Here is a 227,246-nt window from a genome sequence, read left to right on the forward strand (position 1 = left end):
CACGGCTGAAATCGGAATCTACGAAGTTGTTCTTGCGCTTGCCATGGTGCTCGGAACGGTGACCATCCTATTTTCAAAATCAAGACTTACAGCGATTATTGCACTCGGTTCTGTCGGATACAGTTTAGCGTTATTCTTTGTGCTGTTCCGCGCACCTGATCTCGCACTGACCCAGCTTGTCATTGAAACGGTTTCTGTTGCTCTCTTCCTGCTTTGCTTCTATTTCCTTCCGAAATTTAAAAAGCGGGAGAAAAAGCTCAGCTTCAGACTGGTTAATTTCCTGATTTCGCTTGGTGTTGGCCTGACTGTCACACTGGTGGCTATTTCTGCAAACAGCAGCAGAGCAGGAGAAACGATTTCAACCTACTTTATTGAAAACAGCTACAAGCTTGCCGGCGGAAAAAACATGGTCAATGTTATCCTGGTGGATTTCCGCGGGTTCGATACGCTGTTTGAAATAACCGTTCTCTGTATTGCTGCACTTGGAATTTATGGAATGGTCAAACTTCGCATGGCAAAGGGGGAAGAAGGATGAATTCAAAAATAAAGACAAATGATGTGATCCTTCAGACCATAACGAAAGTCGTATTTTTCATCATTGTCATCTTTTCGATTTACCTCTTTTTCGCAGGTCACTATACGCCCGGAGGAGGTTTCGTCGGAGGACTCATGACGTCCTCCGCGATTGTCCTTCTTCTGCTTGCGTACGATGTAAAAACAGTTGTGGGCATACTCCCTGTAAACTATATTCACATGGCGGCGGCGGGACTTCTGATTGCTGTTCTCACAGGTGTCGGCTCTTTCTTTTTCGGCGTGCCGTTTTTGTCCCATACGTTCGGGCATGTTCAGCTCCCTCTTCTGGGAGATACGGAGCTTGCCACTGCCGTTCTGTTTGACCTTGGAGTGTACCTCGTCGTTATCGGGGTGACTCTGACCATTATTCAGACGATTGGAGAGACGGAATAATGGAAATTTTAATGTCGATCGTCGCTGGTATTTTGTTTATGGCTGCAACGTATTTAATGCTTTCAAAAAGTCTGCTGCGGATTATTATCGGCACAGGTCTTCTTAGCCACGGCGCCCACCTTCTGATCCTGACGATGGGCGGGCTGAAAAAAGGAGCAGCTCCTTTGCTCGGCGAAGAGGCATCCTCCTATGTCGATCCGCTGCCGCAGGCATTGATATTGACTGCAATTGTCATCAGTTTCGGTGTTACTTCCTTTTTCCTTACAATGGCGTACAGAGCCTATCAGGAGCTTGGAAGCGATAATATGGATCAGTTAAGGGGAAATGATCATAATGAATAATATCGTGATGCTGCCTCTGATTGTTCCATTATTGGCAGGCATTCTTTTAATCTTTTTCAACAAATATATCACCATACAAAAGTGGCTGAGCGTGATTGCTTCCGTTTCGGCAGTAGTCATCTCCGCTCTGCTAGTCCAGGAAGTCAGAACGAACGGAATTCTGACAGTTGAAATTGGCAGCTGGGCTCCGCCTTACGGAATTGTTTTTGTTGCGGACATGTTCGCAAGCCTTCTGGTCCTTGCGACAAGCATTATTGGACTCACTTCCATCCTGTTCGCTTTCAGAACAATTGGACCTGAGAGAGAACGCTTCTATTTTTACTCAGCGGTGCAGTTTCTTTTAACCGGAGTTACAGGCGCCTTTTTGACTGGAGACATTTTCAATCTGTTTGTTTTCTTTGAGGTTATGCTAATGAGCTCCTATGTTCTGATTGTGCTCGGAGGAACAAAGCCGCAGCTTAGAGAATCAATTAAATATATTCTGGTTAACATTGTTTCATCTGCTTTGTTTGTCATTACGGTGGCTTACCTTTATGCGGTGACAGGAACGCTTAACATGGCGGACCTCGGGCAGAAAATGGCAGAGAACGGACAGACAGGGCTGCTGACAGTCATTGCGATTCTGTTTTTAGTCGTTTTTGGAATGAAAGGCGCCATCTTCCCGCTCTACTTCTGGATGCCTGGGTCCTATAAAGCACCTCCGGCTGCCGTTACCGCTCTGTTTGGAGCTCTTTTGACGAAGGTAGGCGTCTATTCGATCACAAGAGTTTATACACTCATTTTCATTCATGATACAGGCTATACACACCAAATTCTGGCCTGGCTTTCTGTCCTTACGATTCTGTTTGGGGTAATTGGAGCCATTGCCTATTGGGACGTAGATAAAATTGTCATTTACAATATTATTGTTGCCGTCGGCGTTATCTTGTTTGGTGTAGCTGTCTTCAATTCTCCGGGAATCGAAGGGGCCGTCTATTATTTAATTCACGACATGATTATCAAAGGCGCACTCTTTATGCTTGCAGGTGTCATGATTGTTATTACCGGCACGAGCGACCTGAGGAAGATGGGCGGACTGCTGAAACATCATCCCCTCCTTGGGTGGCTGTTCTTCATCGGGGCTATTTCCCTGGCAGGTATTCCTCCGCTGAGCGGATTTATCGGAAAGCTGAAAATTGTCCAGGGCGGATTTGAGGCCGGAGAATATGTCTTTGCTTTATTTGTTCTTCTGTCCAGTCTGCTTGTTCTCTACTCCATCATGAAGATTTTCATTCATGGATTCTGGGGCGAAGTAAAGCTTTCCAAAGAAGAAGAGAAAGGGTCCACGAAAGGACTCCTCTATCCAATTGCCATCCTGATTGCTCTGTCCGCTGCATTCGGACTCGGTACAGAAGCTGCTGCACCTTATATCACTCAAGCTGCAGAAACGCTGCTTGATCCGTCAATCTATATTCAAGCCGTGCTGAAGGAGTAGATGATATGGCCTTTCAAATTTTGCTGAATTTTTTCGTAGCGTTTCTCTGGATGTTTTTAAAAGGGCAATATGCAGCACAGGACTTTTTCAACGGCTATTTCTTCGGTCTGCTTATGATTTTTGCGCTGCGGCGCTTTTTTTCCCGCCGTTTCTACTTATGGAACGTCGGTGCGGTTTTAAAGCTGATCTACATTTTCAACCGTGAGCTGATTATGTCCAACCTTGCTGTTTTAAAAGTGGTGCTAGCACCGAAAATAAATGCCCGACCCGGCATTTTCAAGCTTGAAACAGAGCTGAAAAAGGACTGGGAAATTACCATTCTTGCAAATTTAATCACGCTGACTCCCGGAACACTCGTTGTAGAGATTTCAGAGGATAACCGCTTCCTTTATATCCATGCAATGGATCTTGGGGATGCGGAAGAAGCAAGAAACGATATTAAGAATACGTTTGAAAAAGCGATACAGGAGGTGAGCCGCTGATGCTTGATATGGTGCTCAGAATATCCCTGCTCATCATTGCCGTTTCAACCATTCTGTATTTGTACAGGCTGATTAAAGGGCCGTCTGTGCCTGACAGGGTCATCGCCCTTGATGCAATCGGCATTAACCTGATCGGCATTACGGCAATCATCTCTGTCATGCTGCGTACAAATGCCTTCCTGGAAGTCATTCTGCTGCTCGGCATTTTGACCTTCATAGGCACTGTGGCTTTTGCCAAGTTCCTTGAGAAGGGAGAGATCATCGAAAATGACCGCAATCGTCATCGCTAAGTTCATTACAGGCTATTTTGTGCTTCAGGGTGCTCTTTTAAGCCTGATAGCGGCATACGGTGTAGTACGTCTGCCTGATGCCTATACACGCAATCATGCGGCATCAAAAAGCGCCACACTTGGCGTTATCAGCATTCTTCTTGGCGTGTTTTTCTACTTCTGGCTGATTGAAGGCCATATGAATGCCCGGATCATTCTCGGGATTATCTTTGTCTTTATGACAGCACCTGTTGCAGGCCACCTCATTATGCGGGCAGCCTACAATACGAACGTGCCGCTATGGGAAAAAAGCGTTCAGGATGATCTGGAAGCAGACAGAAAAAAAGAAGGGGTTAAAGGATGAGAAGCTCTCATCCTTTTTCTATAGGGATACACGATGAAGTATGCTGAAGACCTGCGGAAACTCTTTCAGGAGCATGCCGACGCGGAAAAAGCTCTCATCATGTCAGCTTATATGCGCGGCCAATTTCAATTCTTTGGAATCAGGTCTCCTGAGAGGAAAGAACTGACGAAACAGTTTCTTAAAAAACACGGAAACCCAGCCTCGCTTGAGAATGCCGTTTTTAAGCTTTGGGCATTGGAAGAGAGAGAACTCCAGTATGCAGCCGTGGATATTTTGGAGCGCAATAAAAAGCAGCTCGGTGAAAAAGACATGCCGTGGCTTAAAACCGCAATCACGTCTGCACCATGGTGGGATACAGTGGATCTGATTGCATCAAACATCATCGGTCCCCTTGTAAAGAAAGAGCCTTCCTTACGTGCAAGATACTTAGATGAATGGGCCGAATCGGAAAACATCTGGCTGGTCAGAACCGCTATTTTGCATCAGCTGAAATATAAAACAAATACAGACGAAAAATGGCTCTATCATGTGATTGCACAGAACGCATCTTCGAAAGAATTTTTCATTCAAAAAGCAGTCGGATGGGCGCTCAGAGAATATTCAAAAACAGCTCCCGAATCCGTAAAGGCTTTTGCGGAGAACCAACCACTTGCCCCGCTCAGCAGGCGCGAAGGACTGAAATATGTGCAGTAATATAAAATGAGTACTCAGCAGCATAATAACAAAAAACAGAGCCCTTCTATAAAAGGCTCTGTTTTTTCATATATTCATCCCTCAGCATGGAGCACACTGCAGCATCACAGAATACTCCTTTTTCATAGGCGGCCTGTCTCAAAACGCCTTCAAAGATGAAGCCGGCTTTTTCAAGGCAGGATTTTGATGCGAGATTGTCAGGATCATAAAATGCTTCAATGCGGTTTACATTCATTTCGTTGAATCCAAAGGCAATAACAGGTTTAAGCACTTCGCTCATCACGCCTTTTCTCCAGTGGGCAGGATGGAGCTCAAAGCCGATTTCAGCTTTATAATGTTCTTTGTCCCAGTTGTGAAAGCCGCAGCTTCCTATAATGGTATCGGTTGCTGTTTCTGCGATGCCCCATCTGTACCCCTCATTTTTACTGAATCTCTCAGCCCAGCGGCTGATGATTTCCAGCGCCTGATCAAGGTCTGTAAAGCTTTCCAAATCATAAAACCTTGTGACTTCGTCCATTGAAAAATACGAAAATACAGCTTCTGCATCCCGTTCTTCAAGTTTTCTTAATGTAAAACGGTCCGTGAACAAAACCGGAAACTCTGCCGGTGTTTTCATCTCTTTTTCCCCTTTGCCTGCCGCTTATGCTTTCTTTTTTAACACAGCCATCGTGCATCTTGAAATGCAGATCAGGCTCTCTCTTTCATCGACTATTTTAATTTCCCACACCATCGTTGTTTTCCCTCTGTGAACAGGAATAGCGTGTGCAGTCACTGTGCCGTCCTGCTTGCCTCTGATGTGGTTTGCATTAATCTCAAGTCCTACACACATTTCCGTTTCCTGATCGATCAAGTGATAAGCTCCAATGCTCGCAACGGTTTCCGCAAGCGCGACAGAAGCCCCGCCATGCAGGATGCCAAATGGCTGTCTTGTCCGTTCATCCACCGGCATGGTTGCCACAACTCCGTCATTTGTAATGCTTTTAATGTCGATTCCAAGCGAGTTAAGCAAAGTATTTTCAACGTTGTATTCCATTCTGATTCCTCCTCTATTTCTTCACCAGAAGCTGATCGTCGCCAGGGCGCGGATTGCCTCTGCCATCGCGGTTGTTTGTTATGGCATACATATCGTTGCCTGCAGCCAGCACATCACGCATCCTTCCGAATCCTTCTATTTCATTTGCTGCTTTACGGGAATTTATATCCACTCTTTTTACAGCATTTCCGGATAATGCGGCCACGTACAAGCGGCCATCCTTATAGTCGATGCCGGAAGGTGCCCATGTCTCGTTGCCGGTATGGAAAAACGGTGTTTCCATTCCCTCCTGCTGCTCGTCCCCTTCAATCACGGGCCATCCATAGTTTCTGCCTGGCATAATGCGGTTAATTTCATCGTGAGCAGACTGCCCGTGCTCTGTGCTGAACATCTCCCCGTCATCGCTCCATGCGAGCCCCTGCGGATTTCTGTGTCCATATGAGTACACATAGGAGTCCGGGAACGGATTGTCAGAAGGTATTGCGCCGTCCAGTTCCAGTCTTAAAATCTTCCCTGCAAGTGATTTTCTGTCCTGAGCAAGCTCCGGAGTTAAAGCATCACCAGCTGTTGCGTACAGCTTGTCGTCGGGGCCGATTTTCAGCCTGCCGCCATTGTGAAAGCGGGCACCGGGAATGTCTTCGAGCAGCACACGCACCTCTTCCCATCCCCCATTTCGCTCCTCAACGACAACAATCCTGTTCTTAATGCTTCCGCCATCCTTATATGTATGATACGCATAGGCTTGTCTGCTTTGTTCAAAGTCCGGGGCAAGCTGCAGCCCGAGAAATCCGCCTTCCCCTTCAAGGTGTACTTTTTTCTCAAAAGAAACATCCTGAACGTCTTTTTTGCCGGCTGTACTGTCCCATTTGACAATCTTCCCTTTTCGTTCGCTCAAATAAAAAGTCCCGCTGTGTTCATTAATTGACCACGGAACATCCATCTCTTTCAAGACACTTTCAGCTCCCTCTTGCTGAACAACAGCTTCTGACTCTGGACTTTCCTGATCTGACTGACATCCGGCAATAAAAATCAGCGCACCAACTGCAAACCATTTTCTCAGAACGATCACCTCTGATTTCCATTTACCTCTAGTTTAACTGAAAAGAAACAATCATTCACGCGTCACCCTTGTTCTATTTGCGAAGAGCTGCCAAAGCAAAGCAAAAATAAATCGCCATTAAACCAAGAATCGGTAAAACCGCCGCCACATCCATGCTGCAATCCCCCTAATTGAAAGCGCTTACTGACGCCCGTATTCGTAATTAAGGTCAATCATAGCGGATGGATGTGATGGAAATATTGAGAAAAAGTATAAAGTTTGTAAACTTGCTACTGATAGGAGAAAACAACCTCGAGTTCTGCAGTTACCTCAATTTGTCTGGCAAAAATCGGTGTCTGCCCGGCAGATTGCACTCCCAGACTTAATTCTTTGGAAAGAGGCGAAAACCCTCTTGATTCTTCTGTTATTTTTACAGGTGTACGGTTTAAATTCAGCCGATACGACAGTGCGATGGCTTCTGCCTTTTCTAAAGCCTGCTTTGCTGCAAGATCAAGAACCTGATTGATCCATTTCTGCTGATCAGAAAGAAAAAACTGCAGCGAATCAGACCGGTTGGCTCCATTTGCGAAGGCTGCATCATAAATGCTGCCGACTGTGTCTAAGTCCCTTGTTCTGACAGAGAGTGTGTTAACCGCTTCATAGCCCTTCAGGACAGGCTCAGACCCTGCACTGTAATCGTATTGCGGGAACACGGTATAGGATATCGTTTCAATTTGTTTTTCATCAATTCCCATAGCCGCAAGTGCCCTGATAAGCTGATTGACCCGCCGCTTGTTTTCTTCTTGTGCGGCCGTTACATCCTTATCCATTGTTACAACGGCAAGCTGCAGCACTGCTGTATCAGGCGCCGTTTCCACCTTCCCCATCCCTCTTACAGACAGGGTGCTTCCGCCTTTTGCTTTTCTTTCTACCGCCTTTAAGGCATGACGATATGCAGGATTGTAAGGCTGTCCGTACATTGGATACATATTGATTCTCCTCTCAGCATGCTCTTATTCTGTTAAACTATATGCTGAGAAAAAACGAGATAAGCAAAAAGTGTGCAGATTCAATCTGCACACTAATCAATAATTCCTTCGGATTTGGATATTAGAACGGCTTCTGTTCTTGACCCGACATTTAATTTATTGAAAATGGAGGTGAGACTATATTCGATCGAGCGCTTGCTCAAGTGCAGCTTATCGGCAATTTCCTGGTTGGTTAAACCGCGTTCAACCTCCTGGAGAATGGCTTTTTCCCTTTCATTCAGCGTCTCGGTCTCTGAATGAGACGAACTGCTTTTATTTTTTTGCTGAAGAATGAGGGATTTTAAATAGGAATATGGGACAACAATATCCCCTGAAAGGGCATGCCGGATGGAAGAAAGAATTTTCTCTTTCGTTTCTGTTTTGCTGATCGCCCCGTGAATCCCAAGCCGGATGGCTTCTTCAAAATAATCCTCTACATCATAGCCTGTATATAAAATAATTTTGCAATCCTCTGAGTGTTTAATAATCTCAGTGGAAAGCTCCATGCCGTTTATATCTCCCAGATTCATATCCATAAGAATTACATCATACTCCTGAAAATTCAGGTGCTGAATCACATCTTTGGAATAAGGGGGATTCAGGTACGAAACCTTCACTTCTGAATCGGTTTCAAGTATGGCCTTTGTTCCTTCACGCACTGCCGGATGATCGTCCACAACTAAAATATGCAACATTGTATCAACCTCTCTGTCCACTGCCTCTGCTTACTATTCTATAAAAAAGACCTGGCATGTGCCAAGTCTGAGATGCAACTTAAATCTCTACGACAACTTTAAACCCATTGCCCTTAGACGTCTCAATAGAGTGGGTTCCATTCAGCGCTTTAACTCGTTCAGCAATTCCAGAGAGCCCCATACTCTGATGATTGGTGTACAATTCGTTCTGATCAAAGCCAATTCCATCATCCTCATAATGCAGAACAATTTTATCCTTGATGCAGACAAGCATAATCAGCACATGCATAGCATTAGAATGCTTGCCGGCATTGGTAAGAAGCTCCTGGACAATGCGGTACAAGTTCAGCTGGGTATCAATATCAATCGATTTTGTGAAGTTGCCTGCATTGAGCCTGACATCAAACGGAGCCGTTTCATTGTACTGGGCAGCAAGCTTCTGAAGCGCCTTAACGAGGCCCAGATCATACAGCAGCTGCGGCCGGAGCTCCTGGCAGGTTTCACGGGTTGTTTTAATAATATTCGTCATCGAACTGTTCATATCCTGAAGCTGGTCAGTAAACACAGCCGGGGCGGCTTCAAGCTCAGCCAGAGCCAGCTCACACTGGCGCTTCAGTGAAATCAAATCTTGAAGAACAGAATCATGCAGATCCTTGGCGAGATTAGAGCGCTGCTTTTCCTCGATGGAAAAGAGCACCTTTGTCAGCCAGGCCGGATTGCTGCCTTCACTTTTAATTTTCTGGAGATGGCTCATCAGTTCTTCAATCTTAAGGAAGTTTTCAAGAGATATATTCGTATAGAAAGAAAGAGTCTTCAGCCATGAAATTTCATCCCTGTTGAGCTTTGGCGTATTGAGCATGGACAGGCAGACCATCACAAAACTGCGCTCGTCTGTCTCCCCCACATTAATCACAAAACCCCTGTCCACTTCAACGATTTTCCCGATCTCATGAGATGCTTTCCTTATCTCTTTTTCATACAGGAGATAATCGGATCCTTTCATCTGAATATCAACCGAAACAATATCCCCATCTTTATTTACTTCCACATAGCTTGCCCTGCTGACAAGCAGGACATCTGTAATAACCTCTTTCAGCTCGCTGATGACCTGATCCAGCTTGCTCGCTTTACGGATGCTTTGCGTATATTTAAAGATACTGTCCTGATAGTTGTACTTCTCCGAAAAACGCTTAAACCGGAAGCGGAAATCGAGAATTTCTTTGATGTAGAAGACAACTACAAAGAGCAGATAAATCATTATTGACAAACGTATTGGATAGAAGCTCGGGCTGCTGTCCTTATTTACTAGAACCAGACCAACTCCTATAAATGTAGGAATCACTGCAAGCAATGCATAATATTTTACTCTTCCTAAGATAAACTCGATATCATAAATCTTTGTGGCTAAAAATTGATACACTAGTGAAAATGGAATTAACAGCAAAAAGGCTGCTAAGAAAGTAGGCGGGAAGATTTGCTTATTTAAAACAATATAAGGTATTGTATACAGAAGCAAAAAAGGTGAAAATGCTATTACATTCGTAATAATAAGAACTTTCACCAGATATTTCTGATCTGAATATTTTACTCTTTGAAGCCCAAATAGTTTAAGCCCAAAAGTTAAAATAAATAAAAGCAAAAAGGAAGTTAAGTTAATAGATTTAACTAATGAATAAAAGCTTAATGGGTAACTTAAGTTATAAATAATCCTTACAGTTTCAACAAGAAGATTAAAAAGAATAAGAGAGTAGCCGAAGTAAACAAATTTTACAGAAAAAAGAGCCTTGCCCATTTCCTTAAAATACTGGTATATAAAATGCAAATAAAAAACCGGCGTAAGCAAAAACAAGCTGAGATTAAAGTATCTGCTCATTATATCTCCTCTTGCAGAACTTCCGCCGCTCAAGTAAGCCATTGCAATTGTAATTAAAAACGCATTTAATATTAATGCAGAAAACAAATTAAGCTTTCTGTTGGATTTATAAATAAAGTAACTGCAAAATAAGCAAAGTAAATAAACCGTTAAAGGTACAACAACAACAAACATATTCTGATAATTAAAAATGGAGTCAGATACAACATATTCTTTTACTTCATTCCCTTTTAGCAGCTTAAGAGTCTCTACTTGTTCAAGCAGACCGCTGTTCGTGGAAGGAGAATGGAGAATCGGATTTTCCCCATTAATTTCAGTAACAATGTCTCCTGGACGAATACTGACATTATCCGCCCAAGATTTAGGTTCAATTGCTGTTATTTCAAGCTTATCGTCACTGATTATTTGTACGTTTGCTCCAACATAAGGAATTTTAATATTTATATAAGAAAAGTAAAGCGCCAAGATGCCACTTAAAATCACAATCAACAGATAGCTCTTGTTAAGATTTTTAATCATAAAATCTTCCTTCTACGTTTTTAGAACCAGAACATGTTTGTTGTTCTACCCATGTTCACTAGCCCCTCAACTAATCCTAACACTTCATCTACATTTTTCACACCCAGTAAGCTTGCTTCTCCGTTTACTACTTTTTCAACGATTTCAGGGTTTTCCACTAAAAAATTGACGATTTCCTGCATGAATTAATCTCTCCTTTTATTTTCTGATTGATTTATGATCAAATGAGACTTAAGAAGCTCAATTTGATGCTGCGGCAAGGGCAGTTCGGCAAGTAAAGTTGAAGCTTTTTGAAGAGCAATTTGTTTGATGACATTGAGGTAGTGGACGACGCCAGATTGAAACAATTTCGATTTGAATGCTGCTGCATCCCCGTATTGCTCCTCATATGACTTGCCTTCTGCGATAAAACGGCTCAGTTCTTTTGAATGCTCATTAAACCCCCTGTTTATGTAGAGGAGAGCCAAAGATTTTTTCTTTGATGACAAATCATTTTTGTGCAGATGAAATAAGTCACGGTAATCGTTCTCAATTTGGGCAGCCAGTCCTATTTGATAAGAATATTTTTCGACAATTGCCTGCTCTTCTCCAGTTGCGAGCATAGCTCCGCTTACAGATGCGAGAGCAACGAGGGAACCTGACTTTTTCTCGATCATGGAGGTGCATTCTTCTTCGGTTTCAACCCTATTCTCCAAATCGGCGTGCTGTCCTTCCATTGCATGAAGGGCTAATCGGTGAAACGCGCTGATGATCGTTCCTTTATAAGGGCTTTGCAGTTCATCAGCCATTTTCAGACTTACCGTATAGAGGGCGGTGGCAGCGTTAAGCGCAACCGAAGAATCAATCTTCATCCATGGTTCTTCAAAATTGTCTAGGTCTTCGAGATCATCCAGAATGTCAAATGAAAGAGCTAAAAGCTCAACTGCACCCGACAGCTGAACAACTTCGTCCTCTTTCCCTCCAAAAGCTGTATAGTGCAGGTTTGTCAATTGGGCAAAAGGGAAGGTCTTTTTCGCTTCTATGAACGAAAGGAGAAGGTGCAGCAATGTTTTGTTCTCAATATGAGATGTTACTGCAGTGTTTAAACGGTGAATCAGAGATTTATAGTCCAAATGTAATCACCCCTTCGAAATTATATTACAATATTCGCGACAAATTGAGTAGCTTAAAAACAATCTTTTTACATAAATATAAAACATTTAACATTAAATTCCATTTAATGGGTAAAAAAAAGACCCGGCTGCATTCAGCCAAGTCTTATGACACGTTTATAAAGGAGTATTTATCATACTTATCAATGCTTTTATTGATCATTCTCAGCGACTGCTTCGTTTCTTGAATTTCTTTTTCAAGACGTTTCAATAATTGAGTAATCTCTTCAATGTTGTGCTTTTTCATCGTTTCCACACTCCTCTGTAAAAGATCAAATTCTGCATGGTGAACGAAACACTTGTTTTGATCTTTCCTTACTTTAAATTTTAAAGGATGTGAAAAGGATTTTCACCGAAAATAATGCGAAAGAATCAGTGCGTGATACCGCAACTTGCGCTGGTAGTCTTTTTTGTTCATGGTCCAATCTGATTCGTAAAAAAGGGCAGAAAAAAGCCCCATATGAATGGGGTGATTTATTTTACAGTATTTATTGACTGCAGATGATAGGACTCTGCTTCCCGAAGGGCCATTTTTGTCAGTTCTTCTCTCTTTTCGATTGGTCCGCTAAATTCCAAGGTGTAATCAAGAATTCCCTGTTCTGAGAGCAAACACTCCATTTTAACCTTACTGTCACCGATAACCACCGAAAACACCGCAACCGTTTTATCATCCAGCACATATACGGATGGCTGCACACGCATGAGAGAGCAGAACCTCCTTTAAAATAAAATGAACATTACCTTATTTCGACATTCACTTGGTAAATCCTTCATTTTCCATTTAAAAAGTCGGTTCATATTCCTCTGCGGCTCTTATCCCAAGAGATGTGATATAAACGCTGCTGCCCGCAAATCAGATTTTGAATTTTTTCACAAGCTCCTGCAGATGATTTGCTGCTTCACTCAATTCTTCAGCTGAACTTGCCACTGTTGAAATCGCTCTTAACTGTTCATCTGTAGAAGCGCTGACCTCTTCTGATGCGGCCGCAGATTCTTCTGTAACGGCAGCAATACTCTCAATAGCAGCTGCGGCTTGGTTTTTCTGTATAGTCATGCCTTCCATTTCTCCGGCGACAGCCGAAATGAACTGTGATAACTCACTCATCAAAACAACGATATTCTGAAATGCCTCTCCCGATTGATGAACCGCTTGCTGCTGTTCCAGATTCATTTCTTTCGTTCTGCCCATGGCATCTACCGCTCGCTTAGACTCATTTTGAATGCCTGCAATTGTAATGGAGATTTTGTCAGTTGCAGCAGCTGACTGTTCTGCAAGCTTTCTCACTTCTTCAGCGACAACCGCAAATCCCCTGCCGCTCTCTCCCGCTCTTGCGGCTTCTATGCTTGCGTTTAAAGCAAGCAGATTGGTCTGGTCTGAAATAGCAGATATGACCGTAACCACTACTTCAATCTGTTTTACTTTCTCAGTCAGATCTGAAAGCACCTCTTCTACAGCGGAAAGCTCTGCAGTCGACTCTGCTGATTTTAATTGCAGGACGTTCAGTTTTTCAATACCAGCAAAGCTTGCTTCTTCCGACTTTGAATTCAGGGACTGGATAATGGTCACTGTTTCATTGACCATGTTTATTTTCTCAGCAAGATCGCTCATGCGTTCATTCATCTTTTCAGCATCTGCTGTCTGTGCAGAAGCACCTCTTGCAACATCTTCCATAGCACCGGCTACTTGTTCACTCGCAGCCATCGTTTCTTCAGACACTGCGCTTAAATTCTCGGCTGATGCAGTCATAGCTGCAGCAGAACTGGATACTTCGCCAATCATGCTGCGCATGTGGATGACCATGCGGTTAAAGTGATTTGCAAGTACTGCAACCTCATCTTTTCCTGATATGGAAACTTCTTCCGTTAAATCCCCGCCTGCCACTGCTTCGGCACTCTGTGCAATCATTTTTATAGGCCGGGCAATCGATCTGGATACAAAGTACCCGCTGACAACTGCAGCAAGCAGGGCACCCGCTGTTATGATTGTGCTTGTGAGAGAAACCGCATCTGCTGTTTCCATCAAGTCATCGTGCTTGTAGACTGCCCCTATCTTCCAGTTCAGTGCAGGTATGGTTTCAAAGTAAAGCATCCGCTTGTCTGATTCAAAGGTATAGTCAACAAGTCCTTTCTCTTTTTCTAATACATCTTTCATAAAATCAAGCTTTGACAAATCTTTTCCCTGCTCTGTTGGATGCGATAGCGCCATCCCTTTTTGATCAAGCAAAAAAGAATAGCCCCCATAACCGACCTCTACACTTGCGACAATTTCATTTATGGCGTCTAAAGAAAGGTCAAATGCAACAACACCAATAACCTTCCCGTTCTGGACAACCGCCTTGGCACCTGTGACAGTATAAGTTCCGTTTGTTGCATCCTCATAAGGCTCCGTCCAGATTACCTGGCCGGGATTTGCTTTTGCTGCTTTATACCACGGCCTATCGGTAGGATCAAATCCATCCGGAAGATCTGTTTCCGGCTGAATATAAAGAGACTTGTCTTCACTGCCGGCGTAGATTAAATGAACTCTTTTATTGGTTTCAAGAAACGTTTGGAACTCTTTATCGACCTCCGCTTTGTTTTTACCCCCGGAAACTAAACCGGCTATCTGATTATTCTCGCCAAAACGGATGAGATTTTTTTCGTAGTCTCTTAAACTTAATTCTATATTGCTTTTCAGCTGCTGAATAATGCCTTCACCGTTTCTTTTCGCATCTTCTCCTATTTTTTCCTGAAGATAAAAGTAGGAAAATATTTGAACGGATGAAAGGGCTGCCAACAGGATAGCAGCAATAAAAAAGGTAATTCTCACTTGAAGTTTTTTGAACATAATGTTATTCCCCCAGACTCTCTCTATCTTGGGTAATATCGGCTATTGCTGCATTCAAGTGAGGGTTTTCATCTAAAAAAAAGTCGCTCAGTCCAAACAGCCAATCATTTTTTTGACCGCATCTGCCAATTTTGCCTGAGGCATTCCCGGTACATTGCCAAGTTCCGAGGCAAGCTCTTCTGATGCAGGAATATGTATAAATCCTGCCGGAACCTTTTGCTCTGCCAGTTCAAAGTGTCGGCACACACGGTACATAAGGTAGTTGCAAAGATATGTTCCTGCTGTGTTGGATATCCCGGCAGGTATGCCGTCTTTTTCAAGTGCATTCACAAATTTTCTGATTGGGAGTGTGCTGAAGTAAGCAGCAGGGCCCTCCTTCTCTATGTGTTCGTCCCGCTTTACAATTCCGTCGTTGTCTTTATCTCCATCCGCACAGTTAATGGCCACTCTTTCAGGTGTAATCTTATCTCTTCCGGCAGCTAAACCGAGCAGCATGACAGCATCCGGCTTTTCCTTTTCGATCTGCAGGAGGCATTGTTCCCACGTGTTTGAAAATGCTACAGGCAGTACAGTCCCTGCAACTTTCCAGCTGCCTATAATCTCGCCGTCAAGCTGCTTTGCAATTTCAGCTGTCGGATTAAGCGGGTAATCCAAGAATGGTTCAAATCCTGTCAGCAATAGTTTTTTCAACTTGATCATCTCCTTACCTGCGTATTATATCAGAAAATTCCGTCATAAAAGGAGATGTTTCCATATAAAAAACCCCCGCCTGTCAGGCAGAGGTTTTGTTTCAATTAAATTACGCTACTTCATGTCCCATTGAAACCTGAAGAATGTCAAACCATTGCTCGCGCGTTAATTTGAGATCAAGTGCGCGGATCGCGGATTGAATTCTGTTCATTTTACCGGAGCCGACAATAGGCATAATCCCTGCAGGATGGCTGATCAGCCACGCATAAAGGACTTCATCGATTCCGTCTGCACCAATTTCTCCGGCAATCCGTTCAAGGGTGCTGCGGAGGTTTTCAGCTCTTTCATTTTCTGCAGAGAAAATGCTGCCCCCTGCAAGAGGCGACCACGCCATTGGCGCCATTCTCTCTTCCTGGCAAAGATCGAGAGTGCCGTCTTCGAAGTTTTCAAGCTGATAAGCCGAAAGCTCGATCTGGTTTGTCACAAGAGGAAAATCGAGATAAGACTGAAGCATCTTCATCTGAGAGCGCTTAAAATTAGACACGCCAAAATGACGGACTTTGCCCTCTTCTTTCAATTGTTTAAACGCTTCTGCCACTTCGGCAGGGTTCATATATGGATCAGGGCGGTGGATCAGCAGAACATCTATGTAGTCTGTCTGGAAGTTTTCCAGGGATTTGTCCACTGATGCCAGGATATGCTCTTTACTTGTGTCGTATGATTTAATCCCATGATCCGGGCGGTTGTCAGAGACTAGTTTAATTCCGCATTTCGTGACAATCTCCATTTTTTCCCGCAGCTCCGGTTTAAGAGCGAGCGCGTCGCCAAAGAGCTTTTCACATGTGTAATTCCCGTAAATATCAGCATGGTCGAACGTTGTAATTCCTGCTTCAAGACAATCTTCAATCAGCTGAAGCACTTCCTCATTTGACATGTTCCAGTCAGAGAGTCTCCAAAGTCCATGAATAATTCTTGAAAATGATAAGTTTTCTGTCAGTTGTATACGCTGCATCATCATTCTCCTTTCTATCGTATTGTATCTTTCATTCGCATAAATTAAAAGCGATTGGCTTTCAGCCGCTTTTCGCCGTTTCCCTGTCTGTATCAAGCAGATGGGCTGACCAGGCAATTGCTTCTCTGTAGCATTCATCAATTTCATCAAGAGACAGCGGCAGGTCCTCCCAATTGAATGTTTCGATTTTAACAGCCGCGTCCAAAACAATCCGGATTTCATTCTGTTTTCCCCGAATGGCATCCCTTATGTCATCTGATAAAGGAAGTTCATCAAGAACTTTATCTAGACTGCGGTGCAAGAGTGCGTCTACAAGCGAAAACATGCCTGTCAGCATATAAAGAGATGGTTCTGATTTGCCCATTTTAACAGAAAGCTTTTCGCATAATTTTGCTCTCTGCAGCGACAGGCGGATAACTTCTTCCTGAATAGGATCTTGACTTCCTTTAAGATTTTTGATGGATAGTATGTAAATCCATTTCTTTATTTCATTCAGCCCGAGTAGAACGATCGCCTGCTTTATGGACTTTATTTTGTTTCTTGGCCTGAATGCAGGAGAGTTAATGAGTTTAAGCAGTTTGTATGACAAAGACAGATCCTGCTCAATTTGTTCTGTGATGGTGTCGATGTCAGGTTCTGTTTTTGACAGCTCATGAAGAATCTGCAGATAGGCATGAATATAAATCGGAATATCATAGCTTGACAGAACAACAGGCTTGCTGAAGAAGTACCCTTGAAAATAGTCATAGCCATCGCGTACAGCCTGTTGATATTCATCATGTGTTTCCACTTTCTCAGCCAGAAATGAAACGCCGAATGGCTTGTATCTCTCTATAATTTCTTTCCTGGCTGCAGGACTCGTCTGCAGCAGGTCAACTTTAATAATGTCGATATACGCAAGCAGTCTGTTCAGCAGAAGGTTATTCTGCACAACATTAAAATCATCCAGGGCAATTGTATACCCCTGCTTCTTCAAGTCTCTGCAGATGCTGACAAGTTCTTCTGTCACAGGAACATCTTCCAGGATCTCCACTACAATCGAACTAGGATTGAAGTAGCTTGGGAGCTTCATTTTAAGCAGGCTCTCTGTAAAGTTAATAAAACACTTTTTTCCCTGTGAAAGTTCCTCAAGACCAATATTAATAAAACTGTTCACAATCACGTCTGTCGTTGCTTCGTCCCCGTCTATATTAGGGAATGCGTTACTTTTGTCTCCATTGCGGTAAAGTAATTCGTAGGCAACATTTTGACCGTTCCTGTCAAAAATCGGCTGCCTGGCCACGAATACCTTCATATGTTCAACCCCTTTGCCCTTTTACCAATCAGTACAATTGACCTATATCAATTGTACACATAAGCAGCATTCAGGGCTGTCGAATTATGTAGATTGTTTTTTATAGTGCCAAATATTTTTCCGTGACGTAAAACAGCATTTTCTCGTCGCGCCTGCCGCAGGCAATCGCAGCCACTTTTTTCAGTGCATCCTTGATGACTGAGCGGTCCTTTACAGCTCCCGATTCATCAAGGATTTCATGATAGCATTTTAAAGCATCCGTCAGTTCCCCGCGTGTTTCATGCATATCGCCAAGCAGATGAAGAAATTTAAATTTATAATCGGTAAAAGGCTCTGAATAGGCATCGTTAAATGATTTGTACAGGCTGAGAACGTGCTCCTCTTTTCCGGACTCCTGATATGTAACAGCAAGTTCAAATAATGTATTTAAGATCCCTTTGCTGTCTTCCAGCTGATTATAAAGATCATGAGCTGATTTTAAATACGAAACGGCACTTTCCGCATCTGACGTATATCTGCTTAAAATACCCAGATTTGTATAAGTTCCTGCCAAATTCAGCTGATCATCTGTTCCCTCAAAAAACAGAAGAGCTTTTGCATAAGCGCCCTTCGCATCTTCATATTGGTTCATCCTTCTGTAGCATAATCCAAGAACCATATAAACGATGCCTGTCTGATAATAAATGGCTGTTTTGCTGCTGACCGAAAGAGCCTGTTTAATAAAGCGGATGGCGGAGTAGTACTCTCCCTTTTTAGCATGGGCAAGACCAAGGTTGTTCAGCAGGGATATTTTTTCTACTCCCGATGCTTTGAAGGCGATAGAATCATCATATGCTTCGTTCAAATATGTAAATGCTTGTGAAAACCGGTCTTCATTAATTAAAAGATAGGAGAGCTCATTGCTCGTTCTCAGCCGTTCTTCGCAATACGGCAGATTACAGTACAGATCATAGCTTTTTTCAAAAGCCGTGACTGCTCCATCAGTGTCCTGCCTGACACTCTGAAGGATACGCCCCTGACAGAAATAATAAAGAGCTAGATCCCGCTGATTAAGGGCAGACAGGTTCTTTTCGATATCATTCAGATGCTCCTCAGCATCCGCAAAATCATCGTTTATAACAGCAAATTCCAGATTTGACAGCGCCTTTTTAATATCAAATGAAAGAAGTGCTTTATTTTCCTCTTCAAAGAAATCCTGAATGTTACACTGAAGCCGTTCACTGAACTTTAAAAGCAGCTTATACGATGGCTGCACCATGCCTTTTTCAAGCTGGCTGATATAGCTTCTGTTGACAATGCCTGCTGCAAGCTCGCTTTGGGTCAGTTTTTGTTTTTTTCTCAAATGCCTGAGTTTTAAGCCGACGGTATTCATTCTTACCCTCCTGAAAAAAGTCGATTATGTCTTGACAAGAAATTGAATAGTTGTATATATTTGAATTGTCAGTTAATTATAACAAAATGTTAGTTTTTTTAAAATGTTAAATAAATAAATCATTGGAGGTCATAACATGAAAAAAGGGAAAAAATATTTATTGTATCTTGCACTTGGTGCAGCCATCCTTACAGCAGGCTTTTCTGCATTAGATGATAAAGTCCATACGGCTGACGAAGAATGGCCGAGAATCATCAAGTCTGAAAAATACAGCTGAGCAGATTGTTTTATATTTATCTATTAAACCATATTTTTCAGAACGTGAAACAATCAATTTTGGAAAATTCTTTAAAAGAGAAAGCTTTATAGAAACCGCAAAACCGCTAAAATAGGCCTTCAAGCGTCCTGTTTCAGCGGTTTTTCTGTATAAAAAGAGCTTCACGGATCTAAAATCCGGAAGCTCTTTTTATAGTATTATTGAACTCTTGCAAATCCGAAGCCTGATGCATGGTCGTCACCAGTTGCCGCTCCATATCCGCCTTTGATGTCATACAGTTTTGCGCGTCTTTGAAGTTCCGCACGTACTTGAACATTGCTTTGGCCTTTATTTGCAGACCAGATTTTCGCAGCAAGACCTGAAACGTGAGGCGTAGCCATAGAAGTTCCGCTGATTGTGTTATAGCCGCCGTTGATCCAAGTAGACTCAATGGCAGCACCTGGAGCGGAGATTTCAACATCTCTTTCTTGGATGACATAGTCTCCATCTGTTAACGAATTTCCGCGGGATGAGAAGTTTGCTACACGATATGTCCCGTTTTGCTGAACATTTTCAAGAGCTGCAACTGCAACTGCACTTGTCAAAGCACCCGGGTAGCCGATTGTGTTATTTGCATAACCTGAGTTTCCTGCAGCAGCAATCACTAAAGCTCCTTTGCTGTATGCGTAATCAACTGCACTTGTGATAAGGCTGTCTTTTCCGCTTGAACCAAGAGACATCGAAATAATAACTTTGGATCCCGTTCTTGTTCCTTCATCAGCAGCATGTCTGATGGCCGCTGCAATATCATCAGAGTAGCCTGATCCGCTGTCAGTCAGTACTTTGTACGCCCAAAGCTCAGCCTGAGGTGCTACACCGTAAATGCCTTGTCCGTCTGAACCGCCGTTAGCAAGAGCTGAACCTGCCACGTGAGTTCCATGTCCATTACGGTCTGTACAAGAGTTGTTCGTATACGTTGTGCCTACAGTGAAATCTTTGCACTGCTCGGCGTTTTGAGAAAGGTCAATATGGCTTGTCTGTACTCCAGTATCCAGAACAGCAATTTTAATGCCGTCACCGCCTGAAGTCTGAGTCAGCGAGCTGTTGTTGTAAATCGCCTTAATTCCCCACGGAGTCCGTGTGCTTGGAACTGCCATCGTTCCAATAGGCTTGCCTGCAGCCACTTTAAATGTTGCCACCTTTTCAACCTTCAGCTTGCTGTTTTTCTGAAGTTTCTCAAGCTGCTCCTGAGTGACCGTCGCAGTATAGCCGGCAGCACCGAAATCTCTGCGGACTTTATGAGTCTTCTTTACCTTTTGTGCATCTGTTCCTTTAATGACAACACGGAATTGCTCCTGCTGCGCCTCCTGCTTAACTGGAGCCTCGGCAAAAGCAGCAGCTCCAAAGGATGAAAGACTTAAAGACAGACTAAGTGCAGCAGCTCCAAGCGTTTTTGAAAACTTCATCATATTTCCCCTCTCAAAATGTTAGTTTTTTATAACTTTGTACTTCGAAGTAAATTAAATATATAATACGTTAACACTTTTCACAATAATCTAAATTTACTAATAAGTACAAGTTTTAAACTATGAGAATAGTCTGTCTTTTTAACTTTAAAGAATATCTTTTTCCTTATTTTCATAATATTGTAAATTTTTATTTGGCGATCTTACGAATCTCGATTCGTAAAAGGAGATTGAAGAGTTTAATCGACAAAATAAGACATTTTTTGTTGAATTTTTTTCTGTTCAAAAGATATAGTAGGGGTATGACGCATCATCAAGGAGTAATTTATGAGGAATGACCGATCTTTTGCAAAAGGATGTTTCTACGGGATTATTCTTTCTATTCCTATATGGCTGTTTATTTTTTACATTCTGTATAAGGTATTTTAAAAACCACTGGAGATATCTCCAGTGGTTTTTCACTCTTCATGAAAAAGATTTCTTATAAATAGAGTCTTCAACAAAAATGGATTCTTTGTCGATGGCATGTTCTGCAGCGACAATCAGGCCTATTTTTGTATCCTTCTGATCACTTACTATGGTAAATGGCTGTTCTGCTTCATTTGCAAGCTTAATATATTTTGAAAGGTCTGAATAAGCAATGGATCCGTTTAACAGCAGCCTATATCCTTTTCCGAGTCTGATGGCGGCTGCGGCTTCGCTGTATACTTTTTTCTGTCTAACCTGGCCATTCGTAAGAGCTACTTCAATTCTTTCTCTCAGAGTGCCCAGAAATTTGTTTCTTTCTTCCGGTTTCGTCTCAGGGGTACCGTAGATCCCCTGCTTCAAGTAGAGGTCAATCTGCTCGTCTGACATGATGAACGTCTCCTTTTATGCTGGGTTATACATTTTACTTTAGCAGAGTTGCGTGTAAACGTGAAATCATGCGACCCGCTTACCATGAATAGGCCAGAAGAATCTTCATCCATCCGAAGAAAGACAGCCACAGCGGTACACTCAAAACACCAGCCCAGATCATCCCTTTAAAAAAATCTGCTTCTTGCATGAGTAGTTCCCCCTCTAATTCATTCTGGTATTCATCTTTTCCTTACTCTGGCCTTTTTAAAACTCTCACACAAAAGTAAGCGTTTCCAAATACTATTCTTCTTTTTTTCTTCGTTTCCTCTGGGTCAAATTCTTCATTTCATCACACATTAGCCTCTTTCCTTTTCCAAAAACACCCGCAGCACGGGGCCGGCATATAGTATCTGTATCAGTGTTTCATTTATTCGGATATATTTTACATTCACACACACTACTTCAAACCGCTGGGAGGAATAGGATGTCTGCGATATCAGGGAAAGATTATTTGCAGCGTATGGCGGCATTAAAACCAAATGTATGGCTTAAAGGACAGCCTATTGAGAAGCCTCTATTTATGCACCCTGTATATAAAGGTGCCATGCAGACAAAGGCTTCTCTATATGATTTACAGGTGCAGAAGGAAAACCTCGGCTTTATGACATTTCCTTCTCCGTTTACTGGAGAGCCGGCAGGGATGTCCTACCTGGAGCCGAAAACGGCTGAAGACTTAAAAAAAAGACGGCGGATGATTGAGACTTGGGCAAAAGCTACCTGCGGCATGATGGGAAGAAGTCCCGACTATATGAATACCGCCTTAATGTCGCTTTCCGCTGCTGCTTCCATTGCCGGCTCCCAGGATGAGGAGTTTGCTGAGAATTTAAGGAACATGTACCGCAGGGCGCTTGAGCAGGACTTATCTTTTACCCACAGCTTTATTAATCCGCAAGTGAACCGCTCTTTGTATTATACAGAAGAAACACGACAGCCGATTGCAGCTAAAATCGTCAAAAAAACGGCTGACGGCCTTGTCATAAAAGGGGCAAGACTGCTTGCAACTGAAGGCGGAATGACGGATGAGGTGCTGATATTCCCTTCAGGCGGAAACAATTTAAGCGATGATTATGCGTTTGCCTTCAGTATTCCTGCCAATACACCCGGACTGAAGTTTATTTGCCGCGAGCCATTTCACTCAGGAGAATCCGCCTTTAATTACCCTCTTTCATCCCGGTTTGATGAAATGGATACCCTGCTTGTGTTTGAGGATGTTCTCGTGCCGTGGGAACGGGTCTTTTTCTATCATAGACAGGACATTGCTTTTAAACTTTTCACTCAGAGCGGTTTTGCACCGCACGCTCTTCATCAAGTCGTCACTAGACAGGTTGTGAAGCTGCAGTTTCTTATTGGTCTTGCCCAGGTGATGATCAATTCTCTTGAAGTGACTGCCTATGAACATATTCAGTTGAAAATGTCTGAAATGATTCTTGGGCTTGAAAGCATGGAGGCACTTCTTCTCCGTTCTGAAGCTGAAGCAAAAGTGGACACTTTCGGAACGATGACGCCAAGTTCACATGCACTCTACGCTGCCGTTACTCTTTTCTCAAAGCTCTATCCCCACTATATCAGCCTCCTTCAGCAGATTGGCGCCGGCGGACTGATGGTGCTGCCTTCAGAAGAAGATTTTGCATCTCCTATCGGAAAGGATATTGAGCAGTACCTTCAGGGGGCAGCAGTTGATGCAAAAACGAAAACAAAGCTGTTCCGCCTTGCATGGGAGCTGACAATGAGTTCATTTGGAACGAGGCAAACCCATTATGAACGGTATTTCTTCGGAGATCCTATAAGGCTTGCTAAAAATATCTACAGCAGCTATTCGAGAGAACAGTATATGGACAGAGTAAAAGACTTTCTGGAAAAAGCGGAAGAACGCCCTTAAGACTAAGGACGTTCTTTCTTTTTTATGCCGACTCTTCCCGAGAAGAAGACAGCTCCTTTGCCCATATCGGACAGCCTGTCTGGCGTCAGGACATTCACAAGCTGTTTTTTTACCGGGTCCTCTGCCCACAGCCCTTGTGTGACTAAAACGCCTGGGAGGACATTCTCTCCGGCAGCAACTGTCAGCTCGCACTCTCCCCGCCCGTTCCAGATAATGGCCGTATCTCCATCAGAAAGCCCCGCCCCTTCTGCATCCTTTTTATTTATATGGACTACTGGCGTTTTTTCGAGCGACACGTGTTTTTGATTATTGGAGAATGTGGAATTCAGAAAATTATGATTCGGCCCTGGCACAAAAAGATAGGGAAGCTCACTCTCTTTTACAAGCGGAGTATACACAGGCAGCGGCGGGTAGCCGGCTTTTTCCATTGCGTCTGAATAGAGCTCGATTTTCCCGCTTGGCGTATTCAGCTTCCCTGGAAATAAAGGTTTTACGCTGGCCTTTATCCATTTCTTTTCAGCCAGTTCATCAAATGCCACGTTTTCCAAATAGGGGTTATGAGTATGGTTTAGCGCCTGATTGATCATCTCTGCATCTGTATCTTTAAACGCCTGTTCAGTGAATCCCATTTTTTCTGCAAGAAGACGGAACACTTCGGCATTTGACTTTGACTCTCCGAATTTCTCAATAACCGGTTCCTGCAAATGAATATAGTGATGCCAGTAGGAGGTATAGAAATCCGTATTTTCAAAAGCGGATGAAGCCGGCAGCACAATGTCTGCATAAGAAGCGGTCTCTGTGAGGAATAGATCGTGGACGACAAGAAACAAGTCTTCCCGCATCAGTCCCTTTTTCACTTTTCCCGATTCCGGCGCCACAACCGCAGGGTTGCTTCCGTAGACAAACATCGATTGAATGGGCGGATCGGCGCTAAGAAGCTCTTCACCTATAAGGTTCATATTAATGGTTCTTGTCTGTTTATTGTTAAGAAGATCCGGTCTTTGGAGGGCATTTGTATTAAATGACAGAAAGCCGGAATTGCCCTTAATGGCGCCTCCGCCCCTGTGCATCCACTGGCCTGTCAGCGCCGGCAAACAGGCGATGGTCCGAATACACATACCGCCATTATCGTGATGCTGCAGCCCGTTTCCGATGCGGATACAGGACGGGGAGGCTTCCCCGTACATTTTCGCCAGTTTTATGAGGTCCTCAGCAGGAACGCCTGTCAGTTCAGAGACCGTGTGCGGGTCGTACTGTTTAACATGTTCCTGCAGAGCTTCATGGCCGATCGTATATTTTCTCAGAAAATCTTCATCTGTCAGCCCCTCTTTAAAGAGAATATGCATCATCCCGAGTGCCAGCGCGCTGTCTGTTCCCGGCAAAATAGGAATAAACCAGTCTGCCATTCTGCCTGTCTGGTTTTTATGAACATCGATGACAACGATTTTCGCGCCTTGTTTCCTGGCTTTCTGAGCAATAGTCATCTGGTGCATGTTCGTGCTCACCGCATTGATCCCCCAGAAAATAAACAGCTTCGTATGAATCGTGTCTTCCGGGTCAATACCGAAGCTTCCTCCCATCGTGTATTTATACCCTTCAGAACCCGCTGCCTGGCAGATTGTCCGGTCAAGCCTGCTCGCCCCAAGCCTGTTAAAAAAGCGCCGGTCCATCCCCTCAGCGCTTAAATTCCCCATATTGCCGTAGAAGCTGTATGGGAGAATGCTCTCAGGACCATCCGTTTCGATCAGACTTTTCCATTTAGATGAAATGGTGTTCAATGCTTCTTCCCATGAAATGCGCTCAAATTGCTTTTCGCCTTTTTTTCCTGTTCGTTTAAGGGGATACTCGAGACGTTTCACATCATAAATTCGTTTAGCCATGTGCCGCACTTTATTGCAGATGCTGCCCTTTGTGACAGGATGATTTGGATCACCGTCAATTTTCGTAATTTTACCGTTCTTTTTGTGCACCAGGAGACCGCACTGATCAGGGCAGTCAAGCGAACACACACTTGGAAAAACGCCATCCTTTTTTTCGACATAGGGATGCATGCGAACACCTCTTTTTTGGAAAATGATTGCATTCAGAATAAAACAGATTTGAATTTCCATCAAGGAAAAAGAAGGCCGTGATTTCGTCCGCAGCCTTCCTGATTTTCATTTTGATGCAGTAGATTCTCTCATTTTCATCATTGCCGGAACAAGCACTTTTAACGGAGTATCCCTGTGATTTGTCATTTTTTCCGTGAGAAGTGACAAGGCAGCTTTCGCCATTTCCTCAGCAGAAACGTGAAGCGTTGTCAGGGATGGGGCAAAATAATGAGCTTCAGGCACATCATAAAAGCTGACAATCGACACCTCATCAGGTATCCTTTTTCCCTCTTCTCTCAGAGCCGTGATGGCTGCAAGCGACATGACGCTGCTTTGAACAATATAGGCGTCGGCCAGGTTTCCGCTCTGAGATGCCTCTTTCATAATCCGGTACCCTTCTGTTCCGTGCGGTTCTGTCAAATACAAATGTTCCTCAGAGAGCAGGCCTGCTTTCATAAGCTCATCCTTTAAGGTCTCTCCCCAGTTTGGTGCACCAATGTACCCGATTTTTTCATGTCCCATCTCCTTCAGATGGGAAATCACCAGTTCAGTCATTTGATGCAGGTCAATGCTGACAACATCACCGTCAGCCCCCCCGTCCCAGTCCGTTAAAACAACTGACTGGCGGGACACTTTCTCAAGTGCCTCACTGTCGCCATTTTGCACCCTGCCAATCACAAGAACCCCATCAACATCTGCCATTCTTTTACTGTCAGATATATTTTCTCTGCGTATAATCTCTCGAATATGTATGCCCTGCTTTAGACAATAGACTTCCGCATACTTTCGCAGCGCTGAAAAGAAAGGATTTTCAAGTTCATCAGATGAATCATCTAAAACAGCCAAGGCAATGGAGTATTCTTTTTCCGAAGGTTTTGAGGATAGCTTGGGAACTCTATACTGAAGAGTTTCAGCAGCCTGCATAATTCTCGCTTTGCTGATCTCAGATACGTTTGATTCATACTCATGCAGCACTTCTGCTGCTTCCTCCCGGGAAACACCGGCAAGCTTTGCAATTTCATTTAACCGATTCATGTAAGCACCTCTTCCACTGTTCATATGGATTATTACCCAATTCCATCAACTATGAAAACCCTCTTTCTGCATGAAAGAGGGTGCTTCCTTATCCATTAAATGCTTTTGTCTGATCGATCAAATCAAAATCAAAAAGATTTGTTGCATTTTTATCACTCGTTATCACATTGAAGTCTCCAGTATTCAAACCGCCTGCCCCGAAAAACACTTTATCCGTGTGCTTTGGCGATAAAGCAAAAACATCTCCTACACTGACAGCCCCGCTGCTTCTTACCGCGTGAATTAAAATCGGCCCCACAAATGCCGGCATGACATCTCCACCTTTACTGTATATAACTCTTATCTGCCTATGCCAATGTATGCAGGGATAATTTGTATTGACACCCGGGGCTAAACAGTCGGCTCCGCTTTTCGTATTGTCCAGTTCCATCGCTCAACTCCTCTGCCAGAACAAATTCGACAAAAAAGTCAAACCCGGACTTTTCTGCCGAATTCTTATCTGGCTCCCGGAGCTAAACGAGCGATTCCGCTTTTCGTTATTCCGGAGGTCTCGTTTCATCTTCTACCGGCCCTGTGCGTGCCGTTTCCCGTTTGTACCGGTTTCTAAGTTTAATCAGCCTGATGACATTTAAGAGAACGGCTTTTAAAACTGCATACGTCGGAACCGCAAGAATCATTCCCAGTATGCCGCCAAAGCTTCCTGCGCCAATCAGCAGAAGAATGATTGTAAGCGGATGTGTATTCAGCCTCTTTCCAATGATCAGCGGAGAAAGAACGTTGCCGTCGATTTGCTGAACCACTGTCACAACGACTGCAGCAAGCAGCGCTTTTGTCGGGGAATCAAGCAGTGCGATGATAACAGCAGGGGCAGCACCAATAAACGGCCCGAGATATGGAATAATATTGGCAATTGCCACAACAATCCCGAGAATAAGTGCATAGTCGAGTCCAATCAGCGTATAGCCAATAAAACATCCCGTTCCGACAAAAAGAGAAACAAGCACCTGACCCTGTATGTATGCAGCAAGAGTGTCATAGAGATCTTCAAAAATCTTCATTCCTTCCCGCCTGTAGGCAACCGGAAGGATCTTCACAGCCGTAACGGGAAACTTATGCCCGTCTTTCAGCATATAAAACAAAATAAACGGGACGGTAATCACAGTAAGTGTGATATTCGTGACAACCCCCAGCACCTTTGTAACTGATGAGGTAATGCTCTCAGGAAGCGACGTTGTTAAATCGCCGAGCCATTTCTCTGCTTTAGAGATCGTCTCCTCAATGGAGACATACTCCTGAGTCATGATCCAGGTGAACCATCTGGATTCAGACAGATTCATGATAAACTGCCGGAATTCAACAATATACCGGGGGAAATTTTTAAATAAATCTGTGATCTGCTGAGATACAACCGGTCCCGCTGTCGACATGACCAGCATGATGAGCCCGATAAACATGAGGTACAGGATCAGAATCGCAAGGCCCCGGGGCACTTTGTTTTTCTCAAGCAGCCTGACAACCGGACTGAAAATAAAAAAGAGAAAGCCCGCAATCAAAATGGGAAAAAACAGTGTAGATGCAAAAATAATCAGCGGCTGAAACAAAAAGGAAACCTTTGTACTTACATAAATGATCAGCAGCAGCAATAGTATTTCGATGGTCCAGAAATGAACCTTTGACCTGTTCAGTTTGCATCCTCCTTTTACTCATAAAAAGACCCTATTTGATTCAAACGTACTACGTGATGTACTGGGTGTCAAATAAAGATTTATAAAGATTATGAGTCAGAATTAGTTTGATTAAATAGGCTGCATTTGTTTAGAAGCTGTAAGTTCAATGTAAGATTGTAAAGATTGACAGCAGCTGGGGAATGACGCCATAAATGAGGGATTCATCAATGGCAAAGTTGCTGTACTACCGCGAATGACGCCACAATTGAGCTTTCATCAAAGGCAAAAGTGGCTGCATTACCTCGAATGGCACTACAAATAAGCGTTCATCACATCCATAGGTATTATAATTCCGCCTAAAAAACCCTTTAAATAGGAAAAATCCGAACTAATTAAATCTTAGTTCGGATTTTCAATGGCTGAATTAACTCTCTTTTGCAAGCAGTTCTTCTCCTTCTTCTGCTTCTTCAAGCTTAAAGATTTCGATGACACGGATCAAGTGGCCATCCATTTCTTTTGCGAAGAATTCATAGCCTTCAAGGATTATGCTTTCACCCTGTTTAATATCGATATTCTCAGTGAGCATCCATCCGCCGATTGTGTCAACATCTGCATCATCAATTTCAAGGCCAAGAAGATTATTAACTTCATAAATGAGAACTTTGCCGTCAAGAAGGTAGTGTCCCTCGCCTTTTTTCTGCACTTCAGGCACTTCATCCTGGTCGAACTCATCACGGATTTCTCCAACGATTTCTTCAATGATGTCCTCAACCGTTACAAGGCCTGCCGTTCCGCCGTATTCATCGACAAGGATCGCCATGTGAACACGTTCTTTCTGCATCTTTATAAGCAAATCATGAATCGGAATCGACTCAATGACCTGAATGACAGGACGGATATATTTCTCAATTGTGCTTTTCTTCCGTTCCTCTTCAGAAAGTGAAAAAATATCGGTAAAGATCTCCTTAAGGTTAATCATGCCAAGGACGTGATCTTTGTCTCCGTTAACGACCGGATAACGAGTGTATTTTTCCATACTCATCGTCTCCAGGTTTTCTTGGAACGATTTTTCTACTGAAGCAGCTACAATTTCTGTACGCGGCACCATAATTTCTTTTGCGACACGATCGTCAAATTCGAAAATTTTGTTCATGTACTTCAGTTCAGATTGGTTGATTTCCCCGCTCTCATAACTTTCGGAAAGAATGATGCGCAGTTCTTCCTCAGTATGGGCAAGCTCATGCTCAGAAGCAGGCTTTAATCCAAAAAGTCCCGTAATGACACGAGCAGATCCGTTCAATACCCAGATAAACGGGAACATAATACGGTAAAACCAGATTAAAGGAGTTGCAAACAGCAATGTGACAGCTTCAGCTTTCTGAATGGCCACCGTTTTAGGAGCAAGTTCTCCAATGACAACGTGAAGAAACGTAACGGAAGCAAAAGCAATACCAAACGTTAGAACGTGCGAGAATGACTCGTTAATGCTGAAATTATCAAAAACCGGTCTCAAAAGACGTTCTACCGTAGGTTCACCAAGCCACCCAAGTCCTAAAGCAGTAACCGTAATACCAAGCTGACAGGCTGAAAGGTACTCATCGAGATGCGTCGTTACCCTTTTGGCAGCAACTGCCCCTTTTTTGCCTTCTGCAATCAATTGATCCAATCGTGAACTGCGAATTTTAACAATCGCAAATTCTGATGCAACGAAAAAAGCTGTTAAAGCAATTAAAATCGCCACGAATATCAAGTTAACTATGTCCAAAACACCCTTATCCCCCGGTGGAGAATAAGGAGTCACCTCCTAAAATAGTAAGTTCATGCATGTTCAGCCGAATTCTTTAACCATTAATGAAGCAAAACCATTAAAGACTGTATGAGTGCCATTCTCTGCGGAGAAATACGGCTCGCGATCATCTCCTGGTTTTCGCCGTTTAATTTATCAAATATCGGCTTTAATTCTTTTATTTCATGGTCCAGCTGCTTCATATGAGAAGCAAGAATTTCAGCTTGTTTCAAAAGCTTATCTTCTTCATTTGTCTGGCTTCGTTTCAGCTCCAGTCTATCTTTAATATCCTGAAGGCACATATTGAAGAGCTTGCATTCTTCAATGAAGTGAATATCATCCAGCGCCTGTTCCGAATAGAGGCGATAATTGGACCCAGACGTACGGTCCGCATGGAGCAGTCCAATTTGAGTGTAGTAATCTATCGTTCTCTTAGAAACATTCGCAAGCTTTGCTACCTCGCCAATTCGATACAATGCCCCATCTTATCACCCCAATCTAAATAGTTACATCTATTATACTTTTAATCTAAGTGTACAGTCAAACGTTCTGGTTTACCTGAAATGCGGAATCAGCCGTTTAGCTCCGATAGGCAGAAAAGAAATCACCGAAAAAGTCCGGGTTTGACTTTTTGGGGGATTTTGTTCTGACGGAAGGGCTGGGAGGCGGAGCTGGACACCACGAAAAGCGGAATCGCCCGTTTAGCTCCGGGAGTCAGATAAGGAAACTGAAAAAACTGAATGTGCCGAATCACCCGCAATCCCTTTAAAAACCACCTCATTTCCATTACACTTATTCTTTATAACCTTAAAAGACAGCGGTGAAATCATGAAAGATACTTTACTTGCTTGGCTTGAGGAAAGCGGTCCTTTCGCCTTTCTTATCAGCCTTCTTGCCAATACAGCAATCAGCCTCCTGGCCTTTGTTCCAAGTGTATTTGTTACGGCGGCAAACCTTTCTTTCTTCGGGCTGATCAACGGACTGATACTTTCCTTCTCGGGTGAAGTCATTGGTGTCATGGTAAGCTTTTATGTCTACAGGAAAGGCTTTCGCTTCTTAAGCAAGAAAACGTCTGTTCACAGCAGCTCCGTATTAAAAAAGCTATCCGGCATAACTGAGAAAGACGCTTTTTTTGTTATCCTTTCCCTGCGGATTTTTCCTTTTGTTCCTTCAGGCGCAATCACACTCGCAGCTGCCTGCAGCAGTGTCAGCGCAGGAACGTTTCTGGCAGCCAGCTTTCTCGGGAAAATACCGGCAATCCTGATAGAAGGCTTCGCAGTGCATCAGGTTTTGAATGCAGGATGGCGCGTGCAGCTCTTTCTTGTGATCTGCTCTCTGCTGATCCTTGCTGGAATTTGGATGAAGAAAAGAATACACGATTAAGTAAAGCTGCGGGATTTCCTGCAGCTTTTGTTTTTTATGAAAAATAAAAAAGGCCCTTAAAGGACCCAAGCTTAATCCGGCATAATTGTGACGATTTGCTGGGTGCGGATAAAGAATGTTGAATCTCCGGCCTGAAGGACGATATGATCCGGCTTTACATCTTTCAGCACGCCGCGGATGCTGTCTCTGACCGTTTGAATGACAAGGGTTTTTCCGAGCACGCTTTGGAGAGTCTGGAAAACATAAGGATCCACTATTGTAATCATTTGCGGTACCTGTGATTGGTTTTGCATCGTGTCACATCCTCTTCTGATGTTCATTGTCACTATATGAAGGCATTTACCCATTTAATACAAAAACCTGACCGCAATTAAAAAACGGGACTTGCATCAAAATAGGCTGAATGGCCTTCTTCTTTTTTGAAAACAGCATCCATATATTTGTAAAGGTTTTCATAAAGAAGGAGGAGATGGAACTTGAAAAAGTGGATTCTGCTGTTTGCTGTTTTTCTGCTCATTTTGCCTGGAAGTACATATGCCGGCTCTTTTGGAGGTGATTATACCGGTACGCCTGGCCAGTGGTATGTTGGCGATGCACCGGCATCACAAAACACTTCCAAATCACCGGTCGTTTTTGTGCACGGACTCAACAGCTCTTCAAATACGTGGTGGAACGGAAATGATATGTACAGCACTGCCTTAGCAAATGGCTATCAGACAGCCTTTGTTGATTTATATCCCACTAAGAACATGTGGGACAACGGTGCACTTCTTTCACAGAAGCTGAGCGAAATCTACCAGTATTTTGGGGGTAAAAAACTTGTCCTGGTCACACACAGCAAAGGCGGAATTGATGCGCAATCAGCTCTGGTTCATTACGGCGCCCATCAATATGTGAGCAATTTGATCACTCTGTCCACCCCTCACTCAGGTTCACAGCTTGCAGATCTTGCATACAGCAGCTGGGCGGGATGGCTCTCAGGCATTCTCGGCAGCAAAAATGACGCTGTCTATTCCCTTCAGACAGGATATATGAGTCAGTTCAGAACCCAGACAGATGCACATGCGAATGCAAGAAAAAATCCGATATATACGTTCGGCGGCACCAAATGGGGAAGCTTCGGATCTTCGCTTTACTGGGGAGGGGTGTATTTAAGTTCATATGGAAGCAATGACGGAGCTGTGACGGTACAATCTTCACGCCTCGGGTACGGCAGGGAGATTAAAATCGGCAGCTGGGATCACTACTCTGTAAATAAAGGAAGCTCCACGTTTCTTCTATTTGAACCTTATTTAAGAACGGCAGGAACAGCATCCTTCACAACAAGCAATGGCGAAGATGTATCTGCTTCAGATGCCTCTTCTGCCTTCTACATTAGAGGCGGCGAGTTCTCTGGAGTCAAGCAGGAGTCATTCTATGCAGAAGACGGTGTAAAGAAAGTAACCGTTGACTGGCTGAGCAGCTCAAAACAAACAAAGCTCTCTCTTCACTCACCTGACGGGAAGAAGGTCATCACATCATTTAAAACAGCGGCAGCTGATGGGATTTTCAGCGGAGCCTATCATCATCAGGCTGTCCTGACGCTTCCTGAAAGCGGAAAATGGCAGCTCACTGCACAGAATCAGGATAAAGAAGCCTATTTGTTGCACGTCTCTTACAGCTCTGACAATCATGACGCCATTTCCATGCTGCCGCTCTCAAAGCAAAACCAGAGAATTTCTTTTAAAACAAATTCCGCAAAGGCTCTAAAAGAAACAGAAGCAACTATTACGATTGATCATTATAAAAATAAAACGAAAATCCGTTCACAGAAACTAACGAAAACAAAACAGCAAACTTCAGCAGGAATTCATTTAGTGCAGGAAGGTCTCTATAACATTACAGTAGAAGCTCGAGGGAAAACACAAAAAGGAGAAATCATTGAACGGACATTTATTAAATCGGTGTATGTTGACGCTGACGGCAAATGGTTTGTTCAGTAACCAGCTGAAATCCACCAGTTTCATTGGTGGATTTTTTTCTGCTGATGAAAACAGCAGGATAAATACACATTAAACGGATTCTTTTAATGAAGAATTCGGCAGCCGGTCAATTTTTTCATCCAGCTTTTGAATGGTCTTGAGCGCTGTCACTTCATTTATTTTACGGTAGTGATGCCCTCCGCCCGGCTCTTCATCCATTTCATCCGCTAATCTGACAACTTTCTGAAGGGTGCTTTGGTTCAATGAACCTTCAGGAAGATAGGAATCTGTATGAAGCAGGATCGCAAGGGCAATCTCTTTTGCAGACTGGGGATTTTCCCCCAGGCGAATTAACAATTTATGGGCGCGTTCTGCCCCTTTAATGGCATGAATATCGTTTTCTTTGTACTTTTCATAATCCCATTCTCCGTCTGTATACCATTCATAATGTCCAATATCATGGAGAAGGGCTGCTTTCGTCGCTAAATCAGGATTCACCCCGTACTTTACCGCTAATTTATATGCATGACAGGTTACTGCAATTGCATGCGCTAAGCCTGAACGCTGCAGATATTTTTGAGCAATCGGATGGGTATAAACCTCTGTCAAAGTGACATTTCGCATGTAATCTCCTCCCTGAAAAATAATGAAAATAACGGAACCGTTAAAAATATTTCTATATACATTATCATATTACTCATGCAGCCGCAACAATCCTGTTACATGGCATAACATAATCTTCCTCTTACTGATAGATTTAGGCTGACTCTTCGTGTAGAATTACACTAAAAGATGAGCTGGGGAGGATCTATGAAAAAGCATGAACTGATTTCCGCACTATCAGGCAAAATTCTTTCCATCCGTACAGAAAGCGGCTATACACAAGAAGAAATGGCTGAAGTGCTCGGCCTATCAAAAAAAACACTTGTGCAAATTGAAAAAGGGCGGCAGGAAGCATCCTGGGCGACAATCGTCGTTCTCTGCACCCTTTTCAGAGACAATGCCGCCCTTCATTCCGCAATCGGCGGGGATCCTCTGGATGTCGTTCAGCTGGTTGCCCACCAGAAAATTCATTCCCGCAAAGAGAAGACGATGGGAGGGAAAGTCTGGTGGAGGGATATTGCAAGCAGCAGCAAGTATAAAATGCAGCAAAATATTATCAGTTTTCACTACAGAATCATTGATCATGATGATTACCGCTGGTTTTCCTCTTTCGATAAAGACGAATTGGACAGAAAATGGGCCGAATTGACGGGTGATTCTCCCGTAAAAACGCGCCAATAAGTACAAGGCCGGCGTTTTATTAAGTATATGCGGCTGCAAACATTTTGGCATAGAAATAATAACTATTTTTAAAGAAAAAAGAGGGTTGCCAAAAAGCATCCCTCTTTCCATTTAACGGGCAGGTTCGCTGTCCAGCACCTGCTTCATTTTTTCATTATGCTTTTTCATGTACTGAAGTCTGGCATCGAGCAGTTCTTTTATTTTTGCCCCATCATTGCTTCTGACGGCAGCCTCCCATTGTTTTCGGGCTTGAGCTCTTTTCAGTCAGAATTGTTCTCTTTTCGCTTTGAACGAATTTATTTTTTCCTTCATTTGCGCTTCTGTCATTTCACCGTTCTTTACTTTATCTTTCATTTCAGCGATTTCTTTTTGCCTTTGAGCTTTGAAGTGATGATGTCTCTTGTGCAGGCCCTTCTTTCCCATCCTATCTATTAATTTCTTTCTTTCACTGAGTACAGCCTCCCATTCTTTCTTTGTTTCGGGAGAGTATTTATCCGCAAGCTCCAGCAGCTGCTCATCCAGTTTTTCTCTTTCAGCAATCCACTCTTCCTTTTGGTGATGACGGCTTTCTGCTTTTTCTGCCTGAACATTTGGCGCTGCTAATAAGAGCAGCCCTGCGGCCGAGAAGATAAAAAGCCACTTTCTTTTTCCCATGATTTATCACTCCTTCTTGTTGATTAGTCTTATCTTGTCCGGCAGAAGGAAAACCATAATAAATAAATTGTGTGAAATCATGTGAAAATGTGGTGTCCTGCAAGAGTTCAATATAAAAAAAGCACTCAATGAATGAGTGCCGAAGCTTCTTATAGAAATTCTTTAATATCATAAATTCTGCCGTTTTCAGGCTCTTCTCCAAGCAGATTCAGAAGGACGCCTGCAACAAAATCCGCTGACCTGAGCTTTCCTGTTTCATGATACTCCTGAAACCTTGCCACATCCGCAAAATCCTCAGGCTTTGTGCTTCGAATATTCCCCTGCATCTCTGTATCCATGATGCCCGGCGAGAAGGAAAGAACGGTAATAGGATGGTTCTCCTGCTTCTGTTCAAGACCGAAAGATTTTGTAAACATGTCAAGGCCCGCTTTTGAGCTGGAGTAGGCATTCCATCCGAACAATGAATAATTCGCTGCACCGGAAGATATGTTTACAACTGTTTTTTTCACGGGAAGATTTTTTGTTTTCGCTGCGAAAGCATGGCTTAAAACCATCGGAGCTGTCAAATTAAGCTGAATGTGCGCTTCAATTTCAGACGCTTCCGCTTTTCCTACAGGCTTCATTGGATAAACCGTTCCCGCATTGTTAATAAGCGTAAGCTGTTCGGCAGCATCCCAATTGATTTTTTCAAATACTTCCGTAATCGCTGCTTCGGTTTGATGAGCATTTGACAGATCGCACGGAACGAATTGAAGAACAGCGTCTTTTTCAAATGCAAGCTGCCGCAGAGAATGGTTTTCTGAACGCGAGAGATAAATGATGTGATGGCCGGGTGCTAGAAGCTGTTTGACAATTGCTTCCCCGAGTCCTCTTGAAGCTCCTGTAATAATCGTAGTGTTCATTTTCCCGCTCCTTTCTTTCTACTTACATTCTATCAAAAAACTGCCGGGAACACCTCCCGGCAGCATGGGTCTTATTTTTTCAGTTCGTTTACAACTTCTTCTCCTACAGCTTCTTTGCCGCCAAGGATTGTGAATTCATCTGCTTTCAATGCTTCAATTGCATTTTTTGTTGCAGATGGAACAGCTGTTTTCTTCACTAGAAGCATAGAAGCTTCATGTTTTGAAGCAAGAACAGAGCCTGTAAGAGCATCTGCAAAGGTTGTGCCGGTTGCAATGAACACTTTGTTTGAAGGGTTCAGTTTCTTGGCAACTTCAGCTGCTGTCGCGTAGCGGTCCTTCCCTGCAACACGCTCAGCATTTTTCAGCTTCTTGAATACATTTTCAAAAACTGCATTCTCTCCGCCGGCAACAATGACACTGTCGATCTCTTTTAATGCTTTCGTGGATGCTGCTGGAAGATTTTCAGCATCTGTCAAAAGGATCGGATACTTCATTTTCGCTGCGTAAGAGGAAACAGCCAAAGCGTCAGGGAAGTTTCTTCCGTTAACCACTACCGCTTTTTCTGGGTCTCCGCCAAGATTCGCTGCAATGTTGGCAGCTGTTTCAAAGCGGTTTTCTCCTCCGATGCGCTGAACTTTTTCAACGTTATCAATACCTTGAAGCTGGTTTTTAACGTAATTGCTGATTGCTTCTTTGCCGCCGAGAATGATGACTTTTTCAGCTCCTAAACGCTTAATCTCAGCTTTAGCTGCAGCATTCAGTCCATCTTTTTGTGTTAAAAGAATTGGTGCATCAAATTTTTTGGCAAGCGGTGCTCCAGCTAGTGCATCAGGGAAAGAATCTCCGCGTGCAATAACGACTGTTTTCGCTGTTTCCCATCCTTTTTTCGAGATTTCAACAGCCGTTTTGTAACGGTCTTTGCCTTCAATGCGTGTTACCGGAGTTTCTTTTACTTCTTCTGCCTGAACAATTCTTCCTTCTACTTTAGGAGATACAGGATTGTTCTTAGCAAGGTAAGAAGTGAATACTTCGTAATCCACTACAAACAGCTCAGTCATGCGGCCGTCATCTTTTGCTTTTTTGAACATTGTGTATCCGTCTCCGCCGTCAGCTGTAAATGCATTTGTAGCCACGCGGTATGTTCCCGCCGGATCAATTGCTTCAAAACCGCTGTCTGTTTTTGCTTCTGCAAACCAGACTCTGTCTCCAACAGGCTTGTTTATGTCGTACTTGAAGTTCAGGCCTGAAACTTGAAGGAAACGTCCTTCTCCTGTTTCCACTCCGCTGACGCTGTGCTCAAGTGCATCAAGGAGTTCCTGTCCTGTCAGATCAAGTGTTACTAGGTTATTTCCGAAAGGAAGTACTGTAAGAACTTCGCCAAGAGTAATTTCACCTTCGTTGATTGAATCACGTACACCGCCGCCGTTTTGAAGGGCAATATGCGTCTTAATAGATTCATTTGCTTTAGCAGCCATGCCGTCAGCAATCAGGTTTCCAAGGTTTGTTTCTTTCGTGCGGACATCAGCGCGAAGTCCGTTAAGGGCAACAGATGTATTTCCTACCACTTCATTCTTAATTGCTTCAAGAGGTGCTTTGTATTCCTGAACTTTCGCTTCAGCTGCTGCATCCTTTTCATAGTTTGCAAGCGTTTCTAAGTGACCATTATGTCCTGTCACAACACCTTCATTATTGAAGGTTACATCAAGCAGTCCAAGGAAATTCAGGTATTCACCAGCCTGTACGATGACCGTCGGTTCTTCTTTTTCAATTAAAACAGGAGCTTCAAGCTTCGTGTGGGAGTGTCCGCCGACAATCACGTCAATTCCGTCCACTTCCTCAGCAAGTTTAAGGTCTGGTGCGTATCCTAAGTGAGAAAGAGCAACAATCTTATTGACGCCTTTCTCTTTCAGTCTGCTGATTGTTTCATTTGATTTTTGAACAACGTCCTCAAATACAACATTTTCTCCAGGACTTGCAAGGAAAGCCGTATCCGGAGTCGTTAAACCGTAAATCCCTACTTTTTCCCCGCCGATTTCTTTAATAATGGCAGGATAGATGTTGCCGCCTTCACCAGATGCTGCCACTTCATCTTTGAAAAGAGGTCCAAGATCTGCATCATCTTTAACGTTTACGTTAGATGAAACCATTGGGAATTCCATGTCTTTAATAAAGTTTGCAAGCGTTTTTGAGTCTTTGTCAAACTCATGGTTTCCAAGTGTCATCGCATCAAAGTTCAGCTGATTCATAAAGTGAAGATCCGCTAAACCAAGGTATTGACGGAAATACAATGTACCTGAGAATACATCTCCCGCATCAACAAGAAGGCTGTTGTCCTTTTCTGCGCGGAACTTGTTCACAGCTGTGAAAAGCTGAGGGTATTTCTCTACATGTGCATGAGTATCGTTCGTGTGCATGATGGAAAGATTGTATTCATCTTTCGTTTCTGCTGCTAAATCAAACTGTCCAACAAGTGCATCATGGTCGCTTGCACGGCCGTGCTCTTCCATATAAGGAGAGTTGAAGTTCACAATGTCAAATTCAGCTTTTGAAGCTATGCGGTTTGACACGAGCATGTGATCAAGAACCTGTGCATTTCCTTGATAAGAGTACGTATAGCGCTCAGATAAAGGAAGTGTTTCTACAAGGTTTGTAAGCTCAGAACCTTTTAATGTCTGAAGAGGAGCTGAGAATTCAAAGTCGTTCAAGTCACCTGTTACGATGACATTTGCATTTTCGTTTTTAGCATGAATATCAGCTACAAACTCGTTAACAATTTTGGCAATTTCCATGCGCTGAGCTTCACTGCCAAGAACCGGAGGCTGTTTTTTGCCGAATAACGGCTCGTCTCCGCCTTTAGAGTTGAAGTGATTATTGATGACAACAACATCTTCGCCTTTAAAAGTAAACTCTGCAGCAAGAGGCTTGCGGCTGTCTGTGAACGCAGGATCCTGAGGAGCAATGCGTCCAGGATTAAGTGTCAAAGAGCCATTTTCATAGCCGGCTGCTTCTGTTGCCGTGCCTTTTGTGCCTTCTTTCAAAGTGACTCTTTCAGGGTTGTAAAGGAATCCGACACGGATGTTTCCGCCAGGAACTCCGCCGTCCTTTTTATCTTCAGGAGCGATTTCTGTCCATGCGTAAGCAGGACCTCCGAAGCCTTTAACAGCATCACTTAATGCTTTATAGTTTGCATCTGCTTTAACCGTTCCGTCATCTGTCGTTCCGCTTTCGTCAAGTACTTCTACAAGTCCGATAATATCCGGAGACTTCAGGTTATCAACAATCGATCTAGAAAGTTTGTCGCGCTTTTCAGCATCTGAAGCTGCAAAGTTTTCAATGTTATAGCCTGCAACCGTAAGCTTGTCCTCAGCCTTTTCAATTGTCGTAACTTCTGGTGTAAATTCACGCTCATTCAATGCTGGAAGATTTGCTTCTTTTACAAGAATTTTAAAGTTGCTGAACCCGTAGCTGACAACGCCTGTTACTGTGCCGTCAAACCTATCTCCCGCTTTCGCAACATAATTGCGGTTATCAAGAAGCAGGAACATTCTTTCAGGATTCTGGTTTTCCTTTGTCAGAAGCGGGGCTCCCTCTTTCGTATACGCTTTTCCTTCTGTTTTGCCTGTAATAACCGTTACTTCACCGTAATTCTGGGGTCCAGTCACTGTAGGGCTCTCAAGAGAAACACGCATGCCTTCAAGACTTTCGTAAAAATCGATTCCGTCTTCCTGAGGGTCAAATTTGCTGAACTGGTCGTTATCAATGACCTCAGTCGGAGGGATGGCATCTTTGCCGATGACAACAGCAGCAGGAAGTGCCTGTCCGCCTGACTTAATTGTTACATTGCCGTTTTGGGCATTGATTTCCGTCATGGCAAGGTCTGTTTGAAGTTTTTCAGAATAGCCGTCAAGCACCCATTCTTTTACCTGACCATCCACAGAGACGAGGTCGCCTTCTTTAGCGCCATGGGAAGGTTTGTAAACAAGAACAGCTTCGGACGTATTCGGGTTGTCATCCGGAGATGCATCCTGCATATAGAAATTGCTTGCATCCTTGACGTGAGTAACGATTCCTTCAACTGCCTTCACGTTTTGAGTATCATAAGGAGATTTATGGCCTTCGCCCTGAATATCGTGAATGCGGAGTCCTTCTACCCCTTCAAATGGATCCGGCTCTCCGGGAGTTTCACCGTCAAATACCAAGGCTGTAGGATTTTTAAGGCCCGGCTTTGAAAAATAGGCTTCAAGTGAGCCTGTAACAATCACTTTTTTGCCGATATTAGCGGGATTTGTCATAAGTCCGAACTTCGCGCGGAAAGTGCCCGGAAGCTGCACAGGAAGCATTTTCGACAGATCCTTTTCGTCTGCACTGTCTGCGATTGCAAAGTTTGTATCCGCAGAAAAAGGCGCTTCAAAATCAACGTTTGTGCCGCTGACTGTATATCCTACAATGTAGCCTTCAACTGTTCCGCTTCCGGTATTATTCGCGATGGCTTCCGCAACAGTCATATTGCCTTCTGCCTGCGCAGGTGCACCAAAAGGCACCATCAGCGAAACAAGCAAAGCAAAAATCGTTGTCAGAGCGATCAGCTGTTTTTTCATGATCTTCAAACTGGTTCCCCCTCAAAATAAATAAAATAATGAAATAAGCGTATGTAACCTTGATCGGCTTATTTTAACCATAATAATGTAAGCGTTTACTTACATAGACATGTTTAATAAGCAACTAAATGTTATCCCCTTTGGAATTATTGTCTTCTCATACACCTCCGGTCGAATCATGTAATTTAGCACCCTTATAATATATCACTTTTTTGTCAAATATTAAGGAATTTACAGATGATTTGCAAAAAAACCACAATTCATTTACACAATGTAAATAATTTTTACCTGTTACATTCAAATGAATGAACAAATTGACCTAAAAAAAACGCGGACCCAATTGTCCGCGTTTTTTCTTCTTAACTGGCTTTCTTGTATTCTGCCATTTTATAGTGATTTTCAAAATAATCATTTGTTTCATTTACGATTACTTTCCATAGTAAGATTAAGGCAATTAAGTTAGGAATCATCATAAGCGCATTCGCCATATCAGCAAATGCCCATACTACTGTAAGCTGCGCAACGGCTCCGTATCCGCAGGCAAAGATGTAGATCAGTCTATAGCCGAGAATACCCTTTGTACCAACCAGGTATTCAAAGCATTTTTCTCCGTAGACATACCAGCCGACGATTGTTGAAAATCCAAAGAAGATAACCGAAAATGCTACGATATATTCTCCAACTGCCCCAAGTGCAGATGCAAAAGCTGCTGATGTCAGGGCGCCGCCGTCAAGTGCTGCATTGTGTTCCACACCTGAAATCAAACCGCCTGAAGGATCCCAGAAGCCTGTAATCACAAGTACCAGACCAGTCATTGTACACACAATGATTGTCACAATAAATGTGCCGGTCATAGCCACAAGCGCCTGTTTAACCGGATGATCTGATTTAGCATTACCGGCAATCAATGCTGCCGTACCAAGACCAGCTTCATTTGAGAAGATTCCTCTTGAAACTCCGCTTCGAATCGCTTCAACCACTGCAACCCCGACAAATCCGCCGGCAGCGGCAACGGGATTAAAAGCATAGTGGAAAATGGTTCCGAAAGCAGGAAGGATCTGATCGTAATTAACGGCAAGAATCATCAGGGCTCCTCCAATGTACAGAAAAGCCATAATTGGAACAAAGAAACTAGCAACTGTACTGATTCTCTGAATACCGCCAAAAATAATTAAGCTTGTAAGAGCTGCCAGAATGATGCCTGTTGTCAGTCCGCCAATTCCAAAGCTGTCGTCCATGACCTGGGCAATCGTGTTGGATTGCACACTATTTCCAATGCCCAGAGCTGCGAATGCTCCGAACAGGGCAAATGCAAGCGCAAGAAATTTCCATTTTTTTCCGAGTCCTTTTTCTACATAGTACATCGGTCCTCCGGAATATTCTCCGTTATCATTTTTAACCCGGTATTTCATGGCAAGAAGCGCCTCTGAATATTTCGTTGCCATTCCGAGCAGTCCGACAACCCACATCCAGAAAATCGCGCCGGGTCCTCCAAGCGTAATGGCTGTTGCTACCCCGGCTATATTTCCGTTTCCGATGGTAGCGGCAAGAGCTGTCATCAGCGCTTTAAAGTTGCTGACATCCCCTTCGGCCCCATCATCTTCCTGATGTTTTTTTGAAAAGCCCAGCTGAAACGCATAGATCAGCCTTCTAAACTGCAAACCTTTTAAAACGAATGTTAAAAATAAGCCTGTCCCAAATAATAGAATTAAACTTGGAGTTCCCCAAAGGATCCCGTTAATCTTTGAAAGTATATCCATCATGTGCCGTCACCCCTGTGCTGTGTCATTTTGTTAACGCTTTCACACCATATCACTATAATAAATTTTAAGATACTACTATGTAATTGTTGAATTCCATAAAACAAGTACATCCTTTTTGTTGATTTTTACAAAGGCTAGTTACATAATATCCATAAGGGTCTCCGTTGTCAAAACTAAAAAAGTACCAATTTTTTTCGCTTAAATTAAACTCTTCAGAAAGATAAGATAGAATAATATTTCATTGTTCATTTTATAAACGTAAAAAAAGCAGGTGATTTTCAGATGAACCGTTCAATAGATCCTTTTCACCACCATTCAGACAGACTTGAAGATGTAGCGGACCGCATCAGTGAGGTTCTGCAGTGCCCGATTACAATAGAAGATGTGAACCACAGGCTTTTAGCCTACAGTACACATGATGACTGCACAGACCAGGCCCGGATCTCCACCATTATCGGCAGACGGGTTCCGGAGAAGGTCATCAACAGCCTCTGGAAGGACGGCACGATCCCTATGCTTCTCCAGACTGATGATCCGATCCGCGTCAAAAACATTGATGAAGTAGGACTCGGGAACCGGATAGCCATTTCCATCTGGAAAAACGAAGAAGTGCTTGGGTTTATTTGGGCGCTTGAAATTGATAAAAAGCTTACGGACGAAGAACTTGGCCTTTTAAAAAAGGCAGCTCAGGTTGTAAAAGGGAAGCTGCTGAACTTTCATAACCGCACATCCAAAAAAGAAGAAAGAAACCAGGAATTTTTCTGGAAACTGCTGACAGGGCATATTCAGCAAAAAGATGAAATCCTTAATGGCTTTCATGAAATTGGCGTCACGCCTCCTTCCCAGCATTCTGTCGTTCTTTTCCGCTTCAGCGAGGAGATCAAAGAGCCGACCGAAAAACAGATCAACTATCTGCTTCAGACGACTCAGCAAGTACACGTGCTGCTTTCTACTCTTGACCAGAACGAGCTGATTGTTTTGCTTTCGGCAAAAAGCGATCAGCCTCTCTATGACATCAAGCAGTTTGTCGACTGGACCATTCTTCAGCTGAAAGAACGGTTTAAAATTGACCGTGTGAAAGCAGCAATCGGGAGCATTTACCGCGAAATTGATCAAATTGAACTCAGCTACAAAGAGGCCCTTTCTGTCCAAAACATAAAAAAGCGGTTTACTGAAGAAACAGACGGCTTGAACAGTTTTTCAGAGCTTGGCATTTACCAGTATTTAGATCTGCTTCATGAAAAACAGCAAAAAGAGGGGTTTGTTCACTATTCCCTGAGAAGGCTGAAGGAATATGATCAGGTTCATCACACGGATCTGGTTGAGACGCTTGAAACTTATTTGGATAAAGACAGCAATGTGAATGAAGCAGCAAAAGCCTTGAATGTTCACGTCAATACACTTGGCTACCGGATGAAGCGGATCTCTCAAATTGCAGAGCTTGATCTGCGGAATCCAAATCAGAAAATCACGATTTATCTCAGCCTGAAGCTCGATAAAATGAATTTGTGAAATTTCACAAATGATCCGAAATCCTTTCTCTTTTTTAAACAAACAAATGTGTGAGAAAACGCTTTATACTGATGTCAGGAAATCAAACATTTGAGAGAAAAGCCAGTTTAAGGCTTCTTCAAAAGGAGGAAGGATTTCAATGATTATTGGAGTTCCCGGAGAAATTAAAAACAACGAAAACCGAGTAGCGCTAACTCCTGGCGGGGTTACACAATTTACAGCTGCTGGACATAAAGTGATTGTACAAAAGGACGCTGGAATTGGAAGCGGTTTCACAAATGTTGACTATGCGGCTGCCGGTGCAGTCATTGCAGAAGACGTGAAAGACGTCTGGGCTGCTGAAATGGTGATGAAAGTAAAAGAGCCGCTGCCATCTGAATACGGCTTCTTCCGCGAAGGACTTATTCTTTTCACATACTTGCATTTAGCTGCTGAGCCTGCTCTTGCAGAAGCGCTTAAAAACAAAGGGGTTACAGCTATTGCGTACGAAACGGTATCAGCAGGACGCACACTGCCTCTTCTTACACCAATGAGTGAAGTGGCTGGCCGAATGGCTGCACAAATCGGTGCGCAGTTTCTTGAAAAACCTAAAGGCGGAAAAGGCATTCTGCTTGCCGGCGTCCCTGGCGTAAGCCGCGGAAAAGTAACAATCATCGGCGGCGGAGTTGTAGGAACCAACGCTGCGAAAATGGCAATCGGCCTTGGAGCAGACGTAACAATCATCGACCTTAGCGCAGACAGACTGCGTGAACTTGACGACATCTTCGGAAACCAGATCAAAACCCTGATGTCAAACCCTGTGAACATCGCAAACGCAGTTGCAGAAGCTGATCTATTAATCTGCGCGGTGCTGATCCCTGGTGCAAAAGCTCCTACTCTAGTATCTGAAGTGATGGTTCAATCCATGAAACCAGGCTCAGTCATCGTTGATGTTGCCATCGACCAGGGCGGTATCGTAGAAACTGTTGACCACATCACAACTCATGACAATCCAACATACGTAAAACACGGTGTTGTGCACTATGCAGTTGCCAACATGCCAGGTGCTGTGCCAAGAACATCTACGCTAGCTCTTACAAACGTAACCGTGCCTTACGCGCTGCAAATTGCAAACAAAGGCGTCAACAAAGCGATTGCAGAAAACACAGCTTTGAAAGCCGGCGTGAACGCAGCGAAAGGCGACATCACGTATGAAGCCGTAGCACGCGACCTTGGATACACATATGTGCCAGTTGATGTTGCTCTTGATAAAGAGATTGCGGTTAAGTAATTTAGCAGAAACGGTAAAGATGAAACCGGCCTTTTGGGCCGGTTTTTTCGTTGTTCCATATTTTCGGGTATGCGTTGGGATCTTATTTTCTTGGTGTTCGTTTTTATAGGGAAGCATTTTCGGGTTTTGATACCCTGTATTTCTGCATTCCATTTTAATAAGGATGCATTTAGATAACAAAAAAAACGACCCGCTTCCACTGCGAGTCGTTCACCTCTCATTTTTCTCCTGCAATGTCACAGCCATCATCGCCGCATACATCTCCCTCTCCGCCGGAAAGGTCCTGCAGCTTTGAAGCAGCCTGTTCTTCGGCCCACACCTTTTCAAGGGCGCCTGAGAAGGTTTCTGTTCGCTGTGCGCCTGAAATCGCATATTTATTGTTAATGATAAAATACGGGACCCCGCTTATGCCGTACTGGCGCGCAGCTGCTTCATCTCCGCGGACTTCACCGCCAAAAGCATCTTTATCGCTCAGAATATCAAGAACTTTCGCACGCTCCATTCCAGATGCTTCAGCGAGATCTGCGAGCACTCCGTGGTCGGAAATGTCCTTTGATTCCGTGAAGTAAGCCTGGAGCAGCTTCTCTGAGATCATTTTCTCTTTGCCTTCTGAAGCAGCGTACTTTGCCAGTCGATGGGCGTCAAACGTGTTTGCCGGCTTCATATTGTCAAACCGGAAATCAAGACCGGCACTTTTTGCCTGCAGGGCGACATTGGCACTGGCCTCTTTTGCCTGTTCAACCGTCATGCCGTATTTGGCTGCAAGCTGTTCATGAATCGTCTGATCCGTTTTCAGCGGAGTATTCGGATCAAGTTCAAATGCTTTAAACTCGACATCCACGTGTTCTTTATGCGGAAAAGATTCAAGAGCCTCTTCCAGCCTTCTTTTTCCTATATAGCAGAATGGGCAGACGTAGTCAGACCAAATCTCAATTTTCATCACAGCACCTCATTTCAAAGATAGTCCTATAGTAGCATAAACATCAGAAAAGAGCAGAACAGAAGCATTGACTTTTATCCTTCCATTGGATATCTTACCCAAACTGTCCGGAAACATGGTATGGTGAAGAATGAAAGGGGTGCAAAAGATGAACAAAAAAATGCTCCTGCCTTATTTGGCGGCAATTCTGAATGCCTCAATCGTGGGGCTGACCTTCCTGTTTACAAAACTTGCGCTCGAGGATGCCTCCCCGTCCGATACGCTGTCCTACCGTTTTACCCTTGGTTTTATTGTTCTTATTATGATCCAGATCATCTTTAAAGTGAAACTTCCGGCAGTCAAAAGCAAAAAATCCCTTGGCTATTTGTTGCTGCTTGCCCTGTTTTATCCAACTATGTTTTTTAGTTTTCAGGCTTTTGGCCTTCTTTATACCACATCTGCTGAAGGCGGTATTCTGATGGCGTTTGCTCCAATTTTAACTGCTCTTCTTGCTGCCTTATTTTTAAAGGAACGCACAAACTTCGTTCAGGTGCTGTTTATTCTTATGTCCATTTCCGGGGTTGTCTCCATTTTTATTATGAAAGGCGCGAGCATTCAAATGGGAAGCTATCTCGGCTATCTGCTGCTGTTTATAGCCTGTCTTTCCATTGCCGGCTATACGGTGCTCGCAAGGTTTCTTTCAGTCTCTTATTCTCCCCTGCAGCTGAGCTTTATTATGGTTACATTCGGCTTTATCTTTTTTAATGCCTATGCCATCATTCAGCATGCCGCAGCAGGTGATTTGACGAGCTATGCATCCCTGTGGACAAATGTTCCATTCTTGCTCTACACCTGCTTTTTAGGGGTTTTTGCTACACTTTTGACCTCTTTTCTGTCTAACTATATTCTTTCAAAGCTGCCTGCTTCCCAAATGAGTGTATTTGCGAATCTGTCTACGGTTATTTCCATTGCAGCCGGGGCAATTGTGCTGAACGAAACGATTTACCTGTACCATTGGATCGGCGCTTTCCTTATTATTGCAGGAGTAATCGGCACAAATGCCAGTAAAAAAACAGGATCAAAAAGCCGCAGCCTTTAATCCTGTTTTTCCGGAAGGGTAACATGAACAACGGTTCCCTGCCCTTCCTCACTTTCAAACTGAATGTCTCCCTGATGCTCTTCCCTGATAATCTTATAGCACACTGTCAGCCCGAGCCCTGTGCCCTTCTCCTTAGTCGTATAAAAAGGCTCGCCAAGCTTTTCGAGCCGCGCTCTGCTTAAACCGGTTCCTTCGTCTGCTATAGATAGTTGAATCCGGCCGTCAGGCAGTCTTTTAATAGATGCAGAGACTGTGCCTCCGCCAGGCATGGATTCGATTGCATTTTTAATTAGATTAATGAACACTTGTTTTAAGTGATTTTTGTAGCCTTTTATCCAGAAGGGTTCGCTTGCAGCAAGCTTAAAGCGAATATCCTTTGTTTCGGCACTGCCTCTCATAAGCATCATGACATCTTCAATCACCGTCTTCATCTCAACAGAAGTCATCGTCTGCATTTGCGGCTTTGCAATCAGCAGCAATTCTCCGACAACTTCATTGATTCTGTCGATTTCTTCTGACATGACTCTTAAATGATCCCGCCTTGCACGCAGACTCTCATCCTCCTGAAGAATCTGGACAAAACCTTTAATAGAAGTAAGGGGATTTCGGATTTCATGGGCAATGCTTGCCGCAAGTTCTCCTATGACACTCATCTTTTCTGATTTTAAAATAAGTTCGGCATCCCGCTTCTTTTGAGTGACATCGTTCCCTATGCAGAGTATGTACGTTTCGCCTTCAAGCCTTACCGGTATTTTCGTGACTTCGATCCATCTCGTGCCTCCGGTCGAGTCGATTGCAAGCTCAGGCTCTGCCCATTTTTCGGTTTCCCACGACAGGATGCGAAGCTCCTCATCCCGGATTTTTTTTATTTGATCCGGCTGGTCATTTAAATCGGAGTCTTCTTTTCCGATCAGATCACTTACTTCCCTGCCGTAAAGCTCAGACATCGCTTTATTGGCCAAAACGAACTTCAGATGCTGATTTTTCACGTAAATGTAGCTTGGATTCAAGTCCATTACTTTCATGAGAAAGTCCTTCTGATCGTTTAAATCCCTGTTCATCCGCTGAATCCGCCTGGAGTGCATAATAAAATATGCCATAAAAATGATAAGCGTCGACAGAACTGAACCAAAGCTTGATAAAAACAAGGGAAGAACATGGTAGCCTGCAAGCATCCCATTCATGAAAACAAACAAAATTGATGTGCAGAAAAAGATACTGAAGAAACGCACGTCTCTGTCAGCAAGGTGCATGGAAACCCTGATCAGCATGAGGATGGTGAAAAAAACAGCCGCAATGTTCAGAAAAAACGTCCAGTTCAGCCCTCCGAACACAGGATAGTAGTGGTCAGGGAAAAAATCATCCTGAATCATTCTCATGCCTGAGATTCCGTAAGACGTAAGGTTAACAGTAAAAACAAGGGTGCTCCAAAGCATAAAAATACGGAATGTTTTTATGTTAATGACACTGAACCAGTTTTTTTCGGAAACAAAGTTCTCGTCTTTTAAAAGCAGGTACATGAAATAAAAAACCACAGGCAGGATAAAAATGGAGCCAAAGCGGCCGATTTTAAATAACCATTCGGCTGTTCCGGCTGAAAATATATCCGTTCCGTACAGGACCGCAACATCAATCTGCCAGATAAACAGCATCATTAAAAAGGAAACGATCGCCTTTGAAAGAATGGTTTTTTCGTTTATATAAATAATCATCCCAAGAAGCATTGGAATGAGGGACACAAGTCCAAGGATGGTGAAATACATAATGGCGTTCACTCCGGTTTAATTGTGTAAGCAATCCCCATTATAGACGATAATCTGCCGGTGCGCGCATTCAATTTATCATTGTCTTATTTAAGAAAACAAAAAACACCTGCAGCAGGTGCTTTTCTAGTCCCATGTAAACCTTTCTTCTTTCCACGGATTTCCATACATGTGATACCCGTTCTTCTCCCAAAATCCAGGGTGATTGTGCTCTGTAAACTGAATAGCGCGCAGCCACTTGGCGCTTTTCCAAAAATACAGATGAGGAAAAACGGCTCTGAACGGATATCCGTGCTCTGGTGTGAGCGGTTCTCCGTTATGGGAGTGGGCAAGCAGACTCGATTCTTTCAGAAAGTCCTCAATTGGGAGGTTTGTCGTCCATCCTTCTTCGGCATGAAGAATACAGTAATTTGCGTTCTCCAGCAGGCCGCAAGCTTTAGCAAGTTCCTCCATTCTAATTCCTGTCCAGACATTATCAAGCTTTGACCAGCCCGTTACGCAGTGAATATCGTTTCCCTGCTCTGATTGAGGCAGGCTCATGAGCTCTTCATATGTAAACCGCTTCGGCTGTTTGACAAGCCCGAAAATCTGAAGATCCCATTTGCTGATGTCTTCATAATACGGTACATTCCCTGCATGCAGGACAGGAAATGTCGTTGTGACATGCTGATTTGGCGGCACTCGGTCCGGGTCGCCTTTCGATCTTACCTTGCCAAAATACATCTAAACACCACCTTTGTTAACTAAATAAAAATGAAGTTGACATATTTACGCTTTTTCAGTTACTCTTTAATGGAACATACATAGCATCTATGGGGGATGAGAACATGAAAACAAAATTAAAAGCTTATGATCTGGCGCTTGTCGGGATGTTTGCGGCTCTAATGGCTATTGGCGCAAATCTTACTTCCTTTTTAACGGTGGGCACCGTACCATTGTCCATGCAGCCCTTTTTTGCTATTTTAGCAGGTTTGCTCCTCGGAAGCAGGCTCGGGACACTATCCATGATTGTATATGCACTAATCGGGATTGCCGGTGCACCTGTATTTGCCCAGTTCAGCGGCGGAATCGGCGTCATTTTCGGCAGCACGGGCGGATTTATTTTTTCCTATATTGCAGCCGCATATGCAGCAGGTAAAATTCTCGAGGCAAACAAAAAACCGGGACTGCCTGTTTTCATGCTGGCATCCTTTGCAGGCATTGCTCTAATTTATCTTATTGGAACGACTTACATGTATGCGGCTCTGAACTACTGGATGAATGTCGATATGAGCTACATGGGGGCCTGGGCTGTTATGACTTGGTTCATGGTCAAAGATGTCATCTTTACCGTGATAGGAGCGCTTATCGCGCCGAGAATCTATTACGCTGTTCACAGAAAAGCGGGAGCTGGAAGACACCGGGCAGCCTGAATCTTCTTTAAAAGCAGACGGATTTCATTCCATCTGCTTTTATTTCGTTCATGCTCATAAAAAACCTGCACGCTCGTGCCCGCAGACATACAGATTCTGATTTCATCCCTCAGAAGGACAACTGCATATCCTCTGAAGAGATAGCGAGCATCATAAAAAATTGTCATTTTTCTATTAACCCTTCATTATTTAACTGAGATAGATTCATTTTTGAAAAAAAGGAGGTGTGCGATTGAGAAAACGAGTATTGAATTGGATCCTGCTGGTTCTCTTCTCAGTACCGGCTGCAGCATGGGCTGTGACTAAAAGCTTTGATGCAGGTTTTATCACTTTTTTTCTTTTACTGGCAGTCTTCATGTCATTCGGGCTGTTCGTGATCAAAAGGGACTTAACAAGGCAGAATCAATCTGAGATTTGGAAAACAGATAAGATGACAGACGGGGAACTTGAAGAGTTTGTCAAAGAGCTCCTTGTAAAACAGGGCTATCATGCTGACACTTCAGGTGAGCATGAAGGAATCAGTTTTTTACTTAGAACTCCTTCAGGAAAGACAGTTGCTGTCAAAGTGAAAAGCCACAAAAAGTCTGTTGGAGTAAGGCTTGTTCAAAAGGCATTTAAAGAAGCTCTTTCACTGAAGACTGACGAATGCTGGATTATTTCCAACAATCATTTCTTTACTGTTCAGGCAGAAGAATTCGCAAGGGAAAATAACATCCGGCTATATGGCAGGCCCCAGCTTATTCCATGGATAATAAATGTTAATCAGGGAAAAGCCTATACTGGAATATGAATGCAGACCGGCCGTTCCTTCAGCACACGCCAAAGCATATCAGTCAGCAAAGCTGCCAATATGCTTTTTTATTGTTTTCAAAAAGGTCTATCATATTTTTGCAGAAAGCAGCACAGGGATTACTGATCATTTAAAGCGCCTTTGTTATCAATTTCTTAATTGAGCAAGTAATTCGTTTTGAAATATCAAATCGTTTCTTTTATCAGAATTTTTACTTAATTTTTCTTCCCAATCTCCCAATTTATAAAAGGATCTCTGATTTCCGTCAGGATCTTTTTCAAACTCTATTAAACTTTTTCTCAAACCGGATTGATATTTCTCTTCAGTCAGAAATGTAAATACATCCTCAGCTTTTTTTGCCGCCTTTTTTTCTTTGCCTGATAAACCTTTTACAATAGTGCTGAGTTCTTTCGTTATGATTAAAAAATTTTCTCTGGCATTGATTTGAATATATAAATGCTTATATTGAAGTTCTGTAAATTCTTTCATAAGAGCTCTGACATTCTTTAAGACGTTTTCATCTAATACCCCTGTATCAACTACTTCTCCGTGAATCTTCAAGGCTTCCGGACGAATCTCTCTTATTCTTTGAAAGCCTCCATCCAGCTCTTTTATTTGGGATGCAGCAAGATCAGCCTCACGTTTGCTTGATTGAACGAAGGGCTTTATTTGTTCCAAAAGATTTATCGTATCCTGAAAGACAGCAGTCGGTTTCCTGCTTTCGGCTTGAGCTTGTTCATCAATCCCAAACATAAAAGAATTAAATTCTATAAACATTCGGTAAGGAGGAATGGCCTCCTCTCTCGGAGGTATTTCTCCGTTTTCGCGCACTATCAGGTATCCTTTGGTACTGCCCAGTCTGTTGTAGGCAGATGCCCTGAAGCGGGATTGATCACAGAGGACAGCATATTTTGCTGTGTCGATTTTTTCCAGAAAACGTTTGTGCTTTTTAAATGCCAATTCAGCCGACATCATTCATCTCCTTCACATCTTATTTCCTTTTATGTAACCATATAAAAGAAGCGCACCTCATCACTTCTTCCATTAAATACCCAGATTGATGAATAAGTTAACATACCGATTAAATTTCACAAAATAAAACACACCTCATATACTGATTGGTGTGTTCGTGGGCTATATATGGAACTTCTGAACCGACCCAGTCAGCCAATTGAGCGCAGTCTGCCGTTTAAGAACTAATCATTTCCTATCTTCCTTATTCTCCTCCAGATACTGAGCCTCTTCAGCATCCGTCAGCACACCAGTTGCTTTGCCTATTGTTCCCCCCTGAAGATTCCACACTGCATTATGGTCCCGGTCAGCTTCTGAGTAATCCCCCTCGAGCCACCTGCTTAACATGTCAAGATACAGATCTGCATGGCCGAATGCAGTTTTGTTGCTTTCAATCTGCTTCATTAAGTAGAGAATCCGTTCTTCCGTTATTTCAAAATGGATCCATTTATCTTTTGCCTCAACCTTCTGGTGGGACATGCCGTGCAGGTACTTCTGAATTTGATCTTCTGTTACCGTTTCGCCGCCGACCGGAAACGGATTGCTGCTCAAGTCTACTTTTGCAAGCTTGTCTGCATGTTTATCAATCTTGCTGTCTACCTGTTCAGCACTCTGCACCGGTGTTGGATTCAAATCGGTAAAAACATAAGCCGCAGCTCCTCCGCACACGAGAACAAAGAAAAGAACGCCCGCAAAAATCCGCTTCTGCTTTGTCCACTTCATGACAGCACCCCTCTCATTTTTCTTGTCTAGTTCGATTTCTTTTCTTCAATCTCCTGCCGCAGATTGAATCCTTGCACAACTAGACAAAATTCGATAAAATCTTACAGTATCATAGATTTCATGTATATTAGATTCCTATTATGGAAAAAATTATAATGAAATTTAATGAAAGAGGTGAACGTCATGACCGTTCTTCAAATGAAGCGCTACTTTTTGAATGAGCTTGAGCGCGAAACATATGAAAGCAAACTGGCTGCCGAAAAGCCTGAGCTAGAAGACGTTATTCTTGAAATGGATGACGAAGAGCTTGTTCAGCGGATAAACAACTTATCTGAAAAATAGTCAAAAGCCTCCTGCATGAGCAGGAGGCTTTTTCATGTTTATAAAACCATTGCCGCAATCCACCCGAAAACAATAAGCGGAATGTTATAGTGAAGGAAAGTTGGTACAACGGTATCCCAAATATGGTTATGCTCACCGTCGGCATTTAATCCTGAAGTTGGCCCAAGCGTACTGTCAGACGCAGGAGAACCTGCATCCCCCAATGCTCCCGCGGTACCGACTAAAGCGATTGTCGCCATCGGGCTGAAACCGAGTTCCAGACAAAGCGGTACAAAAATGGTAGCGATAATCGGAACAGTAGAGAACGAAGATCCAATCCCCATTGTTACAAGCAGACCAACAAGAAGCATCAGCAATGCAGCAAGCGACTGGTTTCCGTTAATCAGATCGGCTGACGTTTTTACAAGAGATTCAATATGTCCCGTTTCCTGCATAACAGCTGCAAATCCTCCTGCAGAAAGCATGACAAATCCGATAAAGGCCATCATTCTCATACCCGTTGTAAGCAGTTCATCTGCTTCATTCCATTTCATCGAACCTGTTGCATAAAGGACGATAATTCCTGCAAGCGCACCGAAGATCATTCCTTCTACCTCAAGTTTTTGAGACAGGATCAATTGGACAGTTAACGAAACTGCAATGGCAAGTACAGCAAATCCGACACTCTTTTTCGTGTAAACAGCCATTTCCTGACCACCAACGTTTTTCGTTTGATAGGTACGTTTTTTCCTGTACGTGAAGAAACCCGCAATCAGACCTACCACCATACCTGCAGATGGAATCAGCATCGCCTCAGGAATATCTTTCAGGCTTACAGTTAATCCGCCGGATGCCATGTTTTTTTGAAGGATATCATGAAAAATTGCGCCGAATCCCACCGGAAGCAGCATATAAGGTGTAATCAATCCGAATGCAATGACTACTGCAATTAAGCGGCGGTCTACTTCCAGCTGATTAAGAACCTTAAGCAGCGGCGGAATTAATACCGGTATAAACGCGATATGAACCGGAACCACGTTTTGTGAAAAGATTGAAATAATCAGTATGACTAGAATAATAAGTACTTTGGATAGAGATTTCTTTCTCTCTTCTCCTTCTTTGCCAACCAGTTTAATCGCTCCGTCAACCATTGCATCAGGCAATCCTGTTTTTGAAAGAGCGACAGCAAACGCACCGAGCAAAGCGTAGCTCAAGGCAACTGTGGCATTGCTGCCGAGACCGCCCGTAAATGTTTCAATTGTTGCTTTTAAATCAAGACCGCCTGTCAATCCGCCGACAAGAGCTCCAGTAACAAGGGCAAAGACAACATTTACCCGAAGCAGGCTCAAAATCAGCATCACAACGACAGCCAAAATCACTGCATTCATCTATAAAACCTCCGAAATCTTTTGCTTTAGTTTGGTAATGTATTAGAGAAATAAATTCAATAGAGATAAAATAACATACTTTTAATTTTGGTGTCAATGTTAAAATTTTATTATATTAGCAGACTAAAGGATTTGTTGAATAGATGAGTTTAGATCCAAGTTTTTCTGTGGGGCAATATTACAATTCTCTTGATTTCTTATGCTATCTTTATACACGTGCCTATTTTTACCGTAAGATTCCATCCCTTCCTTATGCTATTTTCCAGCTCGCTTCACCTGTATCCAATTTCCAGCGAGCTTCACCATTAGTCCGACAGGCAAAAAAAATGCCCGGCAGTTTGTAACTGCCGGACACCTATACTTTATGCTTCAAACCGTTCAACTAAAGCTGCCAAAGTTCGCGCCATAACACCTGTGGCGCCCGCAGGACCAAGTTCGTCCCCTTTAGAAGATGTCGCTGTTCCTGCGATATCAAGGTGAACCCAAGGTGTGCCTTCTGCAAATTCACCGATGAATGTGCCGGCCATAATGGCGTGCCCTTCGCGTCCCGGAGAATTGTTCAAATCCGCCATTTTGCTTCCGCGCACTTTTTCAATGTCCTTCTTTGTGATCGGCAGTCTCCAGATTGGCTCGCCGCATTCATGCGATGCCTCAAGAACCTGCTCAAACAGGGCTTCATCGTTTGTCATAGCTCCAGTAGTATGAGTGCCGAGTGCGATGATGACTCCTCCTGTAAGAGTCGCTACGTCCACTAAATAGTCTGCTCCGTGGTGCTTGGCATACGTGATGCCATCCGCAAGGACCAGCCTTCCTTCTGCATCAGTATTCAGCACCTCGATTGTTTTTCCGCTTAGTGATACGATAACATCGTCCGGTTTAAACGCATTGCCGCTGATCATGTTGTCTGTTGATGGAATCACTGCCAGTACATTTTGCTCTGGCTTCAGCTTTCCGATGATTTCCATAGCTCCAAGAACGGCAGCCGCTCCGCCCATATCTGTTTTCATGCCGACAATGCCGTCCTTTGGCTTAATCGAGTAGCCTCCGGTATCAAATGTGATGCCCTTGCCGACAAGGCCAATTACATCTTTCCATTCTTCTTTTCCCTGATATTTCAGGACGATCATCTTCGGCGGTTCCTCAGAGCCTTTGTTTACAGCAAGAAGCGCTCCCATTCCAAGCTTCTCCATGTCTTCCTTTTCAAGCACTTCATACTCAAATCCGTATTTCCCCGCAAGATCTACAGAATACTTGGCAAGCTCTGTTGCCGTTAAAATGTTCCCCGGCATGTTTACAAGCGTCCTCGCAGCATTTGTTCCTTCTCCAAAAGCAGACCCTACTGTCAGACTTGAGCGTATTTCATCTTCATCTGTCTGCGAAATGACTGTGACCTGATGAATGTTCCGCTCGGGTTCGTTTGAACGCTGTTTATAATCCTGAACTTTATATGTAGAAAGCGGCAGCACCTCGGCAAGCGCATGTGCGGCCTCATTCCCGTCGACGTTTTCGTTTGTAAACGTATCAAGGCATACAGCTACAGACTGAATTCTAGCGTCCTGAACTGTTCTGAAAAGCTTGGCAAAAGCTTCTCTTGATGCATCAAAATCATATTCTTTTTCCTTCCCGAGCCCGACAAAGTAAATTCGCTTTACTGTCAGTTTTCCGAGTGTATGCACTTTAGTAATGGCTTTCTTTTTTGCCGGCAGATCTCCGTCTTTGCTAAGTTCAGAAAGCTGTCCGTCAAGCTTCCGGTCAAGTTCTTCAAGGACGCCTGAAAACGGCCCGTTTTTATGAAAAAGACCGATTACGATTGTTTCTTCTTCCCAAGATGCCTGTGATTTAATATGCAACATCCAAGCACACCTCCATCATATATTATGTTTTCATTCCTGCTCATTCAGGTAAAGAAATAGAGCAGGCAGTTTTGGGAGCCGTCCCGCTTCTTCAAAAGGCACCGACTGCACGTCAGATGGAATGATTTCAAGTGAACGTTCCATAAACTCATTTATCTCTTCAAGGTCGACGCCCCAGTGAAAAGGACGGTAAGGCTGTATGTAGGAGTGGCCTGCTTGCATCATAAGCCTTGCTCCTTTAATATTGCCATATTCGTAATGATAAATAGCGACCGTCATCTGAAGCAGCCCTTTTAAAAAAAGGTTATCTTTTTCAGTCAGCCAGATCCATTCGAGCAAATCATGGCACGTATAATAATCGCCTTCATTAAATGAGATAAAAAACTGATAATATTCCATCGGATAAAGAGTCATGAAGCAGGCACACTCCCCTCTGTCCCCATTGTATCAAAGCACAAAAAGTTTTTATACTATTTGAACAAATGACAAAGGATAAGGGCATGAATACATGGAACTATAATTGAGAGCGATACCAGCATACCATCACGAAACCGAAAGGATGTAAGACTTCATGGAGACATTTCTTAACTTCCCTTTACTGGCTTCACTTGCAGCCATCTTTTTTGCACAATTTGTAAAAGTGCCCATCACCTACATAGCCACCCGCAAGATTGACTGGTCGCTTATCACAAGCACAGGCGGAATGCCGAGCTCTCACTCTGCAGCCGTAACGGCCCTTGCAACAGGGGTAGCGATTGACAACGGCCTTGCTTCCTCCCTTTTCGCTATTTCAGCCGTCTTTGCAATCATTACGATGTTTGATGCAACTGGAGTACGAAGACATGCCGGTGAACAGGCAACCGTCCTTAATAAACTTGTCACCGACTTTAATACATTTGTAGGTGAAGCCAAAAACTGGCCAAAACAGGAAGAACAAAAAAAGCAGGAAAAATTAAAAGAGCTCCTCGGACATCAGCCGATCGAGGTGTTCTTCGGAGGACTGACAGGCATTCTTCTGACTCTCTTCCTCCATTATCTGATTATCTTATAAAGGAGAGATCGCGTGCGCCTGATTTCAATCTGCCCAAGCAATACAGAACTTGCTGCCTATCTGGGGCTTGCAGATTCTCTTGTAGCCATAGACGACTTTTCAGACTGGCCAAAACGGGTAACTGAACTCCCAAAGCTTGGCCCCGACCTGTCCATAAATATGGATCTTGTTGAACAGCATCAGCCAGACCTGGTTCTTGCCTCATTGAGTGTGCCGGGAATGGAAAAAAACATTGAAGAGCTAAAAAAGCGAAGCATCCCGCATCTTGTTCTTAATCCGCAGTCTTTTAAAGACATTGGCGATGATTTGCTTGCAGTCGGAAGAGCAGCAGGAGCGGAAAAAAGAGCTGAAGACATTGTTTCCCGGTATCATCAGTTCCTTGATGAATACCGGGAAATCTCAAAGAAGCTGAGCATACGCCCGACCGTCTATTTTGAATGGTGGCCGAATCCGATTTTCACACCGGGCGCAGTCAACTGGCTCACAGAAATGTGTGAACTTGCAGGCGGTACGAATCTATTTAAAGATGTCGATTTAGCGAGCGTTCAAACGGACTGGAGCGATGTAGCAGAGAGAGACCCTGACCATATCTGCCTTGCCTGGGTCGGAGTGAAACAAAGCCGGATGAAAATCTCGCATGTTTTAAAGAGACAGCATGCAGAGAGCGTTGCAGCTGTAAGAGAGAACCTTATACATCTGCTCGAAGAACAGCTTTATTGCCGTCCTTCCCCCCGCCTGCTGCACGGGCTTGCGAAGCTTGCTGACATCTTGCATCCTGGCGTTTATCCAAAACCGAAAGCAATGGATGATTTGCAATTGCGCATTTAACATTTAGTCCCTGGCCGCGGCCAGGACTTTTTTTATTTGTTCAGCTTTCGCCTGAGGACAATTTCTACCGTTTGATAGAAATGTGTCCATATGGAAATCGTCCAAAATTGGATTTGGGGTGCTGGTAAGACAGAATAGAACCATTAATCGAAGATGGGCTGGTGTGAAAGGTCATAAACACAACAGATATGACCCTTTAGTGTGAAGGAAACTGTCTGAGGGGTTATAAGTGCATATGATAAAACCCTTCAGCATGAAAATAACTCTGTGAAGGGTCATAAGGGCACAAGATATTACCCTTCAGCATGAAAATAACTGTGTGGAGGGTCATAAGGGCACTTGATTTAACCCTTCAGCATGAATATAACTCTGTGAACGGTCATAAGGGCACAAGATATTACCCTTCAGCATGAAAATAACTGTGTGGAGGGTCATAAGGGCATAAAGCCCTCAGGTAACAATCACCAGTCTCTAACTCTTTGTTTTAGGCTTCATGTATTTTTGACGGAACGCCTGCATGGAACTGTTTTCATTAAGCTCCGTCAGCTGTTTTTCAGTTAACCGTCCGTTTCCTTTCTGGACGATGTATATGTCTAACGTTTTTTTGCCCCAGAACTCATAGACTTCATCTACGGTGTCGTAGTAGAGATCAAGCTCATTTCCTTTGATGGCGCCCCCTTTGTCCGCTACGACGCCGAAGCCGTAGTCTGGTATAAAAAGAATGGTGCCGATAGGAAAGACGTTAAGGTCAGCTGCAATTGTAGAATATAAATCTCTTTTCACTTTTACGCCGGAATAAGTAATGCCGTATTCCGGATGTTCGGGATGCTTACCCGTTGATTCGAAGCCTGCGGTATATCCGGTAGCCGTAACTTCTTTTTTGGGATAGTGCGCCATTTGATCCTCAAGCGATTCTGATGTTTCAACGGCTGCTGAAATCGCAAGTGCCGTTTCTTTGCTTTTTAATGACTTGAATGTAAGTCCTGACAGTTTGTAGGGGTGATTTTCTGCCTTTAATCTTCCTTCTGCTAATCCGGTCCAGCCCGTTATATCTGTCGCTTCTGCACCTGAAAAAGCCTTGAACGTCGCGCCAAGCGCAAGCAGCAGCATAATAGCCATCATCATGCGCCTTATCGATTTTTTCATTATGGATGTCACTCCTCTCACTCAAGAAAAGCGTAATCGCCCGTTTAGCTCCGACAGCCAGATAAGAAATCACTTAAAAAGTCCGGATTTGACTTTTTAGGGGATTTTGTTCTGGCGGAGGAGTTGGGCGCTGGAGCTAGACACCAGTACGCCTTATAATTTCTATTCTCTAGAATAATCGTTTCCAATCAGGAAGCGAAATATTCAGAATGAAGAGGGATCCAATTTCTTCTAGCTCCTATCTAACGGAGTATAAACATACTAAAAAGACCTGCACGCATCGCACAGATCAGGACTAAAACATTTGATATCCTCTTTTTCGCAGCATGTTAATGACGATTCCGGACACGATGGCTCCGGCGAGTCCGCTTGCTAATATCAGGATATCTGCAAGGGCCAATGACGCAAAACGCTGTCCAAGTGAGGAAATAGATGAACCGGGAGCTGTGAAGTAGGCCGTAAATTTAACTGAATCTACGATAAAGATGCAGACAATCGGATAAATAATAGCCATGATCCATGACATTCTGAGCAGCATGTTCAGCAAGAAACCGATTCCAAAAAACAAAACAAAAAATAAAAGCATTGAAATGATTAATACAGGCAAAAACAAGTTATCCCCTCCAATACACCTCTTTTAGTGTACTGAACAAGGGATAACCCGTCAATCTTAAAATCTATGCTGATTTCTTCCCTGTTCCATTGCAGCAGTCACATGTTTCGGAACCTCCAAGAAGCAGCTGGAAATATCCTTTACCCGAACAATAAGGACACTCTTTCTTTTCAATAACAGATCCATTGATCATCTATATTTCCCTCCCGGTAAAAATCTCTTTTTAGATATTGAAGATACTATATCAGGTTCTTTGTAAAGGATAAAGGAAGAAAATCTGACGAGATTCCTTATGTAAGCGAATACATCAACTTCTTTCTCCCGTTTGCTTAACTTTTCTTATTATTTTGAAAATTATAAAAATAAACGGTAAGCTGTGTATCCGAACTGATTTCCGGGATTGGCCCCGTCCACTTTGTTCAGCATTTTTTCAAACGTTTCATCTGCGAATGATTTTAGAAGCAAAGACGAATCACTATGCTCCCTTAATAGATCGGGGTGCATAAAGGCTGCTTCAAACAGTTCATTTTCCTGAACGGTAATGTCTGAAGAAACGGCTTTAAGCCTGAAAATAATCATGTTATCGCTGATTTTTTCATGGATGACACCTGACCTGATCCCAATCACACCAAGTGCAGCCGTTTCTATCCCTGTCTCTTCTAAGATCTCTCTTGAAACAGCTTCATCAACTGTTTCTCCCTCGTTTACAAAGCCGACAGGAAATGACCATTTGCCCTTTAAACCTCCATAACGCTTTTTAACGACAAGCCATTCACCATTGTCATTTTCAACAAGCCCTGAAACGGCAATCCACACATTTCCCCGTTTGGATGACATTTAAAACTCCCCTTCCTTTTGAAAATTCTTTATGTAAATATCAATTTTTGTGCAAAAAAAAGACAAAAGCATATAGCTCTTGTCTTTAGTTTAATCGATTTCTCAGAAAAACTTAAATTTTCCTTTTTTCACTACAAGACCTGCTCCGCCAACCATCATAAGAGCACGGTTATCAATCATTTTCTTCATGAATGAAGCTTTTGTACCCATTACTTTTTTGCCGAACACCATGCCTACTGCATCGTCTTCGCCAAGAGAAGCTACTGTACCTTTGATATCAGGCTTGAACTCTTCCATTTCGCCCTGGTCGCGGACTGCAACTGAAATGTTCTTGGCAGCTGTGATACCTTGCTGCATAGCGATTTGAGCTGTCGGAGGGTATGGACGGTTGATTTCTTCGTTGATCACAAGAGAGCAGTCCCCGATGATAAAGACATCATCATGGCCTGGAGCTCTAAGGTAAGAGTCAACTTTTACGCGGCCGCGCATGTTTTCAAATCCGGCTTCTTCTACGATGCTGTTTCCGCGTACGCCTGCTGCCCAAACAACTGTGTCAGCTTTAATTTCTTCCATTACATCGTCTTTTGCAACGATAATGCCGTCTTCCACACATTCTTTAATCGCAGTGCCGATTTTAAATTCAACACCTTTGCGCTCAAGATGGTTTACAGCATACTCAACAAGCTCAGGGTCAAATCCAGGAAGAGCTGTTGGAGCAGCCTCTACGCAGATGATGCGCACTTTCTTATGATCAACATCGTACTCGCGGCAAAGCTCAGGAACACGGTTTGCAAGCTCTCCAAGGAACTCGATGCCGGTGAAGCCTGCTCCGCCCACAACAATCGCAAGACGCTGGTCGCGTTTTACTTCTTCTGTGTTGTAAGTAGCAAATTGATATTCGATGTGCTCGCGCAATTGACGTGCAGCATTAATATTTGTAATGCCGAATGCATATTCTTTAAGACCTTTAATTCCAAATGTCTCAGGATGAGAACCTAGAGAAACAACAAGATAGTCATACTCAAGCTCACCATTTGAAAGGACAATTTTCTTCTCATCTTTGTTGATCGATACAACTGTATCTTTCACAAATTTCACGCGGCTGTTATCAATGACATCTTTTACTTGGTATCTTGCTTTGTCATGATGCAGCGTACCAGCTGATGCCTCGTGAAGCCATGTTGTTTCATAATGATAATCATTTTTGTTCACCAGTGTAAGATCTGCTTCATTTACACCGATCATTTTTTGAAGACGCGTAACTGTCATTAATCCGCCGTAACCTGCACCTAGTACTACTATTTTGGGCTTTCTCAACCGAATCACATCCACCTTTTTTGATTTTTTTGCTGTGAAGGATAGAATAATGTCTATATTCCTTATCTTCCTCCGCTTTACAGCTTTTTATTTTGTTTTCCGCAAAAAAGTTTGTGAAAATGTTCACTTAACTTTTCAGAAAGAAGCAAATAATTAAATATGATAGAAATAATGCCTATATTCCATAATAGCACCTGTACTGATTTTTTCAAGACCAAATTAAAGGATTAAAAACGTTAAGAATTTTACAAAAATAAAAACATTCTCTATAATAATCATAATCAAACAGTGAATGACTCTTTCGCGCCGATGCCGGCTGAAATGACGAACGAGTGACAATATGTTAACATTAAGAATCATTATCAATTACAATTGGGGGTTATCTTTGTGAAGGAAGACACAAAAGTATACGACATCACGATTATCGGAGGCGGACCGGTAGGATTGTTCACGGCGTTCTACGGCGGCATGCGCCAGGCATCTGTTAAAATTATTGAGAGCCTTCCGCAGCTTGGGGGACAGCTTTCTGCCCTTTATCCTGAAAAATACATATATGATGTAGCGGGATTCCCAAAAGTCCGCGCTCAGGAGCTTGTCAACAACTTAAAAGAACAAATGGCTCAATTTGAACCAACGGTTTGTCTTGAACAGGCAGTTGCAGATGTTGAAAAACAGGCAGACGGCGTTTTCAAACTGACAACCGATCAGGAAGTGCATTACTCTAAAACCATCATCATTACAGCCGGAAACGGTGCTTTTCAGCCGCGTAAAATCGAGCTTGAAGAAGCGGCTTCGTTTGAAAAATCAAACCTTCACTATTTCATCGATGACCTGAATCAGTTTGCAGGACAGCGCGTACTCGTATGCGGAGGCGGAGACTCGGCAGTAGACTGGTCACTTATGCTTGAACCGATTGCAGAAAAAGTGTCCCTTGTCCACAGAAGAGATAAATTCCGCGCCCACGAGCACAGTGTAGAGAATTTAAACAACTCAAAAGTTCAAATCCTGACTCCTTTCATCCCAACTGAACTGACAGGAACAGACAAGATTGAACAGGTTGTTTTAGAAGAAGTAAAAGGCGACCGCAAAGAAGTCCTGGATGTTGATGCTGTCATCGTAAACTTCGGTTTTGTTTCCTCTCTCGGCCCGATTAAAAACTGGGGACTTGAAATCGAAAAGAACTCCATCCTCGTCAACAGCAAAATGGAGACAAATGTTGAAGGAATTTATGCGGCAGGAGATATCTGCACATACGAAGGAAAAGTCAAGCTGATTGCAAGCGGATTTGGAGAAGCCCCAACTGCCGTTAACAATGCAAAAGCCTATATGGATCCAAAAGCAAGAGTGCAGCCGCTTCACAGCACAAGCTTGTTTGAAAAATAAGCAGAATCATGAAGATGGCAGAGAAATAGTTTGTTTCTCTGCCATCTTTTTTTATTTGCGTTACCGTTTTTGGTTTAATCCAGAAAAAAAACGATTAGAGCGGCAAGTTTTACATGCTTACTGCCAAGATTAGCCTTTTTATAATCAACTTTTCCCGCTTTACTGCCAACTCTTTCTGATTTACTGCCAACTTCCCTTGTTTTACTGCCAACTCTTGCTTTTTAACAACCAACCACTTAGTTTTTCTCTATCTTTATTTACTGCCAGTTTTGGCTGTAAGGGTTATAAAAATACGGCTGCGGCTGCTGATATCGCTGGCCGTCAAACTGCATCATACCCTGATCTGATCCGGGCATCTGGCCAAACGGACTTCCCTGGCCTCCCTGCATGCCTCCGCCCTGGCCCATTCCAGGCATCTGGCCGAAAGGACTCTGCTGGCCTCCCTGCATGCCTCCGCCCTGACCCATTCCAGGCATCTGGCCAAACGGGCTCTGCTGACCTCCCTGCATGCCTCCGCCTTGACTCATTCCAGGCATCTGGCCAAACGGACTTCCTTGGCCTCCCTGCATGCCTCCACCTTGACCCATGCCAGGCATCTGGCCAGGTGACCCTCCTTGACCGCCTTGTGAGCCTCCGCCCTGACCCATTCCAGGCATCTGTCCAGACGATCCCCCTTGACCGCCTTGTGAGCCTCCGCCCTGACCCATTCCAGGCATCTGTCCAGGCGTTACCCCTTGACCGCCTTGTGAGCCTCCGTTCTGACCCATTCCCGGCATCTCGCCAAATGGGCTCTGACCGCTTCCGGAACCGCCATTTTGGCCTCCTGTTCCGCCATTTTGGCCTCCTGTTCCGCCGTTCTGACCCCCTTCAGTTCCGCCTTGCCCTCCGGATCCGCCATTTTGACCGCCGGATCCGCCTTGCCCGCCGTTCTGTCCGCCTTCTGAAGAGCCGCCTTGCTGCCCCTGCTCTGACTGACCGCCTCCATTTTGCCCTTCGCCTTCAGCCTTCGGAGGTTTCTCCATTACTTTAAATGATTTTATATCGCTAACGTTTACTCTGCTTGTAGTTAAAGCAGGAAAAGACAGGATATACGCATCTCCCGACTCTTTGTCTAAGTAAAAAATAAAGGCCTCTTTTTCAGCATCATTTGAAAATGTGAACTTTCCCCATTTATACAGACCTTCATTTAATTCGTCTGTCGAATTCAGACGGTAAGAATAGTAGCCTTGATACGGCGTATATGGATGATAATACATACTTTGCTCTGCCCCCTTATCGTTTTCACACCCATACTATATGCTGGGTTTTTGTCCAGTGTCAGAGAAAAGAAACAGGGGTTATTATGTGCAACATGCAAAAAAAGACATTCCCCTGTCATTCCAGGGAAATGTCCTTTTATCAGCACTCCTCAGGAGTACCAGTATTCGTTGCCGTTCTGAAAGAAGAACCGCAGCCGCATGAAGCGATGGCATTCGGGTTGTCGATTGTAAAACCGCCGCCCATCAGCGACTCTTTAAAATCAATAATCGTGCCTTTCAGGATTGGCGTGCTCTCCTTATCTACGACGACTTTGATGCCGTGAAGCTCAAATTGGGTGTCATCTTCGCCCGGCTCCTGCTCAAAGCCCATTCCGTAAGAAAGCCCGCTGCATCCGCCGCCTTTTACGCCTACACGCAGATAAGCCTGCTCCTCGCCGTTTTCTTTCATCATATCTTTTATTTGAAAAGCTGCTGCTTCCGTAATTGTTACTAAATCACTCATCTTTATTCCTCCTTTGCCGATTATCCAAAGGCTATGCTACCAGTATACCCAATCCGAAAGGAAGTCTCAAATGATTCAGCCTGTCAGCTGTTATAGTAATAAACTCCTGTGCAGATTACTTCAGCTGGTCCTGTCATAAAAACATTTCCTTCTTTAGACCAATTAATAAGCAGATCTCCGCCTGCTAAATGAACCGTCGTATCTTCTCCTCTTTTAGTAAAGCCGTTTAAAACTGAAGAAACAACGGCGGCACATGCCCCTGTTCCGCAGGCCATCGTTACGCCTGAACCGCGCTCCCACACCCTGAAGTGAAGTTCGTTTTCAGATACGACTTCTACAAATTCGACATTCACACTTTCAGGAAATAGAGGGTCTTTTTCAACAACCGGACCAAGGGTTAAAACAGGTGCCGTCTCAATATCATCCACATAAAAGACCAGATGAGGATTCCCCATTGAAACAGCAGTGCCCATATACTGTTTTCCGCCAAATTCAAGAGGTGCGTTTATCGCTCTTTCATCCGGATTTCCCTGCATCGGAATTTCGCTGCGGGTAAGCAAAGGTTCTCCCATGTCAATTGTCACTTTGCTGATAACGGAACCTTCGCCTTCAAGTTTTGCATAGACAAGGCCTGAGAGGGTTTCAATTGAAAACTCTCTTTCTTCTGTCAGTTTATTCTCGTACGCGTATTTCGCCACGCAGCGAAGTCCGTTTCCGCAGTTTTTTCCTTCAGAGCCGTCACTGTTGAAAATTCTCATCTTTACGGCTGCTTTATCTGAAGGGCAAATCAGGATCATGCCGTCTGATCCTATCCCTGTATAGACATTCGATACCTTTACGGCGATGTCGGCTAAACGTGATTCTTCTATCTTTTCTTCAAACATATTTACATATATATAGTTATTTCCAAGTGCGTGCATTTTGGTAAAGTTAAATTGGTTCATAAGAGTCTCCCGTTTTTTTTCTTTTTATAAGTATAAAATGCTGGAAACTGGAGCACAATAGAAATATCCCCCGTTTGTTATAGATAATAAAAGCTCCCTGCTTCGTGCAGGGAGCTTTTATTCGTTACAGCAGTCTTAAAACATAAACATTCCTGCAATTGCAGCACTCAACAGGTTTGCAAAGCCGCAATCGCAAAAAGCACGGCAACCCCCATTATTCCCCATAAAAAATCCATCATTTCTTCAACTTAGACAATAATTTTTGATGTGTCTAAAATAACAGCCGATTTCAGCAGTGTCCATATACTTTTGACAAAAAAACGATATTCACTACTTGCTACATTTTAGAGTGCTCCTGATTAGTCCCATTATGCAAGAAAGGATACTTGATCTCCTGCACTACTCCGTTTGATGGTCCTGAACTGAGAGATAAGTGCCATCAAAATAGAAAATCCTCCGCTTGATGGTTCTGAACCCAGAAATAAGTGACATCACAACAGAAAATCCTCCGCTTGATGGTTCTGAACCCAGAAATAAGTGACATCAAAATAGAAATTCCTCCGCTTGATGGTTCCGAACCCAGAAATAAGTGACATCAAAATAGAAATTCCTCCGCTTAATGGTTCCGAACCCACAGATAAGTGACATCAAACATAAAAAAACACGCACCGAAGTACGTGTTTCTTAAATATGCATCTATTAAAACATAGGATTTTCTTCCAGATACTCATAAACGTTCTTTACGAGTTCGTCTGATGTCTCCCCTGTTACAATCTCTCCGTTGACAAGGGCATAGAGTGACGAATAGCATTTGCCGCAGTACCCTAAACACCCGTATTCAATAATATCCAGATTCGGATCCTTTTCGAGCTGTTCTAAAGCAGCCTGGGAGCCGTTCGCCAGATTGCTTATGCAAAATTCAATTATTGGTTTCAACCTTATCACCTCGCACCTGCAACCAATGCTACTCTTTTCATGCCCCATCGTCAATATTTAACGTTTTGTGATATACTTTTCAGTAAATAACAACACATATTTATAAAAGTGATTTACTATTGGCGGACTTTGCAGATTATTAGATGACTTTTTCATAACATATTGTGGTTTATCTGCAAATTCGTTATACTTTTATATGGCATATTGCAAAGGTTTTCTTATGAATCATCCATAAAATAGATAAGAATATACTCGCTTAATGAGGAGAAAAAGGGGAATCTGCAATGAAGAACTTAGTTATTCTTGGCGGCGGATACGGCGGAATGCGCATCCTTCACAGGCTGCTTCCTGGACAGCTGCCTGATGATGTGCAAATTACACTCATAGATAAAAATCCCTATCACTGCTTAAAAACGGAATATTACGCGCTTGCTGCGGGAACGATTTCAGACCATCACATACGCGTCGATTTTCCTGAGCATGAGCGTTTGAACACAGCTTACGGGGAAATCACTTCCATTGACCTTCAGGAAAAAAAGGTTTATCTGTCCAATCAGGAACCGATTTCATACGATGATCTGATTATCGGCCTGGGCTGTGAGGACAAGTATCACAATGTTCCGGGAGCAAAAGAATATACACACAGCATCCAGACCATTGACCAGTCACGGGAAACATATCAGCTGCTTAACAACCTGAGCGGCGGTGCATCTGTTGCAATCGTTGGCGCAGGCCTAAGCGGCGTTGAACTTGCCAGTGAGCTCAGAGAAAGCCGCAAAGATTTGAAAATCACATTATATGACCGCGGCAAGAATATTCTCTCAAGCTTCCCTGAACGTTTGAGCAAATATGTACAAGGCTGGTTTGAAGACCATGGCGTGACAATCGTGAACAGCGCGAATGTGACAAAAGTAGAGCAAAACGTTCTCTACAATCATGATGAGCCGCTTACATATGATGCCATCGTATGGACAGCAGGCATTCAGCCAAACAAAGTAGTCAGAGACCTTCCGGTTGAAAAAGATCTGCAGGGAAGGGTCATCCTGACGAAGCAGCATTTTCTTCCTGATTATGAGGATGCTTTCGTTGTCGGCGACTGCGCGAGTCTCCCTCATGCTCCAAGTGCCCAGCTCGCTGAAGCACAGGCCGAGCAGATTGTTCAGGTTCTGCTGAAAAAATGGAATGGTGAAGAACTTCCGCAAAACTTCCCTGCCTTCAAATTAAAAGGTGTGCTCGGATCACTTGGAAAAAAACATGGCTTTGGCCTTGTAAATGACCGTCCGCTGATTGGACGTGTCCCTAGACTTTTAAAATCCGGGATTCTTTGGATGTACAAGTATCATAACGGGTAAAGGACAGGATGCTACTTCTGACTGCGCACACATAATAAAAACGCAAGGCTGTCTGCAGCCTTGCGTTTTCTTTGTCTTTTTTCACGATGCTGAAACATAGCCGTACTTTTCCATTTCTGCATAAATCATTTTTAATTTCGGACTGCCTTCTCCTACCACTTCTCCATTAATGACGACAAGCGGGTAGAAGTATTCATCATTCGCAATCTTTTCTGCAAAATCCTTTTTCTCTTCGTCTTCGTGCTCCTGGTAGATATCCACATATTCAATATGAAAGGGCTGCTGCGGGAATTTGCGTGTGAGAGCTGCTTCGAGCCATTCGCATGTATCTTTTGTTGAAGGGAGGTTCACACAGCTCGGACATAGCACTTCAGCACCGTACACAAAAACCTTTAATTGTTTATCCATCGTTCTCCCCCTTTTCTTTCCTTTCATTGTAAGGGACAGTGTGCATTTTTGCCATGAAAAATACAGGGTGCTATCCATTTTTATTCCCTGCAGATTGTGATAAAATAAAACTGATTACAGAATTTGCACCAGTCAAAACAATAGATTTTCAGAAGCATTTTGAATATAATAGCAAGATAAGGAAGGAGTCGATTTAAAATGGCAACAGAAACTCATATGATCGAACAAGTTCAGGAAGTACTTGATAAATTGCGTCCGTTCCTTCTTCGCGACGGCGGGGACTGTGAACTGGTTGATGTGGAGGACGGCATTGTAAAGCTGCGTCTTCTGGGTGCATGCGGAAGCTGCCCGAGTTCAACTATTACACTTAAAGCCGGTATTGAACGCGCTCTTTTAGAAGAAGTTCCTGGCGTTGTTGAGGTAGAGCAGGTTTTTTAATGTAATAGAAAAAAGATGGTGAGCCCGCTCACCATCTTTTTTTATTTACAGGTATTTATCAAACCATTCCTTAATATGATTCAGGCGGTCAATTCTGAGCTTTGGATGCCCGCTTCTTGACAGTTCATGGTTCGCTTCAGGGAAACGGACGAGCTTAGTCTCTTTTTTGAGCTGCTTCAGAGCGATGTAAAGCTGTTCTGCCTGCTCAACAGGACAGCGGTAGTCCTTTTCTCCGTGAAGGATAAGAAGCGGTGTTTCGACGTTCTTTACGTATTTTAACGGTGAATGGTGCCACAGCTTCTCGAAATCATCAATCAAATTCCCGCCAAGCTCCCATTCAGTGAAGTAGTATCCGATGTCGCTCACTCCGTAAAAGCTGATCCAGTTGGAGATTGAACGCTGAGTCACTGCTGCTTTAAACCGGTTTGTATGGCCGACAATCCAGTTTGTCATAAAGCCGCCGTAGCTTCCTCCTGTTACACCGAGCCGGTCCTCATCGATAAAATCATATGTTTCTAGCGCATAGTCAACTGCACTCATCAGATCGGTATAGTCGCTTCCGCCATAATCTCCCCGGACCTGGTCAACGAAATGCTGGCCGTATCCGTGGCTTCCGCGCGGATTTGTATAAAGAACCGCTTTTCCGCTTGCAGCGAGCATTTGGAATTCATGGAAATAGGTGTTGGCGTACATCGCGTGCGGACCGCCGTGAATCTCAAGAACAAGCGGGTACTTCACGCCTTCCGCGTAGCCTGCCGGTTTCATGATCCATCCGTGAATCTCAAGTCCGTCCTCCGCTTTATATGCAATTGCTTCCGGGACAGAGAGCTCCACTTCGTTTAAAAAAGTTTCATTAATGCTTGTCAGCTGCTTGTTTTCACCTGTGCTGAAATCGAAAAAGTACAGGTCGCTCGGGTGATCCGGACGGCTGATGCCAAGGACAGCCGTATGGCTTTGAACATGAACGGACAACCCATAGACGTGCTCGTTTTCAAAACGGACAGGAACTGTCTGGCCTTCAAGCGAACCGTAGTAAACGCCTGTATTTCCCTGATCCGTCACTATGAAATAAAAGCCCTGGCTGTCTTCCGTCCAGATAAGACCCGGATAGACACTTCCCGAAATAAAATCTGCAACTGCTGCATCGCTGATATGAACATCCCAGTCTGCAGAATAGCAGGAAAGCTCTCCAGTTTCACGATTAGACAGCCAGATTTTTGAGAATGTAGCCCCAAGATATTCTTTTTCATGTCCTAAAAAGGCTACATACCTGCCGTCAGGCGACCAGGATGGATTGCCGTAAAATCCATTGCTGTTTGTCAGTTTTGTCAGGTCCTGACCGTCCAGGGACAGAATATAGACATCTGAGATCAGGTTTTGGTCAGGATCATCCGTCATATTTGATGTAAAAGCTATGGCCTTTCCATCAGGTGACCATGACGCGTCGCTGCAGTCATATTCTCTGAACCCAATCAGTTTGAGTTCTCCGGTTTCCGCATCTGCAACAGCAAGCTGTCTTTTTTTGTTTCTGACGAAGCCTGAAGCATCCGACTTATATCTCATGTCTTCAACAACGAGCGGTTCCAGCTGCTTTTCCTCTTCTTTCGCTTTTTCCAGTGTATCTTCAGGAGCAAGTGCAAGAGAAACAAGGATACTCGCACTATCAGGGCTCCACACAGGCTGGGAAACGGCAAGATGCTCTTCGGTCAGTGCTTTTGCTTCTCCACCTCTTGCTGACATGACGTAAAGCTGATTTTTCCCGCTTCTGTTGGACAAAAAGGCAAGCCTGCTGCCATCGGGAGACCATCTTGGCGATGTGTTTCTGTGTTCGCCAAATGTCCATTGAACCTTCTCGCCTGTTTTTAAATCAAGCAAAAACAGGTTTGATATGTAATGATGTTTTTCTTCCTGAATCGATGTCTCAACGTATACAGCTTTCGTTCCGCAGGGTGACATTTGCGGATCGTTGACAGACTTCAGTTTGTATAAATCTTCTGCAGCAATGACCCTTTTTTCCATTTTCACTAACACCATTCTTTCTCTTAAATTTGCTCTTATTCTATTTATTTCGACAAGCTAAATAGTTTTCCTTCTCCGCCTCTGATTTTAATCTGAAAAAAGCATCCTCATCCTGAGAATGCTTTCAGCCGATCGAGTCATGAACTTGTCCCGCACCTTTTTCATAGTAAACGTTTGCGCCTTCAAGTACGGGTTCCAGCACATCCACTTCACATTTAGGAAACTTCACTTTAAGCACATCTGCAAGGGCCTTCCCTTTTCCTTTTGCAGCAAACGCAAGAACGGTCGGGCCTGCACCGCTTAGGGCAGCACCATAAGCACCTGCTTCGAGAACAGCTTCCTGCACTCGGGAAAGTTCTTTAATGAGCGTTCCTCTGTAAGGCTGATGAAACAAATCCTTCTGCATCATTTTTCCTGCAAGCGTCCAGTTGTTAGAAAGCACGGCTGCGACGAGAACGTTGCTTACTGCACTTGCTTCAACTGCCCCGCTGTACTCAAGGTACCCTGGAAGGACATCCCTCGCATCCTTTGTATAAAGTTTATACGGGGGGACAACCGCAACCAGCTCAACATCCACCTGCTGGACGGACACGAGTTCTGTTTCGTGCTCCTGATGAATGCCTACAACCAGGCCTCCGTACAGCGAAGCACCTGCATTGTCCGGATGCCCTTCAATCAGACTTGCAAAGTGAAGCTTTTCTTTCATCGTAAGCTCCAGTCTGCACAGCTCATTTGCAAGCTCTACGCCTGCAACGATGGCGGCTGCGCTGCTGCCGAGCCCCCTTGCCATCGGAATATCGCTCCATACTTCAACTCTGCAGGGTGGAAGCTTTTCATCACAGGTGCGGGCAACCTGCTCAGCCACCTGATAGATCAAATTCTCCTTGCCTTCTGGAATATCCGCCATTTCATCATTCAGGGGAACAAATGTCCAGCTGCAGTCCCTTGTGACGTTCAGTTCAAGATACCTGCTGACTGCAAGGCCGACAGAATCAAAGCCGGGGCCGAGGTTCGCCGTGCTGCCCGGCACCCTTATTTTAAGCATGTCACCTTCATTCACCATGCACCGACTCCTTTTAGCTGCTCCATGACAGCACGCTCGTCATTCGGCAGAACGGCTGGCTTTATAGATGAAACATCAATGGCCGTATTCGGATCCTTCAAGCCGTTTCCGGTAAGGACCGCTACTGCTTTGGCCCCTTTTTGATAAACACCTTTTTTGGCATTTTTAATCAGCCCCGCAATGGAAGCGCAGGATGCCGGTTCGGCAAAAATGCCTTCTGTTCTGGCAAGAAGCTGATAGGCTTCCACGATTTCTGCATCTGTTACTTCATCAATAAAACCGCCTGACTGCTCCGCTGCCTGTACGGCTTTGTCCCAGCTTGCAGGATTTCCGATCCGGATAGCCGTTGCAATTGTTTCAGGATCTTCAATGATCTGATTTCGAACAATTGCAGCAGCACCTTCCGCCTCAAAGCCGTGCATCTGGGGAAGACCTGTCTGATGATGCTCGTGATATTCTTTGAAACCTTTCCAGTAAGCTGAGATGTTGCCTGCATTGCCGACTGGAATTGCCAGAACATCCGGAGCTGATCCCAAAGCATCACAAAGCTCGAATGCCGCTGTTTTCTGGCCTTCAAGTCTATAAGGGTTGACAGAGTTTACAAGGGTAATAGGGAGCTTTTCTGACATGCTGCGGACCATTGTGAGGGCCTGGTCAAAGTTGCCCTTGATGGCAATAATTTCAGCACCGTACATGACCGCCTGGGCAAGCTTGCCGAACGCAATTTTGCCGTCAGGAATAACGATGATGCAGCGCATCTTCGCACGCGCTGCATAAGCTGCAGCTGCTGCTGATGTATTCCCCGTCGAAGCGCAGATGACTGTATCGCTGCCTTCTTCTTTTGCTTTGGCAACAGCCATAACCATTCCCCGGTCCTTAAACGAACCGGTCGGATTGGCTCCTTCTGTTTTTGCATAGAGTTCAAGACCAAGCTTTTCTGATAACACCGGCAGAAACAGAAGCGGCGTGTTGCCCTCGTTCAACGTGAGCAAAGGGGTCTGGTCGTTTACAGGCAAATAATTGCGGTATTGATTTAAAAGACCTTTCCACATCATGAATATCCGTTCCCTTCTACGCGGTATGAACTCTTAATGCCCTGCACAACTTCAAGGTCAAGCAGGTTTCCGAGAATTTCATCAAAATCTTTGTTTGAAGCCTGATGCGTCACAATGACAATTTCAGCAAGGCTGCTGTTTTTAAGCGGCAGCTGCAGAATTTTTTCAAAGCTGACCCCGCGTTCTGAAAACAGGGATGTAATCGTTGAAAAAGCTCCGACCTGGTCTTTTACATGAATGCGCAGGAAATGCTGCGCATAAATTTCATCACTCTTCTTGAGCGCCTTTTCATATTGAGGAAGTACGGCACTGCGGCCGTTTACTCCAAGTCTCATGTTCTTCATTACACCGACAAGATCTGAAACAACGGCCGTTGCGGTCGGCAGGCTGCCTGCACCCGGACCGTAAAACATCGTTTCGCCGACTGCCTCACCGTACACATATACTGCATTGTATTCATTATTTACAGATGCAAGCGGATGGAAGTCAGGAAGAAGTGTCGGCTGAACGCTGACCTCAACTTTGTCACGCGTTCTGTTTGCAATCCCGATCAGCTTCATTGTGTAGCCAAGGCGTTTGCTGTAGCTTATATCCTCATCCGTCACTTCGCTGATGCCTTTTACGCTGACATCCTCTAAATCTACGTGCATAGAAAAACCGAGGCGTGCCAGAATCGCCATTTTGCGGGCAGCATCGAGCCCTTCCACATCCGCAGTCGGATCAGATTCCGCATAGCCAAGCTCCTGCGCTTCTTTCAGCACTTCCCCGTACGGACTGCCCTGCTTGCTCATTTTTGTTAAAATAAAGTTCGTCGTGCCGTTTACGATCCCCATCATTTTCGTAATCCGGTCTGATGCAAGCCCGTCTACTAAACTTCTTAAAATAGGAATGCCGCCCGCGACACTTGCTTCATAGAATAGGTCGCACCCATTCTCAGTCGCAGCATCCAGCAGCTCCGTGCCGTAAACCGCCATCAGATCTTTGTTGGCCGTCACTACGTGCTTTTTCGCCTTCAGAGCCTGAAGGATATATTCTTTCGTATGCTCAACGCCGCCCATCACTTCTATTACAACATCAATGTCAGGGTCCTGGATGACCTCATCTGCATTTTTCGTCAAAAGATCTTTTCCAAACTCAATTTGCCGTTTCTTATCTATATCCTGAACAAGAACTTTTTTCACTTTAACAGGGCAGCCTACCTGATGCATCAGCTTATCCTGGTGATCTTCAATAATTTTCACAACGCCGCTTCCGACTGTTCCAAGTCCTAATAATCCAACGTGAATCGCATTCATGATTTCTTCCACTCCCTTGATGTCTTTCTTAGAAATACACTTGTTTATGTATGATAGACATTTTCTATTATTGTCATTATAAACAGTGTGCCATTGCTTATCAATAGAGAATTTTCAGTAATTTTATTGTAATCGCTTTCTTTCCTGCTGGACCGCTGTTTATATTTTTTGTAAAGCTGGTTGGATTGTCCTTCATTAAAAAAAACGTGCAGGAAATCTCCCGCACGCCAGTTTTATTCTCGGTCAAGCTGAATGTCGTTCTCGCTTTCGACAACCACATCCATGTGACCCTTCATTTCGAGTTTTTCTTTTTCCCTCATCGCTTCTTCCTCTGTAGGAAAAACAGGGCCGTCAAAAACCCGTTCCATCGTTTCTTTATCCGTATACTGCACTAAAAAACTGTTCAAGTCAGATCCCTCCCGTTTTGAAGGTCTTATACCCCTTTTTCCAAACGGCTAATCTAACGCACAGGTGTAAGCGGCTTTTTTCCCTCAAGGACTTGTTTAATATTCTCTATGCAGCATGCCATCATGGCAAATCTCGTTTCCCGTGTAGCACTACCGATATGGGGCAGCGCCACAGCATTTTCCAGCTGCAAAATGGGATGATCTGCACGGATCGGTTCGTTTTCGAATACATCCAGCCCCGCTCCTGCAATCACACCGTTCCGCAATGCCGCAATCAGGTCTTCCTCGACAACGGTGCCTCCGCGCGAGGTGTTGACGAAAATGGCCTCCTGCTTCATTTTTTGGAAAGCGCCGGCATCAAACATCCCTTTTGTTTCGCTCGTTAATGGCGTCATGCAGACGACAAAATCAGACGTTTGCAGGAGGTCCTCAAATGACCTGTATTCTGCTCCGAGACTTTCTTCGGCCTCCCTGTCTCTTGAACGGTTATGATACAGAATGTCCATATCAAATCCTTTTGCCCTCTTGGCAACAGCCCGTCCGATGTTCCCCATCCCGACAATGCCGATTGTTTTATGATGGACATCTGCCCCGGCAAGCAGCATCGGGCTCCAGCTTGTCCATTTTCCTTCTTTTATGTAAACTGCCGCTTCAGTCACTCTTCTTGCAGCAGACATGAGCAGCAAAAAGGTTAAATCAGCTGTTGTTTCCGTCAGAACATCCGGCGTATTGGTTATGATGATGCCTTTTTCCTTCGCATATTCCACATCCACATTGTCATAGCCGACAGCAAGATTGGCAATTACTTTTACCCCTTCACACGCATCAAGCAGCTCCTTGTCGACCTGGTCGGAAAGCATGGTCAGCAGAGCATCAGAGGTTTTTGCTTTTTTGAGCAGCAGATCCCTCGGGCATCCTTCATCTTCTCTATCCCACATCTCGACATCAGCGAATGTTCTAAGCGCTTTCAAAACTTCTTCCGGAAGCTTTCTCGCAACAAATACAGCCGGCATTTCCATCCTCTCACCCTTTACCATTTTCTTTTATCTTATCATATCAGGGATGAGAGGGAGGAAATAAGCCTACAGCCAGTGAATGGAGGGCAAATAAATTTTTTTCGTTCTCATAGACAAAAGCTGTTCATAGGATTTCAGGAATCCTTCGTATCTTGAAGAGTTTTTCAGCATATCTGCAAGCTTCGCCTCATAATAAGGCTTATCCGTTTCAGCAGATAAGTAATAATCTTCAATGCACTCGAAATAATGAATCGGAAGCAGCAGCCTGCTGTAGATCAGCCTCCAGGAAAAAGGCGAAAGCGGCGTTGTCCTGTCATAGTCCTCTAAAAACTGAAAACCATCCTGACGGAGCAACTCAGGTTCCTCAAAAAACTGGTTCCTCAAGTATTCCGCAATATCCCTGCTGCAATGATCAAACACCCAGTCTGTAGGAACCTTCACCAGACCTGACGACCTCCACGTATGGGAATAAAAGCGATTGTGGCATACTGTGGCAGAATCGATCGGCTGCGGCTCATCATCAAGCTCTGTGTCGACCAAATACTGAATGGCATTCTCCGCAATCCCCATATAATATGGAAACGATTCAGCAAACATCTTCTCAAATGAATCAAGCGGCTGGGAATTCACCTTTCCCCTCCAGAAGCCTTCCAGCTGATCTGTCCGCTTTTCCCAAAGATTTTTCCACTGCCCGATCCGGCTGATTTTAGACACTTGGTACGGATAGCTTCTCGCCTTCTGATGAAAACGCGCAAGCTCTCTGCCCACCTGAAACACCCGCTCGCCCTGCACATAAGATGTTTTCAGAATGCCGTATTTCCGTTTTTCCCATTCTATATACAAATTCCCCTGTTTTGTCAGCAAAAAGACGGCCACGAACGGATCTCCCCGCTCAAGCAGGTACTGGCTCATATGATAAAGCTCATAAAGCTCTTCATCTTCATAGTGGGAAACCGGCACAATTAAATACACATGCTGATGATGCGAAAACGCATCGTAGTGACCTACCCGGAATGTCTCTCCAATTCTAAGCCCGTACTGTTCCCGAATCATTTTTTCCACCAGATTCTCCCCCATGTATAAAAAGTCCTTATCCTATCGTAATCGCAACTTAGCCGATTTATGTATAATTTGGCCCTGCAGTTAAACACTTTTTAATGATTGTCAATTTCGTTACACACTAAGAGAGCCATTTGCGTAAAATGGTAAAAAAGATTGGGTGAAATGGATGAAAGATAAAGAACAGATGGACATAGTCGAAAAAACAGCACGTCAATGGCTAACAGACCGCGGAGTAACACTAAATGACATCGCAGAACTCGTATATTTCCTGCAAGTCAAATATCATCCTTCATTAACAATCGATCAATGTTTGGAAAATATAGATCGAGTCCTTGCAAAACGCGAAGTTCAAAATGCCATCCTTACAGGCATTCAATTAGATATCCTTGCTGAAAAGAAAATGCTTGAAGAACCCCTGCAAGCCATCATCGAAAGTGACGAAAGCCTGTACGGGGTTGATGAAATCATCGCGCTCTCAATCGTCAACATCTACGGGTCAATAGGATTCACCAACTACGGATACATTGATAAAGAAAAACCGGGCATCCTTAAATTCCTGAACGATAAATCATCCGGCATGGTCCATACCTACCTTGATGACATCGTTGGAGCTATCGCTGCCGCCGCCTCAAGCAGACTGGCTCATAGGGCGAAAAATACAGAGTGAGCACACAAAAAGCTGCATCCACAGAATAGGATGCAGCTTTTTATCGTTGGCTGTCTTATATTTTATCAAACCACTCAGAAAGAGAATCTACCGTATAGGTCGGCTTTTCATCATAATTCAAAAGATGCTCCCGCAGTGTTACGCCAGTATGGACAAGCAGGGTATCGAGACCTGTATTCATCCCGGCTTTTATATCTGTGTCATAGTTGTCCCCTACCATCAGCGTTTCCTCAGGTTTTGTGCCGAGCACTTTCAATGCCTGCTCCATAATAATGCTTTCAGGCTTGCCGATAAAGATTGGATCTACAGTTGTGCTGACAGCGATGACAGACGTGAGAGAACCGTTGCCAGGCAAAAGGCCGCGTTCTGTCGGAATCGCAATGTCCCCGTTTGTAGAGATGAACGTCGCACCATTGCGGACGGCAATGCAGCCGAGAGCAAGTTTCTCATAAGTGATTTCCCTGTCAATTCCCGATACTACAAAATCAGGGTTTTCATCTACAAGCTTGAGACCGCGTTCAATGAGAGCTTTTTGAATTCCCTCTTCACCGATGACATATACGGATGCATCCGGTTTTTTCTCCCAGATAAAATTGGCAGTTGCCTGGCTTGTTGTAAACACTTTATCTTCACTTGCAGGAATGTCAAACGTGTTGAGCTTTTCTGCTACCTGCTTTGGTGTTCTTGATGAATTGTTGGTCACAAACAGATAGGGAATCTTTTTCTCAATCAGCAATTTGATAAAGTCGCTTGCTTCTTCAATCCGCTCTTTGCCGCGGTACATCGTTCCATCGAGGTCAATTAAGTAGCCGTTGTATGTTTTCAAAGTGAGTGCACTCCCTGTATATAAAAAATAAGACGCAATATCATCATTGCGTCTCTTCATTATAATCCGCCCGTTTGTTAATGTCTAAAAGCAGATACGGGTCCGAGTTCATTTTCCAGATAGGTTCTTACGCGAGCCGGAAACGAAGCTAGCACGTCTGCATGCTCCTTCAGGCAGTGTGTTAATTCCCCATGGTTAATCCCCAGGTATTCCTGCACCAGCTGTTTACGGAAGCCGATCACTGCTTTGAGACCGTCTGCTTCATCAGCCCCGATTACTTTTTCGTCGAGCATAATATCGATTATGTCTTCATAGCTCCCGGGGTCACGCATGATAAATCCGTCAATGATGGCATTGCCTGTATCTAAAATCGCTTCAATCAGCATGTGGGCTAGCCGTTCAAGCGCTTTCAATTCAAGGTCAGCGTTCCAGTTCTTCTGCTCAGAAAAAATAGTCAGGTTTTTCTCATAATAAACAAGCGTTTCTTCTATCTTTTCACGGTCGACAAAATACATCACATTACACTCCCAGCACAGTTGAATGCTTTTATTTTACCACATTCACAGCACTTTGTTTCAGGATTGGATGACGTCTGCTATTATTAAGGGACAAAGAAACATGAGAGGGGATTTACGGATGTCTGAACGATTTTTTTTATATGATGATACGGTTGAAACAAAGACACGATTTGTCAGCTTTATGGGAGAGAACAGCCGGTTTGACCTGGCGATTGTCAGATCCGACCGCTATTACGGGAAGCACCTTGTCCTGAACCTGCTCAGCAGCCGCTTTGCCATTATCGGCGAAGATGATTTGAATGAGCCGGGTTATATTGAACATGCTTACGGCCTTGATGAAAATGAGGCAAATGAACTCAGAGAATTTCTGTATGAAATTGTCTGATTAAGATGTGCCCTGCTTTTGCACAATAAGAAAAAAAGCAGGTGATTTGAATGGATGATAAAGAAAAACGGGAGTATACGGATTTTTCGAATGTGGAAAGCATGCGTAATTTCATCCTGCCGGAAATTACGCCGGAAGGCCCTTACGGCGCTCCAAGAGGAAAGAATACGCCCGTAGAGAATAAAAGCTCGGAGTGGAAAGAAGGCCAGCGCTATTACAGTGCGTTTAACTATGAGTTCAAATCTCTTCATCAGAATCTGCCAAGGCAGTATCCCGGAGCACATCCGACTCATGATGATCCGGAGAAAAATGAAGAGCCTCCCTATACAGCCAAATAGAAAAAATACAAGCCGCTGTTATACGCAGCGGCTTATTTCTTTATTCGTTTCAAAACGAAATGCGCACAGCCGAAATTACAGTACTCAAATATGTACTCGTCAAGCGTGCTGATTTTCGTGTCATAGGAAGCTTTTTGGTTCTGATCATCAAAAAAGCCTTTCAGCCTGAGCTGATTATAGCCCCAATCCCCCACGATGTAATCGTACTTGTTCAGGATCTCAGAGTAGCGCGCTTTGAATGCTTCTTCATTAAAGCCGTTTCGCTCGTCCTTAATCAATTCAAAAGTATGATTTTGAACAGTTATCACAACTATCACCTCTCAACCGCATTATTTACTATCATAATCGATTTCCCCATCAATTGCTAAGAAAGTTTGGATATGTTTTGGCAAACCTAAGGTTACGGAGGTGTTTGCGATGAAGAAAATCGCGTTCACGGCATCCATAATCGGGATGGCCATCATCACGGGATGCCAGAATACAGCTAGTGAAAACGACCTTTTTGAAGAAAGCGGAAATACGGTCAATGTCAACGACCGCAACGAATTGTACAACGAAGACGGGATGAAAAAAGGGGAGAAGAACACAACTTCAAACTTTGGGTATGTCCGTCACGAAAAAAGCAACCTCGCCAGAGATATTGACTACAACAAAGTTCCCGGAATCGACCATGAGCAGCTGGCAAATGTGATATCAGACCTTGTGATCCAGCTGCCTGGTGTAGAGGATGCCGCAACACTTGTAACAGATGAAGAAGTATTAATTGCCTATGAGGCGGAGAAAAACAGAGATCGATTTGAAACCGCTGATATGGTCAAGAAATCAGCAATATCCGCCATTCCAAGGTATTATCATGTCTATGTCTCAGACCAGCCGGGGATGATCAAGCAAATTGAAGGCTATTCTGGCCTTGATGCCAACAGCCGTGACATTGACGAAATCATCAACAGCACAATCAAAGAAATGCTCAAATCCCCTCAGGGACGTAAGCTCAACACCGGCGAAAACCCTAATGGTGAAGGCTACGGGGAAACAAACGAAGAACTTGATGAGGACATGAAGGATAAATAGAAAAGCGGAATCAGCCGTTTAGCTCCGATAGGCAGATAAGAAATCACCAAAAAAGTCCGGTTTTGACTTTTTTGGTGATTTTGTTCTGACAGAGGAGTTGGCTGATGCAGCTGGACAATGAGAAAAGCGGATTCGTCCGTTTAGCCCCGACAGACAGAAAAAACCCGCAGCAATGCGGGTTTTTTTTGCTGTTAAGCCTGAGCCTGTCTCGCTTTCGTTGCAGCGTTGACCTGCTCATCTGCATGATAAGAAGACCTTACAAGCGGTCCTGCCTCACAGTGGCTGAAGCCTTTGCTCATGGCGATTTCGCGGAGTTCTGCGAATTCTTCCGGCGTGTAGTATTTGATGACTTTAAGATGCTTTTTGGATGGCTGGAGATACTGGCCGATTGTCATAATATCTACATTGTTAGCGCGAAGATCATCCATTGTTTCAATAATCTCTTCTTTTGTTTCTCCAAGGCCGATCATCAGACTTGATTTAGTCGGGATATCAGGCTGCATTTCTTTTGCACGGCGGAGAAATTCAAGGGAGCGGTCGTATTTGGCGCGGGCTCTGACTCTTGGAGTAAGGCGTTTAACCGTCTCAATGTTATGGTTTAGAATATCAGGTCTTGCGTCCATAAGAATTTTAAGGTTTTCTTCCACTCCGCCCATATCTGATGGAAGAACTTCAATTGAAGTGAACGGATTTTTGCGGCGGACAGCGCGGACCGTCTCAGCGAATACATTGGCACCGCCATCGCGGAGGTCATCTCGTGCAACCGCTGTAATGACTGCGTGCTTTAAATTCATAAGGGCAACTGAATCAGCTACTCGTTCCGGCTCCTTAAGATCAAGATCGTTTGGAAGACCTGTTTTGACCGCACAGAAACGGCATGCACGGGTACAAACGTCCCCGAGGATCATGAACGTCGCCGTTCTTCGCACAGCCCAGCATTCGTGGATGTTCGGGCATTTTGCCTCTTCACAAACGGTATGAAGATTATTTTCGCGCATCATTTTTTTAAGGCCTGTGTAATTTTCATTGGTGTTCAGTTTTATTTTTAGCCAGTCAGGCTTTCTCAGGTATTCTTCTTTCTTAGCCATCTGAATCATCTCCAGTATGTATAGTCAGGTTTCTCTAGGCAAAATAATCAGGAAAAAAGGAATATTCGCTTAAAACGTACACTTGTCACTTTAACATAACAGAGTGCGGTTCTACAAGGATAGAGATTGGATCAATTACTAACATTTTCTACATATGAATTCTTCCTGAAACACCAAACTAAGGTTATGAAATTGGGTAAAGGAGACCGGTAATGTGAGAAAAATGTTGACCCTGTTTAGTGTATGTTTTCTTTGCTTTATTCAGCCGCATTCTGTCCTTGGATCAGAGAAAAGCACAGAACAAATCAATCAGGAGAGAATGATTCTGTTTAAAAATGCAGAGACCATTACTCAGATTCCCTGGTATGTGCTGGCCTCTGTTGATCAATATGAGCGCAATGTAAGAAGAACACGCAGTGATATTCCGAAAGCGAAGGGCGTAATTGGCATTTATATTCGTCCAGAATTATGGGCCGGCATCCAAAATCCAAATCAGTCTGACACAAACCCGGCAAGCATTGCCCTGTTTGGCGGGCTTGGCATTGACGGAAATGGAGACGGAAGAGCAGATCCCGAAAATGATGAAGATGTTCTTTTATCCTTTGCCGATTATCTCCTTTCGTATGGAACTGATTTTGAAAACATTAAAATCGGGCTTTGGGATTATTACCAGCGCGATAAATCCATCGGTTTAATTTCAGGGCATATGAAGCTTTTCAAAAAATACGGCCGGCTGGATCTGGATCAGCATGCGTTCCCGGTTCCCATCAGATTTAATTACAGTTACAAAAACACTTGGGGAGATGCCCGCGGATGGGGCGGCAGAAGGATTCATGAAGGAACCGACATTTTTGCAAATTATGGTGTTCCTGTTCGTTCCACCTGCTATGGCATCATTGAAATGAAAGGGTGGAACATGTTTGGCGGCTGGAGACTCGGCATTCGCGACAGCACCAATACGTATCACTATTTTGCTCATTTAAATGGGTTTGCAGACGGTCTTGAAGTGGGGCAGATTGTTGAACCCGGCCAGCTCATCGGTTCTGTAGGAAGCTCAGGCTACGGCCCTCCAGGCACATCCGGCAAGTTTCCCCCGCACCTTCACTACGGAATGTACAAGGACAATGGACGAACAGAATGGTCGTATGATCCTTTTCCGCAGCTCAAGGTTTGGGAACGCGCCGAGTACAGAAAGCGTAAATAAGAAACGGGCCAGCCCTTTTAAGGACTGGCCCGAACATTTTATGACTTTTTGGCCTTCACAACTGCATGTGCAATGCTCGCTGCAAGACCTCCCCAAATGACAACAATACCGATAATCATCATTGTAATAGCTCCACCGCTCATCAGCGTGATACCTCCTTATCAGCCGGCAGCTCAATTGTATCCTTCTTCCATGAAATAAAGGAGAACAGAATACCTGCGATTAATGCTCCAGCTGCAACGAGCCAGCCTGAGTACAGAAGGAATTCGCCGGAGTAAGCTCCTCCGCCGTATGGCTCAGCTCTGAGTTTGTCAATCATCATGTAGCCAAGGACGATTGGAGTGATGACTCCTAAACAGACCTTCCACCAGGAACCTAACTGAATGTCAGAAATTTGATTGGCATGCTGCTGCAGAGCTGTGGCCTTTTTAAGAACCCAGATAACAACAATGACTTCCACAAATCCTGCAAGTGTTACACCAAAGCTGTTGATAAACTCATCCGCTACATCAAGGAAGTTGATGCCGCCTCTTGTTGCGAAAAGCAGAGAAATAACAGCTGAAATTCCTCCCCCAATCGCAACAGCTTTCGTTCTTGAAATCTTAAATTTGTCCTGTACCCCTGCTACAAATGTCTCAACAATAGAAATCAGTGAGGTTAATCCCGCAAGTGTTAATGAAGCGAAGAACAAGAAACCAAACAGTCCGTTGAATGCCGGGAATTCATTGATAATTTGCGGGAAAACCACAAATGCAAGTCCGATTCCTTTTGAAACGACTTCATTTACCGGAACCCCCTGCTGCATCGCCATAAACCCAAGTGCACTGAAAACCCCGATTCCGGCAAGAAGCTCAAATGCAGAGTTTCCGAAGCCGGTGATGAACGCATTATTTGTTATATCCGATTTCTTAGGAAGATAGCTCGAGTACGTAACCATAATGGCAAATCCAATCGATAAACTGAAGAAAATCTGTCCGTATGCTGCGATCCAGACCTTTCCGTTTAACATCATATCCCAGTTAGGCTTAAAGAATGCTTCAAGACCCTGAGCTGCACCATCAAGCGTTAATGCACGGATTACGATAATTAAGAATAAGACCACAAGTGTTGGAATGAAAATCTTATTTGCACGTTCAATTCCTTTTTTAACGCCTGCAAACAAAACGCCGAGAGTTACAACCCACGTGATCAGCAGCGGCAGAAGCACACCTGGTGCGAAACCGCCGAGTTCACCTGGAGCTGCTGCCTGAAGATAGTCCCCAAACAGGAAACCTTCCGTATCATCTCCCCAGGCGAGATTCAATGAAAAACCGCTGTATGAAATGGCCCATGCGATTATAACAGAATAATAAGTAGAAATGACAAATGCTATTCCGACCTGCCACCATCCGAGCCATTCAAACTTTTTGCTTAATCGTGCATACGTTAAAGGTGCAGATCCGCGGTACTTATGACCGAGAGTAAATTCCATTACAAGCAGGGGAATACCTGCTGTCAGCAACGCGAAAAGGTACGGGATGAAAAAGGATCCTCCGCCATTTTCGTATGCAACTCCAGGAAAACGCCAGATGTTTCCAAGTCCGATTGCTGATCCGACAGCCGCTAAAATAAAGCCTGCCCTTGTTCCCCACTGTGGACGATTATCCATTCGTGTAAAGCCCCCTTTATCCTCTTCTTTCGTATTCGGAAGAATAATAATTTTTATTATTTTCTGATATTTCAGTATAACTATACATAGTATAATCGGACATTATGCCTAAGTCAAAATGATTTTTAAAATTTGTTATTTTAAGATGATAAATCTGTCATATTTTCTCTCAAAAAAAAGCAGAGTCCGCATGAACTCTGCCTTTTTACTATTTTTTACAAAATGTTAATTTCCGCCGGATTCAACCGGCACATCAAGCGCAGGAGGAGAGCTTCCGCCGCCCCCGTTGTAATAGCTTGGCACCTGTCCCTGGACAGCCTTGATGGCGATAGGAATATTGTTTTTCACAGTAGCCGTTTTTGTTGAGAACGGAATCACTACCTCGACATTCACCTCAATTTCAACAGCTATTTCAATCAGGGCATTGTTAATGCCATACTGCTGAATTGTTTCTTTCACGTCAGTCTGAACCTCACCGACAACGTAAAAGCGGACAGGCACTTTCGGACCGAGGTTCCCAATCAGGGCATTATTCGTTGCCTGGCCAAGCGGAATCGAGTAGATGATTCCCTCGCCCTGTTTATCTTTTGTAAGATGCTCACCCTCAGGGAGTTCGAGTGCGTCAATATTCCCTTTTGATGCTTCTCTTAAATTTGCCTGAATTTTATCGGTTGTCTTAGCAAGAACACTTCTGACAAATTTGGCGTTAAAATCAATCGTCGTTACATTTCCTTTTTCATCTGTATCCACGACAAACATTTCTTCTACGTCTACATCTTCTTTAATATCTTTATTAATCGCATTCTGAATGACAAGTGTCGCAATCCGTTTTGTTTCGGTTTCAGCCACCGTCATTAATGTCGGTTCAATTCCCTTATTAACAATCCACAGCCCTGCAGCTGTAGATAAAATAAAAAAGACCAGTGAAAGCAGGAAAACATATCTGAAAGGAAGCGGCCCCTTTTTATGAGGACGGCTGCGGAATCTGGCCAATAAATAAATCCCCCCTTTACAAGCTATATTTATGCATGCAAGGCGGGATGTACGCTATTTTTTTGAAGTTATCATTTAGAACCATGCTGTTTATACAGTTCGTCTCAGATCATTCTCAATAATGCATCTCTTCCGCTCATTCCTACGTGGATTCCGCGGTTTTCGGCTTCAAAGGTGATAGATTCAAGCGGAGCATCAAGAAGCTGTTCGATCGTCCGGACGCCGACTGCTCTGCCTGCAATTATTCCCCGCTCTTTCAGTTTTTCATTCAGCAGCGCTACATCGAGTGCGCCGCACATAATGTACCCTTTGTCACTTGTAACAGCCATGAAATTTGTTTTAGGCAAAGCAACCGTAATAGCTGTAAATTGATGACTTCCAATCATAATAGGTGTCATGGATACCATCGTTCTTTCACACTCCCTTCCTTCTGTAATTTATGAAGGCAGAAGGCATTGAGTGTGAAAACTAGGCATTCTTGTACGAATGTCCCTGTTTCAGCTTCCAGGCAAGGACATCACGCAGCATTTCAGGCATGTAATAGGTTTTCTTTTCTGCATGGTAAATGGAAGGGTACAGCACACCCAGAGTGAACATATCCACTGTCGCAACCTCATATGTGCGGTCGGGATCAAGCGGTTCTCCTTGTATAAGGATGCCTGTAATGTGCTTTAAACCGTCTGATTTCTGCTCACTGCGGACCTCGATTCCGTCAAAAATCATCTGTCCCATTACTTTCCCCCTGAATCCAAGCCCCTTCAATCTTAGCTGTTCGATTTTTTCCGTCCGTGATTCTGCAATCACTTCTTTCAGGACATCTCCCTTTAACTGCACTTTGCAGGGATTGATTGGATGCGGGCAGATCCTGTGCAGGTCTTTTCTCGTCACTGAGCCTGCTTGTAAAGGTTCAAGCAGCAGCCCGGCGTTAACCATGCTCACATCGCCTTTGCACCACTCCTTAACGGCTGTTGCCAGGAGGTCTGTAAAATCAGATGGGCCAAACCAATCAAGCGTGAGATCCCGCTTCAGCACAGTTATTTCCTCTGACAGAATGCTGTCGCTTTTTTCTCTCTGCTCGTCAAGAAACGTTTTCACCACTTCACATTCCGGCTCTGCTTCAACCGGAATGACAGTTGCTGTTTTTGATAAAAGCGTGCCTACGTCAACTGATAATGCCACATGACCGATCAAGCTGCAGTTTTTCCCTGCACCAGTGAGCAGCACACCGTTCACCAGTTTCCCTTTTTCCAGAACATGATGGGTGTGGGCACCCAAAATGACGTCAATTTCAGGGAATTCCGCAGCCAGGAGTTCATCGTCATTAATCCCTAAATGAGAAAGCAAAATGATGACATCCGCCTGGTCTTTGATCAATTCCAGCGTTTCGCGAAGGCTCTGAAACGGATCCGTTACTTTCCATCCGAGAAGCTGATAAAACTTTTCATAAAAGACGCTGACACCAAGAACGGCAGCTCTAGTTCCGTTTGCAAAAGAGAAGATTTTAAAAGGCTCCACCCAGCGGGGACGCTCCCCTGACTCTGTATAAAGATTTGAAAGAATGACCGGAAAAGCTGCTCGGTCATATAAAGTATCCAGCGCATCATGCGGCAGTGTAATCCCCTCATTATTGCCGATGGTCACAGCGTCATACTCCAAGTCATTCATAAGCTCTACATTTGACTTTCCATTCGTAGCTTCCGTAATTGGATGTACCCGGTCAAGATGGTCTCCGACATCAACAAGCAGCATCTCTTCTCCATGTTCTGCATGGTCTTGTTTCATCCGCTTCAAGTAGTGAGCAACCTTAGGCCAGTTCTCAAAATAACTGTGCAAATCGTTTGTATGATATAAATGAATGGTCTCAGCCATTAATAGTCCCCTTTTCAAAAAGGTGTGTCAATTCTAGAAAACACCTTCATAAATCAGTTTAAGTCCCGCAAGGATCAAGACAATCCGCAGCAGACTGATGAGCGCTTTTCCAGAAAGCTTTGAGGCAATCAGCGCACCGGCTTTTCCCCCTGCCCAGGCGCCCGGTATTAAAGCAAGTGCAAACAGCCAGTTTATATTTCCAAGTGCCGCATGCATAACCGAGCTTGACAGGCCAGAGAGAAAAATAATAAACATAGACGTTGCAACAGCAATATGGGCCGGGAAGAAAAAGAGAAGAATCATCGCAGGCACCATCAGGGCACCGCCGCCAATGCCAAAAAGACCGGACAAAAAACCGACGCCAAATGAAATGATGATGGCCGGAACAGGCTTATAAAAATAGAATCCGTCTTCACCTTGTTCATCTTTATATGTACGGACAATCTCTTTTTCGCCTGGCTGTCTCGCACTCGGCTTGAGTCTGTCCCTGAACATCAGCAAAACAGACACGAAAATCATGAATAAACCAAAATACAGGGAAAAAGAATCCGTGTTTAAATATTGATTCACATAAGCTCCAATGATTCCTCCGGGCCCGCTTCCGATAAAGAAGATCAGTCCGCTCCTGTAATCCACTTTTTTCTTTTTCATATAGGCGAGTGTAGAGGAAAGGCCCGTGAAAATGACAACAAGGAGCGAAGTGCCGACCGCTGTCTGAGGGGAAACCCCTTCAAAAATCGTAAAAAATCCTGATGAAAACAGCATGGCCGGAACGACAATAATGCCTCCCCCAAGACCGACAAGACTGCCGATTGTACCTGCTATAAAGCCTATGAAAATAAGGAAAATCCATTCCATCTAAACAACCCGCCTCTTTCTATTCTCCGCTGAACAAGTCCAGCTGCCTTGGCGCGAGACCCTCATAGTCAATGTTCATCAGCTTTTGCATCTGCTTCGCATTATCAGCTGCATCTCCGCCGGAATTATTATTAAAGAGGAGAAAAATATCTTCTGTTTCCTCTTTTAGTTTTTCAATAGATTCAGCCCATTGATTCAGCTCGAGCTCATTGTACCTGTATAAATATCTCACTTCCCGCCACTCTTCCCCTTTGGCAGGCTTCGTCCAGCCATGAACATTTCTGCCGTGCATCCTGATCAGGGTTTTGCCTGAGTCCGTTGCCTTAACGACAGCCGGAACCGATCCGCTGCCGGCCTGAGGCTCATCGCAAATGCTGTGGATCCACTTTTCATGCCGCATAAAAGAGAGCGTTTTTTCTCGTGTTTCCGGAATAAACCATGACTGATGCCTGAACTCAAGAGCAACCGGAACGTCTCCCATTTGCTCGCGGCACCATCTTAAATAGGTCACATTCTCCTTTTTGCAGTCAAACCACGGCGGAAACTGAAAAAGCACCATTGCAAGCTTTCCCGCTCGTATGTAGGGTTCAATAGAACGGAGAAAAGCCGCGAACATCTCTTCTTTTGAATCAAAGGGAATGTCCCCGCGCTGATGGCCAGTCATCCCCTGATAAGCTTTTACTATAAATTTGAATGACTCAGGAGTATCACTCACCCACTTTTCTGCATTTCTTACAGGCTGAACCGCATAAAAGCTCGCATCCACTTCAACTGCCGGAAAATGGGCCGAGTACTCCTTCAGTTTCTCTCCTGCTGCAATTCCGTTAGGGAACAGGGCATCATGGTCTCCCCAGCCCGTCAGTCCAATATAGATCAATCTGCGTTCAGCCTCCTTTTCGTACGTATCAGTTCTTTTATGATACTACATGGAGGAGAAATTTTCATGCTGGATGGTCTTTGCTGCTTATTGGGAGAGCTGATTAGGGGTTGGAATACTGTGAAATATACGTGAGCTGGTTTTAGAACACTTTCATGGGTGCAGCACTTCGCCTAAGTGCGCTTATCCTGGTTTAAGAACACTTTCTCGGATGATGTGCTTCGCCTAAGTGCGCTTATATTGGTTTAAGAACACTTTCACGGGGGCTGCACTTCGCCTAAGTGCGCTTAGCCTGGTTTAAGAACACTTTCTCGGATAATGCGCTTCGCCTAAGTGCGCTTAGCCTAGTTGAAGAACACTTTCTCGGATTATGCGCTTCGCCTAAGTGCGCTTAGCCTCGTTTAAGAACACTTTCACGCATGCTGCTCTTCGATTAAGTGCGCTTATCCTCGTTTAAGAACACTTTCACGCATGCTGCGCTTCGACTAAGTGCGCTTATCACGGTTTAGAACACTTTCTCTGATGCCGCACTTCGCCCAAGTGCGCTAAGCCCAGTTTTAAAACACTTGTACCTTTAGTTCCATTCAAAAAGCTAAACAAAAAGCCCGCCTTTAAAAGGCGAGCTTTTTCCGTTTCTATTAACCGATTGAACCTTCCATCTCGAACTTAATCAGACGGTTCATTTCAACGGCATATTCCATTGGAAGTTCTTTTGTGAATGGCTCGATGAAGCCCATAACAATCATTTCAGTTGCTTCTTCTTCTGAAATTCCGCGGCTCATCAAGTAGAATAATTGTTCTTCTGATACTTTCGAAACCTTCGCTTCATGCTCAAGCGAGATGTTATCGTTGAAGATTTCGTTGTAAGGAATCGTATCAGATGTTGACTGGTTATCCATGATTAGTGTATCGCACTCAATGTTGGAGCGTGCGCCTTCAGCTTTGCGGCCGAAGTGGACGATTCCGCGGTATGTTACTTTACCGCCTTGTTTTGAGATTGATTTTGACACGATTGTAGATGATGTGTTTGGTGCAAGGTGAATCATTTTTGCACCGGCATCCTGATGCTGGCCTTTTCCTGCAAGAGCGATTGACAGCGTCATGCCGCGTGCGCCTTCGCCTTTTAGGATGACCGCAGGGTATTTCATTGTCAGTTTAGAACCGATGTTTCCGTCGATCCATTCCATCGTTGCGTTCTTTTCGCAGACTGCACGCTTAGTTACAAGGTTGAAAACGTTGTTTGCCCAGTTTTGAATCGTTGTATAACGGCAGTAGCCGCCGTCTTTAACGATAATTTCAACTACGGCACTGTGAAGTGAGTTCGTTGTGTAAACTGGTGCTGTACAGCCTTCAACATAGTGAACGTGTGCACCCTCATCAACAACGATCAGTGTACGCTCAAACTGACCCATGTTTTCAGAGTTGATGCGGAAGTACGCTTGAAGCGGCGTATCCACTTTCACGCCTTTAGGAACGTAGATGAACGATCCGCCGGACCAGACAGCCGAGTTCAAAGCAGAGAACTTGTTGTCTGTCGGAGGAATGACTTTTCCAAAGTGCTCTCTGAAGATGTCTTCATTTTCTTTAAGGGCCGTATCTGTATCCTTAAAGACGATGCCTAGGTCTTCAAGGTCTTCTTTCATGTTGTGGTAAACAACCTCAGATTCGTACTGGGCTGATACACCTGCAAGGTATTTTTGCTCAGCTTCCGGAATTCCAAGTTTGTCAAACGTACGCTTGATTTCTTCTGGAACCTCATCCCATGAGCGCTCCGACTTCTCAGACGGCTTTACGTAATACGTAATTTCATCAAAGTTAAGAGCTGCCATGTCTCCGCCCCACTGAGGCATTGGCATGCTGTAGAAATGCTCAAGAGATTTCAGGCGGAAATCAAGCATCCATTGAGGCTCGCTTTTCATACGTGAAATTTCTTCAACGATTTCTTTTGTCAATCCGCGTTTTGAACGGAAAATCGAGACGTCTTTGTCTGCAAATCCATATTTATAATCGCCGATATCCGGCATTTTTTTAGCCATCCGTATTCAACTCCAATCATAGTTGATGGAAGTTTCTCCATCATTGTAAGCAGGAGCGGGCAAGCCCTGAGCTGCCCGTTTTCCTGTTCAGCTGTTTTGAACGCCTTTTTCCATGGCCTTCCACGCAAGAGTTGCACATTTAATGCGGGCAGGGAATTTCGCAACACCCTGAAGCGCCTCAATGTCCTCAAGTTCAATGTCATCATCGTATTCTTTTCCCTGCATCATATCAGAGAAAATTTTTGACAGTTTAAGCGCGGTTTCAACAGACTGGCCTTTAATGGCCTGCGTCATCATAGAAGCAGAGGACATGGAAATGGAACAGCCTTCCCCGTCAAACTTGGCATCTTTTATCTCGCCGTCTTCAATTTGAAGGGTAAGGCGGATACGGTCGCCGCATGTAGGGTTGTTCATATCGATTGTTAAGCTATCTTCGAGTACACCTTTGTTCCGCGGGTTTTTGTAATGATCCATGATGACCTGACGGTACAAGGTGTCCAGGTTGTTAAAAGACATTTGTAAAGTACTCCTTTGTTTTAACAATTCCTGCAACAAGCTTATCGATTTCTTCTTCTGTATTGTACAGGTAAAAACTTGCACGTGCAGTGGAAGAAACATTCAGCCATTTCATAAGGGGCTGTGCGCAATGATGGCCGGCACGCACGGCAATGCCTTCTGCATCAAGCACTGTAGCCACATCGTGAGGATGAACATCCTCTATATTGAACGTTACAAGTCCTGCGCGGTGCTCTGGACCGTAAATCGTAATCCCTTCAACTTCTGAAAGGCGCTGGAGGGCATAGTCTGCAAGCTTGTGCTCGTATGCTTCGATGTTATCAAGACCAATATCCAGTAGGAAATCAATTGCAGCTCCAAGCCCGATTGCTCCGGCGATAATCGGTGTTCCGGCTTCGAACTTCCACGGAAGCTCTTTCCACGTAGATTCGTACAGGCCGACAAAATCAATCATCTCGCCGCCGAATTCGACCGGTTCCATTTTCTCGAGCAGCGCTTTTTTCCCGTAAAGAACGCCGATGCCGGTAGGACCGCACATTTTATGGGCAGAAAAAGCAAAGAAATCACAATCCAGATCCTGCACGTCAATTTTCATATGAGGAGCACTTTGTGCACCGTCAACGACCATGACTGCACCTTTGCTGTGCGCAATTTCTGCAAGTTCTTTGATAGGGTTAATGGTTCCAAGCACGTTTGAAACCTGCATCACAGATACAATTTTAGCCGCATCTGTAATGGTTGCTTTTGCATCCTCCAAGGAGATTGTTCCGTCTTCTTGAAGAGGGATGTATTTAAGGACAGCTCCCGTTTCTTTGGCAAGCTGCTGCCATGGAATCACATTCGCATGATGCTCCATGTGGGTGATGACAATCTCATCCCCGGCCTTAAGATTCGCACGCCCATAGCTCGCTGCAACTGTATTTAAAGCTGTCGTAGCTCCGCGCGTGAAGATAATTTCTTCCATCGATGAAGCGCCAATAAATTTCCGGACCTTTTCACGGGCTCCTTCATATCCATCTGTCGCCTTCGTTCCAAGCGTATGAACGCCGCGGTGCACATTTGAATTGTACTCCCGGTAATAGCGGTCAAGCGCTTCAATGACGGGCAGCGGCTTCTGTGAAGTCGCTGCACTGTCAAGATATACAAGATTCTGTCCATTTACCTGCTGATCCAAAATCGGAAAAAGTGAACGGATATCTTGAATATTCATTACTTAACTTTCCTTTCGATAACCTCAACAAGCTGTTTCTTAACGCCTTCAATTGGAAGGACGTTGACTACCGGCGCTAAGAATCCATGAATGACAAGGCGCTCTGCCTCAACCTTCGGAATTCCGCGGCTCATCAGGTAGTAAAGCTGAAGAGGATCTACACGGCCAACAGAAGCCGCGTGTCCTGCTGTAACATCATCTTCATCGATCAGAAGAATCGGGTTAGCGTCACCGCGCGCTTTTTCACTCAGCATAAGCACTCTTGATTCCTGCTCAGCGTTTGATTTTGAAGCACCGTGCTCGATTTTCCCGATGCCGTTGAAGACAGATGAAGCACTGTCTTTCATCACACCGTGTTTTAAGATATATCCTTCAGAGTTTCTACCGAAGTGAATGACTTTAGTCGTAAAGTTCTGAGTTTGGGATCCGCGGCCGACTACAACTGATTTAGTGTCGCCGTAAGATCCGTCACCCATCAGGTTTGTCGTATTCTCAGAGATTGTGTTTCCGTCGTTCATCAAGCCAAGAGCCCACTCGATGCGGCCATCTCGTCCTGCAGTACCGCGGCGGTTTACATAGGTTGTAACACCTTTATTCAAGTGATCAACAGCACCGTACGTTACTTTTGCGTTTGAGTTTGCGAAAACTTCTGTCACGATGTTAAAAACGGCTCCTTCAGTCTCTGTTACAGAGATATAGTTCTCAACATACGTTACTGAACTGTTGTTATCTGCTACGACGATTACATGGTTGAAAAGAGTCGTAGCCGGATTCTCGTGAACATACACAGCTTGAAGAGGTGCAGCAACTTCGACATTTTCAGGCACATATACGAACACTCCGCCGTTCATTAGGGCAGCATTCAATGCTGTCAGGCGGTGCTCATCGACTTTTACGCCGTCTGTCATAAAGTATTTTTTAACAAGCTCTGAATGCTCGCGTGCAGCTGTATGAATGTCTGTAAAGATTACTCCCTGGTCTTTCAGCTCCTGTGACAGAGATGAATAAGCAGGTGTTGTATCTAGCTGGACGTACAGATTTTTGTTCTCTTCTTCAAGGTCGATAAGAGATTTTACTTCTTCATGCAGACTGTCAAGTGACGCAAGCTTTTCGCTTTTCACTGCATGAGTTTTAAACTCAGTGAAGTTCCATTTGTCAATCTTTGTTTTATCCGGCTTTGGCATAGAAAGGTCTTCAGCTTTTGCAAGAGCCTGTAAGCGCAGTTCTGTTAGCCATTCCGGTTCGCCAAGTTCTTTTGAAAAACCGGCGACATAGTCATGGTTGAATGTTGTCTCTACTGTCATCTTAATCCCCCTAACGCTTACGCTTCTTGACCAACAGTTTCGTCTTCGATGCCAAGCTCTTGTTTAATCCAGTCATATCCTTCTGCTTCAAGGCGCTGAGAAAGCTCAGGTCCGCCTGATTTTACGATTCGTCCCTGCATCATAACGTGTACATGATCAGGTGTGATGTAGTTAAGCAGGCGCTGATAGTGAGTGATGATCAGGCAGCCGAACTCTTCAGAACGCATTTGGTTGATGCCTTTTGAAACGACTTTAAGAGCGTCGATATCAAGTCCTGAATCAATTTCATCAAGAATGGCGATCTTAGGCTCAATCATCATTAATTGAAGAATTTCGTTGCGTTTTTTCTCACCGCCGGAAAAACCTTCGTTCAGGTAGCGCTGTGCCATATCAGGATCCATTTCAAGGAACTCCATGTTAGAATCCATTTTGCGGATGAATTTCATTAATGAAATTTCTTCGCCTTCTTCTTTGCGCGCATTGATAGATGAACGAAGGAAGTCCGCGTTCGTTACTCCGCTGATTTCGCTTGGATACTGCATTGCAAGGAACAGACCTGCGCGTGCGCGCTCATCAACTTCCATTTCAAGTACATCTTCACCGTCAAGTGTGATGCTGCCTTTTGTTACTTCGTACTTAGGGTGCCCCATAATTGCTGATGAAAGCGTTGATTTACCAGTACCATTCGGTCCCATGATTGCGTGGAACTCTCCGCCTTTTATTTCAAGGTTTACACCTTTCAAAATCTCTTTTCCGTCGATTTCCACGTGTAAATCTTTAATCACTAATGTTGATCCTGCCATAACTGCTTATACCTCCAATAATCTATAAGATCTGAATTTAATCATTCTCAATTTATTCTCATTCTAATTTTATAACAAATGAAAAGTGAATACAACTTTTTCGGAGGCTGAGCCAATTCGCCGCAACCCAAAAGGAACCAGCCTGCGGCTGATTCCTTTTATCCATAGTCTATCCATTCATTTTCCGGTCAAGTTCCGCAAACAGCTGTTTGCTTTTCTGATAGTCCTCTTCACGATTCTTTTCTACTTCCATACGCTTCTCATGGTTTCTGCTGTACACTGCGTACCCCATTTTGTGGGACTGCATAAGAGCCTTTTCCATTTCAGTCGTGTAATTCAAATCAAGCTTCTGCTGACTTGCGTAGATAATGAATCATCCTCTCAGGTTTTGTAAAAACGATACTACTATCGTAATACCCCTTGTAAAAAAGTTCAAACCTGCTGAGAAGGGATAAGAATGAGTGACATACAAACAGAGCTCTTCACTGCCTGATGCAGGCAGAATTTAAATAGATGCTCTTATTTCCTGCTGTTTGCTACTGTTTCAGCTGATTAAGCTCTGTGATGCATTCCTGAACAAGCGTAACAGACTGGCTCATGGCGGCTCCTCCGCCGAATGCAGCCGTCACGCCTACGGTTTCGAGAATTTCCTGTTCGCTCGCACCCTGATCAAGGCATCCCTTTGTATGATAAATGATGCAGTATTCATCCTGGGAGTAAATACTGATCCCAAGGGCAATCAGCTGTTTTTCTTTTTGGGAGAGAGTCCCTTCCTTAAAGCATTCCTGTGTAAATTCATTATAAAGGTGAGCAAGTTCCGGCATTTTTTCTGTAAAGATGCCAAGGCCTTCTTTGTAATCGTGCAAAGCTGCTTCGCTTGAGTTTCTCGGTTCAAAATGCTGCATGATGTTCAGCTCCATTCCTAAGATTCAACACCGTTAGTATGCAGAAAACAGGTCCAGAGTATGCGGAAAAATACAGGATGCAGCAGCTTCATATTTGGTTTGGAGTGGCTGTTTTCTTCTATATAATATTTAATGTTGTTTAAGGAGGAATTTTCTTTTCTAATTTAGTTTGCAGTAGTACCCGTTCCCTTCCGCTCCGGGAACAAGATTACCGCGGGGAGGGCCGGAAGCTTCCTCGCTGCGCTTGCGGGATCTTCCGTGCCCTCTTCTTCCCTTAGAAAAGCGGAAGCGCCCGTTTTGCTCCGGCAGTCAGATAAGAAATCACCCGAAAAGTCCGGGTCCCGCCTTTTTGGGGGATTTTGTTCTGACAAAGGAGTTTGGCGCTGCAGCTGGACAAGGAGTCAAGTTCCCTCCGCTTCAGTACACTGGTGTTTTTGATCCATTTTAGGGAGTGACTCCATAACCGGAAGCATCTCCGTTACTTATGACTCTTTAGCTCATTCAGATCTGTTTGAAGGGTCATATCTCCGCTCCTTATGAACACTCATCTCCCGTGGACCTTACTGAAGGATCATATCTTCTCTGCTTATGACCCTTCATCTGATTCAGAACTATTCGAATGGTTATATCTCCACTTCTTATGACGCTTCAGCTCATTCAGATCTGTTTGAAGGGCTATATCTCCGCTCCTTATGACCTTTCGGCTCTCGTGTACCTGCCTGAAGGGCTATATCTCCGCTCCTTATGACCTTTCGGCTCTCGTGTACCTGCCTGAAGGGCCATATCTTCTCTGCTTATGCCCTTTTAGCTCATTCAGAACTGTTCGAATGGTTATATCTCCGCTCCTCATAACCCTTTAGCCCTAGCCCCTGAAAAGTGTCAGCACAAGAAAAAACCCGAACTGATTTCCCAGTTCGGATTTTCCAATGGCTGTGCAACTTATTTTCCGTCTACAGGCACAACGGCACCTTCGTATTTTTCTTCAATGAACTTCTGGATTTCTTCTGAGTGAAGAACGTCCACAAGCGCTTTGATCTCTTCTTTGTTTTCGTCACCTTTACGGACAGTAATGATGTTTACATATGGAGAATCAGATCCTTCAAGTGCAATTGCATCTTTTTGAGGATTCAGACCGGCTCCGATTGCATAGTTCGTGTTGATCAGAACTGCATCTCCCTCGTCATTGTTATAAGCCTGAGGAAGGATGCTTGCTTCAACGTCAGCTTTAAATTTCAGGTTCTTTTTGTTTTCGCCGATGTCGTCAACCGTAGCTGTTGTTTTATCGACACCTTCTTTAATTGTAATCAGGCCTTCATTTTCAAGAAGGGAAAGCATGCGTCCATGATCAGCAACAGAGTTGCTCATAATGATCGTTCCGCCTTCAGGAATATCTTCAAGTGATTTATGCTTTTTAGAATAAACACCGATCGGCTCGATGTGGATACCGCCGGCATTCACAAAATCGTAGTCCTTGTTTTCAGCCATTTGTGACTCAAGGTACGGGATATGCTGGAAGTAGTTAGCATCAATTTCTTCGCTTGCAAGGGATTTGTTCGGCAGGATGTAGTCCTGGAAAGGAACGATATCAAGCTCGATGCCTTTTTCTTCAAGTAAAGGCTGGGCTTCTTCTAAAATTTCAGCATGAGGAACATTTGATGCTCCAATTTTGAGGGTCTTTGTTTCCTCGCCGCCACCATCACCGCCGCCGCAGGCAGCAAGAGCAAAAGCAGATGTAGCAAAAACAGCACTTAAGAGTAATTTTTTCATAGTGATAATCCTCCCTAACGTTTATCTAATTTTGATGTTATAAAATCTCCAATAAATTGGATAATGAAGACAATGACAAGTATTAAAATGGTTGCAATCATCGTTACAGCATTATTGTTTCTCTGGAAGCCTTCCAAAAAGGCAAGGTTTCCAAGGCCGCCTGCACCAACTACTCCAGCCATGGCTGTGTAGCCGACAAGAGCAATCGCTGTTACTGTAATCCCGGAAATTAAAGCAGGAGATGATTCTGGAATCAGGACCTTCCAGATAATTGTAGATGTTTTAGCGCCCATTGATCTGGCCGCTTCAATAACTCCTTTATCAATTTCACGGAGTGCAATTTCAACCATCCGGCCATAAAACGGAGCAGCGCCGATAATTAATGCCGGCAGTGCCGCCTTTGCACCAAGGAACGTGTCAAGAATGGCCTTGGTAAAAGGAATAAGTAAAATGATCAGCAAGATAAACGGAATCGATCTAAAAATGTTTACAAATGCAGATATGATGACATTAACCGGCTTGTTTTCCCAAATTCCGCCTCTGGATGTCAGGAAGAGCAGCAAGCCGAGGATAATGCCCAGTACAAATGTCGCCGCCACCGAGAATGCAGTCATGAACAGGGTTTCACTGGTTGCTTCCCATACGTTTTCCCATCTCACGTTCTCAAACATTTGAAATCACCTCCGCCTCGACCTCTTGGCTGCGGATGTAGGCCATCGCTCTTTCAAGCTCACCCTGTTCGCCGTCCATGTGGATAAACAGTGTGCCGTAAGATCCGCTTTGCGTTTGTGAAATTTTCCCCTGAAGAATGTTTACCTGAATCGGATGGTTTCGGATCAGGTTCGTAATAAGGGGATTTTCAGTTGAGTCACCTACAAATGTCAGCTGAATAACCATGCCTTGCTTATATTTTTCAAGGATCAGCTCCATTGTTTCCTGCGTGTCGTCCGGCTCTGTTATTTGTTTCACAAAGCGCTTGGTGATCGACTGCTGTGGCCTTCTGAATACGTCAAGCACTTCTCCCTGTTCAACAATTTTTCCGCTTTCCATGACTGCCACGCGGTGGCAGATTTTTCGGATAACATGCATTTCGTGGGTAATCAGAACAATCGTCAGCCCTAACCGTTCGTTAATGTCAACAAGCAGGTCAAGAATGGAATCGGTTGTCTGCGGGTCAAGTGCTGAGGTTGCCTCGTCACAAAGCAGCACTTTTGGATTGTTGGCAAGGGCTCTCGCAATACCGACCCTCTGCTTTTGTCCTCCGCTCAGCTGGGAAGGATATGAGTCTTCCCGGCCTTCAAGTCCGACAAGCTTAATCAGCTCTTCAACCCTTTTAGCCCGCTGAGCACTTTTTATTCCGGCAATCTCTAGCGGAAACGAAATGTTTTCACGGACTGTTCTTGACCAAAGAAGGTTAAAATGCTGGAAAATCATGCTGATTTCCTGCCGCGCTTTTCTAAGATCGCTGCCGCTGATTTTATCGATGCCCTGGCCGGCCACCTGAATGGAGCCTTCCGTTGGTTTTTCAAGTCCGTTCAGCAGGCGGATAAGTGAACTTTTCCCGGCGCCGCTATAACCGATAATTCCGAAAATTTCACCTTTGTTTATGTCCAGATTGACGGAATCAACAGCCGTAACTCGGCCATTCTTCGTCTGAAAGACTTTTCGTACGTCCTTTAGCGTAATCATGAATTCACCTTCTTCCAAAATTCCACTCACTAACATTTTGCTCTATATCGCCTTGCTTCATGTTTTTTCTCAGTAAACAAAAAAGCCTTTCTGCAGAAATGAGCAGAAAGGCATATGTGAAAAAACCTTTCTCTCATCTTTCAAAGCTGCAAGCTTTGAGTGAATTGGCACCTTTTCAACAATGTTGACGGTTGCCGGGCTTCATAGGGCACTTCCCTCCACCTCTCTGGATAAGAGACTGACAAATTTATTAAATTGACTGTATATTTAGTGAGTTTATAGTACGAGAGTGATTCTATCATGCAACAAAAGTACGTGTCAAGAACAAAAGCGCAAGCGCCTTGGTCAGATCCGATAGGCAGATAAGAATCCGGCGAAAAAGTCCGGGTTTGACTTTTTTGACGGATTTGTTCTGACAGAGGATTTAGGCGCTGGAGCTGGACGAGGATAACCTTGTCTTATCGTGCTGTCGATTCTGTCAGTGACCTTATGCCGACAGCCTTTTCAATTGCCTGCTCCAAGTCTTCGAGCAGATCGTCTATATGTTCAATGCCAACAGAGAGCCTGATTAAATCCTCTGTTACGCCTGATTTTCTCAGGCCGTCAGCGTCGAGCTGCTGATGTGTCGTGCTTGCCGGATGAATGATGAGGCTCTTTGCATCCCCTACATTTGCAACGTGTGACCACAGCTCCGCAGAGTTGATCACTTTAGCCCCTGCTTCGCGTCCGCCTTCAATGCCGAACACCACGACTGCACCAGCTCCCTCCGGCAAGTATTTCTCAGCAAGTGCCCGGTCCGGATGCTTTGAATCTTCAGGATAGAGAACCCATTTAACTGCAGGATGTCCATTCAGATAGTATACAACCTTCCTCGTATTCGAGATATGCTCTTTCATTCTGACATGCAGCGTTTCAAGACCGAGGTTAAATTGAAAAGCATTAAACGGGCTGAGTGCAGGACCAAGATCTCTCAGCAGCTGCACTCTGGCTTTTACAATATAAGCCGCTTCCGGAAGGGCTTCTGCGTAAACCAGGTTATGATAGCTTGGGTCAGGTGTGGTGAAACCCGGGAACTTTCTGCTGTTCCAGTCAAATTTCCCTCCATCTACAATGACGCCGCCAAGCGTTGTGCCATTTCCAAGCAGCCACTTCGTCGCAGAATGAACAACAATATCAGCCCCGTGTTCGAGCGGGCGGCACAAATACGGCGTGGCGAATGTATTATCTACAATCAGCGGAATGCCGGCCTCATGTGCAATTTTTGCAACGGCTTCTATATCCAGCACTTGAAGACTCGGGTTGCCGATTGTCTCGGCAAAAATCGCCTTCGTTTTTTCTGTAATCGCGCTTCTGAAATTTTCCGGGTTCTCCGGATTAACAAATGTAGTTTCAATGCCGTATTTAGGCAAGGTCGTCTGGAAAAGATTATAGGTTCCCCCGTAGAGACTCGATGCGGACACGATTTCATCCCCGGCACCGGCAATATTCAGAATCGAGAGGGTGATGGCTGCCATACCGCTTGCTACCGCAAGACTTCCGACACCGCCTTCAAGTTCAGCGATGCGCTCCTCAAGGACGGAGGAAGTCGGATTATGTATACGCGTATAAATGTACCCCTGTTCTTTTAATGCAAATAAGTTTGAAGCGTGCTCAGTGTCATTAAAAACGTATGCATTAGACTGATAAATCGGAACAGATCTGGCGCCTGTTCCAGGATCAGGCTTTAGCCCTCCATGAATGTTGACGGTCTCCAAACGGTACTTTTTTCGAGTCATGATTCATTTCTCCTCCTAAATTAAAAAAATAAAAAACCCCTTCAAAGAAGAGGCGCGCATCCCGGTCTTCTTATCTTTCAGAGCATATCCACTCTGCTGGAATTGGCACCGTGATTTACTCGCTGTATCCGGTTGCCGGGCTTCACAGGGCCAGGCCCCTCCACCGCTCTTGATAAGATTTCTTATTATTCCTATTGGGATTGTATCATTTTATTTCTTCTTAAGTCAATTATTCGTTTGAATTTTTAGAAAATTATTTGCAGAGCTGAATGAGTGACTCTACTCGAAGTATATTTCTGAATGAGCCTTTAGCCTCCATAGCTCCAAGTTTTACAAGCTGCAAAAGCCTGATTGGCGAATGAAAGCAATCTTGAAAATGCCTTTCTTCCCCAACAATCTGCACATGAAAGAGTTCATCATCACTGCTTACATGACAGTTGCCTTTTTGCAGAACGAGAGTGGATTTTTGATTGAGGTTTTTAACCCAGAACTCAATTCTTACGTTTTCGTTTGGAAGCAGCGGCTGTATAAAACGGGCATTATTCATTTTTTCGGCAAAAAAGGTCAGATCCATTGTTTCTCCCCATTTCCGTTCAAGTGGTTATAGGAGAAATTCTATTTTTCCACACTTTTCCCTTTTAGAAAGCTTCGACATATTCCTTGCCTCAGTAAGACAAAATCTTTTCTTTTTCTATTTCCCAAGAAATATGTCAAATGCCGCCCTCATCAGGCGGCATATTCTTTCAATATTTGATAGAGATGTTCGACAGAATGAAAGGCATACGTTTTGCTGATCAATCTTCCTTTTTCAAAAATAAGCAGGCAGGGAACACTTTCGATTTCCCAGGCAGACGCCTGCTTCGGAAGATAATTCAGGTTGGCCATCTTTATTTCAAGGGCAGGCAGCATCGCCTCAACTACTGTCAGCATCTTTTTAGCGAGCTGACATGTTCCGCAAAAGGGTGTATATAAATAAAGAATGGCAGTATCCCTCTCTGCGAGTCTGCTTACCTGCTCTTCATTGCATTCAATCATTGCCTTTTCACAAACTCCCTTTATAAGTATTTCGCATGCACATCAATGTTTGCACTCAGCAGCACAGCTGCGACATGCTGATCAGGTGCAGTGGCAACTTCCCTGTACATTTTGTCGATAAACAAATGCGCAGCCTCGGGAAATTCACGTTTGAACTGTTTTCTCAGGCGATCCCCGGAATCATCAGAATCCACAAGCACATAAACATCACGGCTGAACAGTTCATCCACCATTTCATCAAGCCGTGTCAGACTGATTGTGCCATTTGTACAAATAATTTCAACCGGTTCGTTGACAACATTTAATACTTTTCGCTTATCAGATGTTCCTTCAACAATTATGACTTTTTCAACCTCAATTGCAGACATCGCCATCACCTATTCAGTTAGAGTATATGTTATCTATAACCTATTCGAAACGCATGAGGTTGTTTCCTTCTGACCTTAAAAACAGGCCGGAACAACAGGAAAAGGCAGTGGAACATTCCACTGCCAAGTCATCAGCACCAGCCGTTTTCTTCGTCACAATCGACATACTTCTCATCTTGTTTAGATAGAACGTCTGCATACTGAAAAAAGGAATGATTTTCTTCTTCATATCCATTTTTCAACGACACCTGACCGTCCGGGCCAAGTGACATCGAGCCGATTTGCTCTTTTTCAAAAAACAGATTCATTTGCCCGCCTTCAAATCTGCCGGTGACGCGGTCTGTAATATCCAGCCGTTTCTTTTCAAATGACATGCTGAAACACCCTCCTTTTTACTGTTTAGGGTGTCCAGAAGGTGAATGGATTATCAGTCTTCGTTTGTCATTTCTTCGTATTGCTCAGCTGTCATCAAGTTGTCTACATCACCTGCATTGCTTGGCTCAATGACAATCATCCAGGCTTTTTCATATGGAGAATCATTGACAAATTCAGGGCTGTCATCAAGGTCTTCATTAATTTCAACAACTGTTCCGCTGATTGGCGCATACAGCTCAGATACTGTTTTTACAGACTCAACGCTGCCGAATGGCTCGTCTGCTTTAATTTCGTCGCCTACTTCAGGAAGTTCAACAAACACAATATCTCCAAGCTCTGATTGTGCAAAGTCCGTAATCCCGATGCGTACTTTATCGCCTTCAACTTTAACCCACTCGTGTTCTTCAGAGTAGCGAAGTTCTTTTGGTGTGTTCATGTTTTCTACCTCCAACTGATTATCGTGTTTTATTTGTAAAAAGACTAAAAGGGTAAGTCTTCTACTTCTATAGCCAGGTTTCTTTAAACTGATCTTCTTTAAATCCGACAGTTGTCTTGCTTCCGTCCGTTGTCAGCGGGCGTTTAATCAGCATGCCGTCAGATGCCAGAAGTCCAAGAAGTTCATCTTCGGACATGGAGGATAATTTATCCTTCAGGCCAAGCTCACGGTATTTCTGACCGCTTGTGTTAAAGAATTTTTTGATCTCCAAGCCGCTTGAATCAAGCATTGATTTCAGCTCTTCTTTTGACGGCGGATTTTCGACAATATGTATTTCTTGTGCCTGCAAATGGTGATCTTCTAACCACTTTTTTGCTTTCCGGCATGTCCCGCATTTCGGATACCAGTAATATTTAAGCGCCACTCTTTTCACCACCTGCAACCGTAATTGAACAACATTATTTTACCACATTCTTTTTGACAAGCATAATGACAAGCATCGTCATTCTGCCATCTATTATCTTGGCCTTTTTTTCCGCAAAAATCATCAAAAAGACCTTTTCTTTTGAAAAAGGCCTTTTTGAAAGGTATTTATTACGCGCGGTATCCGTTCTCTTCGATCAGTGCAGCAGCGATTTCGCGCTTTTTGGCAATAACATTGATCGGCGTGTGGCGCGTGAATTTTCTTAATGCAGAGATCATCATGCGGAGAGTGTCTCCCTGTTCAATCGCAACAAGCGATTCTTTAGCATGCGCTTCAATTTCGTTGAATGCTTCCTGGCAATACACTTGCGTGTAAAGAAGTTTTTGAGCACTCTTTGCTTCGCCATACTTGTTGATTGCCTTTTCCGTGCGGAGGATGGCAGATTCCATAGCGTATACACTGCTCACGATATCAGCAATGTTCACTAAAACTTCCTGTTCCTTCTGCAGGGACTGGCCGTATTTCTGAGCAGCAAGTCCAGCAATCATTAAACCGATTTTCTTTGCATTTTTCAGAAGATGCTTTTCTTGCTCCAGAACGCCGTCTCCCGGTTCTTCTGGCATAAGCATCATTAACTCTTCCTGAAGAGCCTGTGCTTTTTGAAGAAGCGGCAGTTCACCCTTCATTGCTTTTCTTAAATATGTGCCGGGAACGAGAAGACGGTTGATTTCATTCGTCCCTTCAAAAATACGGTTAATACGTGAGTCGCGGTATGCTCTTTCTACTTCGTACTCAGCCATGAAGCCGTAGCCGCCGTGAATCTGAACGCCTTCATCAACGACATAGTCAAGCGTTTCAGAACCGAGGACTTTATTCAGTGAACACTCAATCGCATACTCTGCAATAGATGCAGCAACTTCTTTTCCGTCCTTGACTTCCTCAGGAGTCAGGCGGCTCATGCGGTCTTCAAATAATCCAACTGTACGGTACACTGAGCTTTCCATTGCATATGTTTTTGAAGCCATGTTTGCCAGTTTTTCCTGGATGAGCGAAAAGCTGCTGATTGGCGTTTTGAACTGCTGGCGCTGGTTGGCATATTCAACAGATACGTCAATAATGCGTTTAGATCCGCCGATTGTTCCGACAGCAAGCTTATAGCGTCCGATGTTTAGAATGTTAAAGGCAATAACGTGGCCTTTTCCAAGGTCTCCAAGAAGATTTTCTTTAGGAACAAGCGCATCTTCTAAAATAAGCGTTCTTGTAGATGAACCTTTGATTCCCATTTTCTTTTCTTCCGGACCGGTTGATACTCCAGGGTATTCTTTTTCTACGATAAATGCCGAGAAATGCTCGCCGTCAACCTTTGCATACACAACAAACACATCTGCAAAGCCGGAGTTTGTGATCCACTGTTTTTCACCGTTCAATACATAATGCGTGCCTTCTGCGTTAAGCTTTGCCGTCGTTCTGGCACCAAGGGCATCTGAGCCTGATCCCGGTTCAGTCAGTGCATAGGCTGCAATGCGCTGACCTGATGCTAGATCTGGAAGGTACTGCTGCTTTTGCTCTTCGCTTCCGAAAAGAACGATTGGCAGAGATCCGATACCGACATGCGCACCGTATGAAAGAGAGAAGCTTCCTGCACGGGCAAATTTTTCAGTAATCAGCGCAGAGCTGATTTTATCAAGGCCTAGGCCGCCGTATTCTTCAGGTACGTCAGCACCTAGAAGGCCAAGGTCGCCTGCCTGCTTCAATAGTTTGACAGACTTATCAAACTGGTGATTCTCAATATCTTCAAGTTGAGGAAGTACATCATTTACGACGAAATCCTCCGTCGTTTTGGCAATCATTTTATGCTCATCTGTGAAATCCTCTGGCGTAAAAACACTTTCAAATGTCACATCATCAAGTAAAAAGCTTCCGCCCTTGATTAGATTTTCAGTTGTTTTTGACATTGCTTGTTCCCCCATTTTCCTGATTTTTTAAGCCTTACACTAATTCAAATACTCCAGCTGCACCCATTCCGCCGCCGATGCACATTGTGACAACTCCGAATTGCTCGCCGCGGCGCTTCATTTCGTGAATAAGGGAAAGGGTTAATTTAGCTCCCGTACACCCAAGCGGATGACCGAGCGCAATTGCTCCTCCATTGACATTCACTTTCTCTTCATCGATCCCAAGAGCTCTTATGACTTGAATAGACTGTGAAGCAAATGCTTCATTTAATTCAAAAAGTCCAATATCAGACAGGCTTAAACCTGCAGCTTTCAGTGCACGAGGAATGGCTTCGATCGGGCCGATTCCCATTACTTCAGGAGGAACTCCGCCTACTGCAAAGGAGCGGAATTTCACGAGTGACTCCAGTCCAAGCGCATCCGCTTTTTCACGGTCCATGACCATTACAGCAGCAGCACCGTCGCTCGTCTGCGAGGAATTTCCTGCTGTAACGGATCCTTTCACATTGAATGCAGGTCTTAATGTTGAGAGAATCTGCATAGTCGTTCCAGGACGGACACCCTCGTCTTTTGAGAACTGGAACGTCTTTTCGCGGAGCTTATGATCTGCTCCAACACTTCTCTGTGTAACCTCTACAGGTACGATTTCATCGTCAAACTTGCCCTCTGCAATAGCTCTTGCCGCTTTTTCATGGCTTCTTACTGCAAAGGCATCCTGCTCTTCGCGGCTGACTCCGTATTTTACAGCTACCTGCTCTGCCGTATGGCCCATTCCCATGTAATACTCAGGCGCACTTTCAGCAAGCACTGCATTCGGACGGACAACGTGGCCCATCATCGGCACCATGCTCATTGATTCGGCTCCGCCTGCAATGGCTGTATCCGAGTGGCCAAGCATGATTTTTTCCGCTGCGTAAGCAATACTTTGAAGACCGGACGAACAGTAGCGGTTGACTGTAATTGCCGGTACTGTATACGGCAATCCCGCAAGCGCGCCGATGTTTCGTGCAAGGTTCAGCCCCTGCTCTGCTTCAGGCATCGCACATCCAATGATCAGATCATCAATATTTCCTTCGTATCCGCCAGCACGCTTAAGTGTCTCTTTTACGACTAGCGCTCCAAGATCATCTGGTCTTACGGCTGCTAGTGACCCTTTTTTTGCTCTTCCGACAGGTGTTCTGGCACCTGCTACAATGACCGCTTCTCTCATGACAGTGCACCCTCCTAGTTACGTAATGGTTTTCCTTTTACAAGCATGTGCTGCATTCTTTGCTGAGATTTGCCTTCCTTCACGAGACTCAGGAACGCCTCTCTTTCAAGATCAAGTAAGTACTGTTCATCTACTTCCGTGCCAAATGGCACTTTGCCTCCCGCAATGACATAGGCGAGCTTTTGGGCAATTTTCAAATCGTGCTCTGAAATATATCCTGACTGAAGCATGGATTGTGCTCCAAGAAGAAGGGCAGCATAACCTGTCTCGCCTACGACAGGTACCTTTTTGCGTACAGGTGCCTTATAGCCGTTATCAGACAGCTGCAGAACTTTCTGCTTTGCATCATAAATGAGGTGATCCCCATTGAAGCTTACAGAATCTTTTTCATTCATAAAGAAGTTTTCTTTTGCTTCAGCTGCAGAAGAAGAAACTTTAGCTGTTGCAATCGTTTCAAATACTTTATTGGCTACGTTCTGCAGATCGAAATCGACGCCTTTTGGAACGCTGTTGAGAAGTTTAATGTAAAGCTCTTTATTGCCTCCGCCGCCCGGGATCAGGCCTACGCCGGCTTCAACAAGTCCCATGTACGTTTCGCTTGATGCCTGAATGCTTGCAGACGGAAGACAGATTTCGGCTCCTCCGCCAAGTGACATGCCAAATGGAGCAGCAACGACCGGCTTTGGACTGTATTTGATTTTCATCATAGCCTGCTGGAAGTGGCGGACAACCATGTCAACTTCAAAGTAGTTGTCATCCTGAGCTTCCATCAGGATCATGGCAAGGTTCGCACCGACGCAGAAATTTTTGCCCTGATTGCCGATGACAAGCCCTTTAAAGTTCTTTTCAACTTCATCCACGGCAAAATTAATCATCTGGATAATATCTAGACCGATCGCGTTATTCGGTGAATGGAACTCAAGCAGCGCTACTCCGTCGCCAAGATCCACCAAACTTGCTCCGCTGTTTTTCTTAATGACGCCTTTTTTCTCTTTTAAGTCCTTGAGATTGATGACTTTTTCGTTCGTCTCAATGCGTCTGTAATCGCCATCATGGTAATAGTAAGAAACACCGTCTTCTTTTTTATAGAAAGAAGTGAAGCCTCTCTCAAGCATGTCTTTGATCCAGGCCGGAACCGTTTTTCCTTCAGCCTCCATTTTTTCAACTGATTTTGAAAGACCGATACTGTCCCATGTTTCAAAAGGGCCGTACTGCCAGCCGAATCCCCATTTCATTGCTTCATCGATGGCAAGGATGTCATCTGCAATATTGCCGAGAAGTTCAGCAGAATAGAGAAGAGTAGGGCTTGTAATATTCCATAGAAGCGTTCCTGCTCTGTCGCCTGAATAGATAAGCGCTTTCATTTTTGCCGCTGAACCCTTGATCTGTTTTGCAGCCTCGATGCTCTGAGCCTTCAGCTTCTTCCGTTCTTGATACTCCAGGGTCTCTGGATTCAGCTCGAGAATCTCTTTTCCTTCTTTTTTGAAGAATCCCTGGCCTGATTTGCTTCCGAGCCAGCCGTTCTCAAGCATCTTTTTCATAAATTCAGGAATGTCGAATACGTCTTTCTCTTCGCCGTCCACTTGGTCGTAAACGTTCTTTGCAACATGTGCAAAAGTATCAAGTCCTACAACATCAAGCGTTCTGAAAGTTGCGCTTTTTGGCCGGCCGATAAGAGGACCTGTTACGGAATCCACTTCACCTACACTGTATCCGCCCTTTTGCAGTTCCTTAACGGTAACAAGGAGGCCGTATGTTCCAATTCTGTTGGCAATGAAATTTGGAGTGTCCTTTGCTTCAACTACTCCTTTTCCAAGAACATCTTCCCCGAACGTTTTCATAAAGGATAGAATCTCGGGCGATGTTGCTTTTGTCGGGATGATTTCGAGCAGTTTCAGGTAGCGCGGCGGGTTGAAAAAGTGAGTTCCGAGGAAATGCTTCCGGAAATCATCAGAACGCCCTTCTGACATCGCTTCTACTGAAATACCTGATGTATTTGAGCTGACAATGCTGCCTTGTTTTCTATATTGATCTACTTGCGTAAAGACTTTTTTCTTCACTTCAAGATTTTCAACGACTACTTCAATAATCCAATCCACTTCAGCGAGTCTGTGCATGTCATCATCGAAGTTACCCGCTTCGATTAAAGCCAGATTTCCTTTTGCAGTAAGCGGTGCCGGCTTTTGCTTGAGAAGCTTTTGTACAGCTTCTGATGAGATGCGGTTTCTTACAGCTGCATCCTGCAGAGTCAGACCTTTCTTCTCTTCGCTGTCAGTCAGCGTGCGCGGTACAATATCAAGCAATAGAACAGGGATTCCGATATTTGCCAAGTGTGCAGCAATGCCTGAACCCATGACTCCGGATCCGAGAACTGCCGCTTTTCTAATACGCTGGTTCATGAATGCTCCCCCTTTAGTCGCTTTGAATGAATGCTCATTCATTTTTTGATGAAAAAAATATCCGGGAAATCTTCCCTCTATCTATTAATATAAAAGATTTAGAAAATTTGTTCAACACATTTACGAAAAATTCACATATTAATTTTTAAAAAACGATTTGTCCCATTGATTTGACACAAATAACGGCAGCTCTAATTACATGAAAAAATGAACCCCTGGGAAAAATATAACCGGGGAGGTGATCAATCATGGCAAGACTGAAGAAAGATCCATCAAATGCAGGGATCAGCGCTGCAAGTGTAAAGGGAAGCTCCGGGCCAACAAACGAAATGGCCGGCGGAGGGAAACGCTCAAGCACAAACCAGCAATATAAGAAAAAGAATATGGGACAGGAATAGGTTTTCTATCTTTAGCCAAATGAGGGTCAGTCCCGCCGTCCTTTAAAACACGGCGGGACTGACCCCTATTTTTTAAAGATGCCCTTCAGCACAAATAATGCGTTTGAAGGCCTTTCTGCCAGCCTTCTCATGAAGTAGCCGTACCAGTCTGTGCCGTACGGGACATAGATCCTCATTTTATAGCCTTCTTCTGCAAGTTCAGCCTGGCGCTCTGGGCGGATTCCATAAAGCATCTGAAACTCAAATTGATCACTCGGAATTCTGTTTTCTTTTACAAATTGCTTTGTAAATTCAATGATGGCATCATCATGTGTGGCAACAGCCGTATAGTGACCGTTTTGCATATGCATTTTTATGAGCTTTTTGAAGTTTTCATCCGTATCTTTCTTTTTTGGAAAGGCGACTTGCGGCGATTCCCTGTAAGCTCCTTTTACTAATCGCAGATTCGGATGATAAGCGCTCAGGTCCTCCAGGTCTTTCGCTGATCTGTATAAATAAGCCTGAATCACAGTACCCAGATCATATTCCTTCTTTAGCTCTTTGAATAGTTTAAGTGTCTTCCCGCACCTTGCATAGTCTTCCATATCGATGGTGACAAAGACTCCATGCTGTTTGGCGGCTTCCATAATTCTTTTCATATTCCGATAAACAATTTCATCAGAAAGATCCAGGCCCATTGACGTTAACTTCAGTGAAAGTTGGGAATGAAGCTGTTCTCCCGCGATTGTTTCAATAGCCTTTATGGACTGCTCAGCCATTTCATTTGCCTCAATTTCGTTATCAACAAACTCCCCAAGATAATCAATAGTCACATCCAGCTTTTTTTGATTGAGCCCTTTTATGACTTGTGCAGCCTGCCCGATCGTTTCTCCGGCAACAAAACGCGATGCGCCGAATCTCGGGCCGTAGCGCTTTGCGGCATTCGTCAGCCATTTGTTTTTTGATAAAAACAGGAAAAAATGACGGAATAAAAACTCCAACCGGCATACCCCTTCCGATATAAATTCTTACATAGGTAAACCTGTATAAAATCAGAAGCCTGAGGAACGATAAGGAAGAAAATGTCCAAGGAGGTTTTTCCATGCAACAACAGCAGAACACAGGCCAGCAGCAAGGCATGATGCAGCAGCCGCCTGCCATGATCACAACAAAAGATCACCTTTACTTAACCGATATGCTTTCATGGAATTTGCTCGCCATGAAAAAAGCCCATTTTTTCGCTTCTCACTGCAGCGACCAGCAAATTAAAGCAGAGCTTGAAAAGACCGGAAAGATGCATGAAAAGCATTATACGGCCATTCTTAATCACTTAAATCCAAATCAGGAAGCAAGTTCAACACAGCTTCAATAGGAGGGGTGCAGCATGAACAACAGTCAAAACCAGAATAAAATTGGAAATCCTGAAACACAAGTTCCCAAAACCCCGCAGATGAACGACAGGGACTTCATTAACGAACTGCTTGCAACTGAAAAGTACATGACTGACTCTTATTCCACTGCCATGAATGAAATGAGCAACGATGCTCTTTATCAGGATATTCAGGCGATCTTTAATGAAACACAAAATTGTCAGCGCGAGCTTTACAACATGATGTATAAGTACGGATGGTACAAACTTGAAGCTGCCGACACAACTAAAGTCCAGCAGTCTCATCAGCAGTTTGCAGGCTACTTGCAGCAGCAGTCTCCGTATATTCAGTAAATACAAGAAAAAAGCAGCCGACGGCTGCTTTTTTATCTGCACTTTTCAATAAATGTTTTAAAAAGTTTATGCATGGCTTCATCTTCAGCTGCCATTTCTTCAGGATGCCACTGAACAGCTAATACATACCAGTCCTCATAAGTTCCCTCAAGTCCTTCTACAATCCCGTCCGGAGCGGTCGCAGTTGCAGAAAGCGTATCTGCGAGTCTGCCTACAGCCTGGTGATGCATGCTGTTTACTCTTACAGAATCCGTTCCGAAAATCCTTGCAAGCTCACTTCCTTCTGATACTTCGACCATATGAGTAGGGTCTGGTCTGTCTGCTGTTTGGTAATGTTTAATCGGATCTTCATACTGGCTTTCAATATCCTGTATGACTGTCCCGCCAAGGGCAGCGTTCAGCATAGCGATCCCTCTGCAGATACCAAGCACGGGTTTTTGGCTTTGCTCTGCATATTTCACGACAGAAAGCTCCATTTGATCCCGCGCTCCGTTTGTTTTCCTAAGCATCGGATCTGGGTCTTCCCCGTATGAGTGAGGATCAACGTCCTCTCCACCGCTTAATATAAATCCATCACACTTCGAAACAAGGGTTTTTGCAGCTTCGTCGTCCACTAAAGGGATAACGACAGGGATGCCGCCTCCCTGTATGACCGAACTGATGTATTTTTGGTGAACATGGACACTTTGAATGTCCCCGTGGTCCACGACTGAACTTGTAATGCCGATAACCGGCTTAGACTGGTCCATCAAGTTTCACTCTCCTAATCTATGTTATTGGTCTATACCCTCACATAGTAAGTTTGAACCTGATTTTAAACCTGTCTTTTTGCAGAAAGAGCTTCCCATTCTTCTCTTAAAATCCCAACTCTGACTGAATCGTAGTATTTACCCTCCACTACCCTGCATTTTCTCATCCTTCCCTCAACGGTCATTCCAAGCTTTTCTCCAACCTTTATCATTCTGGTATTGCCTGACCAGGTTGTGTATCCCGCTCTGACAATCGGCAGGGATTCAAACAGATGATCAATCCACATTCGAAAAGCTTCCGTACCGTATCCTCCGTTCCAATAAGCGGGATCATAGATGCCGATGCCCATTTCCAGCCACATGGACGGCTCATGTTCCCAGTAATAGCTGACGGTTCCAATTACTTTTTCATCCACGGTAATGGCCCAGTAGTCATCCAGTCCGACAATGCTTTCTTTTTGAGAGAGAAAATCGGCCAGAGTCAAACTTTTATGTTCAAAATAGGGGGCGTCCCATTTTTTCCATTCAGGGTGTTCGTCACTGTATTTTATTTCCCAAAGGTGAATAAGATCTCTGCTTTCAATAGGGCGAATTATTGTTTTTTGCTGCTTCATTTCGTTTATCCTCCGTTTTGGGATGTGATTTTTCACTAAAATTCTTTTACTCTCTAAAACTATACCTTATAATGACAGAAACAGGTAAAATATGGAGGTTGTTGGGTTAATGAGAAGTATTGCTTCCGCTTTAATCATCTATTTTTCTTTAGTCGGCATTCTTTATGCATGCGGCTATTTATTCGACATTACCTGGCTTCAGTGGCAAAAAACGGTGTACGATCAGGCTGGAGGAGTGAAAACGGTTACAGGTTCAGTTATTCCTTTTTTTCTTTGTGCACCAGTTCTTTATGTCTTTTCAAAAAAAGCATCGGGACAGTCTTAAAATAAAAAATCCCAGAGTTCTTGGAGTATCTCTGAGATTAGGTGCGTTTTTTATTCGTCTGGGACATGCGGTGCTGTTCATTCAGCTGTTTTATTTCAGCAATCAGTTCTTTCACCATTTCCTTCTCTTCCGGATACGTTTCGTTCCAATGCTTGACCAAGGGCGGCATTGATTTAGCAATGTGCGAATAGAGCACCCACATTTTCACTTTTTCCTTCAGTTCAGGAGTTGCTTCCCCGAGGAGAAGCTCTGTGTATTTTTCAAGTAATCCGTCAAGCGGAGCATTCAACTCGTTCTGCACAAAAATTCCTCCATTATGTAAGGCAATGTTTCGGGCATGTGCTGCACCGGTCTCTTTTTTCAGATGTTAAATAATACAGACAGCAGGTTTGCCTGATTGTCGCTCCACCTGACTGCTTTTCTCTGAATAGCGGGTGAAACGGATTTTCCAATCCTTCGCCGAACAAAGAGCCGTCCGCCTTCCTTACCACATACTCATAATCTTCCTGTATTTGTTCTATCGTAACACACTCAGGCTTGTTTGCAAGGAGGGTTTCATACATCCAGACAATATAAAGGCCGACGTTTTCCCACAGAATCATTTTAGAAATTCTTGCTTCTTTAGAAACCGTCAGGACAAGCCTGCTCAAATGGTTTTTAAAAAGGCCGCGGAGAACTTCGTCCCTCCACTCATCCCTCTTTTCTCCCGGTACGGAGCACTCAAGCTTCCAGAAATAAAAAGACGGCAGCCATAGCGGGTCTTCATCATCTGATTCCAGGCTCATATTTTCGGGATCTGTATTCAGACCCTTCTCAAAGACGGTCATTGAGTAAAGCGTAAGTGCTGCAAGAAAGGCATACCTTTTCACAAACAGGGACCCTATCACATTTAGTCTGTCAGAATGGATTTTAGGCTTAACTGCCTCTAAATAAGAAAGCAGAGCTGCAGGTTCAAACAAACCGGCTGATTCAACAGACAGATCCGACCCGCTTCTGTCTGACCCAAGCCGAAACCTGGACAGGTCCTGAAGCTCCTCTTCACTTAGAAAAACGGTCATGAAATGGCAGCCTCTTTTATGATGCATCGTCCTCTTCCGTGGGGAATGCACAGCGGTGTGCCAAAAAGCGGATCCATCGTGACTTCGCAGTTCATCTGGAAAACATCCTTAACAAGATTGCAGTTAATCACATGCTCCGGACGGCCTTCTGCATAGATTTTCTTATCTTTGATCGCCACAATATGATGGGCGTAGCGGCAGGCAAGATTGAGATCATGAAGCACCATGACAATCGTTCTATTTTCTTTTTCATTCAGCTCAAACAGCAGATCAAGAATCTCAATCTGATGGGTCATATCAAGATAGGTCGTAGGCTCATCGAGCAGAATGATATCCGTGTCCTGAGCAAGAGTCATCGCAATCCAGGCGCGCTGACGCTGGCCGCCTGACAGAGAATCAACCGGACGTTCGGCAAATTCAAGCATTCCAGTAGATGCAAGTGCGTCCATCACCGCTTTTTCGTCCTTTTCAGTCCACTGTTTCAGCCAGTTCTGATAAGGATAGCGGCCCTGCTTCACAAGCTGCAGTACAGTCAGCCCTTCAGGAGCAGCCGGACCCTGCGGCAAAATGGCAAGCTTTTTGGCCACTTCTTTTGTCGGAAGCTTCGCAATGGCTTCTCCCTCAAGAAGAACAGCCCCTTTTTCAGGCTTCAGCAATCTCGCAATGGAACGCAGAAGAGTCGATTTCCCGCAGCCGTTGCTGCCTATAAAGACGGAAATTTCTCCTTTTGGAATCGTGAGGTCAAGTTCATTGATGATCGTTGTATCCCCGTAGGATAATGTGAGCGACTTCGTTTGAATAGCTGTCATAGTAGCCTCAGCTCCCTTTCGCATAAGAATGGGTTTAATTGTTTCTGCTTCTGTAAAGCAGATAAATAAAGTACGGAGCTCCGATTGCTGCTGTAAAAACGCCCGCAGGAATTTCGAGCGGGGCGAACAGGGTTCTTCCGATGAGATCTGCTGCCATTACAAGAACAGCGCCTATCAGAGCTGATACAGGAAGCAGGGCTCCAAAGGAAGATCCGACAAGCCTTCTGGCGATATGCGGCGCGATCAGCCCCACAAACCCAATGCCTCCGGCAAATGCCACTGCGCTTCCTGTCAGTGCTGTTGCAATCAGCAGAAGAATGAACCTGTTTTTCTGCACTGAGCTGCCAACACCGGCTGCAAGCTCATCCCCAAGCTCCTGAATGTTGACGTTCCGAACAAAAATAAAGCTGATGATCACGAGCACTATGGTAACAGGCACCATCACTTTCACCTGTTCCCACGTTGCAGAGTACACCGTCCCGGTAATCCATATATTTGCCTGCGCTGCTCTGTAAATCGGACCTTTGATCAGCAGCAGGGTTGTAAGTGACTGAGCAAGCATAGAAAGACCAATTCCGACCAGAACCAGCCTGATTGAGGATGAACCGCCCCTCCAGGATAAAAGATATACAAGCAAAGCAATAACCGTTGCGCCGATAAAGGCAGCAACCGGCATCCACTGAATTGGAACGGTCAGCGAATTGTTTTTATCACTGAAAAGCACCAGGAAAAGGACTATCGCGACAGATGCTCCGCCTGTAATCCCGATAATATCAGGGGATGCGAGCGGATTGCGGATAATGCCCTGCAGAATTCCCCCTGCAATGGCGAGAGATATGCCGACCATCAGCGCAATTAGAATCCGCGGCAGCCTGAACGAGTTAATGACGAGCTCATCCATTTCCGTTCCGTAGCCCGCAAGCGTCTTCAGCACCTGCAGCGGTCCAATCCGCATATCCCCCATTCCCGTGCTGAACAAAAACGTAAAAGACGTCACGGCAAGAAGGATTAAAAAGACAGCTAGTGCCTTTTTATCAATAAGAAACGAGATAAATCCTTTGCCGATTCTGAAAGATTGATAGCTTTTCATTGTTTCTGGAACCCCCTGCGTGCGATGTAGATGAAAAACGGCGTTCCGACAAGAGCTGTCATCACTCCAACCGGGACCTCTTCAGGCATCGCTGCAAATCTGGCTCCAATATCCGCTATCAGCAGCAGGACTGCACCAAGCACAGCGCAATACGGCAAGATCCAGCGGTGATCATTTCCAACCAGGTAGCGCGCTATATGAGGAATCACGATTCCGACAAACCCTACAGGTCCTGCAATGGCAACTGCACCGCCTGCAAGCAGAATAATAACGGCAGCTGTCACCAGTTTAACCGTCCCTGTCTTCTGCCCGAGACCTTTCGCCACGTCCTCCCCCATCATCAAAAGATTAATCTTAGATGCAAGAAACACGCAGATGAAAAAAGCCGCGGCTGTATAAGGCAGCACACTGTAGAGAATCTCAAGCTTTCTTCCCTGAACAGACCCTGCAAGCCAGAACAGCACCTGATCAAGGGCAGCCTCGTTGCTGACAAGAAATCCCTGAGTTAAAGAAGAAAACAAGGCGGCCATTGCAGCACCCGCAAGTGTGAGCTTCATCGGCGTAAGACCTTCACGCCCGAAGGAGCCTGCAAAGTAGACTGTAAACGCTGCAACTGCAGCTCCGGCAAACGAAATCCATGTGAAAGCCTGGAGAGACGTCACGCCGAATACGGACACAGCAATGACTACAAAAAAACCGGCTCCTGCATTGATTCCAAAAACCCCGGGAGATGCGAGCGGATTTTTCGTAAGGGCCTGCATCAGTGCCCCTGCAACAGCAAGACTTGCCCCTACAACCGCAGCAACCAAGGCTCTCGGAAGGCGCACATTCTGAATGATAATATGTTCATTTGATCCGTCAAAGCCTGTAAATGCAGCAATTGCGGTCTGCCAGGAGGTTTGGGTATATCCGAGCACAACACTTGCACAGGCACTTGCAATAAGAAGGATGACTCCAAGAACAAGTCCTCCGGATTTCATTAAATTAGATTGTAATAACATATTTATACCTCTTGATGTTAAACCATCCCAGGATTATTTTTTTCTACCGTTATTGTAACAAAATCCAATGATTTTGAAAATCATTTTCAATTAAATGTTGACAACGGAAATCAGAAAAATTAATATTTAACTTGTAAATGAAAATCATTATCAAATAAAATACGGGGGTAACACACATATGCAGGCTACATATCAAAAAGCATGGCTGGCACTGATTGCAATCGTTTTATCTGCAGTAATGCTAGCAGCATGCGGCAATGGCGAAAAAGAAGAATCAGCCGATACAGGCAGCAAAGATAAAGAAGGCGAATCTTATACAGTTGAACACGCAATGGGCACGACAGAAGTAAAGGGCAAGCCTGAAAAAGTGGTCATCCTTACCAACGAAGGAACAGAAGCACTGCTTGCACTTGGAGTAACACCAGTGGGAGCCGTTAAATCATGGATTGGCGACCCTTGGTATGAGCATATTGCCGGAGACATGAAAGACGTTGAAGTTGTTGGAGACGAAAGTGCTCTTAATGTAGAAGCAATCGCAGCGCTTAAGCCTGATCTAATCATCGGAAACAAGCTGCGCCAGGAAGATCAGTATGAAAAACTAAGCAAAATTGCACCGACTGTTTTTTCAGAAACGCTGAAAGGACAATGGCAGGAAAACTTCAAATTCTACGCAAAAGCACTTGACCGCGAAGAAGAAGGCAAAAAAGTCCTTGCAGACTACGATGCACGCATTGCTGAACTGAAAGAAAAAGGCGGAGAAAAGCTAAATCAGGACGTATCTGTCGTCCGTTTCATGGCTGGCGCTACCCGCATTTACAACAAAGACTCGTTCTCAGGAGTCATTCTTGAGCAGCTTGGATTCACAAAGCCTGCAAACCTTGAAAAAGTATTCTCTGATAACCCTAAGGACCTGTTCGCACGTGAAGTAACAAAAGAATTGATTCCTGAAATGGACGGAGACCTTCTCTTCTACTTCACATATGACCCGGCTGAATCAAAAGCTGATGCAGACAAACAGGTGGAAGAATGGACAAATGACCCGCTTTGGAAAAACCTGAATGCTGTGAAAGAAGGTAAAGCTTACCAGGTGAGCGATGCAATCTGGAATACATCAGGCGGAGTAAAATCAGCGAATCTTGTTCTTGATGATATTGAAAAGCTGGTTCTTGAAAACTAATCATTGTCTCCCGCTTATCTTTATATAGACCCTTTTAAACGCAGAAACGTCCTCCTGTTAGGGGACGTTTTTTCGTTTCTTCTATTGAATGACTAATTTTTCTAATTCCTCTTACTCATACCCGCTGATTCTTCAATACCTCTTCACCGTCATTTATCGGCAGAAAATTCAAATTATTCATCTGGATTTTGTGGTATTCTTTAAATGAACTTTGGAAAGCTAATAGGTAGAAATTGGACGGGAGGGACTGTAAACAAATGCTGCAGGCCGCATTGTGGGGAGCTTTTGCCGGTTCCTCTATTCTGCTGGGCGCATTGCTTGGCATTTATAAGGAAATCCCCCGCAGAATCCTCGGGTGGATTATGTCGTTTGGTACAGGTGTTTTAATTGGAGCAGCTTCCTTTGAACTGTTAAGGGAATCTGTAGATGACGGCGGACTGATGACCGCATCAGCAGGATTTATCATTGGTTCGCTCACCTTCACGATCAGCGAACTGCTCATTACGAAAAAAGGCGGCAGTGACCGCAAGCGATCAAACAAAAACCCTGAAAATCATTCTGGAGTCTCGATTTTTATCGGCACTGTCATTGATGCCATACCTGAGTCCGTCATCATCGGAGTCAGCCTGCTTCAGGAAAATGCCGTCAGTTTCCTGATGGTCACAGCTGTTTTTATCAGCAATTTTCCAGAAGGACTGTCAAGCTCAGTCGGACTGCGCAAGGACGGGTATTCGAAAAAGAGAATTCTTCTTATGTGGCTCATTGTGCTTATTCTGTCCTCTTTAAGTTCTTTTCTTGGATATACGCTTCTTCAGCAGGCAGGCCCTGAGATTATTGCAGGAATAGGTGCCTTTGCAGCAGGAGGCATCATCGCGATGGTTGCATCAACCATGATGCCTGAAGCATTTGAAGAGGGAGGGCCAATAGTGGGCTTTATTGCTTCCATTGGTGTGCTGGCCTCATTAATCTTATCTAACTTGTAAAAGGGCCCCGCTTTTAGCGGAGCCCTTTTCTCATCCTGTTAAGATGTCTTCATTCGGATATTTGATTTTTTCTTTTTGAGGTTTTGCAATGGAGAATAGAAGCGTAAGCGGTCCTACTTTTCCTAAGAACATGATAAAGATGATGACTTGTTTTCCAAGGTCAGTCAGCTTTGGCGTAACGGACATGGACAGACCGACAGTACCAAAGGCAGACACCACTTCAAAAACGATTTCCATGAATGTAAGGTCTTCTGATACCGTCAGGATAAAGACAGCTGTAATGACAAATAGGAGACTTGCGACTGTAATAGCAAGGGCTTTTACAATGTATTTTGGATGAAGCGAACGTTTGGCAATATTGAGTGTTTCTCTCCCCCTTAAAAAAGAAAAGGTGGCAAAGAGAATAATAATTGCGGTTGTAAGCTTAATTCCGCCTCCGGTTGACGCACTTCCTGCTCCCACGAACATGAGAATGATCATAAGGAATAGAGTCGAATCTTCAAGACTTGCCATATCAAGGGTATTAAACCCGGCGGTTCTAGGAGATACAGCCTGAAAATACGAGGCAAGGAGCTTGCTTCCTGACGACAGATTTCCGAGAGTTTCAGGGTTTGAATACTCAATAAAGAAGATAATGAACATAGCTGCTGTATTAATAATGAGGGTTCCAACCAGCATCAGCTTCGTATGAAGCGAAAACTTTTTAAAGCTTCTTTTCCGCCAAATATCGATGAGTACGGTAAATCCGATCCCTCCGATAATAAAGAGAGATGAAAGCACAAAATTGATCAGCGGGTCTCCCACATATCTCATCAGATTATCCGGCCATAAGGCAAATCCGGCGTTATTAAAAGCAGAAATGGAATGAAAAAAACTGTAAAACAAACCTTTTTCCCAGCCAAACTCAGGAACCCACCTGAATGAAAGGAAAATCATTGCAATAAACTCGATGATTAAAGAGAATAAAAATAAGTACTTTACTAAATTAATGACACCTCCTATAGAGGTCTGGTTCAGAGCCGTTTGCATCATTAAACGTTCTTTAATGCCGATTTTACGTCCTAAAACCATGTAAATAAGAACACCAAAAGACATAATACCGAGCCCGCCAAGCTGTATGAGCAAGGCGATAATAAACTGGCCCGTATATGTGAATGTCGAACCTGGATCAACAGGCGAAAGCCCCGTTACTGTCATAGCTGATGTCGCCACAAAAAAAGCATCAATCCACCTGATCGGCTCATGTGTCGCTGCGGGCAGCATGAGCAAAGCAGATCCAAGGGAAATTCCCACTGCAAAAACAATCACTAGAAGCTGGGACGGATTAAAACGAATCATTTTTTGCAGTTTCTGAGAACTGATCACCTACATCCCCTCCTCCTCAAATCTTGATATGTCCTTATTACGTCCAATTACCAGCAGAATATCACCGGTTTTAATGGATTCTTCCGCCGGCGGGGAAACAATGATTTCTTCCTCCCGCTGAATTCCTACAATGTTGCAGCCGTATCTCGATCTTATATCAAGATCAATCAGTGTTTTTCTGTGAATTTTTGATGTAGCGACTAGCTCAGCCATACTGTAATCTTTTGATAGTTCAATGTAATCAACCATTTTTTCTGAAAAGATATAATGAGCAATGCGTTTTGCCATATCACGCTCCGGATGGATGACTTTGTCTACTCCTATTTTGTCTAAAACTTTGTGATGATAGTCATTTTGAGCCTTTGCCCAAACCTGGGGAATCTTCATCTCTTTTAAAATCAGTGAGGTCAGGATGCTCCCCTCAATATCATCGCCGAAAGAAACAAAGGCATGATCCACATTCCGGACCCCAAGCTGCTTCAATGTTGTTTCATCAATCGCATTTGCCTGCACAGCCAGCGTGGCATATTGAGAATAGTACTGCACCTTTTCATCATCTTTATCAACTGCCAGCACTTCAATTCCCATTTCATGAAATTCCTTTACAAGGCTTCCTCCGAAACGTCCGAGCCCAAAAACCGCAAACTGCTTTCCCACCTGATTTTTCCTTCTTTCAATCCATTATTTTTGCACACAAAAAAGACACAGAGGTCCCATGAACCACTGCGCCTGTTTTTTTAGACAGCAATATGTTTCATTTATCCTCTCTCAAGAACGCTTGCGAAGTTAGCTGTCGGATTCGGGCAATGAGAGTAGCCCTACCTGTAAAGGATTCACCCCGAGCTGCAATCTGCAGCAAATTTGGGTCCCCCGCTCCTAATGGATTCAGCGATTTAAGAACATATGAATGTGAGTTATGAGAGTATCTTACTCCTGTTGGAATGGACAGTAAAGAGCCATATTCGGGCAAATAGCTTTGATTTCATGTGTTAATCATTCATTTAAGCGCTTACATATATGTTTTGCTGATTGTGGCTGTAAATTTCAGGTTTTTTCGCAAGGCATACCTGCGTACTTCGATATAGATTGCTGAAGCGGTAAGTGTGATGTGATCATTACGTCCAACTATCGTATTTTTTCTTCCGGCTTCTGTGTCTTACCTACCGACTTTTGTACTTTTACAACCAACTTCATTCATTTTACATCCAACTCTGTCTCCGCAGGGCGTAACTCCGCCTACCGCTAAAAAAGAGGTCATCTCAGGGGATTCCAGTCCGGCTAACAATCCAAAGTCAGTGTCTAACAGTCCAAACTGCCGTGCTAACAAGCGAAATACGGGGTCTAACAATCCTGGTCCATTTTTGGGTGAAAAAACACCGCAAAAAAACCAGGCCGCCGCGGCAGACCTGGTTCACACTCTTTATAATTTTGCACGCTGCAGCCTTAAGGCATTCAGTACGACTGATACGGAACTGAAGGCCATGGCTGCTCCTGCAAGCCACGGTGCAAGCAGACCGGCCGCTGCAACTGGAATGCCGAGCGTATTGTATCCAAAAGCCCAGAAGAGGTTCTGCTTGATGTTGCGGATGGTCAGCTTGCTCATGTAGATGGCATCTGCAATGCTGTTCAAGTCGCCTCTCATCAGCGTAATATCCGCAGCTTCCATGGCGATGTCCGTTCCTGTGCCGATTGCCATGCCTGTGTCTGCAGCGGCGAGAGCTGGAGCATCATTAATGCCGTCTCCTACCATCGCCACTTTTTTCCCTGCCTTCTGAAGGTTTATCACTTCTTCTGCTTTTCCTTCAGGAAGCACTTCAGCAATGACATGATCAATGCCCGCAGCTTTAGCGATTGCCTGTGCTGTCCGTTCATTGTCGCCCGTCATCATGATGACGTTAAGTCCCATCTGCTTTAACCGTTCAACCGCTGCTTTAGATGTTTCTTTGATCGTATCAGCTACTGCAATCAAACCTGCTAGTTCCCCGTCAATTGCCGCAAGCATAGCCGTTTTGCCGTCAGCTTCAAAGCGTTCCTTTTCAAAAAGAGCTGGTTGTGCGTCGATCCCGTATTTCTCCATCAGGCGGATTGTTCCGACCAGCACTTGATGGCCGCCCGCCTCAGCTTTAATGCCAAAGCCAGGTACAGATTCAAACTGGCTAGCTTCTGCGAGCTCGACGCCTTTCTCTCTGGCTCCGGCGACAATGGCCTGAGCGAGAGGATGTTCAGACTGATTTTCAGCTGCAGCAATCAGCTTAAGAACCGTTTCTTCATCGCGCTCCCCATACAGAATCACATCAGTTAATTCCGGCTCCCCTTTTGTCACAGTACCGGTTTTATCTAAAACAATAGTATCGACAAGGTGTGCCGTCTCCAAGTGTTCTCCGCCTTTGAAAAGAATACCCGCTTCTGCAGCTCGCCCGGAACCTGCCATGATGGAGGTAGGGGTAGCGAGGCCCAGTGCACATGGACATGCAATGACCAGCACGGCAATCATTTTTTCAAGTGCTCCTGCAAAGTTCCCCTGGTCAACCCATAAGATCCAGATCAGGAATGTCAGAACGGCAATCCCGACAACGATTGGAACGAAGATGCCTGAAATTTGATCAGCGAGTCGCTGAATCGGCGCTTTTGACGTTTGTGCCTGCTCGACTACTTTTATGATTTGTGCCAGCGCTGAGTCCTTGCCGACTTTCGTTGCCTTTACCTTTAGGAAACCATTTTTATTAATCGTTGCTCCATAGACTTGATCCCCCGGTGATTTATCGGCAGGAATGCTTTCTCCAGTCAGCATGGATTCATCGAATGCTGAATTCCCTTCTATAATTTCGCCATCAACAGGCACCTTTTCTCCCGGTTTAATTAAAACGGTATCACCTGCTGCAACTTCTTCAAGCGGCACCTCAAGTTCGGTACCGTTCCTGATCACTCTTGCTGTTTTTGCCTGAAGTCCCATCAGCTTTTTAATCGCTTCTGACGATCTTCCTTTTGCTTTAACCTCAAACAGCTTTCCGAGCAGAATTAAGGTAATCAGCACAGCACTCGTTTCAAAGTACAGTTCAAGCATATGACCGGCGTGACCGATGGAATCTATTGTTAAGTAGAGACTGTAGAAATAGGCAGCCGATGTTCCAAGTGCTACAAGAACGTCCATGTTGGCACTCTTGTTTTTAAGTGCTTTGTATGCGCCAATATAAAACTGGCCTCCAATTATGAACTGTACCGGAGTTGCGAGAATCAGCTGAAACCACGGATTCATAAACAGTTCCGGAACATACATCCATGAGGTAAAGGAGAAATGACCGACCATTGACCAGAGCAGGGGAATTGAAAGGATAGCCGATAATATAAATTTTCTCTGCTGCTTCACAATCTCTTTTTGCTTGCGGTCTGCTGTATCTTCATTGTTTTTCTCTGCCTTGACATTCGCGCCATACCCAAGCTTTTCAATCCTCTTAATCATATCCTGAGGGGTAATCACTGAGGGGCTGTATTCAATTGAACCTGTTTCAAGCGCTAAGTTAACCGTCGCTTTTGACACGCCTTCGAGCTTGTTCAGTCCTTTTTCAATTCTTGCCGAACAAGCTGCACACGTCATTCCGGTAATAGTGAATTCAGCTTTTTCAAGACTGATTCCGTATCCCAGATCCTCTACCTTTTGATGAATGGCTGCGCTGTTCGTTTTACCCTGGTCAAACGTGACGGAAGCTTTTTCGAGAGCGAGGTTCACTGTTGCCTGCTCAACTCCCTCAAGCTTATTCAGCCCTTTTTCAATTCTGTTTGAACAGGCTGCACACGTCATTCCGGTAATTTGAAAATTGGTTTCTTTGAGATTGCTCATATTGAGTCCCTCCATATACCACATAGGGGTATATATTTTTGAAAAAGAAAACGTGCCGGTTTAGCACGGTTTCTTTTGTTAAAATAAAGCAATTCTGCTTTTCGCATTGTCCAGCTCCATCGCTCAACTCCTCGGCCAGAACAAATCCGGCCAAAAAGTCAAACCCGGACTTTTCAGCCGGATTCTTATCTGGCTCCCGGAGCTAAACGAGCGATTCCGCTTTTCGCATTGTCCAGCTCCATCGCCTAACTCCTCGGCCAGAACGGATCCGCCAAAAAAAGCAAACCCGGCTTTTTCCGGCGGATCCTTTTCTGCCCTTCGGAGCTGACCGAGGCGATTCCGCTTTTCTATTCTACTTCATACCCCTGATCATCGATAGCTTCTTTGATGGCAGCAAGGTTTACTTTTTCCGGGTTGTACTCGACAGCTACCGTTCCTTCGTTAAGATCGACTTTTACTGATGTGACTCCGTTCAGTTCACCTACGCCGCCTTCTACTGCTTTCACACAATGGTTGCAGGACATTCCCTGTACATTCAATGTTGCATTTTCCATATAAAATCTCCCCTTTAGTTTATTTCATTAGACGTTTGACGGTTACGAGCACTTCATCGATGACTTCAAGATCCCCATCCTGGATTCGTTCGACCAGACAGCTTTTCATGTGGCCTTCGAGAAGAATTTTGCTTACAGAATTCAGGGCAGATTGTACAGCAGCTATTTGAGTCAGGACATCATCACAATAGGTATCCTTATCAATCAGCCCTTTTACTCCCCGAATCTGGCCTTCAATTCTGTTCAGCCGTGTTACTAAGTTCTTTTTAGTCATCTCCGAATGATGGCTCTTTCGGTCTGATCCTGGAACATGACAGCTTTCAGGTTCATTTGCGTGATCAACCATGTCATGCACCTCCTTGATATAAATTTACCATACCCCCCTACCCTATGTAAAGAGATAAACCGCCTATTTTTTTTCGTCTGTCCACTTGTAGCCTGCTCCCCATACCGTCTGAAGGTGTTCTTCAACCGGAAAGCCGTTTTTTCTAAGTTTGTCCCGGATATGTCTCACGTGAGAATCAACCGTTCTGCCATCGGTATCTGCCTCATATCCCCATACTGCTGTAATCAGGTGATCCCGGTCAAACACCCTGTTCCGGTTTTGCAGAAAAAGACCCGCCAGCTGGAATTCTTTCGGGGTAAAGGGGATTGTTTTCTCTTGATAAACAGCTTCCTGCTTTTTTTCATCCCACTTTAATCCCCTGAATTCAATTGCGGAGTTGTTACTCGTTCTTCTTAGAATGGCTTCAATTCTTGCAAGCAATTCGGATTCATCAAAGGGTTTCGTCAGATAGTCATCTGCACCGGCCCTGAGACCTTTTACAATATCAGCCTTCTGATCCCGGGCGGTGACCATTAAGATGGGAATATCCGAAAAAAGCCTGATTTCCCGGCAGATGTCAAAGCCGCTTTTATCAGGCATCATCACATCCAAAATCACCAGCGCAGGGTTTTCTCCTGCAATTAAGTCTGCCGCTTCATTGCCGTCACTGCTTTTCACGCAGGAATAGCCTGCAGGCACAAGATAAAGCTCAAGCAGATTAAGCATCAGCTGTTCATCATCAATCAGAAGTATTTTTTTCATGCTTTTGGCTCCTTTTGAAACTCAATGATAATAGAGGTCCCTTTTCCAAGACTGCTTTCTGCACGGACAGTGCCTCCCGCTCCCTCCACAATTTCTTTTACGATAGCCAAACCAAGGCCTGTCCCTCCACTGTGGCGTGACCTTGACTTGTCTACTCTGTAGAGCCTGTCAAAGACATGCTGCAGGTCTTTTTCTGGTATCCCGATCCCCTCATCAGAATAGGCAATCTTCACGGAATGATGGTCTTCCCGGACTTTCACTGTAATGGCTGAATGTTCCTCTGAATAGCGGATGGCGTTGTCTAAAATATTCAATGTGACCTGCTCAAACCTTGCCTGGTCGATAAAAAGATAGACCTCATCTTCGGGGAAGTCCTCTACAACTTTCATCTTCTTGTCCGCCAGAACGGGCTGAACCTGTTCTGCTGTTTTACGGAGAAACGCCCGAATTTCCGTTTTCTCTTTTTCAATTTGAAATGACAGCTGATCCATCCTTGCCAGTTCAAAAAGCTCCTCCACTAATCTTGAGAGGCTGGACGTTTGCTCAGTGAGTATTGTCAAATAGCTCGCCCGCTCAGCTGGAGGAAGTTCCGGTCTTTTTGCCACATCGGCGTAGCCTTTAATATACGTGAGGGGGGTACGCAATTCGTGAGCGATGCTCGCCAAAAATTCGTTTCTTTCCTGCTTCAGGTGCTCAAGATCACTGGCCAGCTTTTGAATGGAGGCACCAAGCTCCCCAAGCTCATCGTTTCTGTGCATTTGAAGCTTAACGGTAAAATCCCCTGCACTTAACCGCTCTGTTGCTTCTTTCATCTTGAGCAGGGGCTTTGTCACGATTCTTGATAAAAAGAAGACGGCTATAATGGTCAGCAGCACAGAAACCGTCCCGATAAAAAGGAAATGGTCGTTCAGCCTTGAGATCATGGATTGAATGGAGTCTGTCCCTTTAAACATATAGACATATCCGTTTATATTTTCCCCGTCGCGGACGGGGCTTGCCGTCCAGATATAAGGACTGTTTTTCCAATCTTCCCCTGATTCAGGCGGCTCTTTCAATGCCTTTTTCATATCTGAATTGAGTTCAGCAGATCCATAGAGAACGGTTTTATCCGCTGCTGTCAGCAAAACGTCTGTATCAGCTTCCGATTCCATGAGAACAACATGCTCCATTGTTGTTTGATCACCGTGTTTCTCAAGGACATCACGGTGGCTGTCCCCCCTGATTTGCAGGGCATTCAGCTCTTCCTCCACACGTGTATTTACAAGATTTCTGTATAAAAAGAGAAAGAGACAGGTTTCTACTATTAAAATAATGGAAAAAAACAATAATCCGATTTTGATGGCAAGCTTGTTCACGGTGAATCCCCTTATTATTCTTATTTCTTTTACCATAACAGAAAAATGTGCATATTTTGTGCACTTCACATTATCGTACAGACGAAAAAAGCGGCCATTAACGGCCGCTTTTCCATGAAATCTATTTTTTTACACCGTTTTTTGGTCAACTTCAGGAATCACGTAATCTCCATGCTTCTTCTCTGTTTCAGTAACAATGACGGCACATGCAGCATCACCAGTGATGTTGACAGCTGTACGCGCCATATCAAGAAGGCGGTCAATCCCGATGATCAGGGCGATACCCGCTACAGGCAGTCCAACAGAGTTTAAGACCATAGCAAGCATGATCAAACCTACGCCAGGTACTCCAGCTGTACCGATTGAAGCAAGGACAGCTGTCAGAACGACGGTAATCAATTGTGTGAATGATAAGTCAATGCCATACACCTGTGCGATAAAGATTGTCGCTACACCTTGCATAATGGCAGTTCCGTCCATGTTGATCGTTGCGCCAAGCGGCTGAACGAAGCTTGAAATCGGCTCAGGAACCTTCAGTCGTTTTTGCGCAGTCTCCATCGAAACCGGAAGAGTAGCATTACTGCTCGACGTACTGAAAGCTACTGCCATTGCAGGAGAGAAGTTCTTAAAGAAAGCAATCGGGCTCTGCTTTGCAAGTAATGCGATAGATCCACCGTATGTGATAATTGCGTGGATAATAAGGGCCAAAATGACAACACCCATATACAGTCCCATTGCTTTCAGTGCATCAAGTCCCTGGCTTCCAACTGCTGTTGCAATAAGACCGAATGTACCGAATGGAGCAAATTTCATCACAAGATTAACAAGATACATCATTAAATCATTGCCCTGCTCGACAAACTTCAGCAAAGCACTTGCTTTTTTCCCAAGGAATGTAATTCCCAGACCTACAAAGATCGAAAAGACAATAATCTGCAGCATGTTTCCGTCAGCAAACGCCTTGATTGGATTTGTTGGAATCATGTTTAAGAAGGTTTCAGCAACAGATGGTGCTTCCTTCGCTTCATATTCAGCTGAAGTAGTATCAAATTCACCTACGTTGCCAGGCTGTATAGTCAGAGCAAGGATCAGGCCGATAACAATAGCCACAGCTGTTGTCACAAGGAAATAAGAAACAGTTTTAACGCCAATTCTTCCAAGCTTCTTCGGATCACCGAGACCGGCTACCCCAAGAGTAATAGAGAAGAAGACAATCGGCACGACAAGCATGTTGATTAAGTTCAAGAAGATTTTCCCAAGCGGCGTGAACAGGAAAGTATCCAGCTGCTTAAATAAATCCGGGGCGGTTATATTGAGGATCAAACCTACAATTGCACCCAGAATAAGACCAATGATGATTTTCGTTGCTAGTTTCATAGACAACCTCCGTAAAATAGAATAATAAAAAGCTAGTTATTTATTCCCAGTTTAACGGGATGGAGAAACATGATTGTGAGAGTTTTTTGAAAAATACAAAAAAACCACAGGAGATACCCATGGTTTGCATTCGTCAATTTGTATAATTATGACTTTTCACAGTTGAGTCTCTCCAGCGCAAGCGAGGTTAGCTGTCGGATTCGGACGAAGAGCTGTCCTACCTCATACTACAAGGATTCACCCCCAGTGCATGTGCACTTATTCGGGTCCCCCGCTCCTGTTAAGGATTAAGCGTATATTTATTAAGTTATACTACTATTCTAAATAATAGTTTGTATTTTGGCAAACATCAAAATTTGCCTTTAGTTGGATTAAAGCATAAAATTTAGCAGAAATCGCGATAAAATAAGGAGTTTTCCCATGAAAAGATGGATTAAAAATTTTTTTCTGATAGCCGTGGCAGCTCTTGTTCTTGCCTTTGCAGGGTTTTACATATGGTCACAGCAGACATATAAACCCACTTATGACCTTTATAACTCAACCAGCATTCAGAAAAAAAACACTGCCGATGGCTATTTGCTCTTTGAGCCAGTGAATCAAAAGACAAAAACGGGCATCATTTTTTATCCAGGAGCAAAGGTCGAGCCTGAGGCTTACGCCTATCTTGCCGAACAGCTTGCTCAGCGGGGCTATACAGCGGCGATTGTTAAAATGCCTTTTAACCTGGCGATTGCAGGCATCAATAAAGCCGGCAATGTGATTAAGGATCATCCGGAGATTACAAAATGGTATCTTGGAGGGCATTCACTTGGAGGAGCTTCAGCATCCATATATGCCTATGATCACCAGGATACAGTAAAAGGATTGTTCCTAATGGCTGCCTACCCGACAGATTCCAGTGATTTTTCCGGAACGGATTTTCCGATTCTGACAATCTATGCTGATAGAGACGGACTGGCCACCCTCGATGATATCCGGGAGAAAAAACATCTGCTTTCAGATGACACGTTCTTTTACCGGATAAAAGGAGGAAATCATGCGCAGTTTGGGATTTACGGGAATCAAAAAGGCGATAACGAAGCAGACATCAACGTGTATATTCAGCAGGATCTCATCGTCAGTAAAATTGACCGGTGGATCTTAATGAATCAGTAGTTTTCAGAGTGAAACTGACAAAAAAGCTGCACCCGCGCGAAAAGCTCATGGGTGCAGCTTCTTCTCATTATTTTGTTGCCTCAAGAAACTCCTCTGCATCCTGAACAATAAGAGCCACTGCGTCTTTCCAGAAATCTTCTTTTGTCAGATCAGCGCCAAGATGCTTCATTGCAAGATCTTCAACCTGCATCGAGCCTGTATCTTTAAGTAAGGCAATGTACTTCTGTTCAAAAGCAGCTCCTTCCTCAAGCGCTTTTGCATAGATTCCAAGCGAGAACAAGTAACCGAATGTATACGGGAAGTTATAGAATGGTACACCCGTAATATGGAAGTGCAGCTTTGATGCCCAGAAGTGAGGGTGATACTCGCCTAATGAATCACAATATGCTTCTTTTTGCGCGGCTTCCATCAGCTCGCTGATTCTCTCCGCACTCACCATTCCTTTTTTGCGCTCTTCATAGAACGCATTTTCAAAAATAAAACGGCCATGTATATTCATCAGAAGCGCCACACTGCGCTGAACTTTATCTTCAAGCAGGGCAAGACGCTCTTCTTCTGTTTTTGCTTTTTTTACAGAAGCATCCGCCACAATCATCTCGGCAAATGTCGAGGCCGTTTCCGCCACATTCATCGCATAGCTGCGGTTAAGCGGATGAACGCCTGCCATTGCATGCTGGTGAAACGCATGACCAAGCTCATGGGCAAGAGTCGCAATGTTTGAAGGGGTGCCTGAGAACGTCATAAAAATGCGTGACTGATCGCTTTCCGGAAAGCTTGTGCAAAATCCGCCCGGTGCCTTTCCCTGTCTGTCTTCAGCTTCAATCCAGCGGTCTTCAAAGGCTTTTTTCGTAAAAGAGGTGAGCTCTTCCCCGAAATTTGAGAACTGATCAAGAATAAACTCTGCGCCTTCCTGGTAGGAAACCTTCGACTCTTTGCCGCCGATCGGCGCATCAAGATCATACCAGCTGAGTTTCTCAACCCCAAGAAGCTCTGCTTTTCTTTTTAAATACTTTACTAGAGACTGTTTGTTTTCAGAAATGACCTTCCACATGACATCGAGCGTCTCCCGCTTCATTCGGTTGATTTCAAGCGGCTCGCTGAGCACGTCGTTCCAGCCCCGCTTTTCGTAGACATTCAGCCTGAAGCCTGCAAGATGGTTCAGCGTCTGGGCAAATAAATCAGCTTTGCCCCCCCATGCTTTTTCCCACTCTTCAAATACAGCCTTGCGGACTTCACGATCTGCACTTGAGAATTTATTGGCCGCCTGACCAACTGAAAGTTCCTTGACTTCTCCATCTTCGCTGAATGGAATTTTCACCGTTGAGACGAGTGTGTCATAAAACTGTCCCCACGCATGATATCCGTCAACTGATAGAGCATTAATCAGCGTTTCCTGCTCCATCGGCAGTTTATTCTTCGCTTTGTTTCTGAGTTCAGTGAGCACATAGCTGAGGTCAGCCAGACTTTCCGTCTGAATAAGCTCTTCCCAGACTCCGTCCTCCACTTTTACCAGCTTTTGATCAAGGCTTGCGAGTGCATTCTGAAAGTGAGAGCTGAGCTGCGTTACTTTTCCTCTCAGCACAGCTGCGTATTTGTCCTCTGTATCCTGAGCCTGCAGGCAGCCGACATAAGCACCTGCCTGTCTAATTCTTTTAGCAATTCCCTGGAATGAGTCAAGGATTTGATCAAGGTAAACGTAATCCTCTTTTGAGCTTGGCACATCCAGCTGATCTGCCTCGTCCTTAAATAATGGAACATCCTTTTCAAGCTCTTCTAAGTGACGCTTAAAACCTTCAGACTTGCTGCCTCCTTTAAAAAATACATCCAAATCCCACGTTTCTGCATATGTAGCGGCTTTCATCAATCTACCCCCTGTTAAGTATTTCGCTTCACTAAATAAACTGACAGGTCTATTATATAACACCCGTTTGAATTTTTGTATAATTCTTACTCTTTTTGAAATCAAAAAAAACAACCCGCAGGCTGTTCTTAGTTACTTCACCGATTTATCTGATTTCACGTCATCGTCATCCATTAAGCCTTTTGTTGCATTTTTAAATTCTCTCAGTGTTTTACCTGCAGCTTTGCCCAGCTCCGGAAGCTTTTTCGGTCCGAATAGCAGAAGTGCCACAAACACTATTAACATGATTTCGCCGAATCCCAAGTTCATCATGTACCCTTCTTCCATGTATTATTTCATAAAAAAAGAAAACGTTATCTTTGTAAATTATAGTAGATTTTCCCTCATAATGCAAAGTGAAGTTTTTCACGGCACGCATTTGTAACTATTGGAAATACACGATTTTTGTTGACATTTGCTATATGTTCCTGCTAAATTAGCTCTATCAAAATAACATAAAAAAATCCTCACGTCATCTCAGTGAGGTAGAGGTTGCGCGATAGGAAGAGTAGCATGCATGAAGCCGGTGGGGCTGATGAGAGCATGTTGAAAGGCCTTCGCGCCGAAGTGTAAAACAGCCACACTGTTATACGCTGGGACGGCATCGAACAGGTGCCGGACTGCCGCAGATTGCTCTGCGGAGTGCTATCAGGAGATGATGGTGAGTTTTTGCGTATTTGGCGCACGGACTTTTCCGTGCGTCTTTTTGTTTGTTTCGATTAAAAATGACACAGACTGTTGATAAGGTATGTGTTCTCTAGGAGGTTTCATGGTTTGAAACAGAAAAAATGGGGTTTTTGGCTGTTAACAGCCTTTGTTGTAGGAAATATGGTCGGCTCAGGTATATTCATGCTGCCGAGCACACTTGCACAGACAGCAAGTCCACTGGGTGTAACAAGCGCCTGGCTTGTGACTGGATTCGGCGTCCTGATGATCGCACTTGTTTTTGGCAATCTTTCCATCCGCAGACCGGACCTGACCGCAGGTCCTCAAAGCTATGCCAAGGCGCTTTTTGATTCGCCCAAGAAAGGAAACGTAGCAGGCTTCAGCATGGTTTGGGGATACTGGGTCGCAAACTGGATCAGCAATGTTGCCATTATCACAAGCTTTGCCGGATATTTGTCCTCTTTTTTCCCAATTATGTCTGACAAATCGGTTCTCTTTACGATCGGCTCACAGGACGTTCAGCTTGGAAGAGCAATAACGTTTGCTGTCTGCACAATTCTGCTTTGGGGAACTCATACAATTCTTATCACAAACATGACAGGTGCAGGGAAGCTTAATTTTGTCGCCACAGCTTCTAAGGTGATCGGGTTTATGCTGTTTATTATTGCGGGATTATTCGCACTTGAATCTGCCGCGTTCGGCGAATTCTATTTCCCAGTTGAAACAGACAGCGGCAATACACTGGGACTGACCAGTCAAATTCAGTTTGCTGCCATCTCAACTTTGTGGGCGTTTGTCGGCATCGAATCTGCCGTCATTTTATCAGGACGCGCATCCTCACAAAGAGATGTGAAAAGAGCTACAATTACCGGTTTAATCATTGCGGTTTTCATCTATATGGTTATCACTCTTATTACGATGTCTGTTCTTCCGCATGATCAGCTGCAGGCGTCCGACAAGCCATTCGTCGATGTTCTTTCCGTTATTTTGGGAGATGCAGGAGCGAATGCGATGGCTCTGCTCGCCGTTGTTTCACTTTTCGGTTCCACAATCGGCTGGATTCTGCTTTCATCGGAAGTGCCGTATCAGGCTGCAAAATCAGGGATCTTCCCGGCATTCTTTGCAAAGACCAATAAAAAAGGCAGTCCTAAAAATGCCCTGCTGATTACAAATCTGATGTCGCAGATTTTCATTTTCTCAACGATTTCAGGAACCATCAGCGAAGCTTATACGTTCCTGACAACGTCAGCTACACTTGCTTATCTTTTCCCGTACCTTGTATCCTCCATCTTCTTCCTGAAGCTGATTGCTAAAGGAGAAACGTATGATCTGGTAAAGGGTTCACGTGTAAGAGACGGGATCATCGCGTCCATAGCCTGTATCTATTCTGTCTGGGTTATCGTTACAGGAACAGCGGATCTCAAAACGTTTGCTTTAGGCGTTGGCCTTTTCCTTGCAGGTTTTGTCATCTATCCATTCCTTAAAAAGTATATGAAAAAAGAAGAATCTGCTTCTGCTTAACCAAAAGGGCTGCACCCATTAGTGCAGCCCTTTTAAATTACTGCCGGAGCAAACATCTGGCTTGCACAATACTCGATGATTTCTCTCCTTCTTATGATTCCGATAAAGATTCCTTTGTCATCTGTCACAGGCACAAAATTCTGTTCCATGGCCCTGGAAATGATATGCTCCATTTCAGCCTGAATGGAAATGGGTTCGTTTTTGCGGTGAAAAGGAATTTCCGTCAGCCTGATATTTTCTGTGTTGTGAAAATTCAGGTTTGGGGTGTTTTTCAGCTTCCAGAGCAGATCTCCCTCTGTCAGCGTCGTGACATATTTGCCTTCATGATCAAGCAGCGGAACCGCCGAATATCGGTGGTATTCCATCTTTTCAAGCGCCTGCCGCATCGTTGACTGGATAGGCAAATAGACAACATCCTTTTTAGGGATCAGGAAAAAAGCAATATTCATTTCTTAAAAGTCCTCTCTATATTTTTCCATCTGAAACGATATGAATATCAATGTTTTCTGTTTTTCGCATAATGGTATTTACAATAGACCCTTTTCGGATTTCTTCCCATCGTGTTCTTGCTGACTGTCCAAGCAGAATCTGTGTCACATGGTATTTATTTGCTGCCTCAATAATAATCTCAGCGGGCTTCCGGTTTCTCTCGTGCTCAAGCAAAAAGACGGCATTAAATTGAGAGGAGAGCAGCTGCCACCGTTCTATTTTTTCTCTCATCTCCTGAGTAAATGATTCTTTCGGATATTTTGCAGCATGCAGAACATACAGCTGTGCACGAAGGCGGTTCGCCATCCTCCAGCCTCTTCTGATCAGTTTTTCGGCAGTAGGACCGTACCCGACGCAAACAAGTATTTTTTCATGCACACCAATAGGTCCGTATGAAAGATTTCCGCTGATCTGCTCCATTTTTTCATCAACATCATCCGCCACTTCTCTAAGAGCGAGCTCCCTTAAAGCGGATAAATTCGGAACGGTAAAGAAATGGGAGAGGCTTTGTTCGATTTTATCTGAGCCGTAAATTTTCCCTTCTGACATCCTTTTTCTGAGCGTTTCAGGAGTCACATCAATCAGCTGGATTTCACTTGCTCTTTGAACAAACAAATCAGGTACCCTTTCGCGCACAGCCACTCTCGTTATCTGCTGGACAATATCGTGGACACTTTCCAGATGCTGAATATTGACGGCCGACATGACATTGATTCCTGCTTCCAGAATCTCCTCAACATCCATATATCGTTTAAGATTTTTAGACCCTGGAATATTTGTATGGGCAAGCTCATCGATAATGACAACAGCCGGTTTCCTTTCAATTATGGCTTCTGTATTCAGTTCTCTGAATATGCTTCCTTTATACGTCATTTCTTTAAGGGGAATGACTTCAAGGTCTTTTATTAAATCTTCGGTTTCTCTTCTTCCGTGGCATTCAATCAGGCCAATGACTGCATCAATGCCTTCAAGCTTTAAGTCGTGGGCATCCTGGAGCATTTTATAGGACTTCCCAACCCCGGGGGCTGCTCCTACATAAAGCTTCAGCTTACCCCTGTTCATTTCTGCTATTTCATCAAGCAGCTCCTGAGGGGTTTTCCGTCTGAAATATGGATGGTTTTCGGTCATATTTTCACCTCCTCAATAAAAAACAGCTCAGTCAGCCCTTCACAAGAATCCAGCCTCAGCGAAATTGGCAGCTGAGGCGGGTCTAATTTATTGTTTCTTCATGTTTTTCAAATCCAGATTCAATTTAAGAACATTCACTCTTTCTTCCCCAAACTGTCCAAGTTCTTTTCCCTGCACATGTTTTTCAATCAGCTTTTCAAGTTTAGCTTTTTTAATTCCCGTTGCTTCTGAGACGCGGCTGACCTGAACGTAGGCTGCTTTTGGACTTATGTGCGGATCAAGTCCTGAACCTGAATTTGTCAGCAGATCATTCGGCACATCGCTTATAGGTGTTTCAGGATTATTTTTTTCCCACTCTTTTATCGATTCCTTCGCACGGTTCAGCATATCTTCATTTGATGGTGCGTAGTTGTTCGATCCTGATCCTGCACCGTTGTATTCTATACTTGAGACTCTTCCGTGGAAATAGCCTGCTTCTGTAAAGGACTGTCCGATCAGCTCAGAACCTATTACCTTATCATTCTCATCGTAAATTAAACTCCCATCTGCCTTGTCCGGAGCAGCGGCCTGGGCAATGACTGTTACTGCAGCCGGATATACCAGTCCGCAGAATACCATTAACACCAGGCTCATTCTAATAATCGGTCCTATGATTGATTGTTTTTCTTCCACTTTATGAACCTCTTTTCTTCTTATATAAATAGGGCAAGACAAAGATCAATGAATTTGATGCCGATAAACGGAACAAGGACTCCTCCCAAACCGTATACAAGCAGATTTTTTCTGAGAAGGGCATTTGAACTCATCGGCTTGTAGCTGACTCCTTTCATTGCGAGAGGAATCAGAATCGGAATGATGATCGCGTTAAAAATCAAGGCTGACAGGATGGCTGAAATTGGCGAGTCAAGCCTCATCACATTCAGCATGCTCATTTCCGGAATGGCGAGCATAAACATGGCCGGTATAATCGCAAAGTACTTGGCAATATCGTTTGCGATACTGAACGTTGTCAGGGCACCGCGGGTCATCAGCAGCTGTTTTCCAATTGATACTACTTCAATGATTTTCGTAGGATTGGAATCCAGATCCACCATATTCGCAGCTTCCTTGGCAGCTGCAGTCCCGCTGTTCATGGCAAGACCCACATCCGCCTGGGCAAGAGCAGGGGCATCATTGGTGCCGTCTCCCGTCATCGCAACGAGCTTGCCCTGTGCCTGCTCATATTTAATGACTTCAATTTTGTCCTCAGGTTTGCACTCTGCGATAAATTCATCCACACCCGCTTCCTTTGCTATTGTGGCAGCTGTGAGCGGATTATCTCCTGTACACATGACGGTTTTGATTCCCATGCTGCGGAGCTTGTCAAAACGCTCCTTCATTCCAGGCTTAACGGTATCTTTCAAGTAGATTAATCCGAATATCTGATCATTCATCGCTACAGCAAGAGGTGTACCGCCTGCTTTGGATATATCGTCCGTTTTCTTGTCCAGATCAGCCGGAATGGTGCCTCCGCGTGAGAGAACCCATTTTTTCACGGCATCCACCGCACCTTTTCTTACAACTGATCCGTCAGGCAAATCCATTCCGCTCATTCGGGTCTCCGCTTTAAATTCAATGAACGTTCCTCCATCTGCAAGATCCGTTCTGTATGAAAGCTGTTTATTCTTCAGCAGCTCAAGAACCGATCTTCCTTCAGGTGTTTCATCCTCCAGCGAACTGACGGCCGTCCATTGCGCCAAATCCTGCATCGGGGCATTGCCCACAGGAATAAACTCGCTTGCCATTCGGTTTCCGAATGTAATAGTACCTGTTTTGTCCAGAATGATTGTATTAATGTCTCCAGCAGCTTCTACGGCTTTTCCCGACATGGCAATGACATTGAACTGTGTTACCCGGTCCATCCCGGCAATTCCGATGGCAGAGAGCAATCCCCCGATTGTCGTAGGAATCAGACAGACAAGCAAGGCAATCAGAACCGGTATTTCAAGACGAAACCCGAGGTAATCCGTATAAAAAGGAAGAGTCACAACGACAATCATGAAAATAAGAGTGAGGCTTGTTAAAACCGTATTCAACGCTATTTCATTCGGTGTTTTCTGGCGCTGTGCCCCCTCAACAAGAGCAATCATTTTATCAAGAAAAGATTCACCTGGATCACTTGTAATTCTCACCTTGATCTGATCGCTGACCACCTTTGTTCCGCCTGTTACAGAGTTAAAATCCCCTCCCGCTTCCTTAATGACCGGAGCGGATTCACCCGTAATCGCGGATTCATCAACAGACGCAAGACCGGAAATAATTTCACCGTCACCAGGAATAAATTCACCCTGGGACACAATGACCACATCCCCCTTGCGAAGCGATGCAGAGTCAACTTTTTCAATATTCCCGTTTTGTTTCACTCTGTTTGCCGTCATTTCTTTCTTTGAATTTTTCAGCGAATTCGCCTGTGCCATTCCCCTGCCTTCAGCGAGGGCTTCAGCAAAGTTTGCAAACAATACGGTAAATAACAGAATAAGCGAGACGGTTAAATTAAACGCCGTGCTGACTTCCGCAGGTCCGAAAGCAGCCGGTGCAAAAGTAAGCAGCAGAGTTAAGAAAAAACCGATTTCTACTATAAACATGATTGGATTTTTGACCATGATCCGGGGATCAAGTTTCAGAAAGGAAGCCTTTACCGCATTGACGATCAGCCCTTGACCTGATTTCGTCCGGTTTACAGGCTTATGCCCTTCAGGTTCTGTCTGTCCGGCAGCTTCTTTTTGATCATATCTTTCATCAGCAGCCTTCACTGCTGTTGCTAGTGTCTTACTCATTTTGGATCCTCCAATTGAATTATAAAGTTAACAGCTCTGCCACTGGTCCAAGAACCAATACCGGAAAGAAGGTTAATGCTCCGACAATGAATACCGCTCCGACAAAAATGGTTCCAAACAGGCTTGTGTCGGTACGGAATGTGCCAATTGTTTCCGGTACAAGCTTTTTAGCCGCTAAAGATGCTCCTACGGCAAGCATGGCAATAATTCCAAAGTATCTTCCGATAAACATGACAATACCTGTTGAGATGTTCCAAAACGGAGTGGCATCTCCCAGACCTTCAAAGCCTGAACCGTTATTGGCTGCAGAAGACGTGTATTCATAAAGCACTTGGGAAAGCCCGTGGAACCCCGGATTTGAAATACCGTCAGATCCAAGCGGCGTATAAAGCGCCAGGGCTGTTGATCCAAGTATCAAAAACGGATGAATCAGCAGAGTGACCGCAATCAGCTTCATTTCTTTTCCTTCAATTTTTTTGCCAAGGAATTCCGGCGTGCGCCCAACCATAAGGCCTGATAAGAAAACAGCAATAATAGCGTACATCATAATGTTCATGAATCCGGCACCTGCACCGCCGAACACGGTATTCAGAAGCATATTCGACAAGGCCAGCATTCCGGTAATGGGAGAAAGTGTATCATGCATGGTATTGACAGCCCCTGTTTCAGAAGCAGTCGTGACAATCGCATAGAGAGTGGATTGAACGGTACCAAACCGCACCTCTTTCCCTTCCATGCTTCCTGAAGCCTGCTCAAGACCTGCTTCTGCCAGTCTCGGATTTCCCTGAAATTCGGATAGAAGGGCTGTTCCAAGAAACACTGCAAAAATCATTGCCATAGCCGCAAATAAAATTCGTCCCTGTTTTTTATTGCCTACCATTTTTCCATACGTATATGGAAGGGCTGTCGGGATGAGAAGCATTAAAAGCATTTGCAGCACATTGCTCACTGCGTTTGGATTTTCAAACGGATGGGCTGAGTTGACTCCAAAAAATCCTCCGCCGTTATTTCCCGCTTCTTTAATGGATAAGAGAGAAGCAACAGGTCCCCTTGCGATTGTCTGCTCTGCTCCTTCAACTGTGCTGGCCGTGACACTGGCATCAAGCGTTTGAGGAACGCCAAGAAAGACAAATATCAGACCGGCTGCAAAGGCAAGCGGCAGAAAAACCCTTGTGATCGCACGAATTAAATCAACAAAGAAATTTCCAAGCGGATTACCCGATAATCCTCTAATAAGTGCAATCGCAGCTGCAAAAGCGGTTGCAGGTGCCGTAAACATCATAAACGTGATGGCAATCATCTGTGAGAAATAGGACAGACCGCTCTCCCCGCTGTAGTGCTGAAGGTTCGTATTCGTCATAAAGCTGATGGCCGTATTAAAAGCAAGCGTTGGATCCATTCCGGCAATACCGCTTGGATTCAAAGGAAGCGAACCCTGAAAGCGAAACACCAGATAAACGATGAAAATCATAAAGATGTTTGAAAGCAACAGAGCTATAGCATACTGCCTGAAACCTTGATTCTTCTGTTTAATGCCGCTCAGTTTATAAATGGCTTTCTCAAAAGGTCCAAAAATGGAATCAAGCCTTGTTGTTTCATAAGAAAATGCCTGTGCAATATATAGTCCAGCCGGCTTGGCAAGCAGCACAGCAAGCCCCAATGTCAGGATAATTGAAAGAATGGATAGTACACTCAAAGTCTTTTCCTCCGCAAGTTAAAATTTTTCCGGGTTAACAAGTGCATAAAGCAAATAAAGCGTTATGGCGGCAATTCCGCCAAGCAAAACAATCATCACTTTTCTTCCCTTCCTTCGTTCACAATCTTTTCAGACCAGCTGATCAGTCCGGCCATCAGCAGCGCAAGAGCTGCAAAAGACACCGCCATGGTGATGTCAAGCATAGTAAAATCCCCCCGTTCTTACTGAATCAAAAATTTCACGCTATCTGCTTTTGAATACATGACATGCTGGGCACCGAGCAGTTCATAGAGCCTGGCCGGGTAATTCGCCTTTTTAGTAATTACTGTAATCGGCGCTCTGACGCTTGCTTTGAGTATTTCCATCAGCCTGCAGGTCTCGGCTATTTTGTCCTCGAGAAGAAGCACTCTTGAGACAGGCTCGTTTATGAGCAGATACTGGGCATTTTGCCTGATAAAATAAATGGTTTTAAACCCTTTGGATCTTAAATGACTTTCTACACTGTAATCTCCCGTAATAAAGGACAGCGACGAGTTCTCAGGGAGAATCTCATCCAGGCACCCAAGCCTCGTATAGCTCGGTATGCAAATCAGCATTGCTTCCATGACCTTCCCCGCCTTTTCGCTCCATCTTTTCTCCGCCAGACAGACGGACAGTCACTTAATTCACGATTTATCCAGTAAAAAACCGCGGAAGAGGGTTCTTCCGCGGTTTCAGGCATCACTTAAAAAGCATGCCGCACCTGCAGTTTCGATTTCCCTCATCGCGCTTTCGGGGTTAGCTGTCGGATTCGGGCTATGAGAGCTGCCCTGCCACCTTATTCAGATGGATTCACCCCAAGCGGCAATTTGCCGCAAAAGATTGGATCCCCCGATTTCATTGTGAAATTAAGCGATTAAGTATTCAGTTCTGGTTTGATATCTCTTTTAGAGATCCACCTCCTTAATTGATTTTTGCTGTCTGCTTTAGACTTGATTCAATTCTCCGAGCCAATAGGAGCATGATGCCGGCTTGCTGAAAATGACATATCTGGCGCCTAATTTTTTGTAAAGATCATAATGCCTGCTGTCATCTGTCATCACAACAATCCTCATCGTTCCCAGATCAGAGAAAAAAGCCGTCAGTTCAAATCCTTCGTTGATTGAATCCGAAATAATATAGACAGATTGATAGCCGTCAAATCTCTTTTCAAGTTCAAGCAGATTATCCAGTCTTGTATTCCCGCCCTTTGAGTTTGTCAGCTCAAACGCATACTGTTCATAAGACATCACATCTGCGTGTTTGCGGTGAACGTTGATCTCCTCTATAACAGAAACGAATAAATCCCCCTTGCCTATAACCAGTGTCTGATTCATCGTTATCCCCCGAATCGTTCCATGATTGACAGTGCATTTTGTTCTCCTGCTGCATGAACCCTTTCAGGATCAATCAGCCATAGAACAAAAAAAGAGACCAATGCTTACTCTTCCCCCAACCCAGTGCATATGTAATCAAATCAGCAGGCAGCTGCCCGGCATGATTCATTCTCATATGGCTGTTTTGGAGAAAAAGTACTCATTGGTCTACTTAACGCCCAGCAAGCCGCAGCCCTCTTTGCGTTCCGTCTTCCGTTTTTCCTTTTTCAAACGAATTGCTGAATCAAAAAGACCTTCTACAGTCCCCAGGCCTCTTCTCTGCCTAAAAAAAGGCAGTAAAAAAAAGACTCCTGTTAAGGCGGTCTTTGGACCTCCTTCGCTTTAGCCGACGAAGTTAGCTGACGGGTAGGATGGCGAAAGATCTCATCCTTTCTGCAAAAGCAGAATTAACCCCAAAAAATTGGTTCCTCCGTTCCCGTGTCACGGGACTAGGCCGATATGCAATTCGTGATTACGAGATTATCTTACTCCTGCGATAAAACTGTGTAAACAAGGAAATACACTAAAAAACAAGGACTTTAGTGACCTTTAGTCTATTATTCTCTCTCTTACTCTTATTTCCTCACGTTTTTAAAAAATCTCACTTCTCTCTCCCACTTGTATCAGCCTGTCAACTGTACACTCTGTTTCCTGTCATTTACAGAATGCTATTGACAGGGTCATGGCGGGTAAGTAAGATAAACTCGTCTAATGATGCAAAGCTCAAGGGGGATCTTGCCATCTTCTAAAATCCTCTTGAACGGCATCCGTTCATCCTAATCAAAAGCATTTGTGCCGGGGGTATAATCAAATGGCTGTGTCGCCTAAAAAGAAATTGGAAATGGAATTAAGTGAAGCCTTTATCAAGCTTCAAAGGGATTTAATCGGACGCGGACCGCAGGAAACAAGAACCTACATTGTCCATGATATGGTCATTGCCCGGTTTAAGGGCGTTCTCACAGTTGAGGAAAAACATCTGGTTGAAAACGAAAATGGCAGAAAACTCGTTAAACAAATGAGACAGGTTCTGCGTGAAATGTACAGTAAAAAATTTGAAGAAATTGTAGAAAACTGCACGGGCTGCAGGGTTCTTTCAAGCCACAGCGATATCAGCACAAAGATGGGCGAACGAATTGAAGTGTTTGTGGTTGATAAGGATCTAGAGCGGCTCCTTGAATGAAAGAACTAAATAACAGGAACAAAAAGGGAGTATGCAAATTGAGCATACTCTTTTTTCTTTGCATCTTCTTTTTTAAAAAAATCACTGTCTATACCAGACTGCAAAAACGACAGCTGCTCAAATAAAATTGAGATAGAGAGAAAACGAGAGTAAACAGAAGAAAAACAGAGATTGATTTAATATTCATCTATAAAAACCCGGTATTTCATCCCTTTACAAGTAAAATTATCCAGGAGTATGATAGGCTCAATTTATTTCCTAATCCGCAGAATCCGTTAAGGAACGGGGGACCCAATTTTCCGGGGTGAAGCCGCTGAATCAAGCGGCCGGGCGACTCTTACCGTCCGAATCCGTCAGCTAACTCCGTATGCGTTGTTTGAGAGAGGAAGGTGTGACCGTTCAGCGCAGCCTGCTGAAACAAAAAATACAATCCTTCGATTTTTCAAAATTCATTCGTAAACGAAATTAAAACTAAAAAATCGGGGTGTTCTTTGTGTTGACTATTTTAGATCCGTTAAGCGAAATAAAAGCAGAAATAGCTGAAAAGCATGTCGAACTGCTGCATCTTCAGTTTGTTGATCTGGAAGGAAATTTAAAGCACGTCACCATTACGGCCGATCAGATTGATGAGGCTGCAGAGGGAAAAATGATGTTTGACGGTTCGTCCATAAGGGGTTTTTGTCCTATTAACCAGTCTGATTTATACCTCAAGCCGGATTTGAGCACGTTCGCTATTATTCCGTGGTCAGTCGAGGAAAAATATGCAGAAGCAAGATTTCTTTGCAGCATATTAAATCCGGATATGACGCCTTATGAAGGAGATCCAAGATATGTCCTGCAGCTCGCCGCAAAAAGAGCCAAGTCGCTTGGATACAGCATCAGCATCGGTCCGGAACTGGAGTTTTTCCTGTTTAAAACCGACGAAAACGGAAATCCCACGACAAATCCCCACGATACCGGGGGATACTTTGAGCCCGCGCATGATCTGGGAGAAAGAGTCCGTCTTGAAATCTACCGCACCCTGAAAGCAATGGGCTTCAAAATTGAAGCATCCCACCATGAAGTGGCCAACGGGCAGCATGAAATCAATTTCCGTTTCAACGATGCCCTGACGTCAGCAGATAATGCCACAACATACAAGTGGGTCGTAAAAAATGTCGCAAAACAATTTAACCTGCATGCGTCATTTATGCCTAAACCTCTGCAAGGGGTAAACGGCTCCGGTATGCATGTTAACATCTCCCTCCTTCAAGACGGGGAAAATATCTTCTTTGATGAAAATGATGATATGCAGCTTTCAAACGAAGCTTATTATTTTATTAATGGGGTGCTCACCTATATTGAAGAGCTGACTGCCATTACCAATCCGCTTGTTAACTCTTACAAACGTCTCGTACCGGGGTTTGAGGCCCCGTGCTATATTGCCTGGTCCACTTCAAACCGGTCAACCCTTATCCGTATACCTGCAAAAAGGGGTGCCGCAACACGGATAGAAGTGCGGCATCCGGATCCAAGCGCCAATCCCTATCTTGCATACGCCGCAATTGCTGAAGCAGGAATGGCCGGCATCGCGCTGTCGGAATTTCCGAAGCCCGCTGTTCATGATGACATCTTCAGCATGACGGAATCCGCCCGGATGGAAAGAGGAATCAAGCATCTCCCGGACAACCTTGAAACGGCGCTTGATCTAATGGAAAAGGGTCCGCTTGCCAAAATGGTTCTCGGCTCTCATGTGTACCGGCAATTTCTTCTTCATAAAAGAGCGGAATGGCACGAATACAGGAATACAGTCCACTTATGGGAAATTGAAAATTATCAGATGAAGTTTTGACTTGAACCAAAAGCCCGATTCGCTTGCGAACCGGGCTTTTTGGTGCAGAAAGAAGTGCCGGTAAATAAATTCCGTAAATTTGGATAAAGTAAAAGCTGATAATACCGCAAAACCAACTTATTATATGTGAAAATCCTTTTACAGAAACAGATAAAACATATTTAAAAAGAATATTCTAAAATTATTGACAACTTTCACTTTCGACATTATACTACATTTTATTCACTTTCAAGACTAACTTACTGGAGGATATACATGAGCTCACTTTTTAGAAAAAAGTCAATTACTGACTTGCTCGCGCAAAGTCAGCAAAAATCCCTGGCACGGACTATGGGTGCATTCGACCTGACTTTACTCGGGATAGGCGCGATTGTAGGAACAGGAATTTTTGTACTGACAGGTGTGGTAGCAGCTGAAACAGCAGGTCCTGCTCTTATCCTTTCCTTTATCATATCCGGTATTGCCTGCGCACTCGCTGCCTTCTGCTACGCGGAATTTGCATCAACCGTTCCAATATCAGGCAGTGTATATACTTACACATATGCAACCCTGGGAGAGTTTTTTGCTTTCTTGATCGGCTGGGATTTGATGCTTGAATACTTGCTTGCAACGTCTGCCGTTGCGACCGGCTGGTCTGCCTATTTTCAATCTCTCTTAGCAGGCTTTGGACTGGAGCTTCCTGAAGCCATGACATCAGCTCCCGGAGCAGGTAAAGGCGGAATGATTGATTTGCCGGCGGTCATTATTATCCTTCTGATCACTGCCCTTTTATCAAAAGGAATTAAAGAAAGCACGCGGGTAAATAACATTATGGTTTTTGTTAAACTGGCTGTGATTCTATTATTTATTGTGGCAGGCGTCTGGTATGTAAAGCCTGAAAACTGGACCCCGTTTGTGCCATTTGGATTTGAAGGCATCGTAACCGGCGCGGCTACTGTCTTTTTTGCTTACATTGGATTTGACGCTGTAGCAACTGCTGCAGAGGAAGTAAAAAAACCGCAAAGAGATGTTCCGATTGGCATCATTGCATCCCTTGCAGTTTGTACGGCACTATATATGGTTGTATCTCTCATTCTTACAGGCATGGTTCCTTATACAAAACTCAATGTAGCAGATCCGGTTTCTTTTGCCCTTCAGTTTGTAGGGCAGAATTCACTTGCAGGCCTTATATCAGTGGGAGCTATCGCAGGAATTACAACCGTTCTTTTAGTGATGATGTATGCACAGGTACGAATCTCTTATGCCATGAGCCGGGACGGACTCCTTCCAAAAAGACTGTCCAAGGTGCATCCATCTTTTAAAACACCCTTCCAAAATACATGGATTACAGGGTTTGTTGCAGCAGCAATTGCAGGCTTTGTCGATTTGACAACCCTTGCCCACCTTGTCAATATGGGTACACTCGCTGCCTTCACACTCATTTCAATCGCCGTAATTGTTTTGAGGAAGACTCATCCGAACCTGGAACGTGCTTTTAAAGTGCCGTTCGTTCCTGTATTCCCGGCAGTCAGCGCCTTGTTCTGCATCTATCTCATGACAAGTCTTCCAGCTATCACCTGGACTTCTTTTATCATCTGGATTGCCATTGGAGCTGTGGTTTACTTCGTATACGCAAGAAAAAACAGCAAACTTGCATAAATCGCAAAAAAAACCTTTCTCCGCTGCAGGAGAAAGGTTTTTACTCTTTATGAACGTCTGACCTGCCTGAAAAAGTACCCGACAAGCATCAGCACTAAAGCAAATGAAATCATGACAATGAACTTCAGATGATCATGCAGAACGCTTTTGCTGAATGATGGTTCCACATCTGCGACTGTACTTTTCATCAGCTCATCTTTTTCAGGTTTCACAGGATCAAGAGGATGCTTGGCGAGTTCCCGGCCATCTTCACCGTCAATCGTCAAGGTTCCGTCCGTTTTCACATCAGAAGAAATGGTTTCATTTGTTTTTCTTGCATAATAAAGAGGCTCATCCAAAGTATATTCCTGTCCTTCTTTATCCTTATAATACGTTCCAGAAGCGACAAATTCCGAAGTGAAGCTGGCAAAGCCGTAATCCAGAAGCTTGACCGTATCTTTGTACGACATACGGTCTGTCTTTGCATTCAGCGTTACAGCGATCAGCCGGATATTTTCTCTCTCAGCAAGAGTTGACAACGTAAAACCGGACTGGCTGACATATCCGTTCTTCCCTCCCACCATTCCTTCATACGGTGTCGCCTGCAGAAGTTTATGATGATTGTGGAGAGTTGTATCCCAGGTTTCCCCGTCCCATTTCAGCTCGGCTGTTGAAAAGATCTCCCGGAAGATTTCGTTTTGTGATGCATACTGAGTCAGAGTAGCCAAATCTTCCGCTGTGGTGACATGATTTGGATCAAAAAGACCGTGCGGGTTCGTAAAATGGGTATCCTCAAGCCCTACCTTCGTTTTCAAAAACTCATTCATTTCCTTTGAAAATGTTTCTACATTTCCGCTTATATGTTCAGCAATTGCAATACCGGCATCATTCCCGGAATTGATCATGAGCCCCTGAATCAGTTTTTTAAGGGTCACCTGTTCACCTGCTTCAAGATACACTCTTGTCCCGTCGGCATTTCTGGCATTTTCGCTGACGGTTACGATATCATCCAAATTCCCATTTTCAATCGCATAGATGGCTGTGGCCATTTTTGTCACACTTGCAGGGTACATCTCGGCATCGCTTTTTTTCGAATAAAGAATCTGGCCGGAGTCAGCATCGATCAGGACGGCGGATTCGCTTTCAATCGCCGGTTCATTTGCTGTTAGTTCCTCTGCTGATGGTTTTGAAGAAAAAATCATTCCTAAAAAGAAGCTTGCTGCAAGAATCAAAGGGGTTTTTTTCATCTATATAAATCTCCTGATTGTAGTAGTCTATATTCATTCTGTATACAAGCATAACAGGTAATAAAACGGCATGACAATGTAAAGTTATAGAAACGGATGCATAAACGTTCATTTTACCTGAATTTATAGAAAAATTTGTATTTTTATTTATTTGACTTCCAATTCTGCCTGCCATATACTTTTCCTGACGAACGTCAGGAAGGTGGTTTTCCAAGTGACCTCAGAACAGCTTAAACAGGCGGCCATCCGCTTATTTGCCGATCATGGCTATGAAGGTACTTCATTGGCTGACATTGCTGCAGAAGTTGGAATAAAGAAACAGTCGATTTACACTCATTTTAAAAATAAGGATGAACTCTTCCTTAAAGCGATGACTGATGTTCTTGAGAAGGAAATTGAGTATGTAAAAGCTTCATTTTCTTCTCCTGAACAGCCCCAGCTTAACGACATTCTGTTCCGTTATCTGACGGATTACGTGCAGCGCTTTGAAAAAGAGGCGGAAACAAAATTCATGCTGAGAATCAGCTTTTTGCCCCCCTCACATTTATATCGGGAGGTCATGGAAAAAGTTTATGAGTACCTCGATACGTTCGAAGAACTGCTCATCGGTGTTTTCGAAAAACAGCTTGATCTTACTGTAAAACCAGCTGAAGCGGCTACGGCGTATATGGGTGTCACAGATGCAGTTTTCGCCGAAATGCTGTACGGCGGACCTTCGCGCGTGCAAAAACGGCTGGACAGCTGTTTTCGTGTTTATTGGAATGGTATCACCAGAAAAGCGGAGCCGACCGTTTAGCCCTGACAGGCAGAAAAGAAATCACCGGAAAAGTCCGGGTTTGACTTTTTCGGGGATTTTGTTCTGACGGAAGGGCTGGGAGGCGGAGCTGGACACCACGAAAAGCGGAGTCGACCGTTTAGCCCTGACAGGCAGAAAAGAAATCACCAAAAAAGTCCGGGTTTGACTTTTTCGGGGATTTTGTTCTGACGGAAGGGCTGGGAGGCGGAGCTGGACACCACGAAAAGCGGAGCCGACCGTTTAGCTCCGGGAGTCAGATAAGGAAACGGCGGTGAAGGCGTTTTTTGCCTTTGCCGACGGTTCCGTTCTGACAGAGGAGCTGGGAGGCGGAGCTGGACACCACGAAAAGCGGAGCCGACCGTTTAGCCCTGACAGGCATCCAAAATATCATTCGAAAAAGAAGGCGCTTTTCTGCCTATCATCAATTCTCATTGCCGTTATAGAAAAATAAGGAAGGGACGATTATCATGAACAAAGATTGGACAAAAGTATTTATGGCCGGTTTTGTTGAAGTCATTTGGGTTGCCGGCCTGAAGTATTCAGACAGCTGGCTTGAATGGCTTGGAACCATCATCACAATCTGCATCAGCTTTTACCTGCTGATCAGTGCAACGAAAAGACTGCCTGTCAGTACGGTTTACGCTGTTTTTACAGGACTTGGGGCAGCCGGAACCGTTATAGCAGAAATTTTGTTTTTTAACGAGCCTTTCCAGCTGGTTAAAATTCTTTTAATCGCCGTTTTAGTATGCGGGGTTATTGGGTTAAAAACACTGTCTGATGACAAAAAAGAGGAGGCTTCCATATAATGGACTGGGTGTTTCTAATTGGTGCCGGTCTGTTCGAAGTAGCCGGTGTTATCGGTATTAATAAAATGAAGGAATCTAAAGGAATTGTTCCGTTGCTGATTATGATTGCAGGTTTTTCGCTCAGCTTTCTGCTGCTGAATCAGTCCCTGCAGACGATCTCACTTGGGACTGCCTATTCCGTCTGGACAGGAATTGGATCTGCCGGGAGTGCGCTGATTGGCATCTTGTTCTACGGGGATTCAAAAAGCTGGAAACGGATTTTATTCATCAGCATGATCATTTCGGCAACGGTCGGCCTCAAACTGGTTTCGTAAGGAGTTTTTCACTTTGATTAAATATTCGATTCTCGTCTTTATTGGAGCGTGCAGCTACGGCATTATTTCAACGATTATCAAGCTTGCCTATAAACAGGGCTATTCAGTGGAAGAAGTCATCGGCAGCCAGTATGTGACTGGCTTTCTTCTTTTTTTGGCCTGCGCCCTTCTCTTTTCAAGAAAAAAAGCAACATGGAAACAGGCGCTTTTCTTAATGCTGACGGGGACGACAACAAGTTTCACAGGAATTTTTTACGGCAAATCACTTGAGACTGTTCCTGCGTCCATTGCGATTATCCTGCTGTTTCAATTTACGTGGATCGGCATTTTAATTGAGGCATTTTATCTGAAAAAGAGACCTGACAGCGCGAAGCTTTTCGCTGTCCTTCTTTTGCTCATAGGCACCTTTATGGCAGGCAATCTGTTCGGGAAAGAAGCCATCAGCTTGACGGATCCGGGGATCATCTGGGGTCTTCTATCTGCCGTCTCGTTTTCTCTGTTTATTTTTGCAAGCGGGAAGGTAGCAGCTGAGCTTCCATCGCTTAACAGAAGCCTGTTCATGTCGTTTGGGGCTGCCATCTTCCTCACCATTCTTTTCACTCCCGATTTTATGACAAATGGTTCTTTGCAGGCAGGACTATGGAAATTCGCCTTGCCTCTCGGCTTTTTCGGCGTGTTTATTCCGGTTGTGCTGTTTTCAGTCGGTACTCCTAAAATCGGGTCAGGACTCGCCACAATCGTCGGGGCTGCAGAACTGCCTGCAGCCGTTCTCTGCTCTGTCTTTTTTCTGAAAGAATCGGTGAACCTGCTGCAGACGGCCGGCATTATGCTTATCCTTTTGGGTATTGCCGTCCCGCAGCTGGTCTATTTTTTCCGGCAGAAAAAGAATGTGAGTCAGACACTGCGAATGTAAGGTGATTGCTATCTGTACACGGGATGAAGATTATCACGTAAGAAAGAGGATAGATTGTACGCCACAGAAGCCTGATATAGAAAGAAAGGGTGAATTTGATTTGTTTATACTCAAATTCACCCTTTTATATTTATATCCCAGCCTCTTTTCTATATGCTGCGCCTTAAAAATCTGCTTTAATGTGACGGATCAGTGCCTCTGCACTTTCGTTTACTTGTTCCTGATTCAGCGTTCTTACCCCATGCTCGACAAACGCTGGAAGAAAGCGCATGCCCGTCAGGTTAGCCATTGCCTGAAACGGCTTGAACAGCTCGCTCATGCTGTAATGGTTGTAGCCTCCTGACTGATACGCAGCTTCCGGTCCTCCCGTTGAAACAGCAAGCATAAACTCTTTTCCGTGAAGCTTTGTTCCCTGTGAGCCATATGCCCAGCCGTATGCCAGCACCACATCCTGCCATTCTTTCAGAAGAGACGGACTGCTGTACCAGTAGAACGGAAATTGAAAGACAATCCGGTCATGTTCAAGCAGGAGCTTTTGCTCGCGCTCTATATCAATTTTAAAATCCGGATATTTACTGTACAGGTCATGAACCGTAACATCTTCTTCTCTATTTAAATGGTTCATCCATGTTTTATTAACGTTTGACCCTGATAAATTCGGGTGTGCAGCTATGACTAATGTTTTCATTATATCTCTCCTTAAATAGTTGTATATGCAAATGATTGTGTAAAAAAGAAAACATTTGTACATGCAAATGAATACACAAAAAAATTTACGTTCTTTTCTCTAGTTTATTGCTCGCCTCATGCAGCGACTTGCTTAATTCCAGGCTGAATTCTTTTCCAAGAACAGCGGAGTATTCCTCAAACAGATCCTTCAGCGATGCCCGGAACTGTGTATAAATTTTATCTCCCTCACTCGTAAGTGAGATAAAAGACTGCTTGCCGCTTACTTTCCGGTTTACAAGCCCCTGCTTTTCAAGCTTATCGATAAATCTGGTGCTTGTTGATGGAGCAATGGAAAGCTTTTTGCACAGCTCTTTTTGAGTGATTCCAGGATGAAATTTAACGGTCATGATTAAGTATAAATAAGATGGCGCAAGGTCACCCGCATCAAAAACGTCTTCAGCAAGTTTTGTCATGTTTCGAGCGAATCGGCTCGCCGTAAAATACAAACAGTGCATGAGTACTTGTTCTTCTTCGTTCATTTGCATCATTCCTTTTATCATTTGCATATACAAATTAACACAGATTGAATAACTGCGTCAAACATTTAATTCAGGACTTATAAGGGGCCAAACTCCATTCAGTCCCCTGCCCGAAACGTCTTAATTGCTTCCTCTGCCTGCTTTTCTGTTACATACGGTGTATGAAAATAAACACGAACAACTGTCCCGTCTTCAAGTTCCAAGAAATAATGATAGGTCTGCACAGCGGTCATTGTCTTTACGTGCTGAAGCAATCGTTCTGCAGGATAGGCCAGGTTCGTGATCTCCTTTTTCTCAAAAATTCCAGCACCTCCTTCAAGACTTTGTTTTTCCTCAGTCGAACTCAGTACAGCTCCTCCAACTGTGCGCTCTCCCTGTTTAAATACAAGACCATTGTCACTTTTCAAAATGTCCAATCCCTGAGGCAGATCAATTGAGTACATTTGCTCGCCGCTCCTGCCGGATTCATTTGCCAGATAGACAGAGAAAAGACCAATGCCAAGGAGCAGGACAGCGGCAGCAGCTATCTGAAAAAAACGGTGCATGAGTGTAATAGGAGCCTGCTTTCTCTGCAAGCGTGCACGAATGGACTGTTTTTGTGAAGGAGACATGTTTTTTCTGGGGAATTTCATGTTCTCATAATTCAAGCTCAGCACCTCTTTCCAACCGTGGGTTTTGCTTTAATTTCTGAAGAGCCCGGTAATACGTCCGGCTTACTTTTTCTCTTGGCCAGCCAAGAACATGTGCTGTTTCTTCCACTGTAAGCTCAGAGACAATTCTAAGCATAATCACATCACGGTATTCTGCCTTCAGCTCTGAAATCGCTTTGTATGCTTCACTAAGCTCCTCATGTTCAAGCAGAATCTCATCCGGTGTTTTTACTTCCCGCCTGCCGGGCATCCAGGCGAGGAATTTTTTCCTCCTCCACTGGTCGATAACAAGCCTTCTCGCAATGCTGATCAGCCAGGTTTTCGGATGGCTCTCCTCTCTGAACCGGCTTTTGAATGCTTTTAAAAACACTTCCTGAACATCATCTTCGACATCATGTGTGCCCTTGTAATACACAAGAAAGTGGTGCACATCGTCGCCGTATTCGCTGAACATCCTCTCCAGTTCCTGTCCGTCCATCCCATTCACCCCATTTTGCCCTCTTTGCCCCATTAGACGTATTCTTTCTTCCATTCTCTCACTGAAACGAAAAAAATTCAGTCCCTTTTCAGCCTGAATTTTTTCCGTTTTGATCATCGGTTTAATGTAAGACGGCGGTCGATTATTCAAAAATTGGTCAGTTTAGTTAAATATGATTTGAATTTTCACTTCAATAAATGTAATATATACATTACAAATGCAATGTATATATTACATTAGGTGCAGGGTGGGATAATGAGAAATAATGTCAAAATAACTCGAATCAGCATTTCAATGACCCAGGAACAATTAGCTAAAAAAACGGGTGTAACCAGACAGACAATTGGACTAATTGAGAAAGGAGAATACAATCCGAGTCTTCAACTCTGTATTGCCATAGCGAAGGTACTTAATAAAACGTTAAATGATTTATTCTGGGAGGTAGAAAACGAATGAAATCTTGGATATCTTTACTAATACCGGATGATGAATATAAAGAAAGAAAAATGCTGTATTTTTTATCTGAAGGTGGAATAGTCCTCTTCCTTTTTCTAATTGTGATGGTTATTACCGGCCGGTATTTTGAGATAAGTGCAGAGATAGTATTGCTTTGTTCTATTGCTGTCTTTCTCTTTTATGTATATGGACGATACATCATATCCGGAATTGAATATACCGATATCACATCAGAAAAGGCATACGTTAAAGAATTAAGGTCCATTTTTATTAAAACAGTCACTTTTATAGTTATATTTATAGCAGCATATATGACTCTTATTAAGGTACCTGACAATCCGAATGAATGGATAGAAATTTCAGGATTTTTATTAACTCTTTGTTCAGTGATGTTCTTCTCCAACTATATTTCCTTAAAGTGTTCCTATAAAAAAAATAAAGAGTTATTATAATAAATTTAAAATGGCTCTACTCCGTGCTGCCGCCATATATAATGGAGAAAAGACATGCCTGAACGGAGGTAACGCCCTATGAATGAAAAAACAGTGCTCATTACAGGTGCATCAAGCGGTTTTGGGATGCTCGCCGCCTGCAGACTTGCAGCGGAAGGATACCGCGTCATCGCTTCTATGAGGAATACGGAGAAACAAACGGACCTTTTCAGGATGCTTGGAGAACACAAAGAAAGAGTGACGGTTCTCGAGCTTGACGTCACGTCCCCGGAATCGATTGATGGCTTAAAGGAGTATTTAAAAAAGAGCGGCAAACTCGACATTCTAATCAACAACGCCGGATTTGCCTTTGGCGGATTTGGAGAGGAAGTAACGGTGAATGACTATAAAAGCCAGTTTGAAACGAATTTCTTCGGTGCCATTGCTGTTACCCAGGCGGTCCTGCCATATATGCGCAAACAGCGCAGCGGAAAAATTATCAACATGAGCAGCATCAGCGGATTGATCGGCTTTCCCGGCCTCTCACCGTATGCAGCATCAAAGCATGCGCTTGAAGGATACAGCGAGAGCTTAAGACTTGAAGTGAAGCCGTTCGGCATTGATGTCGCACTGATTGAACCTGGCTCTTTTTCTACGAACATCTGGACAACGGGAAGAAAAGTATCTTCCATAGAAGATTCGCCTTATCTTGCGTATATGAATGCCATTGAAAATGAACTTGAACAGGGAAAGGAAAAGCTTGGGGATCCGGCTGATGTCGCTGAACTGATTGTTAAGCTGTGTGCAAAAAACTCATTGGCCAAGCTCAGATATCCGGCTGGAAAAGGCGTCCGGATATCCCTGTTCTTAAAACGGATACTTCCCTGGCGCATGTGGGAATCCATTCTTATTGGCAAGCTGCTCGGGAAGAAGACCGAATTGTAAACTTACTTTTTCAGAAACTCTGCCGTATACTCGCTTATTTCCGCTGACTTTGTCCAGTGGAGATAATGATGCCCCGCAAGCGAAACAAGCTTGTGTTCTTGCGCATGGCTCATTTGATCCAGATAAAACGTTTTAATTTTTTCGTCTTTTGCTTTTTGATCCTTATCCTCCGCTTGGAAAATCATAACGGGAATATGCGGGGGGAACGTCATATCTTCTGTTTTTTCCGCACTTCTGCTCAGTTCATTCGCTTCATCTATGACGTTTTTATGATAGCTTTTCCATGCGGTAATTCGTTTGGTCATGCTTTTATTTTCTTCTGAATATGTTTCTTCCTCTGCAATCGGAAGAAAGTCTTCAGGCGTGAATGCCGCCGCCCACCTGGCAGCACCAAGTACAGAGGCAGCACGAACGAACGAAGGAACCGACGGAGCTTTTTCATTAAAAAAGTCAAAAGCCTTTGGCTGGGTTGGGTCAATTCCGATAATTGCTTCAATTTCATCTGGATAGGCATTGGCATAATACATGCTGTAGACCCCGGAGACTGAGTGAGGCATCAAAACATACGGTCCTTGGATGCCGGCTTTCTTCAGTGCCGTCCGCACCTCTTCCACCATGTTTTCCACTGTGCGCGCTTTATTTGTCCCATCACTCCATCCATAGCCGAATGGTTCTGCAACCACGACCTTGTGGTTCTTTGCCAATTCATTTACCAGCGGTTCAAAGTCAAGGACTGGTGCAGCCGTTCCGAGTCCGCTTAAAAGCAAAATCGTATGTTTCCCTTCACCCTTTGTGTAAACGTGCATGCTCCTGCCGTCTACTTTGACAAGCTGCCCCGGAGCCTGGTATTTCTTCTGCTCATAGAATGTGATCCCTTGATGAAGGATGAAGCTCAGCAAAATGACTGCTCCAATCAGCAGAAAAAGAGTCCGGATGATTTTTTTCCATTTTGTTTTCATGGTTTGTCCCGCTTTCTTTAATAAAGGTATTCACCTAGTTTAGCGGACAAAAGTTAAAAAAGAGCTGTGATTCGGGGAATATTTTGTTTAAATTTGGCATCGCGGTGAGTTGCGGCTAAAATGGGGATCCATCAATGAAATATGGCAGCATTCTGGGGAATGGCGCCACAATTGAGAGAGTCTTCACTCAAAAAGTGGCACCACTACGGAGAATGACGCCACAATTGCGGGGGATTTCACTAGAAATATGGCAGCACTATGCTGAATGGTGCCACAAATGAGAGTCTCATCACTTGAAAAGTGGCACCACTATGCTGAATGGCGCCACAATTGAGAGAGTCTTCACTCGAAAAGTGGCACCACTACGGAGAATGACGCCACAATTGAGAGTCTCATCACTCGGAAAGTGACAGTACTGCCGGGAATGGCGCCACAATTGAGAGTCTCATCACTCGAAAAGTGGCAGCATTCTTGAAAACTATAGAAGCCTTTACATACATCAAAAAATCCGAACTAATTACAGTCCGGATTTTTCTTTTGCTCAATGATTTTTTTCAAAGCCTCTTCCTATACCTCCAATTCCTTCCGCTGTCTGAACTCTTCCTTAATCTCATCCAGAAGCACAGGGTCTGTCAGCAGCTGAAGCGCGGTCAGGGCAAGGCCTTTTGCACCGAGCAGAAGCGCTGCGTCCCCCTGCTCTGATTTGGCTGCCTCCCTGAATTCGTCTGTGTGGCCGACGAGGGTATCAGGTCCAATTTTGATGTACGGATGGATCGTCGGAACAACGTGGCTGATATTGCCGGCGTCCGTTGAGCCGAGGCCTTCGCGCTCAGACGTTTCCACTGTTTCTCCGAGACTTTCAAGCTGCTGTTTAAAAACGGAATCAAATGTCCGGTTTAACACCAGGTTGTCGACTTCATTTTGAAATGCAATCACATTCAGCTTAGCGCCTGTCGCCAAGGCTGCTCCCTGTGCTGCAGCTTTGATGCGTTCTGTTGTTTCTGAGCACCTTTTTCTTGTTGCCGCGCGGATGTAGAATCGTGCTTTCGCATAGTGCGGGACGATATTCGGGGCATCGCCTCCGTGCGTGATGATTCCGTGAATTTTCACATCGTCCGTTACATGCTGGCGAAGGGCATTGATGCTGTTGAAAAGCTGAATGACTGCATCCAGGGCATTGATTCCCTGATGAGGAGCAGCTGCAGCATGCGCCGGCTTTCCGATGAATTCAAAATCGAGCGGATCCACTGCAAGGGAGTTCCCCGTTATTCTCGTAGCGTTCGACGGGTGCACCATTAGGGCCGCATCGATGCCTTCAAGCAGCCCGTGCTTTACAAAGCTTCCCTTCGCACTGCCGTTCGGGCCGCCTTCTTCTGCTGGTGTTCCCAAAACGACTACTTCTCCGCCAATTTCATCAATCTGTCTGCCGAGGGCAATCGCTGCTGCTGTACTTGCGGTGCCGATGATGTTGTGGCCGCATGCATGGCCAAGTCCCGGAAGCGCATCGTATTCTGCCAGAAACGCAACAGATGCACCACTTTTTAATGTCGATTTTTTCCGGGCCAGAAACGCCGTCTCATGTCCTGCCACTCCGCGTTCAACTGTAAATCCTTCTGCCTCAAGCAAGTCGGAAAGGAGCTTTGAAGCAAAGTATTCCTCATTGCCGATTTCAGGTTTTTCATGAATCGAATGGCTGATCTTCAGATACTCTGCCTTTCTTGATTCTATTTCATCAATGATTTGCTCTTTAAGCGTAACAGCTGCTGTGCTCATGCTCTTTCCTCCTCAATGGTTATTCTCCAATTTCACTTAGAGGGACAAATGTAGGAATCGTGGCTCCGTCATATTCTTTTTTGATAAAGTCAGCCGTGTCTTCCTCCTGGTAAAGCTCAACGATGCGTTTCAGTTCTTTGCGGTCTTTGTCTTCCGTGCGTGCTGCGATAATGTTGATATATGGTGTGGCTGTGTCATCTTCATGGAAAATAGAATCTTTAATCGGATTAAATCCTGCATCAACGGCAATTCCGTTGTTGATGATAGAACCTGCTACATCGGGAAGGACACGCGGTGTCTGGCCTGCGACGACAGGCACGATTTCAAGGTTCTTCGGATTTTTGACGATTTTATCAAGAGATCCGTTGCCGTCAAAGTCTTCAGGAAGTTCAATTAAGCCTGCTGCCTGAAGAAGGAGGAACGCTCTTCCCATGTTAGTCGCTTCATTCGGAACAGCAATTTTTCCGCCTTCCGGAATGTCTTCAACAGATTTGTATTTATCCGAGTAGAGGCCTAGAGGTGCGATGACCGTTGTTCCGATTGGAGTCAGGTCAAGATTATGTTCTTTTTTGAAGGCATTAAAGTAAGAAATCGTTTGAAACGCGTTGGCATCTAGCTCGCCTTCTGAAAGTGCCAGGTTCGGCTGCACATAATCTGAAAATCTGACAATCTCAATGTTGATGCCTTCTTTTTCTGCCTTCTTGGCAACAAAATCCCATATTCGGTTATCAGATCCGCTGACACCGATTTTTACATCCACCTCTTCTTTTCCGCTTGCTGTTTTATTTCCGCATCCTGCAGCAAAAGCGGCTAGTGCTGCAATCAGTGTTAAAATAATCCATTTTTTCATCATTGTTCTCTCCTATCGTCTTCTGATTTTTTTCGATAAAATGTTTCCTGAGGTCTGCAGTCCCTGAACGAGGACAACAAGAATGGCCACTGTAATGATCATGACAACCGTGTCAAAGCGCTGGTAGCCGTATGTAATGGCAAGGTCTCCAAGCCCGCCTCCGCCGACAGCCCCTGCCATCGCAGATGCACCGACAAGTCCGACTGTCGCAATCGTAAGACTCAAAACAAGTGAGCTTAATGCTTCCGGCACAATAAATTTAAAGATAATCTGGCTTGGCGTTGCCCCCATTGCTTCTGCCGCTTCAATGACTCCCGGGTCAACTTCAAGCAGCGAGTTCTCTATTAATCTGGCAATATAAGGACCTGCGTAGAAGACAAGCGGCACAACAGCTGCAGCTGTTCCGATCGACGTTCCGACAATCAGTCTCGTCAGCGGAACAATCGCCACCATCAAAATGATGAACGGCACAGAGCGGAAGATGTTCACAACTCCATTCAAAATGTTAAATATAATGGCATTTTCCCATAAGTGTCCTTTCCTGGTAATGACCAGCAGCACCCCGAGCGGAAGCCCAATTAACGTTGAGAAAAGTAAAGAAAAACCGGTCATGGCGAGTGTTTCAACTAAAGCATCAATGATTTGCTGAGAATCAACTAGCATGTGCATTCACCTCTTTCACTGTTACGTTCTCCTGGTTCATTACCAGAAGCGCTCTTTTTATTTCACTTTCCGTTCCCTGAAGTTCAACGATTAAGTGTCCAAACGGAATTCCCTGAAGCTCCGTAATGTTGCCGAACAGGACGTTGATATGGAGGTCAAATCTCTTGGCAATCTGCGAAAGGAGCGGCTGCCCTGAGGATTTGCCGACAAAATTAATTTTAAAAATCTGTCCCTGGCTGTTTTCTTCCTTAACAAGCTTCAGGACCGATTCAGGAATAGAATCATTCAGAACAGAGCTGACAAAGTTTGAAGCGGTCTTTGTTTTCGGATTTGAGAAAACGTCAAACACAGAACCTGATTCAATGATTTTTCCTCCCTCAATCACGGCCACTGTATCGCAAACCTCCCGGATGACCGACATTTCATGTGTGATCATGAGAATGGTAATGTTGTATTCCTCGTTGATTTTTTTCAAAAGCTTCAGAATCGAAGCTGTTGTCTGAGGATCAAGCGCTGAGGTAGCTTCATCGCACAATAAAATGGATGGCTGTGTAGCAAGTGCTCTTGCGATTCCGACGCGCTGTTTCTGGCCGCCTGACAACTGATCAGGGTACTGATTCGCTTTGTCCTCAAGTCCTACAAACGAGAGAAGCTCGGCAACCCGCTCCTTAATGACTTTCTGGGGGACATTTGAGAGCAGGAGCGGAATGGCCACATTTGCATAGACCGTTTTTGAGTTCAACAGATTGAAATGCTGAAACACCATGCCGATTTTCCGTTTAACTCCGCGCACATCCTTTTTGGAAAGAGCCGTTAAGTCAAGTCCATCAACAATGATCTGTCCTGCTGTTGGACGCTCGAGCAGGTTCACCGTGCGGATCAGCGTGCTTTTGCCCGCTCCGCTGAATCCGATAACTCCGCATATTTCCCCTTTTTTCACTTCCAGATCAATGCCGTCGAGAGCTTTCACTTCATTGCCGCCGCTGCCGTATACCTTTGTGACGCCTTTAAATTCAATCATCTATGTAACCTCCTTATTTTTAGCAATAAAAAACCCTCTTCTATCCGACAAGAAGAGGGCATGGCATAACGAATCACCGGTTCTCTTCTCATCTCCCAGGCAATTGCCTGCTGGAATTGGCACAGTACTTTTTCAAAAGTCCGCTGCCGAAGCATCATGGGGCCAGTCCCTCCGCTTCTCTGGATAAGAAAATCGTTATTAAATTTTAAAGAAAAATAAAAACCTCTCCCTGAAAGACAGGAAGAGGCTGGATCTGCAAAAAAAGACCGTTCGCTCTTCTCATCTCTCAGGCTGCACGCCTGCTGGAGTTGGCACAGTTCTCATAATGAGTCCGCTGCCGAGGTTTCAAAGGGCCATATCCCTCCACCTCTCGTGATAAGAAGCTATATTTTCGATGTGTCTTACTTTACTCCGGTATTATCTGAAAGTCAACACTTTTTTAAAAAATCAGTTGGACTGTTTAGAAAGTCTGCGGTATTTAAACTGCTGCCACTGAAAACGGATAAAGCAGCCGATGCAAAAACCGAGAATCGCTGCAAAGGCAGCAATGGCAACCATAATAGTCGCCGCATAGGCAAGTACCGTCCAGTCAAGCATGTATCCGGCAAACCCAAGGCTTAGGCAGATCACTGCTATCATCTGATTAAACTGCTGCTGATCAAAATCTTCCTGTATATAGGCTGAAGGCTCTTTTTTCAAAAAGGTGCCGGCAGCTTTCATAATCGGGTTAACTTTAAATAGCAGTCCCATGATTCCGGCCGTAAGAGGCACCAGTAAAAAAACGCCCATGCCGCTGATCCAGAATGCTGCAGCGGATAGCACAATCACCCATTGATTGACTAACACTAGAGGTTTTGGAATGGTTTTCATACTAAAACCCACCTGTCTGATTGGAATATGTGTATTTTACTCCAGTCAGCCTGCTTTGTGAAGAGGATTGCTTTAGGAAGTGATTGACAGCTCTCTTGGCTGCATGGTAAAATCAATAAAACCAACTAAACCAATAAGAATTAAATATAACCTATCAAGAGTGAACGAGAGATCTGGCTCCATGACTTCACAGCAGCCGCCGCATGCCGGAAAGGTGCTCCAACCAGCAAAGCACGATGCTTTGGCCGATAAAGACAAACCCTCTCTTGTCAGCTGAAAGCAGGAGAGGGTTTTTTAGTTCAAAATTGATTGGGAGGAAATGATGATGACGACGAAACATGTGCCTGTCCTTGCAGGAGCTGAAAGCTTTTTTCATAAAGGAAATGAGATCGGAATTCTTCTTTGCCACGGATTTGCCGGTACGCCTCAGAGTGTAGGCGAGCTTGGAAAACTTTTGGCCGCAAAAGGCTATACCGTTTATGCCCCGCGCCTGAAAGGCCACGGAACTACTCCCCTCGATTTTGAAGACTGCTGCTTTACAGACTGGATTCAAAATATCGAAGAAGCCTATAAAAAGCTAAGAAAAGTGTGCCGCAGGATCTTTGTTGCCGGACAGTCCATGGGCGGAATATTAGCGGCTCACCTTGCCTGCAGGCACCAGGAAATTGACGGACTGATTACCATCAATGCAGCACTCAGTGTGCCAGGCTATGAGGTTTTTCAGCACGAGATCGAACCCCGTTTTATTCCAGAAGGAAAACCGGATATCAAAGCGGACGATATTGAAGAAATTACGTATGAAGCCGTTCCGATTAAAGCTGTCCACAACCTGCTGACGCTCATCAAAACAACGAAGCCCGTGCTGTCTGAAATAACCTGTCCGGCCCTGATTTTCAAATCAGAAGAAGACCATGTTGTTCCCGCCTCAAGCTCAGATGTTCTTTTCCATTCCATCTCATCTCCTTTCAAGCAGATGGTGAGCCTGACGAATTCCTATCATGTGGCCTCTATGGATTTTGACAAAGACATCATCGCAGAAAAAACAGCCGCCTATATTGAACTTTGCTGCCGCCGGGAGTATAAATTGTCTGTCTGAATCTGCTAAACTGTAGGCAGGTGATGAACATGTTCTTAAAATCAATCAAACTGCTGAAAGAGAATATCCCCTCTTTTGAAAAATATCCTTTTTCTATCCCGGCCATATCCCATATGGATGAGCTGAGACTGACCAGCCCTGTTACTTTTTTTGTCGGTGAGAACGGCTCGGGCAAATCAACCCTGCTGGAGGCCGTTGCCTATCAGTGCGGCTTCAACACTGCAGGCGGAAGCCACCATCTCTACAAGCCGAGGAGCTCGCAATCTGACCTTGGCGATTATATCCGGCTCGGATGGATGCCTAAAGTAAAGAATGCTTTCTTTCTCAGAGCAGAATCTTTTTTCCAGTTTGCCTCCCATCTTGAAGAGCTCAGTGAAGATCCTTATTCAGGAGATGTCTTCGGTGCATACGGAGGAAAATCGCTTCACGAACAGTCTCACGGTGAGTCGTTCTTGTCCCTGTTCCTGAACCGCTTCGGCAGCAAAGCCATTTATCTGCTTGATGAGCCGGAAGCAGCGCTGTCCCCGTCACGGCAGCTCACCCTCCTCCGTATTCTTCACGACCTGACGAAAAACGGAGACACTCAGTTCATTATTGCCACTCATTCCCCCATCCTGCTAGGCTTTCCGGGCGCTGACATTCTGAGCTTTGACGATGAACAAATGACAAAAAGGACGTACGAAGATACGGATCACTATCAAATTACGAAATACTTTCTGGAAAACCGGGAGCGGTTTTTGGAGGAGCTATTTAAGGAGGAATAAAAAAGGGAACTCCATCTGAAATTGGAATTCCCTTTCTCTTATTCCATTAAAGTTCCGTCTGTGGAATTAAGATAGAATCATTTTTTCTCTCTCCTGTCTCAAGCTCCATTCTGATCACCAGTTACACTTTTTCAAGGCAGCCTATTTTTCATTCTTAAAGAAATGAACAGGACGGACTTCAATCCGCCAGCCGAATTCTTCCCCTCTGCTGATTTGCGTTGTTGGATGAAGAGAGGCCAGTTTAATTGCCTCATCCATACTCTCTGCTTCAAAAACAAATACACTTCCGATCAGATCTTCCGTTTCTCTAAAAGGTCCATCTGTTACAAGAACCTGACCGTTTACGCGTCGCAGGCTCTTAACTTCAGATTCAAGGCCTGCATCAAGAAGTACCTTACCGCTTTCATAAAATTTCTCGATAACAGGCTGGCATTCACTCATTACCGCCTCAATTTCTTCTCTTGGCCGTGCATTCATTTTTTCCGGGCTAAAATAGCCCATACATAAAAATATCATGGTTTCCTCTCCTTCAGCGCTCAAATTTCCAACTAACACTACCGCTGTTTTGTTTACCACAAATGGCCTTGGACTGTAAGTGTAAGAAATCCGGCTAAATCTACCAAAACATCAAACTTTTAATAACCTTCTCTACCATTTCAATAATCAGCTGCCATTCTCCTTTAAAGAAAAAAGGAAGAGTTATAACCGTTACTGCTTAAGCATGCACAAATCTTTAGATTTTTCACATAATCATAGGCCATACTTCCCTCTTTCCTTATTTCCATAATACAAAAAACATCTGAATCTTCTCCGAATCACTTAAACTGCCTCATGGTTCAAGCCAAAAACAAAATATCTGCACTCTATACAAAATTTCCTCCCTAACAAATGACTCCATTTAAAGATAGAATGGTCAAATCAAATGAAAGCGCTAACAAACTGCGGGGTGAAGGTTATAGTTCCATAAGACTAGATGATATTCAACTATTCAGAACGTTTCACGCGAAGAAAAAATGAAATAAGGAGATGAATACATGACAAGAAAGCCTAAAGCAAAGAGGATCCTGATTCTTTTACTGGCCATTCAAATGCTCATATTCAATGCCGGATTACTAACAGGCAATGCAGAGGAACTAAGCAAAAATGAGGCCGAAACTGCCGCTGTGCAGACGATTACATCCATGATTCCGGTCGGCGATCCTTCTATAAAAGTAGGACTTGACGGCGGGGCGGGATTCCAATTTCCAACCTTTAATAATGGGGCGGCGTTCGATGACGTAAAAGATGATATTGCCCTTTTTGTGAAACAAAATAATGAGTGGGTTTCAATTGATAACAATCCGGACAGCGGATGGATCTATGACTCTAATTTCGGAAACTGGTGGGAAGGACCGGGCGGCTATTGGTTTAATCCGGTAGAAGAAACCACGCAGGTGAAAGTGGCGTCCAAAACGAATCCAGGCGTTTTTGTTGAGTATACATTAAACGTTACTCCGGCAGTGCCTCAGCCAATTACATCCATGTCCCCGGCAGGTGCTACTGCACTTGATGTATCTCCTTCAGGAGGGGTCGGGTTTGAATTTCCGAGGTTTAACAGCGGGGCTACCTTTAAAGATGTAAAGGATGATATCGCCCTCTTTGTCAAGCAGGATGGTGACTGGGTTTCGATTGATAACAATGCAGCCAGCGGATGGATCTACGATAAGAATTTCGGAAACTGGTGGGAAGGACCGGGGGGCTACTGGTTTAATCCTGTAGAAGAAACCACGCAGGTGAAAGTGGCATCTAAAACAAATCCTGATGTGTTTGTTGAATACACGCTGAAGGTTACGGTGCCGGTGAGAAATTCCTTCAAGATCACAAATTTTGACGGCAGATCCACTTTTGAAGCGGATCAGAACGGGGCAATCGGCCTTCCTCTTCCAAAAATAGACGGCGGCTCAGCGATCAAAAGTGAAGTCGATAAATTTGTCTATGAAGTGAAGGTTGATGGTGAGTGGGTCAATATCCTGGAATCCAATTTGACGAAATTCAGCTATTCCTCTAATGGATACAACAGGATGTCTTCTGCCAATCAGTGGGGATACTGGGTGGATTACATCTTTGGACTTTGGTTCCAGCCTATCCAGGAGGACATGGATTTCCGTATTGGCTATCCGCTTAATGGAGAAAAAGGCGGAGAAATCGGAGACAACTATGTTCAGTATAAGTTCATCGGGAATCCGGATGCTTATCGTCCGGATGAAACAAAATTAGATGATATCCAAATCGGCACGTCTGAGAACTCGGAAATTGCAGGCTGGAATCTAACTTGGGGCGATGAATTCAATGGCACGGAACTCGATGAAACCAAATGGAATTATTCCACAGGTTACTATCTGAACGATGACCCGGGCACATGGGGCTGGGGCAACAATGAACTTCAGCACTATACGGACAGTGAGGATAATGTTTTTGTAGAAGACGGGAAACTAAACATAAAGGCACTCGACGATCCGAAGACATTTCCGCAGGACCCGAACCGTGTAGCCCCCTATTCTTCAGGAAAAATCACGACACAGGATAAATTCACGTTTAAATACGGCAGAATTGATTTCAGCGCAAAACTTCCTGCCGTTACCGGAGCCTGGCCGGCACTTTGGATGCTGCCGAATGATGATGTATACGGAGGATGGGCCTCTTCTGGTGAAATAGATGTCATGGAAGCAAGAGGACGTGTTCCCGAATCGACAAGCGGAGCGATCCATTTTGGCGATGAATGGCCATTAAATAAGTATCTTTCCGGTGATCAAACCTTTGCTGATGGAGGAAGAATTGATACAGACTACCATGTTTACAGTTTAATATGGGAGGAAGATATCCTCAGCTGGTATGTGGACGGCAAGTTTTTTTACAGCGTGACAAAGGAACAATGGTATTCAGCAGCGGCTAGGGAAAATCCGCGTGCCCCTTTTGATCAGGACTTTTATATCATCATGAATCTTGCCTTAGGAGGCTGGTTTGATGGAGGAATAGAACCATCACCGGATGATTTCCCTCTTTCCATGCAAGTAGACTACGTTCGCGTGTATAAACAGGAAGTGAAAGAAGAAGAACCAGTTCCTGTTACAGGCGTAAAGATCAATAAAACGGAAGCTGTATTAACGGCTGCAGGGCAAAAAACAACTCTGTCAGCTGCCGTTGAACCGTCAAATGCAACGAATAAGAAAGTAACCTGGTCCTCAAGCGACGAATCTGTGGCTACAGTTAGCGCAAGCGGCGTTGTAACGGCTGTGAAAAATGGAACAGCGACCATTACGGCAACAACCGAAGATGGACAAAAAACAGCAGCATGCACGGTGACTGTCGCAATTGAACCGCAAGTACCGGCAGATCAGCTCTTCCCGTTAAAGAACGGTTCGTTCAGCCAAGAGCTTACTTCATGGTCAGCATGGAGCTGGAAAAGCAATGATGCTTTTATCAATGAGATAAGCGCAGAAGATGGGAAAGCTGAAATAACCATTCCAAAGTTTGATGCCAGCGGTGCGGGGGCTGAAAAATGGGCTGTACAATTCAAACAAACCGGACTTCAGCTTCTTAAAGACAAGGAGTATGTCGTCTCCTTTGATGCCAGTTCAACAATTCCGCGGGATATGGAATTGGTTTTTCAAAACGCGGCATTTAACAGAGTATTTGAGAAAACTCTATCTTTAACACAGGAAAGTAAAAGATTTACCTATTCATTCAAAGCAACAGCAGAAGAAATCGTCGAATTAAACTTCTTATTAGGGAAATATGCTGATTATGACCAGCATGGCATCACCATTGATCATGTCGTCCTTGAAATGAAAAATCCTGCTTCAAATAAGATTAAAAACCCTTCATTTAAAGATGGAAATGCTTCATGGGAAGTATGGTCGAATGTTGGAGCCACTTCCGGCAATGAAGGCGAAAAGAAGCAAATAACGATCCCATCATTGGGCAGTGATTTCTGGAGCGTTCAATTCAGCCAGCTTGGTCTTTCATTAGAAAAATCAAAGTCCTATCGATTGGTTTTTGATATGTCCTCTACCATTGGAAGAAAAATAGATGCGATTCTTGAAAGCACCAGCTATGACAAATATGTGTGGGAAACGATTGAAGTAAATGAAGAATCAAATACCTATGCAATCGAATTTACTCATGAAAAGAATACCGACCCTGCTGCAAAGCTTATTTTTGCATTAGGAAAAGTGGATGGACAAGACGCACTGGCAGAGCATACAGTAACGATTGATAACGTGCATCTTTATGAAATCCCAGAGCTGCCGGCTGATCCGGCCGATCCGCCAGCACCGGAAAAAGAAGGCTACGGTGTCGGAACCATCAAGGAAAATTCTGTAGAGTTTTATGTGAATGATGCTCCTTGGGCCATTATTCATTACATTAAAAATGGCACTACCCAGCAGAACATTATGATGAATAAAGCCGGTGACAACTACTCCGTTTACACATTGAATGATGTAAAAGAGGGAGATGTCATTAAATACTGGTTTACCTATGGCTTAGATGCCGGAGGACAAGCAGAATACAGCGAGCAGATTTATACGCATAAGCTTGCCGTCGCTGCGCCGACAGCGGATGAAGTATCCGATCAATCGACAGAAGTGACAGGAAAAGCGGAAGCCGGTTCGACGGTGACTGTGACGATCGGGACCGAGAAATATTCGGCAGCTGCAGATTCTGCAGGCGCCTTTAAAGTAACGATTCCTAAGCAAAAGGCAGGCACCGTGCTGAAGATTATCGCAGCAAATGCGGCTGGAAATGTGAGCGAAGAACTGAGTATTACAGTAAAAGATAAAACAGCTCCTGGCAAACCTACTGCGGGTGAAGTATCAGATCAATCGACAGAAGTGACGGGAAAAGCAGAGGCAAGCTCGACTGTTACCGTTATGAGTGGACAAGATAAATATACAGCAGCCGCGGATTCCGAAGGTTCTTACAAGATAACGATTCCTAAGCAAAAAGCAGGAACCGTGCTGAAAATTACAGCAGCAGATGCGGCTGGAAATGTGAGCGAAGAACTGAGCCTTACGGTAAAAGAAACAGTTGATTCCAGTATTCCAACAGCTAACGAAGTATCAGACCATTCTAAAGAAGTAACCGGAAAAGCAGAAGCCGGCTCGGTTGTAACTGTGACCATCGGGACAAAAAAGAAAAAGTATACGGCAACTGCGAATGCTGCAGGCGACTTCAAAGTGAAAATTCCTAAACAAAAAGCAGGAACAATCATTTACCTTACAGCAACTGATGCAGACGGCAATATTAGCGGCACCAGAACGTTCATTGTCACAGATAAAACGGCGCCTTCAGCTCCAAAAGCAGACAAAGTAGACAGCCATTCTACATCTGTCACAGGCAAATCAGAGGCTCATGCCACCATTACCATTAAAGTGGGCAAAAAGGTCATCGGAAGCGCCCAGGCAGACCATAAAGGGAAGTTTAATGCTTCAATTGCCAAACAAAAGAAAGATACCATCCTTAGCATCACCGCTTCTGATGCAGCAGGGAATGTCAGCAAAGCTGCGAGTGTGAAAGTGAAATAATAAGCAGGGAAGCAGAAGTGAGAATAAAAGATGAAGGTGAAAAAGCATGCAGGATTAAATCTGCATGCTTTTTGGTGAGATGTATTTTATGTAATAGAAAGGAGAGGACAATATAGATAGATTCGTATTTGTTACTTGTTTATTAACGTCTAGAGAATGAGTATCTGGAGTATTAATTGACCAAACTGTTTCTTTTCGAAATAAATTTTCTCTAATTTTTTCTCCTTTATTATACGATTCAGTTGGAAATATTCCTAAAGTATTTGTAACGTCCTCTAATGGAAAATAATCGCCAATAATATAAAATTCAATCCTGATAGATGTCTTCTTCATATTTAATTCTCCTTACATTTATTATATACATAAGTAGGTTCTCCCTTACCTTCCCCCCCTTTTTTCACTCTAGTAGATTACAAGAATTGCTCTAAACAAGGAATATAGAACCAGTAAAAAAGTTATGAAAATATTAAATTATATTCCCCTTAAAAATATTGCTTATGTTACTATCGTTGTGTTTAACTTATTAATGGAGTTTAAAAGTACTAGTTTCATTCAATTTGTTTGAACTAACAAAGGGGTAAACGATGAAAAAGAGATTTGCCATTTTATTGTTAACAGTTTTCATGTTTTATGCGTTCTCGAATCAGGCAGTTTATGCTTCAAAAATACGGTACACCGAAGGAATGCCGGTTGCCGTCTATTACATACCACACCAGGATGATGAACTTTTAACATTCGGAGTCGGAATATTAAATCACATTGAGAGCGGATACGATGTTCACTTGGTCCTGTATACGGATGGACAGGCATCTAATGTTTTTAAACAGATGCAGATTGAGCCAGAGCAATTTGGTAAGATCAGAGACAAGGAATTTAAGAGGTCGGCTAAATCATTGGGGGTTCACATGAACAATCTTCATTTTATTGACCTGCCCGATGGGAAAGTAACAACGGAGGATATGAGGGAGATCATTTTAACCTACGAGAAGAAGTTTCCGGGAGCATTGCACCGGGGCTTTTCCTATTATGATTTACATAACGATCATAGGGTAGCTGGAGAAGCATTAAATGACTTGTATAATGAAGGGGAAATCAGCAAGGATACAAGATTGTATATTAATTACGGCTATTACACTACTCAGGGTACAGAAGAGCAAATGAGTGATAGATTCCGGAAAAAGCTGCTTAATGCCAGTAAAGCCTACAAGGTGAATAATCCGCGTTTTGGTTTTCATGCAATCGGCTGGAGATCAGCCAAACCATTATTTTTAAACCTTGAGAAAAATCCGAAGAGCGTATATCATTCTCCGAATTACGTGGAGGAATAAGCAAAAAAGCGTGCAGGATTTTGAGCTGCATGCTTTTTTGTTTTCCTTCTGCTAAAAAGAGCCCTGATTCTTCAACAGGGCTCTCAATCATTATTATTGAAACAGTTTTGCAACCGTGCTGTCAGGCAGTCCTTTTTCTCCGCCAACAACTTGATATTCTTCAACTAAATCAGAATAGAACTGAACAGTCTCTTTTGTTGTTTTTTTTGGCTCGTTTGGATCTGTCAGAATTACACCGTTGAATATGCCAGCTGCAAATGCAGAAGCAGACTTGGCATTGGCAGCAATCGTTATTCAACAAACACCCAAATAGTAGATTCTGAGGTTGAAAAAGAAATTTTTGAATATAGACAAATGATGATACATATCACTTCTCTCTTTCCGGATAAATTTAAGGCACTTTATACGGCACACGGGTTTAAGCCGCAATTCATTCAACTTCTATTTCCCTTCTCCGCTCCATATACCACTGGTATAGCGAGGCAGCCAGCTCCAACGGCACATCACTGACACCGGCATGACGGACCGGCTTGGCCCGGTTGATGGTTCCGATTGATGCGAGGCCGGACATTTTCTGCAAGATGTTCCTGGTTACTTTTACTTCAATGATTTTATCTCGTTTGGAAACGAATAAACACGTAGTCAGACTGCCGGTTTTGAATTGGACGAAGCGATCGTTCAACGTGTAGCGTGTATTTAAAAAGTCGAGCACCCTTATTCCTTTGATCGTGATGAACAGGACAGCGGATAATATCCACCAAGCTTGTTCCATACCAAGAACGGCCGGTTTGAAATAAAAGAGGGCGGCCGTTGCTGTGATCCAGATCCAGCTCGGCTTAAACAAACGGACCCAAAGGGATTTGACTGGCAGGCGAGTCATCTTTGATGTTACCTCGTAAGTAGGCAAAATTTCAGATATCATTTCATATGCCCTTTTAACAGGCAAAAATGGATAGAGAGAATTTATCTCAAGGGTATCTTCGCCAAGACTCAGACTGCCTGCACTTATCAGTTTTACTTCTGCAAGTCCTAGCAAGCGTTTCATGATGGATTGATTGATTTCGATCGCCTGCACCTTATCTTTGGATATGGAAAAGGTCGTTTCTTCGATGATACCTTTCGTAATGTAGATGCGTTCATTGTCTGAAGAGATGTGATATTTCCCGTATTTTAAGAATGTCCGCACAATGCCGAAAACGGCTGAAGCAGCAACGAGTATGATGGTGATGACTATAACCAGCCATGCAGAGCTCATGACAGCAGAGAATAGACCTTCTGCTTCTTCTTTTACATGAAAAATCTCATCGATTTTGAAATAAAAAGAGCCGATTATAGGAACAAGCACCAAAAAGCTAAGTGATGTGAAGGATGCTTTTAAAATGGACAATTTGGAAGGTTTAAAATGAGTGGTTCGATTCAAACTCACTCTTTCCGTTTCTTTTTGAGAAGATAATTCGATATTGGCAACGTCAGGAGAGACCGTGGTCGGCCCGCTATAATCTGCCCTTGCTATATGGGCTTCGATTCGTTCTGAATCTAATTGAGAAATCACTTCAAATTTTACCCCAGCTTCCTCCCCTGTCATTCCCGTTTCAAAACTAGTCGACGTTACATGAAACATTCTGTGAAAGAAAGAGGTATGCCGATTCACATTTTGAATGCTCGAAAAGGGGATGGTTCGCTCTGATTTACTGAAAATCCCATTATAAAGGTGAAAAGATTGATCATCCAGTTTGTATTTGTGAGTAAACCACTTCAAGATGATGGATATAAAGATGATTCCAAAGACCGCGAAAAAAAGAAGCCTGCCATACTCTACAAAAGCAGATTCTGAATCAGCTTTAATTATGAACAAGTAAACAACAAAGAAAATGGAATTCTTGACCAGTTTCCATAAGCGGAAAAGAACAAGCAGTGGATGATATCTTGTCGTCTCTGTCATGATTCGATTTCCTTAATCTTTGCGTAACGGGCAATCTGATGTCCCAATGAAGCAGCTACCTCTTTGGAAAGAGCGGGAATTGTATGGGATGATCCCATCGTTTCAATAGAAATTGTGCAGAGTCCGTATCTTCTGAGTAACGGACCTTGTTTGGTTGCTACCGATTGGATTTTTGTCATTGGGACTAGCTGATGCTCTTCAAATAAGACGCCGGACTTTACTTGCAAAAACTCTTCATCTACATCGTAGCGCCAGTTTTTATACAGCAAAAATGGATTGATGCATGACCAGACAGAACCTATTACAGAAATCACGGTTAAGCCGATCAGAATCCAGCCAATCCATTCTTTCCATGAAAAGCGGTAATCCAGGTAAAACAATAGTCCAAGGATCATGAATCCAATAAGGTTCGTGATTGCTTCACTAATAAGCCAAACTTTAACCGCATCCTTGGATAATCTTTTTTCAGGTGCATTCATTTGAGTATACATAAATAGTCACTTCCTAAATGTCTAAACTTTTTTGTTTTCAGGAGAAAAAACCTCTGCTTCCACTCCATTTCCACCATCATTCTATCTCTTCATTCTTATCCTTTTCGAAACACATCCTTATTTTTTACTTAATTCCTATTTTCTTCTAGTAAATACGAGAAGGCAGGCGGCTAATTTCATCTTTGAAGACGCTATCACATGAAGGCTTTTGTTCAAGAACCACTCTGTTTTATGTCCCCATCTCTTTTGCTTGATGCTTTTTGAAATGAATCATCTGCAAAGCAGGATCCCAAAAATGCACTGCACCCGTGTTTTTTACAATTTAAGGTAAGTTTAAGCCGCTGTTTGTTTTAGGTTAATTTTTTGGTTGTATGATGAAAAAAAAGGAGGATTATCATGATTGCCATTTGCAGAAGAGAATTTCTTAGCTTATTTAAAAGTATGAAGTCTGTCATTTTCATCCTGATTATAACCGGGATGACATTTTTGATAGGTGATGTAATGTCCGGCATTCCCCCTCAGGAACTAGAAGAACTCGGTCTTAAAAATGGATACATATCAGGCCTGATGTTTTTAATGTATTTTTTTGGACCGCTGTTTGTAACAAGTCTCTCTCACGACATCATCAATAGGGAAACCCAGAGCAGAACAATGAGATTTCTGATAACAAAAGTAAAACGGGATGACATTGTGCTCGGCAAGTTCTTTGGAATAACAGCTTTCTGGACTGCCTGTCTGTTTGCAGCACTGGTGCTGATTTCGATCTTTACTCAATCATTTTATCTTCTTCCTTTTATTGAAAACATCGTTTTCTTATCCTATTTCATCGCACTAAGCCTGCTGATGAGCATCATAATCGGCCGCCCTGCCCTGACGATGTTTTCAGGAATCATATTGAGCATAGCTCTGCCGGTAATCGGAATATGGGGCCTTGTAAGTGACAGCAATATGATCATTAATATCCTGAGTGTTTTTACGCCCTACTATTTCTTCAGTTTTACAGACACTCCGGCTCTCAGTTATTTAACGCTTATTTTAACCTTGCTTATGGTGATGGGATCGGTCATTATCTTCAGAAAGAGGGATTTTTAATGAACGTGATTGAAACGAAGTCTCTGACAAAGAAATATGGCACAACTACAGTAGTTAACGAAATATCATTAACAATTGAAGCAGGAGAGATTTTTGGATTCCTGGGCACAAATGGCGCCGGTAAATCTACATTTATTAATATGATAACAGGCATCATCCTGCCTACTTCCGGTGAATACAAACTTCTCGGTTCAGGCATGGACGAGATGGAAAAAATGAAAGACAAAATTGGTGTCCTCCCTGATTATTCATCCTTTTATGATGACCTATCCCCTTTGCAGCACCTGGAGTTTTATTCGAGCATCCTTAAGACGAAAAAAAGCAAAGCTGATCTGCTCCATCTGCTGAATCGCGTCGGTTTAAGCGAGGCGGCTCACAGAAAAACCAAGAAATTTTCTTTCGGGATGAAAAAAAAGCTGGGAATTGCGCAGGCCCTCATTAATGATCCTGACCTTATCTTTCTGGACGAACCAACCTCAGGTGTAGATGCGGAATCCATCCTTGACATACACTCCCTGATTCTTGAACTCCATAAAGAAGGAAAAACCATTTTCATGACGTCCCATAATCTTGACGAGGTAGAAAAAATCTGCACAAAAATCGGCATTATGAGAGACGGCACTATCAGCAGTCTTGGTTCGATGGACCAGCTGAAAAAGCAGCATCAAAAAGCATACAGAGTATCAATCAAACTAAGGCAGGATATAGGCAGCAAAAAGACCGTGCTGAAGAAAGTCCTTTCAGGCATGGCTGATGACATTGTGTATATGAATGAATATGTCCATTTTACAGTTGCAGAAGAACATAAAATTTCAGCCGTCATCCGTGCCATCATTATCTCTGATCTTGATATCTTACGTGTTGAAGTAGAGGAGCCCACTCTTCAAGATATCTTTCTTCAAAAGGAACAGAGTGTTGTATAGGTAATGACATATGTTTTATTTTAAAGCGTACAGCTTAAAGAGCCCTGATTCATCATAAGGGCTCTCACTCATTCTTATTGAAACAGTTTAGCAACTGTGCTGTCAGGCAGTGCTTTTACTCCGCCGACAACTAGATATTTCTCAACTAGATCAGAATAAACCTGAACAGTTTCTTTTGTCGTTGTTTTAGGTTCTTTTGGGTCTGTCAGAATCACACCGTTGTAAAGGCCTGCTGCAAGTGCAGAAGCAGACAGGGCATCAGGGAAATCAGCGCCAGTAGCGATGAACGGATAGTCCATGTCATAGATTCCTTCCTCAAATGCATAATCTACAATCTGAGTGTTTGTTGTATAACGGTTGCTTCCGCCAAGTCTGGTCATATCCGGAAGGGATGCAGCCGCTTTAGCAGAAACGACTGAAGATCCGCCCGCAACAATGGAGGAGTCGGCACCGGCTGTTTTCACATATGTTTTAACGACGCCTGGAAGATCAGTACTGCGAGTTAGAAGGATTGGAGCTTGAATGATTCCCGCAACAGGAGCGATGGACAGGGCATCGGGATAATTTTGACCTGAAGCTACTACAAGAGTTCCAGATTCCATGCCTACCTCTTTTGCCACTTTTACAGATGTTTCGTATCTATCATTTCCGGCAATACGGATAACTGTTTTAATTCCGTTGTTCTTCAGCTGTGTAACAACGTCTTCAGAAATAACGCCGGTTCCGCCAATCAGATAAACCTTTGTTACACCAAGGTCCTTTAATTTTGCCAGCACTTTGGATGGTACAGCCTTTGTATCTGTAAGAAGAAGCGGTGCTTCGTGCTTCGCAGCAAGCGGAGTCGCACTCAATGCATCCGGATAATTTCTTCCAGTAGCAAGAACAGCCACATCTGATTCCAACCACTCATCAGCAAGCGCCACTGATGTGTCAAAGCGGTTTTCACCAGCATAACGGTAAGTAGGAGCTGTTTCAGCTGCACTTACTTGAGCAAATGGAAGGCTTAAAGCAAATAACGCAGACAGTACAATCGTTTTTTTCATTTAAAGATCCCCCTATATAGTCTATCAAACTTCTTAATTATACTTTTTTACCGGGTAGAATGTAATACAAAAAATTGCATTATCTTACATAAAAAGTCTTAAATTTTTCGACAAATTCCTGCTCTTTACAATCTCCCTTCTTTTGGATAAAATTGAGAACAAATGAAAAGCGATGAGAAGGAAAAGTACATGCAGGGACACCTCCAAAGAGAGCTTCGGCAGCTGAAAAGAAGCGTGGCAGACCGCATGGAAAATGACCTTTGAGCTTCACACCGAACGTGCATGTGCACAAGTAGACTGTGACGTGGTTGCTGACGTTACAACAGCATACGTATCAGGCTCTCATGCCCCGTACGGACAAAGGCAGGTCAGTCGATCTGTAAACTAAGGTGGTACCGCGACTTCAAACCTCGTCCTTAGACTGTTTCAGTCTATGGGCGGGGTTTTTTTGCGTGGAAAAGGAGGAAAAAACATGAGTGTTTTTATTGGAGGAGCTTGGCCGTATGCAAATGGATCTCTGCATATCGGACATATTGCCAGTCTTTTGCCGGGAGATCTTCTGGCCCGCTATTACAGGCTGAAAGGAGAAAGGGTACTGTATGTTTCAGGGAGTGACTGCAACGGAACACCTATTTCAATCAGAGCAAGGCAGGAGAACGTGGACGCAGCTGTGATTGCAGACCGCTACCACAGGGAATTTTCCGATTGTTTCAGAAAACTTGGATTTACGTATGACTGCTACACACGAACAGATTCGTTTCATCACCACAGGACTGTCCAGGAAATTTTCCTGTCCCTGCTTGAGAACGGGGCTCTTTACGAAAAAGAAACCCGTCAGGCATACTGCGGACATTGTGAACAGTTTCTGCCCGACCGGTATGTGGAAGGCGTCTGTCCCTCATGTTCATCGCGGGCAAGAGGAGATCAGTGCGACGCGTGCTCTGCCATTCTCGACCCGCTTGATTTGATTGACAAAGAATGCAAGCTTTGCGGGCATGAGCCTGAAGCAAGGGAGACAGCACACTATTATTTCAGTCTTGCTTCCCTTCAGGAAGCGCTGGAAGAGTATGCTCTCGAAAACGGTTCAAATTGGCGGGAAAATGCGGTGAATCTCACAAAACGATACCTGTCAGAAGGCCTTCAGGACAGATGCGCCACACGTGACCTCCCGATTGGCGTACCGGTTCCGGTTAAAGGCTATGAAAAGAAAAAAATCTATGTCTGGATCGAGGCGGTATCAGGCTATCTATCTGCAAGCAGGCTCTGGGGGGAAGAAACCGGAGAGGACTGGAAGGACTTCTGGAAGGATGATGCTTCCTCCTACTACGTTCACGGCAAAGACAACATTCCGTTTCACACCATCATCTGGCCTGGTATCCTTACAGCCCTTGGCGGACTGAAGCGGCCGGATCATATCATTTCCAGTGAATATGTAACCCTTGAAAAAAGAAAGCTGTCCACCAGCCAGAACTGGGCAGTCTGGGCACCGGATCTTCTTAAAAACCATCATCCAGATTCTATCCGCTATTTCCTGACCATAAACGGCCCGGAAAAAAGAGACACCGATTTTTCGTGGAGAGAATTTATCCATTCCCACAACGGCGAGCTGCTAGGAGCATTTGGCAATCTGGTAAACCGAACGTTAAAGTTTGTTGAAAAATCTTTTGGCGGAAGCATTTCCGGCTGTGCGGATTCTGTGATTGAAGAGGAGATAAAGTCTCTATATGTTCAAACAGAAGCACTGATAGAAAGAGGTCATTTCAAAGCCGCGCTTGAAACCATTTTCGCTTTCATCCGGCACCTGAATAAACATTTTGACGAAAAGAAACCATGGATTTCAGTCAAGCAAGATAAAGAAGACTGCCAAAAAGTACTTTTCACCTGTACGCTGGCCATTGCCAACTTGTCGGTTATCCTGCAGCCTTTTCTGCCTTTTTCCTGCCTCAGGATACAGGAGACACTGAACCTGTCAGCGGATGAATGGGCATTTTTAGAGGAGCAGTCTTTTACAGTTCAGAATGTGAAACCTCTATTTGAACGGATCGATCCGGAGAGGATTGAAGAGGAAACGAAAAAGCTTAAAAAGTAACATTCTCCGCAGCACAAAGGAGAATGGCGCCACTATTGTGTACGCTATCCCTTGAAAAGTGGCAGCACTACAGGGAATGATGCCACAAATGTGGAAGCTTTCACCCCGAAAGTGGCGGCACTACAGGGAATGATGCCACAAACGTGGAAGCTTTCACCCTAAAAGTGGCAACACTTCGGGGAATGACGCCACAATTGGGGAGCCTTCACCCGGAAAATGACGTCATTCTGCGTCTTTTGATTACTCCTTCTAATTCTTCCTGCAAAAAAAAGACCAACCCTCATGGATTGGTTTTGTCTGTTAGTTACTGCTGCTAAATTTGTTATAAATCGGGGTGAAAAGATTGAGAGAGTCTATACAGAAACTTCCTCTCTCAGCTTCTCCACCCCGTACCGTTTCAAGAACTTTGCAAAGTACTCCCTTTTCTTCCCGTTCGCCGCGTAAATATCAATGACTTTCTCAACAGCATGATAAAGCTGCGCAGGCGAAAGCCCTTCAAACAGCAGCGTGCCGGTCTGGGCATTCATGCCTTTTGCCCTGCCGCCGACGTACAGGTCATAGGTATCTTTCATTTTAATTACGCCAATGTCGTTGACGAGAGGCTCACCGCAGGCATTCGGGCAGCCGGTGTAGGCTGCTTTGAGCGGAAACGGGACTGGTTTCCCCTGTATTCTTTCGTTCAGTTCGATTGCGGTGGGCATTCCTTCTTCTTCAGCGCCTTTGCAGAAGTTGCAGGTGCGCAGGCTCTTGACAAAGCTGCCGACCGGATACCACTGCAGTCCGCAGAGCTGAAAGGCTGTTTTGGCTTCTTCCAGCTTGCTTTCAGGAATGTCAAGATAGAGCTGCTGAAAGGTTGTGAGCTCAAGTTCCTGGTCCTCTTCCATATAGGCTGCAAGCGTCAAAAGCTGCCTGGCGGTCAATTTGGACCCGAAGCCGATTCCTCCATTCACCGCCAATTTAACAGTTTTTTCTTCTGTGATCAACAGCTGCACACTCCCCGTTTTCTTTTAAGTATACCTTTCTGTCAGAAAAGTGTGAACAGCTATTTCCTGGTTTGATAGCCTGACAGAAACGTTAAGATGGCATGGGCGGCAAGCCTGCTCGTCATATCCCTGAAGTCGACGGACGGATCAATCTCTACGATATCAAGGGCTTTAACCTGCGGCGTTTCTCCAAGAAAACGCATGGCTTCAATCAGCATCCGCGCATCCATTCCTCCGGGGCCAATCGCCGGACACCCCGGAGCAAACGCCTGGTCCATGACATCCATATCAAGGGAGACGTAAATCTGGTCTGTTTCTTTGAGCAGTTCGTGAACGGCTGTCTCCAAGATTCGAAGAATGCCGGTTTCATAGACATCCTGCATCGTATAGATGCGGACGCCATGCTGTTTCCCATAATCTGTATAGGATTTACCATTAGAAAAATTGCGGATTCCGATTTGGTGAAGATGCTTCCCTTCAAGAACGCCTTTTTCTACCAGCTGCCTGAAGGGCGTTCCGTTGGACGGGCCGCCATCTTCAAGGTTCCGGAGATCGTGGTGGGCATCAAACTGGATGATCCCCGCTTTGCCCCTGGCCTCTTTAAAGCTTTTAAAAAGAGGGGCGGTGACAGAATGATCGCCGCCAAGAAAGATTGGAAGAATGTCAGAGTGCCTGTTCAGGATGCCTGCTGCTGTTTCTTCAATTCGTCTGATCGAATCTGACAGGTCGGTCACATGCATGGTGATGTCCCCGAAATCTGTGATTGGCTTTAAATCTATATCATCCTGGACGGAATATGTTGTAAAAGCATTCATCATTTTCCGGATTGCCTGCGGGGCAAAGGATGCACCTGAGTGGCTGATTGACGGTTTTGACAGGGGGACTCCAATCAGACCGATGCTTGAAGCGTCTCCCTCTTTCCATTTTTCAAGCAGCTTTCCGGCCTTGGTAATGCCTCTGTCTGAAAATCCGGCATCATGTGAAAGATAGGGAAGCCCGCTCATGGTGATCCCCCTTTACATAAACGACAGCGCCTTTTTTTATCACGGTCCCAACATGGTTCACGCCAAAATGGTACGGAATGTACTCATAGTTGGCCGCGTTCCAGATGACAAGGTCCGCCTGCTGCAACGGGGCAATCACGCCTCTTTGTCCGCCTAGCCCGATGGCATGGGCGGCATTTACCGTGACCGCATTCCAGATTTCTTTCACTGTCATTTTGTACATAACCGCTGCAAATGACATGATGAGCTGCAGGTTTTCAGTCGGGCAGCTGCCTGGATTAAAATCTGTTGCAAGGGTGACCGCAACACCCTCATCAAGCATCTTCCGCGCCTTGGCATGATCCGGTTTGTGCAGGTAAAAAGAGGTGCCCGGAAGAAGACAGGCGATGACGCCGGTCTCTGCAAGACGCTTAATGCCCCCGTCTGACGCGCCTACCAGATGCTCTGCACTGACAGCGCCAAGCTCTGCGGCAAGCTCTGCTCCGCCTAACGTGTCAATCTCATCAGCATGAATCTTAAGGCCGAATCCCCTCTGTTTAGCCTTTGACAAAAAGCCACGGGACTGTTCGATCGTGAACACGCCTGTTTCGCAAAAGATATCAACAAACTGGGCAAGGTCTTCTTTTTCAATGACATCAAGCAGCTGAAGCATTTCGTCTAAGAACACTTCGGGCTGATTCCTGCGTTCTGCCGGAATGGCATGGGCGCCGAGAAAGGTGGAAACGACGTCGACAGGATGTTCCGCGTTTAATTTTTTGGCTGTTCTTAGCTGTTTAAGCTCCGCATCAGCTTCAAGCCCGTATCCGCTTTTCGCTTCGACCGTTGTCGTTCCGTATGACAGCATTTCATTCAGATGCCCGGCTGCTTTTTTATAGAGATCCGCCTCGTTTGCGGCTCTTGTTTTTTCAACAGTCGAAAGGATTCCCCCGCCCCGCTTCAGAATTTCAAGATAAGGAACACCCTGCTGCTTGAGGCCCATCTCGTGTTCACGGGATCCTGCAAAGACAAGGTGGGTATGCGGGTCAATGAGACCGGGAGTGACGAGGCGGCCGCCGCAGTCAATCCGTTTGCCGGCCTCCCAGTCCGTTGCGGCAGATGATGGTGCAACCTCCGCTACCTTGCCGTCCTTTATGGCTATGGACATGTTTTCACGGACAATCAGCTGATCCATTTTTTTTCCGCAGAGCGGTCCTTCGTTTCCATAATCCATTGTCAGGAGCTGGCCGATATTCTCAAGTATTAAGTCGAATTGCATAAAGCCTCCTCCTATTCCTGCATCGGGATGCGGACATTGTGTTCTTTTGCAAACTCCTGAGCTTCCGCGTAACCGGCGTCTGCATGGCGGATGATACCCATGCCGGGATCTGAAACGAGCACGCGCTCAAGCTTCTTCTTTGCTGTTTCCGTCCCGTCGGCCACCACGACCATGCCTGAGTGGAGGGAATACCCCATACCGACTCCTCCGCCGTGATGGAAGGAGACCCAGCTCGCACCTGCAGATGTGTTTACGAGCGCGTTCAATACGGCCCAGTCTCCGATGGCGTCACTGCCGTCCTTCATAGCTTCTGTCTCCCGGTTCGGCGAGGCGACAGAGCCGCAGTCAAGGTGATCGCGTCCGATGACAACCGGAGCCTTCAGTTCTCCTGTGCGGACGAGTTCGTTGATGGCGAGGCCCATCTTCACACGTTCTCCGTAGCCAAGCCAGCAGATCCGGGCAGGCAGCCCTTGAAACGCAACGTGTTCATGTGCCATGTCAATCCAGCGGAGGAGGGCTTCGTTCTCCGGAAACAGCTCTTTAATGAGCTCATCCGTGCGGTGGATGTCGGCAGGATCTCCTGATAGAGCCGCCCATCTGAACGGACCTTTCCCTTCGCAGAAAAGCGGCCGGATATAAGCAGGAACAAACCCCGGGAAGGCAAAAGCGTCTTCCACCCCTTCATCTTTTGCCACCTGGCGGATGTTGTTGCCGTAGTCGAAAACGATGGTTCCCCGCTTTTGCAGCTCAATCATGCAGCGGACATGCTCCGCCATTGATGCTTTTGACTTTTGAACATAAAGGTCTGGATGGTCCTGTTTCAGCTGCAGCGCCTCATCGACCGTCATTCCATGAGGGAAATAGCCGTTCAGCGGATCATGGGCAGAGGTCTGGTCGGTCAGAACGTCAATGTTGATCTTTCTTGCCAGCACTTCCTGAAGCACATCCACGGCATTTCCCACAAGACCGATTGAAAGCGCGCGGCCTTCTGCCTTCGCTTCCTCCGCCCACTTAACCGCTTCGTCGAATGAATGTGTGAGCCTGTCGCAGTACTTGGTTTCAAGTCTTTTCTCAATTCTGCTTTGGTCCGAATCTGCCGCAATCACTACGCCGCCGTTCATTGTCACAGCGAGCGGCTGCGCTCCTCCCATGCCACCAAGTCCAGCCGTCAGCGTGATCGTCCCCTTCAGGCTTCCCCCGAAATGCTCTTTGGCTACAGCCGAGAAGGTCTCATATGTCCCCTGGAGGATGCCCTGCGTGCCGATATAAATCCAGCTGCCTGCTGTCATCTGCCCGTACATCGTCAGCCCTTTTTGATCAAGCTCATGGAAGTTCTCCCAGTCTGCCCATTTCGGGACAAGAACGGAGTTTGAAAGCAGAACCCGCGGGGCATGCTCATGGGTTTTGAAAATCCCGACAGGCTTTCCTGACTGAATGAGCAGCGTCTCATCCCCTTCAAGTGATTTCAGGGAGCGGATAATGCCGTCAAGCGCCTCCTTGTTTCTCGCGGCTTTTCCAATCCCGCCGTAAACAATTAAGTCTTCCGGCTTTTCCGCAACCTCAGGGTCAAGGTTATTCATCAGCATCCGAAGAGCCGCTTCCTGCTCCCAGCCTTTGCATTCAAGCTCTGTTCCCCGTTTTGCCCCCGTAAATTTCAATGTCATGATACAATTTCCCCCTTTGTGTCGTTATGATTTTTTTCAAACCGCTTCATATTTGTTTTTTTCAGCAGAGCTGCCGCCGCCTCGATATCCTTTGAGAACACACGGTCCTTCGTGATTGCGGGGACAGCATTCCGGCCGTGAAAATAAAAGCGTCTCGTTGTCTCCGCCATTTTTTCGATTCCCCTGTAAGCCGCCGCTTCCATGGCGCAAATGAGTTCAATCGCAAGCACCCTCCGCACGTTTTGGATGATCTGATGGGCATGCCTTGATGCAATGGTTCCCATGCTGACGTGGTCCTCCTGATTCGCCGATGACGGAATCGAATCAACGCTTGCCGGGTGGGCGAGGGTTTTATTTTCAGAAACAAGGGACGCCGCGCAGTACTGCATGATCATGGCACCGGACTGAAGACCAGGCATCGGACTCAGAAACGGCGGGAGGTCATTCAGCTGCGGATTGACGAGGCGCTCGATTCTCCGTTCTGAAATATTCGCAAGCTCCGCCATTCCCACTTTTAAAAAGTCCATCGCAAAGGCAATCGGCTGTCCATGGAAATTGCCGCCTGAAAGCACTTTTCTGCCTTCATCAAAAATGAGCGGATTATCTGTCGCGGCATTCATTTCAATTTCAAGCTTCTCTTTTACATACGAAAGTACCTGAAGGCTTGCTCCGTGTACCTGGGGAATGCATCTTAGCGAGTAGGCATCCTGCACCCTCAGCTCGCCCTGATGCGTCACAAGATAACTGCCGTTTAAGATGCCTCTAATACGCTCAGCCACTTCCGTCTGCTCCTTATAGCCCCTGGCAAGGTGAATGTCTTCATCGAATGCATCAATGATTCCTCTTAATCCTTCCAGTGTCATTGAAGCAATATAATCAGCCTGAAGGGAGACTGATTCTGCTTCGATGTAATTGACAAGCCCCATTGCCGTCATGGCCTGTGTGCCGTTAATGAGAGCGAGGCCCTCTTTTGCCTGAAGAGTGACAGATTCCAGGCCTACTGTATGAAACGCTTCAGCAGTCTCCATTTGCTTCCCCTGATAAAGGACCTCTCCTTCTCCTGCAAGAACAAGAGCCATGTGGGAAAGCGGAGCGAGATCCCCGCTTGCGCCCAGTGACCCCTGCTGCGGCACAACAGGGTGAATTTGCTTGTTGAGAAGTTCTGCAAGCAGCTCCAGCACTTCTTTCCGCACGCCTGAAAAACCTTTCAAAAGGGCATTTAGTCTGAGCAGCAGCATGCCTCTTGACACTTCTTCGGGAAAAGGATCCCCGACACCGCAGGCGTGGCTTCTGATCAGGTTGATCTGCAGTTCTTCCACATGCTCGGCATCAATAAGTACATCACTGAACTTCCCGAATCCCGTATTAATGCCGTACACAACTTTTTTCTGTGCCACAATGGCGTCGACCGCTTTCCGGCTTTTCTCGACTTTCCCCCATACATGCTGAGGTATATGCACTGCTTCTTTGTTATAGATAATCTTTCTGGCTGCTTCAATTGTTAAGGAATGTCCCGTTAATTCAATCATACCGCTGCTCCTTTTATAGAAAAATGACAAACAAAAAGGAGGCCATACCAATAGAAACACAAACGTGTTTTCTACTGATACAGCCCCCTGCTATCTCATAACTATGGGCGCATCTTATATGTGGTTAATTCCAAGCCCCATCGCCTCATGCTCGGAGCCTTTCACCGGCGCACCGATGGTTCCGTACAATGCAATCGCAATCCATTCGCCTTCTGTTTCCGCCGCATATGGTTTGCCCCTGACAACCGCAAACCTCAGACCGACTGTCCTGAGCACGCTCCCAAGCTGAACCTGGCCGCGCGTCACGCCGTGGAGCGCTTCCATAATCGCATGGTACAAAGCATGCGTTTCCCGGTATCCGTCGGGCGAAATCACGCCAGAACGCTTCGCTGCCGTTTCAATGGCCGCCACTACTTTCTGCGTCTCCATTGATCCAGTCTTGCCAAGGCAAAATTGAAATCCCTGTTCTTTCAGCTTTTCGCCGTACAGATGCTCTTCTTCTTCAAGCAGAACAAGCTGCATGGCATTTTTTCCGATACGGTGATCTGGCTGTATGCTCATACGTCATTTCTCACTTCGTACTGAATTTTCTGATAAACTAGTGTCTACCGTTAGTTTATGATTGAATGTGAAAAGTGTCAAGGGTTTAATTGATGTCTGACCCTGTACTGCTGAAACGGACCGAAAGAATGACTTTTGTGATCGCCCAGCTGCCCAAATGAACAAAGAGGAGCAGAGACAGCATCATCGCAGGGCTCAAATCCACTCCGAAAAGCAGGAGCGTGAAGAAAAAATAGATGGCCCCCATCGTAAAGATCCAAGCGATCGATCGTGATTTCTGTTCGATGAAATGAAAAACTTCATCTACTCCCCTTTTTTTCTTCGCAAAATGTAGTCCAAGCCACCAGGCGATCAGACCCGCTGCCATTCCCCCGTAAACCCCGATAAAAGCCCCAGCTGATTCCATCAAACCTCTCCCCCATCCTCAAAAATAAAAATCTCTTCAATTCTGCAAGTAAATGAGTTTGCAATCTTAAACGCGAGTTCTAAAGACGGATTGTACTTGCCGGATTCAATCGCAATGATCGATTGTCTTGAAACCCCAACTTGAACCGACAGCTGTTCCTGAGTCATTCCTTTTTCTGCGCGCATTTCCCTGATTCTGTTCTTCATGTTCATCCACCTTGTAAAGCTTCCTTTACGTTAAGTTTACTTTACATGGAATAAAAAGTAAACTCTTTTTCAAACTCCAATAAAAAAGAAGAGAAGCATACGCCCCTCTTCCTTCTTACCATTGATCTGGTTACCTCAATCCGTATGCCTTAATCACATCCTGCGTGATTTTATTGCCGGCATCATCCCAGGCAGATGCTCTTAGTGAAACATGTTTGCTGTTTTTTGGATTGTTGATTTTAGCGGTCCATTTATTCTCTGCTGTTTGCTCAAGATTTACTGTCTTCCATGACTTTCCTTCATTGAAAGAAACTTCGAGCGCTGCACCCTGCAATTTTCCGTACCCTTCAACTCCATCCAGTTTTGCTGCAGACAATTCCAGATTCGTTGATGGTGCGCCCAATGCATCGCCGTACATATCCGTTTCAACCCTGTAGTCAAGAGAATAAAGTGGAAGCGGTTTACGGGAGTTCTCTTCTATTCCAGACCAGAAGGTCCACTCTGTGTGTGTGCTGACTGAAGTATCCCAACGTTCCGGATCCCGCTTGGCATCCGTTACTAAGCGGTATCGCTTTCTTTCTTCGGAAATGCCGCTGAATACATTTAAAGCCTGACTTGTTCCTTGTTTAATCAGGGTATCTCCCTGATAAAGCTTGTGTGTTTGATTTTTAACCGATTCATCATAGTCCGTTCCGCCTGTGTGTCCTTTTCCTGAATCAGCCCAGGCAGGAATGTTTAACTGGAACGAGTTCCCGCTGCGGAAAGGTGTCCAATATCCGTCACCCAGGCGAGGACGGACGACCGGCGAGAACCATTCTTCCTGCAGTCTTTCCCCTTTTTTATACGTAACAGCCGGCTGGCGTATTGCCCAAGAACTGTCTAAAACTTCAGCCTGGTGATACCAGCGTGTTCCTTCAACAGCTGAGACCCATTCCGTTCGAACAGAAGGAAACGGCATTTTATACATGAAACCGACCGCTCTGAATGTATGCGGACGCAGGTCAAAGCGGAACTCACCGCCAGGAGTTTCCTGATCAGACTTATAGCGTGCATCAATTTTTACAAGTTCGCTATTCGAAGGAGCATAGGTCAGATCCTTTGGAATGTTTTCACCATGAACGTCCATTAAATCATAGACATATGGCGTGTTCGTTTCGCCTTCAACGAACAGCTTCAGGTTGCCTGAACGTGCAGCCTTAATCACTTTGTCTCCTTCGCTCTTGCTTATGCCGGCAACAGCAAGAGGAATGTCGGTAGAATCCGGATTGCCTGCATATACGCTGAACTCCGTATCTTCATAATTGACGATGATTAAAAGCTTCGCGCCGGCTGCATGGGCGGCGGCAGCCTGCTCTGAAGGAGTGACGTCCGCATTGCGGTCAACAACGACAGCCTTTCCTTTTGCATTCAATCGTTCAAAATCAGTCTGGGATCCGCTGCCTGCATAAACCGCTGATATGTTATATTTTCCATCAAGAAGCGTGCTGCCTGCTAAAGGAATGTCATCGAGCACTTTATCTTTAAAGTGGATTTGAAGATAAGGCTTGATTAAACGCCAGCGGGTCAGCATTTCAAATTCTCCATTATTCACTTTCTTTGTCGGAGCAGCATACAGTTTATCGATCCAGACCGGAGCTAAGTACACGTGGTTCATTGTTTTGCCGTCAAGAGAGCGGTAATATTCCAGGCGCTGATAGCTTGGCTCTGTCTCTTTTGGCACATTCACTTTTATTTCATTTGCTTTTCTGGCATCAAACTCCACGGTTTGAGGTCCGTCCAGTATAATTTCAGGGTTTCCGACTAATGCAACCCCGCGGTCATCTGTAGTTGTATCTACTTCCATCATGGACATAGCGGAGTAAGTTCCAGGGCGCAGACGGAATTCTGCTTCTCCATTTACAGCGACGAACTCTGGAATCATATCTTTGTTAACGAGACCAACGTATGCAAGGGCAGGATTGCCGCTGCGGTCTTTAGCTGTCATTTTTAACGTGTATTTTTCCTCTTCTTTTACCGTGCCGAGTGAAGTATGAGCCACTTGTTTGCCGTTTTCAAATGCTGTCAAATGACCTTCATACCTGCTTCCTGCTTCACCAAATTGCGGATCAAATGTGAGGGAAACGGTTTTTGTTCCATTTGCCGGAATCGTGATCTCGTTTTCAGAGATTGTCAGCATACCATCTGGTGCAGCGTTGCCGTTTGTATTTTTGAAATCAGCCTGCAGAGTTAGTGTGACCGCTGTGTTCGAATCATTTGTATACGTGACTGTTTTTTGTACAGGCTGTGCATCCGCGTTCGGCCATTTAAAGAAACCGAATGACAGCGAACCCGTTGCCCGTACTTTGCCTGCTGCTGCAGCCGGCAGATCCATACGGCCTGTACCAATGTGATACGGAGAATATGGCAATTTTTTTGATGTGCTCATCAGTGCTTCTTTTAACTGAGTGCCGCTCCAGCCAGGATTCTTCTGTAGAAGAAGCGCGGCAGCACCGGCAACGTGCGGTGTAGCCATTGACGTTCCATTTAAACTCTTATAATAGCCTGTTCCGGCAGAAAGGCCTGAGCGCGCGGCAACGATGCCGACTCCCGGAGCTGATAAGTCAGGCTTTAGCCCCTTATCTCCGTAGCGCGGTCCTTTAGATGTAAAGCCTGCAATCTTATCTGACTTATCAACCGCACCAATTGTTAAGGCAGCATCTGCAGCTCCAGGTGAACCAATCGCCCCTTCCGCTCCATAGTTTCCTGCTGCAATGACAAACAGAGTTCCTTTTTCTTCACTGATCCGGTTGACTGCCTGTGCCATCGGATCCGTTCCATCAGAAGGTTCAGAGCTTCCGAGACTCATATTCACGATCTTCGCGTTTTCAGCTGCCCATTCCATGCCGTCGATGATCCATGAATCAAGACCGCTCCCTGAGTCATCAAGTACTTTTCCAACTACTAAACGGGCATCAGGGGCAACCCCTTTATTCTTTCCTTCAGAAGCAGCACCTGTTCCAAGGACGGTCGAGGCAACATGTGTCCCATGACCGTGTTTGTCGTCAACCTGCTGGCCTGGAACAAAGCTTTTTGACGTTTCAATCTGGCCCGAAAAATCTGGGTGGGCCGGATCAATACCCGTATCAAGCACAGCTACTTTTACGCCTTCCCCTGTATAGCCAGATTCCCATACTTGTGGAGCGCCAATCTGCGGCACGCTTTGTGCAAGAGATGCTTCTACCTTTCCATCCAGCCAGATTTTTTCAATTCCCTGTTCAAAAACAGCTGTTTCCGGCTTCGCTTTAGTTAAAGCTGCTGTCTCAGGGGTGATATCCTCCCAGAATGTTTCGGCATCTTTCTTTGAAGCAGAAAGCGCAGCCCCGTTTATACTTTCAAGTGTGCGGACTTTTTTAGCTCCTTTTGGGTCTGATTTTACTTGAGCTGCCCTTGCTTTCGTCTCTTCATATTCCACGATTACGGGAAGAGAAGTGAGGCTCTTGTCGTCATAGCCATTTTCAATTAGTTCCGTTACGTTAAATAAACCCTTGTCCAATTTGTCAGCTGCCAAGTAAGGCATGGCTGAATTTGGAATCACGTACGTATCCTCACCGATGGTCAGAACTTGCGCTCCTGCACCGTTTCGATCGGCAGGCTCAACATTGATTGCGCTTTTGCCGTTTCCAATCTCTTGAACGGTCACCACGTCTCCTGTAATGAGGGTGATCTTGCGCTCGCCTTTCCCCGTTGTCTCATGAACGATGGCAGATTGATTCTTTTTTTCAGCACTTGGCTGATCAACAGCTTTGACGCTGCTGAACATTGAGGAAAGCATAACAGCAGATACAGATGTTGCAATTAGCGACTTTAAAACTGATTTTTTCACCAAACATCCTCCTAAAAAAATTAAATTGGTTCCTTGCGCTCATCTGGATGCAACAGGCTTGAAAGCATGCAATCTCAAAGATGATTTGTATAAGTTACTAGAATTGTATATTGCCGGACTGGAAGGTACAATCGGGGTTATTAAGCGGACTTTGAGACCTATTTATCATCAAAATTGATAGGTATTAGAATGAAAAAAGCAGGTATCTGATTCTAAATATCTAGTAAACGGGGTTATAAATTGGGGTTTTTGTTTAATCGACCTTTTTTTACACATGAAAAAAGGAACCTCCTCTGACTGGAGATTCCTCTTCGTTCCGTATTTTAAAGGTGAGATGACGCTGTTTCTTTTTCTTTTAATAAAAGCTGAAAGGTTTCCTGATCTGAACCTGCAGGAAGTTCGTATGAGTCTTTATACGTTTCACTTCCCTTGCCGGTCACAAGAATCCAGTCACCCGCTTCTGCCATTTCCCATGCTTTTTGTATGGCAAGTGTCCGGTCAGGAATGACAAGGTCCTCTTTTTTTCCGCAGTCGACAAGATACCTTTTCAATTCCTCTGTCATTTCTGCTGGGTCGACACCATTTAAATCATCAAACGTCAAAACAGAACAGTCGCTCATTCGTGATGAGATTTCCATCATTTCGGCCCGTTTGCTTTCATCGCGTCCGCCTCTGAATCCAAACACATGATAGATCCGCTTCGCTCCGCAGTCTCTTGCGGTTTTTAAAATGTATTCAAACGCATCTGCCGTATGGGCATAATCAATGACAGCTGTGGCGTCTTCGGGATGATCATACATTTCAAAACGCCCGGGCACATCCTTGAATGTCCGGAAACCATCAATCAGCTTCACCCGGTCCACGCCGATTTTACGGCCGGCCAAATACGCCATTGAAGCATTATAAATATTATGAAGACCCGGAATGCTCATGGAAAAATGAAGCTTTTCACCCTTCTCTGTCACTTCAAAATCAGAGCAGTGAACATCATGTTCAGATGTAAACTGGAGATCATCACTTGTAAATGACCCGAATGTGGACACCTGAATATTCCGCTCCCGCAGTATGCCGGTGAGCTTTTGGCCCCATTCATCATGCGTGCTGACAATGGCCTGTCCGCCCTGCTTCAGTTTTGAAAACAGCTGCTGCTTTACTTCAAAATATTCCTCTATTGTATTGTGATAATCGAGATGTTCATGAGCAAGGTTCGTAAAAAGACCAAGATCAAATTCGATTCCCTCCAGCCTTTTTTGGGAAAGCCCGTGAGAGGAAACCTCCATGATGACGACCTCGTCTTTGCTTTCAGCCAATAACCGCTGCAGTTCAAGCGCATCCGGTGTCGTATTCTTCGAACTGTATGCCTGTCCATTGATGACGTTGTGAACCGTGCCAAAGAGCGCACATGAATACCCGGCGTGCTGCAAAATGTGTCTCAGCATGAAGGATGTGGTCGTCTTTCCGTTGGTGCCTGTAATGCCAATCACGATGTGTTTTCTTGACGGATAGTCATAAAAGTGCGCCGCAAGCTTGGCAAGTGAGTCTCTGCTGTTTTCCACTCTTACATACGGCACCGGCAAACCTGTAAGGTCTTTTTCTCCGACAACAGCCGCAGCTCCTCTTTTGATAGCATCCCCTATATAATCATGGCCATCCCGTGCATAGCCTGAGATCGCTGTAAATAAAAAGCCTTCCTTGACTTTGGCTGAGTTTGCTTCAATTCCCGTAATTTCACAAGCTCCCAGTTCATCCCGATGAAAAATGGAATGACCGGTCTGCTCAAGCAAAGTTAGTAAATTCATCGTTGATCTCCTTATTTCATGGCATCCGTTCTGTTATCTTGCATCAAAAAGAGCATTGTTATCAATTATGCGTTTTGTGATACCATATTTGTTCGAAACCATTCCGCTTTTTTGAGGGAAGCCGAGGAAGAAAATGTTGGATATTGTCGAAACAAATCGTAAGGCGTGGATTTAAAGGGCAAATGCAGGCCGAATTGACCTTAACTATTTGGCAGGATAGAGCTAACAGTCCAAATCAGTGCTCTAACAATCCAAACTCCTGCTCTGACAAGCGGAAATCGTTGTTTAACATGCCAAAACAGCATTCTAACAAGCGAAAGAACAAAAGCGCAGGCGCCTTGGTCAGATCCGATAGGCAGATAAGAATCCGGCAGAAAAGTCCGGGTCCCGCCTTTTTTGACGGATTTGTTCTGACAGAGGATCTAGGCGCTGGAGCTGGACATGGATAACTTTGTCATGTTTTACACAGCTTTGTATTTTCTATAATTACTTTAGAAAAGAAAAAAACGGCTCCATCAAAGGAGCCGCCAACAAAAGGGGGATCTATGTTAACTATTCACAACCTCTTTTTGAGAAAGTTTCACCTTTTCAGTGACCTTCTCTCCCTGCCGGTAGAATTCTACGTCTATTTCATCCCCGATCGCCGTTTGTGAATAGAGGAATTTGCGCAGTTCACCTGAACTTTTAATCTTTGTGCCGTTCATGGCAACGATAACGTCTCCTTCTTTCATTCCTGCTTCAGATGCAGGAGATCCTGGGCTGACACCCTGTACAAACACGCCTTCTGTCACATCGTTTGGAAGCTTGAGCGTATTTGTGCGGTACTGCTCCGGCACCTGGCTCAGATCAATCAGGCCGACCCCAAGAAACGGACGGTCAACTTTTCCCTTTTCAAGCAGTTCATCCACAATCGGCTGCAGGTCATTGCTTGGAATCGCAAAGCCGATGCCTTCAACGCCGTCCTGTGTAATCTTCAGGCTGTTGATGCCGATGACCTGACCGCTCATATTCAGCAGAGGACCTCCGCTGTTTCCAGGGTTAATCGCAGCATCCGTCTGGATAACGCTCAAATCCCAGTTTCCTTCTGACGTTTCAATCGGCACAGTCCGGTCTGTTCCGCTGATGATTCCTTCTGTCACTGTGCGGGAGAAATCAAGGCCGAGCGGATTACCGATCGCTACAACCCGTTCACCTGCGCGAAGCTTGCCTGAATCCCCGAACTGCGCGACAGCTTTTGCATACTTGCTGTCAATTTTCAAAACAGCCGTATCAGTAAGCGGATCAGCACCCACCAGTTCAGCTTCTGATTTCTCGCCGTCCGAGTACGTTATTTCGATGCTGCTTGCGCCTTCAATCACGTGATTATTCGTAATGATGTATGCTGTGTTCCCGTCTTTTTTGAAAATAACCCCTGAGCCGGTGCCCGCTTCAGCACTCTGCGTGCCGCCTCCAAAGCTGCGCTGCTGCTGTTTATTTGAAATACCGACAATCGCAGGAGACAGATTTTCAACCATATCAGCAATATCATTCGTCTGGCTGATCGGCTGTGTATTCACCTCATTCGTGCTGTTTTCCTGAACCGTATTGGAATCAACAGAATAAGATGGCTGATTGCTGCCGGTCTCTTCTTCAAAATACGGCTGAACACCAAGTACCAGCGCCCCGCCCACTACACCGCTGATAACCGATGAAAGAACGCCTCGCATTCTTGACGGCTTCTTCACTGGCTGTGCTGCTCTGAAAGTTTCCCGTGATTCCTGCTCCATTGCCTCTTTCCGTTCCGTATCATCGTAATATCCCATCTTCATTCCTCCCGGTGAATTTCTTTGTTGACTCTACTATAAGAAATCTTTTTGGGAGAAAGATGAGAAGAGTGTGGGAAATTGTTAAAAAATGATTTCCCCCGTCGCCCCATAGTATAATGACCAATAAGAGGAGGGTGAATCAGAATGACATATTCGATTTTCCTTGTTGAAGATGAACAGAATCTCAATGATTTACTGACAAAATACCTTGAAAAAGAAGGATACAGCGTGACCGCGTTTACAGACGGTGAAAGCGCGCGCGCGGCAATAGAGAAGACTCCGCACTTGTGGGTGCTCGATATCATGGTTCCCGGTGTAGACGGATACCAGCTTATCAAAGAGATTAAAGCAGCATCTCCGGATACACCGGTCATTTTCATATCAGCACGGGATACGGATATTGACAGGGTGCTCGGCCTTGAGCTCGGGAGCGATGATTACATATCAAAGCCGTTTCTCCCGAGGGAGCTCGTCATCCGGGTTCAGAAGCTTTTGACCCGTTTGTATGAATCCGCCCCGGCGAAAAACACGGTGACCCTGCCGCCATACACAATTGACGAAAGCATCCGTTCTGTTTCGCTTGACGGGCAAAATCTGAATTTAACATCTAAGGAGTTTGACCTGCTGCTTCTGTTTCTGCACAACAAAGGACAGGCCTTTTCACGCGAGCAGATGATTGAGCATATTTGGGGCAGTGATTATTTCGGGACGGACCGGGTCGTGGATGACCTTGTGCGGAGATTGAGAAAGAAAATGCCGGACTTGAAAATTGAAACCATTTACGGGTACGGATACAGGATGCTGACTGCCTGATGAAAAACAAATCCCTCGCCTTTCAGATCTGGATTGTCATTTCAGGCATTCTTCTATTAATCTCGCTTGTTTTAATGATCATTTTTCCGACAACCCTGAGAAACTTTTTTACAAATGAAATTTACAATACGATAGAAAACGAACAGCACATCCTGACGGAATACCGCCTGCAGGGGGATATGGATATGGACCCGCTGAATCCAAACGGCGAGAAGCTGTCTCCGGACCGCTCGGTTCAGCATATTATCCTTCCTGAAAATGCGCCTTTCTTTTATAACGAAAAAAAGCTCCCTCTCCGCTTTTTGCAGGAGACACAGTCTCTTGCAGCGAATCAGGAAGCCATTACGGAGGAATATTCACGAGTCATAGGCAATGAACGGCTCTTTTTTGTCATCAAAAAAGTCTCGCTCGACGGGCAGCCCGCCTTTTTGCTTTCCTATGCATGGGACTCCTACAGAAACGACCTTGTTCTGACCCTGTTTAAACAGCTTGTTTTTGTCATGATCATCGTCTTTCTTTTCAGCTGGATTCCGTCCATCTGGCTGGCTAAATACCTGTCTCGCCCGCTTGTTTCACTCGAGAAAGATGTCAAACGGATATCCTATGAGGACTGGCATGAGCCTGTCGTTCTTGAGCGCAGCGATGAAATCGGAAAGCTAGGTTCTTCCATTGAACAAATGCGTCAGAGGCTTGTGAAAAAAGATGAAGCCCAGCGCACGCTGCTGCAGAACATTTCACATGATCTGAAGACTCCCGTCATGGTTATCAGAGGCTATGCAAAATCCGTTAATGACGGCATCTATCCAAAGGGTGACCTGACAAGCACCATGGACGTCATTGAAGAGGAATCAGAACGGCTTGAGAAAAAAATAAAAGACCTTCTTTATATCACAAAGCTTGACTATCTCTCATCCCGGAATGCTTCAAAGGAAAAACTGCATTTGAACCGGATTGTCCAGGAGGTCATAGACCGCATCAGATGGAGCCGGCAGGAACTTGACTACACCATACAGCTTGAAGAAGCCGTCATCCACGGAGACGCGGAGCTATGGATGAAACTCCTTGAAAACCTGTTTGAAAATCAGCTGAGATATGCAGGTACAATCATCGGCGCCAGGCTTACCCGTGAAGGCTCTGACTATCTGCTGAAAATCTGGAACGACGGACCTCCAATTGAAGAAAATATTCTGCCTCACCTGTTCGAACCATTTCATAAAGGAAGCAACGGTGAATTCGGCCTAGGCCTGAACATTGTCAAGCGTATTGCCGAGCTTCACGGAGGAAAGGTCTGGGCAGTCAATGAACAGGGTTTGAGTACGTTTTATGTGAAGGTTCCGGTTTGATAATCTGCAATTTATAAAAAGCCATGAGAAACGAAGCAAACCATTTCACACATGATATGGTTTGCTTTTTCATTACAAAATGAACGATTTGCACAGAGCACCTATGTTAATATGGAAATATCAGTTATTTTATTGGAGGGATGACAGATGGCTGAAATCATTTACCATGTTGCGGTTTCACTGGACAACTTTATTGCAGATCAAGGTATGATAGATGGAAATATTGATAAATCTCTCTTTTTATTCGAAGGGGATCATGTCCCGGATTTTTTATCAGATATTCAGCAGTACGATGCAGTGTTAATGGGTGGAAAAACATATGAGTTTGGGTTTCAATTCGGCGCTAAACCGGGTGAACCCGGCTATAGAGGCATAAAACACTATATCTTCTCGAACTCCATGCAATTTGAGTCGAACGAGGAAGTCGAACTGGTCAAAGAAGATGCTATAGAATTTATTGAAAATCTTAAACAAAAAGAAAACGGAAAGATATGGCTATGCGGCGGCGGAGAGTTGGCTGGTTCATTGCTTAAACATAAACTCATAAATCAATTAGTACTCAAGGTTAATCCAATCATGGTCGGTGAAGGCATCTCTTTATTTGGCAGTGAGAAGCCATGTTATGAATTAGGGCTCTTGGACATAAAACAATATTCCAGCGGAGTCTTTAAAGCTACTTATGATATTATTTATCCTTAATGTTCATAAAAGAGCATACCAGCAGCTAATTGGTATGCTCTTTTATTTACTATTTATATTGCTGAGCACTCTGCAACTGAACCCGGCAGACATTAAAAAACCATCTAGCAGGATCCGTTGTTAGTAAAGGTGAGCTAATTAACATCCCCCAAATAAACCTTCTCCGGCTTTTCCCCAAGATGAAGCTTCATAATCTCATCCCTCACAGTGATGGGATACAGCCTATGATCCCTCAATGCATCTACAGGAAGCCATTCTACCCCAACCTGCCCGTCATCCGGCACCGTTCCCGCTGATGGTTCGGGCTGGCCCTCTTTAATGGTGCAAAGAAACATCATGTCCAGCTGATGAAATCCCTGATCATCAAATCCGTGGTTTCCGCCGACATAATCCCTGACAAATACCAGCTCGTGAATGTCTACTTCTACCCCTATTTCTTCAAGGCATTCCCTGCGCAGGTTTTCGTGCAGATTCTCACCCTGTTCCTGTCCGCCGCCAGGCAGAATGTAATAATAGCCCTGCTCATCCTCTTTCTTGATGGCAACAAGATTTCCGTCCCTTAAAATGATGGCTTTTGAAGCTGTCCGAACCATAGTGAAATCCCCCTTGGAAAATAATAGCTTTTTTATTATAGAGGACTTTCCTGAATTCGAACAGGTATTTTAATAGCCTGTAGGCCAATTGGCAAGCCTGCGCTCGCTTTTCGTTCCATTTTTGTATGAAGCGTATTCCAGCGCCTTGCACAAATATTTCCTTGTATCTCTTGGATCAATGACATCATCAAGGTAGTGTTTGGAAGCTGCTTTATAGGGAGAACTGTCAAAAGCCCACTGCTCGAGCAGCTTTTTCCGTGCCTCTGTCTGATTGGTTTCTTCCTGCAGCTGTCTTCCAAACACAACATTAACCCCAACTTCAGGTCCAGTGAAATTAATCTCGGCTGTCGGCCAGGCAAAAACGAAATCCGCTCCCATTGAAGGACCGCACATGTTTCCGTATGCTGCCCCGACACTTTTTCTGATGACAACTGAAATCTTAGGTACAGTGGACTGTGCAAGAGCCTGGTTCCAGATCATTATTTTAGTCGGCATTTTTTCACGCTCAGCATCTTGGCTTATTCTGAATCCTGGAGTATCGTGCAGGAAAATCAGCGGAATATGGTAAGAATCACATAAACATATAAAATCAATGGCTTTATCGCACTCTTTCGGGCCAGCTGCACCCGCAAATTTCTTTGGCTGGTTGGCCACAATGCCCGCCGTTCTCCCTCCCATTCTCACAAAAGCCGTGATCAGGCCTTCCCCGTACGCCGCTTTATACTCAAACATCTCCCCTTCATCAGCGATGTCTTTAATCATCTCTTTCATATCATAGACTCTGTTTTTCTGTTTCGGAAGAATGTCAAAAACCCTTTCAAGGTTTCTGTACGGATCGTCATTTGTTTCTTTAAACAGGGGCTCCTCCCCGCTGTTAAGCGGCATATAACTGAAGAATTTTTTCATCTGAAGGATGCATTCTTCTTCCGTATTGCCAAAAGAATCTGACTGGCCCGTGTGATCCGCATGAACCCTCCAGCCTCCAAGCTCTTCCGTTTCTACTTTTTGTCCGGTAGCCATAGAAAGCATTCTCGGCCCTGCAATCGCCATGCAGGTTCCTTTCAGCATTGTGACGAAATCAGATGAAACGGCCATCCATGTTGGGCCGCCAAAGCTGTCGCCGAGAATCGCCGTCATTAAAGGAACCTGCCTCGAATGAGTCAGCATTTCCTGCGGGAAAAGCTTGTCGCTGATCCCGTCAGAGCCCATTCCATCAGGCATTCTGAGGCCTCCGCCTTCATTCAGATTAAAAAGTGGCAGACCTCTTTTTAAAGCATATTCATGTACCTTTTTTGATTTGCGGATATGGACTGCTCCCTCAGTGCCGGCAAAAACTGTTTTATCACCGGCCATTACAACGGCAGGCCGTCCGTCGACTTTTGCAAGACCTGTAATCAGACCGTCCCCGTAGCTTTTTTCGGCTGCTCCTTCTTTGTCTGAATGATTCAGCATTCCAAGCTCAAGAAAACTGTCTTCATCTGCAAGCAGGGCAATTCTTTCTCTCGCCGTGTAAAATCCGCTGCTGTGCTGACGGTCTATTTTATCCTGTCCTCCTCCCAGGAGCGCTTTTTGTTTTCTTTTGTCCAAATCAAGTACTGCATTATCGACCTCGTTAAAATGTGTTTTCATTTCGCTGCCTCCCTCGCTGATTTTAGTTCCCTTCTCAGCACTTTTCCTGAGCTCGTGGCAGGCAGGGCGTCCAGAAATTCAACTTCTCCTGGAGATTTATAGACGGCCATATGCGCTTTTGCCCATGTTGATATCTCATTCTCTGTTACCTTGCCCTTATATTCAGGAGCAAGCACAACAAAAGCTTTGACGCGTTCTCCCTTTTCTTCATCGGGAATTCCGATTGCCGCACTTTGCAAAATTGCTGGATGTTCGTTCAGCAGCGTCTCGACATCTTCGGGAAAGACACTGTAGCCTGAAGTTTTTATCATCTCTTTCAGCCGTCCGTAAAAGTAAAGATAGCCATCCGGATCCAGCATTCCGATATCCCCTGTCCTCACGTAGCCGTTTACAATTGTCTTCTGGGTTTCATCCGGTCTATTCAGGTATCCTTTAAACATTCCCGGATTGCGGACCGCGATTTCTCCGCGCTCTCCCTGTTCGCACGGCTGACCGGTTTCAGGATTCACAATCAGAATGTGATTTTGATAGACCGGTATTCCGCAGCTTCCAAACTTAATTTTATCTTTTGGCATGAAGGTATCACATGTATGAGTTTCGCTGAGTCCGTATGATGCTTCGTGCATCAGGCATCCCTTTGTAAGCTCACTCCACCTGTCAGCAAGCTCTTTTGTTACGGCCGTTCCGAAACTTGTTGCCGGATTATGCTTTAAGGATGATAAATCCCTGTTTTTTGCCCCCGGAGTCTTCAGAATCGCTTCATTCATGGGGGCAATACTGTACCAGGCAGTCACTCTATAGGTCTCAATTGCCTCGGCGGCAGTTTCGGGGTCAAACCTTGTCAGCAGAATACACGTGTTTCCTGTATAAACAGGAATGTTTACCCCCATGACCATCCCTGCAATATGGCAGAGCGGCGCTGCGGCAAGAGAAACATCCTGTTCTCTCATCTCATTTGCCTGAGCTGTTGCCGCCGTTTTGTAAAGGGAACTTCCGTAAGAGAGCAGGGCTCCTTTAGGCCTGCCTGTTGTTCCCGAAGTAAAGACCATCAGACCTTCGCCTTCCCATAAATCAATAGCAGCACTCTCTACCAGCGGATCCTCATGCTGAAAAATGTCCTGAATATCTTTGGCAGACGATTTTTGTTGTTTTTGCCTTTCCAATTCGGAAGGAAGCTTAAAGATTGGAGTATCAGGCAGGAAATCCCCGTAGTGAACCGTTACCGCCAATAGATCAGTCTTATTTGATTCTGCGGCTGTTTTTACTCTTTGAAACAGCTCTTGTCCTGCAATGACAGCTTTCATGCCTGACTCTTTCAGGAAATAAGACAGTTCGGATTCTTTGTACATCGGATTAAGCGGAACAGCCACCCCTCCAATTTTTTGAATAGCATAGTGGGCGATAATATACTGCGGACAATTTTGCATGTAGAGCCCAACGGCATCACCCTGGCCAATTCCATTGCGGCTCAGGTATGCTGACAGTTGACAGGTTTTTCTGTAAAGATCTTTCCACGTAATCATATTTCCATAGTAAATATAGGCTGGCGAGTCAGGCTTTTCTTCGGCGTGCCTCAACATGTACTCATGAAGAGGTTTCTCTCCTTGTTGATAGACTAACGTTTCAGAAAGATAATCTGGCCAATAGGCTGTCATATACGTTCCCCATTTCATCGAGATTTTCAGACTGACCGGTTAGTATGTTATCCTCTTATTATACAAATAGATCACTCTCATAGAAATGATTATGTTAAATTTTTCTATAAACATGCTAAAATAAAAAGAAAACAACAGGAGGCTCCACCATTGAAACTTCCAGTCTGCACATCCTGCCGCTATTCCTTCTCCTGGAAGGAGACGCTTACGACATCACTGAAATTCACCCGAATTCTCACCTGTCCTAAATGCGGAACAAAGCTGTATCCGACACCGAAATCACGGACAAAAGGAACCCTTCTTATTGCCGGTCCGATTATTGCTGCAAGCGTTATCTGCACAATGTTTGGTGCTGCCACAAGCGTGAGAGTTGGCGCCATCGTTGCAGTTGGTCTTTTGTCTGTTCTTTTTTCGCCTTATTACTATGAATATATTGAAGAGGATAAGCCGCTTTGGTAGAGGCAGAGCTTTCTTGGCGCGTGAAATTTTTCGGCAGGCAGCTCCTGCTGCTCGCTTTGCAGATTCTTCTTTCCATCGCGGTTTTCATCCTGATTGGCTCACTTCCGGTACTGATCAATGGCTTTCAATTTGATCCATCCGGCTACGCGGAAAAGACAGCAGAAATCGCCATGCAGCTGCTCATGCTGCATGAAATGACATATTTTGGAGTGCCCATGGTGCCTATCATCGCGGAACGCGCCGGTATCACCCTCCCGATTTTCCTCGGAGGCGCTGCGGCTGCATTCTTTTTTTCGTTTGCTACAGCATACGCTGCCCTTATGCTGATGCGAAAAAAACTGAAAAAAATCACTAAACTGCTGGGAATCCTGGAAGCCGTTCCGGATGTCATGATTTTCGTCCTTTTGCAGATAGGCGTCATTGCATTTTTAAAAGCTACAGGCATCAAACTTGCCCAGTTTGCAACGACGGGCTCTGAAAATCAGGCCGTCCTTCTTCCCATATTGTGCATAGCCCTGCCTGTCTCTTTTTTCCTCTCAAAAATGCTGATTCAGTACATAACGGAAGAGTTAGATAAGAGATACATAGAGCTGGTGCGTTCAATGGGCTTTTCCTATTCTTATATTCTGAACATACATGTAATGAGAAACATTGCAGGCGCACTGTTCGGTTCGGCAAAAACAGTGTTCTGGTCCATGCTGTCTACCATGGCTGTGGTTGAATACCTGTTTAACTTAAACGGATTATTGAATTTTATCTTCACTGCTTCGACACCTGAGGTTTTTACACTCAGCTGTATCACTCTTTTTATTCCGCTTTTCATTTTATACAGGGTTTTTGAAGGAATCAGCAGCTCTATCAGAAAGGAAACTCAGTAAATGATTGTCCAATTATTTAAGAAAAAGAGGTTTCTGATCAGTTTTGTTTTTCTGTCTGCCCTTATGCTTTTAAGTATTGGAAATACACTCATTAATGACGGCGACATTCAGCAGATCAGATATGTAAAAGATTCGGATGGCGGAATAAAACATGCTCCGCCCTATGCTCCTTTTGAAGTATTTCTGCTCGGCTCAGACCGTTTCGGCTACGATCTTCTTCATATGATGGTGGAAGGAGCGAAATATACCATCGGCCTTACCGTGTTAATCGCTCTTTTGAGGATGATATGCTCCCTGATTTTCAGTTATTTTGTCTGTTCGCTGAAGCCTTTCTTTTTTAAGCTTTTCCAGACTCTCAGCGAGCCGTTTTCAGTCGTTCCACAGACCATCATTGCCTTTTTTATTCTGCATAGCGTTCTGTGGATGCCTCCCGAAGGATTTCAGTCGACGATGCTTGAGAGATCTGCTTTTCATACGGCCGTTCTTGTCCTGATCGCTGTCCCGTCCCTTACGATGCAGCTTTCAGAAGAAATCCGGATGATCCTTAATGAGAGCTTTATCGAAGCCTCAAAAACGCTTGGCGGAAGAAAAAGACATCTTTTCATGAAACACATCATCCCTGTCCTCTATGAACGCTGGATGCTTCTTTTTAGCCAGCAGCTCATTCAGGTGCTGCTTCTCCTTGCACATTTAGGGGTCTTTAAACTGTTTTTCGGAGGAACCGTCGTCTCCTACAGTATGGCGGGTGATCCGCCTCGTACCTTTTCCTATGAATGGTCCGGAATGATTGGAGACAGCCTCGGCTACTTGTATGTTCAGCAATGGATTGCCCTTGTTCCCATTTCTTTTTTCGCTGTCACTGCTATCTGCTTTGCTTTGATGAATGATGCATTAAAAGAAGTTGTTTTTAACGGCTGTCAAACGGGGACATCTGGCACAAGTGCTGAAGAAAGGTCCGCCGGCAAGTCAGGCAGCGGTTCCTTTCACTTTATACAATAGGTGGAAATTCTTAAATTAGCCTTTCCATAAGATAAATACAGACGATAAAGAATAAAAACAAAGAACTATCTTTTAAAACAATACTCTTTGATTTCCGGTTAAGGTAAATACTGTATCCAAAGATTGCAGCACCCATTAAATAGATCCATGCGATGTGAGGTATGAATCCGCCAAGAACCAGCGGTATAAAGACCATAAGTCCGGTTATTATCCCAGGCGGACTTTTCTTTTTATTTTCTGTTTCTTCCATTCTATCACCCCATGGATTGTTTAATTTAAGTTAACTCTGAGTGTTTATAAAGACGAAGAAACACTTTCTTACAGCCTTCCAGTCAATTAAAATCCTTTAAAGAATGCATTCAGAACAAAAACCAAAACAAAAAACAGAATAATAAAAAACGCCTCTGTCGTGTGCTTCTTTTCATCTTTCTTTTGGTTGATGATCTCTCTGTATTTCTTATCTATGAGCCTTTTTTTATCGTTCCTTTGCATAAACTGCTCCTTCATTCCCGTGGGAGGAAACTGGTCTGAAAGTTTTTTCTTAGATAACGGCCTAACCTTCTTCTATGAATTCTTTCTTTCCTGATACCTCGGAATCAGCAAAAACCCCGCTATAAAACTCACAAATGAAGCGATTCTCACAGCATTATACAGTTCGTGGTTTTGGAACCATAGAACATTAACTGCCATGGCAGCTGCGCCAAGTAAAATAAGTACAGCTCCAATAAATCTCCTTGACATGATCTTCCATCTCCCTTCAAAAGTGATTATACACTAAAAGTTATATTTTTCCATAAAAAATGCCGCTCTATTAGTGAGCGGCACACCTGTCTATTCTCCTCTCGGGCCAATCATATCAAGCGGATTCACATACTCATCGAATTCTGATTCGGTCAGTAGATTAAGCTTTACTGCTGCTTCTTTGAGCGTCATGCCTTCTTTGTGGGCTTCCTTTGCAATTTTCGCGGCATTTGCATATCCGATATGAGGGTTTAAAGCCGTGACGAGCATAAGAGATTCGTTCAGATTTTTCTCAATGACAGCTAAATTTGGCTTTATGCCAATGGCGCAGTGGTCATTAAAGGAATGGATCGAGTCGGACAGAAGCCGGACAGACTGCAGGAAATTATAAATGATCACCGGCTTAAACACGTTCAGTTCAAAGTTTCCCTGACTGGCTGCAAAGCCGATTGCTGCATCATTTCCCATCACTTGAGCGGCGACCATGGTAATGGCTTCGCTTTGAGTCGGATTGACTTTTCCGGGCATGATGGAGCTTCCGGGTTCATTTTCAGGAATGGTAATTTCGCCAATCCCGCACCTCGGTCCGCTTGAGAGCCACCTGACGTCGTTTGCAATCTTCATAAGATCTGCGGCAAGCCCCTTAAGTGCACCATGCACAAACACGATTTCGTCATGACTAGTGAGTGCATGAAACTTATTTTCTGATGTTTGGAATTTTGTAGCTGTGTATAGACTGATTTCCTCAGCCACAAGCCTCCCGAAATCCGGATGCGCATTAATACCCGTTCCTACCGCTGTTCCGCCGATGGCAAGGTCTCGCATCTTTTCAACGGAAAGCCTGATCATGTCCTTGGACTTGTGAAGCATGTGAACCCAGCCGCTGATTTCCTGGCCAAGAGTAAGCGGTGTAGCATCCTGCAGGTGTGTTCTCCCAATCTTTACGACATCTTCATTTTCCTTTGATTTATTCAAAAGCGTCAGATAGAGTTTATCAATGGCGGGAATAAGAGAATCAAAGACAGCAAGAACTCCTGCGACGTGCATCGCTGTAGGGAATGTATCATTGGAGCTCTGCCCCATATTCACATCATCATTTGGATGAACGGTCTCATCCGTTTCTCTCAGCAATTCGTTTGCCCTGTTCGCGATGACTTCATTGACGTTCATGTTGCTCTGGGTACCGCTTCCGGTCTGCCAGACAACAAGCGGAAAATGTCCGTCCAGCCTGCGGGCCAGAAAATCGTCACAAACCTGTACAATCGCATGTTCTTTCGCTTCACTCAGCATGCCAAGGCTGCTGTTCACCTTAGCCGCACTTCTTTTTAGAACCGCAAACGCATCAATCATCTCCATCGGCATACGCTCTGTCCCAATCTCAAAATTTTCTTTGCTTCGCTGTGTTTGGGCACCCCAAAACTTATCAGCAGGAACCTTGATCTCACCCATTGTGTCTTTTTCAATACGAAAATCCATGCTTCCACCTCCGTCTCTTTTTCTTTACCCTTTTTATTCAAGAAATGTTCATATAAACCTTTCATTCTCCCCATTTTCCAGCTGGTTTTTTTGATAAAATAAAGAAGCAGAGGAAAATCTGCTCATATCAAAAGACCCGTATATCAAGCTTAAACCTGTTAATCAAACGTTTGTTTAAAAATAAATGAGGTGAAAAAATGGGAGATATCGCTGTTATTGCTGCTGCTTTGCTTCTGTTGGTTTTTTCATTGGACTCTCTTGCAAAATTAAAACAATCCGAGAAAAAAGAAGAAGGAATACTTAAAATCTACCTCGGGTTTCTTATTCTCGCTTCCATCTCTGTTATCCCTTATAAACTATGGCAGCTCGCCGGAAGCCACCATACTCCGGACGGCATGCTCCTAACAGCGGGTTCGGCTCTTGCGGTCGTCATTTTCATCGGACGCTTTTACTCCCGCAGAGTGAAGAGCCATGCATAATCAGAAAAGCGAAAGCGCACGTTTAGCACCGACAGACAGATAAGAAATCCCCCAGAAAGTCCGGTTTTGACTTTTTGGGGGATTTTGTTCTGGCCGAGGAGTTGTGTGCTGGAGCTAGACAACGAAGCGCAAAATAATTTCCGAAAGACAAGAAAGCGGGGCATTACGCCCCGCTTTTTTTGATGTTTGCAAACAAATTCCCCTGGCTGTCGGCTTCAGCATACAGCACATCTTTGCTCGCTGTTTTGTACTGGGCCATCAGCTCATTGATCAGCCACTCTTTGGACTGCTGAACAGACACCAGGGCATGCTCCTTGATGTCGCCGTCAATGATGACCGCATAGGAGAGAACATCCTGTTCCGGCTTAAGATTCAAGTCTTCCGGCGTAACCGGCCTTGCGCTCACTTTCGGCAGCACGGACAAATCCCCGCTCGGCTCCAATATGGCGTACTCTACATCCTCTACCTTAAAATAACCCTGTACTCTCAGCATAGATAACAGAGAATAAATACTCATCCGGTTCTTTTTCAGCTGCAGGCGGTCAATCTGTCCATTTGAGATAACAATCGCCGGTTCTGCATTCATTCCGTAAAACATCTTGGATAACGACACTTTTGAAATCAGGATAATGCTGATTCCAAGGATCACCATTCCGAACGCTGTTTTGAACGTATCAATGGACACGAGGGGCTGTGCGCCCACATTTGAAAGGATAAATAGGATCGCTATTTCATAAGGCGTCAGCTGTGCGATTGATTTTTTCCCGATAAAATTGGTTACAAGCCACGTTCCGGCAATGACAATCACAGAGCGGATCATATAGATTGATAAATCTGTTAAGAAATCACCCATAGTTTCCTCCTAAAACCTTGGTGTAACAGAGGTCAGATTTTCAAACAGCATCATAGAAGTTTCACCCTCCCGGATAGCGGATTTTAAATCTTTTTCCTTAATCGCGCCCTTTAGCTGTTTGAGTGAAATATTGAGGAGAGCCTGGTTTGTACCTCCGCTTTTAATGGATATAATGACCTTTCCGCGCTCCCACATGTTTTCCACGTTCTCTGCTTTTTCCGCAGCCCCTGCCCAGTCACCTTCTCTTGATGATTTCATGACAGCATGAAGCTCATCATAGAACGACTGATGCTTCTGAAAAAAGACAGCCTGCTGCCAGGCAAACAGCCCGATATAGGAAACAAACAAAAGCGCAAACAGGCTGATTGAAATCCGTCTTTGCGACATACTGGCCCCACCTTCTTTTCTTTTCATTTTGGACATGTTGCGGCCCGTGTAATCAGACAGCACATTAAAACTGTCCCTGCTGAAAAAAATTAGGTAGTTTTTATATAGAAAAGTGATCTTTTTTAACTCAATTAACGTTTTACCTTTTATAAAGGTAAAGGATGGGATGATATGAAAAAACGAAACTCAAAAATCATCATGTCGATCGTGCTGATACCAAGCCTTGTTTTTGTCATGGTCAAGGGAGGCGAAGCCCTTTTTACTAGATCGACTGGAAGCACGCCGGTAAAAGCCAGTTATGAGGAAGAAGACCTTGAAGTGGCAACGTTCGCAGGCGGATGCTTCTGGTGCATGGAACCGCCTTTTGAAAAGCTTGACGGGGTGCAGGAAGTTATCTCTGGTTATACGGGCGGTGAAGAAGAGAATCCTTCGTACAACGACGTTTCATCAGGTCAGACAGGACATGTTGAATCCGTGCAGGTTGTGTACGACCCAAAAACCATTTCCTATAAGGAAATTCTGGACGTGTACTGGAAACAGGTAGATCCAACCGATCCGGACGGACAGTTTGTCGACCGCGGAAAGCAGTATTCAACCGCCATCTTCTTCCACAGCGAAGAGCATAAAAAAGAAGCGGAGTCATCAAAAGCCGCGCTCGCCCAGTCAGGGCGGTTTAATAAAGAAATTGTCACACCAATCCTCCCTGCCAAAACCTTTTACATGGCAGAGGAGTATCATCAGGATTATTACAAAAAGAATGAAATCAGATATAAATACTACAGGGACAATTCAGGCAGGGACCAGTTCCTTGAAAAAGTCTGGGGAAAGAATGATGCAAGGACTCCTGCTGATTCCGTCTACTCAAGGCCTTCTGAACAGGAACTTAAAGAAAGTCTTTCAGACATCCAGTATGAAGTGACACAAAAAGACGGAACCGAAGAAGCGTATAACAACGAATACTGGGACTTAAAAGACGACGGCATCTATGTGGACATCGTATCAGGCGAACCCCTTTTCAGCTCAAAAGACAAATATGACTCAAAAACAGGCTGGCCAAGCTTTACAAAGCCGTTGGTTAAAGAAAACATCATTGAAAAAGAAGACCGCAGTTTTTTCACTGTCCGGACAGAAGTGCGGAGCAAATACGGGGATTCGCATCTCGGCCATGTTTTTGACGACGGACCGGAGCCGACAGGCCTGAGATACTGCATCAATTCAGCCGCTCTCAGGTTTGTTCCGGCAGAGGATCTGGAACAGGAAGGGTACAGTGAATTTGCAGATTTGTTTAAGTGAAAAAACCGGAATATCAAAAAACCTTCAGCACACGGGCTGAAGGTTTATTTTTTTAAAAGGACGGTCACTTTGGTTCCTTTTCCAACTTCACTTTCCATTTTAAATTCGCCATTGTGCTCTGTGATGATTTTGTTGCTGATCGTAAGCCCGAGGCCAATTCCTTTTTCTTTGGTCGTAAAAAACGGTGTCCCAAGCTTTTTCAGTCTTTTTTCATCAATGCCTGCCCCATTGTCTTCAAACGTAAGTTTATAAAGAGAGCCGTCTATGCCGCTCCCGTAGATTTTCAAAGTGCCCCCATCAGACATGGCTTCAATGGCATTCTTCATGACATTGATAAACACTTGTTTCATCTGGTTTCGTTCGCATTCGATGAGCGATTCCTCCGCATCGAATGCCGTTTCGATATGAACATCTCTCAAAGCTGCTTCCGGGTTAAGCAGAATAACGGTATCCTTCACAAGCTGAACGAGATTTGTCCGCTCTTTTAAATGAATGGCCTGCGGTCTCGCAAGGGCCATGAATTCATTGACAATCTGTTCAATTCGGCTTAATTCATCAATAATAACATTCTGATACGTCTGATCTTCTTCATCTCTGTTCTTTTCAGTCAAAAGTTTAAAGAACCCTTTTATCGATGTCAGCGGATTCCGGATTTCGTGCGCGACACCTGCTGCAAGTTCACCTAAAACCGTCAGCTTTTCATAATTTTTAATATACTCTTCTACTTTTCTTTTTTCAGTAATGTCTCTCGAAATAAACACAATGCTTTCCGGCTCGCCTTTTTGATTCATGACAGCCATTCCTCTGCCTTCAAAGAGCATGGCTTGTCCTGAACGGCTGATTTTATGATAAGGGAGAGTGACAGGCTCCTTTGTTGTAAAGACGGTGGAGATGATGTCCTGCGTCTGCGCATGATCACTCTCCATTATATACTTGAAGACATTTTCACCAATCATAGCCTCAGGTTCATAGCCAAGGGTTTTCCGGTAGGAAGGGGAAGCATACTTATATTTCCCTTCAAGATCTACGACACAAATCAGATCATTGCTGTGTTCAAGAATGATTCTGTATTTACTCTCGCTTTTTCTCAGCCGCTCTTCGGTCATCTTTCTCTGTGTAATATTTCTTGAAACAACTATGGCGTGTTTAAGGTGGCTTTGCTCCTGTACAGGAATGCCGTGAGATTCAAGCCAGATATAGGTTTGATCCTTGCAAAGATAGCGGTACTCAACCGTCATCTGCCTGTTTTCTGTCACCATGGTATAAAATTGTTCAGCAATCTGTTCCCTGTCCTCAGGATGAACGAACTTAAACGGACTGGATCCGATGACCTCTTCTGCCCCGTAGCCGAGCACTTCTTTAAAGGACGGCGAAACATACGTGAACAGCCCCTCTTCATCAAGCAGACCGACGATATCTCTCATGTTCTCCGTAATTAAACGAAAGCGCCTGATCGTTTCTTCATGCTCTTTCTCAAGCAGTTTTTTCTCCGTTATATCCCGGATAATGACCTGGGTTTCCTGTGAATCTCCCCATACATTCGGGAGCGACGTTACTTCAACATATACAGGATGACCTGTCTTTGTATACCACAGCTGCTCCATTGCAGGCGGTGTATACCCGCACTTCGCATCCAAAATTCTCTGTTCAATGTTCTCTCTGTATTGGGGATCTATTGAATCCCATATGGGCTTTCCTAATAGCTCTTCCCTGCTGCCGTACTGAAGCATCGAAGCAGCAGAAGGATTAACGTACGTCCATTTACGGTCTTCATGTATCAAAAAAGCAGTTGGAGAATTCTCAAGCTGATTTGTATATGCTTCCCTCAGCGCATCAAGCTTCTCCTGAGATAGGACCTTCCCGCCGCAGTTTTGCTCAAGGTTCTTCATCTGTGTCCATCCCCTCCACTTCTCTCTTTCTTACCTTTAATATATCAAAAATTCTAAAATTAAGGAACGAAAAGCGGAGCTTCCCGTTTAGACCTGGCAGGCAGATAAGAAATCACACGGAAAGTCCGGTTTTAGACTTTTCGGGGGATTTTGTTCTGACAGAAGGTTTGGGAAGCGGAGCTGGACATCAACGAAAAGAGGAATCAGCCGGTTAGCTCCGATAGGCAGATAAGAAATCGAACGAAAAGGCCGGGTTTGCCTTTTTGGGCGATTTTGTTCTGACGGAGGAGTTGGCTGATGGAGCTGGACATCAACGAAAAGCGGAATCAGCCGGTTAGCTCCGGGGAGTTGCGCCACTTTTCACACTTCCTACCCTGGACTTGTAGCAGCACTCGGCGGAGTTGCGCCACTTTTCACCTTTCCTACCCTGGACTTGTGGCAGCACTCGGCGGAGTTGCGCCACTTTTCACAATTCCTACCCTGGACTTGTGGCACCACTCAGCGGAGTGACGCCACTTTTCACCTTCTCAACCCTGGACTTGTGGCACCACTCAGCGGAGTTACGCCACTTTCCACCTTTCCAACCTTGGGCTTGTGGTAACTCTCGGCGGAGTTACGCCACTTTTCACCTTCCCAACCCTGGACTTGTGGCACCACTCAGCGGAGTTACGCCACTTTTCACCTTCCCAACCCTGGACTTGCGTCACCACTTAGCGGGAGTGACGCCATTACAAAAAAACAGGGCCCGAAAGGCGGGTTATGCCGCCTGTCAGTACCCTGCTAATTAATTATCCCATGATGGACAATCTCAACCGACACGTCTGGTTCGATTGAAATTTCAGGATAGTCTTTTTCCCAGTCAAGTTCTTTCCACAATTCCGGGTGATAGGCAATGAGTTCCCTGCCGATTCCGAGATAGTCGCAGTTTGCTTCCTGGATGATGGAAATGGCTTCTTCCACATTTTGCTGAAGCTTTTTCTCGATGCCTTTTTGAAGATTTTCAAGGACACTTTTTTCATATAGGCGGTCATGCGGGAATTCCATAATATCGAGCTCTGCTTTGAAAGGAAGTTTGACCTTTACTTTATTCAAGCCATCCTTCTCTATTTTCAGATTGCCTTTTGAATGTGAGATTTCATAGGACACGGTAAGCTGCTCATCTTTAAACGGAATCGTATCATTGATCATCATCGCTTTGTTTCGTTTATTGCTCAAGGCAAGCAGCAGTTTCGTCTGATCTGTATTGATTGTCACACCGGTAAATTTATCTTTGTGGAAAAGTGCGGCGCCTGTGACCTCTGCTGCCTGATTGCTTTCATTAAGCTTCATATAAGGAAGCATTAATCCTTTTCCTTCATCAAATAAAATGGTGCAGATGGATTGAATGGTTTCAGTTGGCACAGCTGATTCAAACTCCATTGTTTTGATTAATCCTTCAAGGTTTTCCCCAATCAGCTCATCTCCTACCTTCTGTAGCTCCAGTATGGCTTTTGGGTCCTTCTCCACAATGATAAATTTTCCGTTGAGCGGACTTTCAGGCGTACGGTAGAGAACATCTGCGAATTGAAGAAGGCCTTTTTCAGCCAAGTCGTCCTGCAGCAGGAAAACCTTGTTTTTTGCAGTCATTAAAAAACCTGAGGTCTCTTGATTCAATTTGATTTTTGAATCACGGGTTGATTTTGCAACCACTGAATACGTTTTGTTGACCGGCCTCTGCTCCTTCGCTGTATACGTATGAATAGAAGTGGTAACTAAAACCTCATCTTCCGACTTTACCTGAAAAGCGGTTGCGGACATAAACACCGTATTTTTCAAAAGTTTTTGGTCCCAGCACCCGCTTAACAGCATCACCGAAAGCCCGGCTAAAAACAGCTGCTTAAGCTTGTTCATTTTTCGTTTTCCCCTTTCTGACAAATGATAGAAGGAGAAGGATGACAGGGATTGTAAACACAAAAAACATCGAAGACATGTTCACAATGTCCGCAAGCTTTTCTGTAAGCCGGTCACTTTTAGCAGGAGTCAGCGCAAGCAAGGTGACAGCAATAACCACGACAGGCACAAACGGACGGTGGGTTTTTTTCCCGGAAACGTTCTGCATGCCCTTGCTTGCGATGTAAATATACATCAGTCCTGATGTAATAACCGAAACAACCCAAATGGCGAGAAACACCAGATCCACACGTTCGACAACAGAGTAAGAAATAGCCTTCAGCAGATAAAGCGTTGGCTCGGGTACGATCGGCATCTCTTTTGGACTGAAAAAGATAAGGCTTGTAAACGTAATGTACGAATAGAATAGAGTAACAATGAGGTTGCTCAGGGACACCATTTTCAGGCTCTGAACAGGCTTCCCTTCTACATATGGATAGAGAAACAGCAGGATTTCAAATCCCATGTAGGACATAATCGCCTCTTTGCTGCCAAGCAGAATCTTTACAATTCCGCTTTCTCCAACTGGAAATACATAGCGGATATCCACCGTTTTATAGGCATTGAGTGTCAAAAGAAACAAGAAAATAAGCAAAATAGAGACAAGCACATAAAACCTGGCTAATTTTCGGATATCTTCCTTTGCAAAGTAGAGTGCAACTGCAGAAAGCAGCAAAATCAGCACCCAGGCAGGCGTAAAGTGATAGATCCACCTTTTCAGAACGTTGACATACAAAACAGCAATCAAACTTGAAAGGAAAATATAAAAAATAATGTAACCGTAATTCAAGAAGGTTCCCATATGTTTGCCCAAGAGCCGTTTATTGATGTCAAAAAGACTGTGTGCAGGAAATTTCTTTACAAGCAGCCAAAATAACAGGATGACAATCTGTGCGGCTGCACCGGCTATTAACGCAGATATCCACCCATCCTTGCCTGCCGTTTTATAAAGGTTATAGGGCAGAGATAAAACACCGATTCCAATCTGGGTCTGAAGGACAAGAAACAGAAGCTGCTTATGCGTAATCGTATGCTTCATTTCTTTTGTCCCGCCCATTTCCTCATTGATTTTTGGCGCCTGATTCTTTGCGGCATTGTATCTCTTGGACGGTCATTCATATACCAGTGGTGCATGCGCAGAACAGAATCTTTCATGTTATCAAACTGCATCGGCACAAGAGGGTAAAAATATGGTGTGCCAAACGATTCAAGAAGACTTAAATGCATAATGATCAGGACAAAAATAAAGACAATCCCCAAATACCCAAAAATCGCAGCCCCGAACATCATTGGAAAGCTTAGCAGCCTCAATGTTGTGCTCATGTCATTTGAAGGAACGACAAAGGATGCAATCGCTGTAAGGGCGATGACAATAATCATCATATTGGATACGAGATTTGCTTCAACGATTGCTGTCCCGATAACTAAACCGCCAACAACGCCAATTGTCTGGGAGATGGAGGTGGGCAGACGTAAAGCCGCTTCTCTTAAAAGCTCCAGAATAATGACCATCAGCAAGGCTTCTGCAAGAGGCGGAAGCGGTACATTCTCAAGGGAGCTCTTTACCGTCAGGATCAGATCATTCGGGATAAGCTCATAGTGAAATGAAATCGTTGCGATATACAATGCCGGCAGACTGATCGCAATGAAAAAGCCCAATATTCGGATCAGCCGGTAGAATGTGCCGTAAAGCGAACGGCTGTTGTAGTCTTCCGGAGACTGGAAAAAAGCAAAGAAATTGACTGGCGCAATAAGGGCTGAGGAACTGCCTGTAGGTAAAATCGCCACTCTTCCTTCCATTAAATTTGACACAATCTTATCTGGCCGTTCTGTATTTAAGAGCTGCGGAAAAAAAGAAAACGGATTTTCCTCCAGCGACTCTTCAATCATTCCGGGGGAATCCAAAGCATCTGTTTCAATCGTCTTTAAGCGTGTAAGCACGTTTTTGACTAACTTCTGATTCGTCAGGTGATTGATGTACACAACCGCTACTCTTGTTCTTGACACACTCCCTATATGTAAATACTTCACCACTAAGCTCCCATCCAAAATCCGCTGCCTGATCAAATTCAGATTAATATCCAGATTTTCTGTTAACCCCTCATGAGAACCTCTGATGACCTTCTCATTTTGAGGCTGTTCCACAGACCGCGCCTGACTGATGCCGGCATCCATGCAATAAATGACATCTGTTTCTTCAATTAACAGCAAGCACGCACCTTTACATAAATAGTGAATCCCTTCATGAATATCTTTCGTTTTTGTAATAGAGGCAATGGCAACAGCGTCTTCAACTTCGCCTGATTCTGACTGCTGCAGCGGACCAATGACGTCCTGATTGATTTTCTCGGATTGCATCATCGGAACAAAGTAAAGAAGCAGAGCCTGCTTTCCCTGAAACTGAATTCGCCTTTGTCCAAGATCATCGGTGTGATCGAGATGGGTAAGAATTTTTGCGATATTAACGTTAAAGTGAGAAGAAACTGGAATGTTGACAGCAGCCGGCGACACAATATTCTGAGGCTGAGGCTTCTTGTTTTCCGATTCCTTCTTCTTTTTTAAAAACGAAAACATTCTCTGCTCACCCCTTCTCCTGGCACTATGAGCTTAGTTTCTATGTCTGCTGGCAAAAGTATGCATTTTATATCTTTACTTGTGAACCTGATGCTTTAGAAAATAGAAAAAAGGCGACCGAAAGTATCGGATCGCCTTTGAAAGTTACGATTGAATGGCCTGCAGACCAGCCTGATTCAGGAAGTTCCACGGCTTGTTGTAGTGCGGCTGGAAGAAGAAGTCGACAAATCCAAGTTCATCTATGGTCATATTGTTTTGAATGCAGACAGACAGTGTATTGATGGATTGTGTCAGGTCTGCTTTGGACATAACCTGTGCACCGACTATTCTCCGTGTTTCTTCTTCATATACAACCTTCAGGATCACAGGTTCATAGGTCGGCATGAATTCGGGACGATCGTTCTCTAAGATTGTGATACTTTTCACATTCATAGCCGCAAAAGACGCAGCCGTTTCTGTCATCCCGGTTGATGCGATGTTCTGATCATAGATTTTAATACCTGAGGTACCCTGTGTTCCCATATATTTAATCGTCTTTTTAACCAGGTTTCTTGCAGCAAGCGTCCCCATTCGGACAGCGTTCGTTGCAAGCGGAATATACGCGTGCTTTCCGGTCGGGTTGTAGCGGATCGCACAGCTGTCACCGGCTGCAAAGATATCTTCGTTGCTTGACTGCATATACTCGTTCACGACAATTGCCCCGTTATCAAGCATTTCCACCTGTCCTTTGAGCAGTTCAGTATTTGGCTTGAATCCGATGCAGAGAACAACCAGGTCCGATTCATACTCACCATGGGTTGTCACAACCTTTGTCACTTTCCCATTCTCGCCTTTAAATTGTTTAACGGTTTCCCCAAGAGCAAGTGTAACCCCGCGGTTTTCAAACTCCTTTTCAACAACTTCGGTGTATTCCACGTCGAGATATTTGCTAAGGACTCTGTCCGCGCTGTCAATCAGCGTGACTTCTTTACCGTAGGATTCGAACGCTTCTACAAGTTCAATGCCGATATAGCCTGCACCGACAACCGTAATTTTTTCCGCTTCTTTTGCTTTATCGATAATCGTATTGGCATGCTGATAATTTTTTGAAAGGACGATGTTCTCCAGGTTAATTCCTTCAATCGGAGGAACAATAGGCCAGGATCCTGTCGTCATAATTAATTTATCATACGTGTCGACAACTTCTTCGCCCGTTTCCAGGTATTGCGCTGTCAGTGTTTTGGCTTGTGAATCAATGGACGTTACAGCGTGCCGCATTTTCATCACTGCCCCCATTTTCTCAAGCTTCTCGGGTGATGAATAGAAAAGCCCCTGTGCATCTTCAACGACACCTCCTACATATAGAGCAATGCCGCATGACAGGAATGAAACATTATCGTTTTTCTCATAAACCGTTATTTCTCCATCCGGGTAAAGGTTGGCCATATTTGAAACTGCTGCTGTTCCAGCATGTGTGCATCCGATAACTGCAATTTTCATAAAGCAATTCCTCCCTGAGAGTAACTTGTTTGTGAAGTTTTTCACATAATATTGTGAAGGATTTCACATATCCTTTATGGCTTTATTATATCTCTGCTTTTTGTAAAACGCAAGTGATATTGTGAAGCATTTCACAATTTGTTTTGGAAAATTTATTCTCTTCTTCTATGCACCGGTCAAAAGTAATGGTAAAATTTTTACAATACTCAGAAAACGGATGTGTTTATATGCAAGCAGCTTTGGCCATCAGCAGGCATATCCTGCTGTTTTTCGTTATTGTCATCATCCTTATTTTAACCGTTCTGCTACCGAGGAATGTTGAGATCGGTGCAGAAGGGAAGCCTCAGACTGTCGTCTTTGAATACGAATTTTCATGGGCTGTTTATTCTGAAAATCTCACCGGTTTTTTCTCAGATATAATCCGTGAAAAATCGTTCGGCTTAACAAAGTATGAACGCTCAGCTGAGGATGAAGCCGTTCTTTATTTTTCAAGAAGTCTGAAAGTGATTGTTTTCGCTTTTTTTCTCAGCCTATCGCTCGGCATCTTAAAAGGCATATATGATGCAAAACGCGGAGGGCCCCTTCGGCTTGTTTTCGGTAAAGGGTTTACGTGGCTGCTGCAGTCTGTGCCTGATTTCTTTCTGTTTCTTTCCCTGCAGTGGATTTTGCTGATTTATTTCAGGGACTATGTGGATCTTTTCGGGCACGAAAGCTGGTACAGTTTTATGTACCCCGCTTTGCTCGTGTCCATTTATCCGGCACTGTACATAAGCAGTATTACAGCGGCTTCGATTCTTGATCAGGAAGGAATGCCGTATATTGCGGTTGCCCGCTCAAAAGGACTGCCTTCCGCCATGATTACCTTCAAGCATATGCTGAAAAACAGTCTCGTCCCGATTTTAACAAACATGGGCTCCCTGATGATTTATCTTCTGTCCAATCTGCTGATTGTGGAGTACCTCACAGATTATAAAGGAGCGGCCTACAGGCTATTCGAAGCTTTTAATGTCACGCCCGTTTTAAGCGTAGGACTGAATACAGCGATTGAACCAAATGTCATTATTTTATTTGGCATCTGCTTTATGCTCATGGTTCTCACTGTTCAGATTCTGAGCGAAACAGCAAAAAAATGGATTGATCCAAGGGAGGGAAGCGCATGAGGAATATCCCTCTATTATCCGGCCTCTTCATGCTCGCAGTTATTGTTCTTGTCGCATGGCTGGGTCCGGTGATTCCGTCTGTGCAGGAGGGGATCATTGAACAGAGAATGGTTTTTAAAGAGAGCGGAGCGTTTGAAAGGGCGCCCTTTCCTCCATCTCTGCAGCATCTGTTTGGGACAGATGAAGACGGGCGCGATCTGTTAAGCCTTGTCATCATGGGTGCAAAGGAGACGCTGATGCTCATTCTTGTCATCAGCATCATCAGGTATGGAGCGGCTATTTTGCTTGCGCTGCTCAGTTTGCCTGAAAAAAGTCCCGCCCGGGCACTTATCTACAGTCTGAACGGATTTGCAGCAAGCCTTCCAATCGTGTTCGCTGCCATTCTCTTTATCACGATGCCTGTCTTTACCTTCAGCCCCCACCGTGTTTATTGGATTGTCCTGATTCTCTCCCTTTCAGACGTCGGCCGGGTCGCCTATGTGTTTCAGCAGGCCATGAAGTCCATCTCGCATACGCAATTTGTAGAAGCCGGAGTAACAATCGGAAACAGTCCGTTTGGCCTGTTTTCCCGCCACTATCTTCCGAACTTGCTGCCTGATGCTGTTATCCACTTTTTTATGGATTTGGGAAAGGTCGCTCTTCTCCTCGGGCAGCTCGGCATCCTGTCCATTTTCGTTACGCAGGCATTTGTGCAGCTGAACTACGGGTACGGAGAATTGCAGAATACAAGTCTGAATTGGCCGATTCTGCTTGGCATGGCGAAGTCTGATATCATCAGTGGATTTTGGATTCCTTTTTTCCCTGCGCTTGCTCTTACCTATTTGATCTTGACGTTTAATCTTATTGGAGAAGGCTTGAGAAAACATTTCAGCAGGATCTAATCCACTATCAGAAAAGGGTTTGATATACCGGTTTAAATGAAGGAGAGATGGTTGTGAGTAAATCATTTATTGAACAAGTACATTATATTAGAATTCCCGTAAAAGATTTAGAACTGTCTGCACAATGGTACAGCGGTATATTAGGGCTTCAGTTGCTGAACAGTACTGAGGAACGTGCAATTTTAAAAATTAATGAAGGACCTTTCTTACTTATCTTAGTTCCTGCCGAAGATGAAACATTTGCACATTTTACAATTGATGATAAAGAAGAATTCAGCATCGGCTTTACAAGTCCGGAATTATCTGAATTTCACCAACACCTAATTGATAATCAAGTTAAGGTCGAGGATATAAAAGAAGATAATGGCCATGCTTTTTTTCACTTCTATGACCCAAATGGCAATAAACTTCAAGTACACTGGTAGGATAAACGGGTGCTTTAACGGAATGAGAACAGGAACCAAATCAGACGTTTCCATGCCTGAAAACAACAATATGATTTAACAAAGCCTTTTAAAAAGGGAAATACCGGACGTGACCTGTCCGGCATTTCCCTTTAAATTTGGTCTTTATCAAACCAGCCCTTGCGCTTAAACCAGATAAACATCATCAGACTCAGAAAGCCCATACCGCCTAACACATAAAAATAGCCAAATTCCCATTTCAGTTCAGGCATATTTTCAAAGTTCATGCCATATACTCCGGCAATAAATGTGAGAGGCATAAAAATCGTTGTAATAACAGTCAGTGTCATCATGACATTATTCGCACGGTAAGAATTGACAGAAAGATAGTTTTCCCTGATCTCGGCTGTAAAATCCATATTTGTGTTAATCAGCTCTGACAGTTTTAACAGATGATCGTACACATTCATAAAATACGTTTTTTCGCTCACGGGAATATTGAGCCGTTCTGAATTTAACAGGCGGTAAAGCAAATCCCGCATCGGGTATACGGTCCTTTTTATCTTCAGCAGACCCGAACGGGTTTCAAAAACCTGCTTCATGATTTGCTTCATCCTGTACTCTCCGCTCTCAAGAGCATTCAGTGTCTCTTCCATTTCAGTAATACAGGGAAAATAAAAATCAACCAGCTTATCCAGCATTTCATAAAACACGTAATTTGGTGTAAGTAACTGTGAGTTCTGAATCTGTTTTATTTTTTCATAAATAAGGTCTGCTTCTGCTGATTGGTGTAAATGGAACGTGACAATATAGTTATCTGACAGGAAGACATCCACTTCCTCCGGCTCCATTGTCGCTTTATTAATTGAGTGAAGAACAAAAAAATGATACCCATCGTAATAATCAAGTTTCGGTCTCTGCAAAAAATGAAAACAATCTTCAATAGCGAGAGGATGAAACTGAAAGATTTCCTTTAATATTTTACCCTCTTCATCCTTTTCTGGATAAATATCCACCCATATCATGCGATAAGAATCGGCCGTGTAATTTTTCAGGTCAACTGAATGGACAATTTCTCCGCTGTGATTGACTGCAACTGTTTTAATCAAATCATTTCAGCTCCTTTAAATAGACACGTCCCTCTTCGTAAATGCCGCCCATGACGCCAATAGGAAAATCAGCAAATAGACGAACAGAACGGACATTGAAAAACCAAGTGTCATTCCTTCAAACAGCGGCCTGTTTCCTTGCAGGTGCTGCTTAAGATTCGTGTTTGCAAAAAGAATATATTTTCCCCAGTTCATTCCGTAGTGAGCCATCAGCTGCACCATGATTTTGCCTGAAAACGTCAGGACGATGGAAAGCCCGATGGCAAGAGAGCTGTTTCTGAATACAGAGGAAATCATAAAGGCAAAACCCGAAATCAGAACAATTTCAATAAAAGTTGTCAAGTATTGCAGACCAATACTTTCCGCCATCAGTTTGTCATCAGGTGCAACGGATGTGCCAAAGAAAACAAACCCAAGAATGACAGAGAAAAGAAAGTAAGCAAGCAGGAAATAGACGCCGAAAAGAAGTGCCGTCAAAAATTTTGCCGCAAGGATCTTCGATCGGGATTTCGGACGGATTAAAAGAAACTTGATGGTGCCCCAATTAAATTCGTTTGCAACAATGGCACCTGCAATCACCAGTGAGAAAAACGGCAGGATAAATAGAGTGCCTGTTGAAAAGGAAAGATAGCCAATGACGTTTTCTCCCACTCCCGCTCCTGTGAACATCTGCTTTGACCCGGCAGCAAGCAGGAAACTAATAACAGCAAGCGTTATAAAAAGGGCAGCTGTGCTTTTCTGATAGAGCAGTTTTTGGTGTTCCATTTTCAGTAGATTAAACATCCGGCATGCCTCCAGTCAGTTCAATAAATGTTTCCTCCAGTGATTTGGACAGAGGCAGGATGGCAAACACATCAATTTGTTCATTTATAAGCATTTTATTTATGACCGGAATCTCTTCTCTTTTAGCAATAAGGACAATCTCGCTGTTTTCAGCTGCAGCCGAGTACTCCTTTAGAAGATCCGCAGCACGAATTGCATCGGACACTTCAAACTTCACCGTCAGAAGCCCCCCCTCACGGCTGCCGATTTCCTGAACAGCAAGAATTTCTCCATCCTGGATGATCGCGGCACGGGAGCACATGTCCTCTACCTCTTTCAGCAGATGAGAGGCGATCACGACGGCCGTTCCCTCTTTTGTGCAGAGCTCTTTCAAATACGTCCTTAGCTCTCTGATTCCGGCAGGGTCCAGCCCGTTTGTCGGCTCATCCAGAATCAGCAGTTTCGGTTTATGTAAAATAGCCTGTGCGACTCCTAAGCGCTGCCTCATGCCGAGGGAATAGGTCTCAACCTTGTCGTGGATGGCTTGACCCAGTTTTACGAGCGATACGGCTTCTTTTATTCTGCCTTCATCTATATTGTCGTGCATATATGCAAAGTGGCACAGGTTCTGATACCCTGTCATAAAAGGATAGAATTCGGGATTCTCAACGATTGCCCCCGTATGTTTCATCGCTTCTTCAAAATGCGTCTTAATGGAGTATCCGTTGACGGATATTTCACCTTCGTTCATTTTTACGAGACCGAGGACAGATCGGATCAGTGTTGTCTTTCCGGAGCCATTAGGGCCCAGCAGACCGAATAATTCTCCTTCGTATACAGTCAGGTTCACATTATAAAGCAGCTGTTTGTCCCCAATTTCCTTGTTCAGGCCATTTACGCTAAGTACGGCTTTTCTCACGGTGCATTCCTCCTCTACTCCCAAGTATATACTGGTTTTTCTGATTTCGATATGCAAAAAAGTCCATTGAAAAGAGCTGCCAATGAAGAAAAGCAGCCCGACTTGATTCTATGTATTTTTCGGCAGACCCGGCGGCTGGAAATAAGGCGGCACCTTCAGCCAGCTTCTTTGAATCATTAAGCTTTTCAGCCTTATACTGTACTCGATCACGGCTGTCATAAAAGTAAGGAAAAGGGTAGAAACATCATTTCTGACAGACTCTGATACAGAAGTTCCGCAAAACGTAATATAGGTAGCAGTTTTCACGCTCAGAAAATTTGCGATTTCATTGTCAGTAAATCTGACACCAAAAGGCACATCAAGCGGCTCTGACTTCGGTTTTTCTTCTGATGTCGGCGGAAGAGGCACTCCTTCCCCGGCTAAAAATTCTTTCAGCTTTAAAACCGTCTCTTCTGTCGCTGTCTTAGCTTCTTCAATCATTTTAATAAGCTCTTCGTCTGTTGTTGTATTCAGAAACACACCATAAAAAACGACGGCTTCCTCCATCAAGGTAAGGAGCGTCCAGAGCGCCATCACTTCTCCCACATGCAGAGGAGCTTTCGGCTCACCATCAGCAGACAGCTTGATCATACTTTTAATGGTTTCGATTACCTTTATCATAAAACACCTCCAAACTTATAATTGCCCTTTTTCATTTGAAATATAAGGGGCGCAGGGACTGGACAATGCGCAAAGAAAGATATATAAAAAGGACCGTGCCCCGTCAAAAAAATTGACAGCTGCACGGCCCTGCTCGGTCTCTGCTAAGCTCTTCTCTATTTCGCTTTTAAGCGTCTATGCTTTTAAGTGATAAAGTAACTGTTTCTATCATATCCTGCTTCTTGATCAACGTCAAGGGTTTATTTTACCAGCTGCTTTTTAATAGAAAAAAACTCCGCACTCGGCGAAGTCACATTTGATCATTTGTTTTTTCTGATACAGCCGTCAACGCATTCCTGTTTTCCTGAACCTTGGAGCTGTAAGTAAAGTCCCCGTAGCAGTATGGATACCTGAAGTTGGACTTGTCCCCTCCGCAATCGTATAGTTCCGGCTGTTTTTTCACCTGGATCATTGAAAATTCTTTCGCAAGCTCTTCCGTGTGCATTCCGCCATTTTCAACCACAAAGTCAATATAGCCGAGTCCCATGTTGTATGCCTGTACAATCGTCATTTCATCTACCTTGCGCTCCTGCCCGTACTTCAGGCTTCTTTGAAAATACTCCACACCCTGCCTGATGCTTTCTTCCGGATCGGTAATGGCATTTCGCGGCAGACCGGCTGACTCTGAAGCCTGCATGGGGTCTCCCCCTCTGCCTTTGCTTTCCTGCTGCATAAGTGCCAGAACGAGAGGCGTATACTCTTCAAGCTGATAAGTTGCAAGCTCCTGTTCAATAAGGGGCTCGTACTTTATAACTTCCTCAAACGCATTCTGCTGCATCACAGCCGGCTGTCTTTCTGCCGAATAAAACACGGTAAGCGCAAAAAAACCGGCAAATACAAGCAGCAGAAAGCCTATACTGGTTTTTATGAATTTCATCTCATCCTGCTCCGTTCTCTTATGCCCTTTGCCTACTATTATAATAAATCTGGCAATCTCTTCAACTTAGAACTAGCCCCAGCTTCTCATCTTTTTAAGAATAAGGTAGAATGTACGAAAGCGAAACAGGCTGCAGACTATCACCTTGTCAGGCCCTGGCCCTAGATGAAACTTTTGCCGGCCAGCTTTCGTCTATTCTATGAAACTTCTATTCCAAGTGAGGGATTACCATGTTTGAAATAAAACCAATACAAGCTGAACATACATATGCCTTGAGGCAAAAAGTACTGATGCCCGACTTTTCCATAGAAGAGTGCGGCTATCAAAAGGATTTTGATCAAGATACGCTTCACATCGGTGCATTTAAAGAGGAAGAACTGATCGGAACAGCATCCTTTTTTAAAGAAACACATGAAAAAATAAAAGGGAAACACGCATACAGACTGCGCGGCCTTGCCATTGATCCGGAGCACCGGAACCAGCTCCGGGGCCAGACGCTGCTCCTGCTGGCTGAAAACAAACTATCACAGCTCGAAGCAGAAACGCTGTGGTGCACAACACTTATCAACAACGTTGAATACTACCAGCACCTCGGCTTTAAAGAAACCGACTTCCGTTTCCATGTTCCTTCGAAGGGACTGAATGTGCTGATGGTGAAGGGGCTTTAAACGAATAAAAGGATTGACAATACACTGAACAGCAGGCCACTTTGGGCCTGTTGTTTTTTTATCATGCTTTCTGATCAGGACTTTGTTCTGTTAACTCCGCTTTAGTGCACTTTCCTTTGTTCTCGTGCTGCAGTTTGTGTTGTTAACTCCGTTTTAGCGCATTTTCATTTGTTCTCGTGCTGCACTTTCTGCTCCTAACTCCGTTTTAACACAAAAACACCCGCAGCTGCATGAGCCGCGGGTGTTCATTTACTTCACTTCTTTATTCATAAGAACAAGCTGCTTTGTTCCGGCCCCTGATTCAAGCCACTCCGCTGCAGCACGGGCAAGATTCTTTTCTATAATCCGGTCAGCAGCCGTTGGACGGGAGCTCATGCATTGGGATTCGTCGTAAATAAGCTCTTTAAAATCAAGCTCCATCTTTTCTCCCAAGTAAGCACCAAGCTTCTGCGGCGCAACCGACTCATTAATGATTAAAAAGGAATACGTAATGCCTTTTGCATCTTTCTGCTTTAAGTACTCAGCCGCTTGCTGCCAGGATGATCCATCAGAGGCAACCACAAATCCGTCAACAGCTGCGGCTGCCTCCTTCATCAGGTCAGATATCTCATGCCCGGGCAGCTGCACGCAGCAGACTCTCTGTTTCATGTACAGGAGCGAGCTGATCGTATCTTTTACTTTCAGTACATTCGTCACGACTTCATTCAGTGCCGTATCATAGCCCAGAGCCTGATTCTCAAGGTAAGAAACCGGCAAAAAGAGCACGTTTGTTTTTGCCTGTGAAAGCAGCTCTGCCGCTTTCTCTGATCCTCCAAGCACGAGGACGGCATCATAGGCTTCCATTACAGGCAAAAATTCGTTTTTCTTCTCGGCGATGGTTTTTTCCGGGATGGAACGGATCCACTCGCCAAGCGGCTCTGCCTGCAGCGTTCCAGTATGCCACTCAAGTGCGGAAGCTTCCGTGTTTTTTTTCGAAGCAAATGCTTTAATGGCAGCTAAAATCATTCGTGTTTCATTAATGGTATCAATTCCGAAAACAGCGATGCGCATGTGATCCCTCTTTCATCTTGGAAGTTAAATGTGCTTTTGCTGAAAGGCAGCGATGCTTGCATATTCTTCCTTCAGCAGTCTTGAAAGACGTATATAAATCGGTGCCAGTTCCTGATAAACGGCAGCGTTTTCGCGAATTGGCCTATGATGATGAGCAGCCCCCACCATGTCTGAGACAACATCCAGGGAAGCTACATGCCCGAGGCCGTACAAACCAAGAATTGCGGCTCCAAGGCATGAGCTTTCAAAGCTCTCCGGAACAGAAATCTCCTGGTTGAAAATATCGGCCATCATCTGGCGCCATAGTTCAGACCTGGCGAATCCGCCTGTCGCCTGAATGCTTGCCGGCTCTCCGATCAATTCTTCAAGCGCGAGAAGAACAGTATACAGGTTGAAAATAATTCCTTCAAGTACAGAGCGTATCATGTGTTCTTTTTTATGATGAAGCGAGAGGCCGAAGAATGATCCTCTGGCGTTTGCATCCCAAAGCGGCGCCCGCTCGCCTGCCAGATACGGATGAAAAAGAAGGCCGTCTGATCCCGGCTTTACGCGTGCCGCGATTTCTGTCAAAACTTCATACGGATCTTTGCCAAGCTTCTTTGCCAATTCTGTTTCTTCGTGCCCGAGCTGATCTCGAAGCCACCTGAAGATCATTCCTCCGTTATTGACCGGCCCCCCGATCACCCATTTGTCTTCGGTCAATGCGTAGCAGAATGTTCTTCCTTTAGGGTCTGTAACGGGCTTATCCGTCACGGTGCGGATAGCGCCGCTTGTTCCGATGGTCACAGCTGCAGCTCCCGGCTGAACGGCGTTTACGCCAAGGTTGGAAAGCACGCCGTCACTTGCTCCGACGACAAAAGGGGTGTCAGCATGAAGCCCCATAAGAGCCGCATACTGAGCATCGAGTCCAGTCAGGGAAACCGTTGTGCTGACCGGCTCAGACAGGTGCTCAGCAGTAATGCCGGCAACTTCGAGAGCCTCCCTGTCCCAATTAAGCTCATGAAGGTTGAAAAGCCCAGTAGCTGAAGCAATGGAATAGTCAACCACGTACCGCTTAAAGAGCTTGTAGAAAACATATTCTTTTATCGAGATAAACTTAAAGGTTTTCACAAACAGCTCAGGACGGTCATGTCTGATCCAGGTGATTTTGGATAGCGGAGACATTGGATGCAGAGGGGTTCCCGTTCGAAGATAAATCTCATGCCCGTTCATTTCATCTTTGATTTTCTCCGTCCATTTAGCACTTCTGTTATCTGCCCATGTGATGCAGTTTGTAAGAGGAGTTCCATCCCTGTCAACGGGAATGACGCTGTGCATGGCAGAACTGAATGAGACGAACAGAATATCGGATGGATGAACATTTCCGCCTGAAATCACTTCGCGGATAGTTGTCACCACAGCCTGAAAAATTTCTTCCGGATCCTGTTCTGCCGTCTCCGGGTCCGGGGAGTGCAGCGGATATTCAATTCCATGCTTAAAAACAATGGTTCCATCTGTTTTAAATAGAACAGACTTTGTACTTGTCGTGCCTATATCGGTGCCGATCATATATTTTTCTCTCAAGTTCATTCCTCCCCTGCATTTTCGTACAGCGTTTTCATTTTTATTAAATGAAAAAGAAGATGCTTCTAAATAAGCCTCTTCCCTTTCCGATTATGCACGTAAACGCATTAATCTTTATTTACAACAGCGTGTCCGCCAAATTCATTGCGCAAAGCTGCCACTACTTTTCCAGAGAACGTATCCTCATCAAGAGAACGGTATCTCATCATTAGAGAAAGTGCGATGATCGGCGTTGCCGTTTGAAGGTCAAGCGCTTCTTCAACTGTCCATTTCCCTTCGCCTGATGAGTGCATAACTCCTTTGATACCGTCAAGTTTTGAATCCTTGGAGAACGCATTCTGAGTAAGCTCCATCAGCCATGAGCGGATGACAGATCCGTTGTTCCAGACTCTTGCCACCTGTTCATAGTCAAAATCAAACGGGCTTTTCTCAAGCACTTCAAAGCCTTCTGCGATTGCCTGCATCATGCCGTATTCTACGCCGTTATGAACCATTTTCAAATAGTGGCCGCTTCCGGTTTCACCGGCATATAAGTAGCCATTTTCAACACAGATATCCTTAAACAGCTGCTCGATTGATGCGAAAACTTCTTTGTCTCCGCCAATCATCGTGCATGCGCCGCTGCGTGCGCCTTCCATGCCGCCGCTTGTGCCGACATCAAAGAAATGAACGCCCTGTTCTTTCATTTCTTTTCCGCGCTTAACGGATTCTTTATAGTTTGAATTTCCGCCGTCAATGACAAGATCGCCAGGCTCAAGCAAGCCTTTTAGTTCAGATAATACATTTTCTGTAATCACACCGGCGGGAACCATCATCCAGATCTTTCTTGGCGCCTCAAGCTTCGAAACCAGTTCCTCAATGGAAGAAGCACCTTCTGCACCCATATTTGAAAGTTTGGCTACTGCTTCTGAATCGATATCAAAAGCAACAACCTCATGTTTATGATCCATTAAATTAAGTGAAAGATTATAACCCATCTTTCCAAGGCCGATTAAACCTACCTGCATCTTTGAAAACTCCTTTTAATAACATGTTTTGTCCTATCCCTATTATACGAATTTTTTTTCGTTTAGCAATCGCTTCCAAGAAATTTTTTTTCATATTTACTTTGTGCTATACTTTCTCTAGTACATGTAAGCGAGGTCATTCTTTATGGGGCAAAATTGTTTAGGTAGCATCCGTTCTCATTATGCGAGGTTGAGTGAAAAAGAAAAAAAGATTGCTGATTTTATTTTGGAAAACCCCAAGGAAATTATTCATAGTACGATAAATGAAACAGCTGACCGGCTCGGTGTCGCAGAAGCGACCGTTTTCCGCTTTTGCAAGCGCATCGATTTTAAAGGCTACCAGGCGATGAAAATCGCTCTGGCTTCAGAGATTATGAGTCCGATCCAGCAGATACATGAGGAAATTACTGAAAACGATAATGAAAAGGCTGTCGCGGAAAAAGTGTTTCAATCCAACATCCGCACCCTGGAAAACACCCTGCAGATTTTAGATTTTTCTTCTATTGAGAAGGCAGCTCACATCCTTGCCGGCGCAAACCGAGTAGATTTTTACGGAACGGGAGGCTCTGCCATCATTGCGATGGATGCCTATCATAAATTTATCCGCACCGGCATTTCCGCCTATGCGTTTATTGATTCGCATTTTCAGCTGATGTCAGCCTCACAGCTGACGAATAATGATGCAGCAGTCATCATTTCTCATTCAGGGACCAATAAAGACACGATTAAAATCATGAATACGGCGAGAAAGAACGGGGCGAAAACCATCGGGATCACAAGCTTCCCGAAATCCCCTGTCGGCCAGAATTCAGATGTTGCGCTGTTTACAAGCTCTGAAGAAACGGAATACAGGTCTGAAGCTCTGGCATCGAGAATCGGCCAGCTCAGTCTGATTGATGCACTCTATGTCAATATGATGATTCAGAATAAAGAAAAGGCGAATCGGTCTCTTGAAAAAATCCGGAGTGCGATTTCTGAAACGAGAGTTTAGCTGAAGGCGGAATACTTTGCCTAGCGAAAATACACCTGGAACA

226 protein-coding genes, 1 pseudogene, 11 riboswitches and 1 other annotated feature (1 of these 239 only partly in view) are annotated in these 227,246 nt (G+C 44.5%); of the genes and pseudogenes, 67 read left to right on the forward strand and 160 right to left on the reverse strand.

Features of this window, described 5'->3' with window-relative positions; genetic code table 11:
* The 8 genes in view from ACTSEZ_RS10495 to ACTSEZ_RS10530 are tightly spaced (at most 33 nt apart) and all read left to right on the forward strand, a layout consistent with a single transcriptional unit that may run on beyond the window.
* Positions 1-535: the end of a Na+/H+ antiporter subunit A gene (locus tag ACTSEZ_RS10495; protein WP_369734180.1), read on the forward strand. It extends 1,856 nt beyond the left edge of the window; only the last 535 of its 2,391 coding nucleotides appear in the window; its start codon lies off the left edge, out of view; its stop codon occupies positions 533-535.
* Positions 532-966, forward strand: a complete 435-nt coding sequence (locus ACTSEZ_RS10500) for a Na(+)/H(+) antiporter subunit B (RefSeq protein WP_369734181.1) — start codon at positions 532-534, stop codon at positions 964-966. The genes ACTSEZ_RS10495 and ACTSEZ_RS10500 overlap by 4 nt, the downstream gene beginning before the upstream one ends.
* Positions 966-1,307 carry a Na(+)/H(+) antiporter subunit C gene (locus ACTSEZ_RS10505; RefSeq protein ID WP_369734182.1) on the forward strand — a complete coding sequence of 114 codons (342 nt, stop codon included), beginning with the start codon at positions 966-968 and terminating at the stop codon, positions 1,305-1,307. The genes ACTSEZ_RS10500 and ACTSEZ_RS10505 overlap by 1 nt, the downstream gene beginning before the upstream one ends.
* The gene (locus tag ACTSEZ_RS10510) at positions 1,300-2,781 is read left to right on the forward strand and encodes a Na+/H+ antiporter subunit D (protein ID WP_369734183.1); all 1,482 of its coding nucleotides are present in this window, start codon (positions 1,300-1,302) and stop codon (positions 2,779-2,781) included. Before ACTSEZ_RS10505 ends, ACTSEZ_RS10510 begins: the two co-directional genes overlap by 8 nt.
* A gap of 5 nt (positions 2,782-2,786) precedes the next feature.
* Complete coding sequence (locus ACTSEZ_RS10515) at positions 2,787-3,263, forward strand: Na+/H+ antiporter subunit E (protein WP_369734184.1); 477 nt, start codon at positions 2,787-2,789, stop codon at positions 3,261-3,263.
* Complete coding sequence (locus ACTSEZ_RS10520) at positions 3,263-3,553, forward strand: Na(+)/H(+) antiporter subunit F1 (RefSeq protein WP_369734185.1); 291 nt, start codon at positions 3,263-3,265, stop codon at positions 3,551-3,553. The genes ACTSEZ_RS10515 and ACTSEZ_RS10520 overlap by 1 nt, the downstream gene beginning before the upstream one ends.
* A complete protein-coding gene (mnhG, locus tag ACTSEZ_RS10525; RefSeq protein ID WP_369734186.1) occupies positions 3,531-3,896 on the forward strand; it encodes a monovalent cation/H(+) antiporter subunit G in 366 nt (121 codons plus the stop codon). The genes ACTSEZ_RS10520 and mnhG overlap by 23 nt, the downstream gene beginning before the upstream one ends.
* Before the next feature lie 33 nt (positions 3,897-3,929).
* Positions 3,930-4,589 (forward strand): DNA alkylation repair protein, encoded by a 660-nt coding sequence (locus tag ACTSEZ_RS10530; RefSeq protein WP_369734187.1) that lies wholly within the window; start codon positions 3,930-3,932, stop codon positions 4,587-4,589.
* Between the two features lie 46 nt (positions 4,590-4,635).
* Here the strand turns inward: ACTSEZ_RS10530 and ACTSEZ_RS10535 are convergent, their stop codons facing one another.
* The 15 genes from ACTSEZ_RS10535 to ACTSEZ_RS10605 all read right to left on the reverse strand — a co-directional run bounded on the left by ACTSEZ_RS10535 (position 4,636) and on the right by ACTSEZ_RS10605 (position 19,122).
* Positions 4,636-5,205, reverse strand: a complete 570-nt coding sequence (locus tag ACTSEZ_RS10535; protein ID WP_369734188.1) for a GNAT family N-acetyltransferase — start codon at positions 5,203-5,205, stop codon at positions 4,636-4,638.
* Between the two features lie 24 nt (positions 5,206-5,229).
* Positions 5,230-5,622 carry a hotdog fold thioesterase gene (locus tag ACTSEZ_RS10540; RefSeq protein ID WP_369734189.1) on the reverse strand — a complete coding sequence of 131 codons (393 nt, stop codon included), beginning with the start codon at positions 5,620-5,622 and terminating at the stop codon, positions 5,230-5,232.
* A 13-nt stretch (positions 5,623-5,635) separates the two neighbouring features.
* Complete coding sequence (locus ACTSEZ_RS10545; protein WP_369734190.1) at positions 5,636-6,691, reverse strand: PQQ-dependent sugar dehydrogenase; 1,056 nt, start codon at positions 6,689-6,691, stop codon at positions 5,636-5,638.
* Between the two features lie 260 nt (positions 6,692-6,951).
* Positions 6,952-7,650: an SIMPL domain-containing protein gene (locus ACTSEZ_RS10550; RefSeq protein ID WP_369734191.1), complete on the reverse strand. Its 699-nt coding sequence runs from the start codon at positions 7,648-7,650 to the stop codon at positions 6,952-6,954.
* Between the two features lie 92 nt (positions 7,651-7,742).
* Complete coding sequence (locus ACTSEZ_RS10555) at positions 7,743-8,384, reverse strand: response regulator transcription factor (RefSeq protein WP_369734192.1); 642 nt, start codon at positions 8,382-8,384, stop codon at positions 7,743-7,745.
* A 79-nt stretch (positions 8,385-8,463) separates the two neighbouring features.
* Complete coding sequence (locus tag ACTSEZ_RS10560) at positions 8,464-10,776, reverse strand: sensor histidine kinase (RefSeq protein WP_369734193.1); 2,313 nt, start codon at positions 10,774-10,776, stop codon at positions 8,464-8,466.
* Between the two features lie 20 nt (positions 10,777-10,796).
* Positions 10,797-10,958, reverse strand: a complete 162-nt coding sequence (gene comX, locus ACTSEZ_RS10565) for a competence pheromone ComX (protein WP_369734194.1) — start codon at positions 10,956-10,958, stop codon at positions 10,797-10,799.
* Between the two features lie 3 nt (positions 10,959-10,961).
* A complete protein-coding gene (locus ACTSEZ_RS10570; RefSeq protein ID WP_369734195.1) occupies positions 10,962-11,888 on the reverse strand; it encodes a polyprenyl synthetase family protein in 927 nt (308 codons plus the stop codon).
* A gap of 145 nt (positions 11,889-12,033) precedes the next feature.
* Complete coding sequence (gene degQ, locus ACTSEZ_RS10575) at positions 12,034-12,174, reverse strand: degradation enzyme regulation protein DegQ (RefSeq protein ID WP_029284053.1); 141 nt, start codon at positions 12,172-12,174, stop codon at positions 12,034-12,036.
* A 227-nt stretch (positions 12,175-12,401) separates the two neighbouring features.
* Positions 12,402-12,629, reverse strand: a complete 228-nt coding sequence (locus ACTSEZ_RS10580) for a hypothetical protein (protein ID WP_369734196.1) — start codon at positions 12,627-12,629, stop codon at positions 12,402-12,404.
* 151 nt (positions 12,630-12,780) lie between these two features.
* On the reverse strand, positions 12,781-14,754 hold the full coding sequence (locus tag ACTSEZ_RS10585) for a methyl-accepting chemotaxis protein (RefSeq protein ID WP_369734197.1): 1,974 nt from the start codon (positions 14,752-14,754) through the stop codon (positions 12,781-12,783).
* An 87-nt stretch (positions 14,755-14,841) separates the two neighbouring features.
* Positions 14,842-15,444, reverse strand: a complete 603-nt coding sequence (locus tag ACTSEZ_RS10590; protein WP_369734198.1) for a pyroglutamyl-peptidase I — start codon at positions 15,442-15,444, stop codon at positions 14,842-14,844.
* Between the two features lie 109 nt (positions 15,445-15,553).
* Entirely contained in the window at positions 15,554-16,456 is a 903-nt protein-coding gene (locus ACTSEZ_RS10595; RefSeq protein WP_369734199.1) for an aldo/keto reductase, read from the reverse strand.
* 61 nt (positions 16,457-16,517) lie between these two features.
* Positions 16,518-17,750, reverse strand: a complete 1,233-nt coding sequence (locus tag ACTSEZ_RS10600; RefSeq protein ID WP_369734200.1) for an EAL and HDOD domain-containing protein — start codon at positions 17,748-17,750, stop codon at positions 16,518-16,520.
* A gap of 100 nt (positions 17,751-17,850) precedes the next feature.
* The gene (locus ACTSEZ_RS10605) at positions 17,851-19,122 is read right to left on the reverse strand and encodes a tetratricopeptide repeat protein (RefSeq protein WP_369734201.1); all 1,272 of its coding nucleotides are present in this window, start codon (positions 19,120-19,122) and stop codon (positions 17,851-17,853) included.
* 136 nt (positions 19,123-19,258) lie between these two features.
* Between ACTSEZ_RS10605 and ACTSEZ_RS10610 the strand changes: the two genes are divergently transcribed.
* The gene (locus ACTSEZ_RS10610) at positions 19,259-19,399 is read left to right on the forward strand and encodes a hypothetical protein (protein WP_282034695.1); all 141 of its coding nucleotides are present in this window, start codon (positions 19,259-19,261) and stop codon (positions 19,397-19,399) included.
* Between the two features lie 197 nt (positions 19,400-19,596).
* On the opposite strand, the gene ACTSEZ_RS10615 is transcribed toward ACTSEZ_RS10610, so the two are convergent.
* Entirely contained in the window at positions 19,597-20,847 is a 1,251-nt protein-coding gene (locus tag ACTSEZ_RS10615; protein ID WP_369734202.1) for a S8 family peptidase, read from the reverse strand.
* 462 nt (positions 20,848-21,309) lie between these two features.
* A complete protein-coding gene (locus ACTSEZ_RS10620; RefSeq protein ID WP_369734203.1) occupies positions 21,310-21,699 on the reverse strand; it encodes a YueI family protein in 390 nt (129 codons plus the stop codon).
* A 466-nt stretch (positions 21,700-22,165) separates the two neighbouring features.
* Here ACTSEZ_RS10620 and hpaB point away from each other — a divergent pair, with 466 nt between their 5' ends.
* The gene (hpaB, locus tag ACTSEZ_RS10625; RefSeq protein WP_369734204.1) at positions 22,166-23,620 is read left to right on the forward strand and encodes a 4-hydroxyphenylacetate 3-monooxygenase, oxygenase component; all 1,455 of its coding nucleotides are present in this window, start codon (positions 22,166-22,168) and stop codon (positions 23,618-23,620) included.
* 2 nt (positions 23,621-23,622) lie between these two features.
* Here the strand turns inward: hpaB and ACTSEZ_RS10630 are convergent, their stop codons facing one another.
* The 6 genes from ACTSEZ_RS10630 to ACTSEZ_RS10655 all read right to left on the reverse strand — a co-directional run bounded on the left by ACTSEZ_RS10630 (position 23,623) and on the right by ACTSEZ_RS10655 (position 30,674).
* Positions 23,623-25,671 (reverse strand): molybdopterin-dependent oxidoreductase, encoded by a 2,049-nt coding sequence (locus ACTSEZ_RS10630; protein WP_369734205.1) that lies wholly within the window; start codon positions 25,669-25,671, stop codon positions 23,623-23,625.
* A 105-nt stretch (positions 25,672-25,776) separates the two neighbouring features.
* Positions 25,777-26,745, reverse strand: coding sequence for a LacI family DNA-binding transcriptional regulator (locus tag ACTSEZ_RS10635; protein WP_369734206.1), 969 nt, complete (start codon positions 26,743-26,745; stop codon positions 25,777-25,779).
* A gap of 88 nt (positions 26,746-26,833) precedes the next feature.
* Complete coding sequence (locus ACTSEZ_RS10640) at positions 26,834-27,055, reverse strand: spore germination protein (RefSeq protein WP_369734207.1); 222 nt, start codon at positions 27,053-27,055, stop codon at positions 26,834-26,836.
* Between the two features lie 226 nt (positions 27,056-27,281).
* On the reverse strand, positions 27,282-28,430 hold the full coding sequence (locus ACTSEZ_RS10645; protein WP_369734475.1) for an AI-2E family transporter: 1,149 nt from the start codon (positions 28,428-28,430) through the stop codon (positions 27,282-27,284).
* A 406-nt stretch (positions 28,431-28,836) separates the two neighbouring features.
* A complete protein-coding gene (locus ACTSEZ_RS10650) occupies positions 28,837-30,177 on the reverse strand; it encodes a hemolysin family protein (protein WP_369734208.1) in 1,341 nt (446 codons plus the stop codon).
* An 83-nt stretch (positions 30,178-30,260) separates the two neighbouring features.
* On the reverse strand, positions 30,261-30,674 hold the full coding sequence (locus ACTSEZ_RS10655) for a MerR family transcriptional regulator (protein WP_029284081.1): 414 nt from the start codon (positions 30,672-30,674) through the stop codon (positions 30,261-30,263).
* Positions 30,675-31,026: 352 nt separating this feature from the next.
* On the opposite strand from ACTSEZ_RS10655, the gene ACTSEZ_RS10660 reads away from it, so the two are divergent.
* Positions 31,027-31,581 (forward strand): TVP38/TMEM64 family protein, encoded by a 555-nt coding sequence (locus tag ACTSEZ_RS10660; protein WP_369734209.1) that lies wholly within the window; start codon positions 31,027-31,029, stop codon positions 31,579-31,581.
* A gap of 71 nt (positions 31,582-31,652) precedes the next feature.
* Here the strand turns inward: ACTSEZ_RS10660 and ACTSEZ_RS10665 are convergent, their stop codons facing one another.
* Complete coding sequence (locus ACTSEZ_RS10665) at positions 31,653-31,874, reverse strand: YuzF family protein (RefSeq protein ID WP_369734210.1); 222 nt, start codon at positions 31,872-31,874, stop codon at positions 31,653-31,655.
* Positions 31,875-32,057: 183 nt separating this feature from the next.
* On the opposite strand from ACTSEZ_RS10665, the gene ACTSEZ_RS10670 reads away from it, so the two are divergent.
* The gene (locus ACTSEZ_RS10670; protein ID WP_369734211.1) at positions 32,058-33,563 is read left to right on the forward strand and encodes an esterase/lipase family protein; all 1,506 of its coding nucleotides are present in this window, start codon (positions 32,058-32,060) and stop codon (positions 33,561-33,563) included.
* Between the two features lie 69 nt (positions 33,564-33,632).
* Here ACTSEZ_RS10670 and ACTSEZ_RS10675 read toward each other — a convergent pair whose 3' ends face one another.
* On the reverse strand, positions 33,633-34,166 hold the full coding sequence (locus ACTSEZ_RS10675) for an HD domain-containing protein (RefSeq protein ID WP_369734212.1): 534 nt from the start codon (positions 34,164-34,166) through the stop codon (positions 33,633-33,635).
* Between the two features lie 186 nt (positions 34,167-34,352).
* Here ACTSEZ_RS10675 and ACTSEZ_RS10680 point away from each other — a divergent pair, with 186 nt between their 5' ends.
* Positions 34,353-34,826 carry a helix-turn-helix domain-containing protein gene (locus ACTSEZ_RS10680; RefSeq protein ID WP_369734213.1) on the forward strand — a complete coding sequence of 158 codons (474 nt, stop codon included), beginning with the start codon at positions 34,353-34,355 and terminating at the stop codon, positions 34,824-34,826.
* A gap of 264 nt (positions 34,827-35,090) precedes the next feature.
* Here the strand turns inward: ACTSEZ_RS10680 and ACTSEZ_RS10685 are convergent, their stop codons facing one another.
* The 4 genes from ACTSEZ_RS10685 to ACTSEZ_RS10700 all read right to left on the reverse strand — a co-directional run bounded on the left by ACTSEZ_RS10685 (position 35,091) and on the right by ACTSEZ_RS10700 (position 42,743).
* Entirely contained in the window at positions 35,091-35,480 is a 390-nt protein-coding gene (locus tag ACTSEZ_RS10685) for a hypothetical protein (protein ID WP_369734214.1), read from the reverse strand.
* Positions 35,481-35,629: 149 nt separating this feature from the next.
* Positions 35,630-36,382: a (S)-benzoin forming benzil reductase gene (locus ACTSEZ_RS10690; RefSeq protein WP_369734215.1), complete on the reverse strand. Its 753-nt coding sequence runs from the start codon at positions 36,380-36,382 to the stop codon at positions 35,630-35,632.
* A 71-nt stretch (positions 36,383-36,453) separates the two neighbouring features.
* Positions 36,454-40,980, reverse strand: a complete 4,527-nt coding sequence (locus ACTSEZ_RS10695) for a cell wall-binding repeat-containing protein (RefSeq protein WP_369734476.1) — start codon at positions 40,978-40,980, stop codon at positions 36,454-36,456.
* A 359-nt stretch (positions 40,981-41,339) separates the two neighbouring features.
* A complete protein-coding gene (locus ACTSEZ_RS10700; RefSeq protein ID WP_442504691.1) occupies positions 41,340-42,743 on the reverse strand; it encodes an alanine/glycine:cation symporter family protein in 1,404 nt (467 codons plus the stop codon).
* Positions 42,744-43,025: 282 nt separating this feature from the next.
* Here ACTSEZ_RS10700 and adeR point away from each other — a divergent pair, with 282 nt between their 5' ends.
* Positions 43,026-44,255, forward strand: a complete 1,230-nt coding sequence (gene adeR, locus ACTSEZ_RS10705; protein WP_369734216.1) for a sporulation transcriptional activator AdeR — start codon at positions 43,026-43,028, stop codon at positions 44,253-44,255.
* A gap of 139 nt (positions 44,256-44,394) precedes the next feature.
* On the forward strand, positions 44,395-45,525 hold the full coding sequence (gene ald / locus ACTSEZ_RS10710; protein WP_369734217.1) for an alanine dehydrogenase: 1,131 nt from the start codon (positions 44,395-44,397) through the stop codon (positions 45,523-45,525).
* Between the two features lie 217 nt (positions 45,526-45,742).
* Here the strand turns inward: ald and ACTSEZ_RS10715 are convergent, their stop codons facing one another.
* Positions 45,743-46,465, reverse strand: a complete 723-nt coding sequence (locus ACTSEZ_RS10715) for a DsbA family oxidoreductase (protein WP_369734218.1) — start codon at positions 46,463-46,465, stop codon at positions 45,743-45,745.
* Positions 46,466-46,613: 148 nt separating this feature from the next.
* Between ACTSEZ_RS10715 and ACTSEZ_RS10720 the strand changes: the two genes are divergently transcribed.
* Positions 46,614-47,543 carry a DMT family transporter gene (locus ACTSEZ_RS10720; protein ID WP_369734219.1) on the forward strand — a complete coding sequence of 310 codons (930 nt, stop codon included), beginning with the start codon at positions 46,614-46,616 and terminating at the stop codon, positions 47,541-47,543.
* Here the strand turns inward: ACTSEZ_RS10720 and ACTSEZ_RS10725 are convergent.
* Positions 47,540-49,306 (reverse strand): ATP-binding protein, encoded by a 1,767-nt coding sequence (locus ACTSEZ_RS10725; RefSeq protein ID WP_369734220.1) that lies wholly within the window; start codon positions 49,304-49,306, stop codon positions 47,540-47,542. The two genes, ACTSEZ_RS10720 and ACTSEZ_RS10725, sit on opposite strands and share 4 nt — an antisense overlap.
* 126 nt (positions 49,307-49,432) lie before the next feature.
* Positions 49,433-50,029: a sulfite oxidase-like oxidoreductase gene (locus ACTSEZ_RS10730; protein WP_369734221.1), complete on the reverse strand. Its 597-nt coding sequence runs from the start codon at positions 50,027-50,029 to the stop codon at positions 49,433-49,435.
* 104 nt (positions 50,030-50,133) lie between these two features.
* Between ACTSEZ_RS10730 and ACTSEZ_RS10735 the strand changes: the two genes are divergently transcribed.
* On the forward strand, positions 50,134-50,718 hold the full coding sequence (locus tag ACTSEZ_RS10735) for a biotin transporter BioY (RefSeq protein ID WP_369734222.1): 585 nt from the start codon (positions 50,134-50,136) through the stop codon (positions 50,716-50,718).
* A gap of 232 nt (positions 50,719-50,950) precedes the next feature.
* Positions 50,951-51,508, forward strand: a complete 558-nt coding sequence (locus ACTSEZ_RS10740; protein ID WP_369734223.1) for a restriction endonuclease — start codon at positions 50,951-50,953, stop codon at positions 51,506-51,508.
* Between the two features lie 147 nt (positions 51,509-51,655).
* On the opposite strand, the gene ACTSEZ_RS10745 is transcribed toward ACTSEZ_RS10740, so the two are convergent.
* Both ACTSEZ_RS10745 and ACTSEZ_RS10750 read right to left on the reverse strand, forming a co-directional pair.
* A complete protein-coding gene (locus ACTSEZ_RS10745; protein WP_369734224.1) occupies positions 51,656-52,480 on the reverse strand; it encodes a hypothetical protein in 825 nt (274 codons plus the stop codon).
* 228 nt (positions 52,481-52,708) lie between these two features.
* Positions 52,709-53,242 carry a DUF6241 domain-containing protein gene (locus ACTSEZ_RS10750; RefSeq protein ID WP_369734225.1) on the reverse strand — a complete coding sequence of 178 codons (534 nt, stop codon included), beginning with the start codon at positions 53,240-53,242 and terminating at the stop codon, positions 52,709-52,711.
* A gap of 183 nt (positions 53,243-53,425) precedes the next feature.
* Here ACTSEZ_RS10750 and ACTSEZ_RS10755 point away from each other — a divergent pair, with 183 nt between their 5' ends.
* Entirely contained in the window at positions 53,426-53,584 is a 159-nt protein-coding gene (locus tag ACTSEZ_RS10755) for a hypothetical protein (protein ID WP_369734226.1), read from the forward strand.
* A 38-nt stretch (positions 53,585-53,622) separates the two neighbouring features.
* Here the strand turns inward: ACTSEZ_RS10755 and ACTSEZ_RS10760 are convergent, their stop codons facing one another.
* From ACTSEZ_RS10760 to ACTSEZ_RS10770, 3 genes are all read right to left on the reverse strand, one after another.
* Positions 53,623-54,951 (reverse strand): Na+/H+ antiporter family protein, encoded by a 1,329-nt coding sequence (locus ACTSEZ_RS10760; protein ID WP_369734227.1) that lies wholly within the window; start codon positions 54,949-54,951, stop codon positions 53,623-53,625.
* Positions 54,952-55,313: 362 nt separating this feature from the next.
* Positions 55,314-56,804, reverse strand: a complete 1,491-nt coding sequence (locus ACTSEZ_RS10765) for a leucyl aminopeptidase (RefSeq protein WP_369734228.1) — start codon at positions 56,802-56,804, stop codon at positions 55,314-55,316.
* 30 nt (positions 56,805-56,834) lie between these two features.
* Positions 56,835-57,218, reverse strand: coding sequence for a DUF309 domain-containing protein (locus ACTSEZ_RS10770; RefSeq protein WP_369734229.1), 384 nt, complete (start codon positions 57,216-57,218; stop codon positions 56,835-56,837).
* 157 nt (positions 57,219-57,375) lie between these two features.
* Here ACTSEZ_RS10770 and ACTSEZ_RS10775 point away from each other — a divergent pair, with 157 nt between their 5' ends.
* Together ACTSEZ_RS10775 and ACTSEZ_RS10780 are read left to right on the forward strand one after the other, a co-directional pair.
* Positions 57,376-57,855, forward strand: a complete 480-nt coding sequence (locus ACTSEZ_RS10775; RefSeq protein ID WP_369734230.1) for a divergent PAP2 family protein — start codon at positions 57,376-57,378, stop codon at positions 57,853-57,855.
* Positions 57,856-57,867: 12 nt separating this feature from the next.
* Entirely contained in the window at positions 57,868-58,683 is an 816-nt protein-coding gene (locus tag ACTSEZ_RS10780; protein WP_369734231.1) for a cobalamin-binding protein, read from the forward strand.
* 471 nt (positions 58,684-59,154) lie between these two features.
* Here ACTSEZ_RS10780 and spsC read toward each other — a convergent pair whose 3' ends face one another.
* From spsC to ACTSEZ_RS10805, 5 genes are all read right to left on the reverse strand, one after another.
* Positions 59,155-59,829 (reverse strand): stationary phase survival protein SpsC, encoded by a 675-nt coding sequence (spsC, locus tag ACTSEZ_RS10785; protein WP_369734232.1) that lies wholly within the window; start codon positions 59,827-59,829, stop codon positions 59,155-59,157.
* Between the two features lie 295 nt (positions 59,830-60,124).
* On the reverse strand, positions 60,125-60,415 hold the full coding sequence (locus ACTSEZ_RS10790; protein ID WP_029566651.1) for a YuiB family protein: 291 nt from the start codon (positions 60,413-60,415) through the stop codon (positions 60,125-60,127).
* Positions 60,416-60,506: 91 nt separating this feature from the next.
* On the reverse strand, positions 60,507-60,635 hold the full coding sequence (locus ACTSEZ_RS10795) for a YuiA family protein (RefSeq protein ID WP_158001666.1): 129 nt from the start codon (positions 60,633-60,635) through the stop codon (positions 60,507-60,509).
* A 161-nt stretch (positions 60,636-60,796) separates the two neighbouring features.
* Positions 60,797-61,279 carry an NUDIX domain-containing protein gene (locus ACTSEZ_RS10800; RefSeq protein ID WP_369734233.1) on the reverse strand — a complete coding sequence of 161 codons (483 nt, stop codon included), beginning with the start codon at positions 61,277-61,279 and terminating at the stop codon, positions 60,797-60,799.
* A 102-nt stretch (positions 61,280-61,381) separates the two neighbouring features.
* On the reverse strand, positions 61,382-62,605 hold the full coding sequence (locus ACTSEZ_RS10805; RefSeq protein WP_369734234.1) for an NAD(P)/FAD-dependent oxidoreductase: 1,224 nt from the start codon (positions 62,603-62,605) through the stop codon (positions 61,382-61,384).
* Between the two features lie 378 nt (positions 62,606-62,983).
* On the opposite strand from ACTSEZ_RS10805, the gene yumC reads away from it, so the two are divergent.
* On the forward strand, positions 62,984-63,979 hold the full coding sequence (gene yumC / locus ACTSEZ_RS10810) for a ferredoxin--NADP reductase 2 (protein ID WP_369734235.1): 996 nt from the start codon (positions 62,984-62,986) through the stop codon (positions 63,977-63,979).
* A 257-nt stretch (positions 63,980-64,236) separates the two neighbouring features.
* Here yumC and ACTSEZ_RS10815 read toward each other — a convergent pair whose 3' ends face one another.
* The 4 genes from ACTSEZ_RS10815 to ACTSEZ_RS10830 all read right to left on the reverse strand — a co-directional run bounded on the left by ACTSEZ_RS10815 (position 64,237) and on the right by ACTSEZ_RS10830 (position 67,620).
* Positions 64,237-65,235: a hypothetical protein gene (locus tag ACTSEZ_RS10815; protein ID WP_369734236.1), complete on the reverse strand. Its 999-nt coding sequence runs from the start codon at positions 65,233-65,235 to the stop codon at positions 64,237-64,239.
* A gap of 142 nt (positions 65,236-65,377) precedes the next feature.
* Positions 65,378-65,740: a HesB/IscA family protein gene (locus tag ACTSEZ_RS10820; protein WP_369734237.1), complete on the reverse strand. Its 363-nt coding sequence runs from the start codon at positions 65,738-65,740 to the stop codon at positions 65,378-65,380.
* Positions 65,741-65,823: 83 nt separating this feature from the next.
* Positions 65,824-66,684 (reverse strand): diaminopimelate epimerase, encoded by an 861-nt coding sequence (gene dapF, locus ACTSEZ_RS10825; RefSeq protein ID WP_369734238.1) that lies wholly within the window; start codon positions 66,682-66,684, stop codon positions 65,824-65,826.
* 699 nt (positions 66,685-67,383) lie between these two features.
* The gene (locus ACTSEZ_RS10830) at positions 67,384-67,620 is read right to left on the reverse strand and encodes a YuzB family protein (protein WP_503129021.1); all 237 of its coding nucleotides are present in this window, start codon (positions 67,618-67,620) and stop codon (positions 67,384-67,386) included.
* Positions 67,621-67,904: 284 nt separating this feature from the next.
* Between ACTSEZ_RS10830 and ACTSEZ_RS10835 the strand changes: the two genes are divergently transcribed.
* A complete protein-coding gene (locus ACTSEZ_RS10835) occupies positions 67,905-68,972 on the forward strand; it encodes an NAD(P)/FAD-dependent oxidoreductase (protein WP_369734240.1) in 1,068 nt (355 codons plus the stop codon).
* A gap of 81 nt (positions 68,973-69,053) precedes the next feature.
* On the opposite strand, the gene ACTSEZ_RS10840 is transcribed toward ACTSEZ_RS10835, so the two are convergent.
* Positions 69,054-69,380: a YuzD family protein gene (locus ACTSEZ_RS10840; protein ID WP_369734241.1), complete on the reverse strand. Its 327-nt coding sequence runs from the start codon at positions 69,378-69,380 to the stop codon at positions 69,054-69,056.
* Between the two features lie 104 nt (positions 69,381-69,484).
* Here ACTSEZ_RS10840 and ACTSEZ_RS10845 point away from each other — a divergent pair.
* Positions 69,485-69,818: pseudogene (locus ACTSEZ_RS10845) on the forward strand (NifU family protein).
* A 45-nt stretch (positions 69,819-69,863) separates the two neighbouring features.
* Here ACTSEZ_RS10845 and ACTSEZ_RS10850 read toward each other — a convergent pair.
* The 7 genes from ACTSEZ_RS10850 to yutH all read right to left on the reverse strand — a co-directional run bounded on the left by ACTSEZ_RS10850 (position 69,864) and on the right by yutH (position 77,738).
* Entirely contained in the window at positions 69,864-71,837 is a 1,974-nt protein-coding gene (locus ACTSEZ_RS10850; RefSeq protein WP_369734478.1) for a S9 family peptidase, read from the reverse strand.
* 124 nt (positions 71,838-71,961) lie between these two features.
* Positions 71,962-72,897: a homoserine kinase gene (gene thrB, locus ACTSEZ_RS10855; protein ID WP_369734479.1), complete on the reverse strand. Its 936-nt coding sequence runs from the start codon at positions 72,895-72,897 to the stop codon at positions 71,962-71,964.
* Positions 72,894-73,952 carry a threonine synthase gene (gene thrC, locus ACTSEZ_RS10860; protein WP_369734480.1) on the reverse strand — a complete coding sequence of 353 codons (1,059 nt, stop codon included), beginning with the start codon at positions 73,950-73,952 and terminating at the stop codon, positions 72,894-72,896. The genes thrB and thrC overlap by 4 nt, the downstream gene beginning before the upstream one ends.
* Entirely contained in the window at positions 73,952-75,250 is a 1,299-nt protein-coding gene (locus ACTSEZ_RS10865) for a homoserine dehydrogenase (protein ID WP_369734242.1), read from the reverse strand. Before ACTSEZ_RS10865 ends, thrC begins: the two co-directional genes overlap by 1 nt.
* Positions 75,251-75,483: 233 nt before the next feature.
* Positions 75,484-75,657, reverse strand: coding sequence for a hypothetical protein (locus ACTSEZ_RS10870; RefSeq protein ID WP_158001668.1), 174 nt, complete (start codon positions 75,655-75,657; stop codon positions 75,484-75,486).
* A gap of 53 nt (positions 75,658-75,710) precedes the next feature.
* Positions 75,711-76,676, reverse strand: coding sequence for a 2-hydroxyacid dehydrogenase (locus ACTSEZ_RS10875; protein ID WP_369734243.1), 966 nt, complete (start codon positions 76,674-76,676; stop codon positions 75,711-75,713).
* Positions 76,677-76,739: 63 nt separating this feature from the next.
* Positions 76,740-77,738: a spore coat putative kinase YutH gene (gene yutH, locus ACTSEZ_RS10880; protein WP_369734481.1), complete on the reverse strand. Its 999-nt coding sequence runs from the start codon at positions 77,736-77,738 to the stop codon at positions 76,740-76,742.
* Between the two features lie 163 nt (positions 77,739-77,901).
* On the opposite strand from yutH, the gene ACTSEZ_RS10885 reads away from it, so the two are divergent.
* Positions 77,902-78,402, forward strand: coding sequence for a phosphatidylglycerophosphatase A family protein (locus tag ACTSEZ_RS10885; protein WP_029284173.1), 501 nt, complete (start codon positions 77,902-77,904; stop codon positions 78,400-78,402).
* Positions 78,403-78,457: 55 nt separating this feature from the next.
* On the opposite strand, the gene nucF is transcribed toward ACTSEZ_RS10885, so the two are convergent.
* Both nucF and ACTSEZ_RS10895 read right to left on the reverse strand, forming a co-directional pair.
* Positions 78,458-79,228 (reverse strand): 5' nucleotidase NucF, encoded by a 771-nt coding sequence (nucF, locus tag ACTSEZ_RS10890; protein WP_369734482.1) that lies wholly within the window; start codon positions 79,226-79,228, stop codon positions 78,458-78,460.
* A gap of 77 nt (positions 79,229-79,305) precedes the next feature.
* On the reverse strand, positions 79,306-79,743 hold the full coding sequence (locus ACTSEZ_RS10895; RefSeq protein WP_369734244.1) for a DUF86 domain-containing protein: 438 nt from the start codon (positions 79,741-79,743) through the stop codon (positions 79,306-79,308).
* A gap of 121 nt (positions 79,744-79,864) precedes the next feature.
* Here ACTSEZ_RS10895 and ACTSEZ_RS10900 point away from each other — a divergent pair, with 121 nt between their 5' ends.
* Together ACTSEZ_RS10900 and ACTSEZ_RS10905 are read left to right on the forward strand one after the other, a co-directional pair.
* Entirely contained in the window at positions 79,865-80,131 is a 267-nt protein-coding gene (locus ACTSEZ_RS10900) for a DUF3055 domain-containing protein (protein ID WP_029284179.1), read from the forward strand.
* Between the two features lie 50 nt (positions 80,132-80,181).
* The gene (locus tag ACTSEZ_RS10905; protein WP_029284181.1) at positions 80,182-80,469 is read left to right on the forward strand and encodes a hypothetical protein; all 288 of its coding nucleotides are present in this window, start codon (positions 80,182-80,184) and stop codon (positions 80,467-80,469) included.
* Positions 80,470-80,501: 32 nt separating this feature from the next.
* On the opposite strand, the gene ACTSEZ_RS10910 is transcribed toward ACTSEZ_RS10905, so the two are convergent.
* Positions 80,502-80,777 (reverse strand): YutD family protein, encoded by a 276-nt coding sequence (locus ACTSEZ_RS10910; protein ID WP_029284183.1) that lies wholly within the window; start codon positions 80,775-80,777, stop codon positions 80,502-80,504.
* A gap of 109 nt (positions 80,778-80,886) precedes the next feature.
* Between ACTSEZ_RS10910 and ACTSEZ_RS10915 the strand changes: the two genes are divergently transcribed.
* Positions 80,887-81,540 carry a YhcN/YlaJ family sporulation lipoprotein gene (locus ACTSEZ_RS10915; protein ID WP_369734245.1) on the forward strand — a complete coding sequence of 218 codons (654 nt, stop codon included), beginning with the start codon at positions 80,887-80,889 and terminating at the stop codon, positions 81,538-81,540.
* A gap of 191 nt (positions 81,541-81,731) precedes the next feature.
* Here the strand turns inward: ACTSEZ_RS10915 and lipA are convergent, their stop codons facing one another.
* The gene (lipA, locus tag ACTSEZ_RS10920; protein WP_369734246.1) at positions 81,732-82,628 is read right to left on the reverse strand and encodes a lipoyl synthase; all 897 of its coding nucleotides are present in this window, start codon (positions 82,626-82,628) and stop codon (positions 81,732-81,734) included.
* Between the two features lie 223 nt (positions 82,629-82,851).
* Between lipA and ACTSEZ_RS10925 the strand changes: the two genes are divergently transcribed.
* Positions 82,852-83,832: a M23 family metallopeptidase gene (locus ACTSEZ_RS10925; protein WP_369734483.1), complete on the forward strand. Its 981-nt coding sequence runs from the start codon at positions 82,852-82,854 to the stop codon at positions 83,830-83,832.
* Between the two features lie 38 nt (positions 83,833-83,870).
* On the opposite strand, the gene ACTSEZ_RS10930 is transcribed toward ACTSEZ_RS10925, so the two are convergent.
* The 27 genes from ACTSEZ_RS10930 to ACTSEZ_RS11060 all read right to left on the reverse strand — a co-directional run bounded on the left by ACTSEZ_RS10930 (position 83,871) and on the right by ACTSEZ_RS11060 (position 110,284).
* Positions 83,871-83,975 carry a methionine/alanine import family NSS transporter small subunit gene (locus ACTSEZ_RS10930; RefSeq protein WP_369734247.1) on the reverse strand — a complete coding sequence of 35 codons (105 nt, stop codon included), beginning with the start codon at positions 83,973-83,975 and terminating at the stop codon, positions 83,871-83,873.
* The gene (locus ACTSEZ_RS10935) at positions 83,975-85,480 is read right to left on the reverse strand and encodes a sodium-dependent transporter (protein WP_369734248.1); all 1,506 of its coding nucleotides are present in this window, start codon (positions 85,478-85,480) and stop codon (positions 83,975-83,977) included. The genes ACTSEZ_RS10930 and ACTSEZ_RS10935 overlap by 1 nt, the downstream gene beginning before the upstream one ends.
* 225 nt (positions 85,481-85,705) lie before the next feature.
* The gene (yunB, locus tag ACTSEZ_RS10940) at positions 85,706-86,473 is read right to left on the reverse strand and encodes a sporulation protein YunB (RefSeq protein ID WP_369734249.1); all 768 of its coding nucleotides are present in this window, start codon (positions 86,471-86,473) and stop codon (positions 85,706-85,708) included.
* A gap of 104 nt (positions 86,474-86,577) precedes the next feature.
* Positions 86,578-86,880: a YunC family protein gene (locus ACTSEZ_RS10945; RefSeq protein ID WP_369734250.1), complete on the reverse strand. Its 303-nt coding sequence runs from the start codon at positions 86,878-86,880 to the stop codon at positions 86,578-86,580.
* A 61-nt stretch (positions 86,881-86,941) separates the two neighbouring features.
* A complete protein-coding gene (locus ACTSEZ_RS10950; protein WP_369734251.1) occupies positions 86,942-88,342 on the reverse strand; it encodes a bifunctional metallophosphatase/5'-nucleotidase in 1,401 nt (466 codons plus the stop codon).
* Positions 88,343-88,375: 33 nt separating this feature from the next.
* A complete protein-coding gene (locus ACTSEZ_RS10955; protein WP_369734252.1) occupies positions 88,376-89,200 on the reverse strand; it encodes a sulfite exporter TauE/SafE family protein in 825 nt (274 codons plus the stop codon).
* Between the two features lie 19 nt (positions 89,201-89,219).
* Positions 89,220-90,077, reverse strand: coding sequence for a DUF72 domain-containing protein (locus ACTSEZ_RS10960; protein WP_369734253.1), 858 nt, complete (start codon positions 90,075-90,077; stop codon positions 89,220-89,222).
* A gap of 638 nt (positions 90,078-90,715) precedes the next feature.
* Positions 90,716-92,113 carry a Fe-S cluster assembly protein SufB gene (gene sufB / locus ACTSEZ_RS10965; protein ID WP_029284205.1) on the reverse strand — a complete coding sequence of 466 codons (1,398 nt, stop codon included), beginning with the start codon at positions 92,111-92,113 and terminating at the stop codon, positions 90,716-90,718.
* An 87-nt stretch (positions 92,114-92,200) separates the two neighbouring features.
* Positions 92,201-92,629, reverse strand: coding sequence for a Fe-S cluster assembly sulfur transfer protein SufU (sufU, locus tag ACTSEZ_RS10970; protein ID WP_029284207.1), 429 nt, complete (start codon positions 92,627-92,629; stop codon positions 92,201-92,203).
* The gene (locus ACTSEZ_RS10975) at positions 92,619-93,839 is read right to left on the reverse strand and encodes a cysteine desulfurase (RefSeq protein ID WP_369734254.1); all 1,221 of its coding nucleotides are present in this window, start codon (positions 93,837-93,839) and stop codon (positions 92,619-92,621) included. The genes sufU and ACTSEZ_RS10975 overlap by 11 nt, the downstream gene beginning before the upstream one ends.
* Positions 93,839-95,143, reverse strand: a complete 1,305-nt coding sequence (sufD, locus tag ACTSEZ_RS10980; RefSeq protein WP_369734255.1) for a Fe-S cluster assembly protein SufD — start codon at positions 95,141-95,143, stop codon at positions 93,839-93,841. The genes ACTSEZ_RS10975 and sufD overlap by 1 nt, the downstream gene beginning before the upstream one ends.
* A gap of 17 nt (positions 95,144-95,160) precedes the next feature.
* A complete protein-coding gene (gene sufC, locus ACTSEZ_RS10985) occupies positions 95,161-95,946 on the reverse strand; it encodes a Fe-S cluster assembly ATPase SufC (RefSeq protein WP_029284213.1) in 786 nt (261 codons plus the stop codon).
* A gap of 169 nt (positions 95,947-96,115) precedes the next feature.
* A complete protein-coding gene (locus ACTSEZ_RS10990; RefSeq protein WP_158001669.1) occupies positions 96,116-96,286 on the reverse strand; it encodes a YuzK family famiily protein in 171 nt (56 codons plus the stop codon).
* Between the two features lie 196 nt (positions 96,287-96,482).
* Positions 96,483-96,851 carry a carboxymuconolactone decarboxylase family protein gene (locus tag ACTSEZ_RS10995; protein WP_029284215.1) on the reverse strand — a complete coding sequence of 123 codons (369 nt, stop codon included), beginning with the start codon at positions 96,849-96,851 and terminating at the stop codon, positions 96,483-96,485.
* A 939-nt stretch (positions 96,852-97,790) separates the two neighbouring features.
* Positions 97,791-98,618, reverse strand: coding sequence for a MetQ/NlpA family ABC transporter substrate-binding protein (locus tag ACTSEZ_RS11000; RefSeq protein ID WP_369734256.1), 828 nt, complete (start codon positions 98,616-98,618; stop codon positions 97,791-97,793).
* A 14-nt stretch (positions 98,619-98,632) separates the two neighbouring features.
* Complete coding sequence (locus ACTSEZ_RS11005; RefSeq protein ID WP_369734257.1) at positions 98,633-99,289, reverse strand: methionine ABC transporter permease; 657 nt, start codon at positions 99,287-99,289, stop codon at positions 98,633-98,635.
* Positions 99,282-100,307, reverse strand: coding sequence for a methionine ABC transporter ATP-binding protein (locus ACTSEZ_RS11010; protein WP_369734258.1), 1,026 nt, complete (start codon positions 100,305-100,307; stop codon positions 99,282-99,284). The genes ACTSEZ_RS11005 and ACTSEZ_RS11010 overlap by 8 nt, the downstream gene beginning before the upstream one ends.
* 130 nt (positions 100,308-100,437) lie before the next feature.
* A riboswitch (SAM riboswitch) is annotated at positions 100,438-100,544 on the reverse strand.
* Between the two features lie 221 nt (positions 100,545-100,765).
* On the reverse strand, positions 100,766-102,082 hold the full coding sequence (locus tag ACTSEZ_RS11015; RefSeq protein WP_369734259.1) for an O-acetylhomoserine aminocarboxypropyltransferase/cysteine synthase family protein: 1,317 nt from the start codon (positions 102,080-102,082) through the stop codon (positions 100,766-100,768).
* Between the two features lie 67 nt (positions 102,083-102,149).
* Positions 102,150-102,261, reverse strand: a riboswitch (SAM riboswitch).
* A 74-nt stretch (positions 102,262-102,335) separates the two neighbouring features.
* Positions 102,336-102,656, reverse strand: a complete 321-nt coding sequence (locus ACTSEZ_RS11020) for a hypothetical protein (RefSeq protein ID WP_369734260.1) — start codon at positions 102,654-102,656, stop codon at positions 102,336-102,338.
* Between the two features lie 152 nt (positions 102,657-102,808).
* Complete coding sequence (locus ACTSEZ_RS11025) at positions 102,809-103,117, reverse strand: thioredoxin family protein (RefSeq protein WP_369734261.1); 309 nt, start codon at positions 103,115-103,117, stop codon at positions 102,809-102,811.
* Between the two features lie 20 nt (positions 103,118-103,137).
* The gene (locus ACTSEZ_RS11030; RefSeq protein WP_369734262.1) at positions 103,138-103,485 is read right to left on the reverse strand and encodes a toprim domain-containing protein; all 348 of its coding nucleotides are present in this window, start codon (positions 103,483-103,485) and stop codon (positions 103,138-103,140) included.
* A 131-nt stretch (positions 103,486-103,616) separates the two neighbouring features.
* Positions 103,617-103,859, reverse strand: coding sequence for a YusG family protein (locus ACTSEZ_RS11035; protein ID WP_369734263.1), 243 nt, complete (start codon positions 103,857-103,859; stop codon positions 103,617-103,619).
* Positions 103,860-103,912: 53 nt separating this feature from the next.
* Entirely contained in the window at positions 103,913-104,296 is a 384-nt protein-coding gene (gcvH, locus tag ACTSEZ_RS11040; protein WP_369734264.1) for a glycine cleavage system protein GcvH, read from the reverse strand.
* Between the two features lie 67 nt (positions 104,297-104,363).
* Positions 104,364-104,720: an arsenate reductase family protein gene (locus tag ACTSEZ_RS11045; RefSeq protein ID WP_369734265.1), complete on the reverse strand. Its 357-nt coding sequence runs from the start codon at positions 104,718-104,720 to the stop codon at positions 104,364-104,366.
* 170 nt (positions 104,721-104,890) lie between these two features.
* Positions 104,891-106,675, reverse strand: a complete 1,785-nt coding sequence (locus ACTSEZ_RS11050) for an acyl-CoA dehydrogenase FadE (RefSeq protein WP_369734266.1) — start codon at positions 106,673-106,675, stop codon at positions 104,891-104,893.
* A gap of 34 nt (positions 106,676-106,709) precedes the next feature.
* On the reverse strand, positions 106,710-107,885 hold the full coding sequence (locus ACTSEZ_RS11055; protein ID WP_369734267.1) for an acetyl-CoA C-acetyltransferase: 1,176 nt from the start codon (positions 107,883-107,885) through the stop codon (positions 106,710-106,712).
* A gap of 14 nt (positions 107,886-107,899) precedes the next feature.
* Positions 107,900-110,284, reverse strand: coding sequence for a 3-hydroxyacyl-CoA dehydrogenase/enoyl-CoA hydratase family protein (locus ACTSEZ_RS11060; protein ID WP_369734268.1), 2,385 nt, complete (start codon positions 110,282-110,284; stop codon positions 107,900-107,902).
* 248 nt (positions 110,285-110,532) lie between these two features.
* On the opposite strand from ACTSEZ_RS11060, the gene ACTSEZ_RS11065 reads away from it, so the two are divergent.
* Positions 110,533-110,682 carry a YuzL family protein gene (locus ACTSEZ_RS11065; protein ID WP_081414238.1) on the forward strand — a complete coding sequence of 50 codons (150 nt, stop codon included), beginning with the start codon at positions 110,533-110,535 and terminating at the stop codon, positions 110,680-110,682.
* 65 nt (positions 110,683-110,747) lie between these two features.
* Here the strand turns inward: ACTSEZ_RS11065 and ACTSEZ_RS11070 are convergent, their stop codons facing one another.
* The gene (locus tag ACTSEZ_RS11070; RefSeq protein ID WP_369734269.1) at positions 110,748-111,662 is read right to left on the reverse strand and encodes a proline dehydrogenase family protein; all 915 of its coding nucleotides are present in this window, start codon (positions 111,660-111,662) and stop codon (positions 110,748-110,750) included.
* Between the two features lie 101 nt (positions 111,663-111,763).
* Here ACTSEZ_RS11070 and ACTSEZ_RS11075 point away from each other — a divergent pair, with 101 nt between their 5' ends.
* Together ACTSEZ_RS11075 and ACTSEZ_RS11080 are read left to right on the forward strand one after the other, a co-directional pair.
* Complete coding sequence (locus ACTSEZ_RS11075; RefSeq protein WP_029284245.1) at positions 111,764-112,033, forward strand: hypothetical protein; 270 nt, start codon at positions 111,764-111,766, stop codon at positions 112,031-112,033.
* A gap of 12 nt (positions 112,034-112,045) precedes the next feature.
* The gene (locus tag ACTSEZ_RS11080; protein ID WP_369734270.1) at positions 112,046-112,384 is read left to right on the forward strand and encodes a spore coat protein; all 339 of its coding nucleotides are present in this window, start codon (positions 112,046-112,048) and stop codon (positions 112,382-112,384) included.
* Positions 112,385-112,416: 32 nt separating this feature from the next.
* On the opposite strand, the gene ACTSEZ_RS11085 is transcribed toward ACTSEZ_RS11080, so the two are convergent.
* Both ACTSEZ_RS11085 and ACTSEZ_RS11090 read right to left on the reverse strand, forming a co-directional pair.
* Entirely contained in the window at positions 112,417-113,133 is a 717-nt protein-coding gene (locus tag ACTSEZ_RS11085; protein ID WP_369734484.1) for a gamma-glutamyl-gamma-aminobutyrate hydrolase family protein, read from the reverse strand.
* 65 nt (positions 113,134-113,198) lie between these two features.
* Positions 113,199-113,747: a GNAT family N-acetyltransferase gene (locus tag ACTSEZ_RS11090; protein ID WP_369734271.1), complete on the reverse strand. Its 549-nt coding sequence runs from the start codon at positions 113,745-113,747 to the stop codon at positions 113,199-113,201.
* Positions 113,748-113,856: 109 nt separating this feature from the next.
* On the opposite strand from ACTSEZ_RS11090, the gene ACTSEZ_RS11095 reads away from it, so the two are divergent.
* Positions 113,857-114,072, forward strand: coding sequence for a hypothetical protein (locus ACTSEZ_RS11095; protein WP_369734272.1), 216 nt, complete (start codon positions 113,857-113,859; stop codon positions 114,070-114,072).
* A 37-nt stretch (positions 114,073-114,109) separates the two neighbouring features.
* Here the strand turns inward: ACTSEZ_RS11095 and ACTSEZ_RS11100 are convergent, their stop codons facing one another.
* From ACTSEZ_RS11100 to ACTSEZ_RS11120, 5 genes are read right to left on the reverse strand one after another with little or no spacing between them, the layout of a single operon-like run.
* Positions 114,110-114,373, reverse strand: coding sequence for a YusU family protein (locus tag ACTSEZ_RS11100; protein ID WP_369734273.1), 264 nt, complete (start codon positions 114,371-114,373; stop codon positions 114,110-114,112).
* A 13-nt stretch (positions 114,374-114,386) separates the two neighbouring features.
* Positions 114,387-115,130 carry an IucA/IucC family C-terminal-domain containing protein gene (locus ACTSEZ_RS11105; protein WP_369734274.1) on the reverse strand — a complete coding sequence of 248 codons (744 nt, stop codon included), beginning with the start codon at positions 115,128-115,130 and terminating at the stop codon, positions 114,387-114,389.
* Complete coding sequence (locus ACTSEZ_RS11110) at positions 115,127-115,939, reverse strand: ABC transporter ATP-binding protein (protein ID WP_369734275.1); 813 nt, start codon at positions 115,937-115,939, stop codon at positions 115,127-115,129. The genes ACTSEZ_RS11105 and ACTSEZ_RS11110 overlap by 4 nt, the downstream gene beginning before the upstream one ends.
* Positions 115,940-115,973: 34 nt before the next feature.
* Complete coding sequence (locus tag ACTSEZ_RS11115; RefSeq protein WP_029284259.1) at positions 115,974-117,029, reverse strand: FecCD family ABC transporter permease; 1,056 nt, start codon at positions 117,027-117,029, stop codon at positions 115,974-115,976.
* Positions 117,026-118,030, reverse strand: coding sequence for a FecCD family ABC transporter permease (locus tag ACTSEZ_RS11120; protein ID WP_369734276.1), 1,005 nt, complete (start codon positions 118,028-118,030; stop codon positions 117,026-117,028). Before ACTSEZ_RS11120 ends, ACTSEZ_RS11115 begins: the two co-directional genes overlap by 4 nt.
* Before the next feature lie 178 nt (positions 118,031-118,208).
* Between ACTSEZ_RS11120 and ACTSEZ_RS11125 the strand changes: the two genes are divergently transcribed.
* Complete coding sequence (locus ACTSEZ_RS11125; protein ID WP_369734277.1) at positions 118,209-119,207, forward strand: ABC transporter substrate-binding protein; 999 nt, start codon at positions 118,209-118,211, stop codon at positions 119,205-119,207.
* A 257-nt stretch (positions 119,208-119,464) separates the two neighbouring features.
* The gene (locus ACTSEZ_RS11130) at positions 119,465-120,190 is read left to right on the forward strand and encodes a ZIP family metal transporter (RefSeq protein ID WP_369734278.1); all 726 of its coding nucleotides are present in this window, start codon (positions 119,465-119,467) and stop codon (positions 120,188-120,190) included.
* A 30-nt stretch (positions 120,191-120,220) separates the two neighbouring features.
* Here ACTSEZ_RS11130 and ACTSEZ_RS11135 read toward each other — a convergent pair whose 3' ends face one another.
* From ACTSEZ_RS11135 to ACTSEZ_RS11170, 8 genes are all read right to left on the reverse strand, one after another.
* Positions 120,221-121,528, reverse strand: a complete 1,308-nt coding sequence (locus ACTSEZ_RS11135) for a TrkH family potassium uptake protein (RefSeq protein ID WP_369734485.1) — start codon at positions 121,526-121,528, stop codon at positions 120,221-120,223.
* 27 nt (positions 121,529-121,555) lie between these two features.
* Positions 121,556-122,212: a potassium channel family protein gene (locus tag ACTSEZ_RS11140; protein WP_369734279.1), complete on the reverse strand. Its 657-nt coding sequence runs from the start codon at positions 122,210-122,212 to the stop codon at positions 121,556-121,558.
* Between the two features lie 103 nt (positions 122,213-122,315).
* Positions 122,316-122,456, reverse strand: a riboswitch (cyclic di-AMP (ydaO/yuaA leader).
* Between the two features lie 519 nt (positions 122,457-122,975).
* Entirely contained in the window at positions 122,976-125,393 is a 2,418-nt protein-coding gene (locus ACTSEZ_RS11145; RefSeq protein WP_369734280.1) for a heavy metal translocating P-type ATPase, read from the reverse strand.
* Positions 125,394-125,740: 347 nt separating this feature from the next.
* Positions 125,741-125,947 (reverse strand): copper chaperone CopZ, encoded by a 207-nt coding sequence (copZ, locus tag ACTSEZ_RS11150; protein WP_369734281.1) that lies wholly within the window; start codon positions 125,945-125,947, stop codon positions 125,741-125,743.
* A 19-nt stretch (positions 125,948-125,966) separates the two neighbouring features.
* Positions 125,967-126,293 (reverse strand): metal-sensitive transcriptional regulator, encoded by a 327-nt coding sequence (locus ACTSEZ_RS11155; protein WP_369734282.1) that lies wholly within the window; start codon positions 126,291-126,293, stop codon positions 125,967-125,969.
* A 63-nt stretch (positions 126,294-126,356) separates the two neighbouring features.
* A complete protein-coding gene (locus ACTSEZ_RS11160; RefSeq protein ID WP_369734283.1) occupies positions 126,357-127,034 on the reverse strand; it encodes a response regulator transcription factor in 678 nt (225 codons plus the stop codon).
* Positions 127,031-128,389 carry a sensor histidine kinase gene (locus tag ACTSEZ_RS11165; RefSeq protein WP_369734284.1) on the reverse strand — a complete coding sequence of 453 codons (1,359 nt, stop codon included), beginning with the start codon at positions 128,387-128,389 and terminating at the stop codon, positions 127,031-127,033. Before ACTSEZ_RS11165 ends, ACTSEZ_RS11160 begins: the two co-directional genes overlap by 4 nt.
* Before the next feature lie 129 nt (positions 128,390-128,518).
* On the reverse strand, positions 128,519-129,766 hold the full coding sequence (locus ACTSEZ_RS11170) for a dicarboxylate/amino acid:cation symporter (protein WP_369734285.1): 1,248 nt from the start codon (positions 129,764-129,766) through the stop codon (positions 128,519-128,521).
* A gap of 161 nt (positions 129,767-129,927) precedes the next feature.
* Positions 129,928-130,070: riboswitch (cyclic di-AMP (ydaO/yuaA leader) on the reverse strand.
* A 116-nt stretch (positions 130,071-130,186) separates the two neighbouring features.
* Here ACTSEZ_RS11170 and ACTSEZ_RS11175 point away from each other — a divergent pair.
* Complete coding sequence (locus tag ACTSEZ_RS11175) at positions 130,187-130,921, forward strand: alpha/beta fold hydrolase (protein ID WP_369734286.1); 735 nt, start codon at positions 130,187-130,189, stop codon at positions 130,919-130,921.
* 67 nt (positions 130,922-130,988) lie between these two features.
* Here the strand turns inward: ACTSEZ_RS11175 and ACTSEZ_RS11180 are convergent, their stop codons facing one another.
* Both ACTSEZ_RS11180 and ACTSEZ_RS11185 read right to left on the reverse strand, forming a co-directional pair.
* On the reverse strand, positions 130,989-132,782 hold the full coding sequence (locus ACTSEZ_RS11180; protein ID WP_369734287.1) for a M3 family oligoendopeptidase: 1,794 nt from the start codon (positions 132,780-132,782) through the stop codon (positions 130,989-130,991).
* A gap of 132 nt (positions 132,783-132,914) precedes the next feature.
* On the reverse strand, positions 132,915-133,091 hold the full coding sequence (locus tag ACTSEZ_RS11185; RefSeq protein ID WP_369734486.1) for a twin-arginine translocase TatA/TatE family subunit: 177 nt from the start codon (positions 133,089-133,091) through the stop codon (positions 132,915-132,917).
* A gap of 208 nt (positions 133,092-133,299) precedes the next feature.
* Positions 133,300-133,477: riboswitch (Lysine riboswitch) on the forward strand.
* A gap of 118 nt (positions 133,478-133,595) precedes the next feature.
* Here ACTSEZ_RS11185 and ACTSEZ_RS11190 point away from each other — a divergent pair.
* The gene (locus tag ACTSEZ_RS11190) at positions 133,596-135,008 is read left to right on the forward strand and encodes an amino acid permease (RefSeq protein WP_369734288.1); all 1,413 of its coding nucleotides are present in this window, start codon (positions 133,596-133,598) and stop codon (positions 135,006-135,008) included.
* Between the two features lie 32 nt (positions 135,009-135,040).
* Here the strand turns inward: ACTSEZ_RS11190 and ACTSEZ_RS11195 are convergent, their stop codons facing one another.
* From ACTSEZ_RS11195 to ACTSEZ_RS11230, 8 genes are all read right to left on the reverse strand, one after another.
* Positions 135,041-135,457, reverse strand: a complete 417-nt coding sequence (locus tag ACTSEZ_RS11195; protein WP_369734289.1) for a CBS domain-containing protein — start codon at positions 135,455-135,457, stop codon at positions 135,041-135,043.
* Between the two features lie 16 nt (positions 135,458-135,473).
* Positions 135,474-136,625, reverse strand: a complete 1,152-nt coding sequence (gene kdpDN, locus ACTSEZ_RS11200; protein ID WP_369734290.1) for a KdpD-like non-kinase potassium sensor — start codon at positions 136,623-136,625, stop codon at positions 135,474-135,476.
* An 87-nt stretch (positions 136,626-136,712) separates the two neighbouring features.
* Positions 136,713-137,297, reverse strand: coding sequence for a potassium-transporting ATPase subunit KdpC (kdpC, locus tag ACTSEZ_RS11205; RefSeq protein WP_369734291.1), 585 nt, complete (start codon positions 137,295-137,297; stop codon positions 136,713-136,715).
* Positions 137,298-137,317: 20 nt separating this feature from the next.
* The gene (gene kdpB, locus ACTSEZ_RS11210; RefSeq protein ID WP_369734292.1) at positions 137,318-139,441 is read right to left on the reverse strand and encodes a potassium-transporting ATPase subunit KdpB; all 2,124 of its coding nucleotides are present in this window, start codon (positions 139,439-139,441) and stop codon (positions 137,318-137,320) included.
* Positions 139,442-139,460: 19 nt separating this feature from the next.
* Positions 139,461-141,137 (reverse strand): potassium-transporting ATPase subunit KdpA, encoded by a 1,677-nt coding sequence (gene kdpA / locus ACTSEZ_RS11215; RefSeq protein ID WP_369734293.1) that lies wholly within the window; start codon positions 141,135-141,137, stop codon positions 139,461-139,463.
* An 18-nt stretch (positions 141,138-141,155) separates the two neighbouring features.
* The gene (locus ACTSEZ_RS11220) at positions 141,156-141,233 is read right to left on the reverse strand and encodes a potassium-transporting ATPase subunit F (protein WP_369734487.1); all 78 of its coding nucleotides are present in this window, start codon (positions 141,231-141,233) and stop codon (positions 141,156-141,158) included.
* A gap of 125 nt (positions 141,234-141,358) precedes the next feature.
* Positions 141,359-141,742, reverse strand: a complete 384-nt coding sequence (locus tag ACTSEZ_RS11225; RefSeq protein ID WP_369734294.1) for a hypothetical protein — start codon at positions 141,740-141,742, stop codon at positions 141,359-141,361.
* A 147-nt stretch (positions 141,743-141,889) separates the two neighbouring features.
* Positions 141,890-142,041, reverse strand: a riboswitch (cyclic di-AMP (ydaO/yuaA leader).
* Between the two features lie 61 nt (positions 142,042-142,102).
* On the reverse strand, positions 142,103-142,492 hold the full coding sequence (locus tag ACTSEZ_RS11230; RefSeq protein WP_369734295.1) for a hypothetical protein: 390 nt from the start codon (positions 142,490-142,492) through the stop codon (positions 142,103-142,105).
* Between the two features lie 368 nt (positions 142,493-142,860).
* Positions 142,861-142,997: riboswitch (cyclic di-AMP (ydaO/yuaA leader) on the reverse strand.
* Between the two features lie 345 nt (positions 142,998-143,342).
* Between ACTSEZ_RS11230 and ACTSEZ_RS11235 the strand changes: the two genes are divergently transcribed.
* The 3 genes from ACTSEZ_RS11235 to bcaP all read left to right on the forward strand — a co-directional run bounded on the left by ACTSEZ_RS11235 (position 143,343) and on the right by bcaP (position 147,180).
* The gene (locus ACTSEZ_RS11235) at positions 143,343-143,711 is read left to right on the forward strand and encodes a Na-translocating system protein MpsC family protein (RefSeq protein ID WP_369734296.1); all 369 of its coding nucleotides are present in this window, start codon (positions 143,343-143,345) and stop codon (positions 143,709-143,711) included.
* Positions 143,712-143,965: 254 nt separating this feature from the next.
* Positions 143,966-144,099: riboswitch (cyclic di-AMP (ydaO/yuaA leader) on the forward strand.
* Between the two features lie 105 nt (positions 144,100-144,204).
* Complete coding sequence (gene glnA / locus ACTSEZ_RS11240; RefSeq protein ID WP_369734297.1) at positions 144,205-145,542, forward strand: type I glutamate--ammonia ligase; 1,338 nt, start codon at positions 144,205-144,207, stop codon at positions 145,540-145,542.
* Between the two features lie 255 nt (positions 145,543-145,797).
* Positions 145,798-147,180 carry a branched-chain amino acid transporter BcaP gene (bcaP, locus tag ACTSEZ_RS11245; RefSeq protein WP_369734298.1) on the forward strand — a complete coding sequence of 461 codons (1,383 nt, stop codon included), beginning with the start codon at positions 145,798-145,800 and terminating at the stop codon, positions 147,178-147,180.
* Between the two features lie 47 nt (positions 147,181-147,227).
* Here bcaP and ACTSEZ_RS11250 read toward each other — a convergent pair whose 3' ends face one another.
* Positions 147,228-148,406 carry a D-alanyl-D-alanine carboxypeptidase family protein gene (locus ACTSEZ_RS11250; RefSeq protein ID WP_369734299.1) on the reverse strand — a complete coding sequence of 393 codons (1,179 nt, stop codon included), beginning with the start codon at positions 148,404-148,406 and terminating at the stop codon, positions 147,228-147,230.
* A 214-nt stretch (positions 148,407-148,620) separates the two neighbouring features.
* On the opposite strand from ACTSEZ_RS11250, the gene ACTSEZ_RS11255 reads away from it, so the two are divergent.
* The 4 genes from ACTSEZ_RS11255 (at position 148,621) to ACTSEZ_RS11270 (ending at position 151,235) form a co-directional block, all read left to right on the forward strand.
* Positions 148,621-149,202 carry a TetR/AcrR family transcriptional regulator gene (locus tag ACTSEZ_RS11255; protein ID WP_369734300.1) on the forward strand — a complete coding sequence of 194 codons (582 nt, stop codon included), beginning with the start codon at positions 148,621-148,623 and terminating at the stop codon, positions 149,200-149,202.
* Positions 149,203-149,669: 467 nt separating this feature from the next.
* Positions 149,670-150,008 carry a DMT family transporter gene (locus tag ACTSEZ_RS11260; protein ID WP_369734301.1) on the forward strand — a complete coding sequence of 113 codons (339 nt, stop codon included), beginning with the start codon at positions 149,670-149,672 and terminating at the stop codon, positions 150,006-150,008.
* Positions 150,008-150,322, forward strand: coding sequence for a DMT family transporter (locus ACTSEZ_RS11265; protein ID WP_369734302.1), 315 nt, complete (start codon positions 150,008-150,010; stop codon positions 150,320-150,322). Before ACTSEZ_RS11260 ends, ACTSEZ_RS11265 begins: the two co-directional genes overlap by 1 nt.
* A 13-nt stretch (positions 150,323-150,335) precedes the next feature.
* Positions 150,336-151,235 (forward strand): EamA family transporter, encoded by a 900-nt coding sequence (locus ACTSEZ_RS11270; RefSeq protein ID WP_369734303.1) that lies wholly within the window; start codon positions 150,336-150,338, stop codon positions 151,233-151,235.
* A 163-nt stretch (positions 151,236-151,398) separates the two neighbouring features.
* Here ACTSEZ_RS11270 and ACTSEZ_RS11275 read toward each other — a convergent pair whose 3' ends face one another.
* The 4 genes from ACTSEZ_RS11275 to ACTSEZ_RS11290 all read right to left on the reverse strand — a co-directional run bounded on the left by ACTSEZ_RS11275 (position 151,399) and on the right by ACTSEZ_RS11290 (position 153,571).
* Complete coding sequence (locus ACTSEZ_RS11275) at positions 151,399-151,923, reverse strand: NAD(P)H-dependent oxidoreductase (RefSeq protein WP_369734304.1); 525 nt, start codon at positions 151,921-151,923, stop codon at positions 151,399-151,401.
* 85 nt (positions 151,924-152,008) lie between these two features.
* The gene (locus ACTSEZ_RS11280) at positions 152,009-152,443 is read right to left on the reverse strand and encodes a MarR family winged helix-turn-helix transcriptional regulator (RefSeq protein ID WP_369734305.1); all 435 of its coding nucleotides are present in this window, start codon (positions 152,441-152,443) and stop codon (positions 152,009-152,011) included.
* 98 nt (positions 152,444-152,541) lie between these two features.
* A complete protein-coding gene (locus ACTSEZ_RS11285) occupies positions 152,542-153,090 on the reverse strand; it encodes a hypothetical protein (RefSeq protein WP_369734306.1) in 549 nt (182 codons plus the stop codon).
* A complete protein-coding gene (locus ACTSEZ_RS11290; RefSeq protein WP_369734307.1) occupies positions 153,080-153,571 on the reverse strand; it encodes an RNA polymerase sigma factor in 492 nt (163 codons plus the stop codon). The genes ACTSEZ_RS11285 and ACTSEZ_RS11290 overlap by 11 nt, the downstream gene beginning before the upstream one ends.
* A gap of 255 nt (positions 153,572-153,826) precedes the next feature.
* Here ACTSEZ_RS11290 and ACTSEZ_RS11295 point away from each other — a divergent pair, with 255 nt between their 5' ends.
* The 3 genes from ACTSEZ_RS11295 (at position 153,827) to ACTSEZ_RS11305 (ending at position 155,403) form a co-directional block, all read left to right on the forward strand.
* The gene (locus tag ACTSEZ_RS11295) at positions 153,827-154,027 is read left to right on the forward strand and encodes a helix-turn-helix transcriptional regulator (protein ID WP_369734308.1); all 201 of its coding nucleotides are present in this window, start codon (positions 153,827-153,829) and stop codon (positions 154,025-154,027) included.
* The gene (locus tag ACTSEZ_RS11300) at positions 154,024-154,479 is read left to right on the forward strand and encodes a DUF3278 domain-containing protein (protein WP_369734309.1); all 456 of its coding nucleotides are present in this window, start codon (positions 154,024-154,026) and stop codon (positions 154,477-154,479) included. Before ACTSEZ_RS11295 ends, ACTSEZ_RS11300 begins: the two co-directional genes overlap by 4 nt.
* A gap of 78 nt (positions 154,480-154,557) precedes the next feature.
* Positions 154,558-155,403: an SDR family oxidoreductase gene (locus ACTSEZ_RS11305; protein ID WP_369734310.1), complete on the forward strand. Its 846-nt coding sequence runs from the start codon at positions 154,558-154,560 to the stop codon at positions 155,401-155,403.
* A 2-nt stretch (positions 155,404-155,405) separates the two neighbouring features.
* On the opposite strand, the gene ACTSEZ_RS11310 is transcribed toward ACTSEZ_RS11305, so the two are convergent.
* From ACTSEZ_RS11310 to ACTSEZ_RS11335, 6 genes are all read right to left on the reverse strand, one after another.
* Positions 155,406-156,362 (reverse strand): alpha/beta fold hydrolase, encoded by a 957-nt coding sequence (locus ACTSEZ_RS11310; RefSeq protein WP_369734311.1) that lies wholly within the window; start codon positions 156,360-156,362, stop codon positions 155,406-155,408.
* A 567-nt stretch (positions 156,363-156,929) separates the two neighbouring features.
* Positions 156,930-158,135, reverse strand: a complete 1,206-nt coding sequence (locus tag ACTSEZ_RS11315) for a M20 family metallopeptidase (protein ID WP_369734312.1) — start codon at positions 158,133-158,135, stop codon at positions 156,930-156,932.
* 19 nt (positions 158,136-158,154) lie between these two features.
* Positions 158,155-158,985 carry a MetQ/NlpA family ABC transporter substrate-binding protein gene (locus tag ACTSEZ_RS11320; RefSeq protein WP_282035323.1) on the reverse strand — a complete coding sequence of 277 codons (831 nt, stop codon included), beginning with the start codon at positions 158,983-158,985 and terminating at the stop codon, positions 158,155-158,157.
* Between the two features lie 12 nt (positions 158,986-158,997).
* Positions 158,998-159,648: a methionine ABC transporter permease gene (locus tag ACTSEZ_RS11325; protein ID WP_369734313.1), complete on the reverse strand. Its 651-nt coding sequence runs from the start codon at positions 159,646-159,648 to the stop codon at positions 158,998-159,000.
* Positions 159,638-160,669 carry a methionine ABC transporter ATP-binding protein gene (locus ACTSEZ_RS11330; RefSeq protein WP_369734314.1) on the reverse strand — a complete coding sequence of 344 codons (1,032 nt, stop codon included), beginning with the start codon at positions 160,667-160,669 and terminating at the stop codon, positions 159,638-159,640. Before ACTSEZ_RS11330 ends, ACTSEZ_RS11325 begins: the two co-directional genes overlap by 11 nt.
* Before the next feature lie 85 nt (positions 160,670-160,754).
* A riboswitch (SAM riboswitch) is annotated at positions 160,755-160,859 on the reverse strand.
* An 86-nt stretch (positions 160,860-160,945) separates the two neighbouring features.
* A riboswitch (SAM riboswitch) is annotated at positions 160,946-161,051 on the reverse strand.
* Positions 161,052-161,116: 65 nt separating this feature from the next.
* A complete protein-coding gene (locus tag ACTSEZ_RS11335; protein WP_369734315.1) occupies positions 161,117-161,539 on the reverse strand; it encodes a DUF4395 domain-containing protein in 423 nt (140 codons plus the stop codon).
* A gap of 148 nt (positions 161,540-161,687) precedes the next feature.
* Positions 161,688-161,794, forward strand: a riboswitch (SAM riboswitch).
* A 70-nt stretch (positions 161,795-161,864) separates the two neighbouring features.
* Between ACTSEZ_RS11335 and ACTSEZ_RS11340 the strand changes: the two genes are divergently transcribed.
* Positions 161,865-162,635 (forward strand): alpha/beta hydrolase, encoded by a 771-nt coding sequence (locus ACTSEZ_RS11340; RefSeq protein ID WP_369734316.1) that lies wholly within the window; start codon positions 161,865-161,867, stop codon positions 162,633-162,635.
* 29 nt (positions 162,636-162,664) lie between these two features.
* A complete protein-coding gene (locus ACTSEZ_RS11345; protein WP_369734317.1) occupies positions 162,665-163,399 on the forward strand; it encodes an AAA family ATPase in 735 nt (244 codons plus the stop codon).
* A gap of 141 nt (positions 163,400-163,540) precedes the next feature.
* On the opposite strand, the gene ACTSEZ_RS11350 is transcribed toward ACTSEZ_RS11345, so the two are convergent.
* A complete protein-coding gene (locus ACTSEZ_RS11350) occupies positions 163,541-163,915 on the reverse strand; it encodes a YciI family protein (RefSeq protein ID WP_369734318.1) in 375 nt (124 codons plus the stop codon).
* A gap of 518 nt (positions 163,916-164,433) precedes the next feature.
* Here ACTSEZ_RS11350 and ACTSEZ_RS11355 point away from each other — a divergent pair.
* Positions 164,434-168,963: an Ig-like domain-containing protein gene (locus tag ACTSEZ_RS11355; RefSeq protein WP_369734319.1), complete on the forward strand. Its 4,530-nt coding sequence runs from the start codon at positions 164,434-164,436 to the stop codon at positions 168,961-168,963.
* A gap of 54 nt (positions 168,964-169,017) precedes the next feature.
* On the opposite strand, the gene ACTSEZ_RS11360 is transcribed toward ACTSEZ_RS11355, so the two are convergent.
* On the reverse strand, positions 169,018-169,296 hold the full coding sequence (locus ACTSEZ_RS11360) for a DUF4279 domain-containing protein (RefSeq protein WP_369734320.1): 279 nt from the start codon (positions 169,294-169,296) through the stop codon (positions 169,018-169,020).
* A 251-nt stretch (positions 169,297-169,547) separates the two neighbouring features.
* On the opposite strand from ACTSEZ_RS11360, the gene ACTSEZ_RS11365 reads away from it, so the two are divergent.
* On the forward strand, positions 169,548-170,291 hold the full coding sequence (locus ACTSEZ_RS11365) for a PIG-L deacetylase family protein (protein WP_369734321.1): 744 nt from the start codon (positions 169,548-169,550) through the stop codon (positions 170,289-170,291).
* 430 nt (positions 170,292-170,721) lie between these two features.
* Here the strand turns inward: ACTSEZ_RS11365 and ACTSEZ_RS11370 are convergent, their stop codons facing one another.
* Together ACTSEZ_RS11370 and ACTSEZ_RS11375 are read right to left on the reverse strand one after the other, a co-directional pair.
* Positions 170,722-172,233 (reverse strand): PH domain-containing protein, encoded by a 1,512-nt coding sequence (locus ACTSEZ_RS11370; protein ID WP_369734322.1) that lies wholly within the window; start codon positions 172,231-172,233, stop codon positions 170,722-170,724.
* Entirely contained in the window at positions 172,230-172,724 is a 495-nt protein-coding gene (locus ACTSEZ_RS11375) for a PH domain-containing protein (protein ID WP_369734323.1), read from the reverse strand. Before ACTSEZ_RS11375 ends, ACTSEZ_RS11370 begins: the two co-directional genes overlap by 4 nt.
* Before the next feature lie 396 nt (positions 172,725-173,120).
* Between ACTSEZ_RS11375 and ACTSEZ_RS11380 the strand changes: the two genes are divergently transcribed.
* Together ACTSEZ_RS11380 and ACTSEZ_RS11385 are read left to right on the forward strand one after the other, a co-directional pair.
* A complete protein-coding gene (locus tag ACTSEZ_RS11380; RefSeq protein WP_369734324.1) occupies positions 173,121-173,816 on the forward strand; it encodes an ABC transporter permease in 696 nt (231 codons plus the stop codon).
* Complete coding sequence (locus ACTSEZ_RS11385; protein WP_369734325.1) at positions 173,816-174,739, forward strand: ABC transporter ATP-binding protein; 924 nt, start codon at positions 173,816-173,818, stop codon at positions 174,737-174,739. The genes ACTSEZ_RS11380 and ACTSEZ_RS11385 overlap by 1 nt, the downstream gene beginning before the upstream one ends.
* Before the next feature lie 74 nt (positions 174,740-174,813).
* On the opposite strand, the gene ACTSEZ_RS11390 is transcribed toward ACTSEZ_RS11385, so the two are convergent.
* Complete coding sequence (locus ACTSEZ_RS11390; RefSeq protein ID WP_369734326.1) at positions 174,814-175,782, reverse strand: cell wall-binding repeat-containing protein; 969 nt, start codon at positions 175,780-175,782, stop codon at positions 174,814-174,816.
* A gap of 163 nt (positions 175,783-175,945) precedes the next feature.
* Positions 175,946-176,203 (forward strand) — a binding site (T-box leader).
* Positions 176,204-176,254: 51 nt separating this feature from the next.
* On the opposite strand from ACTSEZ_RS11390, the gene metG reads away from it, so the two are divergent.
* Positions 176,255-177,871 (forward strand): methionine--tRNA ligase, encoded by a 1,617-nt coding sequence (gene metG / locus ACTSEZ_RS11395; protein ID WP_369734327.1) that lies wholly within the window; start codon positions 176,255-176,257, stop codon positions 177,869-177,871.
* Between the two features lie 353 nt (positions 177,872-178,224).
* Here the strand turns inward: metG and ACTSEZ_RS11400 are convergent, their stop codons facing one another.
* From ACTSEZ_RS11400 to ACTSEZ_RS11450, 11 genes are all read right to left on the reverse strand, one after another.
* Positions 178,225-178,854 carry a nitrite reductase gene (locus ACTSEZ_RS11400; RefSeq protein WP_369734328.1) on the reverse strand — a complete coding sequence of 210 codons (630 nt, stop codon included), beginning with the start codon at positions 178,852-178,854 and terminating at the stop codon, positions 178,225-178,227.
* A gap of 59 nt (positions 178,855-178,913) precedes the next feature.
* Complete coding sequence (gene hutG / locus ACTSEZ_RS11405; protein ID WP_369734329.1) at positions 178,914-179,858, reverse strand: formimidoylglutamase; 945 nt, start codon at positions 179,856-179,858, stop codon at positions 178,914-178,916.
* On the reverse strand, positions 179,830-181,113 hold the full coding sequence (gene hutI / locus ACTSEZ_RS11410; RefSeq protein WP_369734330.1) for an imidazolonepropionase: 1,284 nt from the start codon (positions 181,111-181,113) through the stop codon (positions 179,830-179,832). Before hutI ends, hutG begins: the two co-directional genes overlap by 29 nt.
* 11 nt (positions 181,114-181,124) lie before the next feature.
* Positions 181,125-182,777, reverse strand: coding sequence for a urocanate hydratase (hutU, locus tag ACTSEZ_RS11415; protein WP_369734331.1), 1,653 nt, complete (start codon positions 182,775-182,777; stop codon positions 181,125-181,127).
* Positions 182,774-184,306 carry a histidine ammonia-lyase gene (gene hutH, locus ACTSEZ_RS11420; RefSeq protein ID WP_369734332.1) on the reverse strand — a complete coding sequence of 511 codons (1,533 nt, stop codon included), beginning with the start codon at positions 184,304-184,306 and terminating at the stop codon, positions 182,774-182,776. The genes hutU and hutH overlap by 4 nt, the downstream gene beginning before the upstream one ends.
* 114 nt (positions 184,307-184,420) lie before the next feature.
* Positions 184,421-184,867: a histidine utilization transcription antiterminator HutP gene (gene hutP / locus ACTSEZ_RS11425; protein WP_369734333.1), complete on the reverse strand. Its 447-nt coding sequence runs from the start codon at positions 184,865-184,867 to the stop codon at positions 184,421-184,423.
* Between the two features lie 85 nt (positions 184,868-184,952).
* On the reverse strand, positions 184,953-185,273 hold the full coding sequence (locus ACTSEZ_RS11430; protein ID WP_369734334.1) for a hypothetical protein: 321 nt from the start codon (positions 185,271-185,273) through the stop codon (positions 184,953-184,955).
* A complete protein-coding gene (locus tag ACTSEZ_RS11435) occupies positions 185,273-185,479 on the reverse strand; it encodes a helix-turn-helix transcriptional regulator (RefSeq protein ID WP_029284407.1) in 207 nt (68 codons plus the stop codon). The genes ACTSEZ_RS11430 and ACTSEZ_RS11435 overlap by 1 nt, the downstream gene beginning before the upstream one ends.
* Before the next feature lie 130 nt (positions 185,480-185,609).
* Positions 185,610-189,341: a S8 family peptidase gene (locus ACTSEZ_RS11440; RefSeq protein ID WP_369734335.1), complete on the reverse strand. Its 3,732-nt coding sequence runs from the start codon at positions 189,339-189,341 to the stop codon at positions 185,610-185,612.
* Positions 189,342-189,664: 323 nt separating this feature from the next.
* On the reverse strand, positions 189,665-191,140 hold the full coding sequence (locus tag ACTSEZ_RS11445) for a UDP-N-acetylmuramoyl-L-alanyl-D-glutamate--2,6-diaminopimelate ligase (protein ID WP_369734336.1): 1,476 nt from the start codon (positions 191,138-191,140) through the stop codon (positions 189,665-189,667).
* A gap of 548 nt (positions 191,141-191,688) precedes the next feature.
* A complete protein-coding gene (locus ACTSEZ_RS11450) occupies positions 191,689-192,942 on the reverse strand; it encodes a S1C family serine protease (protein ID WP_369734337.1) in 1,254 nt (417 codons plus the stop codon).
* Between the two features lie 147 nt (positions 192,943-193,089).
* Here ACTSEZ_RS11450 and ACTSEZ_RS11455 point away from each other — a divergent pair, with 147 nt between their 5' ends.
* The 3 genes from ACTSEZ_RS11455 to ACTSEZ_RS11465 all read left to right on the forward strand — a co-directional run bounded on the left by ACTSEZ_RS11455 (position 193,090) and on the right by ACTSEZ_RS11465 (position 195,800).
* Positions 193,090-193,758, forward strand: coding sequence for a response regulator transcription factor (locus tag ACTSEZ_RS11455; RefSeq protein WP_369734338.1), 669 nt, complete (start codon positions 193,090-193,092; stop codon positions 193,756-193,758).
* Positions 193,758-195,101 carry a sensor histidine kinase gene (locus tag ACTSEZ_RS11460; protein ID WP_369734339.1) on the forward strand — a complete coding sequence of 448 codons (1,344 nt, stop codon included), beginning with the start codon at positions 193,758-193,760 and terminating at the stop codon, positions 195,099-195,101. The genes ACTSEZ_RS11455 and ACTSEZ_RS11460 overlap by 1 nt, the downstream gene beginning before the upstream one ends.
* Positions 195,102-195,248: 147 nt before the next feature.
* Positions 195,249-195,800, forward strand: coding sequence for a dihydrofolate reductase family protein (locus ACTSEZ_RS11465; protein ID WP_369734340.1), 552 nt, complete (start codon positions 195,249-195,251; stop codon positions 195,798-195,800).
* Positions 195,801-195,934: 134 nt separating this feature from the next.
* Here the strand turns inward: ACTSEZ_RS11465 and ACTSEZ_RS11470 are convergent, their stop codons facing one another.
* The 3 genes from ACTSEZ_RS11470 to ACTSEZ_RS11480 all read right to left on the reverse strand — a co-directional run bounded on the left by ACTSEZ_RS11470 (position 195,935) and on the right by ACTSEZ_RS11480 (position 199,677).
* Positions 195,935-196,393: an NUDIX domain-containing protein gene (locus ACTSEZ_RS11470; RefSeq protein WP_369734341.1), complete on the reverse strand. Its 459-nt coding sequence runs from the start codon at positions 196,391-196,393 to the stop codon at positions 195,935-195,937.
* Between the two features lie 69 nt (positions 196,394-196,462).
* Complete coding sequence (locus ACTSEZ_RS11475) at positions 196,463-198,022, reverse strand: acyl-CoA carboxylase subunit beta (protein ID WP_369734342.1); 1,560 nt, start codon at positions 198,020-198,022, stop codon at positions 196,463-196,465.
* The gene (locus ACTSEZ_RS11480) at positions 198,019-199,677 is read right to left on the reverse strand and encodes an AMP-binding protein (protein ID WP_369734343.1); all 1,659 of its coding nucleotides are present in this window, start codon (positions 199,675-199,677) and stop codon (positions 198,019-198,021) included. The genes ACTSEZ_RS11475 and ACTSEZ_RS11480 overlap by 4 nt, the downstream gene beginning before the upstream one ends.
* Positions 199,678-199,827: 150 nt before the next feature.
* Here ACTSEZ_RS11480 and ACTSEZ_RS11485 point away from each other — a divergent pair, with 150 nt between their 5' ends.
* The 3 genes from ACTSEZ_RS11485 to ACTSEZ_RS11495 are packed head-to-tail and all read left to right on the forward strand — an operon-like array spanning position 199,828 to position 202,013.
* A complete protein-coding gene (locus tag ACTSEZ_RS11485; RefSeq protein ID WP_369734344.1) occupies positions 199,828-200,136 on the forward strand; it encodes a TIGR04104 family putative zinc finger protein in 309 nt (102 codons plus the stop codon).
* A complete protein-coding gene (locus ACTSEZ_RS11490; RefSeq protein ID WP_369734345.1) occupies positions 200,130-201,014 on the forward strand; it encodes an ABC transporter permease subunit in 885 nt (294 codons plus the stop codon). The genes ACTSEZ_RS11485 and ACTSEZ_RS11490 overlap by 7 nt, the downstream gene beginning before the upstream one ends.
* Positions 201,015-202,013, forward strand: coding sequence for a peptide ABC transporter permease (locus ACTSEZ_RS11495; protein ID WP_369734346.1), 999 nt, complete (start codon positions 201,015-201,017; stop codon positions 202,011-202,013).
* 10 nt (positions 202,014-202,023) lie between these two features.
* Here the strand turns inward: ACTSEZ_RS11495 and ACTSEZ_RS11500 are convergent, their stop codons facing one another.
* From ACTSEZ_RS11500 to fumC, 4 genes are all read right to left on the reverse strand, one after another.
* Entirely contained in the window at positions 202,024-202,263 is a 240-nt protein-coding gene (locus tag ACTSEZ_RS11500; RefSeq protein ID WP_369734347.1) for a hypothetical protein, read from the reverse strand.
* Between the two features lie 86 nt (positions 202,264-202,349).
* Complete coding sequence (gene ynzI / locus ACTSEZ_RS11505) at positions 202,350-202,505, reverse strand: small membrane protein YnzI (RefSeq protein ID WP_369734348.1); 156 nt, start codon at positions 202,503-202,505, stop codon at positions 202,350-202,352.
* A gap of 72 nt (positions 202,506-202,577) precedes the next feature.
* Positions 202,578-202,754: a hypothetical protein gene (locus ACTSEZ_RS11510; RefSeq protein ID WP_369734349.1), complete on the reverse strand. Its 177-nt coding sequence runs from the start codon at positions 202,752-202,754 to the stop codon at positions 202,578-202,580.
* A gap of 90 nt (positions 202,755-202,844) precedes the next feature.
* Positions 202,845-204,230 carry a class II fumarate hydratase gene (gene fumC, locus ACTSEZ_RS11515; RefSeq protein WP_369734350.1) on the reverse strand — a complete coding sequence of 462 codons (1,386 nt, stop codon included), beginning with the start codon at positions 204,228-204,230 and terminating at the stop codon, positions 202,845-202,847.
* A gap of 197 nt (positions 204,231-204,427) precedes the next feature.
* On the opposite strand from fumC, the gene ACTSEZ_RS11520 reads away from it, so the two are divergent.
* Positions 204,428-204,709 (forward strand): hypothetical protein, encoded by a 282-nt coding sequence (locus tag ACTSEZ_RS11520; RefSeq protein WP_342825104.1) that lies wholly within the window; start codon positions 204,428-204,430, stop codon positions 204,707-204,709.
* A 163-nt stretch (positions 204,710-204,872) separates the two neighbouring features.
* On the opposite strand, the gene ACTSEZ_RS11525 is transcribed toward ACTSEZ_RS11520, so the two are convergent.
* Together ACTSEZ_RS11525 and ACTSEZ_RS11530 are read right to left on the reverse strand one after the other, a co-directional pair.
* Entirely contained in the window at positions 204,873-205,562 is a 690-nt protein-coding gene (locus ACTSEZ_RS11525) for a DUF421 domain-containing protein (RefSeq protein WP_369734351.1), read from the reverse strand.
* A 9-nt stretch (positions 205,563-205,571) separates the two neighbouring features.
* Positions 205,572-205,949: a DUF4363 family protein gene (locus tag ACTSEZ_RS11530; protein ID WP_369734352.1), complete on the reverse strand. Its 378-nt coding sequence runs from the start codon at positions 205,947-205,949 to the stop codon at positions 205,572-205,574.
* A 351-nt stretch (positions 205,950-206,300) separates the two neighbouring features.
* On the opposite strand from ACTSEZ_RS11530, the gene msrB reads away from it, so the two are divergent.
* Positions 206,301-207,242 carry a peptide-methionine (R)-S-oxide reductase MsrB gene (gene msrB / locus ACTSEZ_RS11535; RefSeq protein WP_369734488.1) on the forward strand — a complete coding sequence of 314 codons (942 nt, stop codon included), beginning with the start codon at positions 206,301-206,303 and terminating at the stop codon, positions 207,240-207,242.
* Between the two features lie 44 nt (positions 207,243-207,286).
* On the opposite strand, the gene ACTSEZ_RS11540 is transcribed toward msrB, so the two are convergent.
* From ACTSEZ_RS11540 to ACTSEZ_RS11560, 5 genes are all read right to left on the reverse strand, one after another.
* The gene (locus ACTSEZ_RS11540; RefSeq protein WP_369734353.1) at positions 207,287-209,131 is read right to left on the reverse strand and encodes a PAS domain S-box protein; all 1,845 of its coding nucleotides are present in this window, start codon (positions 209,129-209,131) and stop codon (positions 207,287-207,289) included.
* A 780-nt stretch (positions 209,132-209,911) separates the two neighbouring features.
* On the reverse strand, positions 209,912-211,021 hold the full coding sequence (locus ACTSEZ_RS11545; RefSeq protein ID WP_369734354.1) for a Ger(x)C family spore germination protein: 1,110 nt from the start codon (positions 211,019-211,021) through the stop codon (positions 209,912-209,914).
* The gene (locus tag ACTSEZ_RS11550) at positions 211,008-212,099 is read right to left on the reverse strand and encodes a GerAB/ArcD/ProY family transporter (protein ID WP_369734355.1); all 1,092 of its coding nucleotides are present in this window, start codon (positions 212,097-212,099) and stop codon (positions 211,008-211,010) included. Before ACTSEZ_RS11550 ends, ACTSEZ_RS11545 begins: the two co-directional genes overlap by 14 nt.
* Positions 212,096-213,634: a spore germination protein gene (locus tag ACTSEZ_RS11555; RefSeq protein WP_369734356.1), complete on the reverse strand. Its 1,539-nt coding sequence runs from the start codon at positions 213,632-213,634 to the stop codon at positions 212,096-212,098. Before ACTSEZ_RS11555 ends, ACTSEZ_RS11550 begins: the two co-directional genes overlap by 4 nt.
* Positions 213,635-213,778: 144 nt before the next feature.
* Complete coding sequence (locus tag ACTSEZ_RS11560; protein WP_369734357.1) at positions 213,779-215,113, reverse strand: FAD-dependent oxidoreductase; 1,335 nt, start codon at positions 215,111-215,113, stop codon at positions 213,779-213,781.
* A gap of 227 nt (positions 215,114-215,340) precedes the next feature.
* On the opposite strand from ACTSEZ_RS11560, the gene ACTSEZ_RS11565 reads away from it, so the two are divergent.
* The 3 genes from ACTSEZ_RS11565 to ACTSEZ_RS11575 are packed head-to-tail and all read left to right on the forward strand — an operon-like array spanning position 215,341 to position 217,579.
* Positions 215,341-216,273, forward strand: a complete 933-nt coding sequence (locus ACTSEZ_RS11565; RefSeq protein WP_369734358.1) for an ABC transporter permease subunit — start codon at positions 215,341-215,343, stop codon at positions 216,271-216,273.
* A complete protein-coding gene (locus tag ACTSEZ_RS11570) occupies positions 216,270-217,154 on the forward strand; it encodes an ABC transporter permease subunit (protein WP_369734359.1) in 885 nt (294 codons plus the stop codon). Before ACTSEZ_RS11565 ends, ACTSEZ_RS11570 begins: the two co-directional genes overlap by 4 nt.
* A gap of 53 nt (positions 217,155-217,207) precedes the next feature.
* The gene (locus tag ACTSEZ_RS11575; protein WP_369734360.1) at positions 217,208-217,579 is read left to right on the forward strand and encodes a VOC family protein; all 372 of its coding nucleotides are present in this window, start codon (positions 217,208-217,210) and stop codon (positions 217,577-217,579) included.
* Positions 217,580-217,710: 131 nt separating this feature from the next.
* On the opposite strand, the gene corA is transcribed toward ACTSEZ_RS11575, so the two are convergent.
* The 5 genes from corA to ACTSEZ_RS11600 form a co-directional block, all read right to left on the reverse strand.
* Positions 217,711-218,667 carry a magnesium/cobalt transporter CorA gene (gene corA, locus ACTSEZ_RS11580; RefSeq protein ID WP_369734361.1) on the reverse strand — a complete coding sequence of 319 codons (957 nt, stop codon included), beginning with the start codon at positions 218,665-218,667 and terminating at the stop codon, positions 217,711-217,713.
* Between the two features lie 15 nt (positions 218,668-218,682).
* Positions 218,683-219,450 (reverse strand): ABC transporter permease, encoded by a 768-nt coding sequence (locus ACTSEZ_RS11585; protein ID WP_369734362.1) that lies wholly within the window; start codon positions 219,448-219,450, stop codon positions 218,683-218,685.
* Complete coding sequence (locus tag ACTSEZ_RS11590; protein ID WP_369734363.1) at positions 219,443-220,348, reverse strand: ABC transporter ATP-binding protein; 906 nt, start codon at positions 220,346-220,348, stop codon at positions 219,443-219,445. The genes ACTSEZ_RS11585 and ACTSEZ_RS11590 overlap by 8 nt, the downstream gene beginning before the upstream one ends.
* A 108-nt stretch (positions 220,349-220,456) precedes the next feature.
* On the reverse strand, positions 220,457-221,008 hold the full coding sequence (locus ACTSEZ_RS11595) for a DUF3231 family protein (RefSeq protein ID WP_369734364.1): 552 nt from the start codon (positions 221,006-221,008) through the stop codon (positions 220,457-220,459).
* 289 nt (positions 221,009-221,297) lie between these two features.
* On the reverse strand, positions 221,298-221,924 hold the full coding sequence (locus ACTSEZ_RS11600; protein WP_369734365.1) for a lysozyme family protein: 627 nt from the start codon (positions 221,922-221,924) through the stop codon (positions 221,298-221,300).
* Between the two features lie 230 nt (positions 221,925-222,154).
* Here ACTSEZ_RS11600 and ACTSEZ_RS11605 point away from each other — a divergent pair, with 230 nt between their 5' ends.
* Positions 222,155-222,592, forward strand: a complete 438-nt coding sequence (locus tag ACTSEZ_RS11605; protein WP_369734366.1) for a GNAT family N-acetyltransferase — start codon at positions 222,155-222,157, stop codon at positions 222,590-222,592.
* Between the two features lie 249 nt (positions 222,593-222,841).
* On the opposite strand, the gene ACTSEZ_RS11610 is transcribed toward ACTSEZ_RS11605, so the two are convergent.
* The 3 genes from ACTSEZ_RS11610 to gnd all read right to left on the reverse strand — a co-directional run bounded on the left by ACTSEZ_RS11610 (position 222,842) and on the right by gnd (position 226,212).
* Positions 222,842-223,642 carry a 6-phosphofructokinase gene (locus ACTSEZ_RS11610; protein WP_369734367.1) on the reverse strand — a complete coding sequence of 267 codons (801 nt, stop codon included), beginning with the start codon at positions 223,640-223,642 and terminating at the stop codon, positions 222,842-222,844.
* Between the two features lie 24 nt (positions 223,643-223,666).
* On the reverse strand, positions 223,667-225,190 hold the full coding sequence (gntK, locus tag ACTSEZ_RS11615) for a gluconokinase (RefSeq protein ID WP_369734489.1): 1,524 nt from the start codon (positions 225,188-225,190) through the stop codon (positions 223,667-223,669).
* A 122-nt stretch (positions 225,191-225,312) separates the two neighbouring features.
* Positions 225,313-226,212, reverse strand: coding sequence for a phosphogluconate dehydrogenase (NAD(+)-dependent, decarboxylating) (gene gnd, locus ACTSEZ_RS11620; RefSeq protein WP_282035255.1), 900 nt, complete (start codon positions 226,210-226,212; stop codon positions 225,313-225,315).
* 145 nt (positions 226,213-226,357) lie between these two features.
* On the opposite strand from gnd, the gene ACTSEZ_RS11625 reads away from it, so the two are divergent.
* The gene (locus tag ACTSEZ_RS11625) at positions 226,358-227,203 is read left to right on the forward strand and encodes a MurR/RpiR family transcriptional regulator (RefSeq protein WP_369734368.1); all 846 of its coding nucleotides are present in this window, start codon (positions 226,358-226,360) and stop codon (positions 227,201-227,203) included.
* Positions 227,204-227,246: the final 43 nt, after the last annotated feature.

This window comes from Metabacillus mesotrionivorans (genome assembly GCF_052171315.1).
GTDB lineage: Bacteria > Bacillota > Bacilli > Bacillales > Bacillaceae > Bacillus_P.

Excerpts from the sequence above, each read along its gene's own strand:
- ACTSEZ_RS10865 (WP_369734242.1), bottom strand. The coding sequence starts at position 75,250 with ATGAATGCGATTCACGTTGGATTATTAGGACTTGGAACAGTCGGAAGC.
- ACTSEZ_RS11530 (WP_369734352.1), bottom strand. The coding sequence starts at position 205,949 with ATGTCGCAAAGACGGATTTCAATCAGCCTGTTTGCGCTTTTGTTTGTT.
- ACTSEZ_RS11000 (WP_369734256.1), bottom strand. The coding sequence starts at position 98,618 with ATGAAAAAATTACTCTTAAGTGCTGTTTTTGCTACATCTGCTTTTGCT.
- ACTSEZ_RS11290 (WP_369734307.1), bottom strand. The coding sequence starts at position 153,571 with ATGGACGGACAGGAACTGGAGAGGATGTTCAGCGAATACGGCGACGAT.
- ACTSEZ_RS10520 (WP_369734185.1), top strand. The coding sequence starts at position 3,263 with ATGCTTGATATGGTGCTCAGAATATCCCTGCTCATCATTGCCGTTTCA.
- ACTSEZ_RS11295 (WP_369734308.1), top strand. The coding sequence starts at position 153,827 with ATGAGAAATAATGTCAAAATAACTCGAATCAGCATTTCAATGACCCAG.
- ACTSEZ_RS11475 (WP_369734342.1), bottom strand. The coding sequence starts at position 198,022 with ATGAAAACACATTTTAACGAGGTCGATAATGCAGTACTTGATTTGGAC.
- dapF (WP_369734238.1), bottom strand. The coding sequence starts at position 66,684 with ATGAACCAATTTAACTTTACCAAAATGCACGCACTTGGAAATAACTAT.
- ACTSEZ_RS11320 (WP_282035323.1), bottom strand. The coding sequence starts at position 158,985 with ATGAAAAAATGGATTATTTTAACACTGATTGCAGCACTAGCCGCTTTT.
- ACTSEZ_RS10975 (WP_369734254.1), bottom strand. The coding sequence starts at position 93,839 with ATGAATATTCAAGATATCCGTTCACTTTTTCCGATTTTGGATCAGCAG.
- ACTSEZ_RS10770 (WP_369734229.1), bottom strand. The coding sequence starts at position 57,218 with ATGACTCTTTATCCGATGGAATATTATCAGTTTTTTATCTCATTTAAT.
- ACTSEZ_RS11160 (WP_369734283.1), bottom strand. The coding sequence starts at position 127,034 with ATGAAAAAAATACTTCTGATTGATGATGAACAGCTGATGCTTAATCTG.
- ACTSEZ_RS10630 (WP_369734205.1), bottom strand. The coding sequence starts at position 25,671 with ATGCATCCCTATGTCGAAAAAAAGGATGGCGTTTTTCCAAGTGTGTGT.
- ACTSEZ_RS11275 (WP_369734304.1), bottom strand. The coding sequence starts at position 151,923 with ATGAAAACATTAGTCATAGCTGCACACCCGAATTTATCAGGGTCAAAC.
- ACTSEZ_RS10750 (WP_369734225.1), bottom strand. The coding sequence starts at position 53,242 with ATGAAGTGGACAAAGCAGAAGCGGATTTTTGCGGGCGTTCTTTTCTTT.
- ACTSEZ_RS10695 (WP_369734476.1), bottom strand. The coding sequence starts at position 40,980 with ATGAAAAAACAGCTGATCGCTCTGACAACGATTTTTGCTTTGCTTGTT.
- ACTSEZ_RS10675 (WP_369734212.1), bottom strand. The coding sequence starts at position 34,166 with ATGCGAAATGTCACTTTGACAGAGGTTTATACCCATCCGATTGCTCAA.
- ACTSEZ_RS10665 (WP_369734210.1), bottom strand. The coding sequence starts at position 31,874 with ATGCAAAACCAATCACAGGTACCGCAAATGATTACAATAGTGGATCCT.
- ACTSEZ_RS10715 (WP_369734218.1), bottom strand. The coding sequence starts at position 46,465 with ATGAAAATTGAGATTTGGTCTGACTACGTCTGCCCATTCTGCTATATA.
- ACTSEZ_RS11605 (WP_369734366.1), top strand. The coding sequence starts at position 222,155 with ATGTTTGAAATAAAACCAATACAAGCTGAACATACATATGCCTTGAGG.
- ACTSEZ_RS11185 (WP_369734486.1), bottom strand. The coding sequence starts at position 133,091 with ATGAACTTGGGATTCGGCGAAATCATGTTAATAGTGTTTGTGGCACTT.
- bcaP (WP_369734298.1), top strand. The coding sequence starts at position 145,798 with ATGAGCTCACTTTTTAGAAAAAAGTCAATTACTGACTTGCTCGCGCAA.
- ACTSEZ_RS10690 (WP_369734215.1), bottom strand. The coding sequence starts at position 36,382 with ATGAACACTACGATTATTACAGGAGCTTCAAGAGGACTCGGGGAAGCA.
- sufD (WP_369734255.1), bottom strand. The coding sequence starts at position 95,143 with ATGACAGTAGAGACAACATTCAACCATGACTATGTCGCCGGTTTTTCA.
- metG (WP_369734327.1), top strand. The coding sequence starts at position 176,255 with ATGAGTGTTTTTATTGGAGGAGCTTGGCCGTATGCAAATGGATCTCTG.
- ACTSEZ_RS11545 (WP_369734354.1), bottom strand. The coding sequence starts at position 211,021 with ATGAACAAGCTTAAGCAGCTGTTTTTAGCCGGGCTTTCGGTGATGCTG.
- ACTSEZ_RS11265 (WP_369734302.1), top strand. The coding sequence starts at position 150,008 with ATGGACTGGGTGTTTCTAATTGGTGCCGGTCTGTTCGAAGTAGCCGGT.
- ACTSEZ_RS11115 (WP_029284259.1), bottom strand. The coding sequence starts at position 117,029 with ATGAAAAGCTATCAATCTTTCAGAATCGGCAAAGGATTTATCTCGTTT.
- ACTSEZ_RS11540 (WP_369734353.1), bottom strand. The coding sequence starts at position 209,131 with ATGAAGAACCTTGAGCAAAACTGCGGCGGGAAGGTCCTATCTCAGGAG.
- gntK (WP_369734489.1), bottom strand. The coding sequence starts at position 225,190 with ATGATCGGCACCGATATAGGCACGACAAGTACAAAGTCTGTTCTATTT.
- ACTSEZ_RS10595 (WP_369734199.1), bottom strand. The coding sequence starts at position 16,456 with ATGCAGCGTATACAACTGACAGAAAACTTATCATTTTCAAGAATTATT.
- ACTSEZ_RS10505 (WP_369734182.1), top strand. The coding sequence starts at position 966 with ATGGAAATTTTAATGTCGATCGTCGCTGGTATTTTGTTTATGGCTGCA.
- ACTSEZ_RS11550 (WP_369734355.1), bottom strand. The coding sequence starts at position 212,099 with ATGAAGCATACGATTACGCATAAGCAGCTTCTGTTTCTTGTCCTTCAG.
- ACTSEZ_RS11305 (WP_369734310.1), top strand. The coding sequence starts at position 154,558 with ATGAATGAAAAAACAGTGCTCATTACAGGTGCATCAAGCGGTTTTGGG.
- ACTSEZ_RS11280 (WP_369734305.1), bottom strand. The coding sequence starts at position 152,443 with ATGAACGAAGAAGAACAAGTACTCATGCACTGTTTGTATTTTACGGCG.
- ACTSEZ_RS10840 (WP_369734241.1), bottom strand. The coding sequence starts at position 69,380 with ATGGATAAACAATTAAAGGTTTTTGTGTACGGTGCTGAAGTGCTATGT.
- spsC (WP_369734232.1), bottom strand. The coding sequence starts at position 59,829 with ATGAAAAAATCGATAAGGCGCATGATGATGGCTATTATGCTGCTGCTT.
- ACTSEZ_RS11460 (WP_369734339.1), top strand. The coding sequence starts at position 193,758 with ATGAAAAACAAATCCCTCGCCTTTCAGATCTGGATTGTCATTTCAGGC.
- ACTSEZ_RS11225 (WP_369734294.1), bottom strand. The coding sequence starts at position 141,742 with ATGGAAGCAATGCTGATTTGCATACCGAGCTATACGAGGCTTGGGTGC.
- ACTSEZ_RS10635 (WP_369734206.1), bottom strand. The coding sequence starts at position 26,745 with ATGAATCGGTTAAATGAAATTGCAAAGCTTGCCGGTGTTTCCCGGGAG.
- ACTSEZ_RS11390 (WP_369734326.1), bottom strand. The coding sequence starts at position 175,782 with ATGAAAAAAACGATTGTACTGTCTGCGTTATTTGCTTTAAGCCTTCCA.
- ACTSEZ_RS10875 (WP_369734243.1), bottom strand. The coding sequence starts at position 76,676 with ATGGAAATGCCGGCTGTATTTGTTGCGAGAAAGCTTCCGGAAGAAGTT.
- ACTSEZ_RS11230 (WP_369734295.1), bottom strand. The coding sequence starts at position 142,492 with ATGAATCAGACACTGGTTATAGGCAAGGGGGATTTATTCGTTTCTGTT.
- ACTSEZ_RS11500 (WP_369734347.1), bottom strand. The coding sequence starts at position 202,263 with ATGGAAGAAACAGAAAATAAAAAGAAAAGTCCGCCTGGGATAATAACC.
- ACTSEZ_RS10560 (WP_369734193.1), bottom strand. The coding sequence starts at position 10,776 with ATGATTAAAAATCTTAACAAGAGCTATCTGTTGATTGTGATTTTAAGT.
- ACTSEZ_RS10580 (WP_369734196.1), bottom strand. The coding sequence starts at position 12,629 with ATGCGTGTGCAGCCATCCGTATATGTGCTGGATGATAAAACGGTTGCG.
- ACTSEZ_RS11385 (WP_369734325.1), top strand. The coding sequence starts at position 173,816 with ATGAACGTGATTGAAACGAAGTCTCTGACAAAGAAATATGGCACAACT.
- ACTSEZ_RS11455 (WP_369734338.1), top strand. The coding sequence starts at position 193,090 with ATGACATATTCGATTTTCCTTGTTGAAGATGAACAGAATCTCAATGAT.
- ACTSEZ_RS11465 (WP_369734340.1), top strand. The coding sequence starts at position 195,249 with ATGGCTGAAATCATTTACCATGTTGCGGTTTCACTGGACAACTTTATT.
- ACTSEZ_RS11110 (WP_369734275.1), bottom strand. The coding sequence starts at position 115,939 with ATGACAGCTATTCAAACGAAGTCGCTCACATTATCCTACGGGGATACA.
- gcvH (WP_369734264.1), bottom strand. The coding sequence starts at position 104,296 with ATGAACACACCAAAAGAACTTCGCTACTCTGAAGAACACGAGTGGGTT.
- ACTSEZ_RS10930 (WP_369734247.1), bottom strand. The coding sequence starts at position 83,975 with ATGAGCGGTGGAGCTATTACAATGATGATTATCGGTATTGTTGTCATT.
- ACTSEZ_RS10945 (WP_369734250.1), bottom strand. The coding sequence starts at position 86,880 with ATGGTATCCATGACACCTATTATGATTGGAAGTCATCAATTTACAGCT.
- ACTSEZ_RS11340 (WP_369734316.1), top strand. The coding sequence starts at position 161,865 with ATGACGACGAAACATGTGCCTGTCCTTGCAGGAGCTGAAAGCTTTTTT.
- ACTSEZ_RS11050 (WP_369734266.1), bottom strand. The coding sequence starts at position 106,675 with ATGTCAAAAACAACTGAAAATCTAATCAAGGGCGGAAGCTTTTTACTT.
- ACTSEZ_RS11330 (WP_369734314.1), bottom strand. The coding sequence starts at position 160,669 with ATGATTGAATTTAAAGGCGTCACAAAGGTATACGGCAGCGGCGGCAAT.
- ACTSEZ_RS11360 (WP_369734320.1), bottom strand. The coding sequence starts at position 169,296 with ATGAAGAAGACATCTATCAGGATTGAATTTTATATTATTGGCGATTAT.
- ACTSEZ_RS11105 (WP_369734274.1), bottom strand. The coding sequence starts at position 115,130 with ATGACCGTTTTTCTAAGTGAAGAGGAGCTTCAGGACCTGTCCAGGTTT.
- kdpB (WP_369734292.1), bottom strand. The coding sequence starts at position 139,441 with ATGAGTAAGACACTAGCAACAGCAGTGAAGGCTGCTGATGAAAGATAT.
- ACTSEZ_RS11080 (WP_369734270.1), top strand. The coding sequence starts at position 112,046 with ATGAACAACAGTCAAAACCAGAATAAAATTGGAAATCCTGAAACACAA.
- ACTSEZ_RS11375 (WP_369734323.1), bottom strand. The coding sequence starts at position 172,724 with ATGTATACTCAAATGAATGCACCTGAAAAAAGATTATCCAAGGATGCG.
- ACTSEZ_RS10925 (WP_369734483.1), top strand. The coding sequence starts at position 82,852 with ATGTTGACCCTGTTTAGTGTATGTTTTCTTTGCTTTATTCAGCCGCAT.
- ACTSEZ_RS11025 (WP_369734261.1), bottom strand. The coding sequence starts at position 103,117 with ATGATTGAATGCAATGAAGAGCAGGTAAGCAGACTCGCAGAGAGGGAT.
- msrB (WP_369734488.1), top strand. The coding sequence starts at position 206,301 with ATGGAACCGCCTTTTGAAAAGCTTGACGGGGTGCAGGAAGTTATCTCT.
- ACTSEZ_RS11555 (WP_369734356.1), bottom strand. The coding sequence starts at position 213,634 with ATGTTTTCGTTTTTAAAAAAGAAGAAGGAATCGGAAAACAAGAAGCCT.
- ACTSEZ_RS11480 (WP_369734343.1), bottom strand. The coding sequence starts at position 199,677 with ATGACAGCCTATTGGCCAGATTATCTTTCTGAAACGTTAGTCTATCAA.
- ACTSEZ_RS11010 (WP_369734258.1), bottom strand. The coding sequence starts at position 100,307 with ATGATTACGCTAAAGGACGTACGAAAAGTCTTTCAGACGAAGAATGGC.
- ACTSEZ_RS10725 (WP_369734220.1), bottom strand. The coding sequence starts at position 49,306 with ATGTATTTCACCATCCTTGGACTTGTGTCCCTCATTCCAATGCTTCTT.
- ACTSEZ_RS11090 (WP_369734271.1), bottom strand. The coding sequence starts at position 113,747 with ATGAAGCAGCAAAAAACAATAATTCGCCCTATTGAAAGCAGAGATCTT.
- ACTSEZ_RS11470 (WP_369734341.1), bottom strand. The coding sequence starts at position 196,393 with ATGGTTCGGACAGCTTCAAAAGCCATCATTTTAAGGGACGGAAATCTT.
- ACTSEZ_RS11445 (WP_369734336.1), bottom strand. The coding sequence starts at position 191,140 with ATGAATTTACTAACTTTGCTTGAGCAGACCGGTCATTCCATTTTTCAT.
- ACTSEZ_RS10955 (WP_369734252.1), bottom strand. The coding sequence starts at position 89,200 with ATGGAATGGATTTTCCTTATTTTCATAGGCTTTATAGCAGGTACAATC.
- ACTSEZ_RS11315 (WP_369734312.1), bottom strand. The coding sequence starts at position 158,135 with ATGAGCACAGCAGCTGTTACGCTTAAAGAGCAAATCATTGATGAAATA.
- ACTSEZ_RS11235 (WP_369734296.1), top strand. The coding sequence starts at position 143,343 with ATGGCTGTGTCGCCTAAAAAGAAATTGGAAATGGAATTAAGTGAAGCC.
- ACTSEZ_RS11510 (WP_369734349.1), bottom strand. The coding sequence starts at position 202,754 with ATGTCAAGGAGATTTATTGGAGCTGTACTTATTTTACTTGGCGCAGCT.
- ACTSEZ_RS10850 (WP_369734478.1), bottom strand. The coding sequence starts at position 71,837 with ATGGAAAAAAGGGTCATTGCTGCAGAAGATTTATACAAACTGAAGTCT.
- ACTSEZ_RS10790 (WP_029566651.1), bottom strand. The coding sequence starts at position 60,415 with ATGCTTTTATTTTTTGTTTTGTTTTTTGGAATCGGTTTCTTGCTGAAC.
- ACTSEZ_RS11370 (WP_369734322.1), bottom strand. The coding sequence starts at position 172,233 with ATGACAGAGACGACAAGATATCATCCACTGCTTGTTCTTTTCCGCTTA.
- ACTSEZ_RS10640 (WP_369734207.1), bottom strand. The coding sequence starts at position 27,055 with ATGCCGGCATTTGTGGGGCCGATTTTAATTCACGCGGTAAGAAGCAGC.
- ACTSEZ_RS10500 (WP_369734181.1), top strand. The coding sequence starts at position 532 with ATGAATTCAAAAATAAAGACAAATGATGTGATCCTTCAGACCATAACG.
- ACTSEZ_RS10720 (WP_369734219.1), top strand. The coding sequence starts at position 46,614 with ATGAACAAAAAAATGCTCCTGCCTTATTTGGCGGCAATTCTGAATGCC.
- ACTSEZ_RS10555 (WP_369734192.1), bottom strand. The coding sequence starts at position 8,384 with ATGTTGCATATTTTAGTTGTGGACGATCATCCGGCAGTGCGTGAAGGA.
- ACTSEZ_RS11520 (WP_342825104.1), top strand. The coding sequence starts at position 204,428 with ATGGGAGATATCGCTGTTATTGCTGCTGCTTTGCTTCTGTTGGTTTTT.
- ACTSEZ_RS11325 (WP_369734313.1), bottom strand. The coding sequence starts at position 159,648 with ATGCTAGTTGATTCTCAGCAAATCATTGATGCTTTAGTTGAAACACTC.
- ACTSEZ_RS11175 (WP_369734286.1), top strand. The coding sequence starts at position 130,187 with ATGAAAAGATGGATTAAAAATTTTTTTCTGATAGCCGTGGCAGCTCTT.
- ACTSEZ_RS10905 (WP_029284181.1), top strand. The coding sequence starts at position 80,182 with ATGGATGATAAAGAAAAACGGGAGTATACGGATTTTTCGAATGTGGAA.
- ACTSEZ_RS10680 (WP_369734213.1), top strand. The coding sequence starts at position 34,353 with ATGAAAAAGCATGAACTGATTTCCGCACTATCAGGCAAAATTCTTTCC.
- ACTSEZ_RS11130 (WP_369734278.1), top strand. The coding sequence starts at position 119,465 with ATGCTGCAGGCCGCATTGTGGGGAGCTTTTGCCGGTTCCTCTATTCTG.
- thrC (WP_369734480.1), bottom strand. The coding sequence starts at position 73,952 with ATGTGGAAAGGTCTTTTAAATCAATACCGCAATTATTTGCCTGTAAAC.
- ACTSEZ_RS11035 (WP_369734263.1), bottom strand. The coding sequence starts at position 103,859 with ATGTCATTTGAAAAGAAACGGCTGGATATTACAGACCGCGTCACCGGC.
- hutI (WP_369734330.1), bottom strand. The coding sequence starts at position 181,113 with ATGCAATTCGACTTAATACTTGAGAATATCGGCCAGCTCCTGACAATG.
- ACTSEZ_RS11055 (WP_369734267.1), bottom strand. The coding sequence starts at position 107,885 with ATGAGAGAAGCGGTCATTGTAGCAGGTGCCAGAACACCTGTCGGAAGA.
- ACTSEZ_RS10530 (WP_369734187.1), top strand. The coding sequence starts at position 3,930 with ATGAAGTATGCTGAAGACCTGCGGAAACTCTTTCAGGAGCATGCCGAC.
- ACTSEZ_RS10915 (WP_369734245.1), top strand. The coding sequence starts at position 80,887 with ATGAAGAAAATCGCGTTCACGGCATCCATAATCGGGATGGCCATCATC.
- ACTSEZ_RS11565 (WP_369734358.1), top strand. The coding sequence starts at position 215,341 with ATGCAAGCAGCTTTGGCCATCAGCAGGCATATCCTGCTGTTTTTCGTT.
- hpaB (WP_369734204.1), top strand. The coding sequence starts at position 22,166 with ATGTCTGCGATATCAGGGAAAGATTATTTGCAGCGTATGGCGGCATTA.
- ACTSEZ_RS10585 (WP_369734197.1), bottom strand. The coding sequence starts at position 14,754 with ATGTTCAAAAAACTTCAAGTGAGAATTACCTTTTTTATTGCTGCTATC.
- ACTSEZ_RS11075 (WP_029284245.1), top strand. The coding sequence starts at position 111,764 with ATGCAACAACAGCAGAACACAGGCCAGCAGCAAGGCATGATGCAGCAG.
- kdpDN (WP_369734290.1), bottom strand. The coding sequence starts at position 136,625 with ATGACCGAAAACCATCCATATTTCAGACGGAAAACCCCTCAGGAGCTG.
- ACTSEZ_RS11170 (WP_369734285.1), bottom strand. The coding sequence starts at position 129,766 with ATGAAACTAGCAACGAAAATCATCATTGGTCTTATTCTGGGTGCAATT.
- ACTSEZ_RS10535 (WP_369734188.1), bottom strand. The coding sequence starts at position 5,205 with ATGAAAACACCGGCAGAGTTTCCGGTTTTGTTCACGGACCGTTTTACA.
- ACTSEZ_RS10935 (WP_369734248.1), bottom strand. The coding sequence starts at position 85,480 with ATGGATAATCGTCCACAGTGGGGAACAAGGGCAGGCTTTATTTTAGCG.
- ACTSEZ_RS10900 (WP_029284179.1), top strand. The coding sequence starts at position 79,865 with ATGTCTGAACGATTTTTTTTATATGATGATACGGTTGAAACAAAGACA.
- ACTSEZ_RS10895 (WP_369734244.1), bottom strand. The coding sequence starts at position 79,743 with ATGTATTTTGTCGACCGTGAAAAGATAGAAGAAACGCTTGTTTATTAT.
- fumC (WP_369734350.1), bottom strand. The coding sequence starts at position 204,230 with ATGGATTTTCGTATTGAAAAAGACACAATGGGTGAGATCAAGGTTCCT.
- ACTSEZ_RS10995 (WP_029284215.1), bottom strand. The coding sequence starts at position 96,851 with ATGCAGCATTTTGAACCGAGAAACTCAAGCGAAGCAGCTTTGCACGAT.
- ACTSEZ_RS10600 (WP_369734200.1), bottom strand. The coding sequence starts at position 17,750 with ATGAAGGTATTCGTGGCCAGGCAGCCGATTTTTGACAGGAACGGTCAA.
- hutP (WP_369734333.1), bottom strand. The coding sequence starts at position 184,867 with ATGAGCATACAGCCAGATCACCGTATCGGAAAAAATGCCATGCAGCTT.
- ACTSEZ_RS11020 (WP_369734260.1), bottom strand. The coding sequence starts at position 102,656 with ATGGATCTGACCTTTTTTGCCGAAAAAATGAATAATGCCCGTTTTATA.
- ACTSEZ_RS10515 (WP_369734184.1), top strand. The coding sequence starts at position 2,787 with ATGGCCTTTCAAATTTTGCTGAATTTTTTCGTAGCGTTTCTCTGGATG.
- sufU (WP_029284207.1), bottom strand. The coding sequence starts at position 92,629 with ATGTCTTTTAACAACCTGGACACCTTGTACCGTCAGGTCATCATGGAT.
- ACTSEZ_RS11005 (WP_369734257.1), bottom strand. The coding sequence starts at position 99,289 with ATGTTTGAGAACGTGAGATGGGAAAACGTATGGGAAGCAACCAGTGAA.
- ACTSEZ_RS10620 (WP_369734203.1), bottom strand. The coding sequence starts at position 21,699 with ATGTCAGACGAGCAGATTGACCTCTACTTGAAGCAGGGGATCTACGGT.
- ACTSEZ_RS11365 (WP_369734321.1), top strand. The coding sequence starts at position 169,548 with ATGAAAAAGAGATTTGCCATTTTATTGTTAACAGTTTTCATGTTTTAT.
- ACTSEZ_RS11310 (WP_369734311.1), bottom strand. The coding sequence starts at position 156,362 with ATGAAAACAAAATGGAAAAAAATCATCCGGACTCTTTTTCTGCTGATT.
- ACTSEZ_RS11180 (WP_369734287.1), bottom strand. The coding sequence starts at position 132,782 with ATGAAAGCCGCTACATATGCAGAAACGTGGGATTTGGATGTATTTTTT.
- ACTSEZ_RS11430 (WP_369734334.1), bottom strand. The coding sequence starts at position 185,273 with ATGGAATCAGCTGGGGCTTTTATCGGGGTTTACGGGGGAATGGCAGCG.
- ACTSEZ_RS10815 (WP_369734236.1), bottom strand. The coding sequence starts at position 65,235 with ATGTATTATCATCCATATACGCCGTATCAAGGCTACTATTCTTACCGT.
- ACTSEZ_RS10730 (WP_369734221.1), bottom strand. The coding sequence starts at position 50,029 with ATGTATTTTGGCAAGGTAAGATCGAAAGGCGACCCGGACCGAGTGCCG.
- ACTSEZ_RS11570 (WP_369734359.1), top strand. The coding sequence starts at position 216,270 with ATGAGGAATATCCCTCTATTATCCGGCCTCTTCATGCTCGCAGTTATT.
- comX (WP_369734194.1), bottom strand. The coding sequence starts at position 10,958 with ATGCAGGAAATCGTCAATTTTTTAGTGGAAAACCCTGAAATCGTTGAA.
- ACTSEZ_RS10745 (WP_369734224.1), bottom strand. The coding sequence starts at position 52,480 with ATGTCGGCTGAATTGGCATTTAAAAAGCACAAACGTTTTCTGGAAAAA.
- ACTSEZ_RS11355 (WP_369734319.1), top strand. The coding sequence starts at position 164,434 with ATGACAAGAAAGCCTAAAGCAAAGAGGATCCTGATTCTTTTACTGGCC.
- ACTSEZ_RS11585 (WP_369734362.1), bottom strand. The coding sequence starts at position 219,450 with ATGTTTAATCTACTGAAAATGGAACACCAAAAACTGCTCTATCAGAAA.
- ynzI (WP_369734348.1), bottom strand. The coding sequence starts at position 202,505 with ATGCAAAGGAACGATAAAAAAAGGCTCATAGATAAGAAATACAGAGAG.
- ACTSEZ_RS11095 (WP_369734272.1), top strand. The coding sequence starts at position 113,857 with ATGAGAAGTATTGCTTCCGCTTTAATCATCTATTTTTCTTTAGTCGGC.
- hutH (WP_369734332.1), bottom strand. The coding sequence starts at position 184,306 with ATGATTGAATTAACGGGACATTCCTTAACAATTGAAGCAGCCAGAAAG.
- sufC (WP_029284213.1), bottom strand. The coding sequence starts at position 95,946 with ATGGCAGGATCAACATTAGTGATTAAAGATTTACACGTGGAAATCGAC.
- ACTSEZ_RS11595 (WP_369734364.1), bottom strand. The coding sequence starts at position 221,008 with ATGATAAAGGTAATCGAAACCATTAAAAGTATGATCAAGCTGTCTGCT.
- ACTSEZ_RS10800 (WP_369734233.1), bottom strand. The coding sequence starts at position 61,279 with ATGTCATCCAAACGGGGAAATGTGTGGATTGCCGTTTCAGGGCTTGTT.
- ACTSEZ_RS10550 (WP_369734191.1), bottom strand. The coding sequence starts at position 7,650 with ATGTATCCAATGTACGGACAGCCTTACAATCCTGCATATCGTCATGCC.
- degQ (WP_029284053.1), bottom strand. The coding sequence starts at position 12,174 with ATGAAAAAGCACAACATTGAAGAGATTACTCAATTATTGAAACGTCTT.
- ACTSEZ_RS10685 (WP_369734214.1), bottom strand. The coding sequence starts at position 35,480 with ATGGGAAAAAGAAAGTGGCTTTTTATCTTCTCGGCCGCAGGGCTGCTC.
- ACTSEZ_RS11195 (WP_369734289.1), bottom strand. The coding sequence starts at position 135,457 with ATGAATATTGCTTTTTTCCTGATCCCTAAAAAGGATGTTGTCTATTTG.
- ACTSEZ_RS11345 (WP_369734317.1), top strand. The coding sequence starts at position 162,665 with ATGTTCTTAAAATCAATCAAACTGCTGAAAGAGAATATCCCCTCTTTT.
- ACTSEZ_RS10835 (WP_369734240.1), top strand. The coding sequence starts at position 67,905 with ATGAAGAACTTAGTTATTCTTGGCGGCGGATACGGCGGAATGCGCATC.
- ACTSEZ_RS10735 (WP_369734222.1), top strand. The coding sequence starts at position 50,134 with ATGAAAACAAAATTAAAAGCTTATGATCTGGCGCTTGTCGGGATGTTT.
- ACTSEZ_RS10950 (WP_369734251.1), bottom strand. The coding sequence starts at position 88,342 with ATGGCTGAGACCATTCATTTATATCATACAAACGATTTGCACAGTTAT.
- ACTSEZ_RS10510 (WP_369734183.1), top strand. The coding sequence starts at position 1,300 with ATGAATAATATCGTGATGCTGCCTCTGATTGTTCCATTATTGGCAGGC.
- ACTSEZ_RS11135 (WP_369734485.1), bottom strand. The coding sequence starts at position 121,528 with ATGATTCGTTTTAATCCGTCCCAGCTTCTAGTGATTGTTTTTGCAGTG.
- hutG (WP_369734329.1), bottom strand. The coding sequence starts at position 179,858 with ATGAGCGGGCTTCCCTATCTTTCACATGATGCCGGATTTTCAGACAGA.
- ACTSEZ_RS11120 (WP_369734276.1), bottom strand. The coding sequence starts at position 118,030 with ATGTTATTACAATCTAATTTAATGAAATCCGGAGGACTTGTTCTTGGA.
- ACTSEZ_RS10765 (WP_369734228.1), bottom strand. The coding sequence starts at position 56,804 with ATGTTGCATATTAAATCACAGGCATCTTGGGAAGAAGAAACAATCGTA.
- ACTSEZ_RS11060 (WP_369734268.1), bottom strand. The coding sequence starts at position 110,284 with ATGAACCAGCGTATTAGAAAAGCGGCAGTTCTCGGATCCGGAGTCATG.
- ACTSEZ_RS11435 (WP_029284407.1), bottom strand. The coding sequence starts at position 185,479 with ATGAAGAACAGAATCAGGGAAATGCGCGCAGAAAAAGGAATGACTCAG.
- gnd (WP_282035255.1), bottom strand. The coding sequence starts at position 226,212 with ATGCAGGTAGGTTTAATCGGCCTTGGAAAGATGGGTTATAATCTTTCA.
- ACTSEZ_RS11335 (WP_369734315.1), bottom strand. The coding sequence starts at position 161,539 with ATGAAAACCATTCCAAAACCTCTAGTGTTAGTCAATCAATGGGTGATT.
- ACTSEZ_RS11450 (WP_369734337.1), bottom strand. The coding sequence starts at position 192,942 with ATGGGATATTACGATGATACGGAACGGAAAGAGGCAATGGAGCAGGAA.
- ACTSEZ_RS10755 (WP_369734226.1), top strand. The coding sequence starts at position 53,426 with ATGACCGTTCTTCAAATGAAGCGCTACTTTTTGAATGAGCTTGAGCGC.
- ACTSEZ_RS11065 (WP_081414238.1), top strand. The coding sequence starts at position 110,533 with ATGGCAAGACTGAAGAAAGATCCATCAAATGCAGGGATCAGCGCTGCA.
- sufB (WP_029284205.1), bottom strand. The coding sequence starts at position 92,113 with ATGGCTAAAAAAATGCCGGATATCGGCGATTATAAATATGGATTTGCA.
- ACTSEZ_RS10605 (WP_369734201.1), bottom strand. The coding sequence starts at position 19,122 with ATGAATACCGTCGGCTTAAAACTCAGGCATTTGAGAAAAAAACAAAAA.
- ACTSEZ_RS11560 (WP_369734357.1), bottom strand. The coding sequence starts at position 215,113 with ATGAAAATTGCAGTTATCGGATGCACACATGCTGGAACAGCAGCAGTT.
- ACTSEZ_RS10660 (WP_369734209.1), top strand. The coding sequence starts at position 31,027 with ATGAAAGATACTTTACTTGCTTGGCTTGAGGAAAGCGGTCCTTTCGCC.
- ACTSEZ_RS11300 (WP_369734309.1), top strand. The coding sequence starts at position 154,024 with ATGAAATCTTGGATATCTTTACTAATACCGGATGATGAATATAAAGAA.
- ACTSEZ_RS10775 (WP_369734230.1), top strand. The coding sequence starts at position 57,376 with ATGGAGACATTTCTTAACTTCCCTTTACTGGCTTCACTTGCAGCCATC.
- ACTSEZ_RS11145 (WP_369734280.1), bottom strand. The coding sequence starts at position 125,393 with ATGAGCAATCTCAAAGAAACCAATTTTCAAATTACCGGAATGACGTGT.
- ACTSEZ_RS11085 (WP_369734484.1), bottom strand. The coding sequence starts at position 113,133 with ATGGACCAGTCTAAGCCGGTTATCGGCATTACAAGTTCAGTCGTGGAC.
- mnhG (WP_369734186.1), top strand. The coding sequence starts at position 3,531 with ATGACCGCAATCGTCATCGCTAAGTTCATTACAGGCTATTTTGTGCTT.
- ACTSEZ_RS10760 (WP_369734227.1), bottom strand. The coding sequence starts at position 54,951 with ATGAATGCAGTGATTTTGGCTGTCGTTGTGATGCTGATTTTGAGCCTG.
- ACTSEZ_RS11600 (WP_369734365.1), bottom strand. The coding sequence starts at position 221,924 with ATGAAATTCATAAAAACCAGTATAGGCTTTCTGCTGCTTGTATTTGCC.
- ACTSEZ_RS10615 (WP_369734202.1), bottom strand. The coding sequence starts at position 20,847 with ATGATGAAGTTTTCAAAAACGCTTGGAGCTGCTGCACTTAGTCTGTCT.
- lipA (WP_369734246.1), bottom strand. The coding sequence starts at position 82,628 with ATGGCTAAGAAAGAAGAATACCTGAGAAAGCCTGACTGGCTAAAAATA.
- adeR (WP_369734216.1), top strand. The coding sequence starts at position 43,026 with ATGAACCGTTCAATAGATCCTTTTCACCACCATTCAGACAGACTTGAA.
- ACTSEZ_RS10540 (WP_369734189.1), bottom strand. The coding sequence starts at position 5,622 with ATGGAATACAACGTTGAAAATACTTTGCTTAACTCGCTTGGAATCGAC.
- ACTSEZ_RS11125 (WP_369734277.1), top strand. The coding sequence starts at position 118,209 with ATGCAGGCTACATATCAAAAAGCATGGCTGGCACTGATTGCAATCGTT.
- ACTSEZ_RS11525 (WP_369734351.1), bottom strand. The coding sequence starts at position 205,562 with ATGGGTGATTTCTTAACAGATTTATCAATCTATATGATCCGCTCTGTG.
- ACTSEZ_RS11030 (WP_369734262.1), bottom strand. The coding sequence starts at position 103,485 with ATGTCTGCAATTGAGGTTGAAAAAGTCATAATTGTTGAAGGAACATCT.
- ACTSEZ_RS11380 (WP_369734324.1), top strand. The coding sequence starts at position 173,121 with ATGATTGCCATTTGCAGAAGAGAATTTCTTAGCTTATTTAAAAGTATG.
- ACTSEZ_RS11350 (WP_369734318.1), bottom strand. The coding sequence starts at position 163,915 with ATGATATTTTTATGTATGGGCTATTTTAGCCCGGAAAAAATGAATGCA.
- ACTSEZ_RS10610 (WP_282034695.1), top strand. The coding sequence starts at position 19,259 with ATGAAAAAAGGGAAAAAATATTTATTGTATCTTGCACTTGGTGCAGCC.
- ACTSEZ_RS10795 (WP_158001666.1), bottom strand. The coding sequence starts at position 60,635 with ATGATCAATGGATCTGTTATTGAAAAGAAAGAGTGTCCTTATTGTTCG.
- ACTSEZ_RS10885 (WP_029284173.1), top strand. The coding sequence starts at position 77,902 with ATGAAAGATAAAGAACAGATGGACATAGTCGAAAAAACAGCACGTCAA.
- ACTSEZ_RS10700 (WP_442504691.1), bottom strand. The coding sequence starts at position 42,743 with ATGATGGATATACTTTCAAAGATTAACGGGATCCTTTGGGGAACTCCA.
- ACTSEZ_RS11155 (WP_369734282.1), bottom strand. The coding sequence starts at position 126,293 with ATGGTTGATCACGCAAATGAACCTGAAAGCTGTCATGTTCCAGGATCA.
- ACTSEZ_RS10820 (WP_369734237.1), bottom strand. The coding sequence starts at position 65,740 with ATGAGTGATTTAGTAACAATTACGGAAGCAGCAGCTTTTCAAATAAAA.
- ACTSEZ_RS11220 (WP_369734487.1), bottom strand. The coding sequence starts at position 141,233 with ATGATTGTTTTGCTTGGCGGAATTGCCGCCATAACGCTTTATTTGCTT.
- ACTSEZ_RS11610 (WP_369734367.1), bottom strand. The coding sequence starts at position 223,642 with ATGCGCATCGCTGTTTTCGGAATTGATACCATTAATGAAACACGAATG.
- copZ (WP_369734281.1), bottom strand. The coding sequence starts at position 125,947 with ATGGAAAATGCAACATTGAATGTACAGGGAATGTCCTGCAACCATTGT.
- ald (WP_369734217.1), top strand. The coding sequence starts at position 44,395 with ATGATTATTGGAGTTCCCGGAGAAATTAAAAACAACGAAAACCGAGTA.
- ACTSEZ_RS11625 (WP_369734368.1), top strand. The coding sequence starts at position 226,358 with ATGGGGCAAAATTGTTTAGGTAGCATCCGTTCTCATTATGCGAGGTTG.
- ACTSEZ_RS11250 (WP_369734299.1), bottom strand. The coding sequence starts at position 148,406 with ATGAAAAAAACCCCTTTGATTCTTGCAGCAAGCTTCTTTTTAGGAATG.
- ACTSEZ_RS11495 (WP_369734346.1), top strand. The coding sequence starts at position 201,015 with ATGATTGTCCAATTATTTAAGAAAAAGAGGTTTCTGATCAGTTTTGTT.
- ACTSEZ_RS11260 (WP_369734301.1), top strand. The coding sequence starts at position 149,670 with ATGAACAAAGATTGGACAAAAGTATTTATGGCCGGTTTTGTTGAAGTC.
- hutU (WP_369734331.1), bottom strand. The coding sequence starts at position 182,777 with ATGACATTGAAATTTACGGGGGCAAAACGGGGAACAGAGCTTGAATGC.
- ACTSEZ_RS11015 (WP_369734259.1), bottom strand. The coding sequence starts at position 102,082 with ATGACTCGAAAAAAGTACCGTTTGGAGACCGTCAACATTCATGGAGGG.